The following is a 230,686-nucleotide window of genomic DNA, read 5'->3' as shown; positions in this document are numbered from 1 at the left end:
GCCGACCGAATCGATGGTCTCCTGCGAGGGATCGACGTTGGAGTAGTCGCCCATCATGGCGATGCCCATCGTGTTCTCGTTGAACCCGCCCGAGTGTGCGCCCTGAACCGGCTTGTCCAAGCCGCCCGCACGACCCTCGAAGATCTGGCCGTACTTGTCGACGAGGACGTTGTAACCGATGTCGCACCAGCCGAGCGTCTGCGCGTGGTACGCGTAGATGGCGCGGACGATCTCGGCCGATTCGGACTTGGAGTAGTCGTTGCTGCCTGCGGTGTGGTGCACCGTGGCACCGCCCAGGAAGTCGTCGATCGTCGGTGTGGCGCAACGGATCGACTCGTCGGCACCCCACTGCGCGCGGGTGATGACCTTGGGGCCTGCGTCACCGGCGACGGGAGTGGCAATGTCGCTCAATGCCGAGTCGACCGGCGACGTGCCGGGGGTGATGAGCACGGCGCTGATGTCGTTGACCGCCGCAGCCAACTGCTCTGCAGAACTCGCCTGGTTGGGATCCGCTGCCGGATCTGCCGGTGCAGGCTCGGCCGCGGCCGGATCCATTGCAGCCGGATCGAGTGGGGCCGGATCCTGTTGGCGCAGAGGCTTGCTCGACGATGCCGGGGTGTAGCCCAGTGGCTGTTCCGCAGCAGCGGGAGCCTCGGCTGGAGCGTCGGTGGCGGGCAGTTCGACGACCGGAACCTCGGGAACCGGTGCAGTCGCGAAGCTTTCGGGAGCTGCACTGCTGGTCATCGGTGTCAGCAACACCTGCACGGCATTGGTCAGTCCGACGAAGATCGGTTCGGTGCCCTGCTTTTCCGCAGCGGGAACGGCGTCGCTCGCAGTGGTATCCACCGGCGCAGTTTCCAGCCACGGGCCCCAGGAGCCGTCCTCGAGTTGCCGGCGGATCTGAGCGGAAGCACCGTCGAGCTGCTCGGACGTCAGGGCCACCATGCTGAACGGGGTGTCCTGCTTGATCTCCTTGACGGCGGCACCGAGTGGCGGACCGGTCGGATCTGCAGCTTCCGGGTTCACCGGTGCGGCCGCGTCCACTCGGGGAATCGGGGCCTGTGCGGTCGCGTTGCCCGGTGCCGGCGTGGTGAGACCCGGGATGTCGGGAATCTCGATCGGCGGGATCACGATGGAATCCGGCAGCGGTAGGTACTTCAGATCGGAGAGCCGGAGATCGGGCAGCGGCAGTCCGGTGAGCTCCTGCAGCGGAATCACGATGTCCGGTGCAGCGCTCAGCGCGGTCTCGACGATCTTGGTCGGCACAGTGACGGGGGTTGTCTCGTTGGCCGGTCGAACTCCGGTTGTCGTGCTGTCGGTGAGGCCTGCGACCGCAAAAGGGGTCGCGACGGCCAGCAGTGCGACAGCACCGAGAACGATCGACGGCTTCGTTCGACGGTTCGGCAAGGCGGTACTCCCTGGTTGTTGGTAGGTACGCGTCGTAGGATCTCCATTTGCTGAACAACATGAATCACATCAGCAACATGAGTCCCATCAGACACAAGGCTAAACCTTAGCTTGACAGTTAGCCATCGGCGGGAAGGTCGAGCGTCCCGGCGCGTCGGGCATGTCCTCTACGCTCATCAGCTGTGACTGTGCACTTCATCGGAGCCGGACCGGGCGCTGCCGACCTGCTCACGCTGCGGGCCGTCGAGTTTCTGCGATCGAGCCCGGTCTGCGTCTATGCCGGTACCTACATCGACGACGCGATCCTCGAACATTGCTCCGCAGGCACCCGCCTGGTCGACACCGCGAAGCTCGACCTCGACGCCATCACCGCAGAATTGGTCGCCGCCCACGAGCGCGGGGAGGACGTCGCTCGCCTGTGCTCGGGGGATCCATCCCTTTACTCCGCGCTGGCGGAGATGTCCGCTCGACTCGACGCTGCAGGCGTGCCCTGGGACGTCACCCCGGGCGTTCCGGCCTACGCAGCCGCAGCTGCCGCACTGGGCGTCGAGCTGACGGTCCCCGAGGTGACGCAGTCGGTGGTGCTCACTCGCGCGCAGGCTCGCTCGACGGCGATGCCCGATACCGAGGCGCTGAAGAACTTCGCCGCCACCCGGGCGACGTTGGCACTGCACCTGGCGATCACTCGCACGCGGATCCTGACCGACGAACTGACGGAGTTCTACGGCCCTGAGTGCCCCGCCACCGTCGTCTTCCACGCCAGCAAGCCGGACGAGCTGATTCTGCGCGGCACTCTGGCCGACATCGCCGATCAGGTCGAGGCCGCGGACCTACGACAGGCGGCGGTGATTCTGGTGGGACCCGCCCTGGCTCGACGCGTCGTCACCGAATCCCACCTGTACGACGCCTGCCGGGACCGCTCGTGAGGATCCATCTGATCGGCATCGGCGGTGGCCACCCGGACCAGGTGACCGTCCAGGCCGTCGAGAAGCTGCGGGCCGTGGACGTGTTCATCGTGGCCGACAAGGGTGCGTCGGTCGGCGATCTCGCAGCAGCCAGGCAGGAGATCCTCGAGCGCCACCACGGTGGCAGCTACCGGGTGATCGAGGTGCCCGACCCGCCACGCGACCGATCGCCCCGGCAGTACGAGACAGCGGTCCTCGATTGGCACGACGCCCGCGCCCGCGCCTACGCCGATGTGCTCGACGGCCTCGCCGAAGGCACCGTCGTCGGGTTCCTCGTCTGGGGAGACCCCGCGCTCTACGACAGCACTATCCGCGTAGTCGAGCGGCTGGCCATGGTGCGCGGTGACATCGAGTTCGATGTCACACCAGGTATCTCCAGCGTGTCGATGCTGGCGGCGAGTCATCGCCTCGTTCTCAACCGCATCGGCGGACCGATCGTCATCACCACCGGCCGCAACCTGGCGGGTGACGTCGCCGCCGGCCTCGACAACCTGGTGGTCATGCTCGACGGCAACCTGGCCTGCAGCGCGCTGACCGGCGCAGGATGGGGCATCCACTGGGGTGCCAATCTGGGGACGGCGGACGAGAAGCTGGTGGCGGGCCCGCTCGACGACGTGCTGGGCGAGATCCGCCGCGCCCGCGAGGAGGTCAAATCCCGGCACGGCTGGGTGATGGACACCTACCTGCTCCGACGCTGCATCGATGACGCCGACCCTGCGGCCGGACGCTCCTTCGAATGACACCGGGCCCGGCGATCGGCGCCTGGTGGGGCAGAGCGGTCACGATCGTCGGATACCCTGGTTGCCCGTGACTGCTGTAAGCCCCGAGACCACCTCTTCCGACGCCTCCGTGACCGGCCGATACGACCTCATCGTCGTCGGATCCGGGTTCTTCGGACTGACCGTGGCGGAGCGGGCGGCATCCCAGTTGGGCAAGCGTGTCCTCGTGCTGGATCAGCGGCACCACCTGGGCGGCAACGCGTACTCCGAGGCCGAGCCCGAGACGGGCATCGAGATCCACAAGTACGGCGCGCATCTGTTCCACACCTCGAACAAGCGGGTCTGGGACTACGTCAACAAGTTCACCGACTTCACCAGCTACCAGCACCGCGTCTTCGCTCTGCACAAGGGCCAGTCGTATCAGTTCCCGATGGGCCTGGGCCTGATCTCGCAGTTCTTCGGCAAGTACTTCTCGCCTGCCGAAGCACGGGCCCTCATCGAAGAGCAGTCCAGTGAATTCGACTCGAAGGACGCGCAGAACTTCGAGGAGAAGGCGATCTCGCTGATCGGACGCCCCCTCTACGAGGCGTTCATCAAGGACTACACCGCCAAGCAGTGGCAGACCGATCCGAAGAATCTGCCCGCAGGCAACATCACCCGGTTGCCGGTGCGGTACACGTTCGACAACCGCTACTTCAACGACACCTACGAGGGACTGCCGGTCGACGGCTACACCGCGTGGCTCGAGAAGATGGCCGCCGACGACAAGATCGAGGTCCGGTTGAACACGGACTGGTTCGACGTCAAGGCCGAGCTCGTGGCCGAGAGCCCCGACGCTCCCATCGTCTACACCGGCCCACTGGACCGCTACTTCGACTACTCCGAAGGCGAACTTGGCTGGCGCACAATTGATTTCGAGACCGAGGTGCTCCCGACGGGTGACTTCCAGGGCACCCCGGTGATGAACTACAACGACGGCGACGTGCCGTTCATTCGGATCCACGAGTTCCGGCACTTCCACCCCGAGCGCCAGTACCCGACCGACAAGACGGTCATCATGCGTGAGTTCTCGCGCTTCGCGAAGAGCGGCGACGAGCCGTACTACCCGATCAACACCCCCGATGACCGGCAGAAACTCGAGGCGTACCGCGACCGCGCCAAGGCCGAAGCAGCCTCCAACCGAGTGCTGTTCGGTGGTCGCCTCGGCACCTACCAGTACCTGGACATGCACATGGCCATCGCGAGTGCGCTGAACATGTACGAGAACACCTTGGCTCCGCACTTCGAGACCGGCGCACCCCTGGCAGGCGACAAGTGACCGCCAAGCACCTGCTCGAGGACGGCATCGCCGACGCCGCGCCGGTCCTGGGTAAGTCGTTGCTGCAGCGGGTATTGCTGCCGCGCTCGGGTGAACCGCTCGACGTGCGAACGCTGTACCTCGAAGAAGCGCTCACCAATGCCAAACGCGCACACTCTCTCTCGCGGACCTCGGTCACCATCGGTTCCGAGTCCGAGGTGTCGTTCTGCACCTACTTCAACGCGTTCCCGGCGAGCTACTGGCGGCGCTACAGCGTCCTGAAATCCGTGGTGCTGCGCGTCGAGGTCTCCGGACACTGCCGAATCGACGTCTACCGGTCCAAGGCCGACGCGTCGCGCATCCACGTCGAGGGCCGTGAGGCTGTGGACGGCGATGCGGCGCAGGAGTTTCTGATCGATCTCGGTCCGTTCGAGGACGGCGGCTGGATCTGGTTCGACATCACCTCCGACTCCGAGGTGGTGCTCGAGAGCGCGGGTTGGTACGCGCCGATCGAGGCTCCGGGCGAGGCCACCGTCGCGGTCGGTATCCCCACCTTCAATCGCCCGACCGACGCCGTCAAAGCCCTTGTCGCCCTTGGCTCGGACCCCCTGGTGCTGGATGTGATCCAGGCGGTCATCATGCCCGATCAGGGTACCCGCAAGGCCAAGGACGAGCCCGGATTCGACGAGGCCGCGGCGGCCCTCGGCGGCAGGCTCGCCATCCACGATCAGGCCAACCTCGGCGGGTCCGGCGGCTACAGCCGCATCATGTACGAGGCCCTGAACAACACCTCCTGCCAACACATCCTGTTCATGGACGACGACATCGAGATCGAACCCGACTCGATCCTGCGGGCGCTGGCCATGTCTCGATTCGCCAAGGTCCCCACGCTCGTCGGCGGCCAGATGCTCAACCTGCAGGCGCGCAGCCACCTGCACGTCATGGGCGAAGTGATCGATCGCAGCAACTTCATGTGGACCGGCGCACAGAACGTCGAGTACGACCACGACTTCTCCGAGGATCCGCTGCGTACCAGCAAGCTGCTGCACCGCCGCATCGACGTCGACTACAACGGCTGGTGGATGTGCATGATTCCGCGCGTCGTCGCCGAGGAACTGGGGCAGCCACTGCCGCTGTTCATCAAGTGGGACGACGCCGAATACGGCTTGCGGGCACGCGAAGCCGGCTACCCGACGGTGACCCTGCCGGGCGCGGCCATCTGGCACATGGCGTGGAGCGACAAGGACGACGCCATCGACTGGCAGGCGTACTTCCATCTGCGCAACCGCCTGGTGGTCGCATCGCTGCACATGCCGGGCGACGGCAAGGGCCTGGTGCTCGACACGGTCAAGGCCACGATCAAGCACCTGCTGTGCCTCGAATACTCGACCGTCGCAATCCAGAACCTCGCGATTCGTGACTTCCTGGCCGGCCCCGAGCACATCCTCGAGATCCTGCCCACCGCGCTGCCGACCGTGCACGCACTGCGCAAGGAATTTCCCGACGCGGTCGTCGTCGGCAGTTCCACCGAGTTGCCGCTCGCTTCCGGTGAGGAAGTGGGAGCCGTCGGGCTGCCGACCAATCCGCTCGCCAAGATCAGCCGGTTGGCAAAAGGGTTGCTGCACAACGCAAAGCCTGCGCACACCCAGCATCACGACCGCCCGCAGCTCAACGTCCCGACTCTCGACGCGCGCTGGTTCCTGCTGTCTCAGGTCGACGGCGTCACCGTCACCACCGCAGACGGCCGGGGCGTCGTGTATCGCAAGCGGGATCGTCAGCAGGCCGCGGCGCTGCTCAAGGAAGCCCTGTCGCTGCGCAAGCAGCTGGCAGCCGAATTCCCCGCCCTCAAGGCTCGCTACCGCGATGCCGTGCCGCACCTGACCAGTAAGGAAACGTGGGAACGTGTCTTTCGTTACCAGGCGTAAGGGACAGACCGAGGCCCCGACGGAAGTCAGGATCCTCGAGAAGGTGCAGAGCACCGTCGGCAGTGCCCCCGGCGCGATCACCGTCGCCCGTGGCATGTCGCACTTCGGCGAGCACGCACTCGGCTGGGTCGCGATCGCCGGAATCGGTGCTGCACTGGACCGGCCGCGTCGGCGCCAATGGGCATCGGTTGCCGTCGGGGCAGTCGGCTCCCACGCCGCGTCGATCGTCATCAAGCGCATCGTGCGCCGGCCACGCCCGCACGACCCGGCCGTGCGCATCAACGTCTCCACGCCCAGCAAGCTGAGCTTCCCGTCCTCGCATGCGACATCGACCACAGCCGCCGCGGTTCTCCTCGGCCGGGTGACCGGGCTACCGTTACCGGCGGTCCTCGTCCCACCCATGCTGCTCTCGCGCTTGGTGCTCGGAGTCCATTACCCCACCGATGTGCTGGCAGGATCGGCACTCGGCGCGTTGACGGCTGCGGCCGTCGTGAAGTTCGAAGGAGACAAATGAGCGAGGATGCCGCACCCGTAGGCGCACCGCCGAAGAACCTGGCGGACGGCATCGTCAAGGCGCTTCGTCCGCGTCAGTGGGTCAAGAACGTACTGGTGCTGGCTGCACCGTTGGCGGCCGGCTCGGTCACCGACCCCGACGTTCTGCTGTCCGTTGCACTCGCGTTCGTCGTGTTCTGCTTCGCCGCATCCGGGGTCTACCTGGTCAACGACGCCCTGGATGTCGAAGCGGACCGCGCGCACCCCACCAAGCGATTCCGGCCGATCGCCGCGGGCGTACTGCCGGTCAACATCGCCTACGCGATGGCGGTTGTCTCACTCGGTCTCGCCATCGGCCTCTCGTTCATCGCGAACTGGAAGCTGGCGCTGGTCATCGGCGTCTACATCGCGATTCAGCTGGCGTACTGCTTCGGCCTCAAGCACCAGGCCGTGCTCGACATCTGCATCGTCTCGTCGGGCTTCCTGCTCCGTGCGATCGCCGGTGGGGTTGCTGCCTCGATCCCGCTGTCGCAGTGGTTCCTGCTGATCATGGCGTTCGGCTCGCTGTTCATGGCGGCCGGTAAGCGCTACGCGGAGCTGCAGCTGGCCGAACGTACCGGCGCGAAGATCCGCAAGTCGCTCGAGAACTACACCACCACGTACCTGCGATTCGTCTGGACACTGTCTGCGACCGCCGTCGTCATCTGTTACGGCCTGTGGGCGTTCCAGGAAGATGCGGGCACGGGTGCCAACTGGTTCGCCATCTCGATGATTCCGTTTACTATCGCAATCCTGCGATACGCAGTGGATGTCGATGGCGGCGAGGCAGGCGAACCCGAAGAGATCGCGTTGGGAGACAGGGTTCTGCAGCTACTCGCCATAGCGTGGATCGGAGTGGTTGGTGTCGCTGTCTACCTCGCCTGACCAGCGAGACGCGCGAGAAGAGAACTCCGCTCGGGCATCGATCACCAGGCCGGTCTTCTGGATCGGGACCGTGGTCACCGGGGCGTTGTTCCTCTGGGGTGCGTGGGAGCGCCGCTGGATCGCCGACGACGGCCTGATCGTTCTGCGTACCGTCCGCAACCTGCTGGCAGGCAACGGACCGGTGTTCAACGCGGGCGAACGGGTGGAAACCAACACCAGCACCATCTGGACCTATCTCGTCTACGCGGGCAGTTGGCTGAGCGAGGGCCGGCTCGAGTACGTCGTGCTGACGATCGCACTGGTTCTGTCCACGGCGGCCGTCGTTCTGGCGATGATGGGCACGTTCGCGCTGCGTGGTCGCACCGCGTCGCGAACTCTGTTCCTGCCCGCCGGTGTCCTGGTCTACATCGCGGTTCCGCCCGCCCGCGACTTCGCGACATCCGGGCTCGAGACCTGCCTGGTCATCTTCTGGTTGGCGATGCTGTGGCTGCTGATGGTCCGCTGGGGCCAGCGCCGCTCCGGTGGCGTCGAGCTACTGCTGCTGGCCTTCTTCGCCGGGCTCGGCCCGCTGGTGCGTCCGGAACTGTCCATCGTGGCGGTGCTGGCGCTGGCGATGATCTTCCTGGCCCCGCAGAGCTGGCTGTCCAGGCTGCGAGTGTTCGCCTTCGCCGGAGCCGTACCGGTGCTCTATCAGATCTGGCGCATGGGCTACTACGGCCTGCCGTACCCCAACACCGCGGTGTCGAAGGATGCAGGCGGAGCCAAGTGGTCGCAGGGGTTCGAGTACCTGTCCAACCTCGTGGGCCCGTACCTGCTGTGGCTGCCGCTAGTACTGCTGGTCGTCGGTGCTGCACTGTCGGCCTCGCGAGTGCGGTTGTCCCTACCCCGTACCGTCGGCGGCTGGCTCGCAGCGCTGCGGACGCCGACCGCCGTGGTCGTCTTCGTGTTGATCAGTGGCCTACTGCTGGCTTTGTACGCCATTCGCGTCGGCGGCGATTTCATGCACGGTCGGACATTGTTGCCGGCATTGTTCACGCTTTTGTTGCCGATTTCGGTGCTGCCGGTTGCCCTCCCGAAACGCTGGTCTGCAGATCGCGCCACAGCGGTTTTCGTCGCCGATCTCGTCGTCTGGGGTGGCATCGTTGTCTGGGCCGTCGCGGCTGCCAATACGACGGGTATGCCGCAGGGCTCGATCGTCGGCCGGAGCGGCATCGTCGACGAGCGGGCGTTCTACTCGCTCAACACCGGGCACGCCCATCCGATCCTGGCCTCGGACTACCTCGACTACCCGCGCATGCGGGGAATGGTCGAGGCGATCGAAGACACTCCCGACGGCGGGTTGCTGTTGCCGTCGGCCCAGTTCACGTATTGGGATGTCGTGCCACCACCGCTCCCCATCCCCGAGGGTGGGTTCGGTCACACCGTCTTCTTCCTCAACCTCGGAATGACCAGCATGAACGTCGGTCTCGACGTGCGGGTCATCGACCAGATGGGGCTGGCATACCCGTTGGCGTCACACACCGAGCGCCTCGAGAACGGCCGGATCGGACACGACAAGAACCTGTATCCGGACTGGGTGGTGGCCGATCTCGGACTCGTCGCCGTTCATCCCTACCTGCCCTGGTACATGGACGAGGACTGGGTCACCGAGGCTCAGGTGGCACTGACCTGCCCCGACACCCAGGAGCTGCTCACCTCGTATCGGGCCCCGTTGACGAAGGATTTGTTCGTCCGGAATTTCAAGCGCTCGCTGTTCTACGCCGGATATCGGTTCGATCGAGTGCCGAAGTACGAAATACAACGATGTGATCTTCCGGCGCCGATATTGAAGGCGGACAATTAGGTGTCCGAACACGAAAAGGTCACCGGGTTGCGCCGAATTGGTCTCGACGCCAAGATGAGCTATCTCGATCATGTAACGGGGGTCGTCCTTCGTGCGATAAGTGCGGAGGATGTGTATGCGTCCGACCTGTCTGGTCGGGCGGCAGACATGGAGAACTTGCGAGATCAAGTGTTGATTGCGTAACCGATGTGACGATGAAGCAGCTGAGAGGTCGAGTGCATGCTGGGTAGAAGGAAGAGCCGGTCCGAGGACAAGCGGGGTGGGTCCTGGGGACGCCGCGCCGCCACGTCCATGCTGATGGCGGTGGTCCTCCCACTGGGATTGGCTGTAGCCGGCGGTGGCGCAACTGCCAACGCTGCCTTCGACGGCAATGCCATCGACGTCTGGACGGACTCGAGCATGGGTCCGATCAAGAGTCGCGTCTGGCGCGCCGCGGACGGCAACACCAACCGTGTCGTCTACCTCCTCGACGGGCTGCGGGCCACCACCGACATCTCCGGCTGGGAGCACGAGACCGACGCCGGTGCCGTTCTGGCCGGATACAACATCAACGTCGTCCAGCCGGTCGGCGGACAGTCGAGCTTCTACTCCGACTGGTACGCACCGTCGAACTTCAACGGCCAGCAGACCACGTACAAGTGGGAGACGTTCCTGACGCAGAACCTGCGTGAGAACCTGCGCGCCAACTGGGGCTTCAACCCCAACCGCAACGGTGTCATCGGTATCTCGATGGGTGGCTCTGCTGCTCTGACGCTCGCTGCCTACCATCCGGACCAGTTCAGCTACGCGGGCTCGCTGTCCGGTTACCTGAACATCTCCGCTCCCGGCATGCGTGAAGCGATGCGTCTGGCGTTGCTCGACTCCGGTCGCTACAACATCGACGCGATGTGGGGACCGCCGTGGGATCCGGCGTGGCTGCGGAACGACCCGTTCGTCTTCGCGCCTCGTCTGCGCGACAACGGAACCCGCGTGTGGGTGTTCGCAGGTAGCGGTCTGCCCGGCGGACTCGATCGCCCGCGGAGCTTCATCGACTACTACAACACCGGCAACGGCATGGGCCTTGAGGCCATCGCACTGGCGAACAGTCGGGCGTTCCAGATCCGGATGGCCAGCATCGGTGCCAACAACGTCACGTATGCGTTCCCGGCCGTCGGTACCCACCAGTGGGGCTACTGGGGCGAGCAGATCCGCATCATGGCACCGGACCTGAGCGCCAACATCGGTAACTGACCCGGTCACGGATCATTTCGGTTGTTTCGCCCGTTTTTCTGCCCTTCGTGAAACTTCACGACTTTTCAGGGCTGTTCAGCGGGGACCGAGCAGGATAGTCTCCTGTTCCAGGGAAACGTCGAGGTGAAACTGGGACGCTGATCACAGTTTTGCCTTGGAACCGCTCGATGGAATAACCTCCATCGAGCGGTTCGCCTGTTTTCACAGCAGAACCTCAGATTTTTCGGGACCACATCGTCCTTCGGCCCGGAGGGGCCACCAGGAAAGCCCTGTTCGATTGCCGGGGGCCGCATGTCGCGGAGACCGCGTAGATGAGAGAGAGCACGATTCATGCGATTTGCCGGCCTCAGCAGAACACCGAAGGCGTCTTCACGCTGGCGTCAGCGCCTGCTCGGCGTCGGTGCTGCAGCGCTCGTCCTTCCCCTCGCAGCCGGTGTCGTCGGCGGAGCAGTCGCTGTTGCAGCGCCCGCTCCCGTCGCGCATCAGACCCCTGCCGGTGGCCGTGAAGACCTGATCGTCCCGTCCGAGATGGGCCCCATCAAGGTTCAGGTCCAGTGGGCAGCCCGCGGCGGAAACGCTGCGCTGTACCTGCTCGACGGACTGCGCGCACGCGACGATCGCAACGCCTGGACGTTCGAGACCAACGCGCAGGATCAGTTCGCCAACGACAACGTGACCCTGGTCATGCCCGTCGGCGGTCAGTCGAGCTTCTACAGCGACTGGTACACCTCGTCGAACTTCAACGGCCAGGAAGTCACCTACAAGTGGGAGACGTTCCTGACCGAAGAGCTACCTGCGTTCCTCGAGAACTACGGCGTCTCGCGTAGCAACAACGGTGTTCTCGGACTGTCGATGGGTGGTTCGGCAGCTCTGACGCTCGCCGCGTACCACCGCGATCAGTTCAAGTTCGCCGGTTCGCTCTCGGGCTACCTCAACATCTCGGCGCCCGGCATGCGTGAGGCCATTCGCGTTGCGATGCTCGACGCAGGTCGCTTCAACGTCGACTCCATGTGGGGACCGCCCTGGAACCCGGCGTGGCTGCGCAACGACCCGTTCGTCTTCGCGCCGCGCCTCGAGGGCCTGTCCCTGTACATCTCGGCAGCGAGCGGTCTGCCCGGCGAATTCGATCGTCCGGCCGCGCCTATCGATTTCTACAACACGGCCAACGGCATGGCGCTCGAGGCACTCTCGCTCGCCAACACCCGTGCATTCCAGATCCGGATGAACACTCTTGGCATCCCGGCCACCTACAGCTTCCCGTCCAACGGCATCCACGCATGGCCGTACTGGGGAGCCGAGCTGTGGAAGGCTCGCGGCCAGATCCTGGACGCGCTCAACGCCTGACACCGATCGAGAAGTCGTTCTTCGAGAAATGCCGCCCCGCGTCTGTGCGCCGGGCGGCATTTTTCGGTCTCGACCGTGATCGCCACCGTCGAACCAGTTCACAATTGCACCACCAGTCACAGCGCGTCTGCTGCTCGTCGGCACCGGGCACGTGTAGAAAGACATACGAAGCATGTCTCGATAGGAGACCTTCGAAAGTCACGTCGAAAGAGAGTCACCATCATGCGCACTGAGCTTGTTCGGTTCGGTCGGACTACATCGGCCGGCACACGGGCTCGACGAGCGGCAGCAGCACTGACCGTCGCTTCCGCCTTGATGATCCCCTTCGCGACGACGACCGTTGCCTCCGCCGCCCCCATCGCGCAGACGGCCCCTGTTGCGCTTACCGGCCCCGCCTACACGCAGACGTCCGGTGCCACCGTCACGTCGGTGGACTGGCTCTCCGATCGTCGCGTCGCGCTGTGGATCCAGTCGCCCTCGATGGGAACGCCCATCCAGGTTCAGCTGCTGCTCGCGCGTGACTGGAACATCAACCCGCAGGCCACGTTCCCGCAGGTGTACATGCTCGACGGCCTTCGCGCGACCGATCAGGAGAACGGCTGGACGGCCGAGACCGACGCCGAGTCGTACTTCGCCGACAAGAACGTCAACGTGGTCCTGCCCATCGGCGGCCAGTCCAGCTTCTACTCCGACTGGGTCGATCAGGACAACGGCAAGAACTACCAGTGGGAGACGTTCCTGACCAAGGAGCTCCCGCCGATTCTCGAGCGCGACTGGCGTAGCACCGACACCCGCGGCGTCGTCGGGTTGTCGATGGGCGGCACGTCCGCGATGTTCTTGGCCGCGCGCAACCCCGGCTTCTTCAAGTTCGCCGGATCGCTCTCGGGCATCCTGAGCACCACCTCGCTGGGTATGCCGCAGGCCATCCAGTACGCGATGACGGACGCCGGTGGGTTCAACTCCAGCGCGATGTGGGGGTCGCCGTCGAACTCGCTGTGGGCCCAGCACGATCCGTACGTGCTGGCCGACAAGCTCGAAGGTGTCAGTCTCTACATCTCCAGCGGCAACGGCTCGGCCGGACCGTACGATCAGCCGTCGCCCATTCCCGGCGTGAGCACCAACTACGCCGGCATGGGTCTCGAGATCCTCTCGCGACTGACCTCGCAGACGTTCGCCACCAAGCTCAATCAGCTCGGCATTCCCGCTCAGGTCAACTACCGGCCGTCGGGCACGCACTCGTGGCCGTACTGGCAGTTCGAGCTGCATCAGCTGTGGCCGCAGCTCGCCACCGCACTCGGCGTCGAGGTCGACAAGCCCGCGTGCAGCGTCGCCGGACTGATCGGCAACGCGAGCGGTGCCAATTCGTGGCTCGGCCCGTGCTTGACCGCCGAGTACAACGTGGCCGGTGGTCGTGCTCAGGACTTCACCTTCGGCCGGGTCTTCTTCACCCCCGATACCGGTGCGCAGGTCGTCGCCGGTGCCATCGGTGGCATCTATCAGGGCAACAGGGGCCCAGAGGGCGCTCTCGGGTTCCCGACGACCGGCGAGATCGGTACTCCCGACGGTCGTGGACGGTTCAACGCCTTCCAGAACGGCATGGTCTACTTCACGCCGCAGACCGGCGCGCACGCGGTCAAGGGTGCTGTGCTCGACGAGTGGGCTGCCCAGGGTTACGAGGGCGGACCGCTGGGCTACCCGGTGCTCGACGAGGTCGAAACGCCGAACAAGCCCGGATCGGTACAGGGCTTCGAGATCGGTGCCATCTACACCTCTCCCGATGCCGGTGTGCACTCGGTGCAGGGCATGATTCTGGGCAAGTACGGCGAATTGGGTTGGGAGGGTGGAGCTCTCGGGTTCCCCAAGTCCAACGAGCTCGGCCCGATCAGGGACGGCGGACGCTTCAACCAGTTCGAGACGGGCAACATCTACTGGAGCCCACTGAGCGGAGCCTGGTCCACCCCGTACGGTCCGATCTTCGACGCCTGGGGATCGGTCGGCTACGAGGGCGGCCGGTTGGGCTACCCCACCAGCGATCAGTTCGACATCGACGGTGGCGGCAAGCAGCAGAACTTCCAGTTCGGCATCATCACGCTGAAGGACGGCGTTGCCACGATCGCGCCGTAGAACCTGCGGATAGCAGCTCAGAGTTCTCACAGAGCGTGGCGGTACTCTCGCCTGCGAACCCGACGACCGAAGGATTTCGATCGATGACGCGTAATTCCCTCACCAGGACTCTGTCGCTCGGTGTGTTCGCCGTTGCGGCGAGTTCGATGCTGGTGGCCTGCGGGAGTGACGACTCGACGGCGACCGGAGCGCCGACGAGCACCACCTCGGCCGCCGAGACGACGACCGAGGCGAGTTCGACGACGTCGGCTGCCGAGACCACCACCACCGCTGCGCCGACCACGAGCCCGGGTGAGGCGGCCACCGCGCCGCCGGAGCAGCCTCAGCCCGTCCCGGACGATTTCCCGGGGCCGACGGAAAGTCAGATCGACGACCGCGGTCAGAGTTTCCTGGACGAGTTGAGAAATCAGGGCATCACCCCGGCGGGCAACGGCGACATCGCGGTCTCGACGGCCAATTACATCTGTGCCGCGCAGGCGCAGGGCGTCACGGCGGAGGAGATCTCGACCTTCGTCACGGCGAACGTCGGCGTCGAGGCCAGCGCCTCCGGAACCCAGATGAGCGAGACGCAGGCGCAGCAGGCGGCCCAGACCTACATCGCCGCCGCGCAGGCGACGTACTGCAGGCCGTAGAGATCCACGGTGATGGCCAAGCGTAAGCGCAGGATTCTTCCGGTGATCGCCGTTGCGGCGATCATCGGTCTGATCATCGTCGCCCTCTGGTACCTGCTTGCCGGACGGCTGCCGAAGGAACCGGGAATCCCGGTGCCTCCGGGCCCCGAGGAGCCGACGTCGCAGCCGGCCGATTGCCCCGACGTCCAGGTCATCGCCATCCCCGGTACCTGGGAGTCGTCGGCCACCGACGATCCGTACAACCCGACGGCCAATCCGGTGTCGTTGATGCTCAACGTCACTCGCCCGTTGCAGGAGCAGTTCCCCGGCTCGCGAGCGGACGTCTACACCGTGCCGTACGTGGCTCAGTTCTCGAATCCCATCGCTCTGCCGCCGGACGGCCAGGAGTCCTACAACAACAGCCGTACCGAGGGCAAAGCCGTCGCCGTGCAGAAGATGACCGACGTCAGTGCGCGCTGCCCGTTGACCAATTTCGTCCTCGCCGGTTTCTCGCAGGGTGCGGTGATCTCCGGTGACATCGCAGCGGAGATCGGATCGGGCAACGGTCCCATCTCCGCCGATCGCGTTCTCGGCGTCACCCTCATCGCCGACGGTCGACGCGACGGCGTCTCCGGTACCGATGTTCCGGCCCCGCTCGACGGCGTCGGTGCCGAGGTCGCTCTCGGCGGACTCGACCTGCCCGGCATCACGATGACGGGGCGTCGAGAAGGTGGCTTCGGTGCCCTCGACGACCGGACCAATCAGATCTGTGCTCCCGGCGACCTGATCTGTTCGTCACCGTCGGATGGATTGTCGCTCCGCAACATTCCGCAGAGCATCCAGATTCTGATCGGTGCTGCAGGCAACCCCGTTCATGCGTCGTACAACAGTTTCGTCGTCGATGGATCCGGTACGACAGCTACCCAGTGGACTGCTGCATGGGCTGCCGGACTGATCGAGAATGCCCCGACGCCCGCTCATTCGTGAGTGACCACGCTTTATAACGGAAACGTCACAACGGGACGTGCGGCGATCTATTGCCGGGCACAAACCTGAGTCGTGAAGCCCCCAGCCGGTGTGATCGACTCGGGCCAGCGGCTAGAGTGGCGCCTTGGACCTGCGCAGATCGGCTCCGGCCGGGCTGCTCTCGCCACCCGAAACAAGACCGCTGCACACTTGCGAGGAGAGCAATAGATGAGTTCCGCCGAGGCCGCGACCGCAGGGCCGCGCAAATTCCGATTCGCTGCAGGCGGAGAGGGAAACGCCGAGGAGGGCGGGGCTCGGAAGTTCATCAAGCTGGCGCAACAGGCCGAGGAACTGGGCTACGACAGCTTCATGATCCCCGACCACCTGGGCAACCAGGTCGGTCCCATCGCAGCACTCGGCGCGCTCGCCGTCGCCACCGACAAGATTCGGCTCGGCACTGCGGTCCTGGCCAACGGCTTCCGGCATCCCGCGGTGCTGGCCAAGGATGCGGCCACCATCGATGTGCTCTCGGGTGGACGGCTCGAACTCGGTCTCGGTGCCGGTTGGATGCGTGAGGAGTACGACAAGGCGGGAATCACGTACGACCGCCCTGGCGTGCGCATCGAGAAGCTGGAAGAGACCCTCGAAATTCTCGACGTGCTGTTGCGCGGTCAGGAATGCAACTTTCAGGGCAAGCACTACACGATCGCCGGACTCAAGGGCAGTCCCCGGCCACGCCAGGGGCCGCGTCCTCCCATCTGCATCGGCGGTGGCGGTCCGAAGATGCTCGCCCTGGCGGCAAAGCACGCCGACATCATCTCCGTGGTGCCGAGCACCTCGAAGGAGGGCAAGCTCATGCTCTCGGGCATGACCATCGAGAAGACCCTCGAGCGAGTCGAGCTCATTCGTGCAGCCGCGGGCGATCGGTTCGACGACATCGAACTGAACTGGGCCATCACCACGATCGTCGTCACCGACGACCGTGAGCAGATGGCCGAGATGGCGCTGGCGGCACTCGACAACGGCTACCCGCCGAACGTGGACGTCGACGTCAAGCTCACCGTCGAGGACATCCTGTCGTCTCCGTACCTCGCATTCGGGACATACGAGGAAATTGCCGATCAGATCCGTAACGTTCGCGCGCGGACGACGATGTCCTATGTCGGGGTTTTCCCCACTCAAATGGAAGCATTCGCGCCGGTTGTCGACTTGCTGAAAGGCGAGTGACGTAGGCGCGTGTCGGTACCATGTAGCTGGCCTTTCAAACCAGGTGCCAAACCGACACCGCAAGAGCTACCAGTAAGTAACATAAAACGCTGTTCGGTGTCCGTATGCACGTAGCCGGTCGTGCGGGCCCAGGTCACGCAGGCTGTGTGGCAGCGGATTCGTGTCGGAGGAGATTGAAGTAATGAGCCACACGTTCGATGATTTCATCGATGAGAACGGCCACATCACCATCGACGAAGGGCAGACGCTCGTCCGCCACGTCGAGGTGAACGTGGAAGAGAATTCCGACACGCTCGCGTACCGGTTCGTCGACTACTCCCGGGAACGTGACGGCGAAGCTCACGAGCTGACCTGGGCCGAGTTCGGTACTCGCCTCAAAGCTGTCGCGGCTCGCCTGCAGCAGGTCACCCAGCCCGGTGATCGAGTGGCCATCCTGGCGCCGCAGGGCCTCGAGTACGTCATCGGCTTCTTCGGAGCGATCTACGCGGGCACCATCGCGGTACCGCTGTTCGATCCCGACGAGCCCGGTCACACCGACCGCCTGCATGCCGTCCTCGGTGACTGCAAGCCGAGCGCCATCCTCACCGCGAGCAACTCGGCAGCAGGCGTGCGCGCGTTCTTCCGCGCGCTGCCCGCAGCGGAGCGTCCCCGGATCATCGCCGTCGACGCCGTCCCGGACAGCGTCGGCGAGACGTGGGTAGAGCCCAAGGCCGGGCTCGACGACATCGCGTACCTGCAGTACACGTCCGGTTCGACGCGGACCCCGGCCGGCGTCGAGATCACGCACCGCGCGGTGGGCGTCAACGCGCTGCAGATGGTCGACAGCATGGAGATCAACCACGACTCCCGCGGCGTCACCTGGCTGCCGATGTTCCACGACATGGGCCTGCTCACCGTCATCCTCCCGGCGCTCGGCGGCAAGTACATCACCATCATGAGCCCACGCGCCTTCGTGCAGCGGCCCTGGCGCTGGATCAAGGAACTCGCCGCGGTCTCCGACGGCGCAGGCACCTTCGCCGCAGCACCCAACTTCGCGTTCGAGCACGCCGCCCAGCGTGGTCTGCCGAAGAACGGCGAGAGCCTGGACCTGTCCAACGTCATCGGTCTGATCAACGGCAGTGAGCCCGTCACCACGTCGTCGATGAAGAAGTTCAACGACGCGTTCGGTCCCTACGGTCTGCCGAAGTCCGCGATCAAGCCGTCCTACGGCATGGCGGAGGCGACCCTGTTCGTCTCGACCAGCAAGCACGCCGACGAGGCCAAGGTCGTCTACGTCGACCGCGTCGAGCTCAACGCAGGCAACTTCGTCGTCGTCGCCCCCGACGCCCCCGGCGCGATCCCGCAGGTGTCCACCGGAACCGTCGCCCGCAGCCAGTGGGCCGCCATCGTCGATTCCGAGACCGCCACCGAGGTTGCCGACGAGCACGTCGGCGAGATCTGGTTGCACGGCGAGAACATCGGCAAGGGCTACTGGGGCCGCGACACCGAGACCTCGGAGACCTTCCACAACAAGCTCGTCCACCGCAACCCCGAGGGCTCGCACGCAGACGGCGCTCCCGAGGGCGGCAACTGGATGCGCACCGGCGACTTCGGCGTCTACCACGACGGCGAGCTCTACATCACCGGCCGCGTCAAGGACCTCGTCATCGTCGACGGCCGCAATCACTACCCGCAGGACCTCGAGTTCTCGGCTCAGGAAGCCAGCAAGGCGCTGCGTCCCGGCTTCGTCGCAGCCTTTGCCGTCCCGCTCAACCAGCTCCCGGACATCGTATTCGAGTTCAGTGGCGCAGCCCTGACCAAGGACTCCGACGACAGCTCCGAGCAGCTGGTCATCGTCGCCGAGCGCGCACCCGGCTCCGGCAAGGCAGACCCGGCTCCGATCGCCGACGATGTGCGTACCGCGGTCTCCGCACGGCACGGCGTCACCGTTCGAGACGTGCTGCTCGTCCCGGCCGGTTCCATTCCGCGTACGTCGAGCGGAAAGATCGCTCGACGCGCATGCAAGGCCGCGTACATCGAGGGCACTCTGCGCGGCGGTTACCAGCAGACGGCCTTCCCGGACGCAGAACTGCCCGACTGACGGACGCACCCTCCGTTTTTCCTCCGACACGACTTGGTGAGTAATGGCTGAACTAGAGACAGACAAAATCGAGCGCGTGGACGGCGGAGACCTCACGGTTGCGCAGCTGCGGGACTGGCTGCGCAACTGGGTTGCGGACGCGACCGGGCAACCGGCGTCGGCCATCTCCGACGACCGCCCGATGGAGGAATTCGGTCTGTCCTCTCGCGATGCCGTCGCACTGAGCGGCGAGATCGAGGAGCTGGTGGGGGTCACCCTGACCGCCACCGTCGTCTATCAGCACCCCACCATCGCCTCGCTGGCCAAGATCATCATCGAGGGCGAGCCGGACGAGCCTGTCGGCACCGTCGACGACGCGTTCTACACCAGCGGCGGGCATTCGGGCGACGCGCACGATGTCGCGATCGTCGGCCTGTCCTCCCGTTTCCCTGGCACCGGACAGACTCCGGAAGAGATGTGGTCGCTGCTGATCGAGGGCCGCGACGGCATCACCGATCTGCCCGAGGGCCGCTGGCAGGAATTCACCTCCGATCCCGTCATCGCTGCCGCGGTGGCCGCAACGGTGACCAAGGGCGGTTACCTCGACGACGTCAAGACCTTCGACGCCGAGTTCTTCGCGATGTCGCCCAACGAGGTCGTCAACGTCGATCCGCAGCAGCGGCTCGCGCTCGAACTGACCTGGGAAGCGTTGGAGCACGCGCACATTCCGGCCAGCTCGATCAAGGGCAGCCAGGTAGGCGTCTTCATCGGCAGCTCCTCCAACGACTACCAGCTCATCGCCGTCAGCGACCCGGCCGTGCACCCGTATGCGCTCACCGGCACGTCCACCGCCATCGTCGCCAACCGAGTGTCGTACTTCTACGACTTCCGCGGGCCGTCGATCGCCGTCGACACCGCGTGCTCGTCGTCGCTGGTCGCCGTGCACCAGGCAGTACGCAGTCTGCGTACCGGCGAATCCGATCTCGCCGTTGCCGGTGGCGTCAACATGCTGCTCGCGCCGCCCATCACCGTCGGATTCGGCCAGACGGGTGTGCTCGCGCCCGACGGCCGAATCAAGGCCTTCTCCTCCGACGCCAACGGGATGATCCGCTCCGAGGGCGGCGGACTGGTCGTGCTCAAGCGACTCGAGGACGCCGAACGCGACTGTGATCAGATACTCGCCGTCATCGCCGGATCCGCGATCAACCAGGACGGCCGCTCCAACGGACTGCTCGCGCCGAACCCGGACGCCCAGGCCGACGCGCTGCGATTCGCCTACCGCGACGCCGGTATCAACCCGTCGGGCGTGGACTACATCGAAGCGCACGGCACCGGAACCATTCTGGGCGACCCGATCGAGGCCGACGCTCTCGGTCGTGTGGTCGGTCGTGGCCGTGACGCAGACAAGCCGGCCCTGCTGGGATCGGCGAAGACCAACTTCGGACACCTCGAATCTGCAGCAGGCGCAGCAGGTTTGATCAAGGTCATCCTCGCGATGCAGCAGAACAAGCTCCCCGCCTCGCTGAACTACGTGGGCCCCAACCCGTACATCGACTTCGACAAGGCGCACCTGAAAGTCATCCCGGAGGCGACCGACTGGCCGCGCTACACCGGCAAGGCCGTCGCAGGCGTGTCCGGCTTCGGATTCGGTGGCACCAACGCGCACGTTGTCGTGCGCGAGTACGTCCCGGGTGAGACCGACGGCGCATTCGATCCGGCAGCCGTGGATCCCGAAGCCGTTCTGATCGAGGGCGTTACCGACGTGTCCGGTGCCGAACTGCCGATCGTGGCCGAGCCTGAGCCTGCTGTTTCGGAGGTCGAGGCCGCATCGTCTGACGCTGAAACCAGTTCGGAGACAGTGATTCTCGCTGTATCCGCGGCTCTGCCGTCGCGTCGCAAGCGGGCCGCCGGAGAGCTGGCCGACTGGCTCGAAACCGAAGAGGGCAGCACGACGCCTCTCGTCGACGTCGGCCGCACGTTGGCCCGCCGCAACCACGGGCGTTCGCGCGCAGTGGTTCTCGCATCCACCACGGCCGAGGCCATCGCCGGACTGCGGGCCATCGCCGCAGGCAAGCCGGGACCCGGTGTGTTCTCCGCGGATTCGCCCGCGTCCAACGGCGCAGTGTGGGTGTTCTCGGGCTTCGGTTCGCAGCACCGCAAGATGGCATCGCGGCTCTACCGCACCAACGCGGTGTTCGCCGCAGAGGTCGACAAGGTCGACGAGCTGCTCGTCGACGAGGCCGGCTACTCCATCCGCGAGATCATCCTCGACGACTCGCAGACCTACGAGTTCGAGAACTCCCAGGTGGGCATCTTCGTCATCCAGATCGCCTTGGCGGCAACGCTTCGCGCGCACGGTGCCGAGCCGTCGGCCGTCATCGGACACTCGATGGGCGAGGTCGCGGCCGCATACGTCGCCGGGGGCCTGAACCTCGAAGACGCAGTGCGCATCATCTACGCCCGCTCGCGACTGCTGGCCGAGGGCCAGGAGGGACTCGGAGCTGCATCGCAGGGTGCCATGGCTCTCGTCGAGTACACCCCGGACGAGGTCAAGACCCTCACCGACCAATTCCCCAACGTCGAACCCTGCGTCTACGCAGCACCGACGCACACCACCGTCGGAGGGCCACGCGCCGAGGTCGAGGCTCTCGTCGAGATGGCCGAAGCCGCAGGCAAGATGGCCCGCCTGCTCGACGTCAAGGGAGCCGGACACACCGCAGCCGTCGACGTGCTGCTCGGTGAGCTGGCCGCCGAACTGGCCGGAATCGAACCCGGCAAACTCACTGCCGGGGTCTACTCGTCGGTCGATCGTGAGGCGCACTATCGCGTCGGGCATGCGGCGATCCATGGCGTCGACTACTGGACCAAGGGAATGCGTCACCCGGTCTGGTTCACTCAGGCCGTCAATGTCGCTGTGGGAGACGGTCACACGACGTTCGTCGAGCTCGCTCCCAACCCCGTCGCGTTGATGTCGGTTGCCGCAACGGCATGGGCTGCAGGCGTCGCCGACTCGACTCTGATTCCGACGCTCAAGCGCAAGGAAGACGAGTCCGAGACCTTCCTCGCTGCTCTGGCGCAGCTGTACGTTCACGGTCACGCACTGGAACTGGCAACGCTGTTCGAGTCGGGCCCGTACGCCGACATCCCGCGAACTGCCTACCTGCGCAAGGAGTTCTGGCTCAACTCGCAGGTCAGCTCCAGCGGCAACGCGCGAGTTCCCGGTGCACGCGTGGCATTGCCGGACGGCCGCCACGTGTGGGAGGTCCAGGCCTCGGCCGTTGCCGGTTTCGATGCACTGGTCACCGCTGCTGCATCGCAGGTGTTCTCCGATGTCGCACTGGGTGTTTCGGTCTCCCACGCCGGCGTGCCGAAGGTGGGCACGGTCGTCACCACGCTGACTTCGCATCTCGGTGGCGCGTCGATTCAGGTGCACGCGCACGAGGGCTCTGCGTTCACGCTGCTGCACGAGGCCGTCGTCACCTCGGGCGATGTGCGTCCGGAACCCGTTGTGGCCGTTGAGCAGCAGAGTTCGTCGCCGATGGAAGAGCTGCCGGAGGTCGTCGAGACGTTCGGTGATCGCTGGGATCCCAACGGCAACCAGAAGCTCGAAGACCGATTGGCCATCATCGTCGCGGAGTCCATGGGCTACGCGCCCGAGGACCTGCCGCCCGAGGTTCCGCTGATCGAGCTGGGTCTCGATTCGCTCAGCGCCGTGCGCATCAAGAATCGGGTCGAGTACGAATTCGACATTCCCACAGTGCAATTGCAGGCCGTGCGCGACGCGAACCTGCGTGAGGTGGAGAAGTACCTGCGTTACGCGATCGAGAACCGCGACGAGGTGCAGGCACTGGCCGACAAGCAGGCGGCGGAGAAGGCGGCCGAGCAAGCAGCCGAGAACGGCGCAGTTGCTCGCGAAGAGGCTCTGGACACCGCCATCGCAACACCGGAAGCAACGGTTCCGAGCGCCGAGTATCAGCCTGCTCCGGCCACAGCTGCCGCGGCGCAGACCGACCTGGGCGGCAAGGAAGCATTTGCCGAGGCCGCCGGGTCCGACGTGCCTCCGCGTGACAACGCCGAGCGGATGACGTTCGCGACATGGGCTGTGGTGACGAAGGAATCGGCCAAGGGCATCTTCAACACCCTGCCGATCCTCGACGACGAGACGGCCGAGAAGTTGGCCGCTCGTCTGACCGAGCGGGCAGGCGGCGAGATCACCTTCGACGATGTCCTGGACTCGGAGACCATCGAGCAGCTCGCCGACAAGGTTCGCCCGCACCTCGAGGACGGTGAGATCGACGGGGTCGTACGCAACCTGCGTGCCCGTTCCGAAGGTTCCACCGCCACACCGGTGTTCGCGTTCCACTCGGCCGGTAGCTCCACCGTCGCCTACGAGCCGCTGCTGCGGAAGCTGCCTGCCGGCACGCCGATGTACGGACTCGAGCGCGTCGAAGGACCCATCGCCGTACGAGCCGCCGAATACGTGCCGCTGATCAAGGCGATTCAGCCCGAAGGACCGTACGTGTTCGTCGGCTGGTCGCTCGGCGGCATCCTCGCCTACGAGGTGGCGCGTCAGATGGAGGAAGAGGGCATCGAGGTCGCCTACGTCGGGCTGCTCGACACCGTCATGCCCGGTACGCAGATCCCGGACACCAAGGACGAGGTGCGCAAGCGCTGGGAGCGGTACGCGGCGTTCGCGAAGAAGACGTACAACGTCGATTACCCGATTCCCTACGACAAGCTGGTCGACTCGGACGACGAGGGGCAGATCCGCATCATCACCGATCTGGTGAAGCTCAGCGGAGCGAAGATCCCCGGCGGCATCATCGAGCACCAGCGCACGTCGTGGCTCGACAACCGGGCCATCCAGACGGCCGAGCTCAAGAAGTACGGCGGCCACGTGACGCTGTACCTGGCCGACAAGTACCACGACGACGCGATCGCTCTCGAGCCCGCATACGCCACCCGCGAAGACCACGGTGGCTGGGGACCGGTGGTCGAGGACCTCGAGATCGTGTACGTCGGAGGCGATCACCTCGCCGTCGTCGACGAGCCGTACATTGGAAAAATTGCGGCCCATTTGTCGAAAACGCTCGAGAACATCGAGTCTGCAAGAACCGGAGCGTAGATCTTGAGTGGCACCACTGCGGAGAAGCTGGCCGAACTACGGACGAAGCTAGAACAGGCCAAGGAACCGGCCGGCGAGATCGGCGTAGCGAAGCGGGCGAAGAAGGGCATCCCCAGTGCCCGCGATCGCGTCAAGTCGTTGCTCGATCCCGGTAGCTTCGTCGAGATCGGCGCACTGGTGAAGGCCCCGAACGACCCGGCCGCTCTCTACAGCGACGGCGTCGTCACCGGCCACGGAACCGTCGACGGTCGTCCGATCGCGGTGTTCTCGCACGATCAGACGGTGTTCGGCGGAACCGTCGGCGAGATGTTCGGTCGCAAGGTCGCCGGAATCATGGACTTCGCGATCAAGATGGGTTGCCCGGTCGTCGGCATCAACGACTCCGGTGGAGCTCGTGTGCAGGACGCGGTGACGTCCCTGGCCTGGTACGCCGAGCTGGGTCGACGCCACGAGGCGTTGTCCGGCCTGTGCCCGCAGATCTCCCTGATCCTCGGAAAGTGCGCCGGCGGTGCGGTGTACGCGCCCATCAACACCGACATCGTGGTCGCCACCGAAGAGGCGTACATGTTCGTCACCGGCCCGGACATCATCAAATCCGTCACCGGTGAGGACGTCAGCCTCGACGAACTGGGTAGTGCGCGGGTCCAGGCCATCAACGGCAACGTGCACCACGTGGCTGCCGACGAGAAGGCCGCTTTCGAGTGGATCCGGAACTACCTGAGCTACATGCCGTCGAGCTGCCAGGAAGAGTCGCCGGTGATCAACCCGGGGCTGGAGCCGGAGATCACCGAATCCGATCGCAAGCTCGACTCGTTCATGCCCGACGCCGACAACGCCGGATACGACATGCACGACATCATCCTGCGAATCTTCGACGACGGTGAATTCCACGAACTGTCGGGCCAGACGGCACCGAACGTCATCACCGGCTTCGCCCGCGTCGACGGCCGGCCGGTCGGCATCGTCGGCAATCAGCCGATGCACCTGTCCGGGGCGCTCGACGCCAAGGCCGCGGACAAATGCGCCAGGTTCATCCGCCTCAGCGACGCGTACAACATTCCGATCATCTTCCTCGTCGACACACCCGGCTTCCTGCCCGGCGTCGACCAGGAGACCCTCGGCGTCATCCATCGCGGTGGCCGCTTCATCTTCTCCTTCGTCGAGGCGACGGTGCCGAAACTGACTGTGGTGATTCGTAAGTCGTACGGCGGTGGATATGCGGTGATGGGCTCGAAGCAGCTCGGATCCGACATCAACCTCGCCTGGCCGACCGCTCGCATCGCCGTCATGGGTGCCGAAGGTGCTATCAACATCATGAGTCGCAAACAACTCGCCGAGGCCGGAGAGAACGCACCGGCCCTGCGCAAGCAGCTCATCAACTTCTACAACGAACATGTGGCAACGCCCTGGATCGCCGCCGAACGTGGTTACATCGACGCGGTCATCGAGCCCTCGCAAACGCGCCTCGAAATTCGTAAGGCCCTGCACATCCTGAAAGACAAGGAAGTGCACAAGAGTCCACGTAAGCACTCGTTGCTCCCGATCTAGCCAGACCGAGGTGGGGCGGTCCTTCGTCCGCGGGGGGTCGCTCCGCTCCCGTTCGCGTCAATGGACCACTGCACCGGTCAGACGTATGCGGTGGTTCATTCACTTGGGGCCGGCGTCGGCGTCGATGGACCACTGCATCGGTCAGACGTATGCGGTGGTTCATTCACGCGCCGGCACCGGTAGATTCACGTGGAACCATCACCACATCCGGTCGAGGTCTGGCGAGAGCATGGTGGTAATTCATCCGTAAGTCGTCGAGCACCTGTGTCGGCCGATCGCGGATGTCTTGCGGTGAATGGGATACGACGATCAGTCCGTGGGCCTGCATTCGGTTGCGTCGAGCTTGTGTCCGCTGGTAGTCGGCCGGTGATAGATGATGAGTCACGGAATCGATTTCACGTGCCAGCGCCACGGCGTCGATCCACCCGTCGGTATTGGCGATGAACTCTCCGCTTCGGGCGTAGATGTCGCAGTTGTGTGTCATCGCAGGCAGCCCGCTGGTTCGGTACAGGCGCTGGTCTTCGAGTTCTGCCACCGAGTGCGCGTTGTCCCGCAACTCGAGAAGTACACGGCGGGTGAGCGCGCTGTAGCGGCGCGGACCTTCGGCCAATTCGGTGGCGATTTCGTCAATGGACACGCCGCCCCGTTGGAGCACCTCGGTCAGCAGGGCGACGCACCGTGCCTCGGACTTCGCGGCCCGCGTGGCGTCGACCAGTGAACGCACCAGAGGAGCAACTCGAATGCTGCCCTTAGTGATCGGCTCGGGAAGACGCCACGTCCGCTCTGCTCGGACGAAAGACACCGATGCCCGACGCATTTCCGCGGGCAACAGCAGATGAACCTCCCCGGCGGATCCGTTGGTCCCGTATCCGAACGAATCGAGTCCGACGCAGCCGGTGATCATGCTCGTCGGTCCGCCGTATGCGAGGGCCGCGGCTGAGCGCTCGAGCGTCGAGGGATGACCGTTGCGCAGCAGTACGACACCCGGCAGCAACCGCTGCCACGGACCGCCGGTCGCGCATCTGCTGTCGATCGCTGCGTCACTCACGCCCGCCTCGCGAAGCTGCCGGCGCGTCACGACGCCGGTCGAGCTCAGATCGAACAATGAACCTGCGTTCCACAATCGTCTTTTCATGCCCGAAGAGTGGAATTCGGCACCGACACGTTCGTCGCGTTCAGGCGCTGTCGCGGGTTATCTGTGGATAGCCGACCAGGCTGTGAATGGATTGGTTGAGGCCGGTCGTGAGCCGGACGACGCTGTCGGAGTTGGATGATAGGGCCGGCCAGTGGAGTCGGATGGCGCGATGGCGTCCGCGGTCCCTGCCCCACCGGAAGGTGAATGGACCATTGACGCGCTCAGACGTATGCAAAGGTCCATTGACCCACAACAGGCCGAAACGTGAATGGACCCTTGCACGGTCGAGACGTGTGCAAGGGTCCATTGACGCGGGCGGGCGGGTGAGGGTCAGTCCTCGAATACTCGCAGTTGTCCGTCTTTGTACCAACCCGATCGGGTGACGTCTGCGGTCTCGAGTTCAGCGGGTACGGCGCTGGGGTAGTACTGCTCATAGCGCTCCAGAGAACCCCAGTCCCTGGCCCAGTCGTTGTCGAGGTAGGTGGGGACGGTGACGGGCTTGGCAAGTAGTTCGGACCAGCCCAGGGGGCCGCCGTTCTCGCCGGATTGCCAGGTGTCGGTGGAGCTGACGGCGAGTGGGCGGTCGGGGAGGATGCGGTATCCGGGTACCTCGGCGACGCCGTTTCGGTGGTCGAAGGGGCGTTGGCACGGGAATTGCAGTCCGACGGCCCAGTCGAGCAGCACGGGCTGATCGCTGCCGATGAGGGTGTTCAGATTTTCCATCACGGGCACCCGGGGCGGGGTGAACGCGAGCCATTGGTCGCCGGTGAGGTTGGGGTCGTTGGCGACGATGCGGACGGCGTCGGCGTCGGGTGCGATGTCGGCCAACGGGATTCGGAGATTACGCCACGACGGTGCGGGTCCGATGTCGCGCGGCAGGTAGGTGCCCTGTGCCTGGACGCTTCCGTCGGCCTGGCGCTTGCCGTATTCGAGCAGTAGGGACTGTCCGTAGGTGAGGGCTCCGGTGTCGTCGTAGGACCAGATGCGTCCGGCTGCGGAGAAGACGACCAGGGGAGCGTCGTCGCTGCGGGCGGGTAGTTGGTACCAGCTCGATGTCGCCTCCGCGGGCTCCTGGACGCCCTCCTGGTAGGAGCCGAGGACGGGCGTGGTGGCCGGGTCGAGTCCGAAGGGCAGGGCGGCGGAGGAGCCGTTGACGCCTACTGCGCCGGTGCCTCCTGCGGTTCCGGAGCTCTGACCTTCCTCGAAGGCGGGTCCGACAGACTGTTGGTCGGTATTGCCTTGTCCTGGTTTGACTTCCACGGCGTCGGCGCTGAGGTCGCTGGGAACGCCGTTGGCGGTGAAGTTGCGCAGTGTGCTGCTCGATCCGCCGAGGGGTCCTGCGACGGGGTCGAACTCCTCGGGCAGCGGGCTCAGCACACCTGCGTTGGGGTTCGATTCGACGAGGACGTCGTTGGCGAGTCCGCACGAATTGCCCAGCACCGATTGCACATTCGAGCGTGCCAGCGAGTAGGCGGGGTATTGCGAGACGGCTCCCTTGACGAGCGAGAGCACCTCGAAGAGCACCATGATTCCGGCGATGACGGTCAGTGGTGCGGCAGCGAACTTGCGGATGCGTTTGCCGCGCGCAGATGTCGGTTTGGGTTGTGGGGGAGCGTATCCCTCGCGTAGGTACTGGAACGCGGCGACGGCGAGGACGAGTCCGAAGAGGATGAGGAACAGGGTTCCCGATTCGTTGCCACCCAGCGACACCGTCTTGTCGAACCACGGCACGCCGTAGCTCGAGACGTACCAGTAGCCGTTGATGCCCGAGAACGACAGTGCGAGAACGAACATCAGTCCGGCGGCGAACAGTGATCGGTTGCGACGCGAGCGCAGGGCACTGGCCGAGACGGCGACGGCCGTCAGCGCGGCCAGACCACCGGCGATTCCAGCGTAGGAACCGAAGTGGTGAGTCCACTTGGTGGGGTTGAACATCATGAAGAAGATGGTGCCGAGCACGACGCCGAGCAGGCGCCAGGCCGGCCCGTTCGCGATGCCGGGGATGCGTCGGCGACGCAGCAGCACGAACAGTGTGGTGAACAGGCACAGGATCATCGTCAGGAAGGCGAAGCGACGCGCGACCGAGCCGTCGACGGTTTGGACGAAGAGGTAGTAGTAGCGCAGGAAGTCCTGGTACCAGGCCTCGTTGGGGCCGATGATGGTGCGGACTCGGGTGGACTCGATGACCGTCGCGTACGTCTGGTCGGCGAAGACGACGACGAGGACCAGTACGCCTGCTGCGGCCAACGGTGCCAGCATCGCGAGGGTGCCGACTTGGCGGTGGCGTCGGACGACGATGCGTGCGATGGGCCGAGCTCCGGCGAGAAGCGCTGCCACACACATCAATCCAGTGGGAGCTGCGGCGAGGGTGAAGGCTCCGATCAGACATGCTGCGGCTGCGGGGAGCAGTCGGCCGGTGGCGATGGATCGTTCCACCGAGCACCAGGTGAGCAGTGCTCCGAGGGCGACGATCGGTTCGGGACGCAGACCGTTGTTGTACGGCAGCCAGAACGCGAGGAACACCAGTCCGCCGGTCCACAGGGCGACGTTGGATTTGCGTACGGCGCGGCCGAGGCGGGGCACCACCTCACGGCTGATCACCATCCAGCACAGGACGCCTGCGATGAGGGCGGGTAGGCGCATCCACGGGCTGGCGGTCGAGATCTTGGCGAAGACGGCGAGTACGTCGTAGTACCAGCCGAACGGGGCCTCGGGGACGCCGAACCAGCGGAAGTAGTTGGCCATGTAGCCGGAGTGGTCGGCGGCGCGGGCCATCGTGAGCAGGTAGCCGTCGTCGGAGGTGTTCGCGCCGACGAAGTGCCAACCGACCAGAACGCCGACGACGGTGACGTCGACGCCGGTGAACTTCCACCAGTGGGAGGGGAAGAAGCGGCGGTGCGCGCGACCGTCGGTGCCATCGAGCCGACCGAGTGCGCCGATGGCCAGCAGGGTGCAGGCGATCGCCAGAATCATGATCAGGGACTTGAGCAGCGTCGGCGACGACGAGAAGCGGGAGTCGACGTCGACGGTGACGGACATGTCGGCCGGAGCCGCGCCGCTGAGATCGCTGAAGATGCCGACGACCTGGGGGCGTAGGTCGCCGTCGAGACGGCCCTGGATCGGTTGGCCGTCGTCGTCGGTCAGCCCGGTGAATGCCGCGGAGGTGTACTGGTCGTTCGAGGTGATCTCGATGGCCGCGCAGCGGGTGCTCTCGACGTCGGCGCGAGGTGCCGTCGCGACGACTACGTTGCGGTCGAGAACGTCGACGTTCGATTCGCCGACGCGAACGAACAGACTGTTCAGTGCCGCGCCCTCACCCTGCGGGGGTGCCGTCGCCAGCAGCAACCCGCCCGACGCGGGGAGTTCTGCGACGGCAGAGCACGGGAGGGTCGCAGTGAGGCTCAGGGGTGCCTGGGACACCAGCGGGGCGTCCACGTCTTGCAGGAGGCCGTTCTGCGGCCATTCGATGGTCGCCGTGGTCTGAGTGACGGGTGCGAACGGAGTGATCAGCGCGAACAGCACACCGAGAACGCCGGCCACGATGGCGATCAGCCGGGGAACCCGTACCTGAGCACGAAGTTCGTCCGACGCTCGCAGTGGAGCGGGAACGGGTGGACCAGCTGATGAATCTGTCACGACGTCGGGCACGAGAGTCGATGTTATGCGAGCGTGACGAAGAGGTCACACAGGCACCGTCCCCGGGAATAATTACAGAACCAGGGAATCAGTCGGTTTTCATCGGTCCGTCGCTGGCCAATCCGGACCGAGACTGCTGCTCGACGGCGATCTCGGCGGTCGCCGCGTCAGGATCGAGTGGCATGTATCTCTCGATCGATCCCCAGTCTCGGGAGTAGTCGTCGGCGAGATACGACGGCAGTGTCTCCGCACCGAGCAGCAGCTCGGTCCAGCCGAGCGGGCCGCCGCCGATCGAGTCCTGCCAGGCGTTGGTGGATTCGGCACCGGTGCGGTCGGGCAGGATGCGGTACTTCGGTACCTCGGCGACGCCGTCGCGATGATCGAACGGGCGCTGGCACGGAAACGCGAGTCCGACGGCCCAGTCCAGCAACACCGGGTCGGTCGATCCGACCAGCGAGTTCAGCGTCTGCGTCTTCGGGACGCGCGGCGGGGTGACGGCGAGCCATTGATCGCCGGCCAGGTCGTTGTCCTCGGCGACGATGCGCACGACGTCCGCGTCGGCAGGCAGGTCGTTCATCGGGACCCGCAGGTTGCGCCACGACGGCGACGGACCGATGTCGAGCGGGGTGATGCGTCCCAGTGCCTGAACGTCGTCGCCGTCGCGGCGTCCGTATTCCAGTTCGACGCGTTGGCCCGGGGTGACGATGCCGTCCTTGTCCACCGAGCGGATGCGGCCTGCGGCGGCGATGGCGATCAGGTCGCCTTCCCCCGGCAATGCGTACCAACCGGAGGTCAGCGACGCAGGCTCGGTGGCTCCGAAGCTGCCCAGCACCGGAGTGGTGGCAGGATTCAAGCCGAACGGCAGAGCGACTGTGCTGCCGTTGATTCCGACGTTCTCGTTGGTTCCGCCGGAGGTGCCCGCGGAGTTCGACGAGGTGGCCGCCGCGCTCTGTTCGGAGTCCTCGGGTCGGATGGAGTTGGCGCTGCCCTGGGCGGTGTCCTCGGAGTCTGCGGTCAGATCCTGGGCGACGCCGTCGGGGGTGAATCCGGTACTCCCACCGGCACCCAGTGCGTCGGCCGCTGGATCGATCGGTTGCAGGACCGAGCCGTTGACGTCGGTTTCCACCTGTACGTCGCCGGCGAGTCCGCACGAGTTTCCGGCGAGGGCGGAGAAGTTCGATCGAGCGATGGAGTACGCCGGGTACTGCGCCACAGCGCCTTTGACGAACGAGAGCACCTCGAAGGCGACGACACCGCCGGCGACGATGGTCAGCGCGGACGGCGCGAAGCGTCGACGCGTGCTGGGTTCTTTTCTGCGATAAGGCAATCGGACGTGCTGATAGGCCGCGTAGAGCAGCGTCAGAACCGTCAGGCCGAGCAGGATCGTCGAAAAGCCCTTTCCGGCAATGGACGGCGGTTTGTCGAACCATGGAATTCCGTAGCTCGAGACGTACCACCACCCGTTGGAGCTGGTGAATGCCACCGCCGTCAGGAACAGCACGGCGGCGGTGAACAGTGTTCTGTTGCGCGGAGAACGGACGGTCGCCGCGGTGACGGCCACGGCAGCCAGTGCGGCCAACGATGCCGCGAGACCCGCGTACACACCGAAGTGGTGGGTCCACTTGGTGGGTGTGAACATCATCAAAGCCAGTGCGCCCAGGATGATTCCGAGGATCCGACGCGACGGCCCGGTGGCGGTCCCGGGGATGCGTCCGTTCTTGCGGAGCATCACCGCGATACACACGACGATGCACAGCAGCATCGCGAACATGCCGAATCGTCGGGCGAGCGAGCCGTCGGGCGAGATCGTCATCAATGCATCCCAGCGGACGCGTTCTTCGAACCACGGCACGTTCGGTCCGATGGCCGAGCGCACCCGGGTCGCCTCGAGGACGGTGCTCAGAGTCTGGTCGGCGAAGATCGCGATCAGCACCGCCAGTCCCGACGCGACCAGCGGCGCGAGAACGGCGAGCAGCCCCACCTGGAGAGCACGCTTGACCACGATCATCACCAGCGGGCGGAGGCCGGCGAGCAGGGCGGCGACGGCGATCAACCCGGTGGGTCCGGCGGCGAGGGAGAAAGCGGCGATCAGGGTGCCGATGGCGGCGGGCAGCAGTCGTCCGGTGGCGATGGCGCGTTCGATCGAGCACCACGTGAGCAGTGCGCCGAGGGCGATGATCGGTTCGGGGCGCAGTCCGTTGTCGTAGGGCAGCCAGAAGGCGAGGAACACCAATCCTGCGGTCCACAGTGCGACCCGGTTGGTCAGTACCGCGCGACCGAGGCGGGGGATGACCTCGCGGCTGATCACCAGCCAGCACAGCAGGGCCGCGATCGTGGCGGGCAGGCGCATCCAGATGCTGGCGGTGCTGACCTTGGCGAGGGCGGCGAGCATGTCGTAGTACGGCATGCCGAACGGCGCTTCCGGGACGCCGAACCAGCGGAAGTAGTTGGCCATGTAGCCGGCGTTCTCGGAGACGCGGGCCATGTTGAGCAGGTAGCCGTCGTCGGAGGTGTTCGCGCCGATGAAGTGCCACAGCACCAGCACGCCCACCACGACGGCGTCGACGCCGGTGATCGACTTCCAGCGCGAGGGGAGGAATCGGCGGTGGCGTCGACCGTCCATGCTGTCGAGGCGATGGAGCGCGAACAGGGATGCGATCACAGCGAGTGCGCCGACGATCATGGCCAGCAACTTGAATGTGGTGGGGCTCGAGGAGTAGCGCGAGTCGATGTCTGCGCGCACGTTCAGGCCGTCGACCGGTGCGGTGAGGTCGGTGTAGATGCCGACGACCTGCGGGCGGATGTCGCCGTCCACGGTGCTTGGCTCGCCGTCGAGGTCGACGACGGTGCTGGAGGCGTTCGAGGACACCGTCAGTGCGCAGTTCTCGGACAGCTCGGAAACGGGAGCCTCGGCGAGGACGCGCTCACGCAGCAGAACCTGCAGTCGGCCGTCGTCGACCCGCACGATCAGTGCCTTCTGCTCGGTCTTCGCAGCGGCGATGGGCGCGGTGGAAATCAGTGTGCCGCCGTCGGTGAGAGCAGTGGCCGCGCTGCATGGAACAGTCGCCTCGAAGTCGACGGGCGAGTAGCTCACCAGCGGGGCGTTGACGCTGCCGAACGAGCTCTGCGGCCACGAGAGGGTGGCAACGTCCTGTTGAACCGGCAGCAGGGGAGTCGCGATGGCGAGAATCGCACCGATGATGCCGGTGACGATCGCTATCAGCCGGGAGGTCTTGAGGTTCGGAGCGGTCTCGGGCACGCCGACGATGCTATGGGACGAGCGTCCGCACATCCCACACCCACACGCCGCCGGTGTATCGAGGCTCGACACCGACGAGGTCGGTGACGGTGGTGCGCAGTGCGATGGTGTTCTTGCTCGGCGGCAGCACCACCACGTCGGCCTCCCAGAAAGCCATGTCCTGCGCTGCCTGACTGCGCTGATCCGCGGTGATCTCGGGGACGCTGCCCGAGTCGTAGACCGAGCCGAGCAGCAGTGCGGTGGGCCGGTCGACGGCTCCGTACTTGGCGACCTTGTCTTCCTTGTCGCTCGGCCCGACGAAGTATCCGGCGGCGAGCTTGAAGCCCATGTCGGCGTCCATCTGCCAGCGCAGCGGGCGGGCGTCCTCGGGTCGCGGAAGGGGAACGGTGACGACGGAACCGTCGTCGACGTAGTTCTTCCACTCACCGTCGGCGAAGAACTGCGGGGTCGGAGACTTGTCGACGGTGACCAGCGGCGTCGGGATCAGGGGTACGAGCGCGAGGGCGAGTCCGGCGATCCAGAACGCAGGCAGCGGACGTAGTCCGTTGCGGAACGTTCGATCGGTGGCCAGAACGAGCAGCAGGGCCAGGGCAGGCACCGCGCCCAACGCGAAGCGGGTCTCGAGCACGGATTCGACGAGGGGGTACTCGGCGAGCTTCGTCCACGGCAGCGTGATGCCGGTGTCGTTCTTGCCGATCACCAGCGTTGCGCCGAGCGAGAGCACGCTCATGACGATCGCGGTGGCCGCGGCGGCACGGGCACACGCGACTCGCCACATCCACACCGCTGCAATCAGGCACAGCACCAGCAGCGGCCAGCCGAAGTACGCGTTCTCCTCGGTGGCGTTGATACGGACGTTCTGCCCCGGCGTCGCCTCGCCGCCGAGGGATTGCGTCGGGAACTGGAACAGCGCTTTGGCGTCGTTGCCCATCGGCCCGTGTTCGAGGAACGAGTACGACTGCGGGCCGAAGAACTGCCACCACAGCGGAAACGCCACGAGCGTCAACGCGATACCGGCCGACACTGCGAGTCGGGGAACGGCGTTGCGGACGGCGGGCCACAGCGAACGCGGGCGCGACACGTAGTAGACGACGGCGAAGATGCCGAACGACATCGCGAAAATCAGCAGCGGTTCTTCGCCGAGCAGGATCTGCAGCGCGACGATCAGGCCGAGTCCGACGGTGTTCTTGGTGGTTCCGCCGCCGCGTGCGATGCGGGTGACCAGCATCGCGATGACGGGGAGCAGGAACAGCACCACGAAGTTGGGGTGGCCGTTGGCGTGCGAGATCGCGCCGGGGGCGAAGCCGCACAGTGCACCGCCCATGGCCGCGGCACCCTTGGACGCATTGAGCTGGCGGGAGAACAGCCAGTACCACGCGAACGATGTGCCGGCGAGGCCGATGGTGAGGGCAATTGCCCAGGTCACCGTGGGTCCGAAAAGCAACGTGATGGGGGCCAGCGGAATGGAGATGCCGAACATCGCCGTGTTCGCCATCAGATTGACCCCGAGCGGGTAATTCTGCAGGTCACTGGCCAACGGGTTGCTCAGTGAAGCAACCGAATGAGCGGCGACGGAAAAGAACCACTCCCACATCGTCTGGTCCTGGCCGCTGTTGTAGAGGTAGCCGCCACCCAGATTGCGCCATTGACCCTGCAGGACGTAGACCGCAGCGACAAGGAACCCGACCGCCGCAACGACGTCACCACGTCCGACGCCGGAGTGCCGAGCCGGTGCCGTTGTCGGCTGCCGCTCGAGAACTCTCTGGTCGTGGGTGGTCATCGCGTCGAGGTTACAGAAAGATCACGGTGGGCGAAAACTCGAACGACCTGGGTCACACGGTGAGGATCGCTGGCTCCCAGCGAGGTGGTGGTGGCGGTCGTCGAGTTCCTATCCGACCAATTCGGCGAGTTCGACTGTGCAATGCTCGGCGATCTTCTTCTTGCTGTTCATGAAATCGCGCGGACGGTTGATGCAGTCTGCGGCGATGAGTTGGCCGCTGCGGAGGTAGTAGCAGGTGAAGTCGCGATCGCGCTCCGGGTCGCCGTTGATGACGACCTCGTCGTATCCGGTGTTGAGGCCGGCGATCTGAAGCTTGAGGTCGTACTGGTCGGACCAGAACCACGGAAGCGCGGTGATGGTGGCGGACCCTCCGGTCATGGTCGATGCCGCCACCTTCGCGTGTTCGATTGCAGCGGAGACGCATTCGAGGCGAACGCGTCGGGAGTAGCGTGGAACCTCGAAGAAGGCGCAGTCACCGGCGGCGACGATGTCGGGATCGTTGGTGCGTGCTCGATCGTCGATGACGATTCCGTTCTCGACGGTGATTCCTGCCGATTCGGCGAGCTCGGTGTTGGGCACGATGCCCACGCCGATGACGACCAGATCTGCCGGTAGCGTGTCTCCGCCGGCCAGCACGACCTCGCGCACGTGGCTGTCTCCGCGGAACTCCTCCACGAGGGCCTGCGTTCGAATCTCTACGCCCGCCTCGCGGTGGATTCGGGTGAAGAACTCCGAGACCACCGGCGCGGTGACGCGTTCCAGAACACGCTCCGCGGCCTCGACGACGGTGACATCGAGACCCGATGCCCGGAGGGACGCTGCCGTTTCCAAACCGATGTAACCGCCGCCGACGACGACTACCCGTGTGCCCGGCGTCGCGGCCGAGCGTAGCGATGCGGAGTCGGCGGCGGTGCGCAGGTAGTGGATGCCCGCCAAATCTGCTCCAGGAGTTGCCAATCGGCGAGTTCGCGCACCGGTGCACAGGGCGAGCTTGCTGTACGACTGCGTGACTCCGGTATCGAACGTGACCGTGCGAGCCTCACGATCGATGCTGCTCACCGAACCATCGACCAGCTCGATGTTCTGCTTGTCGTAAAAGTCCGCACCGCGGATTGCCAGAGCCTCCAATGTGGAGGTGCCGGCCAGATAGGCCTTCGACAACGGGGGACGTTGGTAGGGCAATGTCCCCTCGTCACCGATGAGAACGACATCCCCGGACCACTTTTCGCGCCGCAGATGTGCGGCGAGCTGAGCGCCGGCGTGGCTGGCGCCGATGATCACCGCACGATCGGTCGTCACTGCGCCTGCACTTTCGGGGTAAGCGTGACCATCACCTTTGCGATACCCCGCACGAAGTTCGATTGAACGTATTCGGGTTCACCGACCACCTCGATGTTCTCGAAGCGAACCAGGAGTTCTTCCCAGAGGATTCGGAGTTGCATCTCGGCGAGCCTGTTGCCCATGCACCGGTGCACGCCGAACCCGAACGCGATGTGGTTGCGGGCGTTCTTGCGGTCGATGACGAAGTCGTCCGGCCGATCGAACACGCGCTCGTCGCGGTTGCCGGAGGCGTACCACATGACCACCTTGTCGCCCTTGCGGATGAACTGGCCGTTCAGGATGGTGTCTTCCTTCGCGATCCTGCGCATGTAGGCCAGCGGGGTCTGCCAGCGGATGATCTCCGACACCATGCCGGGCACGAGATCAGGATTCGCCTTGAGCTTCTCGAACTGATCGGGAAACTCGTTGAGCGCCAACACTCCACCGCTCATCGAGTTACGTGTGGTGTCGTTACCGCCGACGATGAGCAGGGTGAGATTTCCCAGGAACTCCAGCGGCCGGTCGATGAGGTCCTTCGTGTCGTCGTTGGCTTGCAGCAACGAGATCAGGTCGAAGCCGGGCTCTTCTCCTGCTGCTTTCCGAGCGGCCTTGTCGTGCCAGAGAGCGCTCAGCCCCTTGGCCGCGTCGACCATGGCACCGAACACCTCGTCGTTGTCCGAGGGGCCACCGTTCGTCTGTTCCATTGCCGTCGCCAGGTCCGACCACTCGACGAGCTTGTGTCGCTGCTCGTACGGGAAATCGAGCAACGTCGCCAGCATCCGTGCCGTGAGTTCGACGGACACCGTGCGAACCCAATCGAACGGCTGGTTCACGGGAAGGTCGTCGAGGACTTCCTGAACCCGGGACCGGATCAGGTCCTCCATCTCGCGGAGATTTTTCGGGGCCACCACCCCTTGGACCGCGGCGCGCTGAGAGTCGTGACGCGGGGGGTCCATCGCGATGAACATGGCGATATCCATGAAGCGCGGAGGCTTGCCGATGATGATGAACGGCTCCGCCGAGAACACCTTGTGGTTCTTGTCGACGGCGATGATGTCGGCATGCCGGGTGACCGACCAGAACGGCCCGAACGGGCTGTTCGGCTGGAAGTGCACCGGCGCTTCGTTGCGGACGCGCTCGAAGTACGACTTCCAGAGCCCCTGGCGGTACAGAAACGGGTTACTCAGGTCGATATCGGCGAGATCGACGTCGTCGACGGGCGGTATGGGGGTCTCGGTGAACATGACCTGGCCGTCGGTGCGGGTCACGATCCGGCGCGTCTTGTCGTAGAGGTGCGCGCCGCGGATCTGCAGTTCCATCGGGATGACGGATCTCGCGGTGGTCGCGACGGTGTCGGCGATACTCATAGCTCTCTCCTCCGGTCCGCAGGTCAGATCTGGAATTCGGGAACGCGAACGGTCAAGCCGTCCCAGGATTCGCGCGCGGTCATCTGGCACGACAGCCGAGATGTCGGTTCACGCTCGGGGTTCATGGCGAGCATGTCTTCCTCGACCTCGTCGTTGGTGCCGACGACGTCGCTCCATGCGCTGTCGACAACGACGTGACAGGTTCCGCAGGCTGCTTCGCCGCCGCAGTCCCCGTCGATACCCGGGATGGCGTTGTCGACGGCGATCTGCATCAGGGATGTGCCCTCGGTCAGCGGTGCCTCGTGCTTCTCGCCGTCGTGCGTGACAAAGGTGACGTCGGCCATGGTGTTCTCCTCGCTGAGTAACTGTGTTCCAAGTCTCTCTGCGACGGGGTTCCCGAACCAGGCTCGAACGCGTCGTTTTGTTGTTAATTTGGCTCACGTGGGAGTCGTGGAGTCCGGAGTGCCCCCGCTTGCCTTCGCACAGCTGCTCGGCAGCGGCGCGCTGGGCGAGCGGGCCGACGCGGCGTTCCGACGCATCTTGATACGTGACGGCGTCAGCATGACGGAGCTGGTCACCCGCGACGGCCAGGTGCCGCTGCGGTGGTTTCGGGAGGTGTACCCGGACCTCGACCGCCAACAGGGGTTCCGGCTCGGCGCGACGTTCGCGCGATACGTGCAGCCCACGTCGTTCGGCCGACTCAGTCTTCCGCTGATCAGTGCCGGATCGGTGGCAGAGATGGTCGAGTTGCTCGAGTTCCTCCCTCTGATCTCCACGGCTCTCGCCGTGCACATCCACCACACCGATCGAGGGTTGACCATCGGACTCGCCGGGCGCACGGGGGACGACGGGCTCGACAGCATTGCTGTCGCGTACGGCGGTTCGTGCCTTCTTCGTTTGATCGGCATGCTCGCCGGCTCCGCGCACGCGGTCGAACTTCACCTCGATATCCCGGCCCCGGAGCGGGATACGCTCGACGACGACGAGATCCGGAGCATCGTCTTCGATGCGCCGTCACCGTTCGTCTTCGTGCCTGCGGCCATCCTCGCCGAGGCATGCCGGTTCTCCGATTCGTTGTCGTATCAACTCGGGATCGCGGAACTGAAGAAGGCTGTCGACGGCCGTCGTACGAAGTCGTACACGGACACCGTGCGCGCGCTGTTCGACACCGACCGCGACTGCACGAACTGTGCGCACTGTGCGCGGAAAATGGTCATCTCGACCAGTACCCTCAAACGGAAACTCGGCAACGAGGGAACCACGTTCCGTGCGCTGCGCCAGGCGTTCCTTCAGGAGCGCGCGACCGTGCGTCTGCTCGACAGTTCGGTGACGGTAGGGGAGATCGCCGCCGAACTCGGCTACAGCGACGTCGCCAGTTTCTCGCATGCGTTCACGCGATGGACCGGACGCTCACCGCGGGAATTTCGAACTCACACAAATAACCGAGGTAATGCGGTCGACGACTGACGGCACGTTCAACTCGTGCGCACCACCAGCGCGAAGGGTCCGATGTCGGTCACGGTGAAGCGGGGATCCTCGAACAACGACTGAGGGAAGGTGACGGTGTAGCGCCGCACGTTGGGGTCGTTCGGGTAGACGTCCTCGGCCAGGCGCAGGGTGTAGCCGTCGGCACCGCGGCGGAACAGGAAGGCGTCGGGCGCACGCCACTGGCTGGTATTCAGCGCGTCCACCAACTGATCGGGCGTCTCGAGCTCGGTCCACTGCTCGATGGCCTCGGCCCGCTGATCGAACTGCGCCAGTGGGTTGGCGTAGTGCGAGGTCAGTCCCTGGAAGCCGAAGTACGGGTAGTAGCTGAGGAAAGACGTGTCTGCGGTCAGTACGACGGTCTCGTCCCGCGGACGCTGGGTCTGTTCGGTCAGGGCGGCGTCGACCTCGCGGTAGTACGAGACCGCGCTCGGTGGACGCATGTCGGCGCGGGTGCCGTCACCGTCGGTGTCGGAGTACGCGACGGTGATCTCGGTCTGCAGTACCTGGGGGATGTTCTGCGCGTAGGTCATGGCACCGATGGCCGCTACGACGACAGCCGCGATACGGAACTTCGGGGGCTCATTGATGGCCTGATAGATCGCGTGGCTGCCTTCGAGGAAGCCGAAAACGCCTGCGCTGCCCAGTAATACGATCAGCACGGCTTCGAGACGGAACGAGAGCAGGGTGGTGCCCGCCGCCGTCGCGGCCATGGACAGCAGAGTCCACAGGTAGATCGATACGACGCCGACGCCGAGTGCCTGCGCTCGGCGTGAGGACGAGAACCGCACCGCAACCCACACTGTGCCGATGAGGCACAGCACGCCCATCAGGGAGAACTCGAACATCGGGAAGGGAAGCGTCGCACCGGCTTCGGGCAGGTAATGCAATGCCGTGCCGGAAGTGGACGGTGCGCCGCGCAGGAAATCGACGAGGTACGGCAGCCACACGGTCGCGGCGATGAGGCCCGAAATGGCAGCGATCGCGGCGACCTTGATCGCGATGGGAACCAGTACTTTCCAGGACTTTCGCTCGCGATAGGCGAGGACCGCGGCGAAGAGTGCCATCAGTACGACGGTGAACGCCGCCAAACCGAGATACAGGGTGTAGAACGTCGCGGCCAGGCCGAGGAAGAGTCCGGTGCCGACCACTGCTCCCCACCCGCCCGATGCGCTTCGGTGCAGCGCACCCCACGCGAGGACGAGTGCCGGAGCGAAGAGCATCACGATCACGGCGCTGTATGCCTCGGGGGAGGCGTGGGCGACGACGAGTGCGGTGGTGACGGCGCTGACGGCGACGGCCCAGTCGGCTCGGATGAGGGCCTTCCACAGCACGAACGACACGACAGCGGTGACGGCGAGCAGCCCGATTGCGTAGGGCTTGAACACTTCCCAGCCGTCCATGCCCAGCAGGTTGCCGACGCGTCCGCCCAGCCAGAACCAGCCGGCCGGGTAGAACGGCGGGATATCGGCATAGGTCATGTCGCGCAACGACGCCGAGTCCGTCAGCCGCGTCAGGTATTCGGTACGAAACTCCTGGTCGACGGAGATGCCGAACAGGTAGAGCTTGGTTGCAGCCAGCGGCATCCCGAGGGTGACGGTGACGAATCCGCTCAGCCCGACCCACGCCGCGAGCCGAGCGATCCACGGCCACTTGTGAATCCGGTACAGGTAGATCGACGCGGCGAACAGTGCAGCGGCAACCACCTGGCCGAGCGTCGTGATGGCGCGAGTGACGTTGGACGAGTTGAACGCAGGCCACTGAACCAGTGAGAAAGCGTACAACCCGACCGTCGCCACCACGACTGCGACAAGAACACCGGCAGCGATCTCGCCGACGGCAGAGGCGGTTCTGCGAGCCGGTGCAACCCCGATTGTCATCGAAATCAGATGGGCAGCTTGCGGAAGATCGGCCGCGGTACGTGCCGCAGCACCATCATCACCAGACGCCACGGAGCGGGAGTCCAGATGAGCGGGGTGCCCTTGCGCGACGCGTTCACCGCGAGCTTCGCGATGACCTCCTTGTCGACCGTCATCGGGGCTTCCTTGACGTGCGCGCTGAACTTGGTGCGCACCATGCCCGGGCGAACGACGGTGACCCGAGGTCCGAACTCGCGCAGCGCTTCTCCGAGTCCGAGGTAGAACCCGTCGAGTCCGGCCTTGGTGGAGCCGTAGACGAAGTTGGAGCGACGTACCCGCTCGCCTGCCACCGAGGACATGACGATGATGCGGCCGTAGGCCTGCGCCTTCATCTTCTCGCCCAGCAGCACGCCGACCGAGACGGAGGCGGTGTAGTTGATGTTCGCGGCGAGTACGGCCTTGCGCTGGTCCTGCCAGAGCTGCTCGGCATCGAAGTCGACGGCGAAGGCGACGATGGCGACGTCGACGTCACCCTTGGCCCACGCGGCGTCGATCACCTTGGGATGCGAGGCGGTGTCGAGTGCGTCGAAGTCGATGACGTCGACGGCCTTCGCGCCCTTGGCCGTCAGCTGTGCGACGGCGCTCTCGCGAAGCGGATCGTTCGGCAGCGCGGCGAGGATGACACGTGCCGGTGACTTCGACAGGTACTCCTCGGTGATCGCGAGACCGATCTCGCTGGTGCCACCCAGAACCAGAATCGTCTGAGGGTTACCGACGGCATCTATCGTCACAGCAGTTCCAACCTTCTTGCCATATCGGAGGCGAAAACGCCTGTGGGGTCAACGGATCGGCGAACCTTGATCCATTCGTCGATTCGCGGGTACATCGAGTGGAAGGTCTCGGCGTCGGTGCGCGAGTCCTTCGCGGTGTAGAGACGGCCACCGAATTCGAGAACCCGCTTGTCGAGCTCGCGGACCATCTCGTTGAGACCTGCCTTGATCGGGAAGTCCATCGCGACGTTCCAACCGGCCATCGGAAAGCTCAGCGGCGCTTTGTTTCCCGGCCCGAACAGCTTGAAGACGTTCAGTGCCGAGTACTGGCCCGAACGCTGGATGAACCGGATGATGTCCTTGAACTCTTCGAGCGCCTCGGTCGGAACGAGGAACTGATACTGCAGAAATCCCTTGGGGCCGTAGCCTCTGTTCCACTCACCGACGAGGTCGAGTGGGTGGTAGAACTGCGTGAGGTTCTGCACCTTGCCGGTGTAGTTGCCCCCCATGCGGTAGTAGGCCTCGCCGATCATGCTCATCGACAGCTTGTTCAAGCCGCTGATCGGAAAGACGTCCGGCACTGTCAACAGCTGAGGTGCGTCGAACTTGAGTGGATCCTTCTGCAGCTTCGCGGGAAGTTCGTCGAACTTTGCCAGCGAGCCGCGAGTGATCGTCGCGCGGCCGAGCTTGGGCGGGCCGCTCATGACGTCGAACCACGCGCTCGAGTACGTGTAATTGTCTTCGGTTCCGTCCTGGTGAGCGGCGACGGTCTCGTCGAGGCTCTCGGTACGGATGCCGTCGTTGATGAAATAGGCCGTTTCCGTCGGCGTCATCTCGATCGTCGCGCGCAGGATGATGCCGGTCAGGCCGTTGCCGCCGACCGTCGCCCAGAAGAGTTTGGCGTTCTTGCCCGACGGCGTCAGGTGGCGGATCTGACCGTCCGCGGTGAGCAGTTCCATCGAGCGGACGTGGTTGCCGAAGCTACCCGCGCTGTGATGGTTCTTGCCGTGGATGTCGCAGCCGATGGCACCACCGATCGTGACCTGGCGCGTACCCGGCAGCACCGGTACCCACAGTCCGAACGGCAACGCCGCCCGCATCAGCTGGTCGAGGCTGACGCCACCGTCGAGATCTACGATGCGCGTCGACGTGTCGATGCTGTAGATGCGGTTGAGTGCCGTCATGTCGATGACGAGGCCGCCGGAGTTCTGCGCGTTGTCACCGTACGAGCGGCCGAGGCCGCGAGGGATGACACCGCGTCGCAGGTAGGACGGCTTGGAGTCGTTCTGCTCGGCGACCTGCTTGACCGCGTTCGCGATGAGCTCGGGGTCGGAGGTGGCGAGCACCTCCCCGGTCGAGCGCGCGGTGCGGCCGAATCCGGAGATTGTGCGGGTCTGCGTGGGTAGCGGCGCAGTGTTCCCTGCCTGTGGTTCCAGGGGGAAGAGTGCGTCGTCGGCTGTCGTGGACATCGCTCAAGAGGGTACCCGCACCGCAGCAGCGGCTAGTGTCAGTCCTCGTGTCCACCCCCGACCGCTCCGCAGAAGAAGGCTCGACGGACGACGACTGGTCGCCCCAGGACGAAGAGTTGCAGCATCACGTCCCGCTGCCCGTCGAGCTGCCGCTGACCGAGAACATCGCCGACGCGGCCCTCGATCTCAAGACGCAGGTGCTGCGGTTCCTGGCGACGGGTGTGCTGTCGGCGATCGTCGACCAGGGCGTCAACCTGATCCTGCATTTCGTGTTCGGCGTCGGTGTGACGCTGGCCAAGGCCATCGGCTTCGTACTCGGAACGACGACGGCCTATCTGATCAACCGCCGCTGGACGTTCAATGCGGCTCCGTCACGGGCCAGGTTCTTCGCCGTCGTCGCGCTGTACGGCGTCACCTTCGCCGTCCAGGTCGGCATCTACACCTGGCTCTACCAGGCTCTTCCCGACGGCTTCTGGTACGCCAACGTGGCCTTCGTCATCGCGCAGGGCACGGCGACGGTCATCAACTTCCTCGTTCAGCGATTCGTGATCTTCAAGATTCGCTGAGCCTCGGGGTTGGCCCCCTGGGTTCGCAAACGCGGGTTCGCCCCAGGGTTTCGCAAACGCGCGCGCACTTGCTGAACGCGCGCATTCTCGTCAGCGGTCAGGGGCGATTCTGCGCGCGCCTGACGAATGCGAGCGCGTTTGCCCGATCCGGCGTCGCCGCCTCGTCCCGCCGCTCACGAAAAGTCCGGCAGGTCTCCGCGTTCGAGGGCTTGGGCGAGGGTGGGGGCGGCTTTGTCTTTGTCGGAGAGTTCATAGGTCAACGCCGATCCGTCGCGGGCGGTGGTGGGCCAGTCGATGCCCAGGGCCGGGTCGAGGGGGTTGATGTCGCGGTCCAGGGCCGGGGTGTACTCGAGGCTGCACAGGTACATCACGGTCGAGTTGTCCTCGAGGGAGAGGATGGCGTGGCCGAGGCCTTCGGAGAGAAAGACTGCTTTGCGGTCGATGTCGTCGATCAGAACCGACTCCCACTGCCCGAACGTCGGTGACCCGACCCGCAGATCGACGATCACATCCAGGAAGGCTCCGCGGGCGCAGGTGACGTATTTCGCCTGCCCGGGCGGGTTGCTGGTGAAGTGAATCCCGCGCAGCACCCCGGCGGCGGAGACCGAGCAGTTCGCCTGCAGCAGGTCCAACGACCGCCCGGTCGTCTCCTCGAAGAGGCTGGCTTTGAACCATTCGAAGAACACACCGCGGTCGTCACCGAACTGACGTGGGGTGTACTCGTAGGCACCGGCGATGCTCAGCTCACGAAAGGTCATCGGTTCCCTCGGTCGATCAGATCCAGCAGGTAGCGGCCGTACCCGGACTTGACGAGTGTCTCCGCGCGGACGCGCAGTTCGTCGTCGGTGATGAATCCGCGTCGCCACGCCACCTCTTCGGGGGACCCGATTTTCAATCCTTGGCGTTGCTCGATGGTCCGGACGTAGTTGGAGGCGTCGAGGAGGGAGTCGAAGGTGCCGGTGTCGAGCCAGGCAGTACCGCGCGGCAGGACTTCGACTTGGAGGCGGCCGGCCTCGAGGTAGTGACGGTTGACGTCGGTGATCTCGTACTCCCCGCGCGCGGACGGCTCGAGGTCGCGGGCGATGGCGATGACGTCGTTGTCGTAGAAGTACAGGCCCGGGACGGCGTAGTTCGATTTCGGGACGGCAGGTTTTTCTTCGAGGGAGATGGCTTTCCGGTTCGCATCGAATTCGATGACGCCGTAGGCGGTGGGGTCGGAGACCTCGTACGCGAATACTGCTCCGCCGTCGATGGTGTCGAAGCGGGACAGTTGGGTGCCCAGGCCGGGGCCGTAGAAGATGTTGTCGCCCAACACCAATGCCGCGGAGTCGGTGCCGATGTGCTCGGCCCCCAACACGAACGCTTGGGCGAGGCCGTTCGGCTCGTGTTGGACTTTGTAGGTCAGTTCGATGCCGAATTGGGAGCCGTCGCCGAGCAGGCGGGTGAATTGGTCTGCGTCCTGGGGTGTGGTGATGATGAGGATCTCGCGGATCCCGGCCAGGATCAGTGTCGAGAGCGGGTAGTAGATCATCGGTTTGTCGTAGACCGGGACCAGCTGCTTGCTGACGCCCATCGTGATCGGATGAAGACGCGAGCCCGTGCCGCCCGCCAGAATGATTCCCCGCATGACCGCGAAGTCTTCCAGACCCTCCGATCACCCGCTCGGTTGTGCTGTTCCAACGCGTACGGGATTCGAAGGGCAACTTTCACTCCACTCGAAGGTCTCATCGCCGGGAACCTCCCCGCTGGGGCGTCGAGTGGAGCATCCCGTGTAGCGACACCCTCACCGGAGTGGCCTGTGGACCAAGACATGAACAGCCCGCACGAGCCTCCGCCGGTAAAGTGCCTGTTCATGAGAATTCTCGTCACGGGTGGGGCCGGGTTCATCGGCGCGAACTTCGTACATCAGACCCTCGCGCAGCGCCCCGACTCCCAGGTCACCGTGCTCGACAAGCTCACCTACGCAGGCAACAAGGCCTCCCTCGACCCGGTGGCCGATCGCATCGACTTCGTCCACGGAGACATCGCCGACGCCGACCTCGTCGACCGCCTCGTGCGCGAGACGGATCTGGTCGTGCACTTCGCCGCCGAATCTCACAACGACAACTCGTTGACCGACCCGTGGCCGTTCGTACACACCAACGTCATCGGCACCACCACCCTGCTCAACGCGGTCCGCGAACACGACGTCCGCTACCACCACATCTCCACCGACGAGGTCTACGGCGATCTCGAACTCGACGACCCGGCGCGGTTCACCGAATCGACCCCGTACAACCCGTCGAGCCCGTACTCGTCGACCAAGGCCTCGAGTGATCTGCTGGTGCGTGCCTGGACCCGCTCGTTCGGCGTCCGGTCCACCATCTCGAACTGCTCGAACAACTACGGCCCGTACCAGCACGTTGAGAAGTTCATCCCGCGTCAGATCACCAACATCCTCAGCGGCTCCCGCCCCAAGCTCTACGGGGCAGGTCAGAATGTGCGCGACTGGATCCACGTCGACGATCACAACAGCGCCGTCTGGGCCATCATCGACGGCGGCCGCATCGGCGAGACCTACCTCATCGGAGCCGATGGCGAGGCGAACAATCGCACCGTCCTCGAAGCGATCCTCGAGGAAACCGGCAACGCACCCGACGCCTTCGATTTCGTCACCGACCGCCCCGGCCACGACCTGCGCTATGCCATCGACTCGACCAAGCTGCGTACCGAATTGGGTTGGACGCCAACCTATGTCGACTTCCGCGCCGGCCTGAAAGCCACCATCGACTGGTATCGCGACAACGAACAGTGGTGGCGACCGCAGAAAGACGCCACCGAGGCCGTCTACGCGGCGAAAGAGTCCGTACTGCCCTGACCGACACGGGAGGCGCGCTCACACGGGTTCGACACGGTGATGCATACTGCGAGGCGAACACAAGCAAGCCAGTCGCAATGGGGGAAGCCGGTCGAAATCCGGCGCTGACCCGCAACGGTGGGCCACCGACACAGGTGGCGAGCCCGATTACCCAGCGACCGGTGTGCGACACACCTATTCGTCGTGGTCTACGAATCGGCAGTCCTGCGCGTGGCTGCTTCGTGCTGCGCACCCGACTTTCATTTCGTGGCTCTGAGCTCGAAGTGAGGTCCTCATGTCACGCTCCGCCTACATCGCCGTTCTCTGCGCGGCTGTCCTGCTCGCCGGGTGCTCCCGCGGTGACGCCCCCGCCGATGCAGCGCAGACAGCATCGTTCGATCAGCCCGTCGAGGTGACGAACTGCGACATCGTGCAGCGGTTCGATGCCCCGCCTCAGCGCATCGTTTCGATGAACGACCACGTCACCGAGGTCCTCATCGAGATGGGCGTTGCGGATCGGATCGTCGGGATGGGGTATCGCAATGCCGTTCCGACACCGGAGACGGCCGACGAGTTCGCGTCGATAGACGGCCTCGCCGACGAGTATCCGACCAAGGAGCAGATCCTCGACCTGGCCCCGGATCTCGTCGTCGGCGGCATGCGCAGCGCGTTCGACGACAAGGAAGGTCGCTCGCGGGCGTCGTTCGCCGAGCTCGACATCCCGACGTTCCTGTTCTCCGAATATTGCGGCACAGGTCTCGCCGATATCGGCATGCTGGAGACGGACTACGCGCAACTGGGCGACATCCTGGGTGTGGCCGACGCGGCGCGGGGCATCACCGACGGCGTGATCAGCGGGCTCGCCGAGATCGACGACGCGCTCGCCGGCGTCGCCCCCGTATCCACGTTCTTCTACGACTCGGGCGAGAGCGAGCCCACGACAGTCGGGGGCGTGGGCGTCGGGCAACTCATTGCCGATCACGCCCGAGCCGAGAACATCTTCGTAGAGGGAGACCGGCCGTACGTGGGTACGACGTGGGAACTCGTCGGCGAACGGGCCCCCGAGGCCATCGTGGTCCTCGATTACGGCGACACGTCCGCGCAGGGCAAGATCGACTTCTTGAAGAGCCAGCCGATCATGGCGACGACGCCTGCCGTGCAACAAGACAACTTCGTGGTCGTTCCGCTCGACGACTTCTTCCAGAGTCCGCGGCTCGTCGGAAGCGCCGAGACCATTGCGCGCGCACTGCATCCCGATCGCTTCTGATGAGCGCGCTATTGGACAGACCCGCCGCCGTCGCAGTCCGGAGCACGCGATCGTCGCGCACCGGCTACGCCGTGATCCTGCTCCTGTCGTCGGCAGTGTTGCTGGCATCCATTGCGGCGGCCGTCTCGTTCGGGTCGGTGCGCATTCCGATCGGCGACGTGTGGGCCATCGTCGCTCACCGGCTCGTGCCAGGCGCGTTCGAATCGTGGTGGACCGAGGCGCGTGCGGCGATCGTCGTCGATTCGCGGCTCCCACGGTCGTTGACCGCCGCGGTGGTCGGTGCGTCCCTCGCACTCGCCGGCGGTGTCGCGCAGGCGGTTACGCGAAATCCGTTGGCCGATCCGTACCTGCTTGGCGTGTCCTCGGGTGCAGGTTTCGGTGTCGTAATGGTGATGACGCTCGGCATCGGCGCGGGTGCACTCGGCGCGTTCACCGTGCCTGCGGCCGCGTTCGTCGGTGCGCTGATCCCGCTGTTCCTGGCGCTCGCGATCGGCGGTCGATACCCACACTCGACGGCGATCGTCCTGGTCGGTGTCGCAGTGGGCAGTGTGTTCACCGCTCTCATCACTCTGACGCTGCTCGTGTTCGCGGACGAGCGAAGCCTGAGCGCTGTATTGCATTGGCTCGCCGGGGGTTTCGGTGATGCCCGCTGGTCGACTCTCGTGTTCCCCGTGCTGGCGTTGATCGGTGTGGGACTACTCGTCTCGATCAGCGCGCCCAGGATGGACCTGCTCAAAACAGGTGACGACGGAGCGGCCGCGCTGGGGATGAACGTACGCCGGTTCCGAATGTTGCAACTGCTGGCCATCTCCCTGCTGGCGGGTGCAGCGGTATCGGTCAGTGGCGGAATCGGATTCGTCGGCCTGCTGGTGCCGCACCTCGCCGGATACGTCGTCGGCTCCCGTGCGGTCAGGCTGCTGCCCGTGGCGGCGTTGTTCGGTGCGATAGCCCTCGTCGGCGCCGACACGCTCGCGCGCTCGATCACGCAGAGCACCGAGGTCCCGGTAGGAGTGATCACCGCGCTCGTCGGCGCACCGATCTTTGTGTTCATGCTGTATCGCCGCTACGCACGGGAGATCTGATGCGGCTGTCCGTGCGGGAGTTGTCCACGCGATTCGGGTCGCGAGAGGTACTGCGCAGTGTGAACTTCGACGTTGCTCCCGGTGAGGTGCTCGGTCTCGTCGGCCCGAACGGGTCCGGGAAGACGACAGCACTGCGGTGTTGCTATCGAGCTCTGACTCCCTCTGCCGGAACAGTTCTCGTCGACGGCGTCGATGCGCACACCATGAAGCGATCGGAGCTGTCGCGGACTGTCGGCGTCGGAACTCAGGAGCCGCAGGCATCGGTCGGTCTGACCGTCCGGGAATCCGTAGCGCTCGGCCGCGTGCCGCACCGCGGTTGGTTCGACCGCCCCACCTCGTCCGACGACGACATCGTCACCGCAAGTATGGACCGCGTCGATCTGCTCGCGTTGGAGAATCGCGACGTCGGGTCACTCTCCGGCGGTGAGCGGCAGCGGGTGTCCATCGCGCGCGCCCTGGCGCAGCGGCCGCAGATACTGTTGCTCGACGAGCCGACCAACCATCTCGACCTACGGCAGCAGTTGATCGTGATGAATGCGGTTCGCGACCTGGCCGCGGACGGGTTGGCCATCGTCGTGACCGTGCACGATCTGCGGCTGGCGGTGCAGTATTGCCACAGTCTGGCTGTCCTGGACGGTGGAGCCGTGGTGGCGTCGGGACCGACCACCGATGTTCTCGACGATCGGTTGCTCGCCGACGTGTTCGGCATTCGCGCGACCGTCCGTACAGGACCGCCGCCCGCCATCGACATTCACGGGTTGGCATGAACATCTACGCGCTTGCAGCGCAGCGAGTTCCGAGTGTGCAGCAGTACCTCGACGGGCCGTTCGATCTCTGTGCGACGGTCATGCTCGACGGCGAGTGGTTGCGGGCGCGAGTCGACGACACCGGCCGCCGGTGGCAGTGCACCGACGCGCGAGTCAACGGGACTCTGTGGTGGTATTCGGCCAGCTCGACGATCGCGTTCGTTGCCATCGCCGCAGCGATGGTCACGGGTGAGTCGGCAGATCCACGACTGGATGGTGCGCGTTGCTTCCTGCGGCCGGACGGATACCTGGGCGGAACGGTGTCGGACAGAGTTATCGAGGTCTCGGCATTGCCCGAGGCATTGACCGAGACGTTCACCGGCATCGTCGACGCGTTGGCGGCGGCCTCGGGGGCGCGCAGGCAAGCGCTGTGGGCAATCGCCTCGGATTCGATCGCCAATCGAAGCGTGGATGTGGCTGTGGCGCTGGGTGATCAGGTGCTAGGCAGCGACTTCGCAGCATGGCTGATCGGGGAGATGGCCGCTACGCTTCCGAAGCCGCGCTTCGTCGACGTCGGTGGACGACGCTTCACGCAACGTTGCTCGTGCTGCCTACTCTACGAGACGGGCGGAGCAGACAAGTGCACCAGCTGCCCGCGTCGATCGCCGTCGGACAGGTTGCGGGGTCTCGAGGCCGCCGCGCGACACTAGCTACTGCGCGACATCCGATGGCGCAGCAGCAGATACACCGCGCGACGCATGAACGACGTCATCAGCGCCTTGGCGTTGCCGATGCGAACATCGTTGTCGGACAACAGGCTCGGGTCACTGGCCTGCAACGAGCGGTGGAAGTCCGCGGCCTGACGTGCCTGCTGTGTCGCCAGTTCCACGCTCCACTGCCCCGAGTTGATGCGGAACGACGCCAATGGCTCTGGGATGGCCACGATGTCGCCGCGAAGGGCGACGGCAATGAAGGTGGCCTGGTCGATCAGGTAGGGATGACTGTTGTCCCACAGTCCGATTTCGCGGAGTTCCGCGAGCTTCATCATGACGCCGCCGGGTTCGCCGAAGATGTTGGCACCGGCCCGAACTGCGGTTCGGGCGGCGACTCGGCCCGAGACCGTGCCGTGGAGTCCGCCGAGCCCGCGGGCGGCGATGACGGTCTTGCCGTAGGCGTCGATCAGCGTCCGCTGCGAGGCGACCAGAACGGCGGACGGGTTGTCGTCGAATGCCTGTACCTGGATGGCCAACGCGGTGGGCGCGATGGTGTCGTCGCCGCACACGAGTTTGATCAATTCTCCCGTGGCCTCGGCGGTCACGCGATTCCAGTTGGCTTGCGCGCCGCCGCCGGTCGGGGTGGTCAGGAGGCGGATCCGTGGGTCGTCGTACTTCTGTGCGACGGCGAGTGTTCCGTCGGTCGACGAATGGTCGGCGATGACCAGCTCGAAGTCCGTGAACGTCTGGGCGAGAATCGAATCGATGGTCTCGGCCAGATACTCGGCGTTGTTGTACGCGGGAACGACTACGGAAACACGGGGCGTCATGATGTGGGGGCCTGGCTCTTTCTGCGAAACGAGAAGTCGCGGTAGCCGAAGAAGCTGACGACTGCCATCACTGCTGTGACGACCAATTGTGAAGGAATGGGCGGGAAGTGGAAGACGGACACGGCGATCGTCATCAGCGAGATGTTGGCGACGAACGCGCCGAAGTTCACGACGAAGAACCGCATCAGGTCGCGTAGGAAGTGCCCCCGCACACGGAACACCAGGTACCGGTACATCGCGAACGCGCACAGCACGTTGCAGAGATAGCCGAGCACGATCGCGGCGTGGTAGCCGTACTGCTCACCGATCAACAACTGCCACAGGATGAACCATGCAGTACCCAATGCGGTGTTGACGCCGCCGACGAGCAGGAACGCGATCTTCTGATTCTTGACGATGCGCATCAGCGGCCCCGGCGCGCCGTTCATGCCTGCCGGGGGAGTAGGGGTTTGTGGTTCGGTCATCGACCGGCCCCCAATGCCTGACGCGTCGCGAACAGGGTGGAGGCGATGCCTGCGGGCAACGTTCGGTGCGTTCGGCGATCGATCTGCGGCCAGACCGTCGACCGAAGCCGTAGATCGCGACCTTGGAACACCGCGAGTGGGGACGCCGCCAGCACCACGTTCGGTCGACGGCGGAACACCGTCCGGCACGCTCCGAGGATCGAGCCGATGGTGACGGCCTCACCGGAGGCGAAGATCTTGATCGTCGGCGAGAGTCGTTGCGTGGCAGACATGGCGAGGGTGTCGGCGACCATCTCGGCCGCGTCGGACACGTACAGGTAGTCGCGCAACGTGTCCATCGGCACGTAGATGGAGACGGGGGAGGCCATGAGGTATCCGCGGCACAGGTGCGAGATGAGGCCCTGCGGTTTGGCGAGGTTCTGCCCTGGCCCGTAGAGGTTCGCGAACCGGCCGATGGCCACGTTGATGCCGGTGCGTTCACCGAACTCGGTCGCGATGGCCTCGGACTGCAGCTTGGCGAAGCCGTAGTCGCCCAACGGAACCGGGTTCGTTCCCTCGTGATGCGGGGCCCCGGTCGCGCCCGCGTAGACGCCTCCGGCGGATGAGGCGAGGAACACGGTTCCGGTGCCCGCGCGGTCGGCGGCGACAGCCTCGATGCGCGCCAAGACGGTTCGGATCAGGCCGTTCTCTTCGGCGAACTGCGCTGCGCTGGTTCCGTTCACACCCGCGCCCGCGGCCCAGATCACGTTCCACGTACCGTCGGCGAAAGAGTCGAAGAATTCCGAACAGCGCTGCAGCAGGGCCTGTTCGGCAGAGGCTGTGTCCGCCCACGGGATGGTGCTGGTGTGCACCCGATGTCCGCGACGTCCGGCCTCCCTGGTCACCGCAGCGCCGAGTAGTCCGCCGCTGCCGACGATCCACGTGTGCGTCGCGGTCACGCCGGCGGTGCAGGTTCGGTCGATGGCTCAGTACGACCGAGCGGGCCGTTCCCCGGATCGGTGACGATCAGGTACGGCGGCTTGCCCATGGCGGTCTTGACGTTGACGCCCACGTACTCGGCCACCACCCCGAGGGAGAACAGTGTTGCCCCGAAGCCGAACAACAGAATCACCATCGTCGACGCCCAGCCCTGCACCTCGGATCCTGGATCGAACGCGAAGTACGACACCAGCACGTAGGCCACCAGAATCAGGCCGAGTACCGCGAAGGCGATGCCTATGAAGCTGACCAGCCGCAGGCCCTTGGTGCCGCTCGAGAGCACCATCCGCCAGAAGTGCGAGAGCAAGGTGCGCAGTCGGTAGCCCGATCGACGGTCCACCTCTTCGCGCAGCGCCACCGGGCTGGTCGTGACGTCGCCCGCTATCCACCCGAGCGCGATGTCCAGGTACGCCTCGGAACCGGCGTAGGCGGCGACGGAGCGACCGACCTCACCGAGCACCAGGCGATAGCTCTGATAGTCGACGGTGTTGTCCCCGGCCAGGGCCTTGGCGATCAACCATTTCGCGCCGCGAGAGGCGGTATTGCGCCACAGTCCATGCGGTGCGACATTGGTCGGCTTGGCGTAGACGACGGTGGACTGCTGGTCGAGGGCGGTGTCGAGCATGCCGCCGATGGCCGCCGGGTCGTGCTGGCCGTCCTCGTCCATCGTGACGATCCATTCGCCGCCGCTCGACGCCATGCCGGCGAGGGTGGCGGGGTGCTGACCGAAATTGCGGCTCAGCCATACACCGCGAACGAAGGTATGCGCAGCGGTCAGCCGCCTGATCACCGCAGCGGAATCGTCGGGTCCGTGATCGAAGACGAGCAGAACTTCCTCGACGATCATCGGACGCCCGACGGGGGTATGTGTCACCTGCGTCAACGGAAGAATCTCGTCCATCAACGCGCTGAGGGTCCGCTCACCTTGGTAGACCGGCACCACGATCGAGATGCGGTGCGGATCAGCAGCAGCAGCAGCGTCGGACATCACGAGGTCTGAGCCTAACTGCTCTTGGCGTCACCATCGAACTCCGGCGCGGCAGGGCTTCTGCGTCGTCGCACATCGAGCACCACCAGACCGACCAGCAGCATCACCCCGCCCGCCATCGCGGCCAGTCCGAGTCGTTCGCCCGGCGGCCGGAAGGTGATGTGCAGATCTGCGTTCTCGGTGCCGGGCGGCAGGTCGACGTAGAGGAAGATGTCGGCCAACCCCTTCGTCTGCAGCTCTTCACCGTTCAGCGTCGCGGTGTAGCCGGGCCAGGCCAGACGCGAGAACACGACGCTGCCACCGTTCGGTGCGCTGACGTCGACGTGCTCCGAGTCCGCATCGGACGATCGGGGTTCTGCTGAGGCGTTCACGGTCGCGACGACGCGTCCCGACGTGGCGGGAATCAACCCGTCGACGCGTTCGAGGACGTAGATCTGGCGAGCGGACTCGGGCGTGGGAGCGGTCACCCACTGCCAGCCTGCGGGTGCGGGCCGGGAGTTCGCGAGCGGATACTGGTTCTTCTGCAGCACGATGCGGTCGAGTTGCATCAGGTCGGCATAGGTCCGGCCGGTGTACGGCTCGATTTCGAAGACTCGCTGGAAGGCGTCCGTGCAGGTCGATCCCTCGTGCTCGAAGCACAGCAGGTTGGCGAAGTCGAGATAGCCGACGGGGGTGTAGGCGTTGACGTAGTCCAGGCCCATGATCTTGGCGGAGTTGCCGTACACCTGGGAGTGCCAGGGCAGCCGGGGGTCGTCGGGTTCGTCGGCTTCGGTCTCGGTGAGTGCGCGGCTGCCGAGCTGCAGCGTCGCGCCCTGCCACTGCGGGAACTCGGCCTTGGCCTCGGATTGGGACGCCGGCAGCCACCACTTGGCGAACGGCGGTTCGTAGGTGGCCACCTGGTACATCGCGACCGGCGCGATGGTCACCAACAGCAGTGCCGCGGTGGCGCGAGTGGAGAAACGGTGGGCCAACAGCAGCGCGAGTGCTCCGACGAGCAGGATCACCAGCGCAGCGAGCACGTGGCGGCCGAAGATCTCCGGGCCCGACGAACCGGCGCGCAGCAGCAGCACCAGCGTCAGCAGACCGGCAGCGAGCAGCCGGGGCCGCAGCTTGTCGAGAGTTCCGTACCGGCTGATCAGAGTGACCACGAGAATCAGCGCGACGAGGGCGACGAACGGCAGGATGCGGGCGGGCCAGCGGATCGGCCCGATGTCGCTGGGACCTGCGGTGAAGATCAGGGCGAACGCCAACATGATCAGTGGGGCTGCCAGCTCGCGCAGGGCGGCGGGCACCCGACGCCAGGCGATGAACGCCAGCGCGGGCACCACGAACCAGGCGATGTAGGTGACCGGCGATTCGGTAGTCTCGCCCGCCCAGGATTCGATGCTCGTCACCGCCGTCGGGATGCTCGCGGTGAGCGATTCCGACCACGGTGCCGTCAGGAAGTTGTCGTTGAACGTGCCCTCGTCGCCACTACGCCAGGTGACAGCGGACGTGAGCACGCCGGGCAGGAAGGTGACGGCCCCGCAGGCCGCGGCAGCGATACCGACCGCGCACACCTTCAGCGCCGGACGCCACAGCCGCTGGAACAATCGTTCGCCGATCGCGACGGATCCGATCATCACTCCGGCCATCACTGCGGCGTGGACGTATCCCACGCTGATGGCGAGGTAGAGGAAGACGAACGGCACGATCGGGCCGGACCGGCCGCGGGCGTAGGACACCGAGCTCGCCCACGCGTTCATGATCCACGCGGTGCCCATCAGCGCGGTCACCCACGAGGTGTTCTCGAAGAACAGCGTGAAGCCGACGAACGGTGCGCTCGCGCCCGCTACCGCAGCCCAGTTCGCTCGCGCTCCGTAGGCGAGAGCGACTCGAAAGACGCCCCAGGCCAACAGAATCGAGAAGCCGAGTTTGACGACCGTGGCCAGCAGCACCAGGTTGTCGATCGACGGCGAGATGTAGTTGATCGCCATTTGCACGGGATTCCACAGGCCGCCCTGGCCCTCGACCGGGTAGTTGCCGGCCATCCACTGATCGAGCACCAGCGAGGGGAATTGCCCGTCGCGCATGATGCGTCCGAGCTGGAGCCAGTTGGGTACGGCACCCGATTCGGTGTCGTCGATGTAGAAGAAGCGGGGATCGACCCTGAGCACCAGGAGATAACCGAGGACGACGACTGCAGCGACCGCTGCTCCCCACGCGAGGCGCTCTCTCCTGCTGTCGGGCAGGGCGGCGCGCGCGATCTGTGTATCCGTGGGGGTCAAGGGTCAACTCCGTGAGTTCGGGCAAAGACACTCGACTGTATCTCTCGAGGTGTCCGGGAACCGAAACGTCGACGCGTGTGACCCGCAGTTCGCCGCCGGTCGATGAAACAGTGCACGATCATCCGAGCGAACGATCGAACTCATCCGCTCGGTCGATGCGCATCGACCCCCGAGACCGAAGAGTGTTCATCATGACTCGATATCACTTCATGGACTCGCTGCGCGGATTCGCGCTGTTCGGGATTTTGCTGGTCAATGTCCTGGACATCACCGAAATTTCCGCGACGAGTACAGGCCGGGCCATGCTCGATCACACGGTTCAATCAAGGTTCGTCCCGATCTTCACCCTGTTGTTCGGCGTTTCCATGTATCTGATCGCCGACGGTGCCCGACGCCGCGGTGTGGGTGCATGGCAGCCGCTGGTTCTTCGATTGCTCGGACTCGGACTGATCGGGGTGGTGCACTCGTTTGCGTACTCGGGCGACATTCTCCGCATGTACGCGATCGTCGGACTGCTCGTGCTGCCATTGGTCGTCTGGGCTCCAGCCCCGGTCAACGTAGTCGTCGGCGGTGCCTTGACCGTGGTGAGTTTCGGTTTCCTCGGCGGGGGAGTCGACTCGCTGCCGGGGCTGGTATTGGTCGGTGCGGGTGCTGCGCAGCTGGGAGTACCGGCGCTGATGGAGAAGTCTGTGGTTCCTGGGTTGGTTCTGACCTGCGCGGCGGGTGCGGGTGCGATACCGCTGATGATGTCCTATCTCTCGGCGGGGGCAGGCGATCCGCGATTCTCCCTCCCCGGTGCGCAAGCCGGTCTGGCAATGGCGTTGGCATACATCGGAATTCTGGCTCTCGCGTGGCAATGGGCACCGACCCGTGCTGCGCTGCGAGCGGTGTTCGATCCACTCGGCAAGATGTCCTTGACGAATTACGTTTCCGCGTCGTTCGTCGTTCTGGTGGCCGCCAGGGTGTTCGGACTGTTCGATGCAGATTCGGTGTACCCAGCAATGGGCGTTGCGGTCGTGTTGATCGCCACGCAGTCCGTGTCGAGCCGAATCTGGTTGTCGAACTTCCGCTACGGACCACTCGAATGGATCCTCCGGGCCGTCACCTGGCGAAGTCGGCCCCCTTTCCGTCGCGAGACTGCCCACGTTTCGACGACCAGCGCCGCATAAGGATCGACCGCGGGGCATAGTCGGATCTCCTGTCCGAACCGGACGAAGGAACTCGGCGCGGCGTGCATCGGACGGAACGGGATGGGCCTGTGCAACCATGGTCAGTGGTCTTCTTCTCGCCACGGCCGCACAGCGTCATTACTCGAACTGGATGGGAAACTTCTCGGTATGGACGGCACTGCTCTCGATCGTCTCGGCTCCGCGTCGAATTTGTCGGCTGTTGCCGGCGGTGACGGTGAGCCCGAACTGACAGTCCAGAGACTACTGTTCGACGGTCCGTCGCCCCTGGTCAGTGCCGATATGTACAGCTCTGTCGGCAAGGGCAATGCCGAGCGCACCCGCACGGGCGCTCGGATCGCCAAGCGCAGCGTGCTGCACACCAACAGCTACTTCGGACGGTTCCCGGCCAGCTACTGGCAGCGGTGGACCACCGTCACCGAGGTGGTGTTCCGGGCGACCGTCGCCGGTGCCGGTCGGATCGATCTGGTGGCCACCGATTACAAGGGTCACGAGCGCACGATGGCCAGTACAACGGTCGATTCCGCGAACGCGTCGACTCAGTTGGCGGTTCCCGTCGCCACCACGCAGTTCCTCGACGGCGGTGCGCTGTACGTCCGCTTCACCACCACATCGAGCGAGTTGTCGGTGCAGGACGCGGAATGGACCGTCGCCGCACCGGAGAAGCTGCGTCCCACCTCGGTGGTGATCTGCACGTTCAACCGCGCCGACGACTGCGCCAACACCGTTGCCGCCATGGCCGACGATCCCATCGCACTGCTCGGGGTCGACAACGTCTACGTCGTCGATCAGGGCACCGATCAGGTGCAGACGCGCGAGAAATTCCAGCGCGTCGCAGCCGAGCTAGGCAGCAAGCTCGTCTACATCACTCAGCCCAACCTCGGCGGCGCAGGCGGATTCACTCGCGGGCTCTACGAGGTGCAGGGCAAGGGCGGCGATCCGGCCAACGTGATCTTCATGGACGACGACGTGCTGTGCGAGCCCGAGGCGATCGTGCGGATGAACTCGTTCGCCAACATGACCGTCGAGCCGGCGATCATCGGCGCGCAGATGCTGTACCTGCTGCACCCCGATCGAGTGCATGTCGGTGCCGAGGTGGCGAACCTGCAGAAACTCGAAGCCGGAGTGCACGTCAAGAACGCGATCTCGGACAAGAGTGCGTTCAAGCGCAAGCGGCAGCAAGACGTCCGCGTCGACGCCGGCTACAACGGTTGGTGGTCCTGCCTCATCCCGTCCGAGATCGTCGGGCAGGTCGGCTACCCGCTGCCGCTGTTCTTCCAGTGGGACGACATCGAGTACGGATACCGTTCTCGTGCAAACGGATTCGCCACCGTGACACTTCCGGGCGCGGCGGTGTGGCATGCCGACTTCGCGTGGAAGGACTGGGACGAGTGGCACCGCTACTTCAACCTGCGCAACGGCATGATCACCGCGGCCCTGCACATCGAACTCGACGGGCGCGCGCTCGCCAAGCAGCTCTTCACCGACCTGCTGCGTTACCTGGTGTCGATGCAGTACGGCATGGCCTACACCCTGATCAAGGCCGTCGAGGACTTCCTGGCCGGACCTGAATACTTGCTCGACGGCGGAATGGACGCGGCCGGTTCCATCCGGCGCGAACGCGCTGCATACGGAGAAACCAAGCGCCACAACGCGAACGAGGTTCCCGGGGTGCGTCCGGCCGATATGTTCATCACTCCGGCAGGCCCACCGCCGAAGAAAAGCATGGAATTCGCAGTGCTGGCCAAGCGGATGCTCAATCAGTGGCGCGGCACGGTCAATCCCGGTCCGGTTGCGATCTCGGCCGACGACGCGCACTGGTGGCACGTCTCGCTGTTCTCCCACGCCATCGTCACCGATCGCTCGCAGGAAGGCGTTCGAGTTCGCAAGCGCAACAAGGCACATGCGGTCGAGCTGCTCAAGCGTGGAGTGACCGCGCTCAAGCGCCTGCGTAGCGAGACGCCGACGGTCGCCGCGTCCTACCGCGCCGCCGTTCCGCAGCTGACGAGCCGGGAGAACTGGGCTCGCCTGTACGGCCAGTAGCTATTTCGCGCGGACCTTCGGGGCCGTGCGAATGCGCACGACGACTTGCTCGTTGTCGGCGGTGTAGCCCAGGTAGTCGAACTCGGTGCCGGTGCGTGCGACGAATTCCGTCCACGCCCGGTACTCGTGGTTGCGCCAGCCGGGGAAGTTGAAGTACTCGTCGAACACGATGACGGTGCCGACGGCGAGTCGGTCGGCCACCAGATCCAGCACGGTGACCGTCGACGAGTACAGGTCTGCGTCCAGATGCAGAAACGCCAGCTTCTCGTGGTGACCCTTCAGGAAGCCCGGCAGAGAATCCTCGAACAGGCCGGGAACGATCTGTGCGCCCGGCACCTCGGGGATGGTGTCCTGCTCGAACAGTCCCTTCGGGAAGCCGGTGCGCCAGGTCTCGGGTAGGCCGGAGAACACGTCGAATCCGGCGACGACGGTGATGTCCTTACGTGAGCTCAATTCCTCGGCGATGATCTCGAGCGTCGTCCCGCTGGCCACGCCGAACTCGAGGGCCATGCCGCGAATGGAGACCTCGCCGAGCGCGAATCGCAGGGTCGCGTGGGGCCGCAGGAACGTCGGGGCCTGCGGCATCATCTCTTCGGCGAATTCGGCGCTCTGGGCGGCTGCTTCGACGTCGGACGCGTATGGAATGTCGCGACGCATCCGCATCTCTAGGCCGCGGATGAACGCGTGCAGATCGTCGATCTCACGCCGTTGGCGTTCGAGGACGTCGAGCAATTTCGCCTGCTGATCGTTGGTCTGCTCGGCCAGCTGGGCGGTCTGCTGAGCCAGAACCTCGCCGATCGCTCGTTGAAGCTTCTCCCGTGCCGACGACTTGATGCGATCAGCGAGCTTCCGAGGTTCCGTCATGGGCACACGGTAGCGGTATCACGCGGGTGCGCGCACCCCATGGCGGCAGCGTCAGGGCCTACGAAAGTGTTCCCGACGCCCCAGCCCGCGCAACCGGAACCATTCGGCCAGACCCTTCGGGTTGCGGGTGGTGATCAGGAAGAACCAGGTGAAGCGAATCCACTCCTGCGGCAGCAGCTTTCGCATGCCGGGCTGCGACATCAGGTAGCCGCGATTGCGGTACGTGAAGTAGCGCTTGGTCGCGTCCTCCGGGTACTGCGTGTGCATCCGGCCACCGAGGATCGGCTTGAACTCCTCGGCCCCGTTGGGATGGACGTAGGCGGCGGTGAGGCAGGTGCCGAACTTCAGGCCCGAGCGCTGCAGCCGACGATGCACTTCCACCTCGTCGCCGCGGACGAACAGGCGTAGATCCGGCACGCCCACCGCGTCGATCGTCGACGCCTTGAACAGAGCGCCGTTGAACAGTGAGGCTATGCCTTCGAGGAGATCGTCGTCCGGGTTCGCCGGGTCGATCAATTCGGACCGCAGCCGACGCCATTCGACGCCGCGGCGCAGCGGAAAGGCCAATCGGTCAGGGTCGGCGATGTCGCAGACGACCGGGGAGACCTCGTCGAGTCCGTGGGTGAGGGCGCAGTCGTAGAGGGTCTCGAGTACCTTCGGGCCCTCGGGCCGGCCGTCGTCGTCGGCGAGGAACACCCAATCGGCACCGAGGGAGAGCGCGTACAGAATCCCGAGCGCGAACCCGCCCGCGCCGCCCAGATTGTGCTGCGAGCCGAGATACGTCGTCGGCAGGTCGATCGATTCCACCAGTTCCCGTACGGCGGGCTCGTCGGCGTTGTCGACGACGACCAGGTGATCGAGCGGACGCGTCTGGGCACCGATCACGTCGAGCGACAGAGCCAACAACTCACGCCGCTTGTGCGTGACGATGACCCCGATGATCCGGTCAGGCACCCGCTGCATCTTCCCGCTCGATCTCCTTCAGGATCTGCGCGACGTGATCGCCCGCGTCGTTGCCCTCGTATGCCCGCACCACATCCTCGATGCCGCCCTGCTGCCGCACCTGGCCGTGATCGATCCACATCGCGGTGTCGCACAGCTGAGCCAGGAATTCGTTGGAGTGGCTGGCGAACACCAGGATGCCCGAGCGCTTCACCAGCTCCTGAAGTCGCAGCCGAGCCTTCTTCATGAACTCGGCGTCGACGGCCCCGATGCCCTCGTCGAGCAGCAGGATCTCCGGGTCGATGCTGGTGACCACGCCCATCGCGACGCGCACGCGCATGCCCGTCGAGTAGGTGCGCAGCGGCATGTCGAGGTAGTCGCCGAGTTCGGTGAAGTCGGCGATCTCGTCCATCTTCGCGAGCATCTGCTTGCGGGTCTGTCCCAGGAACAGGCCTCGGATGATGATGTTCTCGTAGCCGGAGATCTCCGGGTCCATACCGACGCCCAGATCGAACACCGGCGCAACGCGGCCGCGGATGGTCGCGCTGCCCCGCGTCGGCTCGTAGATGCCCGAGAGCAGACGCAGCAGCGTCGACTTGCCCGCTCCGTTGTGTCCGACCAGTCCGACGCGATCGCCGTCCTTCAGGTTCATCGTGATGTTCTTGAGAGCTTCCACGACGACGACGTCGGAGGAGTTGCGGTCGATCGCGCCACCGGCCTTGCCGAGGAACGCCTTCTTCAGTGACCGCGTCTTGGCGTCGAAGATGGGGAAGTCGACGCAGGCGTCGTGGGTGCTGATGCTGATGGACAACTCGAATACCCCTAAACCCAGTAGGGCACGCGGGCCCGGTACTTCTTGAGTGCGACGATGGCCAGCGCCCATCCGACGACGGTGAAGCCGAGCACGATGTACCAGTGGTACGCCTGCTGATCCTCGCCGATCAGTGGGGCCCGGATGATGTCGAGGTAGTGGAAGAGCGGGTTGATCTCGACGAGCTTGGCGCGGTTCGCGGCCTCGCCGCCCATCGACTCGAGTCCCGAGGTGGTCCACACGATCGGTGTCATGAAGAACATCAGCGTCACGAAGCTGTTCAGGATCGGGGCGATGTCGCGGTAGCGGGTGGCGATGATGCCGAACAGGATCGACACCCACACGGCGTTCAGCAGAATCAGTACCAGCGCCGGGATCGCGAAGATCACGGTCCAGTGCAGGCCTCCGGGCGGCCAGAAGATCGCAATGATGATGACGTAGATCAACATGTTGTGGCCTAGCAGCAGCAGCTGACGCCACACCAGGCGGTAGACGTGCACACTCAGCGCGCTCGGTAGCTGTTTGATCAGGCCTTCGTTGGCGACGAAGACATCTCCACCTTCGAGAATCGCGGCACTGATGAGGTTCCAGATGATCAAACCGACGGTGACGTGCGGCAAGAACTCGCGCAGATCGATGTTGAGCAACACCGAATACAACAGACCCATGGCGATGGCCTGGACGCCGGTGGCGATGGTGATCCAGAACGGACCGATCACCGACCGGCGATACCGCTGCTTGATGTCCTGCCAGCCGAGATGCAGCCACAGCTCGCGCTGGTTGAAACCCGTCCTGAGGTCGCCGAAAGCCCGCCGATAAGTCTGTGAGTCCGAAACCGGAGCAGGCATCTGATCTCCTGCCTCGCTCTCGGGATCCTTCGCTGGTGCCGACACGACGGTCGACACTACCTGCATTCGACTTTTGAGCTCATTCCGAGCGTGTCACAGGTACTGACCGGTACCGCTGCCGCCGTGGCCGCCCCCCGGTGCGGGCATCACGCCGGGAGGCAACGCGCCCTGCCGCATCTGTTCGAGTTGGGCGCGGGCGGCCATCTGCTGAGCGAACAGGGCCGTCTGGATGCCGTGGAACAGGCCTTCGAGCCAGCCGACGAGCTGAGCCTGCGCGATCCGCAGTTCGGCGTCGGTAGGGACCACGTCGTCGCCGAAGGGCAGTACCAGGCGCTCGAGCTCGTCGCGCAGTTCCGGTGCGAGTCCCTGTTCGAGTTCGTGGATGGACGACTTGTGGATCTCCTTCAGCCGCGTCCGGCTCGCGTCGTCGAGCGGAGCGGCGCGCACCTCCTCGAGAAGCTGCTTGATCATCGTGCCGATGCGCATCACCTTCGCGGGCTGCTCGACCATCTCCGACAGGCCCGAACCATCGTCCGATCCGTCGTTCGCGGAGGATCCGGCGGCGCGGGCCGCAGCGGCCGTCGCTTCCTCACGGCTCAGGGCGAGCGGTTCTCCATTGGGGCCGATCACAACAACATGGTCGTCGGGTGCGCTGTTCGGCTCGGATTGAGTCATATATCCATCTTTACCCGTCGCTCGCCGTTGCGCGATCGTCTGGGGCGATTATCCTGGTTCGGTCGTCGGGAACAGTGGAGGCCGGGAGGATCGAGCGTGCGAGGTGGGCAACCGTTCCCTGGCGAAACAGGACGTGGAACACATGCTTCACCGGTCGGCGCTTAGAGTGTCCGGCATGGGTTACGACGTCGCGCGAGTGAGAGGTTCCATCCCCTCGCTCGGTGACGGGTGGATTCATCTCGACCCTCAGCTGGGCATGCTCATTCCGGACCGCGTGTCCACCGCTGTATCCACCGCGTTCCGGCACAGTGCGTCCAATCATTCGGCCGGCAACACCGCGGCCAAGCGCAGTGCAGCTCTGCTGGAGTCCGCTCGCGTCGCGATCGCCGATCTGGTCGGCGCCTATCCGTCCGGTGTCGTCATCGGTCCGGACCGCGCGACGCTGCTGTCCTGGCTCGCGGATTCGATGAGCTCGCGGCTGGGGCTGGGAACCGGTCTGGTGCTCTCGCGGCTGGACGAGGAAGCGAACGTAGCACCGTGGCTGCGGGTCGCCAGCCGGTCCGGCGCGCACGTGCGATGGGCCGAGGTCGAAATCGATACGTGCGAGTTGCCCACCTGGCAGTTCGACGACCTCATCACCTCCACCACTCGGCTCGTCGCGGTCACGGCGGCGTCGCCGATCGTCGGTAGTGCGCCCGATGTTCGGGTCGCGGCGGATCTGGTGCACGAGGTCGGTGGGCTCATCGTGGTCGACGCGGCCGGCGCTGCCCCCTACGCCCACGTCGACATCAAGGAACTCGGGGCCGACATCGTCGCGATCGACACCGCCGCGTGGGGTGGGCCGTCGGTCGGTGCGCTGATCTTCCGCGATCCGACGCTGCTGGAGCAGTTGCCGTCGATGTCGCTGAACCCGTCGGCCAAGGGACCCGAGCGGCTCGAGGTCAGCGCCCATCAGTACGCGTTGTTGGCGGGCGTGGTCTCGTCCATCGACTACCTGGCCAATCTCGACGACGCAGCGACCGGGACGCGTCGCGAGCGCCTCGAGCTGTCGATCGGATCGTTGCAGCACTACCACGACGGCCTCTTCGATTACCTGATGAAGGCGCTCGATTCCCTGGACCACGTCATGGTGCTGGGCAACGCGCCGACGCGCATTCCCACCCTGAGCTTCACCGTCGAGGGCATGCCCGCGGTGAAGGTGTCCGAGCAACTCGCGCAGGCCAGAATCGGCAGTGTCAGCGGAGTACACGGTGGTAGTAGGTTGCTCGACGCATTGGGCGTCAACGACGAGGGTGGTGCCGTCACCATCGGTCTGGCTCCGTACACCACCCGCTACGAGATCGATCAGCTCGTAGCCGCGCTGTCCGCGCTCGCCCTCTGACGGAGCGGCTCCGCCGCACGTGCGCGAAACCTCGACCCCTGCTACGAGGTTCCACTCACGACCGCTGACCTGCGCGCTATTGAATTCGCAAGATCACTTTCCCGATGGTCTCGGCCTCGTCGAGCATTCGATGTCCTTGCGCTGCTTCGGTTATCGGGATCTCGGCGTGCACGACGGCGGTGACGCGGCCCTCGGAGATCATGGGCCACAGGTGTGCGGTCATGTCTGCGACGATGTTCGCCTTGCTCGACGGCCCGGTTTCGGGTCGGCCGCGTAAACCGGCAGCATGCACCGAGCCACGTTTGGCGAGGAGTTTGCCGAAATTCAGCTCGCCCTTCACGCCGCCCTGCATGCCGATGGTGACGACGGTGCCGTCCATGGCCAACGCATCGATGTTGCGGTCGAGGTACTTCGCTCCCATGTTGTCCAGGATCAGATCGGCACCGTGATCCTGTGTCTGTGAACGTATCTCGGTGACGAAGTCCTGTTTCTTGTAGTCGATCAGGATGTCGGCTCCGAGGTCTGCGCACATGTCCAACTTGTACTTCGATCCGGCGGTGACGGCGACGGTGACGCCCATCTGCTTGGCCAATTGGATTGCGTGAGTACCGATTCCGCTGCCGCCGCCGTGAACGAGCAAAACTTGCCCCGAACGCATGTGCGCGTCCATCACCAGGTTGGACCACACGGTCGAGGCGACTTCCGGAAGTGCCGCTGCCACATGCAGATCGAGGCCCTGCGGAATGGGAAAGAGCTGGGTGGCGGGTACGGCGACCTGCTCGGCGTAGCCACCTCCGGCCAACAGGGCGCAGACCCTGTCGCCGACCTTCCAGCCGCTGACACCCTCACCGAGTTCGGAGATGATGCCCGAGCATTCGAGTCCGAGGATATCGCTGGCACCGGGCGGCGGCGGATACATTCCCTGTCGCTGCATCAGGTCGGCTCGATTGACGGCGGTGGCCGAGACATCGACGATCACCTGTCCGCGATCGGGACGGGGGTCGGGGACCTCGGTCCATTCCATGACGTCGGGATCGCCGAACTCTTTCAGTGTGATGGCACGCATGTCTCCATAGTGCGCCACCACTGCCGCAGGCACTCCTACAGGTCCCAGAGATTGATTCCGAAGTCCTCGGCATGCGTGTCGATCTCGGCAAGTTCTGCGTCGGTGAAGTCCAGGTTCTTCAATGCCGCCACGTTGTTTTCGAGCTGTTCGACGCTCGATGCGCCGATCAGTACCGAGGTCACACGCGGGTCGCGCAGGGCCCAGCTCAGGGCGAGTTGCGCGAGGGATTGGCCGCGGGTCGAGGCGATGTCGTTCAATGCACGGAGATGTCCGATGTGGTCGTCGGAGAGCCAGTCCGGATTCAGTGATTTGCCCTGCGCTGCTCTCGAATTCGACGGAACGCCGTCGAGGTACTTGTCGGTGAGCATGCCCTGGGCAAGAGGTGAGAACGCGATGACGCCCGCGCCCACCGCGTCGAGGGTGTCGAGCAGTTCGGGTTCGATCCACCGATTGACCATCGAATAACTCGGCTGATGGATCAGTAGAGGAACGCCCGCGTCGGCGAGAAGGTCCGCCATCTTCTGCGTGCCCTCGGGCTTGTACGAGCTGATGCCGGCGTACAGCGCTTTACCCTGCTGGACAGCGCTGATCAGTGCGCCTGCAGTCTCTTCGATCGGGGTGTCGTGGTCGGGCCGGTGGCTGTAGAAGATGTCGACGTGGTCGATTCGCATCCGCGTCAACGACTGCTCGAGCGAGGACAGCAGGTATTTGCGAGAGCCACCGAAGCCGTAGGGGCCGGGCCACATGTCCCAGCCGGCCTTGCTGGAAATGATCAGCTCGTCGCGATATCCGGCGAAGTCCTCGGAGAAGATGCGGCCGAAGTTCTTCTCCGCACTGCCGTACGGCGGGCCGTAGTTGTTGGCCAGGTCGAAGTGCGTGATACCGAGATCGAATGCGCGACGCAGGATCGCGCGTTGGTTCATCAGCGGTACGTCGTCACCGAAGTTGTGCCACAGTCCCAGCGAGATCGCCGGTAGCTTCGGCCCGCGAGACCCCACTTGCCGGAAGACCATGGACTCGTATCTGTCGGCTGCGGCAACGAAAGGTGGGTCGATGTTGGGATCTGTCATAACTCGACCCTAGGTCCCGGACTCGAATCGAACATTCAACCATCGCAAGCTACTCGTCGGTAGATTTCTTGCCTAGGATGTCACGGGTGACAGCCGAACTAGCCGTTGGTTCCGGGGGGGACCCGCAGTGGCTCGACACTGCGGAAATGAAAGCATGGCGCGCCTATATGGACGGCGGGCAGCGATTGATGGGGGTATTGAACAAAGATCTGCAGGATCGCCACGATCTGTCGATGGCCGAATACCGAATCCTGGTGATGTTGTCGGAATCGATCGACGGCTCCATCAGAATGAGTGAGCTGGCCGACGGTGTCCTGTCCTCGAGAAGTCGCCTGACGCATCAGATCAGGCGAATGGAACTCCAGGACATGGTGACTCGTAGTACCTGCGTCAACGACGGTAGGGGGGTGCTGGCGGTGATCACCGAGGAAGGCCGTCGGCGATTGGCGGAGGCGGCACCCACTCACCTCCGCGGCGTCCGTCAGCACCTCATCGACATTCTCTCGCCCCACGAACTCGAGGTGCTGGGCGACATCTTCGAGAAGGTCGACGCAGCGATGGACGCGTCCGGCTCCACACCGCGGCGATGAGGGGCGATTGGGCCCCGGTGCGCCCGGCCGTTTAAGATCGCTCACGGAAGCGTGGCAGAGCGGCCCAATGCACTCGCCTTGAAAGCGAGAGACGTGTAAAAGCGTCCGGGGGTTCAAATCCCTCCGCTTCCGCCACATGTTCGTTTCGGATTCCGGTCCACCCGCACGGGTGGACCGGTTTCGTTTGTCCTGGTCGAAGCCGAGCTCCGTCGCGACCTGGCTGGGTATCGAAACTGGCTCAGTGGGTACTACCTGCGGATGAGTGAAGAAGCGCGGCGCAACGACGGCGACAACGATGGACCTCTGGAAGAGGAACTCGAGGAGAGTTTCGACGCTGTCGTCTCCGAAGGTGCCGAGCGATTGCACCGCACAGTCCGCACCGTGCTGATCACCGGATTCTTCGGCGGGCTCGAAGTCGCTCTGGGTGTCATGGCGTACCTCGCGGTGCTGGACGAGACCGACAGTCATCTGCTGGCCGGCCTGGCGTTCGGCATCGGCCTGGTGGCCATCTATCTCGCACACGGTGAGCTGTTCACCGAGGACTTTCTGATGCCGATCGCAGCGGTGGTGGCCCGCGACGGCACGCCCGCGCAGCTGGCGAAGCTGTGGGTCGGGACGCTGCTGGCGAACTTGCTGGGCGGCTGGTTCGTGATGTGGTTGATCGCGCAGGCGTTTCCGCAGTGGCTCGAAGTGTTGTCCGAATCGGCGCATCATTTCGTCGACGCACCACTGAATCTTCAGTCGATCTGCCTGGCTGTTCTCGGCGGCAGCACGATGACATTGCTGACCCGCATGCAGCAGGGAACAACCTCCGACGTCGCGCGGATCATCGCCGCCATGGCGGCAGGATTCCTGCTGGCCGGATTGCAGTTGTTCCACTCGGTTCTCGATTCCTTGCTGATCTTCGGGGCCATCCACGCGGGGGCGGACGTGAACTACCGCGACTGGATCGAATGGTTCGGCTACACGGTGCTTTTCAACATCATCGGGGGCGTCGTGTTGGTCACCGCGCTGCGCTTGGTGCGCACCAAGGAGCTTGTGAAGTCCGAACGTCACCGGAATCCCGAGTAGTCGAGCGGTTACGCCCTGCCATCCGATTCCCAGCGCTCGAGGCCCATTCCCGTCTCGAAGCGTCGCATCAATTTCGAGATCGGGTCCGTGAATTCGATTGCACTGGCCAGCAATTGGAGCGGATCGGTGAAATCGTCGACGGCTCGACCGGTTGCCGTCGGGTAGAGGTCGTCGCCCAGGATGGGTATGCCGAGCGAATTCATGTGCAATCGCAGTTGATGAGTGCGACCGGTCAACGGCGTCAGTCGATAGCGACCGAGTCCGTCACGATGCTCCAGTAGTTCGACGGTGGTGTGCGCGTTGGGTTCTCCGTCGATCTCGCGGGCAGTGAAGTCACCCTTCTCCGTGACGATGCGACTGCGAACGACGGTCGGCAATTCGAGCGACGGGTCGTAGCGCGCGATTGCCTGGTACTCCTTGTGGACCTTTCGATCCTGGAAGAGCGTTTGATATGCGCCGCGCAGGGTCGGGTCGACGACGAACAGGACCAGACCCGCGGTGACGCGGTCGAGGCGGTGAGCGGGCACCAGTTGCGGCAGATCGAGTTCGAGACGCAATCGCACGAGTGCGGTCTGCAGAATGTGGCCGCCGCGGGGGATGGTGGGCAGAAAGTGTGGCTTGTCGATCACCAACAATGCGTCGTCGCGGTGCACGATCGAGATATCGAAGGGCACAACGGTTTCCGACGGTAGATCGCGGTGGAACCAGACTGCCTCGCCGGGAACGTATGGTGCGTCCGGTGCGATGGGCCCGGTCATGTCAACGATGTCACCGGCCGCGAACATGGAGTCGAACCGGTGCGGAGAAATCCGTGACTCGGTTGCTGTCAGGAAGTCACGGACAGTGCGCCACGTGCCGTCCTCGGGCATCCGGATTCGAGCGGGATCGAGACCGTGCCGCTTCGCCAGGGGCGGTTGCTGGCGTCGTCTCACAGAGTGAGCGTATCCGCCCGCCGAGATCGCACTTGTGCAGACAAATCAGTGCCTACTGCCTGCACAAGTGCGAATTCGCTACTCGCAGCCGATGCCGTCGTTGTCGCGATCGAGATGCGGCCCGTAGCCGTACTCGTCTCGATAGACCGGATCGGCACCGGCGTCACGGGCCGCATCGCAGTTCTCGTACTGGAATGCCCTGCCGGAGGGGGCGGGTGTGGATTGCGGCGCAGGAGCAGGCGCCGCCAGTGGGGCCGGAGGCGGAGGGAGGAGGACAGGGCAGAACTGGGCCGAACCACTGCTGCAGAGGAAATCGGTGATCGGATCGGCCGAGGCGACGGCCGGGGCGCTGACCAGGGCAGCGGCAGCGATCGCGCCGCTGACGCCGAGCTTGAACAGCAGGTTCTTCGTCTTCATGGAACTCCAATCGAGGGGGTGTGATGTGGAGCATCCTCGACCAGTTGTTGAACTGTCAATGAAGTCATTCGGGTGATCTACGGCTCGAGACTCTATGGAAGGCCGATGGGTTTGAAACCCATCGATTCGGCGTATCTACGAACGTATGAGCGAAAACGAACAGGTCAACCAGAACCCCGAGAAGGATCCCGACGACTGGGTCACCGGCGACGAGCCGATGACCGGCCCACAGAAGAGCTACCTGAGCACTCTTGCGCAGGAAGCGGGCGAGGAAGTTCCCGAGGGTCTCAACAAGGCGCAGGCGTCGGAAATGATCGACAAGTTGCAGGGCGAAACCGGCCGCGGCTGATTCGATGCCCCAGAGGTCCACTCGATGTGACATTGACCCCCGAAAAGTCCACCGAATGTCACATTGAGTGCCCTCGCAGCAGCTGCGTCGCCGAGGACATCCGACCAGGTAGACCGTTCTGTCTCGAGTACATCTAACAAAGGATCACGCGGACTTTTGTACCTGCATGTGCGCGGCTATTGTGAGCGAACCCACAGCTTTAGCGTGCGCGCATATCGGTGGGTACGTTGAGTGACGGATGTTGTTTGTGTTGCGCCCCGTGAGGGGCGCCGGGGGAGGATGGGCAATCAGATGCACCGTCGAGTGTTGGCAGTAGCGGGAACTGCTCTGGCAGTGTCGCTGCTGGGGTCGGGTCTCGCCGGGGCGCAGCCGCTTCCCGGTACCGGCAGTTCCGAAGGTGGCGGTGTCGCTCCCGGTATTGCAGCTCAGTCCCTACCTGCAGCGGCGGCGCGCATCGATCGTGTGGACATGCTGACCGATCGCCGCGCAGCAGTGTGGGTCGAGTCGCCGGCCATGGGCCGCGCCATCCAGGTCCAGGTTCTTCTTCCGGCCGCGCAGGCGGTGTCTCGCCCCACGCTGTACATGCTCGACGGTGTGAGTGCGGGCAAGGAATCCGATTACCAGGAAAGCACCTGGACGCAGAAGACCGACATCGTCGACTTCTTCGCGGACAAGCAGGTCAACGTCGTGCTCCCGGTCGGCGGATCGAGCAGCTACTACACGGACTGGAACGTGCCGGACCCGGTGCTCGGCGTCAACAAGTGGGAGACCTTCCTGACGTCGGAGCTGCCGCCGCTGATCGATGCGCGCTTCTCCGGCAACGGCACCAACGCGATCTCGGGTGTCTCGATGGGTGCCCAGGCCGCAATGGACCTGATCACACGTCACCCCGGCCTCTACACCGGCGTCGCAGGCCTGAGCGGTTGCTACGACAATTCGCAGGCCAACTTCAAGGATGCGGTGCGCGCCACCGTCGCCACCAACGGCGGCAATGCAACCAATATGTGGGGCGAGAACACCGATCCCAAGTGGGTCGAGCACGATCCGTCACGTAATGCCGAAGCACTCCGCGGCAAGGACGTCTACCTGTCCGTCGGCACCGGCCTGCCCGGTCCATACGAGCTAGGCCCCGGTGGTAGCGGAGTCGAGAGTGCGTTGATGGGCGGACCGCTCGAGGCGGCCGCGCTGTACTGCACGACCGTGTTCGATACTCGACTCCGATCGCTGGACATCCCCGCGACCGTCGTCTACCGCCCCTACGGCATCCATCAGTGGCCGTACTGGCAGGACGACCTGCGCGAATCCTGGCCGACGCTCGAGCGCGCGCTAGGCCTGTAGAGCAAACTTCAGAAATGCGTCGTTCTCGTGCGGGTCGCCGATGGTGACCCGCACTCCGTCGTTTCCGTAGGCGCGCAGCAGTACGCCCTGTTCGGCTGCAGCAGCGGCGAATTCACCCGAGCGTTCGGCCAACGGCAGCCAGACGAAGTTGGACTGCGATGCGCCGACGTCGTAGCCGCCCGCAACGAGAGCGTCGCGCACACGATCCCGTTCCTCGATCAGGGCATCGGTGCGGGCCAGCAGCTCTGCCGAGGCCTCCAACGACGCCACCGCCGCCTGCTGCGCAACGGTGCTGACAGCGAATGCGATCCGCACCTTCGACAGCGCCGTGATCACCTCGGGATCGGCCACCGCGTAGCCCACCCGCAAGCCGGCGAGTCCGTAGGCCTTCGAGAACGTCCGCAGCACGATCACGTTGCGTCGTCCGCGTGCCAACTCCACTCCGTCGGTGTGGTTGCCCGCGGTGGGGCGGGTGTACTCGAAGTAGGCCTCGTCGAGGACCACGAGAATGTTCGACGGCACCGCGTCGAGAAACGCGTCGAGCTTGCCGCGCTGGACGACGGTTCCGGTCGGGTTGTTCGGGTTGCAGACGAAGATCAGCCGCGTGCGGTCGGTGATCGCGGCGAGCATAGCGTCGAGGTCGTGCACGTGGTCGGCGGTCAACGGAACCAATACGGGTGTCGCGCCTGCAACGCTGGTGACGATGGGGTACGCCTCGAACGAGCGCCAGGCGAACAACACTTCGTCGCCGGGGCCGCAGGTGATCTGAACGACCTCCTGGCACAGCGAGACGGAACCACTTCCGACGGCCACGTTCTCGGTGGCAACACCGAGCTTCTTCGCAAGCGACTCGACCAGCGCGGTCGCTCGATTGTCGGGGTAGCGATTGACGCCGCCGACGGCCTCCGCGATCGCGTCGCGCACGCTCGGCAGCGGTCCCTGCGTCGTTTCGTTGCTCGCCAGTTTGATCGCACCCGGAAAGGTGCGGCCGGGAACGTAGGCGGGGATGGCGTCGAGGTCGGGGCGGATGCGCGCGGTCACGGCTGCCATTATGCGCCCAGGTTCGGGGTTGACTTCTGCGCGTCCGTGATATTGCTGTGCACGACCGGGCCGATCGTCCTATCTTCGATAAGTATGTCGGGAATATTGAGCGACGTCGCAGTTCTTCGGTCCGCCTCCGCGCCCACGGTCGGCGCGGACTACGTGGTGGATACGACCGCGCACGAGTCACCCCCGCAGGAGAAAGTGCCGTTGACGGCCGCCGAACCCGATGGTCCACCTCGCGGCGGAATCGTCGTGCTGCACGAGGCGCGTGAGGTGCCCGAGTCTCTGCTCGACCTGCTGCGCGCACTCGCGCTGGAAGGTTGGCTCGCCGTTGCGCCGAACCTGTTCCATCGAGGCCACGGCGACGACAAGGAAGTGTTCGGCGACGACCTCTTCGCGGACTTCGACGCCACCTCCGACTGGCTCGTTCAGCGCGGTGTCTATCCCGATTGTGTCGGGGTGATCGGGTTCGACGACGCAGGCACGGCAGCGTTGATCGTGGCCACCAGTCGTCCTGTCGGGGCGGCGGTCAGTGTCGCCGCAGCCGGCATCGTCGAACCGCTGAACTCCGACGCAATCGCGTTGGTCGAGGCCGCACCCAAGCTGCAGGCCCCCTGGCTCGGTCTCTACGGCGAGGACGACCCCCACACCCCACCCGATCACATCGAAGCCCTTCGCGACGCCGCCACGCGTGCCTCAGTGGCCACGAACGTCGTCAGCTATTCGGGCTTGAAGCACCGAGCCGACCATCCCCGCGAACAACCCGGCAGTTCCGATCACAGCGACCCCGCGGCGGCCGCGCTCGTCGACGCCCAGACCCGAATCTTCGATTGGTTCGACAGCTTCATGCGCTGAAGAGCAACAAGCATCTTTTACGCAAACGCCGCGCGAACCAGAGGCGTCGACCAGCCGTTTTGCCTTCTGGCCTTTGCCGTGTGTAATCTCTTTCCTCGGCGGTCCGAGAGGGCCGGCAGCCTAGGAGGCGTGCCAGAGCGGCCGAATGGGAGTCACTGCTAATGACTTGTCCTTTCACCGGGACCGGAGGTTCAAATCCTCTCGCCTCCGCCACGAACGGTAGATCGTTGCCGTTCTGCTAGACCAGTTGGATAACTGAACATGCGCCCGTAGCTCAACGGATAGAGCACTTGACTACGGATCAAGAGGTTAGGGGTTCGAATCCCTTCGGGCGCACAGAAGAAGAAGCCCCGAGCTGCAGCGATGCGGTTCGGGGCTCTTTCCGATTTCGAGGTGATGTGCGGTGAGCTCAACACTTACTCAACACAGTGCTCGGATTTCGGCGCGAAAGTGATGAGTTCATGGCATCGAACGGGGCCGCCTCGTCGGTAGTTTTTCAGGATCTGAATGAACGTCTACCCGCATCCGCCCGTGTCCGCTCCTGATCGATCACGTTCGGCCGGTGCGCCAGCCGTCGATGCGGAAGGGCAAAGGGCTTGCTCTCGCAGCCACCGACCCGCGCCGCGTGCTCGATGCGCGTTGAATCGAGTCGAAGACCATTCGAATCCGACTGGGGGCACGTGCCCCGGTACGCCCAGAGGAACGCAACGGATATCGAATAGCTTTGGTATGAAATGGGCAGGCACTGCAGCGCAACAAGATTCGACCGCGTGACGGCGTCCGCACGTCCCCTTCGGGACCGCCCCATGTCGAGACTGGATCGCAATCTTGGGAGTGCGTTTACTGTAAAGGTCTTGATCGCAGCGCATTTGGGCTGAACCTTGGAGGTTGACTACGCGGTATCGCGCTACGACAGCTGAGCGCGAACGGGAAGTCGAAGAGCATCGGACTTTACGTTATGTTCAGGAAACCGGCTCGACCCAGTCGAACGGGTCGGTGGCCGGGCCGAGATATCAGTCGTGAGGTTCGAGACCAGTTGATGGACCCCAGGTCGGTGTGTGAAGGAGTTGCAGATGGGTTCGCCGAAGTGGCTATTGATCTCCACCCTGAATCCGGAAACTCCGACAGTGGTTGCGGTGGGGGATGCTGCAAAGCGTTGCGTTCCGCTGAGTTCCTTTCTTCGGCCGGCAGATCGATGCCTGGCTGCAGCCGCTGTGCGGACAGTGTGCCGGACTGGAGTGGCAGTTGCGTCGGACTCGGGCGGCAAGGTCGTAGCGGTGGATCCGATCAGCGACGACGATTCAGGCCTCGTCCACGCAGTTTGGCTACGCATCGGGTACACCGGCTCGGCCGTACCGTTCCGGCCGTCGGCGTGGGCGTTCGTGTGGGATCTGGACAGTGCCGTTGCAAAGCGGAGCGCGATGGTGAGTTCATTCGAGTCGTGGGCGAGTTTGGGAGTCGATCGAAGCCGTTCCGTCGCTGACGGATTGAGTCGGCTCGATCTCGGATCGAACACGGCCTCGGTACTGGCTCGGCTCGTGTCGGGTGCCGCGAAATCAGTTTTACAGGTGCAAGGTGTCGAACGCCGTCCCCGCGGTGAAAATCGCATCATTCAAGTTGTCGCGCAGTTCTACCCGCCTGCTGACTCGTCGGGCATCAAAGGTCTGGTCAGGGGCGTGTCTGTTGACCTGGGTTCGGCACAGGGCGATCGACTTCCCGGACAGTGCCGTCAGCGTAGCCTCGACGAACTAGTCGCGCGGGCGATGTCGAAGCCGAACGAGTACCGCGCTGTCGTAGACCCCGACACATTGGCTTTGCTGTCATGGTACGGCGATGCACCAGAAAGCCTGGCATGGAGACGGTTGAGGAAAGACGGCGAAAGGCCGAAACCTGTTTTGCACCCCGATGATGTGCCCCTGGCCCGTTCCATTGCGCAGACACTGCGGCAGTCAGTCGAGGGGCACCAGGAAGCAGTGACTCTGCGGTTCCTGAACCGCAACTCAGCGTACGTGCCGGTTGCGGTCGCCGCGCGCATGATCGCTCTCGACCTCGATGTACAGGCGATTCTGTGTGTCTTGACCTTGCAGCACGAATCGAACGCAGAGATCGTTGCGAGGTGCGTGTGACATTGCTAGGGTAAATCCACGCTAACCAGCGCTTGAGGCCTCACCCTGTAGTTGTCGGGGAGGACCTCCACGCCCGTCCTGGGTCCTCGCACCAAGACCTGCAGTCGTCATTCCAGTGCGAGACTCGGGCCGTCTGGCGATGCACCGGATATCCGGTGCCGGTTGATATTTCGTATGTGAGGAAGCCATGAAAATCCGTACACGCGCCGCCACAGCCGGAGTCATCGCAGTGTTGGCACTGTCGACCGCGACGGCGACCGCAGGTTCAGCTACGGCACAACCAGCCACTCCCGCGTCGCCAAGTGCGAGCATCGAACTCCCGGCAGAATTGAGGGGTGAAATACAGCGTCAAGGTGCTCTTCTGAACACCACCGAAGTCTCCGAAGGCTCGGAAGAATGGGCGTTTGCGGTGGCGGCCGCAGGAAGAGCCATCATCGCCGGCGCACGCGCCGCTGGGCCCGTTGTCTTCAATGCATTGAAAAGCGCGGTTCGGGCCGGATATTCGTCATTCAACTCGTGGTGCAACAGGAACTTCCTATGTGGTGCCGCTGCGGGTGTAGGGCTCAACGAGGTCTACCAATGGCTGCGAGACAACCTCTGATGAGCACTCCGACGAAACCCCGAACAGCGACGTGGGCACCCGGGTTGGCCGGGATCCTTCTGGCTGTAGTCGGAATCATGGTCTTCGCTGACGGCTCCACTGGCCAGCTCACATTCGTTGTCGCAGGCACCGTCCTGCTCGTCGGTTCCGCCGTGTGGGCTGTGCGCGAGCGCAGCTACCAAGCCGCAGTGATCTGGGCAGTCGGCGCGGCCCTCGGAGTGCTCGGTGTCATTGTCACGACGACATAAGGTTGCCGTTGTCGCGCTGCTGTGTGTAGCCAGCGCGACAACGGTCCCGAACGGTGCATCCGCTGAATCTCAGTCGGTGCATGAAAATTCAATCTGGAATACCAGTAGCACCGTACCCAGTGCATGGGCTGCAACCAGCGCGCCAGGCGGTGCCAACACGGGAACGGCGGGCTCGGCCACGCCCCGAACAATAATCGGTGACGATGACCGGGTTCCGACGCCAATGCCGCACGCCTACCCGGCTCGAACGACGGTATTCATCATGGCCACAGATATGGATGGCCGAAAACGAGGATGCACCGGGTTCATGTACGGGCCGAGATCGGTTGCGACATCAGCACATTGCCTCTTGGGCACGGCTGGCTGGAACACCGACTTCACCGTGACACCCGCTGTGAGCGGGGCCGTCCCCCCGTATGGAGTCTGCGGGTGGCTCAAAGCAACGGTCCATCAGGACTTCAGCACGCATCGCGGACCAGAACACGACGTCGGTGCTTTGCAGCTGGATTGCACGGTCGGTCAAACAACTGGATGGCTCAGCCCGGGTCCGGACGACTTCACCGCAGTGGGCGATCCCGTGTCTACGACCGGGTACCCACTGGACAAAGCACTGTGGGAAATGTGGTCGACACGCGGCAACACCAGCGACGCTACGGAGAACACATTGCGATACGACCTCGACACAGTCGGAGGTCAAAGCGGGTCGGCTGTCACGCGCACCGAGAACCCTTCCGTCGCTGTCGCAATTCACAGTTCCGGTTTCGCAACCGACAACGTCGGCGTGCGTCTGAATAATGAGCACACAGAAGATCTGCTGAACTGGTCGTCATCATTACCCGATCCGTCGGAACCATCGCTGCCGTCGTCCGGGTCATCGACCCAGTGGACCCGGTAAATTGAATCCGTGCGAGAACCCGGGGGAGACACGGCCCGGCTCACCGCATCCGTTGCGGTCAGGCGTGGATGCCAACTTGCGACCGCTGCCGCACGGGGTCGAGGCCGATTCTCGACCGCACGCCGTCACCGCGCGGTTGTCTGTCCCGCTGTTGCTCATCGCGGTGATGTTCATCGGCGCGCTGCCGTTCTACGTTCGTCAGCCGTTCGGTTCGGGGGAGTCGGTATCGAGTCCGATGTGGTTCGGCGGATCTGCCTACCTCGCATCACCGGCAGCGGGTCTGTATTGGCTGATTGCACTGCCGGTGTGTATCGGGGCTGTCGCTCTCTACTGCACGTGGAGTGAACGTCGATCACGTGCCGAATTGCACGTTCGCCTGTGGCTCGTGGCCAGCGTCGGACTGTGTGCGGCAATAGTCGTGCTGATGCGCAGCGGCTTGTTGTTCTTCGCGGGCAACCTGACGATCCGCGGACTTCTTCCGCTGTTGACGATGTCGGCAGCCGTGTTGATCTGGGGCGTTGCTCTGCAGTCGCGCGTAGTGGTCGGGGTGGGAGTCGTGGCCGTCGCCGCGAGTCTGGTGTCCAACCTCTACAACGTAGAAAACCTTGTGCCACAACAGTTCACATTCGACGACCGTTACAGTCTCTGGTTGAACATCCTGCTTCTATCGCTCGTCTTCGTCGTCGGGGCAGCGGTGTCCGCGCTGGTCGAACGATCGAGGAGATGACGTTCAGCCTGTCGATCGGTACCGACGCTACGTGCGCTCGGGTGCGGCGTGCGTCCCCGCGCAACGAGTTCGGCCGCCTCGAACTAAAGTTTCCGTGTGTGAATGCGAAGCAGACAATCCGACCGGCAGTTCCGGCAGACGTGGACCGCGCTGCTCAGTCTCTGGGCCGCGCCTTCTCGGACTATCCGTTCACTCGGCACACCGTCGCAGCCGATGATCATCACGAGCGGGTGGCATCACTGCAGCGCATCTATCTCGACGTCATCGGCTTGCAATGCGGTCGAGTATGGGTCTCCGATGACGTTGCGGCCGTTGCGGTGTGGCTCACCCCGTCCTCGGTTGGCGTAGGCGAAGCATTCGAGTCCGTCGCCGAACGCATCGAGCAACTGCACGGTGACCGCATCGATATCGCACGAAGAGCAGACGAAGCCACCGAATCGTTGAAGCCGTCGGAGCCGGTGTGGCTGTTGGCGACGGTGGGCGTCGATCCATCCGTGCAAGGGCAGGGCTTGGGGCGCGCCGTCCTCGAACCCGGCCTCCTACAGGCCCGGGAGCAAGGCTGTCCGGCTTATTTGGAAACGTCCTCGACAGCGAATCTCGACTTCTATGCAGGGTTGGGGTTCCAGCCGACCGGGTCGGTGCAACTCCCTGACGATGGCCCCGAAGTCTGGGCGATGCTGCGCCGATAGCCGTCGTCGGACGCCCCCGGCTCCACTCGAGGCTCGACTGGTGGACGATCGAGACCTCACCGCTCACGGGTTGGGCGTACCCCTACGGACCTGATGGTTGTGCCATGCCTGCGCCGCCAACAGTGCACCGGCCAACGCCATCGCAGACTCCGCCGGATGGGACGCACCACCGTCCTACACCGATCTCGCCACCACTGGCCCGGAGGTGCTGGTCACCAAAACGTCAGCAAGCCTCGAATCGATCTGCGGAGTAGGTGGATTCGGATTCCACCGTTGGGAATCGTCCAGATTCCGGCAGTCGGGCGCGACGGTGGCACAGCCCTGGCTACGCTTCACCGGTGACGTTGCGAGGCATCGTGTTCTTCGATATTGACGGAACCCTTGTTCCTTCGGTATCCAGCGCTAGCTTCCTCGCGGCCCGCCTTGGGCATCAGCAGGAACTCGATGACGCCGAGCAGCGTTACTCCGCCGGTGAGCTGACGAATGAACAAGTCAGCGTCATCGACGCTGAGGGTTGGCGCGGCGTGAATACCAGCACTATTGATCGCTGGCTCGACGACCTCCCGCTGATCGCTGGCATCGATGAAGTGGTTGCCTGGTGCCGCAGCAACCGGTTCGAGCCGGTTCTGGCCTCTTTGGCATGGCAGCCTGTCAGCAGCTCGATTGCGCGGCGATACGGATTTACCAAGAATGGCGGACCTCGCGTCGGTGTCTCGGGACTGACCTACGACGGCACCGTGGCCGAACATTTCAACGAGTACGACAAACGTGATCGGGCACTGGCTTTGGCAGCCGAGCGAGCGATACCGACACAGCGATGTTGCGCGATCGGTGACAGCCGATCCGACATCCCCCTGTTCGACGCGCTCCCAACCTCGCTAGCGCTCAACGGGGGCGCGTCCGCCCGAGAAGCAGCCACCGCCGAAATCGATACCCAGAATTTGGCCGACACAGTGCCTTGGCTACAACAGTGGGCCCGCGGACTCGACTGAGCACGGCTCGAACGCTGTCGGCCACCTGCCGTGACACGAACAGCCCTTCCACACGAGACGCCGGCCCGTGTCGATCTCGGCGCCGAAATCGACAGGCCCTACATCTGAGCTTCGGGCATGCAGGACGTGACCTGATGACTACGCGCGCCTGTCCAGGGCTTTAGTAGCGAGACCTGCCGGTGCTACATGGGTTGCGTTCCAATCGCAGTCACGAGGGAGAAACTTTACGTGCCAGAACGTAACGTATCTGGCACTATGGCATCCATGCCCGCCAAAGCCCCAGCTCAAGGTCGCCCCCGCCTCGCAGAGGTCGACACCCGCATCGTCGATGCCGCACTGATCGAAATGAAAGACAAGGGGCTGACGAACCTCACACTCGAAGCTGTTGCGGCGCGGGCTGGAGTCGGCCGACCCACCATCTACCGGCGCTACTCCAACAAAGAAGAACTCATTCGAGCTGTCCTGACGGACAAGGTGCCCAAGTTGTCCCTCACCGAGACCAGCGATGTCGTCGACGATCTCGTCTCGATGGCAGTCACTTTCGCTGACCAGCTCAACAAGTCCGGGCTGTTGTCGGTGGCCATCGCCGCTCACGCCGAGGCACGACACAACCCCGTCATGGCCGACGTGCTGAAGACCGACTATCTACTGCCCCGAAGCCAATCGGTCGTCGGCGCTATCGAACGCGCCTTGGCCTCTAAGCAATTCGTCCAGGTTGAACCGGCAACGGTAAGAGATTTGCTGTTCGGACCGTTGATCTACCGACTCCTCGTGGTGGGGGAAGAAGTGTCCCCTTTTGGCCTGCGCACTCTCGCCGAAACAGCCCTTTCCGGCATCCGGACACCGGGGGGCAAGTGATGAGCACCGCATCGACACCGAGGTGGGCAACATGGGGATTGCTGGCTGCATGGGCCGTACATGACATCGAAGAACTGATAACGCTCCCCAAGTGGTCGAACGAAAACCAATCCCGGTCAATACTTTTCGGGCTTTCCTCGCCGGTAAGGCCGCTGTCTCCGATGCAGGCCGCGACAGCGATTGGGCTCACCGGCATCACCATTGCTGTGGCCAGCGCGGCAGGCGCACGCACACACGGCCGAAGCCGCTTGTACCAATGCGCACTGGCCGCGTTCGGGTGGCACAGCGTCAGTCACGCCGCGAGCGTTCTGCTGTATCGCTCCTACACACCGGGGGCGCTCACCGTCATTCCCGTGGTCATCCCGTTCTATCTCCTCGCCCGTGCCGAGCTACGCCGACACGGCATCGCACGCACCGCCGGCGACATCGCCCCAGGTGCGGTTGTTCTGTTCGCTACCACCTTGGCCGCCGCACACATTGCAGCGCAACAACTCTGACTGCCGAACCCTCCAAGACCTACCGAAGAGGACGAGATGACTACTGAACTGACCCAAGACCACGTACCGAGGCTCGGTGCCCGAGCGAGTCCGTCGACTTCGTACGCAGATCAGCTCCCGGATGGTCGAGCACTAACCGCCGACCGCCCCTGCTTGCGTGGAAACGGTTGCTGACAGTCGTTCTGACGAGCTGATCGACATTGTCTGCGCAGAGACCGGTAAGTCCCGCTTCGACGCGAGAGTCGAGGTGACGCTGGCGCTCGAGCACCTCGACTGGGCCGCCCGCAACGCCGGCCGAGTAATGAAAGACCGACGGGTGCACCGTCGACTGCTGGGGTTCAATCAGGCGTCGATCGTGTCGGTGGGTCTGCCGAGGAAGAAGCCATGAGACGCAGCGATGCGGTTCAGGGTTTTTGGGGACGTCGCAGTGGATTGCGGCGATCGAACACAGCCCAGAACAGCTCGAACAACCCGTATGCGACGAGGCTGGCCAGCATCACCCACCAGAAACCGATGTCGTACCCGAGAACAGCGATCAACTGACAGATCACCAGGCATATGAAGAACACTCGCCACCGACGCAGCTCACGCCGAGCGGCCGGAGAGGGTCCCCGTTCCACATAGTCGACCGGGCGCATGGGTTCCACCACCTCACGTTCTCACATGCCGTTCGATGAGTCAGCCGGACGGGCTCAACCCAGAACGACGTCGACGACGAGTGCGCCGGCGAAGACCAGCAGCAGAAGCCCCACTCCGAGTTCGAGGTTTGCCAGTCCCCGCGGGCCGAGATTGCGAAAAGCTTTGACGCCGAACAGGACCAGTATCGGCAGATAGACAACCCCGACGAGGACGTCGGCAGCACCGAGAATTCCGAGTTGCACGGCAACGGGCCACGAGGACGATCGGTCGACGAACTGCGGCAACACGGCGACGAAGAACAGGATCACCTTCGGGTTCGTCAGGTTGGTGACGAAGGTGCTTCGGAAGGCGCGTCGACGGGCATGGATATCGGATACCGGCTCGCTGCCGACGGTGAGTGGGCTTCCGCCTCGACCCCTCGTGCGGCCGCTCTCCATCAGCGCGCGAATGCCGAGGTAGGCGAGATAAGCGGCACCGAGGATCGCGAGAACGGTGAGGCTGCCAGGAAGCGCGACGATCAATGCCGACAGCCCTACTGCACTGACGAGCATGTGCACGGTCAAGCTGCACAATGCACCGGCAGCTGCTGCCATCGCAACGAGCCGGCCACCGACGCTCGAACGCAGGATCATCACGGTGTCGGGCCCGGGTGAGACGTAGCTGGCCAACACCAACGACAAGAAGACGGCCCACGGCACGCTCACGGGTGCTCGATCTCCTGTCGTTCGTCGTCGGGTGGGGGAACACCCTGGAGTGATGAATGGCCGCGCGGCCCCCCGGCAGCCTGGTGCATCACAGCATCGTTTGCAATGCCGCGCTACGGGTACTGCTGCGATGGTCGAAAAACACGGCCGTTCCCGCGCACGTTCGCTTCTTCGAACGTGATTCGCGTTCTCGAGAATTGCTCTCGCCCGAGCGCATCGGACACGAGCAGCAGTCGACTCGACAACAGCAGTGAAGGGCAGGCCTCAGTGATCGGCGACGACGTGTCGGAGACCAAGGCAGTACCTCGTATCCGAGAACTCGCCAGCCACCGAGTTCGGTACGTCGATCATGGCCAGGGGTCGGTGGTGGTGCTGATCCACGGCTTGATGGGAAGCCTCCACGATTGGGATCCACAGATCGCAGGTCTGTCGGACCGGTTCCGCGTCATCGCCGTCGACCTGCCGGGGCACGGCGAGTCCGACAAGCTTCCGGGTGACTACTCACTGAGCGCACACGCGGCGACAGTCCGCGATCTTCTGACGGCTCTCGACATCGAGTCGGTCACCGTCGTCGGACATTCGTACGGGGGTGGGGTGGCCATGCAGATGCTGTATCTCTTCCCTCAGATGGTGGACGGCATCTGTTTGATCGCCAGCGGTGGGCTGGGTCAGGACGTCAATCCCGTTCTGCGGGCGGCGTCGTTGCCGGGTAGCGGCATGGCGATTCCCTTCGCCGCTTCCACCGCTAGCAGAGCTGTCGTGGACGGTGTTCTGGGAGTCATGACGCGGTTGCGGCTGTTCAGGCTTGGGGCCGGTGAACGCCGAGCATGGCGTAACTTCGCGTCGATGTCGGACCCCGCGAGCCGCCGAGCCTTCCTGTCCACCGCGCGATCGGTCATCGATTATCGCGGGCAAACCGTGAACGCCACAAGGCTTCTCGCCTCGTTCACCGATGCGCGTGCACTGCTGGTGTGGGGTGAGCGCGACGCAATCATCCCTCTCGCCCACGCACATGCAGTCCGCGACCACATGCCCGAAGGCACAGCTGTCGAGGTGGTACCAGGAGCCGGACACTTCCCGCATCTGGACGAGCCGGAACACTTCGACTCGGTATTCCGAACTTTCATGACCAGGCCCGCTGACCGCTGAGACGCGTCGTACTCCGCGTCGACACGAACCGCGGGGTACTCGGGCATCGGCTCGGTTGCCGACTCGATCGAATGCCCCTGTGCCCCTCGGTCGGTCGGTGTGTGGTTCCTACTGTCCGACGAGCGGGCGGGGCGCGCTGCTGCGTAGCTGAACGTGCAGTTGGAGGTGTGTCCGAGTCGCTTCGTCGAGCACCGTGTGGGGAGTGCACTCGAGTGCGGCATGCAATCGTCGACGGTAGCCGGCACCGTTGAGACCGAAAGCAATCCAGATCTCTTCGTCGCCTGCACCTCCGTAGGGGATCCAGCGAACGGCGAAGTCGATCAGTTCGTGGGCGTGGAACTCGTTCATGGGTGGGCCTTGCCCCTGCGAGCGGCGAACCGCCTGCACCGTCGATACAGATGTCGATACAGATGATGCCGTCGAGGAAATGCGTGGTGTGCGAAGCTTCGCAACGATGTCAAGGGTCGGGCGACGAAAGCTGTTGCGACACCGTGGCCCTGCGGAGGGCAAAAGCGTCGATCCCGGATCGGCTGGTGGTCTCAGCATCACCAGTCGACACCCGTGGGCCGATGTTGTCAACCGGGAGGGCAACATCCGATGGATCGGCCGTCTCACCGGCTGCCTTCGATCGATCGCTAGACTGAGATCAGTCGTTCATGCGATTCAGGCGTACATCAGACCGATTCGAGGTTCCCCATGGCCCAGGACTCCGCCGACGACGGACTTTCCGTCGCCGAGTCCGATGAACTCGATGATCTCCGGGACAGTCTGACCTCGCTGTCGCAGCTGGCCATGAACAGTCTATCGCTACCTCAGATGCTCACTCACATAGCCGAATTCGCAGTAGCGGCGATACCGGGCGCGGATGGTGCCGGCTTGACTCTCGAGCATGGCGATCGGCGAGACACCATCGTGGCTACCGATGATTTCGTCGTCGAAGTCGATACGATTCAGTACACGCTCGGCGAAGGCCCGTGCATCACGGCGGCCGCGGAGGGTCGCACCGTACGGTCGGGCTCGCTCGGCGGCGACGCCCATTGGCCGCGTTTCGGTCCCCGGGTCGGACGGCTCGGAGTGCACAGCGCTCTGTCCCTGCCCCTGCTGGTCGGCAACGGCACCCTGGGAGCGATCAATGTCTACGCTCACGCCAAGAATGCCTTCGACGACCGCGCAGTGCGTCTCGGAGAGTTGTTCGCAATGCCTGCTGCGGTATCCGTGGAGAACGCGCAAACCCTGGCCAACGCGATACTGCTCTCGCATCAGCTCGAAAAGGCGCTCACCAATCGCAAGGTGATCGACCATGCGATCGGCATCATCGTCAGCCGGAGCGGGTGCACCAGCACCGAGGCGTTCGCGCGCTTGCGCGCCATGAGCCAGCGGGACGGGATCAAACTGACCGCCGTCGCGCAATCGATCTTCGACGACGCACAGCGACGCGCGCAGTCCAGGCGCACCGGCCGGTAAGTACCTGCAGCGGGTTCACGCCGCAGGCGTCACAACGTGACGTGTGGCGGAAACGGCGGGATGACGCGGCACATCAGCGAGCGGGCCGCGGCGACGACGATCCGTCTGTCGTGGGTGTGCAGAAACTCGAATCGGCGCGTGTCCTCGGCTCCGATATCGCCGAGGTCTCGTGCGATCACCGCCGCGAAATAATGCTGGCCCACAACGACGATCGTCCACTGGCGAGTGAGTGGTTCCCCTGGATGCAGGTCGGTTCCGTGCACGCCGGGCGCAGGTTCGGGTGCCATTCCGACGCCCAAGGCCGCGACGAACGTGTTGGCGGCTGCCAGATCGGCGTATCTCCGAGCAACAGTGGAATCGAAGAACTGTGCGCTCTGAAAGGTCGACAGGATCATCAATGGCTCGTGCGTCTGCTCGGCATACTGCTCGATTTGACGAGTCAGAGCCGCCACCAGAGGTTTTCGTCCGATGGCGGGCAGTGCGGCGTCGAACAACTCCGACGGCACCGCGGGTACTCGATCGGTGACCAACGGTATCGAATGGTTCCGCAGCGGCCGCGGCTCTGCGGTCGCTTCGGTGGTGATGCTCGAGTAGGGCAGTGGTCCCGGACGTCCGAACATCCATCCCTGACCCAGTACGGCTCCGTAGGCCCGGGCCCGCTCGAGGTTGTCGTCGGTTTCGATTCCCTCGGCCAGGATCAGGGCTCCGGTCGACGCAGCATGTGCTGTGACGGCCGCGATGATTCGGGCCAGCTTCGGAGTCGGATCGTCCTGTACCAGAACATGATCGAGCTTGATGATGTCGGGCGCGATGAATTCGAGCAGGGCCAGGGAATCGGGGTGACTGCCGATGTCGTCGAGCGCGATACGACAACCGTTGCGTCGTGCCCTGTCGACCAGGCGCAACACACTCGCAGGGTCGGACAGCAGTGACCGTTCGGTGAGTTCGAGCACGATGTCGAGTCGTCCGATGGCATCGCGGATTCTGGTGTATCTACGGTCGGGCAACATGCCCGCGGCGGTGGGTTCCACATTGAGGAACAGGCTTCGACGGTCGGTCAGATTCGCTTGGAGTGCGCCATCGAGAGCAGCGGAACGGCATGCCCAGTCGAACTCGACCACAACGCCTTTCGCGGCCGCGGCCTCGAACACCTCGGCCGGGTCCACGGTCGGATGCTGGGGCCAGCGGGCAAGAGCTTCGTAACCGACGACATCACCGTCGGACAGGTCAACGATCGGTTGATACACCGGGCGCACCGAACGCGGATCGGCGAGAATCGCCTCGATGCTGGGCTGCATCGTGCCTGCAGCCGATGCCTGAGTGCAGGGCGCAGTGTGTAGATGCCGAACCCGCGACTCGGCGGTTGCGTGATTCGCGGTTGCATCAGGATGCATCGGCTGGCTCCTCGAGTCGACGGTGTTCGCCACGCGTGAGTCGAGCGGCGAGAGTGCTGACCGAAACGTTCGTGTCCTGCGAAATCATCGACAGGATGTCGAAGGCCTGTTGGGCGTCGGTCTTGTATTGCTCCATGATCATTCCCTTCGCCTGGCCGATCGAATCGCGAGAGGTGAGCGCGCGGGCGAATTGCTCGTGCTGCGTGCTGTGCACGAGGGCCAATGCGGCGTGTGTGGCCAGCACCGTCACTGCCTCCACCGAGGATGCCGAAAATGCGCCCGCGGTAAGCGAATACACGGTCACTGCGCCGAGCAGAGCAGACCCGGTGTGCAGGGGCACGCTGAGTATCGATCGAATCATCGTACGCCCGAGTATTTCGGCTGTGAAGACAGGAAACCGGGCTTCGTAGCGTATGTCGCAGGTGAGCACGACCTCGTTGCTGCGAACGGACACGAGTGAAGGGCCGTCGTCGACGTCGCTCTGAATCTCGTCGGCCGCTGCGGCGAGGTTGTCGGTCGGCGCATGGAACCGCGTTCTGCCTTTGCCCGACAGCACTGTCGTCGAGGCGCTGTCGACACCGGACACGACACGGAGGGCAGCCGCTGTGATCGCGGTATGTGTGTTCTCGGTGCTCTCGTGTTGCGCATGCAATTCGCGCGCGACGTCGGCGAATTCTGCAGACCGACCGGGCTCGGTGGGCCGGCGTTCGTCGCGGGATCGCGCCGTAGGGCCGGCAGGGCGCACGGTGTTCCCGACGCATACGCACGGGGTCGGCAGCGCGATGTTGCGACGGGGGCACTGAGGTGACGCCAGATCGACCATCGGTTGGTCTCCGCCCTTCGGGCTTCCGATGGTCTTGCACACGCGCCTCGGGCTGTGTGTTCGATACCTTCGGTTCCGAAGTCGTGGAGCGCGGAAATGCTCCGCGCCACGTCATGTCCGGGCGAAGAAGATTTCTGTCGATGATTGACCAGCAGGCAACATCATCGATCCCGGTCGGCTGTGTTCTCAGCCCCCTCATCTGATAACAGGCCCGGTGGTTTGTCAACTCCAACGCGACTTCACTCCGCGAACGCTCGACTGCCCGGAGCTGAAACAACAACGCACACAATGCGTTATCGCCTCGGTTCGTCGCTCCGGATTCCAGCGACGTTGGCCAAGACCGTCCGAGCATCCAATGTTCGCTGCACGAGGCCATCGGTCACCTGCGACAGCGGTACGGAGTGCTCGCGGGCGTATCGCCGCAGCACACCGAACGCCTGATCCATGTCGAGTGCACCCACGTGCGACAGCAAGCCCTTCGCCTGCTCGAGTCTGGCGCGACTGCGCAGGGTGGACGAGAAGCGGGCACCGATCGCGGCCGGGTCCGGCGGCGCAGATCCGTGCACGAGCGCGATGCTGGCCACGTGGGCCAGAGCCTGGGCGAGCTCGAGGTCGTCGTCATCCAGTGCGCCCGAACGTGATCCGAACAAGCCGAGGGTGCCCAGCACGTTCGTCTGCAATCGCATGGGGACTGCGTGCACCGACGCGAAACCTGCCGAGGTGGCGACCTCGACGAATTGGGGCCACGTCGACCGTTGCTCCTCGAGGTCGCCGATGCTGACGGGCTGTCCGGTGCGGAAGCAGTCCAGGCACGGACCTTGCTCACGCTGCAGTTGAAAGACTTCCAACAGTCGAGTCGCCTCCGAGGAGGCTGCCACCACGTGCAGAACTCCGCGTTCGTCGGCCAGGAGCAACCCCGCCGAAGCGATGTCGAGTAGCTCGGCACACTCGGTGGTCAATCCGCTGAGCAGCTCGATCACGTCGAACTCGCCCACCAGCCCGTTCGCCAGTCGGACGAAGGCTTCGGTGACGCCGTGCTCGCGATCGGTGCTCATCAGATACTTCCCGCGTCGTACCCGGAGGTGGGTGTGTCGTCGGAGTCGAGTACGAGCCGACGTTCGATGATGTCCCAGGCCACTTCGCTAGCAGTCTGTCCGCTCGCGTAGGCGTGCGCACGTAGTCGGGCCAGGGCTTCGATGGAGTCGAGATCGAGCTGACCCATCAGAATCCCCGTTGCCTGATACACCTCGACTCGTTCGAGGGAGGCGAGTTGGTCCCAGCCGTCGCCGCCTTCGCCTGCCGCCTCCCAATCGAGATCCGAATTCATCAGATCCAGAAGCGGTAGCGCTGCGAGCTCGGCCGCCCACATGCCCGCGCTCAGGTCGGTGTCCGACAGGGGCCCCGGTTCCGTGCAGAAGAGATCGAGAACCCCGATGTGTACTGCGGCAATTGCGGTGGGCAGCGCGAAGATTGCGTGCACCCCTGCATCTAGTACGGCGGGAGTGAATGCCGGCCAACGTCGCTCGGAGGGATCGGCCAGGTCCGACACCAGCACGGGTGCGCCGGTGGACACCGCGTCCAAGCACGGACCTTCACCGAACGTGAACTGGAATTCGTCGAGTCGCCTGCTGAACTCACCACTGGATCCGAAGGTCCCGCGGCTCACACCGTCGTGGATCACAGAGATCGCTGCGCCGTCGACCGGGAGAAGCTCGACACATGCCACACACAGGCGATCAGCGGCAGACAGTCCGCCTCCGACGCCCGCCATTGCCGACGCCAACTGCTCGCGAAGACGCGATTGCGCCGTCACAACCTGGCTGTTGGGGGACTGCACAACGCTCTCATGAAGACCAACCCTAGTCCTCTGACAGGTCTCGTGCCCTCGTCTCGGGGATCGTGACGGTTGCGACGAAATCGAAGTGCCCATCTCGACGTCGTCTGCCATCATGACGTCGTGAAGATCGTATCGATCAATGCGTGGGGTGGCGCGATGTTCGACGAGCTCGTTGCCTGGCTCGAAACCGTTGACGCGGAGGTCATTTGTCTCCAAGAAGTCACGCGCACCGCTCATCGGTCGGGATGGTCGACGTTCGCCGACGGCGAGCGCACACTGCCGCAGCGGCTGAGTCTGTTCGACGACGTCTCGGCGGTGCTCCCCGGATACACGCCGTATTTCGTCGCCAACGACGCCGGACCTGTCACCGACGGTGAGGGCGTCGAGTTGCGTCAGGACTTCGGGATCGCGACGTGGGTGCGTGACGACGTTCCCGTCGTAGGGCTCGACGCGCGGTTCGTCCATTCACGGTTCGTCGATCACGCGGTCTGGGATGTGGGTGACCGTCCACGAGCTGCTCTGACGGTCACCGTCCGCGATCGCGTCGCCGAAAGGTCCATCTCCGTCATCCAACTGCACGGTCTGCGTGATCGAGCAGGCAAGGGCGACAGTCCTGTTCGGCTGGAGCAGGCCAGGAAGCTGGTGCAGATCATCGAGCATGTTCGTTCGTCGAGCGATGTCATCGTCCTGTGCGGCGATCTCAATCTGCTGCCGTCGAGTGAGACGTTCGCGGTACTCGGTGAGCACGGAATGACCGACCTCGTCGAAGATGCCGATACGCGAACATCGATCTATACGAAAGAAGTTCGGAGTGCCAGCTACATGTTGGTCTCTTCCACAGCCGTGGTGCGAAGCTTCGAGATCGTCGAGGCACCGGAAGTGTCGGACCACCGAGCTCTGATGCTCGACATCTGACAGCCCTCGCGACATCGGTACAGCTGGTGGTACGACGCGAGGAATGGGCGTGCTCACACTTCGGCCAGGTAACAAATCGGCTGCAACGGTGGACAGGTCTGCTTCGGTAAAGAAGGGTTAAAGGTCGGCGACGGCACGCCCCAACGACCGAGCATGATCCGAATCCGACGAACCGTGCCGTCGAGGATGGTGACGGCAACCGTGGACACACTTGCTCGCAAACTGGGCCTCAGAACCGACAATCACATCTTCTTCGTTTCGGCCGGGCTGACGATCGCTCTGCTGATCTTGTTCCTCGTCTTCCAGGACTGGGTGGGGAACGCGTTCGGGGTCGGGAGGGAGTGGATCGTCACCAATCTCGGGTGGTTCTTCATCATCGGCGTCACGGTGTGGTTGGTGTTTCTGATCTGGGTTGCCGTAAGCAAGTACGGTCATCTGCGGCTCGGGGAGGACGACGACAGACCTCAGTACTCGAACCTGTCCTGGTTCGCCATGCTCTTCGCGGGCGGGATCGGCACCGTACTGATGTTCTGGGGTGTAGCAGAACCGATTTCGCACTTCTCCGCGCCGCCCTTCGATGACGTGGAGCCGTACAGTGTCGAAGCATCCCAGGATGCGATGAGTATCTCCCTCTATCACCTGAGCCTGCACACCTGGGCGATCTTCACGTTGCCGGGGTTGGCGTTCGGGTTCTTCATCTATCGGTACAAGTTGCCGATGCGAGTGTCTTCGGTGTTCTATCCGATTCTGAAGGAACGCATTTCGGGTCCGATAGGCAAGACGATCGATGTGTTCGCAGTGCTGGGTACCATCTTCGGACTGGCAGTGTCGTTGGGGCTCGGCACTTCTCAGATCAATGCCGGCTTGAGTGAGCTCGTCGGACTTCCCGATGCCGTGTGGGCGAAGGTGCTGATCATCGGCGTACTCACTGTGGTCGCAACGATCTCGATTGCCGTCGGGTTGGACAAGGGTGTGCGCCGGCTCTCCAACCTCAACATCCTCGTTGCGGTCGGGTTGATGATCTTCGTCCTGATCGCGTCGGACACCGTCTTTCTGCTGCGACAGGTATTCGAGAGCTTCGGCAATTACGCGCAGGACATCGTTCCGTTGTCCTTCTGGAACGACGCCATGGCCGAGTTCACCTCCGACGGCGGGTGGGGATGGCAGGGTGGTTGGACCGTCTTCTACTGGGCGTGGACCGTCACCTGGGCCCCGTTCATGGGCGTCTTCCTCGCACGTATTTCGCGGGGCCGCACGATCCGCCAATTCGTCGTCGGAGTTCTGGTTGCACCTTCGCTGTTCACGCTGGTGTGGTTCGTCGTATTCGGTTGGTCTGCAATGAGAATCGACGGAATCGGTGGTAGCGGCGGCCCGATCTCGGAAGCAGTGTCCGAGAGCGTGCCGTTGGCGATGTTCACGTTCTTCGAGAACTTCCCGGCCGCGACCCTGGTTCAAGGGATCGCAGTGGTCGTCGTGGCGCTGTTCTTCGCGACATCCTCGGACTCGGCATCGCTGGTGATCGACATGCTGTGCTCCGGTGACGGTGAAGCGGGCCCCGTGCGGCAGCGAGTGTTCTGGGGCGTCACCGAAGGCGCTGTGGCCGCAACGTTGATCGTGCTCGGCGGGGAGGCGGGACTGCAAGCCCTGCAGCAGGTCATCACCGTGATCGGCCTGCCGATCTTCATTCTGGTCTCACTGATGATCATTGCCCTTGTGATGGGACTGCGAGCCGAGAAGGTGAAAGTGCAGCCGCTGACTCGAGCGCAGTTCCGTGAACACAACGGCGAAGCGACCGTCACCGAATCCGAGAAGGTACGAACTTCTCCGCTGGCCAGAGACTCCGACGACGACTGATATCGACCACGCCCACCTGCTTTGCTGTGTGAGACTGATCGGTATGAAACGTGTGATTCGCGGTGCTCTCGTCGTTGCTCTCGCCGCGCCGCTGACGGTCGCGTTGACGTTCGCTCGGCCGGGCGTCGCTCATGCCTGCTCGTGTGCCTACATCACAGACGGAACGCAGGCCGAGCAGCAACTCGCGGACTTCGCCTCGGGGGACAACGCGGTGTTCACCGGAACGGCGGTCGCCGAGCGTCGAGCAGGCTTCACCGTCTACTACGACTTCGATGTCCGCGAGATATTCCGTGGCGATGTCGGCGCGAAGACGACGTTGTCCACTGCAAGTGACAGCGCAGCGTGTGGAACCGGTTTCGAGCTGAAGGAGGAGTACCTCGTCTTCGCCGGCACCTACGACACACAGAACGCACCGTGGTCGGTGAATATGTGCTCGGCAACAACCCTGTCCACCAACGAACTCACGCGGGCCGCGACGCTGAAGCAGTTCGGAGAACCCCGAGCCGTGACAGCGGACGAGCGTGCCGCCGCGGACTATCCGCAGGGCATATCGATCGTCCAGTGGATGGGTATCGGTGTCGCCGCCGTGCTGTTCGCTGCCGGAACGGTGTGGATACTCCGAAGGGCACGTCACTGATCGACGAGGCCCGTATCGGTCGCCTGCGCGGCAGAGGTTTTTGCCTCGATGCGGTCGCCCCACTCCGCGATGGGATCGAGTAGTGCGTTCAGCTCGGCACCGTCCGCAGTGAGTCCGTAGTCCACGCGCAGAGGGAAGCCGTTACCGGCAGTGCGCACGACGAGCCCATCGCTCACGAGTTCCCGTAACTGTTCCGCGAGAACCTTTTCCGAGATCGGCCCGATCGACCGTCGCAGCTCGGCGAACCGTCGGTCACCTTCGCCCAGCCGCCACAGAATTGTTGGCTTCCACTTCGACCCGATGAGGTCGAAGACCACGTTGACGCCACATTTCTGTCGATCGTTCATCGTTGCCTCGCTTACCGTCGGGTTCGTACGCACTTCATTGTGCGTACTCGACGAACCCGATGCTTGCGTCGATCATTTCTGACATGACGGAAACAGTCGATCGACCGACCATCACAGTTCTCGGGCTCGGTGCAATGGGCACAGCGATCGCGAGCGCAGCAGCAGCGAAGGGGTTCGAGGTTCGTGCGTGGAATCGGTCCCCGAGATCGCGCGACGAGCTCGGCCTCAGGGGAATCGAGCTCGTCGAGTCGCTCACGGATTCTGTGGATCGGACCGACCTCGTAGTCATCTGCGTACGCGATCACGACGCCAGTCGGGTGTTGATCGAACGGGTGGCTTCGGCACTGGCGGGCCGAGTGGTTGTCAACGTATCGACGGGCACTCCTGCTCAGGCCACCGAATCTGCCGATCACGCTGCCCAACTCGGCGTTCGATACGTCTCCGGTGCGGTGATGGTGCCGACCCCGATGGTGGGAACCGCCGAGTGCTGTGCGCTCTACGCAGGGTCCGAGTCCGATATGTCAGAGCTGGAGCCGATGTTCGACGCGATGGGCGGCGTCAGTGATGTTGTGGGACTGAATCATTCAGTGCCGGCTGTGCTCGACCTCGCGATGCTCGACGTCTATATCGCCGGGATGTACGCGCATCTGCACGCGACCGCATTGGCTGCCGCACATGGCATCGACCCATCGCGGTTTCTGCCCTACTCGCAGGGCATCGTGCAGACTCTCGGTGCATCGCTCGCTGGGTTGACGTCGTCTGCCGAGCGGCGGACGTACGACGGGGGAGACGCTCGGTTGGACATGTGTCTGTCGTTTCTGGAACACATCGTGTCTGCGAGCCGCGAGGTCGGAATCGATCCGGCGTTGGCCGAGGTCGTTCGGGCTGTCTCCGCGCGGGCGATGACGCGATGGCCTGGCGGTACCGATTGGGACGTCGTCGGCGAGGAGTTTCTCACGGCCGGGCATCACGTGCGTCGTTGATGCCCGACCGCCGAGGCTGCCTCTCGGTCACGATGTTGCCGGCTACGGTGATTGACGCACAGCTGTGACTGCGATGCGTGCGACCGTGCCGATGGCCTGATCCACCAGTGGCAGATACAGATCCATGCGCGCCGCACGTGTGAACACCGAAACCGCGACGGGATGTTCGCCGGGAAACGACACCACTGCAACCTCGTTGCGAATGGGCCCGATGGTGCCGGTCTTGCCCGCGACCTCGACATCCGGGTACGGAATTCCGCTGCGGATCCGGTGCGGCCACACCTGCTGCGACAGAACCTCTTTCATGAATGTGCACTGTCCAAGCGATGCGGCCGAGTTCGACCAGATGGCCCGCAGAACGGCATTGCTGTCGCGGGGTGTGGTGCACGAGGTGTAGGCAGGATCGAAACCGGCACTGTCGATCACGGTGTAGTTGCTCGCCAGCAGGCCCAACGCCTCGTCCGCACTCAGTCGACCCGTGTCGCGAACGATCTGAGCACCCAAAGTCTCCGTGCCGCCCACGATCCGGGTGTCCTGCAGCCCGAGAAAGTCGATAACGTCCGCGATCGCGTCGAGTCCTACAGCGCCGAGCAACGCGTCGGCAGCTGCGTTGTCGGACACGGTGATCATCGATCGAGCCACATCGCGCCAACTCATCGTCACCGGATCGGCGCAACTCGCGATGCCCGTCGGCCCAGGACTGCACTGTGCCGGAACGAGACGCACCGAATCGGTCGCAGTCAAGACACCCTCGTCGAATGCCCGTGCTGTTGCAACCAGCAGGACCAGCTTCCATACCGACGCGGCGACGACTGGATCGTCACCCTCCAGATCGACGATCGAACCGACGCTGTCGATGCGCTCGGCCCGCACCCAACCGCGGCAGCCGGCGTCGGCGAACACTGCGCGCAGTTGCTCGTCGATATGATTCATCGGCTGGCCTGCAACAGGATTCGGTCGATCACGTGCGTGAGCGATCCCTCCTCTTCGTCTCGACGCACGATCCGCACTCGCAGTGCGACGTCCTCGGCCGCGAGATCGAGGTGCGCGGTACCGGGTAGCGGGCGATTCCCGGCCGGAACGAGACCGAAACAGTGACCCGACGCGACGCCGATCGCGACATCGCGAAAGGTGTTCGCAATCCGTACTTCTGGATCGAGTGCATGACGTCGAAACACGTCGAGAAGCAGATCGTGGGCGGGTGGATTTGCAGTCCTCGGCGTGGTTGCGAAGGCGAGATCGGACAGCATCGTCAACCGTGGGCGCTGCGCCTGCATCGATCGGTGACCCACAGGAACGCTGACCAGTCGGGGCAATGCGATGACGGGGCCCGCTGCGAGTCGGTCGAGGACCACCGGATGGTCGATCACCGCGATGTCGAGCTCGTGTGCCCGCAGGCGATCGAGCAACGACACCGCACTGCCGGTCTCCAGCCGCGCCTGAAGGCCCACGGATGCCGCGATCCGCGCGGCGATTGCGTCGTCCAGTTGCGGGATCAGGCCGATGCGTACCGTCCCGGATGCAGTGAGTGACATTGCGGTGGTGGTCAATCGGCGTGCGTCGTCGACGATCAGCCGCGCGCGAGGGAGCAGTGCGGCTCCGTGCTCGGTGATGATGGCGCCGTCGGGGGTCCGCTCGACGAGCGTGAGTCCGAGGTGCTTCTCCAGGACCTTGATCGCCCGAGACACAGGTGGCTGCGTCACGCCGAGAGTGGCAGCGGCACGACCGAAATGACGTTCTTCGGCAACGGCGACGAAGTATTCGAGATGGCGAACCAGATCCACCGACCTATTGAAACACGCTCACCTGCTCCGATACCGAACCGGTATGGCCGAACCGTGTCTCGCGACTTGGCTCGAGCGCGGTTGTATGTGATCGGCTGTCGGCATGCGTACCTCGACAACCACCCGACTTATCACCCTGATCACCGCTGCCACGCTGACCGCAGGCGTTGCCTGCTCCTCGACGACCGTTACCGAACCACCACGACCCGACACGAGCACGTCCCAGTCCGCCACCGAACAGGCCTCGGCCGACCAGAACTATCTCGAACTTGAGACAAGGGACACCGCTCGTCTCGGCGTCAGTGCCATCGATCTCGTCTCCGGTTCGACCGAAACGTATCGCGGTGACGAACGTTTCGCATTCTGCTCGACATTCAAGGTGTATGCCGTCGGCGCAGTTCTCGCAGCCGTGGATGCCGGAGAACTGCAGCTGACCGACACCAGAACGATCACCGCGGAAGACAAGGTGCCCGATTCCACAGTCGATTGGGCACCGGGGTCGGTCGTCACGATCGCAGACTTGGCGGCAGCCGCGCTGACCAAGAGTGACAACACATCCGGCAATCTTCTGATCCGCGAGGCAGGCGGAACCGCACGGCTGACCGAGTTCGCGCAGTCACTGGGCGACACCGAATTCCGGCTCGATCGCACCGAACCGGACCTGAACACTGCCATTCCGGGGGATCCGCGCGACACCACGACGCCGAACTCGATGGTTGCCGGTTACCGAACCCTGCTCGACGGCGACGTACTGACTCCGGCCTCGCGCGATCAGCTGCTGGCGTGGATGGCCGACACCCAGACTTCCGACGCCCGGTTCCGCGCTGGAATCCCCGAACAATGGACCTCGGCCGACAAGACCGGCACCGGTAGTTACGGCGTTTCGAACGACGCAGGGCTGTTGCTCGGACCCGACGGACAGAAGGTCCTGGTGGTCGTCCTGAGTACGACGACCTCTGGTGTCGAGGATTCACCCGCTATGAATGCCCTTGTTGCCGACACGACCCGGACGGTTCTCGACGAACTGCAGTGATTCTCAGCTCTCGGCGCGTCGGACGGCGTCGACCAATGGGACGAGATCCGGCTCGGTCGACGCGTCGTCGAGGGCCTCGCGCAGCGCCGTGTCGTTGGTAGGTCGGGCCGCTTCGAGCAGTGCAAGTCCTTCTTCGCTGACGTCGGTGTAGATGCCGCGTCGATCGGTCGGACACAGGTAGCGAGTGAGCAGGCCGCGATCTTCGAGGCGCGTGACCAGGCGGGTCGTGGCGCTCTGGCTCAGCACGATGGCGTCGGCCACCTGCTTCATCTGCAGATGTCCGCCGACTCCGTCGTGCTGCCTGCCCAGGACGTCGAGCAGCCAGTACTCGCGGGCACTGAGGTTGTGGTTGGCCTGGAGCGCGCGTTCGATGCGACCTTCGATACGGCCGTGCAGCACTGACAGCGCCAACCAGTTCTGCGCCAGCGCTGTCAGGGCGGGGTCGTGTGCGCTCATTGCCGTGCCTCTCCGTACCTGTACTCGTGACCACCCACCATACCGCGCCGACAATTAACGGCGCGTGCAAGTACTCGGCTAGGAGAGGGAACTGCGTGCGACGATGCGTCGAGCATGCGCCAGCACCGGGGCATCGACCATCTGGCCACGGAAGGTGAAGACGCCGCGATTGTGCGAGACGGCGTCGAGCACGGCTGTGGCCCAGTCGATTTCCTCGGCAGTAGGCGCGTAGGCCTGGCGAATGACGGGGATGTGGCTCGGGTGAATGGCCACCTTGCCGTCGAAGCCGACGGCCACGGCATCGTCGGCTTCCGCGCGGACACCGTCGAGATCGGGGATGTCGAGAAACACCGAGTCCAATGCGAACACCCCGCGTGCTTTGGCTGCGAGCAAGGTCTGCGACCGAACATGCTGCACCACAGTGCGATACCGGCCGTCGGACAGCCTGCTCGAATTGCCGCCCATGGCGGCCACCAGATCCTCGGCACCCCACATGGCACCGATCGCATTGTCGGCGGCGAGCGCGTCGAACACTGTCATCGCACCCAGTGGGGACTCGATCAGCGCGACGACATTCAGCGGAGTCAGTGCTGTTATCTGATCAGCAGATTCACACTTGGGAAGCATGACAGTCGTGTAGTCGGTGCGCTTCAACGCCTCGAGGTCCGCGGCCTGATCGTCGGTTCCGTGCGCGTTGACGCGGACGATGGTGCGCGCCGGATCCAGCGGGGTCGTGGCCACGGACTCACGAGCACCCGCTTTGTCCGCAGCGCCGACGGCATCCTCGAGATCGAGAATGACCACATCTGCTCGAGCCGCGGCCTTGTCGTACCGTTCGGGGCGATCGGCCGGACAGAACAGCCACGCCGGCCCCGGCGGAACCCAGGTCACGACGCCTCCTCCGGTGGTTGCATCCGGACGAGCGTCTTGCGGACTGCGACTGCGACGACGTCCCCGTGTTGGTTTCGGCCGGTGTGCGTGAACGTCACGATGCCCTCTCCGGGGCGAGATTTCGATTCCCGCTTGTCCGAGATCACGGTCTCGGCGTACAGGGTGTCGCCGTGGAACAGTGGCTTGGGGAACGACACCTCCGAGAAGCCGAGGTTCGCCACGATGGTGCCCTGGGTCAACTGCGTCACCGACAGTCCGACGAGCGTGGACACGGTGAACATCGAATTCACCAGTCGCTGGCCGAAAGGTGTTGTCTCGCTGTAGGCCGCGTCCAGGTGCAGGGCCTGGGTGTTCATCGTCTGGGTGGTGAACAGCGTGTTGTCGGCCTCGGTGATGGTACGGCCGGGTCGGTGCTCGTAGACGGTGCCGAGTTCCATCTCCTCGAACCACAAGCCGCGCTGGCGAATTCGCTTGTCGCTCACAGTCCCAGGCTCCGCGCGATGAGCATCAACTGGACCTCGGTTGTCCCTTCGCCGATCTCGAGGATCTTGCTGTCGCGGTAGTGGCGAGCGACGACGTACTCGTTCATGAAGCCGTAGCCGCCGTGAATCTGCGTCGCATCGCGCGCGTTGTCCATGGCGGCCTCGGAGGCGACGAGCTTGGCGATGGATGCCGCCTTCTTGAACGGCTTGCCCGCCAACATCAATGCCGCTGCGTCGTAGTACGCGGTTCGCGCGGTGTGTGCGCGGGCCTCCATGCGGGCGATCTTGAACGAGATCGCCTGATTGCGCGCGATCGGAGCACCGAAGGCCTCACGCTCCTTGGCGTACTTCACACTCTCGTCCACGCAGCCCTGCGCCGCTCCGACCGACACCGCGGCGATCGCGATCCGGCCCTCGTCGAGGATGTGCAGGAAGTTCGCGTACCCGCGTCCTTCCTGTCCGAGCAGATTCTCCTGTGGCACGCGCACATCGGTGAAACTGAGCGGATGCGTGTCCGAGGCGTTCCAACCGACCTTGTTGTAGGCCGCTTCGGCGACGAAGCCGGGAGTGTCGGTGGGAACCAGGATCGAGGAGATCTGCTTGCGTCCGGTCGCTTCGTCGACGCCAGTGACTGCAGTGACGGTGACGAGCTCGGTGATGTCGGTGCCGGAGTTGGTGATGAACTGCTTGCTGCCGTTGATGATCCAGTCACCACCGTCGCGCTTGGCGGTGGTCTTGGTGCCGCCGGCGTCGCTGCCGGCACCGGGTTCGGTCAGGCCGAACGCGGCCAGGGCCTTGCCTGCGGTGAGCTTGGGCAGCCACTGCTGCTTCTGTGCGTCGTTGCCGAAGCGGTACACCGGCATGGCACCGAGCGAGACGCCGGCTTCGAGGGTCATGGCGACGCTCTGATCGACCTTGCCGAGCTCCTCGAGCGCCAGGCACAGCGCGAAGTAGTCGCCGCCCATGCCGCCGAACTTCTCGGGAAACGGCAGGCCGAACAGGCCCATCTCCGCCATGCCGGCGACTACCTCGTACGGAAAGGAATGCTCGGCATCGTGTTTCGCCGAGACCGGAGCGACGACCGTGCGGGTGAAGTCGGCAACGGATTTGACCAGTTGCTGGTACTCGTCGGGCAGATTCGACGACGACAGGTGATCGGTCATGGCTGGTCCTCTTCGGTGGGTGTGGGAACGATTCGGGCGAGGATCTGATCGACGCGGACCTGATCCCCCACGGCGACAGTCAATTCGACGGTGCCGTCGATCGGGGTGGTCAGGGTGTGTTCCATCTTCATCGCCTCGACGACGACGATGGCCGTGCCTGCGGTGACGTCGCTGCCGGTGGTGGTGCCGATCGCGATGATCGAACCCGGCATCGGCGAGAGGATCTCGGCATCACCGGAGTGCGCATCGTCCTCGCGGACGCTCGCCTCGGCAATCCGATCGATTCGCCAGGTGCCGCGGGAGCTGGAAATCCAGGTAGCCGAGCCGATTCGGGCGACGGCCATCGATTCGCGTAGACCGTCGATCACCAGATTCACCGAATCCTCCGTGGCCGTTGCCCGGAGGATGCGTGGCGATCCGTCGTCGACGACGACCGTCGCCGCAGTCGCGGTGCCGGTGATGGCCACATGCGCCGTCCGACCTCCGGACGCGAGGCGCTGATGGAACGACGCTTTCGCTCCGACTCGCCACCCCGATGGTGCCGCCCAGATGTCCTGTCCCGCGGCCTGCCACGCGTCGAGCCACTGCACTGCCGTAGCGGCGATCAGAGCCTCGTCGGTTGCCTCGGTGGGGGAGAAATGTTCGACGCGACGATCGAGCAGCCCGGTGTCGAGATTGCCGGCGCGAACGTCGTTGTCGGCGAGCAGGAACCGTGCGAACTCGATGTTGGTGACTACCCCGAGCACTGCGGTGTCGGCCAGTGCACGATCGAGGCTGCGCAGTGCGGTCGCGCGATCGGGTCCGTGCGCGATGACCTTCGAGAGCATGGGGTCGTAGTTGCTGCCCACCTCCGTTCCGACGGCTAGACCGGAGTCGACGCGGATCCCCGGCGCAGATGGCTCGCGCAATCCGACGACGGCACCGCCGGTGGGGAGAAATCCGCGGCCGGGATCCTCGGCGTAGACGCGGGCCTCGATCGCATGTCCGGTGAGCGTGATGTCGTCCTGCGCGAGGGTCAGGGGCTCGCCCGATGCCACCCGCACCTGCCATTCGACGAGGTCGAGGCCGGTGACCATCTCGGTGACCGGGTGCTCGACCTGGAGACGAGTGTTCATCTCCATGAAGAAGAACTCGTCGGGGCGCTCGGCCGAGACGATGAATTCGACTGTGCCGGCGCCGGAGTAGTCGACACTGCGAGCGGTGTTGCAGGCGGCCTCGCCGATGCGTGCCCGGGTTACTTCGTCGAGCAAGGGCGACGGTGCTTCTTCGATGACCTTCTGGTGCCTGCGCTGCAGGCTGCACTCGCGCTCGCCGAGGTGGATCACGTTGCCGTGTCCGTCGGCGAGGATCTGGACTTCGATATGCCTGGGCCGCAACACGAATCGCTCGAGGAAGAGGGTGTCGTCGCCGAACGACGACGCCGCTTCCCGGCGTGCGCTGGTCAACGCGGCGGGTAGATCCTCGGCGCGCTCGACCAGACGCATACCCTTGCCGCCGCCACCGGCGGAGGGCTTGACCAGTACCGGGAATCCGACGTCCGGCGCGCCGGCGATGAGGTCGGCGTCGGTGAGGCCGGGGCGAGAGATTCCTGGGACGACGGGCACGCCGAATGCGCTGACGGCGGCTTTCGCAGCGATCTTGTCGCCCATCACTTCGATGGCTTTTGCCGGTGGGCCCAGAAATGCGATCCCGGCTTCGGCACAGGCGGTTGCGAACTCTGAGTTCTCGGAGAGGAATCCGTATCCGGGATGAATGCCCTGTGCTCCTGTGGCTTTCGCGGCGGCGATCACCTTGGCGATGTCGAGGTAGCTCTCGCGTGCGTTGGCGGGACCGAGGCGTACCGCGGTGTCGGCCTCGTGGACGTGGCGGGCGTCGGCATCGGCGTCACTGTAGACGGCAACGGTGCGAATCCCCATGCGGCGCAGCGTTCGTGCCACCCGCACGGCGATCTCGCCGCGGTTGGCGATCAGAACGGTGTCTATCGTGGTCATGTCGGTCACATCCTGAAAACGCCGTAGGAGACCGGCTCGAGCGGCGCATTGGCGCACGCCGCGAGGGCCAGTCCGAGAACCTGCCTGGTATCGGCCGGGTCGATGATGCCGTCGTCCCACAGGCGGGCCGTCGAATAGTAGGGGTTGCCCTGGCTTTCGTACTGCTCACGGATCGGAGCCTTGAACGATTCCTGGTCCTCATCGCTCCACGGCTGACCTGCAGCGTCGAGTTGTTCGCTGCGCACCGTCGCGAGCACCGACGCCGCCTGCTCGCCGCCCATCACCGAGATTCGCGCGTTGGGCCACATGAACAAGAAACGTGGTGAATACGCTCTGCCGCACATCGAGTAGTTGCCCGCGCCGTAGGAGCCGCCGATGACGACGGTGATCTTGGGGACACGGGCACACGCCACGGCGGTGACCATCTTCGCTCCGTGTTTGGCGATGCCGCCTGCCTCGTAGTCGCGGCCGACCATGAAGCCGGAGATGTTCTGCAGGAAGACGAGCGGGATACTGCGCTTGTCGCACAATTCGATGAAATGTGCGCCCTTCATGGCAGATTCGGCGAACAGCACACCGTTGTTGGCGATGATTCCGACGGGATGACCGTGGACGTGGGCGAATCCGGTGACGAGAGTCTTGCCGTATTCGGCCTTGAACTCGTCGAATTCGCCGCCGTCGACCACCCGGGTGATCACCTCACGCACGTCGTACGGGGTGCGGGGGTCGGTGGGGACGACGTCGTAGAGCTCGGTCTGGTCGGCTACCGGATCACGCGTCGTGATGACGTCCCACGGGCGTGGAGTGCGAGGCCCTAGCGTCGACACGATTCGGCGGACCCGGTGTAGTGCGTCTCGATCGTCCTCGGCGAGATGGTCGGTGACGCCGGAGATCTTGGAATGCAGATCACCACCGCCGAGTTCTTCTGCGGTGACGACCTCGCCGGTCGCGGACTTCACCAGTGGCGGGCCGCCGAGGAAGATGGTGCCCTGGTTCTTGACGATGATGGCTTCGTCGCTCATCGCCGGCACGTAGGCACCGCCTGCAGTGCACGAACCCATGACCGCGGCGATCTGCGCAATTCCTTTGGCGCTCATGGTCGCCTGATTGAAGAAGATACGGCCGAAGTGGTCGCGGTCGGGGAACACCTCGTCCTGACGCGGGAGGAATGCGCCGCCCGAGTCGACGAGGTAGATGCACGGCAGGGTGTTCTGCAGGGCGATCTCCTGCGCGCGCAGATGCTTCTTGACCGTCATCGGGTAGTACGTGCCGCCCTTGACGGTGGCGTCGTTGGCGATGATGACGCATTCGCGACCGGAGACGCGGCCGATGCCGGCGATCACTCCCGCGCCGGGGCACTCGTCGTCGTAGAGACCGTTGGCAGCCAGTGGCGCGATCTCCAGGAACGGGCTGCCGGGATCGAGTAGCTCGTCGACGCGGTCGCGGGGGAGGAGTTTGCCTCGCGCGATGTGGCGTTCCCGGGATTTTTCGCTACCGCCGAGCGCCGCCGCGGCGAGCCGCTCGGCCAGCTCACTGGTGAGAAGCTCGTGATCTGCCCGGTTGGCAGCAATATCGATTGCCATGAGGTGCACGCCTTAGGGGTTGGACGCCGGTGTCACAGGAGTTCAGTTAATGGTTGATAACTGACATCATAGTAAACTACGATTAACTGAGAGTCCAGGGTCGAGGGGGAGCCAGTGCAGGAGTTGGAGGCAAAGCCGACGACGGTGCGTGAGCAGCGCAAGGCCGAGCGTCGACAGCAGTTGCTCGATGCCGCAGCATCGCTGTTCGCCGAACGCGGATTCACCTCGGTGCGACTCGAGGATCTGGGCGCGGCAGTCGGTGTCAGCGGACCGGCCGTCTACCGTCACTTCCCGAACAAGGAAGCCGTGCTCGTCGAGCTGATGGTCGGGATCTCGGAGTATCTGCTCGACGGTGGCCGTGCGGTGGTCGATCGTGGTGGGGCTGCCGTGGATACGTTGTCTGCGTTGGTCGAGTTCCACCTCGACTTTGCCTTCGACACACCGGCATTCATCAGAATCCAGGATCGCGACCTACAGAGTCTTCCGGAGGGCGCTCGACGCAAGGTGCGCCGAATGCAGCGTGAGTACGTGGAACTCTGGGTCGGGGTGCTCTGCGCCGTCGGCCCGGAACTGAACGAGGCCGACGCTCGAACTACGGCACACGCGGTCTTCGGCCTCATCAACTCCACGCCCAACAGTGCGGGGCGTACTCCGTCGAAAAATGCTCGTCCCGTGTTGCGCGCAATGGCGCTCAGGGCATTGGGGGTTGCTGCGCCGTAGCTTCGGATCCGCTCAGTTCGGTTGCGGAGCAGCGGAGTTCGATGTGGGCGTCAGCGTCGGAGTAGAGGATTACGGGCAGCTCACCTGTAAGTGAGTTGCACACTCACCTCGAAGTGCGTTCTTGTGCGTTCGTCTCCATGTCGGTTCCAATTGGTCTGCGCATCAGTGCAGACTCCTCGACGAAAGTGGGTTCCGATGACGAAGGTCCTGGAAATAGTTGCGTCACCCCGTGGTGCCGACTCCTTCTCCGCGCAGATAACTGCGACGTACGTGGCCGAGTTGGCTGCCTCCGGTGCCGAGGTCGTCACCTGGAATCTGTTCGAGATGAACCTGCCCGAGTTCGGCACGGTCGCCGCCAACGCGAAGATGGCGGTGTTCAGCGGCGCAGAGCAGACCGCCGAGCAGCAGAAACTGTGGGGTGAGTGCAAGGAGTTGTTCGAGACCTTTGCCGAGTTCGATGTGTATGCGATCGCGTTGCCGCTGTGGAACGCAGGTGTGCCGTACAAGTTCAAGCAATTCGTCGACATCGTGACGCAGCCGGGATGGTCGTTCGGCTTCGACCCCGAGGCCGGCTACAGCGGATTGCTGGCCGACAAGCGAGCCTTCGTGTCTCTGACCAGTGGGGTGTTCCACCCCGGGGTGAGCGCAGCATTCGGCTCCGACTTCGCCCAGCCGTTCGTCGATGACTGGCTCCGGTTCATCGGAATCCAGGACATCACCTACGAACGCTTCTCGCCGACGGTGATGACCGCCGATGCCCAGGCGGATCTTGTGGGGCATATCGAGGGGGCCCGCGGAGCAGCCACCTCGATCACAGGCGTACTCGCATGAACCTGGGGATTTCCGGAACTTACTCCAGTGGCCAGGCGGTCGGCGGGTTCGCCAGTCAATAGTTGGGTAGTAGAACCGATTTCGAGTGATGGCTCTTCTCGGCTGTCGGTGGCCGTAGGTCTCACTGAGTCAGTTTCGGGAAGCGGCTTCTTCGATCTCGGCGCGGATTCGGTTGTCGAGAACCCGATCGATGTTCTCCTCCGTCCACTCCTTGAAACGGTTCACGATAGTGAGCACCTCGCGCCCCATCGGCTCGAGCGAGTACTCGACGCGAGGTGGAATACCCGGCATCGCGTGACGCGACATGAATCCGTCGCGTCGCAGAGTGCGAAGAGTTTGCGCCATCATTTTGTGACTGATTCCGGGGAGCTGTCGACGGATGTCCGAGTAGCGCACTGCAGGCGCTGTATCGAGGATCAACAGGGTGCGGATCACCCACTTGCTGGACAGGACCTCGAACAGTTCGCGGGCGGGGCAATACCCAGGAGCCTCGGATGCGGTTGGCTGACGGGAAGTGGCCGCTGCGGGGCTCGGGTGGTGCTGCATCGAGCTTTCCCTCCGTTCGGTGGCGGGTTCGACGTGCCTCTCGGCCGGCATCTGCCACGTCGATCCTTCGGCCGGTCCGATCAAGCAACGGTAGTCACATTTCCGGCGACATGTCGGCCTACGGCTCCTGCGGAGGGCCACCTACACCGACGCGCGCTCGGCTTCGTCTGCATGTCGTTGGGTGGGCTCGGGTGAACGCGCGCGGCGGGATCCGATCACTCCGGCGGCAACGGCACCGACGAGCAAGGCTCCACCGATGGCGTATCCCAGGAGTGGTCCTCGAGAAGTCAACCAGGCCAACTTGTTCGCCGCGTCGCGTGCCGAGGCCACCTGCTCCAGTCGACCCGTCTCGTCCAGCGCGAGCGACGCCTTGAAGATCGTGATCTCGGGGACTTTCGGGTCTCGCGCGAAGTACTGGTACGGCGTTTCCTGTCCCCACACCAGGCTTCCACTCGTTGGCTCGACGTAGATGTCGCGAACGTTCGAGTACCACCGCTTCATCGTGATCGGCTCGTCCCCGTCGCCCAGCCCCCATTTCGATGCCGGGAGGGTCACCGAGTTGATCGGCGACTGGGTCGTGGCCGAGAGGTCTGCTTCGGTCACGATCGATCGGAAGTGATAGATCGGCAGCCCCTCCATGGTGAGCTCCTCGACGAAGTTCGCCTCGAAGCTCGTCCACGCCGTCGCGTCGTAGACCGTGTACGTGATCGGCTGGGTATCGAACGGGAAGCGATGCTGTAACCCTGTGCGGGGCAGAGGAACAGCAGGCGAGTCGACGGTGGTCTGCAGGGATCCGGCGGGCTCGACGGGCAGGCCGGTGCGCCGGTCGCTCGTCACTCGATCCACCGAGGCGGTCAGCAGGCTCGCATCCCCGTCGCGGTCGGCGCGTCGCACCGTGGCTCCGACCTGGAAGGTGACGCGGTCTGCGTCGGAGGGGTCTTCCACAGTGATGTAGCGCTGCAGAACGAGGGGGACATCCGTCGCGATCGACAAAGGGCCGGGGCCGGTGATCGTCCTCGAGTCGAGGACCTCGCCCCCCGCACCGTCTGCCGTGGTGGCCACCGTGGTTGCGGCGATGTCGAGGGGAGTCACCGCCAGACGGTCGTAGACGAGGGTGGGCAGCAGTAGGGCAACGACGATCGCGAAGGATCCCAGACCTGCGAGCACGCACATCGCGATTCTCACCCGTGACATAAACACCGTCCCAACTCTTTTCGTTTCCGGCCATCTCATCCTGCCGTGACGGGAGCACCGAATGTCCGCTTCCGCGTTGTGACCTGTCAGCATGTTCGACGGAAATCACAGAGACATCAACCGATGTTGAGATTTCCTCGAACGGTGCACACTGGGATCGATCGCGCTGAATAGGGGGACGACGCATGGCGACCGGTATCGATCGAGGCACCGTGGTCGATCGTGGCAGTCGTTGGCGAACCATCGGGACCTTGCGCACCGGGCCCGGTTCTGCAGTCCTTCCGTTCGGCTGGGGACCGGCGATCGTGTTGGTCCTCGTGGCCTTCGTGGACCGTATCGAATTCAGCCTCGTAGCCGCCGTTCTTCCTCAGCTGCAGGCCGAATGGGGTTTCGGGGACGCGGTGGCGGGATCGCTGCCCAGTGCATCCGCGATCGCCGCGGGGGTCCTGGCGATACCTGCTGCATACCTCGCCGACCGTCACGATCGCGGCAGGATCGTGACGTGGGTCGTCGTGCTGTGGTCCTTGGCGACGCTGGGTTCTGCGCTTGCGCCCACCTTCTTGATCTTCTATCTCGTGCGGGTCGGTCTGGCCGCCGCGGAGGCAGTGGACAACCCGGCGAGCGCGAGTCTTCTTGCCGACTTCTATCCGCCTGCAACGCGATCCACCGCGTTCGGTTGGTGGCGAACCTCGGCGTACCTGGGTGGCGCAGGCATCGTACTGGGTGGTGTGCTGGCGGACTGGCTGGGTTGGCGCGGGGCCTTCATGGTCATGACGATCCCGGGACTGCTTGTCGCAGTGCTCGTCTCACGTCTGAAAGAACCCGAACGCGGATACGCAGACAGGTTGGCGGCTCGCGCAGACCTGAGCCTGCAGGCTCGCACACCGTCCGGACCGCTTGCCACCCAGCTCCGGCGACTGTTGCCCATCCGAACGCTGTGGTTCACCGGTGCGGCTCTGACGGTCATGAGCTTGTCGATCGGTGGCCTGACCTTCTGGCTACCGAGTCTGCTGCAACGCCGGTACGGCCTGTCCGAATCGGCCGCCGCGACGTCTGGCGGAGGAATGACGCTGCTCGGAATCGTCTTCGGCACGCTCGTCGCGGCGATGGCAACCCGTCGCGCCGTGGTCGGCACCAGCCTCGCGCAATGGCGAGTACTGCTGGGCGGTAGCGGAATTCTGGTGGGAAGTGTGTTCATGTCGATTGCGCTCGGCATGGACTCCACGGTGGTGTTCGTCGTCCTGCTCACCGTGTTCGCCTTCTTCTCGGCCTTCGCTCTCCCCACGCTCACCGCCTGCGTCGCCGACGTCGTTCCGGCACGCGATCGGGGCCTCGGATTCGGCATGCTGCAGATCGCCGCGACCGCGGGCGGTGCCGTCGGGCCGCTTCTGGTCGGTGTGGTGTCCGACGCGGCGGATTCACTCACCGTCGGTCTGATTCCGCTCCTTCCGCTGCTGGCCATCGGCGGAGTTTTCGCCCTCCTGGCCTACTGGTCCGTGGAACGCGATTCGCAGCGAGTCCTGGCCGCGGCTGCGCGGGAAGAGTAATTCGTTGTCGTCGGCCACAATGTCCCCATGACGATTGAGCTATCGCGCGCCGAGGTCGGCCGACGGCAGAGTCGATTCACTCTCGACGAGATCCCCCGCCTATTGGCGATGGCAGGCTTCGTGGCCGCTCTGCACGTGATCGGGTGGGGGTTGTTCACGCACTACGACTCCATCCCGAGCATTCACGGACTCACCGGGGCCGACGGCACCCTCGTGTACGCCGGAGCGGGCGTGTTGGCATACACCCTCGGGCTCAGGCACGCCTTCGACGCCGATCACATCGCCGCCATCGACGACACCACCCGCTTTCTGCTGCAGAAGGGCAAGCGGCCGTTGGCCGTCGGGCTCTTCTTCTCCCTCGGTCATTCGACGGTCGTGTTCGTCTTCGTCGCTGCCATCGCCTTCGTCGCGTCGCAGGCGACGGCGTTCCAGGACGCGTTCGCCGGAGTCGGCGGAATCATCGGCACGCTGGTGTCCGGAACGTTCCTGTATCTCATCGCGGCGTTGAACATCGCGGTGCTCGCGGGAATCGTCGGAGTCTGGCGTCGCGCGAAACGAGGTGAGTTCACCGAAGCTGGCCTCGACGAGTTGCTGGCCAAGCGTGGGCTGATGAATCGACTGTTCCGGGGACGCTACGACAAGCTGATCAACCACTCGTGGCAGATGTACCCGCTGGGACTGCTGTTCGGGCTGGGATTCGATACCGCCACTCAGGTCGGTCTGCTTGCGATCGCAGGCACGACGGCCATGGCAGGCGGACTGCCACCGATGGCGATCATCGCGCTGCCTGTTCTGTTCGCCGCGGGCATGACCACCATGGACACCATCGACGGCATCTTCATGTCCAAGGCGTACGGCTGGGCATTCGTGACGCCGGTGCGCAAGATCTACTACAACATGACGATGACGGGACTGTCCGTTTTCGTCGCATTGGTGATCGGCACGGTGCAGCTGTTGACCCTGCTCGCCGAGCAGTTCGAGCTGACCGGCGGACTGTGGGACGCGTTGGCGGTCATCGATCTCAATCTGGCCGGCCAGCTCGTCGTCGGCACGTTCTTCGTCGTGTGGATCGGAGCGGTCGTGTATTACAAAGTGGCGCGCATCGACGAACGCGGTGGCTTCGCACACTCGAATGGAATGGAGACCCAGTGACCTCTCGTCGTCGGATCGGTGCCCTCTCGGTTGCCGCGGCTGTCGCGTCGAGCATGGTGACGGCGTTGTTGGCCGTACCTGCTTCCGCTGCACCGGCTATCACTCAGGAGATCGGTGACGTCGTCTCGACTCGCGATCTGGACCGAAACCTCTGGATTCCCGGCGCGGCCTCGGCCGAGGTGCTCACCTACGTCACCACCGACACCTTCGGTGAGAAGGCTCTGAGCACCGGCACCGTCTTCCTGCCGCCGGGCACTGCGCCGGAGGGCGGCTGGCCGGTGATCTCGTGGGCCCACGGCACGTCCGGGCTCGGCGACGCGTGTGCGCCGTCGCTGATCGGTCCGACCTACGCCGAGCGGGATCTGCCGTACCTGGCGAACTGGCTCGCGCAGGGCTACGCCATCGTCGCCAGTGACTATGCCGGCCTCGGAACGCCCGGATTGCCGACCTATCTCGACGGTCGAACCACGGCTCACAACGTGGTCGACATGGTCAAGGCGGGCCGCAACCACAGCGAGGACCTCTCGCGATCCTGGGTGGCCGTCGGTCAATCGCAGGGCGGTGGCGCAGCGATCTACACCGCTCGTTACGCGACCGAGTTCGGCGGCCCCGATCTCGACTACCGAGGGGCGGTCGGTACCGGAACTCCCGCCTACATCGAGAAGTTGATCTCGATCGGTGGACCGGGCGTCCCGCCGGTGGAACTACCGTCGGGCCTGACCGCCTACGTCGCGTACATCGGCGCGTCACTGCGCTACGCGCATCCCGAGCTCGGGCTGGACAACATCCTGACCCCGCTCGGGAAGAAGTACGCAGACCTGGCCGAGACGGTGTGCGTATCGGATTTCGAGGAGCAACTCGACGGTGTGACGATCGGCGACTTCTTCACCGCGCCACTGACGAGCCTGCCGAACTTCACCGCTGTAATCGACGACTACATGGCGATGCCCGAAACCGGTTTCGACAAGCCCTTCTTCATGGGCAACGGACTGCAGGACATCGACGTTCCGTTTCCGACCACCGCCGCTTACGTCGCACGGCTGACGGCCAACGGTCAGCCGGTGACGTTCAGGGCCTACAACACCGACCACAGTGGGGCCTTCGTCCAGTCGCAGGCCGATACGATTCCGTTCGTCGCGAACCTGTTCCGCTAGTTCGCCGGCCGCTTGCTGGGCAGTCCGTAGGCGCGGGCCGTGAACAATTCCAGCACCGTGCGCGGCAGCAATCGCTGGGCGAAGAACACCGCCGGAGCGTTGCTGCCGACCGCGTAGATGGGCAGCGTCTTCTTGTCCTCGACGGCTTTGAGGACGGTGAGGGCCACGGTCTCGGCCGTGATCCCCTCGGCCTCTTTGGCGTCGAGCTGCGAGATCACCGTGGTGAAGTCGCGTAGGTACGGCGAATGCGGGCCGCAGTACTTGGTGCGACGGGCCGACAGGCCGGTGGCGATGGCACCGGGTTCGACTGTGGTGATGTCGATTCCGTAAGGCTTGAGCTCGTAGCGCGCGGCCGTGGCAAAGCCCTTGATGGCAGCCTTGGTGGCGGCGTACGACGAGCGGTAGGCCAGCGGAAAGCTCGCGAGCATCGACCCGATGTTGACGATCTTTCCGCTGCCACGGTCTCGCATGCCCGGCAGCACGGCCTGGGTCAACTCGATCGCACCGAAGACGTTGAGCTGGAAGAGTCGGGTGATCGCCTCGATGGGCAGCTCTTCGATCGGTCCGCACTGGCTTTCACCCGCGTTGTTGATCAGCACATCCACCGGGGTGTCGGCGATGCCGTCGACGAACCCGCGGATCGATGCCGGGTCCGTCAGGTCCAGGTCGCGGTAGTCGACGCCGGGTATCGGGTCGGCCACCGAGGAGCTGTCGCGGCTCGTTCCGATGACGTCGTAGCCGCGAGCGATCAGTACCTCGGCGACGGCCTCGCCGATTCCGGACGTCGCTCCGGTGACTATTGCAGTGTTCATCTACGCCTCTTGGTTGCTGTGCGGGTAGGCCTCGGCTTCGTCGCAACGGGTGCCGGGCACTCCCGCCGACGAAAAGCAGTGGTCGGCACCTTGGTGTGCAGTGACGGCACCGAGGTGCCCGACACCATGACCGTGCGGTCCGGTCGGACGACGGCGGCGACGGCGTGCCCGCTGCGCAGCCATACCCCCAACTCCGACGACGCCGCCACCTCGACGACGACGGCTCCGCGACGTTCGATCTCTCGACGGTGCCCGATGGCCAGTGGCGTCGACGACACGAACAGGAACTGGCCGGGCGCGAGGTCGTCGAGACGCGTTCCGTTGTCCAACGGGCTGTTGGGGCAGAGCTTTCCGGCCAGGGTGCGAACCGGTACGGGCGAACGCAACACGTACTGCGATCGGGCGAGCGACGGTGTGGTGCTGGCGGTTACCTTCGCGCCGATGAACGGCAGAAAGCCCAGAGCGGGTGCGATGTTCGTGCGCATGATGCCGGTGAGCCGGCTGCCGCCGGTCATGGCCCACCCGATCGCGACTGCCAACTCGATCATCTGCTTGGCGTGCGTCTTTCGTTCCGTCTCGTAGCTGTCGAGCGAGGTCTCCTTCAGATGCCCGTCGAGCACGCCCACGATCTTCCAGACCAGATTGCGCGCGTCTCGGAGCCCCGCACCCATCCCCTGTCCGATGAAGGGCGGCGTCAGATGCGCGGAATCGCCGAGCAGGAAGACCCGGCGATCACGCCACCGGTCGACCACCTGTGCACGAAAGGTGTACTCGGCGAGGCGAATCAGCTCCATCTCGGGCTCGTCCACAGACCCCAGCCACGGCGCGATCAGTGGACGGATCGACGCCAGATCGGTGAAGGCGTCCATGGTCTCGTCGTCGTGCAGACGGAACTCCCAGCGATAGCGGGTGGGGCCGATGCGCATGTACGTCGCCGATCGCTCCGAATCGCACACCTGGTGCACGCCGTCCCACTGATCGAGGTCCGCATCGGTGGCGATGTCGACCACCAACCACCGCTGCGCGAAGCCGAGGTCCTGCATCTTCGAACCGATGGAGGCTCGAACGACGCTGTTGGCCCCGTCGCAGCCGAGGACATAATCGGCGGTCACCCAGTGCGGGGTTCCGTCCACGGTCGAGTCGTACCGGACCCGGACCGAATCCTTCAGGTTCTGCACGTCGGTGATCTCGCAGTTGCCGCGCATCTCGACGCACTCGGAACGCGAGATATGGGTGCGCATCAAACGTTCCAGATCGGGCTGATCGAACATGTTGGCCTGCGGATAGCCGTGCGGTCGATCGTCGGGATCCCGCTCGAACTCGGCCAGCGTGTGAATCCGCTTGTCGCACAACCTCAGTCCGCGACCCGGGCGGGAGATGGCCGCGAAGTCCTCGGCCAGGCCCAGATCGCCGAGGATGCGGTACACCTCGTCGTCGAGGTGGACTGCCCGCGGCTGAGGGTAGACGTCCTCCCACCTGTCCAGCACGAGGCAGGGCACGCCGTACTGGCCCAGCAGCAACGCAGCGGTCATGCCCGAGGGACCGGCGCCGACGATCACCACTGGAAAGTGCGTGCCGTCGGACTCGGTACCGGTCATCGGTAGGAGACCCGGGTGCGCTGGACCCCCAGATCGAGGGCTCCGTCGGGAGTCGAGCAGGTCAGTTCGAGGACGTCGCCGTCCTTCAGGAACGCGGGATTCTTGGCCTGCTTCTTGAAGAAGACCTTCCACTTGACCGACGGCGGAACCAGCGATCCGATCATTTCGATCGGCTTGGCGGGGGCCTTCAACGCGGTACCGCCGGGAGTGCCGGTGAGCAACAGATCGCCCGCGTCGAGGCGCTGGAACTTGCTCAGAGCCTTGAGCGACTCGACCGGGCGGTAGATCATATCGGCGACCGTACTGTCCTGTCGCACAGAGCCGTTGACTCGCAGGGTCAGAGCGAGTTCGCCGAACCGGTCGAACTCGCCGGCCTCGAGAAGTACCAGCCGCGGCCCGACCGGAGTGAACGTGGGATACGACTTGCCCTCGTAGAACTGAGTTTTCGGCAACTGGACGTCGCGAGCAGAGACGTCGTTGGTGATCACGAGCCCGGCGACGTACTCGGCCACGTTGGAGGCGTCGACCTTTGTTCCGACGGTGAGCGTCTTGCCGAACACCAGTCCGATCTCGATCTCGTAGTCGAGCAGCTTCACGTGTGGCGGCTTGATCACGTCGTCGGTGGGTCCGCTGATGGAACCGGAGGTCTTGCGGAAGAACGTCAGCGGAACCGTGTCGGGGTTCATTCCCGAGTCCTTGACGTGGGAGACGTAGTTGGTCATGTTCGCCATGACGCGGCAGGGCGCCGTCACCGGCGAGATCAGCGACAGTGTCTCCACGGCAACGACATCGGTTGCATCGCGAGCGGATTCGATGGCCGGCCGATCGGCGAGGAGCTCGGCGGTGCTGACCGCGGAGGTGTCGATGCGTGACGCGCCTGCGGGGGTTTCGACCCACCAGGCGTCGGCGGTGCGGAGTACAGCGATGCTCATGAGGATGCCACTTTCATCAGGCCGCGAAGGCGTTCGGTGTCGAATTCGTTGTCGTTGCGCAGTGAGGAGAGGATCGATTTCAGTTCGTGCAATGACGCTCTGCTGGGGGCGATTCCGAGGAAGTCCTTCGACGCGGGCGGCCCCCACTGGGCCAGACCGGACGCCGTCATCGGGGCCCAACCGGGTTCGAGAGAACTGTCGAACATGTCGCCGTCGCTGAAGTGTTCCACCAGGAAGTCGTCGGGATCACGCCAGTAGTCGAAGATCTGGCTGCCCTGGATGTGCCTGCCGATACCCCACGAATGCCGGTACCCGCGTTGGGTGAGGTACTCGCCGCCCGCGGCGATGGCATCGAGATCCGACACCTGGTAGGCGGAGTGCACGTACCGATTGGACGGACCGAGAGTCATTGCGAGAGTGTGATGATCGGACGGAGTGTTGCCACGATCGCAGCGGATGAAACTCATCACCGGACCGCGATCACGCTGACCGTCGTAGTAGAGGAAGTCGCTGACGATCAGGCCGAGGTGATGCAGGTACCAGTCCAGGTTCTCGAGGTAGCCGGTGCGCTGGAGCACCACGTGTCCCAGACGTTGGACTCGGGCGGGCTGACGCGGTGGCCGCTGCGTCGCGTTGAGCCGGTAGCGCGGATCACCGAAGTTGTAGGTGTGCGCTTCCTGGCCGGGCAGTTCGGGATGGTCGGTGTACCCGGACACCACCTGGACGGGTTGCCCGCCCGGATCGGTGAGAGTGACCGCGATACCGCCGAGTGTGTCGGGTAGGCGCTGTACCCGTTGCCCGGTGGCCTCGGCCAATCTCACGAGATCGCCGTCGTCGGCGGCGGCGAAGGCTGCGCCCACGAAGCGTGTTCGCTTGCCGCGGCGGATGATCACGCATGGCGCGCCGACCTGCGTGCCGCGCAGGTGGATCTCCTCCGGAGTGCGAAGCGAGACGGTGAAACCGAAGGCGACAGCGAATGCCTCGGCCTTGATCAGATCCGGCTTGCGAAACTCCAGCCACGCGATGTCTCGAACCTTGATGATCGGATCCTTCGCGCGACCGGGGTGCTCGCCGGGGAGCGCGCCTTGGTCCACGTGCATGTCCTTGTGGCCGTCGACGTCGTGTCCCATGAAGCCCTCCCTCGTTGGTGACAATATCGTCACCTATGAGTACGCCGTCAGTCAAGGATATTGACAAAATCGTCAGCGGTGAGGAAGAGTCAGGGCGTCGACCAGCGCAGACAGAAGTAGGGAACATGACAGAGACCCCGAATCGGCTCGAGCGGCGCAAAGCACGCACTCGCGGCGCGCTGATCGCGGCGGCGCAAGGATTCATCGCCCGCGGCGAACTGAACGCGCCGATTGCGGAGATCACCCAGGCCGCCGATGTCGGGATGGGATCCTTCTACAACCACTTCGAGAGCAGAGAACAGCTGTTCCAGGCCGCGGTCGACGGCGCGCTCGAGCTGTTGGGTATCTACCTCGACTCGTTGACCGATGTTGCTGCCGATCCTGCCGAGGCGTTCACTCGATCTTTCCGAATCGCCGGCCGCCTGTTTCGGTTGCAGCCGGAGCTGAGCCGCGTACTCATCCACTCCGGCCCCGAATTGATCACTTCACCGCACGGGCTCGGTCCGCGTGCCGCGCGAGACATCGAGGCCGGAGTCGTAGCCGGGTACTTCCGCGTCTCGGACATCCAGCTGTCGCTGGCGTTGGTCGCGGGTGCACTGCTGGGCATGGGGCAGCTACTGCTCGAGCAACCCGAACGGAGCGACGTCGAGGCCGTCGACCAGATGGCCTACGGCGTTCTGCTCGCCCTCGGCGTATCCGACGCCGATGCACGGGACCTGTGCGCGCGATCGCTACCGCCCATGAGCGACGTACCCAGCGTGGACGGGGACAGCGAGTAGCAACCCGCCCACGCCGACGAGACTCAGCGGGCGTGCGATTTCTCCAGATCCCGGATGATCTCGGCGATCGCGCGGTCCTTGACGAGTCTGCGCTCCAGAATCGGGTTGAGAACTCCGCGGAACCAGAAGTACGGCGTCCAGGTGGACGGCGCGATGAGGCGGGCCCGGCGCGTGCGGACCGAGTGCACCAGCAACTGTGCGGCGCGCTGCGAGGGCAGACGGCGGTTCAGCGGCCACGGTAGAAACCCGCCGATTCGCTGGCCCATCGGATCGCTGTCGAGGGTGTTGCGAGCCAGATCGGTATCCACCACACCGAAATACGCGAGACCCGCTGTTGCGCCCACGGCGGCGAGTTCGATTCTCAGTGCGCGGCCGAGCTGTTCGACGGCCGCTTTGCTCACCATGTAGGCAGACCCGCCCATGCCGGGAGTGAAGGCGGCGCACGACGACACCAACAGGATGTGGCCGCCGCTCGCGACGATCTCGTCGGCCGCAGCCCGCACGATGTTGAACACGCCGCCGAAGTTCACGGCCATCACCGAGTCGAAGACTGCGCGGTCGATGGTCCTGATGGTGGCGGGCGGGGGCGTGATGCCTGCGTTGGCGATCACGATGTCGAGACCGCCGAACGTGCGCACCGTCGCGGCAACGCAGTCGGCCATCGCATCTGGATCGGTGACGTCGCCGGTGAGCAGCAGGATTCGTCCGGAACTCGTGGCGTCCGCGGGGAAGTCTCGATCAACCACGGCCACGGAGGCTCCGGTGGACACCAGTTCCGCGACCGTCGCAGCTCCGATTCCACGTGCTCCACCCGTCACCAACGCCACTTTTCCCGGCAGCTCGATGTGGTTCGTCATGTCAGGTCCCTCGTCGTCACGAGCTCGGTATCGGGTCGGAAATCTGCACTGCGCCAGTGGTAATGGCCGAGTTCGATCGTGGCCATACGCTGGGTGAAGTTACGCACCGAACCGGGCCAGTACGTCACGTTTCGGCCCGACGGGCTCAGGTAGTAGCTGCTGCACCCGCCGGAGTTCCACACCGATCCCGCTAGCTTGCGGTCGGTGTGTTCGGCGAACGTCGACTGCGCACGCATGCTCACCTCGAGCGCCGTGATCGCATTGGAGTCCATGGCGCGCAACGCTGCGAGGATGTAGTTCACCTGAGCCTCGATGGTGACCACCTGCGAGGTGTACACCACCGAGTTGGGACCGAGCAGCATGAAGAAGTTCGGGAAGCCGTGCACCGTGGTACCTCGGTACGACGACATCTCGCCGTCGGGCCATTTGTCCGCCAACGATTTTCCGTCGCGGCCGATGATGCGTCGGAAGCCGGTGTGACCGGACACGGTGAATCCTGTCCCGAGGACGATCGCGTCCACCTCGTGCACGGTCCCGTCGGTGGTGACGATGCCCTCGGGCACGATTCGAGCGATGCCGGTGGTCTCGACGGTGACGTTCTCTCGGCACAGTGCGGGATAGAACTTGTTCGAGAAGGTGGGTCGCTTGCAGCCGAATTCGTAACCGGGCGTGAGCTTCTCGCGAAGAACAGGATCCTTCACCTGACGGCGCAGGTGAGCGCGGCCCACCGCCGTGAGCGGTGCCAACAACGAGCGGTGGCTGATGAGTCCGGGGACCAACGCTTCCTGGAACAGATCGAACACTCGGCGCATGGTCCGTTGGGCCCGGGGGTACTTCCGCAGCACGGATCTGCCGGATTCGGAGATCGGCCGGTCGGGGTGCGGAAGGATCCAGGTCGGTGTCCGCTGGAACAGAGTCAGGTGTGCGGCCTCGGGGGCCAGCCGCGGGACGAACTGCACCGCAGATGCTCCGGTGCCGATGACGGCGATGCGTCGACCCTCGGCGGAGTGCTCGTGGTCCCACTTCGCCGAGTGGAACACACTGCCCGAGAACGATTCCAGGCCTTCGATCTTGGGCGTGGCCGGCTCGCTGAACGGTCCTAGGGCTCCGATCAGGATGCGCGCCGACCACGTTCCTGCACTCGTCCGCACCACCCACCGGGCCTGTGCGTCGTTCCAGGTTGCGTCCAGTACCTCGTGACCGAAGCGGATCCGATCCCGGATCCCGAACTTGTCGGTGCAGTCGTTGAGGTACGCCTCGATTTCGGGCTGCAGCGGGTAGAGCCGCGTCCAGTCCGGGTTGGGCGCGAAGGAGAACGAGTACAGGGCGGACGGGATGTCGCACTGCGCGCCGGGATAGGTGTTCACGTGCCACGTTCCACCGACGGCGGTGTCGCGCTCGAAGATCAGAAAGTCGCCGCGTCCTTCCTGCTCGAGTCGGATTGCGGCACCGAGACCGCCGAAACCCGCGCCGATGATCGCGACGTCGATGGAGGGCAGTGCGGTGCCGGCTTGTGTTGCAGTCATGAGAGTTCGAGCTCCTTCTACAGATCGAGGACGACGACTTCGCCGTCGACGGCACCACGCGAGACGCACAGGGTGAGCGAGTTCTCGCGTTCGGAGGCATCGAGAACGCGGTCGCGGTGATCGACACGTCCGCCGACGAGACCGACCACGCACGCTCCGCAGAAGCCCTGGCGGCAGGAATAGGGCTGGTCCGGCCGCGATCGACGGAGGGCGTCGAGAGCGGTCTCCTGAGCACCGACCTCGACGGTTTCGCCGGAACGGTCGAGCTGCAACACGAACGGCCTGCCGTCGACCACCGGTGCGGGCGCGAACAATTCGGTGTGGAATTCACGGACGGCCGTACTCGAGAGGGCCTCGGCGCGAAGCCGGCTCGACAGTGCCGCGGGCCCACAGACGTACATGGCGGAGTTGCCCATCCCGAGATCGACGATGTCCGCCGGAATCGGAAATCCGTCGACATCGTCGGTCTTGACGATCACATGACCGCGCGAGGTCAGTGCCAACTGCTGCAGTAGGGCAACGAACGGCAGACTCGCCCGAGAGCGACCGTGGTAGTACAGCGTCCACCGCGCCCCGTCCGCAGCGGCGCGCTCGATCATCGCCCGGATGGGTGTGATGCCGATTCCTGCGGCCACGAAGAGGTAGTGCTCGGCCTCGGCCATCGGAAAGGCGTTGCGGGGTCCGCGAACTCGGAGGACGTCGCCGCAGGAGAGGGTGTGAATCTCGGTGGATGCCGTGCCGCCGGGGATCCTGCGGACGCTGATGCGGTAGCGATCACCTGCGCCGGGGCGACCGGCGAGCGAGTACTGCCGCACCGAGCCGGCTGGGGTGGTGACGTCGATGTGCGCACCGGGCAACCACTTCGGAAGCGGTGCTCCGTCTGTGCGAGAGAGCAGCAGGGAACGAACGTCCTCGGCCTCGTCGATCGTATCGTCGACGACGGTCTCGAATTCGTATCCGACGCTTCGCCGGGGCCGCGCCGGAGACAGGGCCGTCACGATCGACGAATCGGTGACGAGTTTGGCGTAGACGCGGGACACGGCACCGACGGCCCGCAGTCCGAGGCCGGGCGTGGTCACGGTGACCTCGCCCAGATGGCTGTGGGTGGGAGTGGTCACCACGCGAGTGCCTGTCATTGCTGGGCCGCCAGGGCTGCGGGGGAGACGGCGAGATACTGCACTGCTTTGTCGATGTCGCCCATCTTCGAGGGGTGGAAGCCCGGACGGATGTAGAGAGCGAGCTGTACGAACAGGAACGACAGACCGGGAATGAGGTTCTTACGGGAGGCGCGTGCGAAAGCGAGGGGCCAGGGAGTGCGCATTCGGCGCTTTCCGGTGCGCGGCGTGGCAACCGAGTTCTTGTACAGGTACGCGGCGGTGGTGAACCACAGCACGGCCAAGCCGGCACTGGCCACGACTGCTGTTCGGGCCCTACGGAATCCGCCACCGTCGACGTATTGGAACGCGTCGAATGCGACGTTGCGGTGCTCGAGCTCTTCCGCGCCGTGCCAACGGAGCAGGTCCAGCATCGTGGGGTCGACGCCGATGCGGTCGAATTCGGTGTTGTCGAGCAGCCATTCGCCCACCACGGCAGTGAAGTGCTCTGCCGCTGCGTAGATTCCGAGGCGCTCGTTCAGCCATGCTTTGCCTGCGCGGCCGGTGAGGCCGTGGTCGCCGAACACCACACCCACGGCGAAGCGAATGCGCTGCAGAATCGGTTCGATGTCCACTCCGTGCGCAACGAGGTAGTTGCGGAAGCTCTCGTGGGAGGACGCGTGCGTAGCTTCCTGACCGACGAATCCCACGACTTCCTCGTGCAGTCGGCGGTCGTCGATGAACGGCAGCGCGCGGGCGAACACGTCCGCCATCGCTCGTTCTCCCTCGGGCAGGACCAGGTGCATCACGTTCCAGAAGTGGGTGGCGTACCACTCGTGGGGGATGTACTGGAGCGGAACGCCGGACCAGTCGAATGTCACCGCGCGCGCCACTATCGCGTAGGACTCGTCCGTGTACTGCTCGTTCGAGTCGGCCGCCTTGTTCCGAGACATTTCGAAACTCCGTTTCTTCGAGATGGTGATGCTGCTGACACCGATGCTACATAGCAACACATTGTGTTGCAATGTTGCATGACAGTGGCCGGACGACCGTTAGGATCGAACGATGCATCCAGATGGTGACGACGGGCCGATTCTCGATGCCGCCTTGGAACTGTTCGGTGAGGTCGGTATCCCTCGAACCACCATCGGCGACGTTGCCAAGCGCGCCAGGATCAACCGAGTGACCGTCTACCGCCGGATCGGGTCCAAGGACGACCTGGTGCGGGCCGTCATGGCGCGGGAGTCGTCGCGGCTGTTCGTGGCGGTGGCGGCAGCGGCCTCGAAACAGACGTCACGAGCCGATCGGGCGGCGCACGGATTCGCCACGACCATCGACTCGGTTCGTACCAATCCGGTACTGCTCAAGATGTTCGATTCCGAGAGTTCGTTGGTGCTCGAGCAACTGACCACCAATGCGTCGGCATTGCTCGTGCCCGCGATCAACGCTGCCGCGCATATCGCCAGGGGTGAACTGGAATCCGACACCTTCGCGGTGCCAGATGCGCCGGAAATTGTTGTGCGCGTTGTTCATTCGATCTTGCTGACTCCGTCGGCCGCCGCCCCGCTCGATACCTACGACGATCTGCTGGCGTTCGCGCACCGCAACATCGTGCCGCTTCTCGTCGGCGCTGGCTAGCGGGCTCCGACGTCAGGCTCGCGGCACGTACGAGTCGAGTGCGCGCAGCAGGGCATCCTTCAGTTCGGCCCGATTGCCACCCGGTGTCGGCCTGGCGATTTCGTGCAGGGTGTAGCCGTCGATCAGCGCCAGGAAATGCCGAGCGGGTAGTTGTGGTTCCGCGATGCCGAATGCCCCCAACGCCGCCTCGGCCGCCTCCTCGATCATCCGCATGATTCGGTGTACCGAATCCGCCAGCTCGGGCCGCCTCCGCACGGCGAGGTACGCCTCGAACTGGACGAGGGAGTCGTCGTCCGCGGGGGAGGACAGCAGCGAGACCAGGTCCATGATCGCGTCGGCGAGATCGTCGCGAGTGAGCCCGCCGGTGTGCGCGACGTCGAGTAGAGCAGCGACCTTGGCCGTCACGTTCTCGGCTATTCGGGTGATCGCGGCATCGATGAGTTCGCCGACCGAGCCGAAGAAATAGCTGGTGGTCGACGGCGGGAAGCCGGCAGCGTCGGCCACGGACCGAAACGAGACGCGTTCGAGCCCGCGTGTTCCGATCACGCCGATGGCAGCGTCGACCAGGGCGTCTCGGCGTTCTTGGCCACGCGCGTATCGAGTCTTCCGGCGCTCTTCGGTCATTGCTACAACGTAGCCGGGGTGTTGTCATCCACCCCCATCGCAGTGCTCTTCAGCAGGCATTTTCCATCAATCCTGGCCTAGTGGCCAATATTGGGTTACTGTCGCCGCTACATCGAACAGCCCGGAAAGGAGCACCCATGACCGAGATTTCGGAAGCCTCGCGGGTGGACGTCGTGGTCGTCGGCGCAGGACTCGCGGGTCTGACCGCTGCAAGGGAACTGACGGCCGCAGGGTTGACCGTGCAGGTCCTCGAGGCCAGAGACCGGGTGGGCGGGCGGACGGTCAACCACGCACTCGGGGAGAATTCGGTGGTCGAGACCGGCGGGCAGTTCGTCGGTCCGACGCAGGACCACATCCTCCGCCTGGCCGCGTCGGTGGGCGTCGGGACGTTCCCCGCGTACGACATCGGATCGAGCATCTACGTCAAGAACGGACGCGCCCGACGCTTCGACGGCGGGGTGCCACCGGACCTGGCGGCATTACCCGACGTCGGGATGCTCGTGGCGCGAATCGATCGGGCCGCCGGCCAGATCCCCATGGGCAAACCCTGGACGGCACCGCGTGCACGTGAGTGGGACACCCAGACTCTCGCCACCTGGGCCCGGAGGCACTCGGCCACCGACGGCGGCGTGGAACTGCTCGACATCCTGCTCGGTTCGGTGTTCGGTGGCACGTCCGCCGACGTGTCGGCGCTCTTCGGCCTGGCGTACATAGCCGGGGCGGGTAACGAATGCACTCCCGGCACCGTCGATCGGTTGATGAGTGTCGCTGGGGGAGCGCAACAGTGGCGGTTTATCGGTGGCTCACAGGCGGTCTCCATCGAGATCGCGAAGCAGCTCGGTGACGCCGTCCGGCTCGATACTCCCGTGCGACGCGTGGAGCAGTATCCGGACCGCGTGGTGGTGCGCAGCGATACCGAATCGTGGGTCGCCCGATCGGTCGTCGTCGCGATTCCGCCCGTTCTGGCCACCCGAATCGACTGGAGCCCTGCGCTTCCCGCGCCCCAGGAAGCATTGTTTCAGCGGATGAACTTCGGCGGATTGGCCAAGTGCGAGGCCGTGTATCCCGAACCGTTCTGGCGCGCGAGCGGGCTGTCGGGCCAGGCGCTCTTTCGTGACAGCGACGTACCGGTGTCCTCGATGTTCGACAACTCACCACCCGACGACAGTCAGGGAGTACTGATGGGATTCGTCGGCACCTGGGGCGCTCGCCATCGAGGCGGCCGAAACTGGTCCGACGGCAACGAATCCGAGCGCCGCGGAGAGGTGCTGCGTGCCTTCGCCTCGGCGGTGGGTCCGCGCGCACTCGAACCGACGGAATGGATCGAACTGGACTGGACCGACGAACAGTGGACCCGCGGCGGGCCGACCGCGGTGTTGACCCCTGGGGTGTTGACCGGGCTCGGACGGTGGCGCGATGTTCCGTTCGGACGAGTGCGGTGGGCCGGTGCCGAACACTCCGACTACTGGAACGGATACATGGACGGCGCCGTGCGATCGGGTGAAAAGGCCGCAACAGAAGTACTTTCGATCGAAGGAGAACTCTCGTGGAACAACGCTTCGTAGTCTCGGCCCACCGCACACTCTCGGTGAGCCCGGAGGAAGTGTGGGCACTGACCGGTGACACCAGCCGCTACGCGGAATGGGTGTCCGACGTCCGGGCCGTCACCGCTCATCACGGCACCGCACGCACAGGTGGTGTCTATACCGAGGAAGTGGCGGCGCTCGGACGCTTCACCACTCACGCCACCTGGACCGTCCGGCATCTGGAACCGAACCGACTGCGAATCGATTCGGGTCAGGGATTCGCACCGCTCACCAACGTGGCGAACGTCTTTCGCTTCGCGCCGCTGGGCGGCGGAACCTCCACCGCGATGACCTTCGAATTCTGGTTCGATGTCGCTCCGAGCTGGCTGGGACGTATTGTGCGACCCATCGCGACCGCCGGGATGTCCGCACGATTCGATGTCTCGATGTGCAACCTGGAGGCGCTGATCCTCTCCGAGCGAACCACGACGATCCAATGAGAGAACCGGCGGAAGTTCTCACCCTCGGGGTGCACATACTCGACACTCTGGTGCGGCCGGTGACCGAAATACCCGACGGTCAGGCGGCGGTCCTGGCGGAGCAGATCGCGATGTCGGCCGCAGGCACAGCTGCGGGAACGGCGCTGGTGCTGTCCCGATTGGGTGCCGCGGTACACACCGCGGGAGTGGTCGGTGGTGATTCGGCAGGCACGTTTCTACTGCAGCTTCTCGCCGACGAAGGAGTGGACGTCTCCCTCGTTCATCGCATGGACGGGGTGCAGACCTCGGCGTCGGTGTTGCCGATCAGGCCGGACGGATCCCGGCCGGCTCTGCACGTGATCGGGGCCAACGGCTATCTGGCTCAGCATGTTCCGTGGAACATGTTCCACAACGTCGACTTCCTGCATCTCGGCGGACCCGAATTCTTCGGACCGGACACCGCACGCGACATCGCGCGCCGTGCCCACGAGGACGGCGTCGTCGTCACCGTCGACAGCCTGGCACCGTCCGTTCCGGAAGGACTCGGTGCGTTCGCCGCCGCGCTGCCCCACGTGGACTACCTGCTGCCCAACGACGAGCAGGTCCTCGGCTGGACCGGTTGCGCCACTGTCGAAGACGGGTGTCGTCGACTGCTCGAGCTCGGGGCGTCCTGCGTGGTGGCCACCGCGGGGGCGTCGCCCACTCTCGTCGTCACGGCCGACGGGGCCGTCGAGGTCCCCGCGTATTCGGTGGACGTGGTGGACACCAGCGGATGCGGAGATGCGTTCTCGGCCGGGTTCGTTCGGGGCCTGTCCCTGAGCATGAGCGTCGTCGAGGCAGCCGAACTGGGCAATGCGACCGCCGCGCAAGTGGCGCAGGGCCTCGGTACCGATTTCGGCACCTACGACCTGGAGTTCGTTCGGAAGTTCGCACGTACCTGCAGGACCATCTGATGCCCGCCGACGTGGACGAGCTTCGGCAGTCCGTCGCCGAGACCGCCCGGCAACTGGGCCGACGGGGCCTTGTTCTCGGTACCGCCGGCAATGTCAGCGCACGCGCGGCTGATGTGGTGGCGGTGACGGCGACCGGGCTGGTGTTGGCGGACGCGACGATCGAGGACGTCACGGTTGTCGGCATGGATGGGATTGTGCGCGCGGGTGCATGCCGACCGACCTCGGAACTGGGCCTGCACCTGGGTATCTACGCGTCGTCCGAAGTTCGCGCGGTGGTGCACGCGCATTCTTCTGCGGCCGTTGCGCTTTCGCTCGTCGCGGACGAACTGCCGCCCGTGCACTACGCGCAGCTGGCTCTCGGCGGCAAGGTCCCGGTGGTGCCGTTCGCGCCGTTCGGTACGGCCGAGCTCGCCGACGCGGTGGTGGCGGCGATGCGTTCGAGGTCGGCGGTGATCATGGCCCATCACGGATCGGTGGCCACCGGTCACGATCTCGGGTCCGCGCTGTCGAACATCGAACTGCTCGAATGGCTGTGCGGGGTTTACCTTTCCGCTGCGTCGGTGGCGAACCCACGCTCCCTCGGCGACGCGCAGCTGGCGGCGACCCTCGACGAGGTGGTGCGTCGTGGATACGGAACCGCGGCGCCCGTGCGAAGAGACTGACCGATGACCACCCGGGTGCGCCCGCTCTGGATTGCCGTGTTCTCCGTGGCGTGGCTTGGTTACTGGATGGCCAATCTGGTTCCACTGCAGCTGCTTCTGCCCGAGCGATTGCAAGAGATCGATCCGCAGTCGAAGGTGTTCGACTTCGCCGTGATCAACGCGGTCTCTGCCGTGGTGCTCCTGATCGGTCTACCCGTGTGCGGGTCGCTGTGCGATCGCACTCGCAGCAGGTTGGGGCGACGGCGCGTCTGGTTCGGCGCTGGTGTCCTGTTCTTCGCCGGTGCGTTGGTGGTCACGGGGCTGCAAAGTACCGTTCTCGGAATCGGGACGGCGTGGTCGGGGGCGATGCTCGGATTGAGTGCTGCAACAGCAGGGCTGACGGCCGTGGTGGCCGACCGCGTGCCGGACGAGCAGCGTGGAACGGTGTCGAGTGCGATCTATGCGCCGCAGGCACTGGGCGTGGTGGCGGGCCTGGCCCTGGTGTCCACACTCGCTCTGTCGGTACGGGGCGGGTACCTTGCCGTGGCGATCGCCTTGGTGATCTGCGCGGTGCCGTTTCTGCTGATGTATCGCGAAACCGATTCATCGACAGCGCTGTTGAGCCTGCGCAGCATCGTGGCCTCATTGCTCGATTCGTTGCGTCACCGCGACTTCGCGTGGGCCTTCGGGGGTCGAATCCTGGTCAACGTGGCCAACTCGCTCGGCACCTGCTATTTGCTGTTCTTCCTCACCGACGGCCTTCGAGTCGCCGATCCGACGGGATCGCTGCTCGAGGTCACCGTCGTCTACCTGATCGCCTGTGTGGTGTTCACCTTCACCTTCGGTCCGTTGTCGGACAGGATGCAGCGCCGGAAGATCTTCGTGGCGGTCGCGGCATCGATGCAGGCCGTCGCCGGCTTCGTGCTGGCGGTACATCCCACGATGGACGCGACATTTGCCTCGGCCGCGTTGCTGGGCGGCGGATTCGGCGCGTACATGGCCGTCGATCAGGCGCTGGTGACCGGGGTTCTTCCGTCCGCCGACAGTCGGGCGACCGATCTGGGCGTGATGAACATCGGGGCGATCGTTCCACCTGCCATGGCTCCGCTGCTCGCGAGTGTGTTCCTATCCACCGTCGGTGGATACCCGGCGCTGTTCGCGGCGGTGGGGGTACTGGCCGCACTCGGGGCAGCGGTGACATGGCAGGTGAAATCGGTGCGCTGATCGCTCAGCGGCGGTGACGCAGCCCCAGTACTCGGTCGATCAGCGGCATGACCCACCGTTTGCGTTGGAGCGTCACCAGCTCGAATCCGGGGATGTCGAACAGCTTCGTGACGCGGCTGTGGGTGCGGCAGAACTCGGCGAACCCTTCGTCGCCGTGTACCCGGCCGAAGCCGCTGGCACCGACGCCGCCCATCGGAACCGATCCCATACCGGCGAACGCGATCACGGAGTTGACGGTGACCTGGCCGCACACCAGTTGCGCCGCAATCTCTTTGCCGTGCGTGCGGGAGAACACCGATGCGCCGAGAGCGTACCGATGGTCGTTGCTCAGCTCGATCGCCTCGTCGATGCTCTCGACCTCACGGACGGTGACCGTGGGGCCGAACGTTTCCTCGCGAACGGCCGAGCAGCTCTCGGGGGTATCCACCAACACGGTGGGTCCGACGAATCGTTCGCCGATCGAGGACAGTCCGCCGATCAGCGCTCGGCCACCGGCCGCTTCGGCGTCGGCGAGGTGGCGTCGAACGATGTCGATCTGGCTGGGCATCGTCATCGGTCCATAAGTGGCCGACGCATCGCCACCGGGCGCGATGGCACGGGCGTGCTGCACGAGAGCACCGGTGAATTGGGCTGCGACACTGCGCTCGACGTACACCCGCTCGACTCCGACGCACGTCTGACCGCTGTTGCTGAATGCTCCCCAGGCCACCGCCTCGGCTGCTGCGGTGATGTCTGCGTCCGCAGCGATGATCACCGGATCCTTGCCGCCGCATTCCACGACCACCGGCGTGAGCGTCTCGGCGCACGTGGCCATGATCTTCGAGCCGGTGCTCGTCGAGCCCGTGAACGCGATCTTGTCCACGCCCGAGCGACACAGCGCGGCACCGGTCTCGCCGTATCCGGTCACCAGCGACAGAATGCCCAGTGGCAGAGACGGATTGGCCTCGTGGAAGGCGCGAACGTATCGAGCCGCCACCGCGGGAGTGAACTCGCTGGGCTTGAACACCACGCAGTTGCCTGCTGCCAGGGCCGAGCCGATCGCACTGTTGGGTGCGTAGAGCGGATAGTTCCACGGGCCGATGACGCCCACGACGCCGAGCGCGACCGTCTCCACGTGAGCGGAGTAGTTCGCGAGCAGCAACCCGGGGTTGACTCGGCGCGACCGCATGAGTCGTGGTGCCTGCTTTTCCGCCCACGCGATGTGTTCGAGGGTCAGTACGATCTCGAGCAGTGCATCGTCGGCGGGTTTGCCGTTCTCACGGTGAATCAGATCGATGAATTCGGTTCGGTGACTCCAGATTTCGTGTCGCCATGCCCGCAGGTGTCGGGCGCGAGCACGCGGCGGTAGTGCCGCCCAAGTGCGCTGCGCCCTCCGTGCCAGGCCGACCGTTCGCGCGACGGACTCGGTCGAATCGACGGCGAACGAGGCGACCGGACCATCGTCGATGGGGGAGATCGAATCGAAGGTGGCTCGCGCCTGGACCTGGCTGGTCACAGGGACGCTCCGAGCGCGTCCTTCGCCACGTGTGCGTCCCGCAGTTCGCGCTTGAGGATCTTGCCTGCGCCGCTCATGGGCAGTGCGGTGACGAACTCGATGGTGCGCGGGGTCTTGTATCCGGCGACGTAGCTGCGGGTGTGATCGCGAAGTTCCTCGACCGTCGGCGAGGTGCCCTCGGCCAGCACGACACAGGCGTGGACGCGCTCGCCCCATTCGCCGTCGGGAACACCGATCACGGCGCAGGCCAACACCGAGGGGTGCAGGCTCAGTGCGCTCTCGACCTCGGCGCTGTAGACGTTCTCGCCACCGGTGATGATCATGTCCTTGAGGCGATCGACGACGAACAGGAACCCGTCGGCGTCGAGGTAGCCGACATCGCCGGTGTGCATCCAACCGTCGCGAATGGCCGCGGCGGTCTCGTCCGGCTTGTTCCAGTAGCCCAGCATCACGTGTCCACCACGAACACAGATCTCGCCGACGGATCCGGTGGCCAACGGCTCGTCGTCGGGGCCGAGGATCTGGATCTCCGAGTGTGGGGCCGCGCGACCGGCCGAGCCGATGCGCTCTCCCACATGGTGTTCCGGCCAGAGCAGCGATGCGACCGGTGCGAGCTCGGTCATGCCGTAGGCCTGGGTGAGGCGGGCCTGCGGGAGCCGGGCGAGAGTGCGCTCGAGGACGCCCGCGGAGATCGGGGATCCTCCGTACAGCACGCGGCTCAGCGAGGAGGTGTCGAACTCGCTCAACGTGGGGTGGTCGACGAGAAGCTGAATCATCGTCGGTACCAGCAGCACATCGGTGATCGAATGCTTCGCGATCGCGCCGAGGACGGCGGTCGGCTCGAAGAACGGAACCATCACATGGGTGCCGCCGAGCATGACCTGACCCACCCATGCGGCCAGATCGGCGAGGTGGAACATCGGAGCGGCATGGAGCAGGATCGACGCGTCGTCGAGCAGCTGTCCGGTCGCCACCGTTCCCAGGCCCGAGGTGACGAGGTTCGCGTGCGAGAGCATGACGCCCTTGGGGAAGCCGGTGGTGCCACCGGTGTAGAACAGCCCGGCGAGTGCGTCGCCGCTGCGGCGCGCATCGGGGATGGGATCGTGGGACGAGACCAGGTCCTCGTAGGAGACCATGCCCTCGGGGGTGGCACCGTCTCCGCAGTAGACGATGGTCTGCAGGCCGGCACATGCCGGGCGCAGTGCCGGGACCATGGCACCGAAGGTGTCGTCGACCAGCAGGACCTTGGTGTCGGAGTCGTTGAGTGCGTACGCGACCTCCACGGGCGACCACCGGATGTTCACGGGGTTGAGCACGGCGTCGGCCCACGGCACCGCGAGCAGGTACTCCGAGTATCGGTCGCTGTTGAACGCCAGCATCGCAACTCGATCGCCGGGCTCGACGCCGATGGAGTGCAGGCCCGCAGCCAGTCTTGCCACTCTGTCGATCTGTTCGGCGAAGGTACGAACCCGATCGCCGGACACCGTTGCTGCCCGGTTCGGAGTGGTTGCCGCGGAGCGGTGAAGGCCTTGAGTGAGATACATGGCGAGTCCCTTGTGCGAGAGGGGGCGAGGGTGCCCGAGGTGAATACCGTCACAGTTCCACCTTATTGGCACAGTGTCAATAGGCGATTTGCACGTTTACCACTCGAATGGACCGCTGAAATGGGTTGTCTGGCTAACGGTCTCGGGCGTCGCCCAGAGCCCGCGCCGTGTCGAGGACGGTGACGAGCACATCGGTCAGCAGAATCTCGACCTGTTCGCGCGTCAGTGTGCCGCGCACCAACCACTCGCGGCCTGCCGCCTTGACCATGCCGCCGAACGCACGCACCGCAGAGGTCGCAACTCGTCGGTCACCGCCTCTGCCCTCGAATGCCGTTGCGTCGAGCACGCGTTCGGCAGCGAGATCGTCGGCCTCGTCGAGAATGCGGGCCACCTGCTCGTCGACGCCCGATCCGCTCGCCACCGACACCCACGCCGCGCCGTGCGTCTCGATCACCCCCACCAGCCAGTGCACGCTGCCACGGGCTCGCTCCTCCAGCGAGCCCGTGGGCAGATGTACGTCTTCGATCGGCGGCACGGTGACCAGGAAGCGAACGCTCTCGAGGTACAGATCGCGCTTGCTGCCGATGTAGTGGTGAATGAGCCCTCGTGCGACGCCGGCCGAGGCAGCGACGTCCGACATCGACACCTCCGCGTACGGCTTGTCGCCGAACAAGCGAACAGCGCTCGCCAGGATCTGCGTTCGTCGCTCGTCCGGTTCCAGTCGATTCCACTTGGGTGTACTTGCAGCCGGCATGGTTGTCATGATCGCACCGAACCGACGCCGCGAGGCGTCAGAGGTACCGCTCGGTGCGTGAGCGCAGTGACCTCGGCACGACGAACCGATCGCCGTACCGTGCCCGCAGTCGGTCGGCTCGCTCCACGAATCGCGGAAGGCCGCCGTCGAACTGATTGACGAACTGCAGCACGCCACCGGTCCACGCGGGGTAGCCGATGCCGAGGATGGAGCCGATGTTCGCATCGGCGACCGTCCGCAAGACACCTTCGTCGAGGCACGCGATCGAGTCGAGCGACTGCGCGATCAGCATGCGATCCATCATGTCCTCGAACGGAATTCCGTGATCGGGACGGTGATAGTGCTCCACCAGGCCCGGCCACAATCCGGCCTTGGTTCCGTCCTCGGCGTACTCGTAGAAGCCACGTCCGGCCTTGCGGCCGGGGCGGTCGAACTCGTCGACCAGGCGATCGACCAGGGCATACGAGTTCGAGACGATCCACGGTCGACCGTCGGCGCGGGCGGCCTGAGCCATGCCCTCGCGGATGTGCCGAGACAGGGTCAACGAAATCTCGTCCATGAGAGCCAGCGCACCGGACGGGTAGCCCGCCTGGAGGGCGGCCTGCTCGACGGTGGCCGGGTGCACGCCCTCCGCGACCAGCGAGATCGCCTCGTCCATGAACCGGCCGATGACGCGGGTGGTGAAGAAGCCGTGACTGTCTCCGACGACGATCGGCGTCTTGCCGATCAGGCGAACGAAGTCGAATGCGCGGGCCAGCGCCGATTCGCTGGTGTGTTCTCCCACAACGATTTCCACCAACGGCATCTTGTCGACCGGGGAGAAGAAGTGCGTGCCGATGAAGTCCGCGGTGCGCGAGACTCCCGTCGACAGCTCGGTGATGGGCAGGGTCGAGGTGTTCGAGCACAGTAGTGCGTCGGCGGTCAGATACTTGTCGACGGCCTCGAAAGCACCCTGCTTGACGGCGGGATCCTCGAACACCGCCTCGACGACCAGATCGCAACCCTCGGCATCGGCCGCGTCGGAACTGGGCGTGATGAGCGCGAGCACCGCATCGGCGTCGGCCTGGGTCTTTCGTCCCTTCGCGACAGCCTTGCCGAGAATCGAACGTGCGTAATCCTTTCCACGCTCCGCGGATTCGATCGAGACATCACGCAGCACGACGGGAACCTTTGCCGAGGCGACGACGTAGGCGATGGCGGCGCCCATCATTCCGGCACCGATCACCAGGGCCTTCTCGGGCACCCGGTGCGGTTCGGCGCTCGGCCGAGAGCCACCCTTGTTGATGGATCCGAGATCGAAGAACATCGATTGGATCAGATTGCCCGAGACCGCTCCGCAGGCGAGCGAGGTGCAATGCCGGGTTTCCACGAGCGATGCCGACTCGAAGTCGAGTACCGACCCTTCCACGGCCGCAGCAACCACCGCAATCGGAGCGGGCATCGGTGCACCCTTGACCTGCTTGCGGACCGTTGCCGCGAAGGCAGGCAATTGCGCAGCCAACGCGGGTGAGGCCGCGGTGCCGCCGGGGATCTTGAATCCCTTCCTGTCCCAGGGCTGCAGCGCTTCGGGATTGGCGACGATCCAGGCACGGGCCGCCGCCATCATCTCGTCCTCGGTGTCGACGACCTCGTCGACCAGGCCGATCTCGAGGGCCTGGGCCGGACGATACCGTTGCCCCTGGCCGACCACCTGTGTCAGAGCCTTGACGATGCCGAACATGCGGACCGTCCTGGTGACTCCACCGGCCCCGGGCAGGAGCCCGAGGGTGACCTCGGGAAGCCCGAAGCGAGCCTTGCTGTTGTTCAGAGCAATTCGACGATGACAGGCCAGTGCGATCTCGAAGCCGCCACCGAGTGCGGTGCCGCCGAGCGCAGCCACCACGGGCTTGCCCAGCTTCTCGATCCGGCGAAACTTGTCCTTGGTGAAGTCGAGGGCGTCGGCGATGGCCTCGTGGTCGTGGGGGCCTGCATCGCGTAGCAGTTCGAGGTCGCCACCGGAGAAGAAGGAATCCTTCGCCGAGGTGACGATCACACCGTCGTAGGCATCGACGTTCGCCTCGAGCCAGTCGACCGTCTGCCCGAGTGACTCGCCGAACGCGGCGTTCATCGTGTTGGTGGACTGCGTTGGGTCGTCCATCGTCAGCACGAGTATGCGGTCGGTGCCGATCTCTCCGGTGATGGTGGAAGTGTGCAGTGCAGCTGAGCTGTTCATCGTTTCCTCGGGTCGTTGTTCGAGCGCGGGGTGGTCACAGGCGCTCGATGATGGTGGCGACGCCCATTCCGGCACCGATGCAGAGCGTGATCAGTGCGTAGCGCTCGCCCCGCCGCTCGAGCTCGTCGAGAGCCATTCCGGTGAGCATCGCGCCCGTTGCGCCCAGTGGGTGGCCCATCGCGATCGCGCCACCGTTGACGTTGATGCGATCGTGGTCGATGTCCAGCTTCTTCGCGTAGTTGAGTACCACCGATGCGAATGCCTCGTTGACCTCGAACACCGCGATGTCGTCGAGGGTGAGTCCCGCTGCGGCCAACACCTTGTGGGTGGCCGGAACCGGGCCGGTGAGCATCAACGTCGGGTCCGATCCGGCGACGACACCGGCCACGACGCGTCCGCGTGGGGTCAATCCGCCTGCGCGCCCGGCCTGTTCGGAGCCGATCAGCACCATCGCGGTGCCGTCGACGATGCCGGAGGAGTTGCCGGCGTGGTGGACGTGATCGATGCGCTCGACCTCGGTGTACTTCTGCATTGCGACGGCGTCGAACCCGGCGAGCGAACCCATCTGGGCAAACGATGGCTTCAGGGCAGCGAGATCGGCCGCGGTGGTCTCGGGGCGCATGATTTCGTCGTGATCGAGCATCAGTCGGCCGTTCGCGTCGAAGACCGGGATGACCGACTTCTCGAAGTGGCCCATCGACCAGGCGTGTGCGGCGCGCTGCTGGCTGCGCACTGCGAAGGCGTCGACCTCGTCGCGATCGAATCCTTCGATCGTCGCGATGAGGTCTGCACTGACTCCCTGCGGAACGAAGTAGCTGCTGTAGTTGGTGAGCGGGTCGCACGGCCATGCGCCGCCGTCCGCCCCGAGCGGGACACGGGACATCGATTCGACGCCACCGGCGACGATGAGCTGATCCCATCCGGACCGAACACGTTGCGCCGCAGTGTTGACGGCCTCCAGTCCCGATCCGCAGAAGCGGTTGAGCTGGACGCCGGCGACACTGTCCGGCAGTCCGGCAACCATCGCGACGGTGCGGGCGATATCGCAACCCTGGTCGCCGACCGGGGTGACGACACCGAGCACGACGTCGTCGATCAGGGCCGGATCCAGCTGCGAGTGTCGAGAGAGCAACGTGGACAACGTGTTCGCGGCCAGATCGACCGGTTTGATGGTGTGCAGTGAGCCGGAGCTCTTACCGCGGCCGCGTGGGCTGCGAACTGCGTCGTAGAGGAACGCCTCCATGGTGGTGGCCTTTCTGGGGCAACAATATTGCCGAGTTACAAGGAGCGGGAGATGAGGTCTTTCATGACTTCGTTGGCACCGGCGTAGATGCGTGCGATGCGGCCGTCGACGAACATGCGGGCGATGGGGTATTCCTCCATGTAGCCGTACCCACCGAAGAGCTGTAGGCAACGGTCGACCACCTCGAACTGTCGGTCGGTGGTCCAGTACTTGACCATCGCTGCCGTGGTGACGTCGAGGCTGCCCGAGATGTGCTGTGCCATGGCGTCGTCGACGAAGGTGCGGACGACGCGGCCGATGGTGGCGCATTCGGCGAGCTCGAACTTGGTGTTCTGCAGATCGAACAGTGTCTTGCCGAAAGCGCTGCGCGACTTGGTGTATTCGACGGTCTGTGAGACGGCGGCGTCGATCATCGCGGCGGCTGCGATGCCGCAGATCAGGCGTTCCTGGGGGAGTTGTTGCATCAACTGCGCGAAGCCGCGACCCTCTTCACTCAGAATGTTGCCCGCGGGGATGCGGAGTCCGTCGAAGGTGAGTTCGGCTGTGTCCTGGCCCTTCTGACCGATCTTGTGCAGCACGCGTCCGCGGTGGAAGCCTTCGGTGTCGTCGGAGACCTCGGCGACGAGCAGTGACAGTCCCCGGGCTCCGGCGGACGGATCGGTCTTGGCGGCGATGATGATCAGATCGCAGTGAGCTCCGTTGGAGATGAACGTCTTTCCGCCGGTCACGACGTAGTCGTCGCCGTCACGCACTGCGCGGGTGGTGATGCCCTGCAGGTCCGAGCCGGTGCCAGGTTCGGTCATGGCGATGGCGCCGATCCACTCTCCCGAGCAGAGCTTCGGCAGCCACTGCTGCTTCTTCTCCTCGGACGCGTAGGCCAGGATGTAGTGCGGAACGATGCCGCTGTGCACGCCGAGCTGCATGGCCGAGTCGCCGGAGCGAACCTGTTCTTCGAACAGCACCGCCTCGTGGCGGAAGTCGCCGCCGCCTCCGCCGTACTGCTCGGGCACCGACATGCCGAGCAGTCCGAGGCTGCCTGCGGTGCGGTAGACCTCGCGGCTGGGGCGTCCGGCAGCCGCGAATTCCTGGCGATGCGGCGCGACCTCCTTCTCGAAGAATCCTCGGGCGAGCTGTCGCACGTCGGCGAGCTCGGTAGCGAGGTCGTCGGAGGTACGGTCTGCGAGTGCAGTCATGGTGGGTCCTTGGCTCGAAGCGCATCTGTGATTTATTGGCGCTGTGCCAATAATGATTGCGCGACGGTGCCGTGGATGTCAACAGTGGGTGCTCCTACCTGCCGAACTCGAAGTTATGGATGGATTCGGGTCCGGATTCGTCCATAACTTCGAGTTCGGCGGGGAGTTCTCTAGCCGTCGACCGATCGCAGCAGCGCCACATCCGAGACGAGTCGGATGTGGTCGGCCATTGCCCGTCCTGCCTCGGCCGGATCCTGATTGCGCACGGCCTCGGCGATGCGTCGATGATGCTCGAGCGAGGCCTGGGGGCGATTGGACTGCGACAACGACTCGATGCGGGTCTCGCGGATGAGGCCGGCGATTTCCCCCATGAGCCTGGCGAGCAACGGTGAGTGCGCCGCCTCGGTGATCGCGTGATGGAACAGCTCGTCGCCCGAGTCGCCTCGATCGCCGTCGGTGATCTCGGTGGCCATCACGGACACGGCGTGGTCGATCGCCGCCATTTCGTCGTCACTGCGACGCGTCGCCGCCAGTTCGGCGAGCTTCACCTCGAGTGCCTCACGGGCCTCGATCACCTCGGGCAGCCGGTTAGCGTGCTCGCGTAGCGCGCGAATTGCCATGTCTCCCACGGGTCGTCGCACGAGCACTGCGCCGTCGCCGTGCCGGACCGACAGAATGCCCTGCACTTCGAGGGCGACGAGGGCCTGGCTCAGGGATGCCCGGCTGACCCCGAGGTGGCCGGCCAGTTCGCGCTCCGGCGGAAGTCGATCACCAGGGTTCATCTCGCGGTCGGCGATGTGCTTGCACAGCTGTTCGACGATGACCTCGTACAGCCGTGGTCGGGTCACGGGGCGAATTTGCTCAGCCACTGTGTCACTCGCTCTCTGTTCCTCCGGGCCTCCACCCTAGTCGCCGTCATAGGAGTAACGACGGACACATCGGGGGTTGACAAGTGATCCACTTCACTGGTTGAGTCCCTATTGACTCAGTGGCCAGTCCAATTAGCCACTGGAGATCCTGGGCAACCGCTCGGGTGACACCACAGACGGACCGGAGACCTTCGATGTCGACCGAGTTGATACCCATCCTTGCGCTCGTCGTCATGTTCCTCGCCGCAACCGTGTTCCCCGTGAACATGGGCGCGTTGGGGTTCGTGGCGGCGTTCTTCGTCGGAACACTTGCCGTGGGCATGGGTGCCGACGACATCATTGCCGGCTTCCCGAGCAGTCTGTTCCTCACGCTCGTCGGCATCACCTACCTGTTCGCCATCGCGCAGAACAACGGCACGGTCGACCTCCTGGTCCGCGGAGCCGTTCGACTCGTCGGAGGCCGGGTGGCACTGATCCCCTGGGTGATGTTCGGTATCACCGGCGTCCTGACCTCGATCGGTGCGCTCGGGCCGGCCGCGGTGGCCATCGTTGCCCCGATCGCCCTCGGCTTTGCCGCGCGCTACAAGATCAACGCCCTGCTCATGGGCATGATGGTCATCCACGGCGCGCAGGCAGGCGGATTCTCACCCATCAGCATCTACGGCGTCACGGTCAACAACATCGCCGCCAACGCAGGACTCGTCAACAGTCCCCTCACACTCTTCCTCGGTAGCTTGTTCTTCAACGCCGCAATTGGCGCGCTGCTGTTCATGTTCCTCGGTGGCCGCTCCCTCATCGGACGCAGCGTGCACGACGAGGACGGCACGCGTCCCGACGGTGACACCGGCGGAGTCGGCGGTTCGGGTTCGCGAACGGTCATGCGCGGCTTCGGGGCGTCGACGCCTCGTCCGTCCGGTCAGACGGTCACCGTCGAGAACGCACCGCCCCTGGCCACCGCGGTCAAGGCCATCACTTTCGATCAGATTCTCACGCTCGTCGGCCTGGCCTCGCTGGCTCTGTTCGCCCTCGTGCTCGACCTCGACGTCGGATTCATCGCGATGACGGTGGCCGTGATCCTCGCTCTCGCATCGCCCAAGGCGCAGAAGGGCGCAATCAACCAGATCAGTTGGTCGACGGTGCTGCTCATCGGTGGTGTGCTCACGTTCGTCGGAGTGTTGCAGGAAGCCGGAACCGTCGAGTACGTCGGCGATTCGGTCGCCAACATCGGCATCCCGCTTCTCGTGGCGCTGCTGCTCTGCTACATCGGTGCCATCGTCTCGGCCTTCGCGTCGTCCACCGCGATCCTCGGCGTCACCATTCCGCTGGCCGTTCCGTTTCTGCTCGCCGGTGAAGTGGGAGCCATCGGAGTCATCGTGGCTCTGTCCATCGCTTCGACCATCGTCGACGTCAGCCCGTTCTCCACCAACGGAGCCCTGGTGCTCGCCAACGCTCAGGACATCGACCGAGATGTGTTCTACAAGCAGATCCTCAAATACAGCGCCCTGGTCGTGGTCATCGGTCCGCTGATCGCCTGGGGATTGCTGGTCGTACCCGGCTGGATGTAGCAGTACTGCAGCTGAAAACAGGCGCTCGATGATGGCGGCACGTGTGTTCGACGTGCCGCCATCACGCGTCTGAGCTGGGCAAAGGCGCGTAAATCGCTACTTGACTTCTCTGTGGTTCGCTGGTCCAATGGAATTGGCTAGGCCACTGGTTCAGTAATCCAATCGGACTTCGAGTTCGGCCCCATCTCGCTTCGACGTAAGGATCAATTCGATGCCCCTCAACACGACAGGCAGAACCGGACCGCTCGAAGGCACCGTGGTGGTCGATCTGACCCGCGCCCTGGCCGGCCCGCACGCGGCGATGATGCTCGGCGACCTCGGCGCAGACATCATCAAGGTCGAGACCCCCAAGGGCGGCGACGACACCCGAGTCTGGGGTCCCCCCTTCGTCACTCCGCGCGATGCCGAACGCGAGTCGACGTACTTCCTCTCGGCCAACCGCAACAAGCGGTCCATCGCCCTCGATCTCAAGACCGACGACGGCCGAGAAGCGTTGGAGCACATGATCGAACGAGCAGACGTGCTGCTCGAGAACTTTCGCACCGGAGTGCTCGACCGCCTCGGCTTCTCACCCGAGCGCATCGCCGAGATCAACCCGCGCACGGTCGTACTGTCGATCAGTGGATTCGGCCACGACGGACCCGAGGGCGGCCGCTCCGGCTACGACCAGATCGCCCAGGGTGAGGCCGGGCTGATGTCGTTCACCGGCTCGGGCCCCGAGGATGTCCAGCGCGTCGGCGTTCCCATCGCAGACCTGCTGGCCGGAATGTACGGAGCCTTCGGCGTTCTCGCGGCACTGCGTGAACGCGACCGCACCGGCCGCGGCAAGGTCGTCCGCACCTCGCTGCTCGCCAGCGTCGTCGGAGTGCACGCCTTCCAGGGCACCAAGTGGACCGTCGCAGGCGAGGTGGGCGCGGCTCAGGGTAATCACCACCCGTCGATCTGCCCGTACGGATTGTTTCCGACATCGGATGGCGCAGTGCAGATCTCCGTGGGTAGCGAGGGGCTGTGGCATCGGTTCTGCGAGGGCTTCGGCATCGATCCCGATCTCGAGGGCATGGCCACCAATCCGCAGCGGGTGGACAGTCGCGACGACGTCATCGAACTCGTCTCCAAGATCTTCCGCACCTACGACACCGAACCGCTGCTGTCCCTTCTCGACGAGATCGGTGTTCCCGCAGGCAAAGTGCGCAACGTGCAGGAAGTGTACGAGTGGGAGCAGACCAAGTCCCAGGGCCTGCTGGTGGACGTCGAGCACGCGACGTTGGGCACGGTCACCCTGCCGGGGCCGCCCCTGCGCTTCTTCGAATCCGACGGCACCGAAGTCACCGAAACCAATCACTTGGCGCCGCCGGTACTGGGTGCCGACGACGAGCTCGTCCGCGACTGGCTGAAAGAAGCGATCCGATGACCAGAATGACCGCCCTCGAACTGCTCGATCTGGTGATCGATCCCGGCAGCTTCGACTCCTGGGACACTCCGACCGCGGACTACGTCATCGACGACGAGTACGCGAGCGAACTGGCGGCGGCCCGTGAGAAGACCGGTCTCGACGAGTCCGTTCTCACCGGGTCCGCGACCATTCGGGGCCGCAAGGTCGCAATCCTGCTCGGCGAGTTCGCATTTCTGGCCGGCTCGATCGGGGTTGCGGCGGGTGAACGGCTCGTCACTGCCGTGCACCGGTCGACGGACGAGCGGCTGCCGCTGCTAGCGCTGCCGACCTCCGGCGGAACCCGCATGCAGGAGGGCACCGTCGCGTTTCTGCAGATGGTCAAGATCACCGCCGCGATCACTGCGCACAAGGCGGCGAACCTGCCGTACATCGTCTACCTGCGGCACCCCACCACCGGCGGAGTCTTCGCGTCCTGGGGGTCGCTCGGACACGTCACCGTCGCCGAGCCCGGTGCCCTCGTCGGCTTCCTCGGGCCTCGCGTCTACGAGGCCCTCTACGACGCGAAGTTCCCCACGGGCGTGCAGACGTCGGAGAACCTCCAGGCCCACGGGCTCATCGATGCCATCCGCCCGCCCGAGCAGCTCGGCGAAATCGTCGATCGGGCGCTGCGCATCATGACCGACATCCCGTCGTGCCGGCCACGTACCGTCGAGGCGCTCGAATGGAAGTTCGAGGACGTGCCGGCGTGGACGTCGATTCTGGCCTCCCGTAGGGAGGATCGTCCCGGCGTGCGCGAGTTGCTGTTCAGTACTGCAGCAGATGTGCTGCCGCTCAACGGAACCGGTCAGGGCGAGTCCGATCCCGGTCTGATTCTGGCTCTCGTCAGGTTCGGCGACATGCCGTGCGTACTGCTCGGGCAGGATCGACGTGGGCAGACGACGAAGACCCCGCTCGGTCCGGCAGCGCTTCGCGAGGCTCGACGCGGTATGCGTCTGGCACAGGATCTGAAGCTTCCGCTCGTCACCGTCATCGACACGGCAGGTGCAGCGCTGTCCAAGGAGGCGGAGGAAGGTGGTCTGGCGGGAGAAATCGCCCGGTGCATCGCAGACATGGTCGACCTCGAAACCCCCACGCTGTCATTGCTGTTGGGGCAGGGGACCGGCGGCGGCGCACTCGCGCTGGTACCAGCTGATCGCGTTCTTGCCGCTCAGCACGCGTGGCTCTCGCCGCTGCCGCCCGAGGGTGCGTCGGCCATCGTGCATCGCGACACCGCCCATGCCGCGGAGATGGCCACCAAGCAGGGAGTGCGCTCGCTCGACCTCTTCCGGGCCGGTGTCGTCGACATCATCATTCCCGAGCTGCCCGACGCGGCGGACGAATCGCAGCAGTTCTGCGATCGGGTGGGTGCGGTGCTGCACCGTGAGCTCGCGGACCTGATCGCCCAGGATCCGTCGATGCGGATGATTGCCCGCGAAAAGCGTTTCAACAGAATCGGCTTCGCGGCTACCGCGGTCTGATGCCCGCCGAACTCGAAGTTATGGATGATTTTCGGCCGGAATTCGTCCACAACTTCGAGCTCGGCGATGACCGGGGAGGCTATCGTCGTGCACGTGGCAGGCAATACGCGGGATCCGGGGGTCTCGGTGGCCTCGCGACTGCTGGCGCTCCTGGCCGTGTTCGACGAGCGGACCCCCGCGCTCACGCTGACCGAACTGGCCGACGGTGCCGACCTGCCCGTCGCCACCGCACATCGCCTGGTGCGTGAACTGGTCGACTGGGGAGCGCTCGTTCGCGGTGACGACGGCCGCTACGTGGTGGGGCGTCGGCTGTGGAAGTTGGGCTTGCTGGCACCGGATCAAGCCGATCTGCGAGAGATCGCCTCGCCGTTTCTGCACGACCTCTACGGCGCGACTCTCGCCACGGTGCATTTGGCCATTCGCGACGGCGACGAGGTGCTCTACCTCGACAGGTTGGCCGGGCACGCGTCGGTGCCCGCGGTCAGCCGGGTCGGAGCCCGCCTGCCGCTGTATGCGACCGGAGTCGGCAAGGTGTTGTTGGCCTACGCCCCGCGCGAGGTGCACGATCGCGTGCTCAGGAACTTGGCCCGCATCACCCCGTACACGGTGACTCACCCGGGGAAGTTGGACAGCGAACTACGCCGAGTGCATCGCGAGGGGTATGCGCAGACGGTCGAGGAAATGACGCTTGGGGCGTGCTCGGTGGCCGTGCCGGTCCGGGGCGAGGGTGAGAGTGTGGTGGCTGCGCTGGGAATCGTGGTTCCGAGTATCGGCCGAGATCGCGCCAGACTGGTTGCAGCTCTGCAGGTCGCGGCCCGAGGAATCGAGCGAAGTCTGCGGAGGTGAGTGCAGTGTTTTCACTGAGTGGAAACCGCATCTTGTTCCCGGCCCGAACGCGCGGTGTACTCGATGCATGCGTACACAGGTTGCCATCATCGGTGCAGGGCCCGCGGGTCTGCTGCTGTCCCACCTGCTCGGGGAGCAGGGAATCGATTCCGTTCTGATCGAGTCGCGCACGCAGGAGTACGTGCTCTCGCGAATCCGCGCGGGCATCCTCGAACATTCGACGGTTCAGCTGCTCGACGACCACGGCCTGGGTGAGCGGTTGCATCGAGAAGGGCACGAGCATCGCGGAATCTATCTGCAGTGGCCGGAAGAGCGGCACCACATCGACTTTCGTGACCTGGTGGACCGAAGCGTGTGGGTGTACGGGCAGACCGAGGTGACCAAGGATCTCGTGGCGGCACGCGAGAAGGCCGGCCAGCAGATCTACTACGACGTCTCGGACACCGCGTTGCACGACGTCGAGTCCGACGCCCCGTACGTCACGTTCACCGATTCCTCGGGGGCCCCGATGCGGATCGACGCGAATGTCGTTGCCGGATGCGACGGTTCGTTCGGCCCCAGCCGTGCCGCGATGCCGGATTCGGTACGCAACACCTGGGAGCGGACGTATCCGTACTCCTGGCTCGGGGTGCTGGCCGATGTCGCACCCTCCACCGACGAGCTCATCTATGCCTGGCATCAGGACGGCTTCGCGATGCACTCGATGCGATCGTCGACGGTCAGTCGGCTGTATCTGCAGGTTCCCAACGGCACCGACATCGCCACCTGGTCCGACGAGCGGATCTGGGATGGCTTGGCACGCAGGCTCGGTCACGGTCAGGACGGCTGGGAACTCACGCCAGGGCCGATCACCGAGAAGAGCGTGCTGCCGATGCGCAGCTACGTGCAAACACCGATGCGACACGGCAATCTCTTTCTGGCCGGCGACGCCGCGCACATCGTGCCGCCGACCGGAGCGAAGGGCCTCAACCTCGCAGTGGCCGACGTGGCCCTGTTGGCACCGGCGCTGACATCGTTGCTGGGCAAGAACGACTCTCGCGCCGCCGATGCCTACAGTGACGACGCCCTTCGACGCGTCTGGCGCTGCACCCACTTCTCCTGGTGGATGACCACGATGCTGCACACCGGCGACGACCCGTTCGACACGCAGTTGCAACTCTCGCAACTGAAATGGGTGGCCTCCAGCGAGGCAGGGGCCACGGGACTGGCGGAGAACTACGCGGGACTTCCCATCGGGTTCTGAGCCGGGCTCACTGGCGTGCGAAAGGACCCCCGTCGGCGAAAGCGGTGTCGACGAAGCGTCGTGCGATCAGTTCGTGTGTCGCCTGGTCGGGGTGGAGACGATCCGGCAATGGATGTTCATCGGAATCGTTGTGCCCGTACAGGTTCAGGCCCCCGAGGTTGTGCAGGTGGGTGTCGTCGCCGGCTCGGTCGGCGACGATGCGGGCGAGTTCTTCGCGGACGACCTCGAGCGTGAGCTTTCCGGTCCGCACCTCGGCAGGATCGCCCGTCGCCATGAACTCGATCGTGCCCGACGCCAGTGCTGCGGGGTCGAAAGCTCCTGGGCCCGGTGTGCTCTCGTGAATGGGGCACAGCATTGCCGAGATCACGAGAATCGGCGTGTCGGGGTGACCGTCCCGGATCGTATCGAGAAATCCGTGCACCGCGGAGGTGAAAGCGCGCAGCCGCATCACGTCGGAGTTGACCAGATTGATGCCGATCTCCAAGCTGATCAGATCGGCGGGCGCATCGCGAATGGTCCTGGCGACGAACTGGTCGAGCAGCGCACTTCCACCGAAGCCCAGATTTCGCAGTTGCACGTCGGCGGCTGCTGCGGCCAGCGCCGTCCAGGTGGTGCTCGGCCCAGTGGCGTTGGATCCCTGGCTGATGGAGCTGCCGTAGTTGATCCACTTCGGCCGTTCGTCCTCAACAGGAGTGACGGGACCATCGGTGCGCAGGGCGACCAACTCGATGGCTTCGTTGTGCGGTAACCAGATCTCCACGAGCTTGTCGGCATGGGCCAGCCCCGAGAATCGAATGAGCCCACTGCTCTCGACCTGATTGTTCACCGACCCGGTAGCCATATCGATGATCGTGGTGACGCCACCCGTCGTCGGGGCCCGGTCGGTGAGAACACCATCGACTCGCAGGTCGAACAGCCCGGCCGGTCGTGGTGGCAGACCGAGGAATGTGCGCCTCGTTGCCACGGCATCGATCTCGATGGTGGTGGCAGCGGTGGTGAAGACCAACCGAGCTCCTGACGGCTGAGACTCGGCCATCGTGAGCTGTGGATCGGAGAAGCGTTGGCGAGCATCGAGTGGAAGGCGATGGGTGAGAATGCCGTTGGCGGTTCGTTCCAGTTCGGCCGCGCCGCGGAGGATGGCGTCGGAGATGTCGATCTCGATCATGGAAGTGCCGTTCTTTCGGTGCTGGGACGGGCTCGGTCGACAACCTGATCGTATTGAACCTCATCGGGCCGGAGTGCAGGCAGGCGCGATGGCGCATCCGGTCACCGGGTTCGCAACGCTTCGGCTGTGACGGGCGTCGCACTAGGGTGGCACCATGCGCATCGACGAGTATCGGAAGTACGACGGTCTTGGCCTGGCGGAATTGGTTGCCGACGGTGAGGTGACACCGCGCGAATTGCTCGACTGTGCACTGGGGCAGGTCAAGTCGATCGATCCGCGGCTCAATTCGGTGGTGCGGGTGATGTCGGAGCAGGCCGACGACCAGCTGACGCGACCGCTGCAGGGGCCGTTCGCCGGCGTGCCGTTCCTGATCAAGGATCTCTCGCAGGACTACGCAGGCCTGCCCACATCGAGTGGATCGCGTTCGTTGACGGATCTGCCGATGCCCGAGCATTCCACGGTGGTGCAGCGCTGGCTCGATGCAGGCCTGGTGATCTTCGGCAAGACCAACACTCCGGAATTCGGAGCCAAGGGAATCACCGAACCGGCGGTGCACGGCGCGACCCGAAACCCCTGGGATCGCAGCAGAACTCCCGGTGGATCGTCGGGTGGATCGGCCGCCGCGGTCGCGGCCGGCATCGTCCCGGTGGCGGGAGCCAACGACGGCGGCGGTTCCATCCGGATTCCGGCGTCGTGCTGTGGGCTCGTCGGGCTCAAGCCGGGACGCGGACTGGTGCCGTCGGGCCCCACGTTCGGCGAGCCGATGCACGGGGCAGCGGTGCAGGGCGTCGTGTCGAGATCGGTGCGCGATACCGCCGCGATGCTCGACGTGCTCGCGGGCGGCGAGGCGACGTCCGGCTACCTGCCCGCGCGTTCGGACGGAACGTTCCTGTCTCGAACGGAGATGGACCCGAAGCCGTTGCGCATCGGCATGTATGCCGTGACATCGGTCAATCCGTCGCCTCACCCGCAGGCCGTCGCCGCGATGGAGTCTGCCGCCGAGACACTCACCGATCTCGGCCACACGGTCGAACTTCTCGACGCCCCGCCGTACGACGACGCGAACCTCAACCGCGAGTTCCTACTGGCCTGGTTCACCTACCTGGCATGGGAGATGGACGAGGTGAAACGCAGAACCGGTTGCGGCGACGACAAATTCGAGCGAGATACCCGCATCATGGCGGCGCTGGGCAGATCCGCCAGTGGCGTCGAGTACCTCGAAGCGGTGGAAGGTCGCCATGTGCACGTTCGTGCGCTGGCCACCTTCTTCGAGAAGTACGACCTGCTGCTCACGCCGACTCTCGCGGAGCTGCCTCCGAAGATCGGTGCCTTCGATCTCGCAAAGCCGTTGGAACTGGCATCGGAGTTGTTGTTGCGCAGCAGAACTGCCGGAGTCCTGCGCTACACCGGAATCGTGGATCAGATGATCGACGACAACATCTCGTGGATTCCCTACACCCAGCTGGGAAACGTCACCGGGCGCCCGGCGCTGTCGCTTCCCGTGCACTGGACCCCCGAGGGCCTTCCGATGGGCGCGCACTTCACCGCACCGCTGGGAGGCGAAGCATTGCTCGTCCAACTGGCCGGACAGTTGGAGCGAGCCGTGCCGTGGGCGCACCACTACGCCGACATCGGTTAGCGGGTCGCTCCGAGCAGAGCCTTTCCGAGGATGCCCGACGGCCGTTGCCGCACCTGGCCGTCGACGATATCGACGACCCCACCTGCCCACTCGGGATCGGTATCGGCGGCAGCTTGGGGATCGGCGTGGGCATCGGTGCCCTCCTCGGCGGTGACGGTGATCGAACGCTCCAGGGCCTCTCGGACGCTCATCAGCGACGTACCGGGCTCGGCGAACACTTCCGTCGCCGCGTTCCCGCGGCGCACCACCATGTCGTGGGTGAGGCTGTCGACCAACGAGATCACCGTGCCGGGAGGCATGGCGGTGATGGTGGCGACGGCGCGCCCCACCAGGCCGGTCGGCAACAGCGGAACCGGGATCTGTACGCGACGCAGACCGGCGACGCTGCCGTACGCCTGCAGCAGCTGCGGGTAGCTCATCGTTTCGGTTCCGCCGATGTCGAACGTTCCCGGGCGGGCGGTGTCGCCGAGGGCACGGGCGATGATGGCGACCACATCGACGACGGCGATGGGCTGTACCTGCCTGCGCATCCACGTCGGGATGGGCGTGAGCGGCAGACGCTCGGTCATCCGGCGCACCAACTCGAACGAGGTCGATCCCGAACCGAGGATGATCGCCGCCCGCAGCACGGTGGCGTCGACGGAACTGTCGAGGAACGTCTCCTCGACCTGCAGGCGAGAGCGCAGATGATCGGACAACGGGGTGCCGTCGTCGGGGATGAGGCCGGAGAGGTAGACGATCCGGCGCAGGCCGTTGCGCTCGGCGGCGGCGGCCATGGACTGCGCGGCGTGGCGATCCTTCTCGACGAAGTCGCCCTCGTCCATCGAGTGCACCAGATAGACGACGGCGTCCACGTTCTCGGTCGCGGTGTCGAAGGTCTCGTGATCGTCGAGGTCGAAGTGCACGGCGGTGACGTGAGCGCCCCAGGCGAAGCGCGATTTCTTGCTCGGATCTCGCATGGCAGCGTGCACGTCGTGACCCTGTTCGAGCAGGACCGGGATCAGCCGAGACCCGATGTATCCGGTTGCGCCGGTGACCAGCACTCGCATGACTTTCTCGTTTCTGTAGACAGAGGCCATACCCCGTCGGAGCAGTCTCACTCCCCGGCGTCGGAGGCAGATGACACACTGTGCGGGTGAGCGCGCGTATCAGGAACAACGTCAGGGTCGTCGGGGCTGCCGACGGCCCCGTGGTGATGCTGGCTCACGGCTTCGGTTGCGACCAGACGCTGTGGCGTTCGGTGACCGATCTCCTGGCTCCGAATTTCTCGATCGTGCTGTTCGATCACGTCGGGTCAGGAGCGTCGGACCCCTCGGCGTGGGATGCGGACAAGTACGCGCCGCTGGACGCCTACGTCGACGACATCGTGGACATAGTCCGGGAACTCGACCTCCGCGACGTCACGTTCGTGGGACATTCGGTGGCGTCGATGATGGGTGTTCTCGCGGTCCAGGCGGCTCCCGAGTTGTTCAGCAAGCTCTTTCTTCTGACGCCGTCCCCCCGGTACATCGACGACGGTGACTACCGCGGTGGATTCAGCCGCGAGGACATCGACGAGTTGCTCGAGTCTTTGGACAGCAACTACCTGGGATGGTCCGCATCGATGGCACCGATCGTGGTGAACGCACCGGATCGGCCGGATCTCGAGAACCTGTGGACCGCGAGCTACTGCCGAACCGATCCCGAGTGCGCACGGGTGTTCGCCCGCACCACCTTCCTGTCCGACAATCGCGCCGATCTGGCCGGGGTAGCCCTGCCCACGATGATCGTCGACTGTGCGCGGGATTCGCTGGCGCCGCCTCAGGTCGGCAGATACGTCCACGAACACATCACCGGCAGCACCCTCCGGACGCTCGACGCCAGCGGACACTGCCCGCACGTCACCCAGCCCGAACAGACCGCCGAGGCGATTGCGACCTTCGTGAGATCGTCGTGATTCACGAACTCGACATCGAGGACCTGTACGAGAACGCGCCCTGCGGTTATCTGTCGGTTCTTCCCGACATGCGGATCGTGAGACTGAACTCGACGCTGGCGGGTTGGCTCGGCTTCGAGATCGACGCGTTGATCGGTACGGACTTCACCCAACTTCTCACCGCCGGTGGACGCATTCACTACGAGACGCACTTCGGTCCCATTCTGCGGATGTACGGCCAGCTCGACGGCATTGCCATCGACTTCGTGACGTCCGATCGCCGACGGCTGCCCGTGTTCATGACCGCGAACGTCAAGACCGACGAGACGGGCACGCCGGTACTGATTCGCATCACCGCGCTCGACGCCAGGGACCGTCGCACCTACGAACGCGAGTTGCTCGAGTCCCGAACGCGAGCGCAGCTGCTGGCCAAGACACTGCAGCGGTCGCTGCTGCCGCCTGCCCTGCTGCCGCCGTCGGGAATGACCGCTGCCGCGCACTATCACGCGGCATCGAGCGATGAGGTGGGTGGAGATTTCTACGATCTGTTCCCGCTGTCGGACGACCGCTGGGGATTCTTCCTCGGCGACGTGTGCGGCAAAGGTGCGTCGGCCGCAGCCGTGACGTCGTTGACGCGGTACACCCTGCGCGCGGCCGCGGTGTACGACCACGACCCGGTCGCTGTTCTGCATAATCTGGATTCGGTTCTGCGGCAGGAGTTCCGCGAGAACGACGCGCAGTTCTGCACTGCGGTGTTCGGGGTGCTCAGCCGCTCGGCCGGAGGATTCGAGGTGTCGATGGCCAGCGGCGGTCATCCGCCTCCGCTGGTGATGCGGGCCGACGGCAGCGCGCACTACGTCCACATGACGGGTGGGCAACTCGTCGGAATTCTGCGGCACGCGCGGTTCGTGCCCGCCACCGTCACATTGAGCGCAGGCGACACCCTGATGCTCTATACCGACGGTCTCACCGAGGCCCGGGTGGGCACAGGTCGATACGACGACGAGGGCGCGCTGCTCGAGTTCGCGACCGCCCACGCCCCGGCGGCACCGGCGGCAATCGTCGAGAATCTGCGGGTCCTGCTGAACAGCTTCGGCGACGGGTTGGCCGACGACGCAGCAGTGATGGCGCTGGGAGTGTCGTCAGTCGAGAGTGGCGAGGGCTGACGCCAGATCGGCGTGCAGCGCGAATTCCTGATCGAGACCCATCAGTTTGATCGGGCGGCTGGTGGTCGGCCCATCGGCGACGACCGAGAAGTCAACGGTGTCCCCGTGGTTCTTCTGCGTCGATGCCAGCACGGTCATGGCAGCCGAGGCCAAGAACGAAACCTTGCTCAGATCGACGATCAATGCGGCAGGCGTGGCGGAAATCTGTGCGTCGATCGCGCTCGACAATGCGGGGGCCGTGGTGACGTCGAGTTCACCGGCGACCGCGATGACGGCCGCGCGCCCGTCGTTGCTGGACTGGATGGAAAATCCGGCGGTGTTCGTATCGGCTGGCATCTGCACTCCTGGATCGTTACCCGCCGCGCTCGTCGACGGGGCATGCGGACCATTCAATCAGTAGGTCCTATTGGAACGTGACCTGCGTTCCTCTGAGTGCGGGAGCGCCGACCGTCGTGGTCCAGGACGGCACTGCGTCGGGCTCGATTCCTGTGGCCCCGCCGTAGACGACGGCCAACGTCTGCTGCTCGGTGACCGAGTTCGCGTACGAGGCGGGCACGGGGGAGAGCTGCGGAACCGGAAGTGACGGAATGTCCTGTTCGCCGGGGTTTCTCGACGGCACCTGGTACGAGCCGTCGTTGGGGGAGCTGCCCGGGTACTGCGGGAAGTATTCGCCGGCCGATCGGTCGAGCGAGGAGTAACAGGTCGGTCCGCGGTCCTGCTCGAACAATCGCGGCTCGTCCTGGTTCGGTAGGTACCGACCCTTCGGGTTGACGAACGGCATCGAGACGTTGATGCCGGGATACTCGTCACCGTCGCCCAGCAGGATCTTGCCGCGCCTGGCACCCTCGGCGAACTGACCGACGGTGCACCCGAGAGCCGGGGAGAACTCGGCGAATACCTCGAGCGCTTCGCGGGAGTTCGCGGCCAGTCCGATGATGTCCGCGGAGTTGGCATCGAGGAAGTCGGCGGTGGTGTTGGAGGCGGATGTCAAAGACGCGTAGAGCGTCTCGAGGGCCGGGCGCTTCTCGACGACGGTATTGCCCGTGGTCCGCAGATTGTCCAGTGCGTTGATCAACTCGGGAGCCGCATCGGAGTAGGTCTGCGAGAAGTCGGCGAGCCCGCGCAGGTCCTCCTGGATTGCGGGCAATTCGGTGTTGAGCCCGGCAAAGATGTTCTCGAGTCTGTCGATCGTGAGGCCGAGCTCTTCGCCGCGACCGCTCAGGCCCTGCGCCAGCGCGCCGAGGGTGTTCGACAGGTCCTCCGGCGGCACGGCCTGGAGCAGGGGCAGCAGGCCGTCGAGCACCTGCCCGACCTCGATGGCGTTGCCGCTGCGATCCTGCTTCAACACCGTGCCCTCGGTGATCGGCGACCCGGGCCTGCCGTCCGGCAACACCAACGCGACGTACCGTTCGCCGAACAGTGTCTTCGGCAGCAGTCGCGCGGTGGCGTTCGACGGAATCATCTCGGCCATGTCCGGTTCGATGGCCAGCTCCGAGGTGACGACGCCACCTGCCGTCGTCGCAGATCGCACTTCGCCGACGATCAGGCCGCGTACCTTGACGTCTGCGTTACGGGGAAGTGCGTTGCCGACGCTGTCGGTCTCGAGGGAGACCGTCACCACGTCCTTGAACGTCTTGTTGTACGAGGTGACGCTCCACCCGACGAACACGACGATGAGCACGACGAGAGCGATTCCGAGGAGTCGGTTCTGGACCGGCGAGGGGGAGCCGGTCATGGATAAGTCGCAACGACAACAACAGCCATGTCGCGAACCTTAGTGGTACACAACGTCACACTTACTACCGAAGATTGGTTTGTGAGATGGACCTAGCACTTCGGTAGAAATGTGACGGTGACCACGATTTATCAGTCGGCGATCAGCTGGGGTGCATGGAACCAACCGCCCTGCCCGCCTTCCCGTTGACGGCCGATGACGTATCGACCCGGCGCGATTCCAGTGGCGCCGTGCTCGGGATGAATGAGGTATGCCGTCTGCGAGTTGGTCAGGATGCCCAGGGCGAGACCTCGGACGTCGTGGACGGGACTGGCCCACGAGCAGAGGCCGCCGTCGGCGACCAGGCTGTGCGGGTTTCCGCCTGCTGCGCTGCGCAGGAGTTCGATTCCCGTCAGCGGCACGTTCTCGCGCCGGGTCTGTTGGGTGGGGACGACTATGCCGTCGAGCAGTACGTACGGTACGACGATCAGATCGCCTTGGGCTTGCAGGCCGTCGATGACGGGCACGGAGATCTCCTTGTCGAGATAGTCGAAGACGTCGAGGCCGGTGAGGTCGGTGAGTGCGGACAGTGTGATGTTCGAGTTCATGTGTTTCACCTTGGGTGTGTTGTCGGGGTGTGTGTCGTCAGGTACGGCGGAGGAGTCGGCCGTAGTCGGCTCCGGCCAGGCCGTAGGTCCAGCCCGCGGCGTCGACTGCGGACGAGAACGCGCCGGGGACATGGAGACCGTATCGCCGACGCTCGCCGTCTCGTTCGCGAGAACCGTTGACGGCAAGCAGTATTCGTCCCTCGTCTCCCCAGCCGGCGGGTGTGGCGAACAGTTGCAGGCTGCAGCCGGGATTGCCCGGATCGTCGTCGGTGTCGACCAGTCGTAGACCGGCCTGCTCCAGATAGGAATCCCAGCCGATTCGTTCGATGGCGCTTCGTCGGATCTCGACGTTGCGTTCGACGGTGATGCGTTCGACGGTCGGATCGTGAATCACCCAATCGGGAACCACGGTGCCGTTGAGGACATGGACACCGCTGCCGTCACCGAACTCGATTGCCGGAGAGGTCGAATTGTGCAGTCGCACTTCACCGTGCACCGGATCGGGTAGCGGTTCGGTGTGCAGGGTTGTCGGCCGTTCGGACATCACTGCGATGTCGTCGAACGCCCACCACCACCCTGTCGATTCGACGAGGGCCGATTGAATGTCGAGTAGCTCGTTGTCCTCGCGCCCGAACGTCATGAGGTCGAAAGAGCGATAGATGTCGTAGTAGGCGACGCGATGGGCTTCCTGTTGCCCGTACCAGGTGATGGTGCCGAAAGGGTGTGGCACCAGGGATCTGATGGCTGTGGCAACACCGTCGAAGAGGCTGGTGTGCAACGACTTCCGTACGGTTCGGCGAATGATCGGATCGGGACCGATGCCGGCGCGGGCTGCGTCCGTCGGTGAGCGGCGTGCGACGGCGATACGCGCTTCGAGATCGCGTTGCGCGTTGGGGTCCCGATGGGAGTGTCGACTCGGCCATTCGATATGTCGTCGATCGATTCTACGGTCCATGCGCCGCCGGGAATCGGACAGTAACGAGGGTATCCGGGTACCGACGTGTGCATCCTGCGCCGCTGTTCGAGCGGCGATCAACGCTGCCGCGGCTGGGGGCGAGGGCACCCAGACGAACTTCGGCTCCCGGTATCCAGATCGCCGATATAGTTGTGCCACTGCGGATTCCGCAGTCGTTCTATCGGAGGGGCCGGCTTTCAGACCGTAGCCGAGCCATCGATCGCGCTGCGCGCAGACCGCACGAATGCTTTCGGCGTATTCATCGGGATTGTCACTGAATGTGCCGCGACGGGGAAATGTCGACGGCATCGGCACGGCGCTCACGTGAGGGAGGCGGTGTCCGCCTTTCCGGTTGTCATGAAGAAAAGAGTGACACGAGAATCGGATGAGCGCAAGAGGTCAGCCACGCGAACGCAGGATCAACTGGGCCGCGCTGATGTCGTCGATGACGAGGTCGGTGATCAATCCGCCGCGCAGCGCGGCGGTGAGGGCATCGAGTTTGGACGCTCCGGCGACGATGCATACTCGGCGCGGTACCACCTTGAGTCGATCCAGACTCGGTCCACTCGATCTGTCGTTCAGCGCAATTCGGTTGTGGCTGCCGTCGGAGCGCAGGAACACGGTGGCAATGTCTCCGACGACGCCGTCGCGCTGGAGCTCGGCTCGATCCTCACGCTCGAGGTAGCCGGCGCTGTAGACGTGACTCGGAACGGCGCCGCTCATGACGCCGATGCTGAACACGGCCAAGTTCATCCGATCCTGCAGTTCGAGTACTCGCTTGATGCTGCGTTCACGCCACAGGTGTTGCCGGGTTTCCGGGTAATCGAAGAATGCAGGAACCGGAAAACCCTGTGCCACAGCGCCGTAGGCGTCGGCGAAGGTTCGGACGATGTCGGTGGCGTAGGAGACTCCGGTGGTGCGGGTGTTCGCTGCGCCGTTGAGCTGTACGACGGTCGAATTGTGGGTTCGTTTGGGTGCGAGCTTACGGCTGACGGCGCTGACGGTGGTTCCCCAGGCGACGCCCATCACCATGTCGGACTCGAAGAACGATGTCAGCAATCGGCCTGCGAAGGTGGCAACCCGATCGAGGCGTTGCAATTCGTCCACGGTTTCCGACACGGGGACGACATGTGCACGAATGTCGTACAGATCGGCGAATGCCCGCTCGATTCGTGGTGCCTGACCCAGTGGGGTGGAGATCTTGATTTCCACCAGTCCTGATGCCCGCGCGAACGTGATGAGTCGTGAGACTGTCGAACGAGATACGCCCAGCTCACGGCCGATCGCCGCCATCGTCATGTCCTGGAAGTAGTAGAGGCGCGCTGCCTGGGTGGCATGGCCGGTCCGCAGATCCGATTCGGGCGTAATTCGTTGGTCCGTCACAGTCGCAGTGTACGACCGCTTTGCACATATGTGCATCAGCTGTGCAACGCAGTGCAGGCCGTCTACCGTGGCAAACAGCACGCAATGTGGCGTGCATCACCAACTTTGCGGAGGCTACACAATGGCTCGTAAGGAACCGGAATGGGGACTGCCGGCGCACATGGCTGCCGAGTTCGCCGGAACCATGATTCTCATTCTGTTCGGCGTCGGCGTCGTCGCGCAGGTGGTCTCGGGCGGTGAATCGGGAAGTCTCGGAGACCACGACTCGATCGCCTGGGCATGGGGGCTGGGCGTGATGTTCGGCATCTACGTCGCGGGTCGTATCACCGGCGCGCACCTCAACCCCGCGGTCACGATCGCGTTCGCACTCTTCCGCGGATTCAGCTGGAAGATGGTTGCGCCCTACGTCCTCGCGCAGACCGCAGGTGCCTTCGTGGCCGCGCTGCTGGTGCGCTGGAACTACAACGACATGATCAACGCAGTGGACCCCGGGCACACCACCGCTACCCAGACGATCTTCTCGACGCTTCCCGGAAACGGAACTCTGCCCGTCAGTGTGTCCTCGGCGCTGATCGATCAGATCATCGGCACCGCGATCCTGCTGTTCCTCATTGTGGCAGTGACCGATTCACTCGGCACCGCACCGATGGCCAACATGGCCCCACTGATCGTCGGCCTCATCGTCGTCGCCATCGGCTTCGCATGGGCCACCAACGCCGGATACGCGATCAATCCGGCCCGAGATTTCGGACCTCGCCTGGCGTCGTACATCACCGGATACGGTGGAGCCTGGCGAGATCAATACGGTGGCCTGTACTTCTGGGTCCCGATCGTCGGACCTCTCGTAGGCGGACCGATAGGAGTGTTCCTGTACGACCTGCTCATCGGAAAGAACCTACGCAAACAAGAAGGTTCGACGCCCGAGCCGCCATCACGACTCCCAGCAGACACCCAGACCACAGGAGAGAAGCCATGACCGAGTTCGCAGGAAAGTACGTCGCCGCGATCGATCAGGGAACCACGTCTTCACGCTGCATGATCTTCGATCACGCGGGCACCGTCGTCGCGGTCGATCAGAAGGAACATCAGCAGATCTTCCCGCAGGCCGGCTGGGTCGAGCACGACGCGTCGGAGATCTGGGACAACGTGCGCGCCGTCGCGGCCGGTGCCATGGCCGCAGCGGATCTGACGCGCGAGGACATCGCCGCAGTCGGTATCACCAACCAGCGTGAGACGGCGCTGGTGTGGGAGCGCGAGACGGGCAAGCCGATCTACAACGCCATCGTCTGGCAGGACACCCGTACCGATCGCATCGCCACCGCACTCGGCGGCGGCGACGCCAACAAGTACACCGCCAAGACCGGCCTGCCGTTGGCCACCTACTTCTCCGGCCCCAAGATCAAGTGGATCCTCGACAACGTCGACGGCGCACGGGCGAAAGCCGAAGCGGGAGAACTGTGTTTCGGCAACATGGACACGTGGGTGCTGTGGAACATGACCGGCGGCACCGACGGCGGGTTGCACTACACCGATCCGACCAACGCCTCGCGCACCCTGCTGATGGATCTCGACACCCTGCAGTGGGACGAGGGCATCTGCGCCGACATGGGCATTCCCATGTCGATGCTGCCCGAGATCAGGTCGAGCTCCGAGGTGTACGGCACCGGCCGTGAACGCGGACCGTTCCGCGGAGTGCCGATCTCCGGAATCCTGGGCGACCAGCAGGCAGCCACCTTCGGGCAGGCCTGCCTGTCTCCCGGTGAAGCCAAGAACACCTACGGCACAGGCAATTTCGTGCTCCTCAACACCGGCACGGAAAAGGTCATGAGCAAGAACGGCCTGCTCACCACCGTCTGCTACAAGATCGGCGACCAGCCGACGGTGTACGCGCTCGAGGGTTCCATCGCGGTGACGGGCTCGTTGGTGCAGTGGCTGCGCGACAACCTGGGCATGATCTCCTCGGCCGCGGACATCGAGACCGACGCGCGGTCGGTGGACGACAACGGCGGTGCGTACTTCGTCCCTGCGTTCTCGGGTCTGTTCGCCCCACACTGGCGGTCGGACGCCCGCGGTGCCATCGTGGGACTGACGCGATTCGTCAACAAGGGGCACCTCGCACGCGCCGTCCTGGAAGCCACCGCGTATCAGACGCGTGAGGTCATCGAGGCCATGAACGCGGACTCCGGGGTCGATCTCGAGGTGCTCAAGGTCGACGGCGGCATGGTCGTCAACGAGCTGCTCATGCAGTTCCAGTCCGACATCTTGAACGTCGACGTCGTCCGGCCCGTCGTCGCCGAAACCACCGCTCTCGGAGCGGCATACGCGGCCGGCCTTGCCGTCGGGTACTGGGAGAGCGAGGACGACATCCGTCAGAACTGGGCCGAGGACAAGACATGGACACCGTCCATGGACGAAGACCAGCGGGCGAAGCTCTACGCCGGCTGGAAGAAGGCAGTAACACGTACTCTCGATTGGGTTGATGAAGAATGAGTTCCACCACAACGGCTTTGAGCCCGCAGTCCCGCGCAGACGCGTTGGCACGGATGGAAGCCGAAGAGCTCGACATCCTGGTGATCGGCGGCGGCGTCGTCGGAGCGGGCACCGCACTCGACGCCGTCACGCGCGGCCTGAAGGTCGGTCTGCTCGAAGCGCGTGACTACGCGGCCGGCACCTCCAGCCGCTCGAGCAAGCTGTTCCACGGCGGTCTGCGCTACCTCGAGCAGTTCAACTTCGCGTTGGTGTTCGAGGCACTGAAGGAGCGTTCGCTGGTACTGAACAAGCTGTGCCCGCACCTCGCTCGCCCGGTGCCGTTCATCTATCCGCTCGAGAAGGTGATCGACCGTCCGTACGTCGGACTCGGCATCGGCGTGTACGACGTCATGGGTGCCGGACGCGGCGTGCCGAGTCATCACATGCACCTCGGCAAGAAGAAGACGCTCGAGTCCTTCCCGTCCGGCAAGCGCTCGGCGATCCGCGGTGCGGTGAAGTTCTACGAGGGTCAGGTGGACGACGCCCGGCACACGATGATGCTCGCTCGTACCGCCGCTGCCTACGGCGCGTTGTGCGCCAACAGCACTCGCGTCACGGGCTTCCTGCGGGAGGACGACAAGGTCGTCGGCGTCGTGGCCAGTGACCTCGAAACGGGCCGCTCCTTCGAGGTCCGGGCCAAGCAGGTCATCAACGCGGCCGGTGTCTGGACCGACGAGGTGCAGCAGATGGTCGGTGGCCGTGGACAGTTCCAGGTTCGTGCCTCCAAGGGCGTGCACCTGGTGGTGCCACGCAATCGCATCAACAGTGCCACCGGCATCATCACCCGAACCGAGAAGAGTCTGCTGTTCGTCATTCCGTGGGGGAGTCACTGGATCATCGGCACCACCGACACCGACTGGAAGCTCGACCTGGCCCACCCGGCCGCGAGCCAGAGCGACATAGACTACATTCTGGGCCACGTAAACAAGCTGCTGGCCGATCCGCTGGACCGCACCGACGTCGTGGGTGTGTATGCGGGACTGCGACCGTTGCTGTTCGGCGAATCGGACTCCACCAGCACGCTCTCGCGTGAGCATGCGGTGTCCAGCCCGGTACGAGGGCTGACGGTGATCGCGGGTGGCAAGTACACCACCTATCGCGTGATGGCCAAGGACGCAGTCGATTCCGCGGTCCACGGGCTCGAACGGACGGTACCGAAGTGCGTCACCGAGGACATTCCGCTCGTCGGTGCCGACGGCTACCTCGGGGCGTTCAACTCCCGGGCCCTGACGGCCGAGCGCACCGGTATGCGCGTCTCACGCGTCGAGCATCTGCTCGGTCGGTACGGCACGCTGATGGGTGAGCTGCTGGATCTGATCGACGCCGATCCGGAGCTCGGCAATCCTCTCGAAAGTGCACCGGAGTACCTCAAGGCGGAGGTGGTCTATGCGGCCAGTCACGAAGGCGCGCAACATCTCGACGACATCCTGACCCGTCGTACGCGCATCTCCATCGAGGTCCCCGACCGCGGTGAGGCGGCTGCACAGGAAGTGGCGCATCTCGTCGCACCGATCCTGGGATGGGATGCGCAGCACGTGGCCGAGGAAATCGAGCACTACCGGCTTCGCGTTCTCGCAGAACGCGATTCGCAGGAACAGCCCGACGACGACACCGCCGATGCGGCTCGTCTCGGAGCACCGGACGTGCGTCTCGGCGTGAGCTGACAACGCTGACAGCAGCGGTCCTGGAACGCCAGGACCGCTGCTGGATCAGCCCTGCAGCAATGTGAACGAATGCTCCCGGATCAGGATGGACGGGCCACCGGCCTCGTATGCCTGGTCCGGGTCACTCGAGGTCGACAGAGTCCACATGCCCTTCGGCAAGGTGAAATCCACGGTCCCGGGTGAGGCATTGACCATCCACGCGAACGACGCGTCGCCCTCGCCTGCGCGCATCAACACCAGGATGCTGTGGGCGTTGCCGTCCGACCAGTCCTCGTCGGACAGCTTCTCACCGTCGGCGCGGTAGAAGTCGACGGTGTCCGGACCGGCTCCCTCTTCTTCGGAATCGCTGTCGTGCCGGAACCACGTGGGGCGCAGGGCCGGGTGTTCCTGACGGAGCGCGATGAGGTGGGTAGTGAAGTCGATGAGTTCCTGATCGGCTGTGCTCCAGTCGAACCAGGAGACCTCGTTGTCCTGGCAGTAGGCGTTGTTGTTGCCGTTCTGCGTTCGGCCGAGCTCGTCGCCGCCGAGGATCATCGGAACTCCGGCCGAGAGCAGCAGCGTGGCCAGGTGGTTACGTTGCTGGCGGGCCCGCAGCGCGTTGACGCCCTCGTCGTCGGTCGGGCCCTCGGCCCCGCAGCCCCACGAGCGGTTGTCGGACTCGCCGTCCTGGCTGTCCTCGCCGTTCTCCTCGTTGTGCTTGTCGTCGTAGGAGTTCAAGTCGGCCAACGTGAAACCGTCGTGTGCGGTGATGAAGTTGACGCTCGCCAACGTGGGTCGACGGGTGCTCTCGTAGACGTCGGGGCTGCCGGTGACGCGCTGAGCCAGCGCAGGCAGTGCGCCGCTCTCGCCGCGCCAGAAGTCACGGACGTCGTCGCGGAACTTGCCGTTCCACTCCGACCAGCGGGCCGGGAATCCGCCCACCTGGTAGCCCTGGGTGTCCCACGGTTCGGCGATCAGCTTGACCGGGGCGAGCGTCGGATCCTGATGTACGAGGCTCAGAAAAGCGCTGTGCACGTTCAGGTCCGAGTCCTGACGAGTCAGGGTGCTGGCGAGGTCGAAGCGGAAGCCGTCGACGTGCATCTCGGTCACCCAGTAGCGCAGTGAGTCGAGAATGAGGGCCAGGGCCGCGGGGTGGCCGACGTTGAGGCTGTTGCCGGTGCCGGTGGTGTCGTAGTACGCGCTCCGGTCGTCGTCGACCAGTCGGTAGTGCGAGCCGTTGTCGATTCCCTTGAGCGAGAGCGTCGGTCCGAGATGATTGCCCTCGGCGGTGTGGTTGTAGACGACGTCGAGAATGACCTCGATACCGTTGTCGTGCATGGCTTTGACCAATGCCTTGAACTCGTCCACCTGGCCGCCGGTGTCGCCGCTGCTGCTGTATTCGTTGTGCGGGGCGAAGAAGCCGATGGAGTTGTATCCCCAGTAGTTGCGTCGGCCCTCTTCGAGCAGGTGCGAATCCTGGACGAACTGGTGGATCGGTAGCAACTCCACTGCGGTGACGCCGATGCGCTTGAGATGCGCGATCGCGGCGGGGTGCGCCAGGCCGGCGTAGGTGCCGCGAATATCCTCGGGCACATCGGGATTGGTGGCGGTGAATCCCTTCACGTGCACCTCGTAGACGACCGTCTGGTCCAACGGCGTACGCGGTGACTCGTCTCCCGACCAGTCGAAATTCGACTGCACGGCAACGGAATACGGCATGTGCGGTGCCGAGTCCTCGTCGTTGCGGGTCTCCGGCTCGGCATGCAGATGCGAGAAGACCGACTCGTTCCAATCGACCTGGCCGGTGACGGCGGTGGCGTACGGGTCGAGCAGCAACTTCGCCGAGTTGTGCCGCAGCCCCGACGCGGGATCCCACGGGCCGTCGACGCGCAGCCCGTAGCGGGCACCCGGCGTCACATCGGGAACCAGATCGTGGAAGACGTGGCCGGTGAGCTGCGTCAAAGGAGTTGTACTGCGCTCTGTTCCGTCATCGTTCAATACGACCACGGAGACCGAGTCCGCTGTTTCGGAGTAGACGGCAAGGTTGGCACCGTCGTTCGACAGACGCGAGACGCCCAGGGGATACGGGAGACTGGATGAGGAGGGCATGCTCGCGGCAGTACCCCCGTAAGGGACGAGCGAAACGCCTGCATACCGGTCGTTCGGCTAGTATCGATTGCTAGGTTGCGCCCGCCGGACACCGGCGGCCGCAAGTGACGAAGGACGATGCGATGACTTCCCCACAACCCGATGGCAGTTCGGTCCAGTTGGACGAGCTGTTTCCGGGTGACAACGCCACCGACGCGCGTTTTCGCGAGCTGGATTGGTCGGCGACCGATTTGGGGCCGGTGGAGAGCTGGCCGCAGGAGTTGGTGACGGCCGTACGTACCGTCATGCCGTCGACGATCCCGATGCTGATCTGGTGGGGCCCGCAGCTGGTGCAGATCTTCAACCACACGTATACCGATTTCCTCGGGGACAAGTTTCCTGCCGCTGCCGGCCAGCGCGCGAGTACGTGCTGGACCGAGGTATGGGATGTCGTAAGGCCCATGGTTCTCCAGGTGGTCGACAACGTCGAGTCCGTCCACCGCGCCCGACATCTGTTCATGATGGACCGCTACGGCTTCCTCGAGGAGACGTATTGGACCCTCTCCTACAGCCCGATTCGTGGACCGGGAAACACTGTTCTCGGAGTGTTCGTCGCCCCGATCGACGACACGATGCAGGTTCTCGGCCAGCGGCGGATGAGCGTATTGCTGCGACTCGGTTCACTCGACACCGGCGACGGGACGGGCCCGCCCGGCATCGCCCGGGCCGCTGTGGAGGTTCTGGGAAGCGAGCCCCGTGAATTCCCGCTGGTGGCGGCCTACCTGCGCGCGGACCTGGCCGAGGACGGCCGGTTGACACGGGTAGCAGTCAACGGTGAGGCCGGTTTCGAGGCGTCGACGTGGGAGTGCGCAGACGTTCTGCGGGTGGTGGACGGATCGGTGCCCTGCGAGGTTGCGAAGGTAGTCGGAAACGTCCCACAGGCGGTCGTGACGCCGTTGACGATGGCGGGTCGGATCGAACCGGTCGGGGCGCTGTTGATCGGCGTCAGCGGTCATCGCGTGGTGGACGAGGCGATCGTCTCGTTCTGCGGGGTGGTCGCCGAACGCGTGTCCACCGCACTGACTGCCTCGCATGCCTTCGAGATGGAGAGACGACGCGTCGAGGCGCTGGCCGAGGCCGACGAGGCGAAGACGCGGCTGCTCGAAACTGTGGGTCACGAATTCCGCACGCCGCTGACGCTGCTCGCCGGTCCGTTGGCCTCGGTGCGCGAGAGTGCGTCGTCGACGCTGTCGGAGTCCGATCGAGAGTCCCTCGACGTCGTTCACCGTGCGTCGATGCGACTGCGCCGACTCGTCGACGACCTGTTGGACGTGGTCAGCGCGGATGCCGGGCAACTCGTCGCACGTTTCGAGCCGACCGATCTCGCCGCGGTGACGCGCGACTGCGTGTCCATGTTCGCGGCGGTCGCGTCGGATCAGGGGCTCGAGCTCGTCTCCGACACAGCCGAGGACGTGACTGTGCTCATCGACTCCGAGATGTGGTCGAAGATCGTGTTCAACCTCGTCGCGAATGCCGTGAAGTACACCCCGTCCGGCCGGATCTCGGTACGCCTGACGGGCGACACCGACGCTGTTCGGCTCGTGGTGGCCGATACCGGGCTCGGCATCCCCGGCGAGGATCTGCCGCGCATCTTCGAGCGGTTTCACCGCGTGGAACGCTCCGGCGCGCACAGTATCGAAGGATCCGGGATCGGGCTCGCCCTCGTATCGGACCTTCTCACAGCCCTCGGCGGGCGCATCGAGGTCGACAGCGAGGTGGGCCGGGGCAGTACTTTCACCGTTGTGGTGCCGCGCCTGCCGGTGGAAGCCGCCGCGGCCCTGGACCGGCCCGCCACCGCTGCCGATTCGGTGTCGGCGATCTTCGCCTCGAACGACTCGGCGACGGTGACTGCCGACCGCGCGGACATCCTGCTCGTGGAAGACAACGTCGATCTGCGGAACTACCTCGTGCGCTTGCTGATTGCCGAAGGTTGGTCCGTCACCACGGCAGGAGACATCGACACTGCTCTCGAACGGGCGCGATCGACGAAGCCGGGGCTCGTGCTGTCCGACGTGATGCTTCCCGGCCGCAGCGGACTGGAACTGGTCGACGACATACGGCGTGACGACATGCTGAAGCGAGTACCGGTCATCCTGTTGACCGCGCGGGCAGGAACCGACTTCGTGCTCGACGGCCTCGGCCGCGGGGCGGAGGACTACATCGTCAAACCGTTCCACGATCGGGAACTCGTGGCCCGAGTGCGCGTTCACCTCGAACTGTCCCGGATGCGTGAACAGCTGATCGACGAAAGCGACAACCAGGCGTCGACGCTTCGTGCGGCCCTCGACACCCGCGGAACGATCGGCCGCGCAGTCGGAATCCTGATGTCGGTGTACCGCATCGACGAAGATGCCGCGTTCACCCAGCTGACCGATCTGTCACAGAACTCCAACCGCAAGACCCGCGACCTGGCCAGCATGATCATCGACGACTTCACCGCCGGGCTCAGCCGAGAGCGTCAGTGATTGCGGCGATAGTTCTCGCGTTCCCGTTCCAGTTCGGCCGTCTTCTTCTCGCTCTTCAGATCGGCCGGGAGCCCGTGGATTTCGAGGCGTCGGGCCCGGTTCTGGTCCATGTACGCCGCTGTGTAGAACAGCGCGAGCAGCAGACTGAGCAACACCATCGAGGCGCGTAGCCAAATCGCTCCGGGGAAGAGGACGAAGAATCCGATGAAGATCGGCAGGAACGGAATCATCGACCGCAGGATGTGACGCGGCGTCGCACCCGGCCCGACGAGATCGCGTCGAACCCACTCCTGCATCTCGTCGGGGAGTTTGCGGCCGAGGACGGCGTAACCCAGCCATTGGCCGAAGGACGGACGGGTGCGAGTCGGGCGAGTGTTCACGACAATGCTCCTGCTGCGATGGCCGCGTCGTTGACACGGGTGAGGACGCGTCGTAGCTCGTCGAGCTCGGCCAGTGACGCGCCGAGCTTCGCCACGACGGCGGGTGGAATTTTCTCGGCCTTCTTGCGGAGCGCGGCCCCGGCCGGGGTGAGCGCGACGAGCAGAACGCGCTCGTCCTCGGCGCTTCGATTGCGGGTGAGCAACCCCATCGATTCCAGACGCTTGAGCAGCGGTGAGAGGGTGGGGGAGTCGAGTTGCAGGGCAGATCCGATGGCTTTGACCGACATCGGCGACTCGCCCCACAGTGCCAGCATCACCAGATACTGCGGATGCGTCAGCCCCATCGGCTCGAGCAGTGGCCGATACACCGACAGCACGGCACGGTTGGCGACGGCGAGCGCGAAGCAGACCTGACGATCGAGCGCGAGCGGATCTTCGGTGGTCGTCACGGGGCCCAGGCTACCAGAATTGGTTAGTGCACTAACAATTAGTGGACGATGCGATGCCGAAAGTCGCAACTCGATGCCTGAAAGATGTTGCAAAGAAGGGCGAATGCTCGTGCGGTGAGGTGTTGTCAGAGTCCCGGTCGGTCCGAATCGGCGAATTTTCGTTCGGCATTCCATCCGGTCGGTTGCTGTGTAATGCTCCATGCGCTTCGCCATTTTCTTGTGACAACTCCCGCCTTGTGACAACTCCCGCCCTACGACAACTCTCGAGAGGATCGCCATGCGTCGTCGACGCATCTTCACCCCGTTCGTCGTCGCCGCAGCGCTGTCCGTTTCCTCGGTGGGCGTCGCGACGGCCGATCCCGTCGAGCCGGTCGCTCGGATCGTCGACACGTCGATCGCGTCGGAGACCCTGCGAACGCTGAGCGTGGAATCGCCCGCGATGGGGGCCGTCGTCGAGGTCCAGGTGCTTACCCCCGCTGCGAAATCCGGACCACGGCCGACGCTCTACATGCTCAGCGGCATCGGCGAAGAGGACCCCGACAACAGCATGTGGCTGCGCAAGGGCGGAGCGGCCGAATTCTTCGCCGACAAGAACGTCAACGTCGTCCTACCCCTGGCCGGACCGGGCAGCTTCTACACCGACTGGCAACGGGACGATCCCAAACTCGGCCGATACCAGTGGGAGACGTTCCTGACCGAGGAGCTTCCGCCGCTGATCGACGCCGCCGTCGACGGCAACGGACGCAACGCGATCGCCGGACTGTCGATGGGGGCACAGTCGGCCATGATGCTGGCCGCACGTAACCCCGACCTCTACTCCGGGGTGGCGTCGTACAGCGGTTGTTTCGCCTCCTCGGAGCCCATGGGGCAGGCGAGTATTCGCGCGATCGTCGGAGCATTCGGCGGAAACGCCGACAACATGTGGGGTGGCCCGCTCGATCCTGCCTGGGTGCAACACGATTCGGTGGTCAACGCCGAAAGCCTGCGCGGCACCGACGTGTACGTATCGGTGGGAACAGGAGCGCCGGGGCGGCACGAGAGCTTCGACAGCGTAGAGGCATTGGACGTGGTTGTGTTGGGCGGAATCATCGAGGTGGGCGCGAACTACTGCACCCATAGACTTGCGGATCGACTTGGCCAGCTGAACATTCCCGCGACGTTCGACTTCACCGATACCGGAACTCACTCGTGGCCGTACTGGGTGGAGCAGCTGCCCAAGAGTTGGCCGACATTGGCTGGTTCGCTCGGGATCTGAGCCGGCTCAGCTGCGGTTGCCGTCGCGAAAGTCTTTGGGGGTGCAGCCGAACCGGGTGCGGAATGCGCGGCTGAAATGGGCCGGGTCGGTGAATCCCCACGATGCCGCAAGTGCGCCGATCGTGGTGCGGCCGTTCTGTGGCTCGCACAGTGCCCGCTTCACGCCGTCGAGTCGCTGCATCCAGATCCATTCACTGGCGGTGCACGGTTCACCGGCGAACGCTCGATGAACCGTACTCAGCGACAAGTGCAGCGAGGCCGCAACTTCCGTCACTGTCAGGTCCGGATCCCGCAGCCGCGCCGTCATGGCACGCTTGATCTCGCCCAGCCGTTCGGAGGCTGCGTAGGGTGCAGGCTTCTCGACACCGGTCAGCCCGACCAGGCCAGCGACCAGGATGTACTCGACGCTCTGCGAGACGGCCTCGGTAGAGGCAGCGCTCATGTCGACATCGTCCATGATCGACGAGATCATGCTGACGAGGAGCTTCCCTGCCCCGCGGCGCCCCGAGACCGCCCGCGCGGTCAGGGAACCCGTGTCCTTCACGAGCGTTCGCAGCGTCGCACCGGGAAGCATCAGCACGTACTGGGAGAAAGGGTCGTCGAAACGAAGGGTGTACGGACGCGTCGAGTCGTAGAGCGCGAAATCTCCTGGCTCCAGAACTGCCGTCCGTTCGTCCTGGGCGATCAGCCCGGTTCCCGACGTCTGCACACTGACCAGAAAGTAGTCCTCACTGGTCCGGGAGATACCTGCAGGCGTCCGCAGCACGTTCTGGGCCGTCGCGGTCACCCGCGACAAACCGAGTGTCGCGAGCCCGGTGGATTCGATGTGCCCGGTGATCGTCGACGCGTCCTCCGGAATCGTGCATTCGAGATCGACATACGTGCGGCTCACCGCCGCCGTCCAGAAGTCGACGCTGTCGGCCTGGTCCACCGAATCGGTGCGCAGCGGATCGCCCATGTCAGGTACCTCCCGTCTCGTCACAGAGTAGAACGCTCTGCAGCGGTGCGCAGTAGACCTGTGCGGTCGTGGCAACCGAAGTACTCGAAGTACTGTTCCTCCGCCGCGGCGACGGTGACCTCGTGATAGAGCCGCAGTGACGCCGCGGGACCCATCGTGGACAGATACTTCAGCGCAGCAGCGAAGATGGCCACGTGCGTCGGATGGGACTCGGCCCACGACTCCAATTCGCTCAGACTGCGCCACCAACTCACGCCGAACGACTTGTCGGTATCGACGCCGTTGTCGTCGACCACCGTCATGTATCGGTTGGCGAAGCAGCCGATGTCCAGGCCGTCGTCGCGAAGGAAATCCATTCCGGCACGGAGAACGGGCTCGACATCGTGCAGATACATCTCACGTTCGGATCCGGCCGTGTCCGCCCAATCCTGCCCTGATCGGATGAGGCAGATGTTGTGATGCGGAACGATTGTGACTCTGTCGCCATCGCGAACGAGTTCCGGTTCTCCGCTGGGAGCGAGTGAGTCGCTCTGCGACAACGGGATTCGATCTCGAACCCCGCCCCAGTAGGCATGTTCTTCGATCTCTCCGCTGAGAGAATCGGTGAGTGCGGCAATGCCTTCCATCCGGCCGACCGACGAGAACAGTGTTTCGTAGCGATCGACCGTCGGTCTGATGATCTCGACGAAGCGGCCTCTGGTGCTCGTCCAGTGCTGACCGACGGAGTCGAACCACACGTCGAAATCCGCCGTGTCGTCCCAGTAGCCGATGAACACCGTCGTGTCGACGCCTTCCTCGTCGGTGTAGCGCGCCCGGTCCGTCCGGGGTGGGCCTTCGTCACCCCACGGGGAGGTGTCGGGCATGCCCTGTATTCCGAAGTAGCCCATCACGACTCGCTCGGTCGATACCGGAAAACGGGCGACGTACGACGGGAAGGGCGGCTGGTAGCCCTCGGGTGTTCTGCGCGGACACGACCGTGGACCGACGAGATGATCGGGTATCGCGGATTCGAGGTCAGACACGGGCGGCGTCCTCGTCGTGAGCGAGCTGCTCGGTGATCTCGAGACGTACCTCGGCGGAGACGTCCTCGGTGAAGTCGTACCGCGCGTTCGCGACAGGCTGCGCACCCGACACGACGCGGTCGCCGGGAGTCTTGTTGAGCCACAACCGCGTCACGTCGGGGCGGGAGTAGTGGCCGGCGGGATCGGCAGCAGCCTTGGCAATCGAGATCGAGCTGGTGTCGATGTCGGCGAACACCAGGCCTTCGGCGTCGGGTGCGAGTGGTTCGTGCATCAATTGTCCATCCGGCGCGAAGATCCGAGCATGCCCGCCGCCTGCGGTGAGCATCGCGCGCTTGGCGTCGTCGGTGCACATGATCTCGATCATCTCCGGCGAGACCGTCGCGCACGGGCTGATGACGAAGCAGCCTCCCTCGACGGCGTAGATGCGGCTCGCTGCGGTGTTGACCTCGGGTCCGAGGGCGTATGCCGCGCCGGTGTACAGCGAGAAGCTCGGCCACGCGCCGACGTGAATCTGCTCGTTCTGGGAGTACATCGCGTACTTCGACAACGGTTGCAGGTGCTCCCAGCAGCACAAAGCGCCGACGCGTCCGAGATCGGTGTCGTACACCGACAGATCGGAGCCGTCGCCTTCGCCGTAGACGGTGCGCTCTACGTGCGTCGGCTTGAGCTTGCGACGCATCGCGACGGTCTTGCCTTCCGCGTCGATGATCCACTGCGCGATGTAGAGGCTGGCCTTGTACCGCTCGCTCAGGCCCATCACGACCATGATGCGATTGTCTTTGGCGGCCTGTGCAATTCGGTCGGCTTGTGGTGTCCCGTACTCGAGCGAGTTGTCGAAATAGCGCTGCGTGAACTGAAATCCCCATGCCGGTGCGTCGAGCCAGATGTACCAGGGGTAGCCGGGCAGGTAGGTCTCGGGAAACGCGACGAGCTCGGCTCCGGCGCGAGCTGCGTCCTCGATCAGGCCGATCGCCTTGTCGATCGAGGCGTCGAGATCGAGAAAGATCGGCGCGGCCTGGACTGCTGCGGCGCGGAACTGATGGTGGTTCATGGAAGGGCCTTTCGTTGGGGAGTGCCCCAGTTTTGCCTGCTGAAAGGCCATTCGATGGCCTCGATGTGTCGGAAAAATTGACTCTCCGTCGCACGGCCGGATGCCGAAACACTGCGGTAACCGGGGCCGGGTGTGTGGACACACGATCGTCACGAGTGGAGGTCGGTCGGCGGTGCGCATCTATCGCACAATGTGTGCGCGATCACACAAGACCTTCTCGTCTGTCCGGGCGCAGTCTGGACCGGACACGCCACAGGTGCCGCGATCGGCACCCGAGAAGGAGCTTGTAAATATGACCGCAGTTCAAGAATCGGCCGCACCGTCGTTGCCGACAAACACCGCCACCGAGCTCTACATCGCAGGGCAGTGGCACGGCGCTTCCGACGGAGGCACGTTCACCGACATCAACCCCACGACGGAACAGCCACTGGCCGAGGTTGCTGCAGCCACGGCATCGGACGTCGATGCTGCGGTGCGTGCGGCTCGCGCCCAGCTCGGTGGCGAATGGGGTGCCACGCCCGGAGTGGTCCGCGGACAGCTGCTCAATCGAATTGCCGATCTGATCGAGCGCGACGGCGATCTGTTGGCGCGGCTCGAGGCCCTCGATGTCGGTAAGCCGGTGGGGCAACCGGCGATGCTCGACATCCCCAATGCTGCAGCCACTTTTCGGCACTTCGCCGGCTGGGCCGACAAGATCACCGGAAGTTCAATCCCCACGGCGGGCTACTTCGGGCAGCCGACGCACTCGTACACCGTGCGCGAGCCCGTCGGAGTGATCGGCGCGATCGTTCCGTGGAACACCCCGCTGATGATCGCCGCATGGAAGCTCGCGCCCGCGCTGGCCGCGGGAAACACCCTCGTCGTCAAGCCGCCGGAGGATGCGCCACTGTCCATCCTGCATCTCGCGCGTCTGATGGACGAGGCCGGTCTGCCCGGTGGTGTCGTCAATGTCGTTCCAGGACTGGGAGAAGTGACCGGCGACGCGTTGGTCGGCCATCCGGACGTCGACAAGATCAGCTTCACCGGTAGCCCGAGGGTCGGCAGGCTCATCGCGAAGAAGGCTGCCGACACGTTCAAGCGAACGACTCTCGAGCTCGGCGGGAAGTCCCCGCAGATCATTCTCGAGGACGCGGATCTCGAGGCGGCGATCAACGGAACCGCGATGGGACTGTTCTTCAACCAGGGCCAGGTGTGTGCGGCTGGTACCCGGGTGCTGGTGCACCGTTCGCTGTACTCGCAGGTGGTCGACGGTCTGGCCGCTGCGGCGTCGGCTCAGGTGTTGGGCGATCCGTTCGATCCGTCGACGACGATGGGGGCACTGGTCAACGCGAAGCAGCGCGACAGCGTGCTGGGGTACATCAAGGCCGGACGCGACGGCGGCGCGCGCGTGGCGGCCGGTGGTGGCCGGCCGGACGGGGCCGGGTACTTCGTCGAGCCGACGATCTTCGCCGATGCGGACAACGATATGAAGATCGCCCAGGAGGAGATCTTCGGGCCGGTCGGCACGGTGATTCCGTTCGACACGGCGGACGAGGCCATCGCCATCGCCAACGGCACGGTATACGGATTGGCTGCGAGCATCTGGACCCGCGACGTCTCGCGCGCCCACACTCTCGCGGCTCGGGTGCGCTCCGGAGCGGTGTGGGTGAACGGTTGGGCCGCAATCGATCCCGCGCTCCCGTGGGGCGGCATGAAGACCAGTGGCACGGGCCGTGAGCTCGGGTGGGCCGGCATCGAGGCCAACACCGAGGAGAAGGTTGTCACGATCGTCCTGTAGAGCTTCGCAGGTGAGCGGAACTTCGTAGCAGGGGTCGAGTTTCCGCTCACCTGGGGTAACGCGGTGTTTACGGAAGGACACGCGATTCGTAACGAGCAGGTCGCAAGATTTAGTTCAACGGACGTAGAACAACGTCCGAACGGATCGGAAGGCGATGATGACGATGCCCGAACCCTAGGTCCCAGCAGGGAGCCGCTACCGTAGGGCTGTGCCGAAGCTCGTGGATCACGACGAACGCCGCCGCGCGATCACCGCGGCAACCTGGCGTTTGATCGCTGCCAAGGGGATCGATGCCGCGAACATGCGGGACATCGCGACCGAGGCGGGGTACACGAACGGTGCGCTGAGCCACTACTTCGCAGGCAAGGACGAGATTCTCCGAACCGCATTCGAGCACGTCTTCGAGGCAACGAACCGCCGTATCGACGAAGCTCTAGGCGACGCAACGGGATTCGATGCCCTCCGCATCTTCTGTCGAGAAGTGATGCCGACGACCGAGGAGACTCTGCTCGAGGCGAGAATTGCAGTCTCGCTGTGGCAGCGCGCGATGTACGACGAGCACATGGACGACACGAACCATCGATCCTTGGTGTCGTGGCGGGCGCGGATGGCGGAGTTTCTCGAGCAGGCTCGCGCAGAAGGCGACGCCGGCGACTTCGATGTCGATCTCGCCGTCGAAATGTTGCTCAACATGATGATGGGTATGCAGATTCTCGGCGTGCTCACCCCCGACGACACCACTGCCGACCGTCAGTTCGAGATGCTCGACCGCTTCATAGCTCAGCTGTAGCCATCCTGTGTGCGGGCGACCCGCGCTCTCTCGTATGCCTTCGTTATTCAACGTATGTAGAACCAACACCTGACCTCGAGGAACACTCATGCCAACCCTCACGCCCCACGCAATCGACCATGCCTTGTCGTTGCCCACCGAAGACGAGATCGCGCAGGTTCGAGACATCGTCGACGCCGCCGGATTCGTCACGGCTGCAACCAGGTTCGTCTACGTCGGACTGGACGAACCGGAGAAGGCCGAGCTGTACGTCGCCGAACCGACCACCCGGCGCACCTTCCGGGTGCTGTTGCACGACATCTCGACACCCGATGCCGTCGACCTTCTTGTCTCCCTCGACGAGCGTCAGGTGATCGGCTCCACCCGCCTCGATGCCATCCGTGACGGCCAGATGCCGGTGCTCGACGAGGAATTCGAGCTCGTAGAGAAGGTGCTCTCCACCGATCCGGATTGGCTCGCAGCGCTGGCAGCCCGCGGACTGGACGTAGCCGACGTTCGAGTGGCACCCCTGTCGGCAGGTGTGTTCGACTACCCGGGCGAGCACGGCCGACGCATACTGCGCGGCTTGGCCTTTCGGCAGGACTACCCCGCCGATCACGCGTGGGCCCATCCCATCGACGGGCTGGTCGCGTTCGTCGACGTGATGAATCGGACGGTGGACAAGGTTGTCGACCTGGGTGTGGTTCCCATCCCGGAGGAATCGGGAAACTTCGACGATCTGGCTGTCACCGGCCCGCTGCGCACCACGCAAAAGCCGATCGAGATCACCCAACCCGACGGTCCGAGCTTCACGGTTCGAGGCAATCGCGTCGACTGGGAGAAGTGGTCCTTCCGAGTCGGCTTCGACGTGCGTGAAGGTCTGGTGCTGCACCAGATCGGGTTCGAGGACGACGGTACCGTGCGTCCGATCATCCATCGCGCTTCGATCGCCGAAATGGTTGTCCCCTATGGCGATCCGTCGCCCGTTCGGTCGTGGCAGAACTACTTCGACACCGGTGAGTACCTGGTGGGACGGTACGCGAACTCACTCGAACTCGGCTGCGACTGCGTCGGAGACATCACGTACTTCGACGCCGTGATCGCCGACGAATTCGGCAACCCGAAAACTCTGACCAACGCCGTGTGCATGCACGAGGAGGATTTCGGGGTGCTGTGGAAGCACACCGATCTGTGGTCGGGATCGCAGGAGACCCGTCGTCAGCGCCGACTCGTGATCTCCTTCTTCACCACCATCGGCAACTACGACTACGGATTCTTCTGGTACCTCTACCTCGACGGCACCCTCGAATTCGAGGTCAAGGCAACGGGAATCGTCTTCACCTCCGGGCATCCCGGCGGCGACTACCCGTACGCAACAGAGATCGCCCCGGGACTCGGAGCGCCGTGCCACCAGCACCTGTTCAGTGCGCGACTGGACATGATGGTCGACGGCATCGGTAACTCCGTCGAGGAGATCGAGACCCGCCGAGTACCGATGGGCCCGGACAACCTGCACGGCAACGCCTTTGCTCTGCAACACACCCCACTCGCCACCGAATCCGAGGCGCAACGCATTGCCGACGGCACGGTAGGCCGCGTCTGGCACGTCACCAATCCGACCTCGCTGAGCCGTCTCGGAAAGCCCGTCGGATACACGCTGCACCCCGAGGGGCAGCCGCTGCTTCTCGCCGACGACAACTCGTCGATCGCGCGACGCGCCACGTTCGCCACCAAGCATCTCTGGGTGACGCAGTTCGATCGAAGCGAACGTTATGCCGCAGGTGATTTCGTCAACCAGCACCACGGTGGAGCGGGTCTGCCGGCATTCGTCGCATCGGACCGCAGCCTCGTCGACGAGGACATCGTGCTGTGGCACACGTTCGGGCTCACCCACTTCCCGCGGCCCGAGGACTGGCCGATCATGCCGGTGGACTACACCGGCTTCAAACTGAAGCCCGCAGGATTCTTCGATCGCAACCCCACCCTCGATGTGCCGAGAACGACGTCCGCGCACTGCTCCGCCTCGAGCTGCGAAAGCGGTGAGCAGAATGTCTGAGCGCCAACCGAATTCGACGGCAGGCGCGCTACGCGGTTCCATCGGTGTCGTCGGGATCGTGTTCCTGGTCATCGCCGCTGCAGCGCCGTTGACCGCCATCGGTGGGGCCCTGCCGGTCATGATCGCGACAGGTAACGGGGCGGGCGCTCCGCTCGCCTACATCGTCGCGGCAGTCGTCCTGCTGATCTTCAGCGTCGGGTACGCGGCCATGAGCAGACACATGGTGGACACCGGCGCGTTCTATGCCTACGTGGAGAAGGGGCTCGGGAGAACCATGGGCCTCGGCGCCGCGGGTCTGGCGCTACTGACGTACACCGCCATTCAAGCGGGCATCTACGGCCTCGCCGCATCGACCGTCGACAGCCTGGTCGTGAAGTACGGCGGACCCGACCTGCCCTGGTGGTTGTGGGCACTCGGTCTCGTCACGATCGTGGCGCTGCTCGGCTACCGCAGCATCGATCTCGGTGCCAAGGTGCTCGGAGTACTGCTGGTGCTCGAGATCGGCATCATCGTGATCCTGTCGGTGGCGGTGTTCGCCAAGGGAGGTGCCGCGGGCATCGACGTCGAATCGTTCACTCCCTCGGCCTTCTTCAGCGGATCGCCGGGAATCGCCCTGATGTTCGCCATCGCGTCGTTCATCGGCTTCGAGGCCACCGCGATCTACGGCGAGGAGGCGCGTAACCCCACGCGGACCGTTCCGATCGCGACCTACGCCGCGGTCGTCACCATCGGACTGGTGTACGCGGTGTCGAGTTGGGCCGTGGTGCTCGCCTTCGGCAGTGCATCCGTCGCGCAGGCCGCCGCCGACGATACGGCGGGATTGACCTTCGCCGCTGCCGCCCAGTACCTGGGCCCGGTGTCCGCGGACATCATGGAGATCATGTTGGTCACCAGCCTCTTCGCCGCCCTGTTGGCATTCCACAACGCAATCGGACGGTACGTGTTCGCACTGGCCCGCAAGGGCGTCGCCCCGTCGATGTTGGCGCGCACCCACTCTCAGCACGGCTCCCCGCACATGGGATCGCTGTTCCAGACCGCCTCGGCAGCATTGGTTCTCGTGGTCTTCGCGGCAGCAGGCGCAGACCCGGTGCTGGAACTGTTCACCTGGATGTCCGGACTGGCCACCGTGAGCATCCTGGTTCTGATGATCCTCACCGGCGGCGCGATCATCGCGTTCTTCCGTCGATCGACCGTGGACACGCGCACCTGGCACACCGTTGTGGCCCCGGCACTAGGAACCGTGGGGTTGGTGGCGATTCTCGGCCTCGTGCTGGACAACTTCACGCTGCTCATCGGCGGTTCGGGAGTGCTCGCCGCCCTGCTGTTGATCGTCGTCGCGGCATTCTTCGTCGGCGGGATCCTCGTAGCTCGGATGACCGGATCTCGCGCTCGAGATCTCGAGCCGACGGCCTGACACCGATGGTCATGACGGTGCTGATGGCGGTGGGTGCAGTGGGTGCGGTGCTGCCCCTGATCGGACGCCGCAACCACACGGGGCGAGTCCGGTGGGCTCACCTGTGCATGGGCACCGTCATGGCCGCCATGGTGGTGTTCGGCATGGATGCCACGATGGTGATTCCGGCGAGTCTTGCCCTCATCATCGCGGCTCTGTACGTAACCGGGGGTATTTCGCCTCCGCCGCAGTCGGGTCCGTGCGTCGTCGACCTGACCTGTATGGCGGTCCTGCTGTTGCTGACACCCTCGATCCATGTCCATTCGGTGCCTGAGGCAGTATCGGCTGCGCAGGCGCATCGGCATGGCGTAGGTCTCGATCCGAGTCTCGTCGTACTGGCCCTGCTTGCCACCTGGGTCGGTCTGACGCTGAACATGTTTCACAGGAGCCGCTCGGGCCGTCGTGCTGCGGCCGGTTCCATTCTCATGATTGTCGCAATGGCACCCGTAGCTTTCTGATTCCACAACCCAGGAGACAACAATGACTACAGCAGACATCGTCTACCGCAACGGCGCGGTGTTCGTCGTGGACGCAGACTTCACGATCGCCAGTGCGCTCGCGATCGCCGACGGCGTGATTCTGGCCGCCGGAACCGACGCCGACATGGAGATGTTCGTTGGGCCGCGCACCGTGACAATCGATCTGGCGGGCAAGACTGTTCTGCCGGGCATCAACGATTCACACCTGCATGCGGTGGCCTTCGGTCTCGACACACCACCGCTGTCGCTCGACCTGAGCTTTCCGACCGTTCGATCGATCGCCGACGTGGTCGACGCTGTGGCCGCCGCCGTAGCAGAGGCGGGGCCCGGCGAATGGATCGTCGGAACAGGTTGGGACGAGGGGTATCTCGACGAGTGCGTGGCCGACTCCGCGGTGCGTCCGACGCGATTCGATCTGGACGCTGTCTCGCCAGGCAACCCGGTGTTTCTGCAGGACTTCTCCCGGCACGTCTCATGGGTGAACACGGTCGCGCTCGAACGCGCCGGAATCGACGAGAAGACGACGGTACCGGACGGTGGAGTGATGCCTACGGAGTCATCGGGCCGACTGATCGGCATTCTGCAGGAGGGTGCGCAGAGTCTAGTTCAATCTGTACTACCGAAGCTCACACGCGAACGGCGCACGGAAGCAGTGCGATCCGCGATCTCCATCCTGCAGCGAGAAGGAATCACCAGCTTCACCGACCCGGCGCTCGGGCCCGGCGGCGAAGATCTGGCCGGCGGCGCAATGGGTGAGGAAGGTCTGTCGATATATGCCGACCTCGCCGCGGCAGGAGAGCTCGGAATTCGAGTCTCGGCATTGATGCTGCCCGCCGGAATGAGCGGAACAGCAGCGGAATTCGAACAGAACCTCAGCGCCATCGAACCACCGTCGACCACGGATCCGCGCACGTTTCAGATTCTCGGTGTGAAGGTGTTCGCCGACGGTATTCCGCCCAGCAAGACGGCATGGATGCACGACGAGTACGTCGGCGGCGGGTGCGGATCACTCTGCGTGGGCGGCGACACCGATGAGCGTCGGGTGCACGAGGTGACCGAGATGATTCGGATCGGCCACGAAGCGGGTCATCAGATCGGCGTTCACGTCACCGGCGATCGAGCCATCGATACGGTCGCCGACGCGTTGATCGCTGCCCAGTCGTCTCATCCGCGTGACGACGCGCGGCACTATCTCATTCACGGCGATTTCATCAGTGTGCCGACTCTCGAACGCTTGGCCGAACACAACATCGGCGTCAACATGAACCCCACGATCAAATGGACGATCGCCGACTTGGAGGAGAGCGTCGTCGGGGTCGATAGAGCGGCGTACGAGTGGCCGTACAGAAGTGCTGTCGAATCGGGAGTCGCCTTGATGAGCTCGTCCGATGCGCCGGTTACCACTCCGGACTGGCGTCAAGGCATCTCGACGATGATGCTGCGGGAGAGCCGGGCGTCGGGCAGGGTCAGTGGGCCGGAGCAGACGATCGGTTTGGCCGAAGCCATCCGCACATACACGATCAACCCGGCGTGGCAGGACTTCGCTGAGGAATGGAAGGGCTCACTCGAACCGGGAAAAGTGGCTGACCTGTGCGTTCTGGACGGTGACCTGACCGTGATGGATCCGCACGACATTCCATCGATCGCGGTTGTCTCGACCGTCGTGGGGGGTGTGGAGGTCTACCGCAACCCCGTCTGGCCCGAAAGCTGATTGGGTGCGCATCTGACCCAGAATGTGTGCGCGCAGCGACATGTTTGTGCTCGCGGATTCGGTCACTGTTGTGTCGACGGTCACAACAGAAAGAAGTAGCGCATGTCGACGGATTACATCGTAGTGGGAGCAGGATCAGCGGGAAGCGTCATCGCCCGACGGCTGCTCGATGCCGGGCACACCGTGCATGTCATCGAAGCCGGACCGGTGGATACCGATCCGGCGATCCACTCACCCCAGGGCTGGCCGACGCTGCTGGGCGGATCGCAGGACTGGGGACTGTTCACCACCCCGCAGAAGCATGCCAACGATCGGCGGATCTTCTGGCCACGCGGGCGCGTACTCGGCGGCAGCTCGTCCCTCAACGGAATGATCTACGTCCGAGGACATTCCAGCGATTACGACGCGTGGGCGTCCGCAACCGGAGATGCCGGGTGGGCCTGGGAGAACGTACTGCCGCTGTTCAAACGCTCGGAGTCGCACGAGCTCGGTTCCAACGAGTTCCACGGCGGCGACGGGCCACTGCCGGTGTCCATCATGGGTACCCCGCATCCACTGGCGGCTGCCTTCGTCGATGCGGCAGTCGAGCACGGCCACAAGCTCATCGACGACTTCAACGCCGACGAGATGGTCGGTGCGGGCTACAACCACACCACCACCCGCGACGGTGAGCGGATGAGCGCGTGGAAGAGCTTCGTCGGCCCGGTACTGAACAATCCCGATCTGACCGTCACCACCGGGGCGCTCGTGCACAAGGTGGTGCTCGAGAACAGCCGAGCGGTGGGAATCGAGTTCACGCTCGGTGGTTCCGAGCCGCAGCGAACGTTCGCCGATCACGAGGTCATCCTGTGCGGCGGCGCTCTTGGGTCGCCGAAGGCGCTGATGCTCAGTGGAATCGGGCCGTCGGGTCACCTCGAGGAGTTGGGCATCGAGACCGTCGTCGACCTGCCGGGCGTCGGCGAGAACCTGCACGACCATTTGCTGCTGAGCAACATCTACGAGTCCCTCGAGCCGCTCGCCGCCGGCACCAACAACCTGCTCGAGGCGCAGCTGTATGCCCGCAGCACCGGATGGGCAGGTGCTGCACCGGATCTGCAGCCGCTGTTCATGCACATTCCGTATCCGGCAGACGGATACCCGGTGCCCGAGAACGGCTACACCATCGCACCCGGCATCGTCGCTCCCCGCTCGCGCGGGACCCTGCGGTTGGCGTCCGCGGACCCGAGTGAACTGCCACTGGCGGATCCGAACATCCTGGCCGATCCGTACGACCTCGAAGCGATGGTCGACGCGGTGGAGATCTGCCGCGAGATCGGAGCATCCGACGCGTTCGCGTCGTGGCGCAAGGCCGAGGTGGTTCCGGGACCGAGCGCACGTACCCGCGACGACCTACGGGCCTACGTCCGACAGACCGCCGGTACGTACCACCACCAGGTCGGCACCTGCAAGATGGGAGCCGAGTCGGACGCCGATGCCGTTGTCGGAGCCGATCTTCGGGTCCGCGGCGTCGAGGGGCTGCGGGTCGCGGACGCGTCGATCATGCCCACGGTGCCGTCGGGCAACACCAACGCGCCGTCCATCATGGTCGGTGAGCGGGCCTCGGATCTGATCCTCGGGGAGTGACTCGTAGTCGGGTGAGGGCGACCTATGCCCTCACCCGACGCGATATTCGCGCGGCGAGATGCCGTACGTCTCCTTGAACAGCTTCGAGAAGTTCGACGAATCGATCAAACCGTTACGCGCACAGATGGTTCCGATGCTGTCCGCGGCGAAGCGTGGATTCCGGAGTTCGCGGTGGCATCGGTCGAGTCGTCGTGATCTGATCCAGCCGGCCACCGTGCGGCCGTCGGACTCGAAAAGTTTCTGCAGGTACCGCGTCGAGATGTGCAGTCGCGCAGCGATCGACGCCGTCGACAGCGTGGGATCTGACAGCTGCGACTCGATGAGACTCTTGGCCTCGATCAGCAGTGTCGAACCCGGTGCGTCGTGGGGAGCCGCGTCGTCGAGAGCGGCGCAGAGCAGGTCGAGGACGGCGTTCTCCAGCATCGGCGTCGTCGGCAGAGTCCCGTCGGCGGCGTTGCGGCGCAGATTGAACAGAAACGGCGACACCAACGCGCCGACGCCGTGATCGCCCTCGATGCGACGCGCGGCAACGGTCGTCAACTCACGGGAATCGATGCGCAGCGCGTCGCGCGGGAACATCACCACGAACATCTCGAAGTCCCCGACGAAATGCAGATCGTACGGGGCACTGGTGTCGTACACCGCGAAGTCGCCCGGCTCCAGCACGGCCTCGCGGTCGTTCTGGACCAGCGTGCCGCGGCCGGTCAATTGCAGGCCGACCTTGATCAGGCCGGGATCGGCACGCTTGATGGTGGCGCGTGTGCGGCGCACGTCCACCTCGCGCCCCGCGACCTCGCTCAGTTGCAGCGAACCCAATGTCGACGACACCAGGGTGCCCTGGAACGGAGACGGCCCGGTGGACACAGCGTCGAGCGGCACGAACGCCGTCGAGACGTTCTCGCGCCATTGCTCGAAATCCTGTGCCACCGGGCTCATGTCATACGGCCGGGCGGTTGTCGATCAGCCTGCGGGCCTTACCGATCGAACGCTCCAACGCGGCCTGCGGCAATACGTCGACGTTCACCGTCACACCGATCCGGTTCTTGACCAGCTTCTGCAGCGTCACGCCCAGGACGGCGTACTGATCGGACGGCACATCGGGCCTGGCCTCCACCCGCACCGTCAGGGAATCCATTCGGCCTGCCCGTTCGAGTACGCACTGGAACTGCGGTGCGAGTGCGGGGACACCCAGGATGAGCTCCTCGATCTGCGTCGGGAACAGGTTGACGCCGCGCAGGATGATCATGTCGTCGGTACGGCCGGTGACCTTCTGCATCCGACGCATCGTGCGGGCCGTGCCCGGCAGCAGACGCGTCAGATCCCGGGTGCGATACCGCACGATCGGCATCGCTTCCTTGGTCAGGGAAGTGAACACCAATTCACCCTCCTCGCCGTCGGGCAGGACTTCTCCGGTCACCGGGTCGATGATCTCCGGGTAGAAATGATCCTCCCAGATGTGCAGTCCGTCCTTGGTTTCGACGCGTTCCATTGCCACACCCGGTCCCATCACCTCGGACAGGCCGTAGATGTCGACGGCATCCATCGCGAGAGTGTTCTCGATTTCGGTGCGCATCTCCTCGGTCCACGGCTCGGCACCGAATACCCCGGTCTTCAGAGACGTCGTCGCGGGATCGATCCCCTTCTTCACCATGGCGTCGACGATCGTCAGCATGTAGGACGGGGTGACCAGGATGGCGTCGGGCTCGAAGTCCTGGATCAGTTGGATCTGTCGATCGGTCATGCCACCGGACATCGGAATGACCGTGCAGCCCAGCCGTTCTGCGCCGTAGTGGGCACCGAGTCCACCGGTGAAGAGCCCGTATCCGTAGGCCACGTGCACCTTGTCGGAGGGCTTGACGCCACCCGCGCGGAGGCTGCGGGCGATGAGATCTGCCCAGTTGTCGATGTCCTTGGCGGTGTAGCCGACGACGGTGGGGCGACCGGTGGTGCCCGAGGACGCGTGAATGCGCGAGACCTGGTTCTGCGGCACGGCGAACATGCCGAACGGGTAGTTCGCCCGCAGGTCCTGCTTGGACGTGAAGGGGAACTTCGCCAGATCGCTCAGGTCCTTCAGATCGCTGGGATGCACACCGGCGTCGTCGAACGCCTTGGTGTAGTGAGCCACGTTGTCGTAGGCATGCTGCAGCGACCACCGCAGGCGCTCGAGCTGCAGGGTCGCGATCCGGTCGCGGCTGGCGTGCTCGATGTCGGGGCTGTCGGTCGGGGTGGACAAGACGCTGGTCATGATTGCTCTCTCGTGGTCTCAGGCGTCGAAGTCGACGGTGACGGTGTCGCTGACGGGGAAGGTCTGGCAGGTGAGCACGAAGCCGGCGTCGACTTCGTTGTCCTCGAGTGCGTAGTTGCGACGCATGTCGACCTCGCCGACGGTCACCTTCGCGCGGCACGTGCCGCACACTCCGCCCTTGCACGCGAACGGCAGATCCGAGCGCAGCTGCTCGGCCGAATCGAGTATCGACTCGTCCTGAGGCAGTGCGCCTTTGACCTCGCGGCCGTCGAGGATGATCGTGACCTCACTGCTCGGACCGGTGATACCCGGCTCGCGGTGCTTCTCCTGAGGCGGGGGCATGTCGTCGACGTAGAACAGCTCGGCATGGACGCTGCTCTTGGCCACGCCCAGGTCTGCGAGAACCTGCTGGGCATCGGTGACCATCCCGAACGGGCCGCACAGCCAGAAATGATCGATGTCCGGGGTCGCGACGACGGTGTCGAGTATCTCGCGCAACCGCTCGGCGTCGAGTCTTCCGCTGAACAGTTCGACCTCGCGAGGTTCCCTCGACAGCACATGGATGACGTCGAATCGGCTCCCGTACTGGTCCTTGAGATCGGCGATCTCCTCGGCGAACATCACGGTCCGCGTCCGGCGATTGCCGTACAGCAGAACAACTTCGGCATCCGGGTTGGTGAGGACCGAGGCTGCGATCGACAGCATCGGGGTGATGCCCGAGCCGGCCGCGATGAGGACGTGCCTGCCGGCGACCGCGGGATCGGCGTGGAAGGTGCCGGTCGGACCCTGGACGTCGATGCGGTCGCCGGCCTTGACATCGCGGACGAGCCACGAGGAGAACAAGCCGTCGCTCACCTCGCGCACGCCGACGCGGGGACGCGCACCGGCGGGTGCACAGATCGAGTACGAACGACGATGCTCCACACCGTCGACGGTGCGGCTGAGCATCAGCGACTGGCCCGGCTTGAAATCGAACTCCGCACGTAGATTCTCGGGCACGTCGAAGGTGACGGCCACGGCGTCGTCGCACAGCGGCTCGACGTCGGCGACGGTCAACGTGTGAAAAGGTTTGTTCCGCAGGTTCTTCTGTACTGGTTCGGCGGTGACGGTCATCAGATTTCCTTGACGTGGTCGAAGGGTTCGAGGCAGTCGTCGCACCGGTACTGGGCTTTGCAGAGGGTGGCGCCGAACTCGGACGTGAGCCGAGTGTTGGTGGAACTGCACTGGGGGCAGGTGAGCTGCCGGGGCTTGACCGTGAGAGTCAGCGGAACCGGGCCGGAGGTACGTGCCGGGGCCGGACCCGGTGTGGAGTACCCGGTTTCGCGCAGTTTGCGCAGGCCGTCCTCGGAGATCCAGTCGGTGCTCCAGGCCGGGGTCAAGCTGGTCACGATGTCGACGTCGGTGTAGCCGTGGTCGCGAAGCTTGTGCTCGATGTCGTCGCGCATCGTTGCCATCGCCGGGCAACCCGAATACGTCGGAGTGATGGTGACGAGCACGCTACCGTCCTCGCGGACCTCGACGTCGCGCAGGACACCGAGGTCGTCGAGGGTGAGCAGCGGCATCTCGGGATCCATTACGGTGGCGGCGATCTCGCGCGCCGTTCGTTGAAGTGTGGTCACCAGACTCCCTCCGGATGTGCCCTCGCCACGACCTGCATCTCGGCGATCAGCGGCCCGAACGCTTCGGTGTGGATCCCACGCCGACCGCCGCGGCCGCCGATGGTGCCGACGGACTTGCCCTCGGGTGCGTCCAATTCTGCTGCATGCAGCACCTGCGAAAGAACGGAATCGAATTCTTCGCGGACATCGCGCGGATCGACGGCGACTCCGACCTTCGCGAGTGCGATCTCCTCGTCCGTCGGGACGAACAGTTCGGAGACGTACGGCCAGATACGCGTCACGGCCTCGCGGACGCGCCGCTTCGATTCGTCGGTTCCGCACCCCAGGGTGACGACCCACCGAGCCGCGTAATCGCGGTGGTAGGTCAGCTCTTTCACGCCCTTGTTCGCAACAGCGGCGAGAACGGGATCGCGGGACTCGGTCAGCCGAGCGAACACAGCGAGGCGCCACGTCGAGAACACCAGAAGGCGAACCTGCGACTTCGCGAAATCGCCGTTCTCGAGCTCGGTGACCCGAACGTTGCGGAAGTCGGCCTCGTCGCGGAAGAACGCCAGCGCATCCTCCGACGGTGCGGGCGAGGTGTCCGAGATGAACGGCACGACCGTCGGATCGGCCTTGGCGGCGCGGGCCAGCAGTAACCTGGCCTGGCCGAGGAGATCGAGGCCGACGTTGGCCAGAGCCACTTCCTCTTCGAGTTCCGGCGCGCGAGTGCTCCACTCGGCCAGGCGTTGCGAGCTGATCAGTGCATCGTCGCCGAGCATGAGGCAGTACGCGGCAAGGGCTTTCAGGTCGACGTCGTCGGGGACGGTGGTGTCGACACCGGCGAGTGGGTCGTCGAAACTCGTCCCGAATGCCCACTGCCCGTGCGAGTCCTCGTCGACGAGGCCCTCGTAGGCGTTGTCGTGATCAGTCATGAGTGCTTGTCCTCTTGAAGAATCGGTTTCACATGTGGGGGACGTTGTCGGGGATCTCGTAGAACGTCGGGTGGCGGTACACCTTGTCGCCGCTCGGCGCGAAGAACGGATCCTTCTCCGACGGCGACGACGCGACGACCGAGTTGGACGGAACCACCCAGATGCTGACGCCTTCGTTGCGTCGGGTGTAGACGTCTCGCGCGTGCCGCAGTGCCATGTGGTCGTCGGCGGCGTGCAGCGATCCGACATGCACGTGGTTCAGGCCGCGCTTACCGCGCAGGAACACCTCGTACAGCGGCCAATCTGCCTTGACTGCTTCCCGTTTCGGCTCGACCGGCACGTTCTCGGTGGGAACCGCGCCGTGGCCGCCCTCGGCAGTGAATTCCGTCATGATGCTGCGTTCCTTTCGGCAAATGCGGTGGCGGCCTCACGGACCCAGGCACCGCCGTCGTGCGCTGCGCGACGGTTCGCGATGCGCTCGACGTTGGAGGCACCGTTGCCCTTGATCACCTGCATGAACTCGGACCAGTCGGGCTCGCCGAAATCGTGCGACTTGCGTTCGTCGTTCCACTTCAGATCCGGGTCCGGGAACGTGACGCCCAGTGCCTTCGCCTGCGGGATCGACATGTCGACGAAGCGTTGGCGCAGTTCGTCGTTGGTGTGGCGCTTGATGCCCCACTTCATGGACTGCTCGGTATTGGGGGACTCGTCGTCCGGCGGGCCGAACATCATCAGTGCCGGCCACCACCAGCGGTTCACCGATTCCTGAACCATGGCGCGCTGTTCGTCGGTGCCGCGCATCATCGTCGCGAGCAGTTCGTATCCCTGACGCTGGTGGAAGGACTCTTCCTTGCAGACGCGGATCATCGCGCGTGCGTACGGCCCGAAGCTGCTGCGGCACAGGGGGACCTGGTTGCAGATCGCTGCGCCGTCGACGAGCCAGCCGATGGTGCCCACGTCGGCGTACGTCAGGGTGGGATAGTTGAAGATCGAGGAGTACTTCTGCTTGCCGTCGATGAGCTTGACCGTCAGGTCGGCGCGGTCCGCTCCCAGAGTTTCGGCGGCGGAGTAGAGGTAGAGGCCGTGGCCGGCCTCGTCCTGCACCTTGGCCATCAGGATGGCCTTGCGGCGCAGCGACGGTGCGCGGGTGAGCCAGTTGCCCTCCGGCTGCATTCCGATGATCTCGGAGTGCGCATGCTGAGCGATCTGGCGAATGAGCGACTTGCGATAGCCGTCGGGCATCCAGTCACGAGGCTCGACGCGCTGCTCGTGGGCAATGGTCTCGTCGAACCCGTCCTGCAACGACTCGGCGGACAGGGTGTTTGACGTGGTCATAAGTCCTACTTTCATTACCGAATGATCGGTTGGTAACCAGTATGCATCGAAGTGACCCCCGGCACAAGTGCGGCGAGAGCGGCTTCGCCGCACGTGCGCGAAACTTCGTAGCAGGGGTCGAGTTTCCGCTCACATGCCGACGAAGGAGGCTCTCGTCTTGTTCAGGAAGGCGTCGACGGCGGCCTTGTGGTCGACGGTCTGGCCCAGAGCGGTCTGTGCCTGCGCTTCGCGGTTCAGGGCGTCGGAGAGTCCGGGCCTCCTGATCAGCGACTTCACCTGCCGGTACGCCTGGGTGGGGCCGGCAGCGAGGGAGGTGGCGAGCGTGCGGGCGGTCTCGAGAACGTCGGCGTCGTCGACGACGCGGTGCACCAGACCCCAGTCGAGGGCCTGGGCGGCGGTGACCCTGTCACCGAGCAACATCAGACCCGCGGCCCGGCTCGATCCCAGTGCCTCGACCAGAGCGAAACTCAAACCGGAGTCGGAAGCCAAGCCAATGCCGGTGAACGCCGTCGCGAAGGAGGACTTGGTGCCCGCGACGCGGATGTCCCCGGCGAGTGCGATTCCGAGACCAGCGCCGACGCACGCACCGGGGATGGCGACGACGATCGGCACCTCGAGCGCAGCGAGTCCCCTGATCACCGGGTTGTAGTGCTCGCCGACGGTATCCATCGCCGTAGCAGGGTCGGCCTCGAGCGCGGCGACGTGCTCACCGAGATCCTGACCGACGCAGAAGTTCTTGCCCTCGGCGGTGATGAGCACCGCGCGCACGTCGGGTGCGTCGGCGTTCTCCACCGCTTCCGCCAGCGCGAGCTTCGTCGTCACGTCGAGCGCGTTGTGCGCTTCGGGACGAGCGAGGGTGATGGTCGCCAGGCCGTCGGTGATGTCGAACCGTACCGTCATGCGTTCGTCCAATCGTGAAAGCCGCGACCGGACTTGCGTCCGATATCGCCGCGAGCAACCATGTCTCGCAACAATTGCGGGGGAGTGAACCTGTCGCCGAGCGTCGACGCCAGGTGTTCTGCGATCGCGAGCCGAACGTCCAACCCGACGAGGTCGGTCGACCGCAACGGGCCCATCGGGTGCTTGTAGCCGAGTTCCATGGCTCGATCGATGGATTCGGCGTCGGCGACGCCTTCCTCCAACATCCGGATGGCTTCGAGCCCGAGGCAGACGCCGAGCCGGGACGTAGCGAAACCGGGGGAGTCGTTGACGAGCACCTCGGTCTTGCCGAGCAGCGAGACCCACTGCCGTACTCGCTCCACCACGTCCGCGGAGGTGGCCGGCGCGCGCACGATCTCGACGAGAGTCGACGCCGGAACAGGGTTGAAGAAGTGCATCCCGACGAAGCGGCTCGGATCACTCAGCGCCGCGCCGAGTTCGGCGATGGAGATCGAGCTCGTGTTCGACGCGATGACGGTCTGAGCCCCGGCGATCTTGTCGACGAGGGCGAGGACCTCGACCTTGAGCGACGGGATCTCGGGCACCGCTTCGACGATCAGATCGAGCTCGGCGGGGAGATCTGCCGGCCCCGCGACGGTGGAGACCCGGGCGAGAATGGCCGACGGGTCCTCGCTGAGCTTGCCGCGCTCGTGCGCTCGGGCCAAGCCTGTCTCGACTCGACCGAGGGCTGCAGTCTGGTCGCCTGCTTCGGCGATGACGACGGTGGAACCGAGGGCCGCGAAGACCTGCGCGATCCCCGCACCCATGCGTCCGCCACCGACAACAGCCACTTTCGAGGGAACTGTCATTTTTTCTTCTCCAGGAATGCCGTCATTCGGCGTTGTTTGTCTTCGGTCTCGAACAGCACGGCCTGCGCGATGTCGTCGGCCCATGGATGTGAACCCGGCGCATCGAGAATCTTCTTTGTCAGTGTCAAAGCCAGTGGTGCTTGCTTGGCAATGCGATCCGCGAGAGCATGCGCGGCGGCCAGCGGCTCGTCCACGATGTCCAGCACCAGGCCGGATCGGAGTGCGGCGTCGGCGTCGAGCGTCCGGCCGCCGAGGAGAATCTGCTTCGCGACGGAGACACCCACCAACGTCGGCAACCGGTAACTGGCGCCGGCAGCGGCCATGATGCCCAGTCCCGGTTCGGGATTGCCGAACACAGCCGTCGACGACGCGATGCGGATGTCGCAGGCGTAGGACAGTTCTGCTCCGCCGCCGAGGGCGTAGCCGCGCACTGCGGCGATCGTCGGCAGTGGCAGTGCGGCGATGCGGTCGAACAGGTTTCGGTTGATGCCGCGCAATGCGTCGTCGCGGGTACGGGCGCGCAGCTGGTTGATGTCGGCACCTCCGGCGAAGTGCTCGCCCTCACCGGTCAGAACGACGATCTTCGGATCCTGCTCGACGAGCGCGCACACCTCGTGCAACTCACCGATCATCTCGGCGTCGATCGCATTGCGCTGCTTCTCACGAGCCAGCGTGACGACGACGCGGTCGGCCTGCTCCTCGACGACGAGTGTGTTCACGGTGCCTCGATCAACATCGATACGCCTTGCCCGACGCCGACACACAGGGTCGCGAGACCGCGGGACGCCTTCTCGCGTTCCATCCGGCCCAACAGCGTCAACAGGATTCGCGCGCCCGACGAGCCGAGAGGGTGGCCGAGTGCGATCGCCCCGCCGTCGGCATTGACGATGTCCTCGTTCAGCTTCAACTGGCGGATGACGCCGAGTGACTGTGCCGCGAAAGCTTCGTTGAGCTCGACGGCACCGAGGTCGTCCGCCGTCCATCCTGCGCGAGAGAGCGCCTTCTGCGTGGACGGCACCGGACCGAGCCCCATGATGTGCGGCGCGATACCGGCGCTCGCACTGGTGACGATGCGGCCGCGGACCTCGAGGCCGTACTTGTTCACGGCCTCCTCGGACGCCACCACCAGCGCCGACGCCCCGTCGGTGAACGGCGAGGAGGTGCCCGCAGTGACGATGCCGTCCTTGCGGAACACGGTCTTCAGGGTGCCGAGCTTCTCCAGAGTGGTTCCGCGCCGCGGTGTCTCGTCCTCGGTGACGTCGCCGTTCTTGGTCGAGACGGGCACGATCTCGTCGGCGAAGCGGCCTGCGTCCTGAGCGGCGACGGCGCGCTGCTGGCTGCGGAAGGCAAAGGCGTCGGACTCGGCGCGGGTGATGCCTTCGCTGAGCGCGACCTCCTCGGCGGTCTCGCCCATCGACAGGGTGATCTTGGGATCGGTCCCTGCGTCGTGCGCGGCGAAGGTCGGATTGGTGAAGCGCCAGCCGAGGGCGGTATCGAAGATCTCACCCGGTTTGGCCCACGCCGTACCGGGCTTGGCCATGACCCAGGGCGCACGGGTCATGGACTCGACGCCACCGGCGACGATGACGTCGGCTTCACCGCTGCGAATGGTGCTCGCGGCGTTGGCCACTGCCGTCAGACCGCTCGCGCACAGTCGGTTGACGGTGTATCCCGGCACCGTGTGGGGGAGTCCTGCGAGCAGAACCGCCATTCTGGCCACATCGCGATTGTCCTCGCCTGCCTGGTTCGCGGCACCGAGAATGACCTCGTCGATTCGATCGACGGGCACGCCCGCTCGGCGGACGGCCTCGGCGACGACGATCCCGGCCAGGTCGTCGGGGCGCACGGTCGACAGCGCACCGCCGTAACGTCCGTGCGGCGTGCGCGCGCCGGCCACGAGAAATACTTCGCCCACTGGAAATCTCCTTCGTACGGTTGCGTCTAGATAACCGAACATTCGGTCGTTTGGCAAGACCTGCTGCCCGTGGTGCTGTGGAATCGGCCGTCGGCTGAGAAGATGTGGACATGACAACCGCACGCGCGCCGCGCAAGACCGGACTGCCAGGCCGGCCGGGATACGACCTGGATTCCTTGTTGGCCGTGGCGGTCAAGGTCTTCAACGACCGTGGCTACGACGGCACCAGCATGGAAGTTCTGGCGAAGCGGCTCGGCATCACCAAGTCCTCGATCTACCACCACGTATCGGGCAAGTCGGAGCTTCTCGAACTGGCGCTCTCCAGGGCGCTCAACGCTCTCTTCGCGGTGACGACCGAGGATCGGGCGACCACCGGGCGGTACATCGACCGCCTCGAATACCTGGTTCGTCGCAGCGTGGACATCCTGTGTGCAGAGTTGCCCTACGTCACGCTGCTGCTGCGCGTCCGCGGCAACACCGACGTCGAGCGCCGTGCCCTCGCTCGTCGCCGCGAATTCGATTCCTTCGTCACCGGGCTCGTGGTCGCCGCCGCCGAAGAGGGTGACCTGCGTCCAGGGGTGGATCCGGCATTGGCGTCCAAGCTCGTGTTCGGCACGGTGAACTCGCTCATCGAGTGGTACCGCCCGCGTACCGGTGGTTCGGTCGAAGAGTTGGCCGACGCCGTGGTGGCGCTGACATTCGACGGCCTGCGCCGCACGTAGGAGAGTGAGTCTTGACATCTCGGCATTCGACGGCGATGGTAATTACCGACCGAACGTACGGTGAGATGGAGGCGTTGTGAGCAGACTTCTGGAAAGCTATGCCCAGGGAGCGTGGTATTCCGCGACCGACGAGGGAGCGCCGCTGCTGAGCGCCGTCGACGGCAGTGAAATCGCCCGGGTGTCGTCCAGCGGACTCGATGTCGCAGGCATGATCGACTACGCCCGCACCGTCGGAGGGCCCGCACTCGCGGCCCTGACGTTCCACGAACGCGCTGCGCTGCTCAAGCAATTGGGCCTGACACTGCTGGCCGGTAAGGAAGAGTTCTACGAACTGTCGCGACACACCGGAGCGACCGTGCGAGATTCCGGAGTCGACATCGACGGCGGATTCGGCACCGTACTGAGCTACGCGAGCAAGGCCCGACGCGAACTCCCCAACGAGACGGTCTATCTCGACGGTGCCATCGAGCAGCTCGGCAAGAAGGGCACCTTCCTCGGTCAGCACATCTACACCTCGCGGCGCGGTGTCGCCGTGCAGATCAACGCCTTCAACTTCCCCGTCTGGGGCTTCCTCGAGAAGCTGGCACCCGCGTTCATCGCCGGTGTGCCGTCGATCGTCAAGCCCGCCAGCCAAACTGCATACCTCACCGAGCTGGTGTTCCGCCGAATCATAGAGTCGGGCCTGCTGCCCGAGGGTTCGGTCCAGCTGCTCTGCGGCAGTGCCCGCGGTGTACTCGACCACCTCGGCGGCCAGGACTCGGTGGCGTTCACCGGATCGGCCGATACCGCAGCTACCCTGCGCTCACACCCCAACGTCGTCGGCGAGGGGCTGCACTTCACCGCCGAGGCCGACTCGCTGAACGCATCCATCCTGGGTTCGGATGTGACACAGAGCGATCCGGAGTTCGATCTGTTCGTCAAGGGCGTCTTCGCCGAGATGACCTCCAAGGCCGGGCAGAAGTGCACGGCCATTCGCCGTGTGCTGGTTCCGCAGGACTCGGTCGAGCCCGTCATCGAGGCGCTGAAGGCCAAGCTCGAGAAGGTGGTCGTCGGTGATCCTGCCGACGAGGGTGTCACCATGGGTGCGCTGGCGAGCATCGAACAGCGCGACGAGGTCCTCAAATCCATTCGCGGACTGACCAAGTCCGCCGCGGTGGTCTACGGCGACCCGGAAACCGTGGATCAGCGAGCGGGCGCGTTCATGGCACCGGTGTTGCTGAAGGCCGGCGACAAAGCGGCCACCGAACCGCACGAGATCGAGGCCTTCGGTCCCGTCTCGACCGTCATCGGATACGACAGCACTGCAGACCTGCTCGATCTCGTGGCCCGCGGAAAGGGTTCTCTGGTCGCATCTCTCGTGACCAAGGATTCCGCCATCGCGCGCGAGATCGTCCTGGGCAGTGCGCCGTACCACGGCCGCATTCTGGTCCTGAACTCGGAGGACGCCAAGGAATCGACCGGCCACGGCTCGCCACTGCCGGTTCTGGTGCACGGCGGTCCGGGCCGAGCGGGCGGCGGTGAAGAACTCGGCGGTATTCGCGGCGTACTGCACCACATGCAGCGCACCGCAATTCAGGGAACACCGGATGTGCTGACGGCCATCGGCAACAAGTGGGTCACCGGCGCGAAGCAGACGACCGGTGACGTCCACCCGTTCCGAAAGAACCTCGGCGAGCTGAAACTGGGCGACACCATCGTCGGTGGGCCCCGGCAGGTCACCCGTGCGGACATCGATCACTTCGCCGAGTTCACCGGCGACACCTTCTATGCGCACACCGATCCCGAAGCGGCAGCTGCCAATCCGTTGTTCGGCGGAATCGTCGCGCACGGCTACCTGGTGGTCTCGCTCGCCGCAGGGCTGTTCGTCGACCCGGCACCTGGCCCCGTGCTCGCGAACTTCGGCGTCGACAGCCTCCGCTTCCTGACCCCCGTCAAGGCCGAGGATTCTTTGACGGTGACATTGACCGCCAAGTTGATCACTCCGCGTCAGAGTGCCGATTACGGTGAGGTGCGTTGGGACGCAGTGGTCGTCAACCAGGACGGTGACCCGGTCGCCACGTACGACGTGCTCACTCTCGTCGCGAAGCCGGAGGCCGCATCATGAGCATTCGAGTAGCCGTCTGTTACGGAGTGCCTGAGGACCCGGCCGCATTCGACCGCCACTACGCCGAGGTGCACATGCCCCTCGCTCGCGCTGTCCCCGGTCTGATCGACTTCACCTGGGGCACGCTCGACTCACTCGACGATTCACCACCGCCGTACTACGCGATCGCCGGCCTGCATTTCGCGGACGAGGCATCGCTGAAGACGGGACTGGCCTCGCCCGAGATGAAGGCCGCAGGCAAGGATCTGCGCAACTTCGCGACCGGCGGCGTCACGATGTTCACCCAGAACGAGCGGTCGGTGTTGCAGCCGTGACCGATTCGCCTATCGCCCGCGAGATGTTCGAGGTCGACGCCGCGTCGCGCAAGCTCGGAATCGAATTGATCGAACTGTCACCCGGGCACGCCAGGATGTCCATGGTCGTCACCGAGGACATGGTCAACGGGTACGCCATCACCCACGGCGGCTACGTGTTCCTGTTGGCGGACACCACCTTCGCGATGGCCTGCAACTCCCACGAGGACTCGGCCGTCGCGGCCCGCTGCGACATTCGTTACCTGCGTCCGACGAAGACCGGCGACGTCCTGGTCGCAGACGCCGTCGAGCGTGCGAGGTTCGGCCGCAACGGGCTGTACGACGTGTCGGTGACGTGCCGAGGTGAGCTGATCGCGGAGTTCCGAGGCGACAGTCGCACGATAGCGCGGTAGCGATCCAGCACGTGGAAGTACTGTGAGTCGATGACCACTGCAGACCTCTCGGCGCTGGCAGACGCAACTGCCACGGCAGTGGGCGGCGCAGTGTCGGTGATGGATCCGCAGGGTTACGTCGTTGCATACTCGTCCGTTCCAGGCCAGCCGATCGACGACGTGCGGCGCGACGGGATTCTGGGTAAGCAGGTCCCGGCCCGATACATGGTGCACCACATCGATCCGCTCTTTCGGCGCAGTTCGACGGTCCACGTGGTCGATGTTCCGGGCGCGTTGCCGCGACTGGCGGTGGCCGTCTCGTCGGACGGCGAGTACCTCGGCTCGATCTGGTGCATCGTGTCCACGGCTCCGTCTGGCCCACCCGATCGCGGGGCGGTGACCGCATTGACTCGCGCGGCCGCTGCGGCGGTGCCACTGCTCCTCGCTCGACGTCGTCCGGCCGGACCCGGTAACCCCAGGGCACGTGCGTTGTTGACCGATCCCGCCGTCGTCACCTCGCCCGATAGCTGCTTCGCGGTCGTGGCAGCGAAGGTTGACTCTGCGCAACCCGAGGCCCTGCTCGTGCAGCTCGGGGGTCTGTTGGAGCTCACGTTCGGCGGTGATGCAGATTCCGGGTTCATCGTCGACGATCACGTCGTGTTCTTCGTCGTGGCCAGGGACGACGACCGCGGTGTCGCCGAGGAGGCCGAGGAGGTCCGACGGCGGGCGGAGGTGGCATTCGGTGTGCCGGTGACCTTCGCGATCGGCGGGCCGCATGCGCGACCTTCGGTGGCGCGTAGTCACGCACACTGGGCGCTCGATGCGATCGAGAACGGTTCGCCTACCACAACATTCGAGCAGAGTCGGGTACCGGTCACTCTGAACAGGGCGACCGATGCGCTCTCGGACGTGCCACTGGCGATTCCGGCCGTCGAACGGATGCTCTCCTACGACGCTGCCGAAGGTACCGACTACGGCGCGACGGTGCTGGCCCTACTCGCGCACGAATCCAACGTCGCCGCAGCGTCGGCATCGCTGTATCTGCACGCCAACACCTTTCGCTACCGGCTGCGGCGGACGAAGGAACTCTTCGATCTCGATCTCGATGATCCCGATACCCGATTGCTCGTGTGGATGTCGCTCCGGCTCAGGGCCGGACGGTGAGCACCTTGCCTGGATTGAGCAGATAATGCGGGTCCAGTAGTTCCTTGATGCCACGCTGCAGTTCGGCTGCGACCGGGTCGAGTTCGGTTTCGAGAAGGTCCCGCTTGAGCAGTCCCACTCCGTGCTCGCCGGTGATGGTTCCCCCGAGTGAGAGAGCGAAGGCCGCGATCTCGTCGAATGCTCGGTGGGCCTTGGCCAACGATGCCGGATCGATGGGGTCGACGATGACCGTCGGATGGATGTTGCCGTCGCCGGCGTGGCCGACGACTCCGATGACGATGCCCAGCCGATCTGCGACCCGACCAACCTCGTCGATCATCGTCGCGAGTTGTGAAATGGGTACGGACACATCGTCGACCAACGGTGAACCCAGCCGCTCGAGCGCAGGGTAGGCCATTCGACGGGCCTGAACGAGCTGCTCCGACTCGACTTCGTCCTCGGCGACGGCTACGTCCACCGCGCCGGATTCGGTGCACAGCGCGGCAATGGCTTCGAGTTCCTGCACGGCACCGTCGCCGATGTCGGACTGTGCGATCAGCACTGCGGCGGCGTCGGTACCGAAATCCATCCGCGCGTAGGCGTCGATGGCGGCAATGGTGGTGCGGTCCAACAGCTCGAACAGGCTCGGGGTGATACCTGCCGCACGAATCCGCGACACTGCCTCTCCTGCAGCGACAGTGGACGGGAAGGTAGCGGCCATCGTGAGCGGGGTTGCACTGGGGAAGTCGAGGCCGACGGTGGCCTCGGTGATGATGCCGAGGGTTCCCTCCGATCCGACGAACAAGTCCGCAAGAGACAGGCCTGCAACACCTTTGACGGTGCGTCGACCCACGAACGTCGCGCGGCCGTCGGCGAGTACGACACGCAGGCCACGCACGAACCGTGCTGTGACGCCGTACTTCACGCAGCAGAGCCCACCTGCGTTGGTGGCGATGTTGCCCCCGATGGTCGACGCCTCCCAGCTGGACGGGTCGGGAAGATACGTCAGACCCTGTTCTCGAGCAGCGTCTTTCAGTTCTTTGTTCGTCACGCCGGGTTGCACGACGGCGATGCGGTTGACGATGTCGAGTTCGATGATCTTGTTCATGCGGCGGGTGTTGAGTGCGATGGCTCCGGCACTGGAATTTGCAGCACCCGCCAGGCCGGTCAATGCACCCTGTGGCACCACCGGAATGCGGTGTGCCGACGCGATGCTCATGATCGCCTGGACGTCCGACTCGGTGGTCGGTAGTACCGCGGCGAGCGGAAGGGTGGATTCGCAGAGGGCTGCCGCGTCACGTCGGTAGCTTTCGAGGATGTCCGGGTCGGTCACCACCGCGTCGGAGCCGAGCGCGCGCGTCAATTCGTCGAGGATCGGAGAGTCGAGCACGAGCGTCGACGATGGTGCAGTCATGAGTTCGAGTATGACCGGCGTCACTGGCGGTGTCTGCGTCGTTTCGGACGAATACTTGCGCTTCGGTCGGTAGATTTCGACGAACTTGTGGCTGACCATGCTCGTCATGGCCTGCGCCACCTTGACAAACCATCGTGTCGACGGTCACAGTGATTACCGACCGAATGGACGGTGAGTTATATCCGGTTTTCGGTCGCCGAGATTGTTCGTGTTCCAACCCTATTACCCTGCCTCACGACACTCCGAATCGCCGCTCCTGTATTCGAGCGCCGGAGCCCGAACGAAACGAGACAAGTCGATGTCAACACAGGTCGAGACGCCTACCGGGGTGTCGCGCGAGCATCGCCGCGCCGCGATGGCCAGCATGGTCGGAACCACGGTCGAGTGGTACGACTTCTTCATCTACGCGCAGGCAGCGTCGCTGATCTTCGCCCAATTGTTCTTCGCGCCCATGGGCTCGTCCGGACAGCTCGTCGCCTACGTCACCATCGGCATCAGCTTCATCTTCCGGCCTCTCGGGGCAATCGTCGCGGGCTACTTCGGCGACAAGATCGGCCGCAAGAAGGTCCTCATAGCCACCCTCACCCTGATGGGCGCGGCCACCGTCGGCATGGGACTGCTGCCGACCTACGCCACCATCGGCATCTGGGCTCCGATCATTCTGATCGTGCTGCGCATCCTGCAGGGATTCTCCACCGGCGGCGAGTGGGGCGGTGCGGCGCTGATGGCCGTCGAGCACGCGCCGAAGGGCAAGCGTGGAATCTACGGTGCCGCAACCCAGATGGGTGTCCCGCTCGGCATGCTCATCGCGGTGGGAACTCTGGCGCTGTGCACCGGTCTGCTCAGCGAAGAGCAGTTCGAGGCCTGGGGCTGGCGCATCCCGTTCCTGATCAGCTTCGTGCTCATTCTCGTCGGCTTCTACATCCGACGTCGCGTCGAGGAGACGCCGGTGTTCAAGGAGCTCTCGGAACGCAAGGAGCGCAACCACACTCCGGTCCGTTCGCTGTGGCGCACCAACAAGAAGCAGGTCATGCTCGCTGCGCTGTCGTTCATCGGCACGAACGGCAACGGCTACATCATCGTGGGCGGTTTCATCGTCGCGTACTCGACGCGTGAACACGGGCTGGCTCGCGTGGACGTGTTGGTGGCCAGCTTGTTCGCGGCCATCGTCTGGGGAGTGTTCACCCTCCTCGGCGCGCATCTGTCCGATCGTTACGCCCGAACCACCATCATGAACCTCGGTAACGCGGCAATGGTGTTGTGCGCCATCCCGTTCTTCTTGCTCGTCGACACCGGTGAACTGCACTGGATCTACGTGGCCCTCGGACTGTTCGCCGTCGGACTCGGACTGTCGTACGGCCCTCAGCCGGCTCTGTACGCCGAAATGTTCCCCGCAGCAGTGCGATTCAGTGGTGCGTCCATCGGTTACGCCATCGGCACCGTGCTCGGTGGTGCCTTCGTTCCGACCATCTCCGAGGCGTTGTTCACGGGAACCGGTACCTCGATGTCGATCTCGATCTACCTGATGATCCTGGCGGCGATCTCCTTCGTGGCAACCTCGCGCATCAAAAACCGTCGAGACGAGGATTTGAACGTCTGACATGTTTGCAACGACAGCCCCGAAACCTCTCAGGTTTCGGGGCTGTCGTGTGTCGGAACTTGTTGCGGCTGATGGAATAGACCGTCGATCTGATGTGACTCGGCCTAAAAGCAAGCGTAGTCGGGTTCACTACAGCGTCGGGAACCGCTCTTTCTGGCGCGACAACATGTGCAGATTGCTGTGGTCTGGATCGGGGCGGCTGACGTCAAAGTACAATTACGTTGCTGCGTGGGGCCGCTGTTGGGGTTGCACCCGACAGATCCCGCCGGTCGGGGAGGTTCTCTACGGCAACTGCACTCCAGGTAAACCCGGCACCTGCACTCAGTAGAATGTAGATCCCCTCTGAGTCGTCGATGGTGCGATCGGCGATCGCATCGGCCAGGTTGCCGATGAGGTCGCCGGCCCCGAGATGCCCAGTTTGTTCGCCGTAATCCACCATTGGTGCATGAAACCACCGCTGTAGAAGCGGGCGGTACGTCGATTCGAGAATGTCGCTGTTGAGTCTGGGTGTGAAAACGGCACGAATGCGAGAGTCCTCACCGTCGATTCCGATCTCATGGAGAACGCGCTGCACTACAGTGTCAATGGCCCGGCGCTCTCGATCTGCGTAAGCACCCGGTTCAGCCGTGCGAAGGTGTCGCTTCTTGGCATCGCGCACGTCGACTGTTCCGCGGTACCACCGTGCAGCCGGCGCAAACGGATCCGCGCCGCGGTTCATAACCTCCAGTTCGGGTGCGGCATCACTTGCCACTGCTCGGATGCATAGTCCTCCAGTCGTTTCGACAACACCGGGACCGAGGAGTAGGGCAGTTCCTCCGTCTCCGTAGACACTGCCGTAATCGCTGGCCTGTCGATCAAAACCAGGCGACTTGAACGAGTCGCCCGTGGTGATGAGGCATAGCCCGCCTCTGCCGGACGGGTGTTGTCTTCCCAGTCGGTCCTGCGCGATTTCGATCGCCGCAGCAGCGCCGTTGCACATTTGATTGATGCCGATGGGCATCGCAGACAGCGCCCCGACACAGTGTGCGACGTAGTGCGCCGGTGACCAGAAGTCGTGACCTTGGTAATGACTCCAGGCGTGCAGCACCAAAGAGATGTCGCCGGGGTCGACCCCTGCTGATTCGATGACGGCGACTGCTGCGTCGACGGCCAGTTCTGGTCCGGATGTCGTTGCGACAGAGGCTGTCCGGCCTGGCTCGGTCTCGACTCGTCCGTCGGGTATCGAGCTGGATGCCCCCAGAATGGTCGGATAGTGCTTCGAAGAAACAGGGTTCGTCGACTCATAAGTCATGACCACCGCAATCCCCCGTTTACCTCGAGTACGTGACCGTTGATGTAGTTGCCTCGGTGGGAGGCGAGGAACCTGACGCTGTCACCGATTTCGTATCCAGCTCCCTTTCGGTTCGACAGCAAGCGCGGACTGACCTCGTCCCAGGCGATGTCGTTCGACGTCAAGCGCTGTCCCATCCCGGTATCGATGAATCCCGGGGCCACCGCGTTGACGGTGATCCCGCGCTCCGCGGTCTCTTCTGCGCATACTTTCGTCAACATGTCGAGCGCAGCCTTGGAGACACAGTACGCACTCGCGCCCACCGAGGGTCGGGTGGACAGAGCAGAGGAGACGATAATGATGCGTCCGGTGCCGTTCGGCAGATGCGGTAGGGCCGATTGAATGCAGTTGAATGTTCCGGTCACATTGGTGTCGATTACGGCTCGCCAATCGTCCGGATCTATTGTCTCGATGAGTCCGTCATTGGTGATGCCGGCATTGGCGACGACGATGTCCACCCGTCCGAACTCGGCTGCGACTCCAGCGAACAAGTCGTCGATCGAGTACCGGTCGAGGATGTCGACCGGCGCGTAGCGGGCCCGGGCGGGGCTCAGCTGTGCGATGGAAGTGAAGTGGTGCTCGCGGCGTGCGGCGCACGTGACATGTGCTCCGGCGATGAGTAGCGACTCGGCGATGCTTGCTCCCAAACCGCTGGTTCCCCCGGTGACCACTGCCACCTTGTCGCGCAGGTCCATGTGCCTTCCCGTCTGCTTGGTCTCGGAGATCAAATGATGCCGACCATCGGCGCGTTCTCCTGCACCCGATCCCAGGCTGCGGAATTCCGGCCGCCCGCCCGGAGAACGTTGGCCAGGCGTTCACGCATGATGATGTTGGTCCCATCCGAGTGCAGCCAGATGGAGGCGTCGCGCAGAAGCTTCTCGATTCCGTTCTCGCGCATCACGCCCGCACCGCCCCACAACTCCATCGCCTTGCGTGCGGACTCGAAGACCCGCTCGGAGGCAACGAGCTTGGGCGTGATGGCGAGGATGGGGTCGAATGTCTCGGGTGATCGTGCCTGCCACGCCGCTCGCCAGATGTAGTTGCGGGTGAGGTCGACGTTGACGTACATGTCGGCGAGGTAGGACCCGACAGCTTGATGTTCGACAATTGGCTTGCCGCCCTGCACTCGGTGTCGACACCAGTCGAGTGTGCGGTCGAAACATTCACGGGCAATACCGAGTGCACAAGCAGCCGCGTACGAATTGCTGGCGCGCAGAAGCCGACCCACGCTCTGCAGGGCAAGGCCAGGCTCGCCCAGCGTTGCCCCGTCGGGAACGAACACTCCCTCGTAGAAGATCTCGGAGTTGTTCGCGATTCTCTCCCCGCTCTTGTCGTGCACTTTCCCGATTCGCAGTCCCGGTGAGTCGGCGGGGACGACGAATGCTGTCACCGACTCCGTGATGGGCCCCTCGCGATCGGTTCGCGCGAAACACAGAATGGTGTCGGATCGGTTGGCATTGGAGATGTAATGCTTGAACCCGTTGATGACGTGTCCTCCGTCGACCCTCTGCGCGAAGGTCTGCATCCCCGCGCCCGGAGCTCGGTACGGCAGCAGATTGTCCGATGCAGCGTTGGGTTCGGTGAACGAAGCCGCGAACAAGCCCCTGGGGTTGGCAGCGTTACGAGCCAGGTAGCGCGCGTGCTGGTCCGTTGTGCCCAGTTCGTACAACATCTGTCCGAACTTCCAGTGTTGCGCCAGCACGACGGCGCTGCCTAGGTCTGCCGCGGCAATCTCTTCGAGAATGACTGTGTTGGTGACATAGTCGGTGGACGAGCCGCCGAACTCCGGCGGTAGGGGAGCCTGTCGAAGGCCACGGGCATCGGCTTCTTCGACAATGGCCCACGACCATGCGGCCTCCGGGTCGGGTTTTGCATCAAGTTCCGCCGCAACGGGTCTGATGACCTCGGTCGCAAAATCTCTTGCAACGTCACGCCAATGAATCATTTCGGGGGTGGGTGTGAAATCCATGATCTCCGACTTTCTATCCGATGTGGGTGGAAGTGCGCTGGGGGGATGGCAGGGCGTAGGACAGCAGCGCACCGATGAAGGCGAGCCCAGCTCCCGCCCACCACGCGGCTCGGAGACCGTCGAGAAGGTCGCCTCCGGTGCCGCCCGATTGCAGAACGGTGGAACTGGCGGCGGCGACGCTCAGGATGGCTGCGAGTCCGATGGCCCCGCCGAGACGGTATGTGGTCGAGATCAATCCGGATACGGTGCCCGATTCGGCACTCGATGTGCCTTGTGCGGCGGCGATGAACGAGGTCGCCTGCGCTATGCCCCACCCCAGCGACCACAGAATGGACGGTCCGAGGAACTCCGACGCAAAACTTTCGTCGGATCCGATCCGAGTGCTCCAGAGCAGGCCCACGGCGGAGAGCATCAAACCCGCACTGAGCGAACGCCGTAGGCCCACCTTCGCGATCAGCATCTGAACGCGGGTGGATGCGGCGAACAGGATGATGCTGATGGGGAGAAACGCAAAGCCTGCCGCTACAGGGTCGAATCCGTGCTCACGCTGCAGATATATCGTGTAGGTGAAGTAGGTGACCTGTCCCAGCGCGCCGGTGATCGCAACGATGACGATCCCTATCGAGACCGCGCGGTTGCGGAAGATGCCGAGGTGGACCAACGGGGTTTCGGCCCGGCGCTGCCACAGCGTGAACAGAGCCACGACCACAGCTCCCGATCCGAGCGAGCCGAGCGTGGAGTACGACGTCCATCCACTTTCCCCGGCGATCGCGACCCCGTAGGCGATTGTCGACAGTCCCACGGCCGCGAGCATGGCACCGATCACGTCGGGCCGGCCGATCGTACGGGGACGGCCTGGGGGCAGTAGAGCGGAGCCTGCCAGAACAGCCACGCCCACAGGAACGTTGACCAAGAAGTTCCACCGCCACGATGCGGACGTGAGGAGTCCACCCGCCACCATCCCGACACCTCCTGCGAGTCCAGACATAGCTCCCCACAGTCCGAGCACCCTGTTGCGCTGCGCGCCTTCGAACTCGGCCACCAGGATCGCCATGGCAACCGGAGACATCGCCGCGGCACCGACGCCTTGAACACCGCGAGCTGCGATCAATTCGATGGGGGTAGAGGCCAATCCGCAGGCGAGCGAGGCGACGGTGAACAACAGTGTGCCGGCGATGAACACCCGCCTGCGGCCGATGTAGTCGCCCAAACGTGCGCCGAGTAGGAGCAGTCCGCCGAAGGGTAGGGCGTACGCATTGACGACCCAGGGGAGGGCGGATCCGGAGAGTCCCAGGGAGTCCTGCATGGACGGCAGGGCAACGTTGACGATCGTGGCGTCCATCGAGACCATGAACTGAGATCCGACGAGTATCAACGTCACGAGCGCAGTTGCCTGCTTCGATTTACCGAATCGCCGTGGATGGTGGATTTGGTCGGTCATTGTCGGAGCTCACGGGAATCTCGCAGCGCGGCAATGGTGTCGGCCGCATCGCGTAGTGACGCTGCCTGCAGCAACAGCTTCGCCGGAATATCGACGGTGAGGTCGGATTGTAGCCGTGTCTTCACCTCGAGCGACATGATCGAGTCGAGTCCGATGTCCCGTGCGCGCGAATCGGCCGACAGCTTTGCCTTGGGCTTGCGCAGGGTGCTCGCCACTGTGGTCATCAACAGGTCGAGTACGTCCACGTCCGTGGCGGTGTCCGCACTGTTCTGTTGGGCAGCAGGCGTTCTTGCCGCCGGGGCCGACGAAGAAGCCGGGGGCACAGTCGAGCGGGCAGGCTCGGTGGAACGAGGGCCGGTAGACCGGGGTGCGGCGGGCTGAGGTGCGGCGGGCTGAGGTGCCGAGGGCTGCGCGGGGGCGGTACGTGCAGGGGGCGACGCCGGGAGCCGCGTGTCGGCAGTGCCGCCGGGGTTCACCTCGATACGCCCGGACAACCGAATGTGCAGTCCAGAGGTGGGCTCGACGATGTCGAGGTCGCCGGACAGCACGATCGATGACTCCGCGGAGGGAGCCGGTGCGACGGTCGCCTGCGGTGCGAGTGGATCGGCTACCTCGGTGGCGGCCCCGTGGGGACGCCACTGACTGTCGATAGGTGCGGATGTTCGGACGTTCACGCCGGTGAATTCGGCCATCGTTTCATTCCTTTCGTCGAGTACGACGACGTCGGCTCGGGTGGTTCCGTCGACACCGTTGTCGCGAAGGGTGATGTGACTGGTCATCGTGGTGGCCGATCCGAGGATGCGTATTCGATCGATGTGTTCGGCCACCATCCAGCCCGGTCGCTCGAGCAATGCGAGCAGCGGGGTCAGGCATGCCTCGACCAACGCGGGGTGCAACGGGGATCCGTCGTCCTCGAGAACATTCGGGCGAACGACCTTGGCAGACAAGGCACCACGTGCCCGGTGCACCGCCTGCACGCCGCGGAATCGAGGGCCCCAATCGAGGCCTCCTGCCTGTGCTGCGGAGTAGAAGTCGGATCCGAGGACCGTCGATCCGTTGACGGGTGTCACCGCCACCGTCACAGGCGTTGCGTCCACCGAGTCGTAGATGGTGCACTCGAAGTATCGAACTCCTCGGCCGTCGATCAGTTCGCATCGAACTTTGTTCTCGGACTGCACGTGTGCATCAATGAACAGTGCAGAATCGGCGGTGAACAGCGGCTCGAAGAAGTGCGCGTCTCGAATCGTCACGTGATCCGTGCCCAGAATCGACACCGCCACTCGTCGAGCATGTTCGATCATGGTGGCACCCGAGATCATGGGCGATCCCAGCAGCACGTGTTCGTCCAAGTACGGCGACTGTGCTGCATCCAGGATGATCGGGTGGGTCTGCTTCGGGGTGTCCGCCGACGGTATCGAGTTCGTGTCGAACGCATCGTCGAGCCAGAAGCGTTCTCGTTGCCATGCGTAGCGGGGCATTGGCACGCATCGCCCGTTTTCGTACAGGGCGGCGAAGTCGATGTCGATGCCGGCCGAGTACAGCGCGGCCACATTCTGGAGGATTTCGGCACGTTCCGGTTGGTTGCGGGTGGTGGTGGATACCGTCACGCTGTCGGTGGCCGAGTCGTTGTCACGAATTGCGCTGCTCAATAGCGGATGGGGTGAAATTTCGACAAAGACGGTGGGTCGGTCGGCGGCGATGCTGGAAATAGCCTCCTCGAAGCGAACTTGGTTGCGCAGGTTCGACGCCCAGTAGTCCGCATCCAGTTCAGCGCCGTCGATTCGTGCTGCCGCAACCGTGGAGAAGAAGTCGATCTCGGTGCTGCGTGGCGAGAGATTGGCAAGATCGGCAGCAAGCGGCCGCGTCAGTGGGTCCATCTGCGGACTGTGGCTGGCCACGTCCACGGCAACGCGTCGGACGAAATAGCCGGCGGCGTCGAGGTTTTTCTCGGCATCCTCGATGTGCGTAGTCGGGCCCGAGATCACCGTCGAGGTCGAGCTGTTGACGACCGCAACCACCACGTCGGTGTTGTTGTCCGCGATCCACTGTTCCATGACGGTCGCCGGAGCACCGACCACAAGCATTGCTCCTTCGCCGGCCACCGTGCTCATCGCGGACGATCGAAGACACATGATGCGTGCACCGTCAGCGACGCTCAGAGCTCCCGAAATACATGCTGCCGCAACTTCTCCCATGCTGTGGCCGACGACGATACTTGGATCGACCCCGAAACGCTGCCAGGTTCGCGCTAGCGCCACCTGCATGGCCCAGAGGCTCGGTTGCACGACGTCGATTCGGTCCCACTGCTGCGTATCGTCGGTCAACGCGTCGATCAAGGACCACCCGGCGGCGTCGACGATCGCTTGCTCGCATTCGAGTACGGCAGATCGGAACGCAGGCGAGGTCTTCAGGAGATCTCGTCCCATGCCGAACCATTGAGATCCCTGCCCGGGAAAGACGAAGACAACTCGACGCGGAATGCGACGAAGCTGTTCCGGGGGATCGTGCAGAATCGCGCGCAACGCGTCGCTGATCTCGTCGTGGGTGTCGCCCACGACCGCGGTGCGCGCGGCATGATGTGTGCGGCGCATGGCCGCCGTGTGGCAGATATCTGCCAGCGCGACATCTGCGCCCGAGCCACCCGCACCGAAGTAGGCGAGGTGGAAGCGAATGGTGTCGCGCAGCGATTCTTCGGTGCCGGCGGACAGGGTCAGCACGTGGGCGGTGCCGGACTCGCTGCGTGCGGCATCGGTCCGAGGCGTCGGGTTCGGTGCCGGTGCTGGGGCGAGGACGACGTGGACGTTCGTGCCCGAGACGCCAAACGCGTTGACGCCGACGACCGCGTGGTCGCCGAGTGGTGTGGCTTTTGTCGGAATTCGTATCGACATTGCGTCCCAATCGATCTCGGGATTGGGGCGGACGAAATTGAGGTTGGCGGGGATGACTCGGTGTTTACTCGCCAGCACCGCTTTGATCGTTCCCAGGATTCCGGCGGCTGCTTCGGCGTGTCCAATGTTCGTCTTGACGGATCCGACGTACAGCGGGTTCGACGGCGACCGGTCGCGGCCCAGCACATCGTGGAGGGCACCGAGTTCCACGGGGTCGCCGGCCTGCGTCCCGGTTCCGTGTGCCTCGACGAAGGCGACGGTGCATGGGTCGATCCTGGCATCGGCGTACGCACGTTCGAGCATCAGTCGTTGACCCGAACGAGCCGGTGCCATGAACAGGTCACTGCCGGATCCGTCGTTGCTGCTTCCACTGCCTGCGATCACGGCATGGATCGGGTCGCCGTCTGCGAGAGCGTCGGCAAGAGGCCGCAGAAGCAGGACGCCGATCCCTTCGCTTCGGACGAATCCGTCGGCGTCGGCATCACCGAACTTGCAGCGGTTGTCGGGGGAGAGCATGCCCGCGTCGGAGAACGCCCGGCTCTCCCACGGACCGAGTATCAGGTGCACACCGGCCGCGATCGCGGCGGTACACTCGCCGTCCCTGAGGCTGCGACTGGCCAGGTGAACCGCGCTGAGCGACGAAGCGCATGCCGAATCTATGGACAGTGCAGGGCCATTGAGGTCGAAGACGTACGACACGCGACCTGCCATGGACGAACGCGCACCGCCACCCATGACGCCGTACACGTTGGGATCGGAGCGGTGCCGGCGCTCCCAGTAGTTCGAGGTATCGGTACCGACGAAAACCCCGGTATTGGTTCCTTGCCACTTCTGCCGTGGGTGGCCCGCGTCCTCGAACGCCTCCCATACACATTCGAGAAGAAGACGTTGCTGCGGATCCATCGACTCGGCTTCACGGGGTGAAATGGAGAAGAACTCCGCGTCGAAACCGGCAACGTTGTCGACGAATCCACCGCGACGCATCCGCGGGTCGTCAGTGTCATCGACCCGAAACCTGTTCGCAGGAACGTCGCAGATCGCGTCGACGCTTTCCATCAGAAGGTTCCAGTACTCGTCTACTCCGTGAACTCCTGGTGCCCTGCACGCCATACCTACGATGGCTATGCCCTCCCCGATATTGCTGTCGCTATCTGTCGGTCGTTCGCGCATCGCGCACCGTTCCTGTTCGTCAGTACCGAGTGATGCAGGTCAGTGGGAGATCGTGAGTACAGCTTTTCCGCCGGGCAATTCGCGTCGTTTCATCAGTTCGATGACATGAGTGAGTTCCGACCAACTGACGCAGTACCCGGGTGTCGGATCGAGGCGGCCGTCGGCGGCCAAGCTCACGAGCAATTCGAGGTCCTCGCGTTCGGGGTACTCGACTGCATACGACATGTAGTTGGTGATCGTCGCGCCCTCGTGACCAATGAACGAGAAGACATCGAGCTCGGCCTTGGTGCCGGAACTGTTGCCGATCATTACCAGCGTGCCCTTGGGTGCCAGCACGGACAGTGCGGCTTCGAGTGCTGCGCCGCCGACGGATTCGATGATCAGATCGAAAGGACCTGATGCATCCGACGGGGTAGTTGTGACCTCGGTTGCTCCGAGTTCGATCAGTTCGCTGGCTTCGTTCTCGCCGGCTGTCGTGATCGCTGTAACCGACGCACCTGCGGCACTGGCCAATTGGATCTGAAATCGACCCACGCCGCCGTTGGCACCGGTGATCAGGACCTTGCGTCCCAGGAGTTCGCCACCCAAGCGCACGGTTCGTAGCGCGGTCAGTCCCGCCATCGGTAGAGCGGCAGCGATGTTGGTGCCCAACGTATCTGGGAGGACGGCCATTCGATCGGTTCGCACGGCTGCGAGTTCGGACCATCCTGCTCCGTCGACCATTCCGACAATGGGTGTGCCTGCTTTGGGTCCGCTCCCGTCTGCGGCCGCATCGATTACGATGCCGCTGATGTCCTGGCCGGGTCGCCAGCCGTGGCCCCTCGCGGCCATGAGGGCGAGTTCCCCGCGGTTGACAGAGAACGAATGGATCCGCACGAGAGCCTCATCGGCGGCCGGCTTCGGATCTTCGGCTTCGATGCGTTGGATGGGAGTATCAGAGTCAGGGGTGTTGATCGTCGTGTACATCGGCGTATCCGATCTCGTCGTATGGTCACACCGAGACGGTGTGAATCTGTACGACGACGAGTCAACGCCGCTCTGTCGTCGCGAACCAGAAGCAATTCGCGCACTCAGGGTTCACAAAAAACGATCAGAGAAGATCAGACGCGGGCGCACGCCTCGGCCAGCGCATCCACAATCGGAGTTTTTTCCCGCACAGCCAGCCACATTTGCACGACCATGCCAGGATCGGTCACGGAACGGAAGGAAACGCGTTCGGTCGACAATGCCTGCGCGGAGCCCTCGTACATCGCCGTCCACGACGGTGGTCCCGATCCGAGTTCGAGCACCGTAGTCTGCAGATCTCGAAACGGAATTCCCGTAGGTGGCTCGAACCCGGCGTCGGCACAGGCACGGAGCACCGTGGCGGCGAAGGCGGGGTTCTGCTCGGACGGAATCAGCCGAAGTGGAAGGTCTGCCAGATCGGACAACGCTAGATCGGGCTTGGACGCCAGTGGGTGGCGCGTGGGAATCGCCACGACGATTCGGTCGAACCATGCCGGAATCATCTCCAGATCTTGATCGTTTCGGGGCAGCCGAACCAGTGCGGCATCGAGTGAACCCGAACGGACGGCGTCGAGTTGCTCCCAGACCTGTCCTATTTCCAGAGTGACGAGCAAATCGGCAAAATGTGTTCCGAGGTGGTCCAGCACCAGGTCGACGCGGGTTCCCGAGCCTCCAGCTATCCCCAGCCGGAGGTGTGGTGGCGCGTCCGGCTCATCGGAACGAAATCGCACGGTTGCCGCGGCATGTGACACTGCGTCGAGTACTGCTCGAGCCTCCGGGACGAGCCTGCGTCCCGCAGCGGTAAGCGTTACCTGACGTTTGGACCTATCGAACAACGGTTGGCCAAGTTCGTGTTCGAGTCTTCGGATCTGTTGACTGACCACGGCCTGGACGACGTGCAGTCGTTCTGCCGAACGGGCGAAGTGTAGTTCTTCGGCGACCACCAAGAAGTATTTGAGCTGCTTGATCTCCATCTCGAAACCGCCCCCTGCTCAGACTCCGTATGCATAGAACCTACCGATCAGTATCCAGTGTGTACCGCTCGTCTGCTCGATTGAGGCATCGAACACTGAGGCTCAACTGTGCGCGTGCAACGGCCGTCCCGACAGCGCCATCATTGCCTCGCCTAACGCCTCGTTCTGCGTGGGGTGTGCATGCACGAAGCTACCGACCTCTGATGGCAATGCTTCCCATGCGACTGCGAGTTGCGCCTCACCGATCAACTCGCCCACTCGATCGCCGACAAGGTGGACGCCGATAACCGGACCGTCGTCGCGTGCTCGAATCACCTTGACTCCACCTGCGGTGGCGAGGATTCGACTCTTGCCGTTCCCGCCGAGGTCGTAGACCACCGATGTCACTGTGCCGTACTTCTGCTCAGCGGCCTTCTCGGTGAGTCCCACCGACGCCACCTCGGGATGCGAATACGTCACGCGTGGAACGACGTCTCCGTCGATACGCGCAGGCGAAAGTCCGGCGATGTGCTCGGCGACGAACATACCGTGCTGAAAACCTCGGTGCGCCAACTGATACCCCGCCACGATGTCGCCGACGGCATAGACGCCGTCCGCGGTGGTGAGCAGATTGTCGTCGACAGAGACGAAGCCGCGTTCGGTGGCGATGCCCTGCTCGGTTAGACCCAGACCGTCCGTACGGGGTCCGCGTCCGACAGACACCAGGACGAGATCTGCGGTGAGGCTGTCTCCGGATGACAGTCCCACCGAAACGTCGTCGGGAGATTCGGTGACGGTCTCGACCTTGGTACCGGTACGAATGTCGATGCCGCGCTTGCGTAATGCCTTGGTCAACTGCTTCGAGGCCCACTCGTCTTCACCGGGAACGATGCGATCCAGTGCCTCGACGACCGTGACCTTGGCACCGAACGATGCCCAGATGCTGGCGAACTCGATGCCGATCACACCGCCGCCGAGCACGACGACCGACTCCGGCACCCGGTCCAGCGACAGTGCGCTGTCGCTGGTGAGGACACGCGGCCCCAGTTCGATACCGGGGATGGTGCGTGAGTACGAGCCGGTGGCGAGAACCAGCGAGGCTCCGGTGATGCGTCGACCCTCCACCTCGACGGTGCGAGGACCGACCACCTGGCCGCGACCGGCCACGATCTCGATGTCCGGACGCTTCAGCAGTCCCTGCAGCCCCGCGTACAGACCAGCGACCACGCTGCGCTGATAGTCCAGTGCCGCAGGCATATCAACACCTGTGAGCGACGCGGTGACGCCGACATGCGCCGAGCCGCGGACCGCGTCGGCCACTTCGGCGGTATGCAGCAGTGCCTTGGTGGGGATGCATCCGCGATGCAGGCAGGTGCCACCGAGCTTGTCCTCTTCGATCAATGCCACGGACAGGCCGAGCTGCGCGGCCCGCAGGGCGCAGGAGTACCCACCTGATCCACCGCCGAGAATGAGAACATCGACGTCACTCATCGGACGGAACCCAATGCCACGACGGGGTTCTCGACGAAATCGGCAACAGTGCGCAGGAACCCGCCTGCTACTCCGCCGTCGCACACACGATGATCGAAGGCCAGCGACAGCTGCGCAACCTTGCGCACGGCCAATTGGCCGTCGACCACCCAGGGGCGGTCGATGATGCGCCCAATGCCCAGGATCGCTGCCTCGGGGTGATTGATGATCGCGGCCGATCCGTCGACCCCGAAAACTCCGTAGTTGTTGAGTGTGAACGTTCCGCCGCTCAGGCGGGCTGCGGGGAGGGAGCCGGTTCGCGCCAGCTCGGTCAGCTCGGCCAGCCGCTCGGCGAGCTCCTTCAGATCGGCCTTGTCGGCCTGCGGCACAACGGGAACCATCAATCCGCGATCGGTCTGCGCGGCAATACCCAGTCCGACGTTCTCGTAGCGCAGGATCTCTCCGGCTGCGGTGTCGACCGTGCTGTTGAGCTCGGGGAACTTGGCCAGTGCGATCATCGTGAGCTTGGCGAGGACCGCCAACAGCGTCACCTTCACTCCGTCGATGGATGCGTCGAGGTCGCGTCGGGCCTGCATCAGAGCCGTGGCGTCGACGTCGACCCAGACGGTCGCCTCCGGAATCTCCGCACGACTGCGAGACAGTTTGTCTGCGATGGTCTTACGAATACCGGTGATCGGGATTCGAGTCACGCCCTCGCGCGAAGAAGTGACTGGCGTGGCCAGCGCGCGCTCGACGTCCGCGCGAGTGATGACTCCGTGGCCGCCGGCGGTATCGATAGACGTCAGATCGAGCCCGCCCTGCAGTGCCATGCTCCGAACGATGGGGGAGAGCACCTTCGGTGCATGTGAGCGGAAATTCGTAGCCTGGGTCGAGTTTCCGCTCACCTGCGAAGCTCTTTTTCGACGTCCGGTCGGGCCGTGTCCGGTGCCGTAGCCGATCAGCACATTTCCCGAGCCTGCGCGTTCTTCCTCGCGGTAGCGCTCGTGGGCCGCAGGAACATCGGCGACGGCACCGCCGGTGATGCTGATGAGCGGCGCGCCGACCGCGAGTGACGTGCCCTCGGCCGCATGGAGTTCGCCGACAACACCCTCGAAGGGGCACGGCACCTCGACGGACGCCTTCGCGGTCTCCACTTCGACGACGACCTGATCGATGGTGACGGTGTCGCCGGGCTTGACCTTCCACTCGACGATCTCTGCCTCGGTCAGTCCCTCACCGAGGTCGGGGAGCAGAAATACCTGCATGCTCATACCGAGACCGCCTTGCTGAGATCCGGGGCGTCGTTCCACTGCAGTCGGTCCATGGCATCGAGCACACGGTCGGCGGACGGCAGGTGGAAGTGTTCGAGTTTCGGTGCAGGATAGGGAATATCGAGCCCGGTGACCCTCAGTACGGGAGCATGCAGGTGGTGGAAGCAACGCTCGGATACCCGTGAGGCGATTTCCGCGGCGACACCGGAGAAGCCCTGCGCCTCCTGAATCACGATGCAACGGCCCGTCTTACGTACCGAGGCCGCGACGGTCTCGTCGTCGAACGGATTGAGCGATCGCAGGTCGATCACCTCGACGCTCCGGCCGTCCTCGGCCGCGAACTCCGCAGCCTGCATGGCCACCGACACCGTCGGGCCGTAGGCGAGAAGCGTGACATCGGTACCGGCCCGGCGCACGACCGCCGTGCCGATCGGCTCGGTCTTTCCCAACTCGATGTCGTCCTTGGAGAAATACAGGCGCTTCGGTTCGAGGAAGATCACCGGATCGGGATCTGCGATGGCGTCGCGCATCAGCGAGTAGGCGTCGGCGACGGTGGACGGGGAGACGACCTTCAGCCCCGGCGTGTGGGCGTAGTAGGCCTCGGAGGAGTCACAGTGATGCTCGACGCCGCCGATGCCGCCGGCGAACGGAATCCGAATGACCATCGGCGCGGTGAGCGATCCACGAGTTCTGTTGCGCAGCTTGGCCACATGGGAGACGATCTGCTCGAAGGCCGGGTAGGCGAAGGCGTCGAACTGCATCTCGACGACGGGCTTGTAGCCCGACATCGCCATTCCGATCGCGAATCCCACGATGCCCGACTCGGCAAGTGGGGTGTCGAAGCAGCGGTCGTCGCCGAAGTCCCGGGTCAGTCCGTCGGTGACGCGAAAGACGCCGCCGAGCGTGCCGACGTCCTCGCCGAACACGACGACCTTCTCGTCCTCGGTCAATGCATCGCGCAAGGCTGCATTGAGGGCTCCGGCCATGGTCATCGTGGTCATGACAGTTCTCCTGCTGCGATTTCGGCGGCGATCTGATTGCGCTGGTCGATCAGACCGGGGGTGGGGGAGGAGTAGACGAACCGGAACAGATCCTCGGGGTCGACGTCCTGCTCGACGTTCATGCCGGCGCGCAAAGCTGCAGCGTCGGCGTCGGCGGAAACGGTCATCTGCTCGCGGAGCTCGTCGGTGAGGACGCCCCGACCGTCGAGGTAGGAATCCAAGCGCGAGAGCGGATCTCGGGCCAACCATCCTTCGACCTCGTCGGCCTTGCGGTAACGGGTGGCGTCGTCGGCGTTGGTGTGTGCATCCATGCGGTAGGTGTGTGCCTCGACAACCACCGGTCCTTTGCCTGCGCGGACGTACTTCACGGCCTCGTCCATCACGGCCATCATCGCGACGGGGTCGTTGCCGTCGACCTGCTCGCTACCGATGCCGTAGCCGACGCCCTTGTGCGACAACGAGGGAGCCGCACTCTGACGTGCCAGGGGGACGCTGATGGCGAATCCGTTGTTCTGGACCAGAAAGATGACCGGAGCCCGAAACACCGCAGCGAAGTTGAGGGCCTCGTGGAAGTCGCCCTCGCTGGTGGCACCGTCTCCGCAGAACGCGAGAGCGATGGTGTCTCGTCCCTGCTTGGCCTCGGCGTACGCGAAGCCGGTTGCGTGCAGCAATTGTGTTGCCAGAGGGGTGCATTGGGGAGCGACCTTGTAGGCCGTGGGGTCGTACCCGCAGTGCCAGTAGCCGGCGAGCATGCCCAGCAACTCCACCTGCTCGACGCCTCGTGCGGCGAGGGCCATCGAGTCGCGGTACGTGGGGAACATCCAGTCCTGCTCACCCAGGCAGAGGGCTGCGGCAATCTGGCAGGCCTCCTGTCCGCGGGAGGAGGGATAGACCGCGAGCCGACCCTGCTTGGTCAACGCTGTTGCCTGCTGGTCGAATCGGCGACCGTGCACCATCGAGCGGTACATCTCCAGCAGGCGTTCGTCGGACGGTCGCGCATAGCGTGCGGCGCTGTCGACGCCCGTCCCGTCCGGCGCGAGATATTGCACGGGATGGTCGGCGGGCATGAACTGTTGGTAGGACGTTGCCGGTACCTTCTCGACGGTCGTCATGGCGCACTCTCCTGAAATCGGCTTGTATGGCGATTGTGGTCGATTCGGTGAGTAAGAAGATCGATCGTCGTAGAATTGCAGACATATGGCGGCGGACAGAGGACCAATCGCGAAATATGTCCGATGGGCGCAACGAACTACCAGGTAGGAGCGGACGAATGGACGACGTCTCGAGACGTGTGGAACTGGACGACACGGATCGTCGCATCCTCACCGAGCTGACCGCCGACGGTCGGGTCTCTATGCGGGTGTTGGCCGATCGGCTGAATCTCTCTCGCGCACATACCTATACGCGCGTCGACCGACTGAAGGATTCTGGTGTCATCGAGCGGTTCACCGTGCAGGTCGACCATGCGGCGTCCGGGCTCGGTACCTCGGCGTACATCGCGCTGTCCATCCGTCAGGATTCGTGGCGGACCGTGTCGGAGGGCTTGCGATCAATGGAATTCGTCGACCATTTCAGTTTGCTCGGTGGCGATTTCGACGTTCTGGTGCTGATCAGGACTCCCGACAACGAGAGTCTGCGGCAGGTGGTGCTGGAGGGTCTGCAATCACTCGACGGCGTCCGGGCGACCCGCACGTGGCTGATCTTCGACGAGGACCGAGGCGGTCTGGGTCGGTAGCTCGAGTCAGAAGTTACCGCGGGCGTCCTGCTCGCGCTCGATGGCCTCGAACAGGGCCTTGAAGTTGCCGATGCCGAATCCGAGCGAGCCGTGGCGTTCGATGAGCTCGAAGAACACCGTCGGTCGATCCACCAGCGGCTTGGTGAAGATCTGCAGCAGATAACCGTCCTCGTCTCGGTCGACGAGGATTCCGCGCTGCTGCAGCTCCTCGATCGGTACCCGGACATTGCCGATGCGGGCCCGCAGCTCTGGGTCCTCGTAGTAGGAATCGGGGGTGGCAAGGAATTCGATGCCTGCGGCGCGGAGGGCATCGACCGAGGACAAGATGTCGTTGGTCGCGAGCGCCAGATGCTGGGCCCCGGGGCCGCGGTAGAAGTCCAGGTACTCGTCGATCTGCGAGCGCTTCTTGGCGACGGCCGGCTCGTTCAGCGGGAACTTCACCCGATGATTGCCGTTGGAGACCACCTTGCTCATCAACGCCGAGTAATCGGTGGCGATATCGGCTCCGACGAACTCGGCCATGTTGGTGAAGCCCATGACGCGGTGGTAGAAGTCCACCCACTCATCCATCTTGCCGAGCTCGACGTTGCCCACCACGTGATCGAGGGCCTGAAAGATTCGCTTGGGAGCGCCTTCCCGCCGCTGCAACGTCGATGTGCGCGGCACGTAGCCGGGCAGGTAGGCGCCGGTGTAGCGGGAGCGGTCGACCAATGTGTGCCGGGTGTCGCCGTAGGTGGCGATGGTTGCAATCCGCACCGTGCCGTACTCGTCGGACATATCGGTCGGCTCTTGCAGTACTCGCGCGCCCTGGGCCAGAGCATGCTCGATGCATCGATCCACATCGGGGACGGCCAGTGAGATGTCGATGACGCCGTCGCCGTGGCGGGTGTGATGTGCCACCAGAGCACTGTCGGGGTCGACGGCTCCCGTGATGACGAATCGCACTGCGCCGGAGGTGAGTACGTACGCGTGGTGGTCGCGTTGACCGGTCGTCGGGCCGGAGTAGGCCACCAATTCCATGCCGAAAGCGGACTGGAAGAAGTGGGTGGTCTGTGTCGCGTTGCCGACGACCCACACAATGGCGTCCCAACCGCTGACCGGAAAGGGGTCGCGCTTGTCGTCGTACTCGACCAGACCGACGAGCTGACGCAATTGCTCGGCGTCGAGATCGGCCAGCCGTTCGTCGTCGTTGAGAATGCTGTCGATGCTCATGAAAGTCTCCCCATGGGATCCGAGTTGGGCGAACTGTTGCACGCAGCTCAACATCGCGGCTCAGAGCTGTCAATCGACCTCGGATTTGCTATCCGTGCTGTGCAGATGGGTCAGGAAAAAGCAGCAATTGCTATACGATCCGTATAGAAAATGGAGGTGGCCGATGGAGTCCGAACTGGACGAACTGGATCGAGCATTGCTCTCTGCGCTGCACGACAATTCGAGGATCGGCGTGCTCGAGCTCTCACGAACACTCGGCGTGGCACGCGCGACGGTGACGGCCCGACTGCAGCGCCTCGAGAACAACGAGGTCATCACCGGCTATCGGCCGCAAATCGGTTTGGCTGCAGCGGGTTACGGAGTTCAGGCGTTCGTCACATTGGAAATCGCGCAAGGTGCGCTCGGCGACGTCGTCGCTGTTCTGGAGCAGATCCCCGGCGTACTGGAAGCCTTCGCGACGACCGGTGCCGGAGATGTGCTGTGCCGGGTCGCTGCGGCGTCTCATGACGACCTGCAGCGAACCCTGATCGTACTCAACCAGTCTCGTACGATCGCGCGGTCGACGAGTGTGGTGGTGCTCTCGGAACTGGTCGAGTTCCGGACGATGCCATTGCTGAACACAGCAGAACCCGATCGAAAGCCGAAGGCCCCCGCCTACCGACCGTCGCGGGAGTGAGATGACGTCGAGTTGCCCCTCGCACACCGGCAGTGCCGGTCGACGCAATCCGCCCGAACAGATGGATCCACCTGCTATCTACTGTGGAGGGGTGATCGAGATGTCCCCGCGCCGCAATCTCTTGCCGTGGGTGCGCTGGGTGCCCTTGGCCTTGGTGCCGTTGCTGTTGCTGGCCAGCACTTTTCCAGGCGAGTACCGGGTGCCGCTCTGGTACTGGTCAGCGGCATTGGCCGCGGCGACTGTGTTCCTGGTGGGTGGCCGGCGGCCGCTACCGGTCTCGCTCGCGCTGTCGGCGCTGGCGGTGCCGATGTTCCTCGCTGACGCGTGGGGGCTGTCGGAGCTGGTTCCCTATCTCGGCGCGGCCGGCGTGGCCGAGGTGGCGATGCGCTCGACACGGCCCGCGCCGGTGGTCGCGGCCAGTGTGTGGTGGACGGCAGCGGTTCTGTGGGGGATTGCCGCCGGCGAGTCCTCGACCTTCTGGCGTCCTGCCACTGCGGTCGAGACTCTCGCCGTTGTCGGTCTGCCGTTGTTGTTCGGGCTGTATTTGCGGGCTCAGCGCCGCTTGGCCGCCACGTATCGGGCGCGAGCCGCCGACGCTGACATGCGAAGGCTGGAGGATTCGGCGCGGGCCCGCTTAGCCGAGCGCGCCGCACTGGCCCGAGAGCTGCACGATCTGGTGGCCCATCACATGGCGTCGATCGTGTTGCGGATCGGTGTCGCGCAGCATGTCGTGGCGGAGGCCGACCCGCGCGTTCGAAGTGTGCTCGACGACGTCCACGACACTGCGTCGGGTGCTCTGGACGACATCCGCAGACTTCTCGTAGCGCTTCGGGATCCCTCGCCCGGAGAGGTGGCGTCGGTGGAGGCGAATTCGGTCTCGACCGAGATCGCTGCAGCAATCGAGCGCACCCGGGCCACGGGGATCACCGTGCATGCCGAGGTGGATACCGACCTCGGCGAGCTGGACACGATCGGAAGGCTCACCCTGCTCCGGGTCGTTCAGGAGTCGTTGACCAATGTCATGAAGCACGCGGATCCTGCCCAACCGGTGTCTGTCTCGGTCGTCCGCGAGCACGACGGTGTGATCGCGTCCATAGTCAGCCGTCTCGACGACCCAGCCGGGGCCGTCGACCCTGCCGGGCACGGATTGACCGGAATGGCAGAGCGCGTCGCGCTCGCCGGAGGCAAGCTCGAGGTCGGTGCCGAGGACGGGAGCTGGTCCGTCCGTGCCACGCTCACCACGTCCGATGCGGAACGTGCACGATGATTCGCCTACTCATCGTCGACGACCAGCGCCTGGTCCGGGCCGGGCTGCGGATGCTCTGTGAGTCGACCGAGGACATCGATGTCGTCGGCGAAGGTGCCAACGGCGCGGAGGCGATTCGTCTGGCCGCCGAGATGTCACCGGATGTCATACTGATGGATCTACGGATGCCGGGCCTCGACGGAATCGAGGCCACCAGACACATCCTGGGTTCCGACTCTGCACCGAAGGTGCTGGTGCTCACCACTTTCGACGACGACGATCACCTCTACCCGGCTCTTGCGGCCGGCGCAGCCGGATTTCTCGTCAAGGACACCGAACCGGCCGAACTGTTGGACGCCATCCGTCGCGTCGTCGACGGCGAACTCCCGTTCTCCCCATTCCTGCTGCGAAGGCTGGTGAACCGGGCCGTCGAGGAGGGGCGCGCTGTCGAGCGCACCGAGAACGTCGAGCTGAGCCCGCGGGAGATCGAGGTTCTCGGGCTCGTCAGTGAGGGCTTGGGAAACCAGGAGATCGCGGACTGTCTGCATCTGGGGGTCTCGACGGTCAAGACACACGTGGCGAATTTGATGGCAAAGACCGAGTGCAACAACAGAGTACGACTGGCCGTGTGGGCGTATCGGCGCGGCAGCGCTCAATGACCGCCGTGCTGCATGGGTGTGTCCGCGGGCATCTGCATCGGGGTTGCAGTCTGGTTCGGTCCGAGCACCAGGAATTGGCCCATCATGCCCTGATCCTCGTGCCTCATCAGATGGCAGTGGAACATGTACGAAAACGTCGGGTCCGTGTACTCGGTGAACCGCAGTATCAACCGGATCGTGGTGCCGGGAGGAACGTAGACCGTGTCCTTCCACCCCGCCAGCGCAGGCAGAGGCTTCGCACCGTTCACGTCGAGGACTTGAAACTGGACGTCGTGCACGTGAAAGTTGTGCGGCCAGTTGTCCGCGTTGCGGATCGTCCATACCTCGGTGGTGTCGACCGCCGAGGTGAAGTCGACACGATTCATGTCCATCCGCTCGCCGTTGATCATGAACCACTGCAGGTCGAAGCGACGCTCGGCGACTGCGGTGGCCGGGTCGAGCCGGGGGATGTCGGCGAGCACGGCCGGCAACGCCGGGGATCGTTCGGGGGTGGGGACCGGTCGAAGCTCGAGGACGTCGAAGGAATCGGTCAGTCCGTACTCGGACGCGGTGTCGCGGTCGATTCCTGGTTGATCGTCGAACGGGAACGCGCGCAGCATCATCGGCGAACCACCGCCCGCTGCAACGACGATCTCGACTCGTTCTCCGGGGCTGAGTGTGATGCGGCTCAACGGCAGCGGCTCGGTGAGCAGTCCACCGTCGCTCGCGATCATCGTGAAATCACGGTCGTCGGCGAATCCGAGGTTGTACATCCGTCCTCCTGACCCGTTGAGGATTCGAAGTCGCACCAGTTCGGTGCTCACCTCTAGCTGTGCGGCGGAAATTCCGTTCGTGATGATCGTGTCGCCGAGCAGGCCCGCGTCGGTCGGGTCGGACTCGTCGAGAGCACCGTCTGTTGTGAACCGGCGATCCTGGATGATCAATGGGAAATCGTCCACGCCATAGGTGTTCGGCAGGTCGAGAGAATCGGCATCGTCGTCGTCGATCAGGAAGATGCCGGCCAATCCCCGGTAGGCATGTTTCTCGGTGACACCGTGCGGGTGGGGGTGGTACCACAGCGTTGCCGCCGGCTGGTTCACAGTCCACGTCGGCTCCCAGCGTCCACCCGGTGTGATCGTCTGGTGGGGTCCGCCGTCGTATCGCGCCGGGACGTGTACGCCGTGCCAGTGCACGGTGGTGTCCTCCGGCACGGAGTTGTTGATAGTGAACGCGACCGTTTCGCCGCGCCGGGTCCGGATGGTCGGCCCCAGGATCGAACCGTTGAAACCCCACGTCGCGGTCTGCACACCCGGCACCATCTCGGTGTTGCCGGCCTGAGCGGTGAGCGTGAAGTGGCGGACACCGGCGGCATCGACGGTGGAGTTCGCCAGTGGCGGCACCGGCAGCGGCCGGCGGCCGCCATTCGAAGTCGCGGCCTCGACCCCGGAAGAGGCGGACCCCGGAGTCGACTGCTTCACAGCGCATCCCGCCGACATCGCAATCGGCGCAGACGCCAACCCCACCAACAAGGTTCGTCGGCTCAACATGTTTCGGACCATGACGTTCACTGCACTCCTGGGTTTCTTGCGGCGTTCGACTACTTTGCTGTCGAAGCAAGTCTCCTGGGCGCGAGAATCGTGGGCATCCACCCGCGGGCCACGGCTGGCGAAAAAGAACTCCACCGCTGGGACCTACCGCTACTTCAGAATCTGTGGTACGAACTCGACTCTCGTCAGGCCGGCGCGATAAGGCCACGGACGTCACCGAAGCCGATGCGCGACCCGTTCGCCCCCGGTGCACTTGCGGTGATGACGACCTCGTCGCCGTCCTCGAGGAAGGTTCGGGTCTCCGCACCGAGTTGCACGGGTTCTGCTCCGCCCCAGGTCAATTCGATGAACGCGCCGCGCTGGTTCTTCTCCGGTCCGGAAATGGTGCCCGAGGCGAACAGATCACCGGTTCGGCTCGTTGCGCCGTTGACGGTTTCGTGGGCCAGCATCTGAGCTGGGGACCAGTACATCGCACTGTACGGCGGGTGGGAGACGACGTGACCGTTCCACGAGACCGTCAGGTCGATATCGAGAGCCCACGAACGAGATTCGCGGAGGTACTCGACCGGCTCGGGGTCCTGAACCGGCGTCGAGACCCTCGCGTGTTCGAGCGCGAGCAGGGGTACCACCCACGGTGAGATCGACGTCGCGAAACTCTTGCCGAGGTTCGGTCCCAGCGGTACGTACTCCCAGGCCTGGATGTCGCGAGCCGACCAGTCGTTGACGATGACGGCACCGAACACGTGCTCGGAGAACTCATCCGGTGATATCGGACCGTCGGACGGAACACCGACGACGAAGCCCATCTCCGCTTCGATGTCCAGTCGCCGACTCGGACCGAACGTGGGCGACGCCTCGTCCGGTGCCTTGCGTTGACCGCACGGCCGCGTGACGTCGGTACCGGAGACGACGACCGTGCCGGCCCGACCGTGATACGCAACGGGCAGATGCTTCCAATTCGGTAGCAGCGGTTCGGCATCGGGACGAAAGAGTCGGCCGAGGTTGGCTGCGTGGTGCTCGGAGGCGTAGAAGTCCACGTAGTCGGCCACCTCGAACGGCAGGTGCATCGTGACATCGGAAACGGAGACGATCGCTTCCGCGGGGGTCGTGCCACTGATGAGCATGTCGGTGACGGACTCGCGGACCTCGACCCACCGACTGCGGCCGCGCGCCATGAAGGCATTGAGGCTGGGCGAGGCGAAATCTGAATCATTGAGAGCGACAGACAGATCGATCACATTGTCGCCGTAACGAACTCCGACACGAGCGTCCGTGCCACGAGTGCTGAAGATGCCGTAGGGCAGGTTGTCGATTCCGAACTCGGAATCGGCGGGGATGTCGATGCGCGTCATGGACGGCGCTCCTTCGTCACTGGGGTGGGACAAGACCCAGGCGGACGAGATCGTCGAGAGGTTCGCGGATGCTGGAGGTGCCGAAGGAGGCGAAGGCGCGTTGGCCCTCGATCCCGGCGACGAGCCCGGCGAGGACGTCGGCGTCCCGGATCGCCAGAATCTTCTCGAGCTCGCCGATGCGAGCGCCGCTGTGCGCGGCTTCGGCCGCAAGGATCACGTTGAGGAAACCGTGCTGCTCGAACCTGTTGTCGGGGTCGGTGTTACGGGCCGCATGGTGCAAGCCGCCAGTGGCTTTGAAGTGGATCTCGCGCCGTGCCGCCTCGTAGATGGACGCAGCGAGTTCCCGTTCGTCTGGATACTGGTCGGCCGTGACGCCGCCGGTCCTGAATGTGGCGCGATACCCGAACTCGTCGACTGCGTCGAAGATGTCGTCTCGTCGGGTATCTCGCGGGATCTCGACGTAGATGTCGATGTCCTGAGTGATGGTGCGCAGGGCATCGATGTTCGTGCCGTCGGGGACGGCGACTTCGATGGATACAACCGTCACGCCTGCGGTGCGGTCGGCGGCGCGTAGGCCTGCCGCCACGCTGCCAGGGCCTGCAGGTGCGGTCAACGCCACGTCCATCCGAGCACCCAGTTCCAGCTCGGTTGCCCGATCCATGGGAACGACCAGCGGTCCCATCAGGTCTGCGAAGGCACTGGCCCGGTAGTCGAGGTGTTGGCGCACAGCAACATCGAGCGGCGCATTGCCGGGAGGGAAGACGGCGGAGTCGTCGCAGAGTCGACGAAAGAACGGAGGGATCATCGGTTCGGTCCCCGGCCGGCCCAGGTCCACGCATAGCCGGTGTCCTCACATGCGAGTGCACCTTCGCCGAGTTCGAGGGGGCGGAAGGTATCGACCATGACGGCCAGTTCGTCGAAGAACTCGGCACCGATGCTGCGTTCGTACGCTCCCGGTTGCGGTCCGTGAGCGTGACCGCCCGGATGTACCGAGATCGAACCCTGCCCGATGCCAGAGCCTTTGCGTGCTTCGTAGTCGCCGCCGACGTAGAACATGATCTCGTCGGAGTCGACGTTGGAGTGGTAGTACGGCACCGGAATTGCCAGTGGGTGGTAGTCGACCTTGCGCGGAACGAAATTGCAGATCACGAAGTTGGCCCCTTCGAAGGCCTGGTGCGCAGGCGGTGGTTGATGCACCCGGCCGGTGATCGGCTCGTAGTCGGAGATGTTGAACGTGTACGGATACAGGCAGCCGTCCCACCCCACCACGTCGAACGGGTGCTGCGGGTAGACGTATCGGGTTCCGACGATGCCCGTCGAACCACGGTGTTTGACAAGCACTTCCACGTCGGTTCCGTCGGCGAGGAGGGGCTCGGACGGGCCGTGCAGATCGCGCTCGCAGTAGGGAGAGTTCTCGAGCAACTGGCCGAACTTCGACAGGAAGCGCTTCGGCGGCGCGATGTGACTGTTGGCTTCGATGGCGTACGCGCGCAGGGTGCCGTCGGGAATCCAACGGTGCGTTGTCGCGCGCGGAATGAGCACGTAGTCGCCCTGCTGCGCCTGGAGAGCGCCGAACACCGTTTCGACGGTGGCAGAACCGGATTCGATGTAGACCATCTCGTCGCCGATCGAATTGCGATACAGCGGAGAGTCTTTCGAGGCGACCACATATGAGAGCCGAACATCGGCGTTGCCGAGGACGAGGCGTCGGCCGGTGACGACATCGGTGTCGGCGACGATGGAGTCCGGAAACAGGTCGTGCAACTTCAGGTGCCGGGGCTTGAGCGGGTGATTGGGAGTTGTCGATTGATCGGGGAGTTCCCACACCGTGGCGTCGACGATGGCCGACGGTATGTGGCGGTGGTACAGCAGCGACGAGTCCGAGGAGAAGCCCTCTTCGCCCATCAGCTCCTCGTAGTAGAGGTTGCCGTCTGGAGTTCGGTGCTGAGTGTGCCGCTTCGGCGGAACCGATCCGAGCTGCCGGTAGTAGGCCACGCATCCTCCCGTTCGCTGCTGTTCGACTCGTCGGGGCACGGGCGAGCATCAGGGGCAACTCTAGTCACGAGTCATCCGATCGATATCCGGATCGAAGTCCACACCACGCGGCGCGGTCCCATTCGGGGTGGGCCATGATGGACCCATGAGCTCGAAGAACCTGTTCGGTGGCCCGCGGACCCTGCTGATCGTGGCAGCGGTGGTCATCGTGATCGCACTCGTCGCTGCCGCCGCGACGCTGATCGTCCGAGCCGTGCTCGGACCACCCGAGGGCGAGAACAAGTTCGAGATTCAGGGCTACGCCGTCGTACAGGTCGATCCCCAGGTCAGCGACCTCGCGCTCGCCACACGCTAGCCGACTCTGCGGCGACCTGCGGGTCGTGTGTCTGCTGAAAGTTTCGCCCGCCACGCGCGAATGTGCGCAGCGTCGCGGCGGGTACCTCGTGCTCGGGAACCGGCTCGCTCGTCCACTCGCAGTCACGTACGAAGATCATGTTCGACGCCACCGCGTCGGCGCTGTGGTCTTCACGCAGTGGGCCGGAAATTCGGCCGAGGAAGTATTCCCCACGAGCAGTTCGAGTCCAGACGAAAGATCCGTCCGGGACCTGCTCGAATCGTTCGACGCGTCGTAGCGAGCGTTCGTCGTCGGCCGACATTCCGCAGAGTCCGAGGGTGAGGGCACGCTCGACGCCGTCCGGCATGGGAGCGCGATAGACGGCGTCCGGCATACAGCCGAGCGTAGCGATGCTGGCCAGAATGCCCAATCGGTGCTAACTTGAAGGTTCAACTTAAGCACTTCGAAGGACCCGCCATGACATCCGTGATCAACCCGCCGATCGCGGGCGCAGCGTTCGACGCATTTCTCGCCGATACCGCACCCGCCAGTCGGTCGCAGCAGATGTGGACCCCGAACGACGGTCCGATGCCCGCGCTGTACATCAGCCACGGCGCACCCCCGGTCTTCGACGACGCACTCTGGATGAACGAACTCTTCACCTGGTCGCAGTCGATGCCCAAGCCGAAGGCGATCCTCATTGTCAGCGCGCACTGGGAAGAAGCCCCGCTGAGCCTGTCCGCATCGGCGGCCGCGACTCCGCTGGTCTACGACTTCGGTGGATTCGCTCAGCGTTACTACTCAATGGAGTATCGGACGCCCGACGCCGAGATATTGGCCGCACGCGTGGCCGCAGCCATTCCGGCGTCGGAAAATTTGCATCGACACACCTCGCGCGGACTAGACCACGGAGCCTGGGTGCCGCTGAAGGTCATGTACCCCTACGCCGATGTTCCCGTTCTGCAGTTGAGCCTGCCCACGCATGCCCCCGATCGGCTGATGGCGATCGGCGCTGCACTGAAGGAACTTCGAGCCGAGGGGGTGTTGGTCATCGGTTCCGGATTCATGACGCACGGACTGCCGTTCCTCTCGCGGGAGAACTTTGTCACCAACACCGTGCCGACCTGGTCGGAGGACTTCGATCTCTGGGCCGCCGACGCATTGTCGCGTGGTGACGTCGCGACTCTGGCGGACTACCGCAGCGCTGCGCCGGGAATGCCGTACGCCCACCCCACCGTCGAACATTTCACGCCGCTGTTCGTCACCCTCGGTGCCGCCGAGAACCCGGAAGCTCCGGTGACCACTGCCATCACCGGCTTTCAATTCGGCTTGGCGAAGAGGTCTTTCGCGGTCGCGTGACGTCGCAGGAAGGCGGGCGCGATCGGTTCCAGTTGGGATCAGTTCACTTCTGAATCTTTTTCGATTCGGGGATTGTTGTCCACGCCACTTCGCTCTACAGTTCTGAACACCATCTCGGACATCGGTGTCCAAGATGGATGGATGCGCTGTACGAACCATCGCCGGGCGCGCCTCCTGTGGATCCCGTCCTCCGGCGCGAAGGAGTGCACCCGTGTCTTCTGCCCGATCTTGGACGCTGCGTGCAGCAATCAGCGTGATGACCGCCGCAGCGGCTTTCGCCGCTATGACGACGCCCGCTGCTGCTGCACCTGATTCGCCCGAGGTGGAAATCCAGCCACCGCTGGCACCGTTCACCTGGCCCAAGATTCCTGAGTTCGACACCGACTTCTACCTTCCGCCCGCCGACGTAGTGGCCGCGGCCGCGCCAGGCCAGATCATCGCTGCACGGCCCGTCGAGCTGGCCACGCTCAACGTGATTCCCACCCAGGTCGACGCGTGGCAGTTGTCGTTCCGATCCAACAACGGACGCGACGAGCCGATAGCTGCGGTGACCACGGTCATCAAGCCCCGCGGCGTGTCCGCGGCACCGCGGCCGCTGATCTCCATCCAGCTGGCCGAAGATTCTCTCGCTGCGTACTGCGCGCCCTCGTATGCGATGCGTGCGGGCGCGATTCCCTGGCCGGTGACCGGCGCGGTGACGTCGGGTGCTCAATTCCTCGAGGTGCAGGCAGCGTTGGCCCAAGGATGGGCGGTGTCGGTACCCGATCATCAAGGTCCGAACAACTCGTTCGCCGCAGGGCCGGTCGCCGGTCGGATCACACTCGACGGCATCCGAGCGGCCGAGAACTTCGCGCCGATGCAGTTGGCCGGTCAGGCCACCAAGGTGGGGATGAGCGGCTACTCCGGCGGCGCGATCGCCACCGGACATGCAGCCGAACTGGCCGGAAGTTATGCTCCCGAACTCGACATCGTCGGAGTCACCGAGGGCGGAACCCCGGCCGAACTCGGGGCATTGGTCGACAATGCGAACAACACCCTGGGCTCAGGCATCGTCGCCGCAGGAATCATCGGCGCCAGTCGAGAGGATCCCGAGTTGGCCGGCTTCATCGACGAACACATCGACCCGTTCGGTAGGGCGCTGTTCGCGGCCAAGGACAATCTCTGTGTCGGCTACTCGTCAGCGCTGCTGCCGTTCGTCAACCTCAAGGGTTTCCTGCACACCGAAGGCGACCCGATTCAACATCCTGTGGTGAAGAAGGCCCTGTCTGCGATGCAGCTCGGCAACACCACTCCGAACATGCCGCTCTACGTCTACCATTCCAACCCGGATTGGCTGGTGCCGGTCGGACCGGTCAACGCGATGGTCGACTCGTACTGCAGCCGTCCGGGTGCCGATGTCACCTACACCCGCGACCATTTCAGTGAGCACATCACCCTGGAGTTGATCGCCTTTCCGAGCGCGGTGTTGTGGATGCGCGATCGCTTTGCCGGTATTCCGGTGGAACCGGGTTGCCGAACGAACGATGTCGGTTCGATGGCGCTCGACACGAGTGCACACCCACTCTTCGTCGATGCGGTAGGCGAGATTATCGCCGGACTGTTCGGTAAGCCGATCGGGGGGTGAGGGAACCGATCGGTGCACGGAAGGCGACGGCGTCGCCGGCGGTAGACTCCGCCGGTGACTGTCGCCGACGATCAGGGCCGCATCTACGCCGGACAATCCTCCTCTGCTCGGAAAGCCGATCGTCGTGCACGGTTCTTGCAGGCCGGAATCGAGGTCCTCGGGGTACGCGGCTACGCAGCCACCTCGGTGTCGGATATCTGCGCTGCTGCCGGTCTGGCACGCAGCCAGTTCTACAGTGAGTTCGCCAACCGTGAGGCGCTGCTCGTGGACGTCTACGACCTGATCCAAGACGATGCGCTGGCCGCTGTCGTGGCCGCCCTCGACGATCAGGTCGACCGAGATCGTCGCACCCTGGTCGTTGCCGCCATGACGGCGCTGGTGGGATCGATCGGAAACGATCCACGCCGAGCGCGGATTTCCTATCTGGAGATGTTGGGTGTCAGCGACGCCGTCGAACAGCACCGGGCGCGCCGCCGTGCACAGTGGGTGGAGTTCTTCGAGAACACCCTGCGTTCGGAAGTCGGTCCCGATTTCGTTCCCCCGGGTGGATACCGTTCGGCTGCAACGGCATTCCTCGGGGCGCTCACCGAAATCGTCTCCGACTGGTCCCGTACCGCTCCTCCTCGCCCACCCATCGAACAGATCGTGGAGACGATGGTTGCCGTCCTGGGAGCGTTCGTTCCGGACCTGACCTGATCCGCAGCCTGCCGCGCAATACAGTGGACCGATGACGCATGCCACCGGTCCACTCGCAGGACTCGTCGTCGCGGACTTCTCTCGCGTACTCGCAGGCCCGTACGCGACGATGATGCTCGGCGACATGGGGGCCGAGGTCATCAAGATCGAAAGGCCAGGAACCGGCGACGACACCCGATCGTGGGGACCGCCACACGACTCCGCCGGAACGGCAACGTATTTCAACTCTGTCAACCGGAACAAGACGTCTCGGTTCATCGACCTGCGGTCCGAGAGCGGGGCAGCCGAGGCGCGCGAGATCGTCTCGGGCGCAGATATTGTGATCGAGAACTTCCGAGCCGGTGCGATGGACCGCCTCGGCCTGGGGTATTCGACGCTCTCGCAGGACAATCCCGGTCTGATCTACTGCTCGATCACCGGCTTCGGCACCGGCGGCGGCGCGGCGGCGCTGCCGGGATACGACCTGGTGGTTCAAGCGGTCGGCGGGCTGATGAGCGTCACCGGGCCCGACGCCGAGACGCCCACCAAGGTGGGAGTGGCGATGGTCGACATCGTCACCGGACTGCACGCGCTCAGTGGAATCCTTGCGGCACTGCATCATCGATCGAACACCGGTGCGGGCCAGCAGGTACACACCTCACTGATGGCATCGGTGCTCTCGGCGTTGAGCAACCAGTCGGCGGCCTATCTCGGGGCCGGCGTCGTGCCCGTCCCGATGGGCAACAAGCACCCCTCGCTCGTACCGTACGAGGTGTTCGAGACCGCCGATCGACCACTCGCCCTGGCCGTGGGAAACGATCGGCAATTCGCTGCCCTGGTCGAGGTGCTCGGATTCCCTGCACTGGCCGAGGACGATCGATTCTCCACCAACACAGCTCGCGTCGAACATCGAGATCACCTGGTCGACGCGTTGACCTCGGCGCTGCGGGCACGGACCGCCGACGAATGGTATCGAGAACTGATTGCCCGCAACGTTCCCGCGGGGCCGGTCAATTCCATCGAGGAGGCCTTTGCGTTCGCGGAGTCACTCGGGCTGGAGCCGCGGGTTCAGGTACCGGGATCCGTTGCCGACGGAGTCAGAAACCCACTGGACTTCTCGGCGACGCCGGTTGATTACCGGCTGCCGCCCCCCGCGCTCGGGTAGTCGACCTGCACCTTGTGCTCCACTCCGCGGCGTGAGCTGGGGAATCCCCGGTCTGCAACACCGAAGTGGAGCATCCGTTGCACTCTCACTCCGGCTAATTCAACGCCCACTTCACCTGGACAGACACGCTGACTGTCTGCTGTCCCGGTTCGATGGGCACCGCCATGTCGAACGAACTGGCGGACTCGCCGAAGTTCCTTGGCTGCTCCTGGCCGGTGATGGACTCGGTGATCGACAGAACGTCACCGAGTTCGCCGCCTGCGAGCGTCGCATACTGCTCGGCTCGATCGCGGGCATCGGCGAAGGCTCTGGACCGAGCATTGGTGATCAGCTCGGAATCGTCGTCGATCTTGAACGAGACCCCGGAGATTCGGGTCGCGTTGCCACCGGCCGATGTGGCGTCGCCCAGGACTGCGGACGCCGTCGACAGGTCGCGAACCGTCACCTGCAAGGTGTTGGTGGCCTGATATCCGGAGATGGCCGAGGTGCCGCCCGGCAGTGCGCCGGAGTACTGCGGATCGATCGACACCTGTTGAGTCTGGATGTCCTCACGAGCGACGCCGGCTGCGATGACCGCGTCCGTGACGTCACTGACGGCTGCGTTCGCCTGTTCGATGGCGGCGGTGACGTCCTCGGCCGTGGCCTGAACGCCGATCTGAGTCGTCAACGTGTCGGGCGCGCCCTGGACTTCTCCGACGCCGTTGACGTTCACTCCCGGCGGTCCCTCGGCGGACGTGGTCGCGGGACTGCTGCAGCCCGCAGTCAGGGCTACGGCCAGCACCAGGGCCGATGCGTAGGATCCGACCATCCATCTGTTTCGACTCACCGCCGTAGTGTCCACCATTGCAGGTGAATTGGAAAGGCTCAGTGCTTGCGATACTCGGCGTCGAACGTCACGGTGACCTCGTCCACCACCTTCATGGCTCCGAACATATGCGAATACGGAGTGATCTTGTAATCCGATTGACGCACAACAGTTTCCGAAACGAGATGCCACCGATCTCCGAGATCGTTGACGTCGACATCCACGGTGACCTTCCTCGACACGCCGTGGATCTCCGCCGTGCCTGCCAGCCGAAATCCAGCGTCGACGGCGGTGATCTCCGTCGAACGGAATCGAATCGATGGATATCGGTCGGCGTCGAAGCTCTTGAGCGCGTTGGCTTTCGCGACGATCTTCTCCGGTCCGATCAAGGGTGTCAGTCCACCCTCGCCGTGGACCACGTCGAGCGAACTCACCTCGGCAGTCAGGGAGACCGCGGTGGGTGCGTCTCCGGACCACTCGACTGTCGCAGTCCAGGAGGTCACCGCAATCGTGAGGCGATGCCCCATCCTGGATGCTTTTCCTGCGACATCCGTCCGAACAGCCAGCTGCCCGCCGTCCGATGCGTCGAGTGTCCAGGTCTCGGTACTCATGCCCCGACTGTATCCGTCCCGCAGAACCGACGAAGGGACGCGCCGCAGGTGGCTAGGGTGGAGGCATGTTCTCCAATTCCCCTCGAACATTCGTCGCCGACGCCCTCCGCGGCTTCGTCGCCGCCACCGACGACATCGCATGGCATGCCGACCCCGGATACCTGACACGTCGCTATCGCATCTCCGACGGCCAGGTCGCCTTGCTCTCCGGTGGGGGATCCGGTCACGAACCGCTACATGCCGGCTTCATCGGCCGCGGCATGCTCACCGGCGCCTGCCCCGGCCTGGTGTTCACCTCGCCCAACGCTCTCCAGGTGCACGAGGCATCCAAGGCCGTGGATTCCGGCGGCGGAGTGGTACACATCGTGAAGAACTACACCGGCGACGTGATGAACTTCAAGATCGCCCGAGAGTTGTTGCAGGAGGACGGCATTGTCGCCGACGTCGTCCTCGTCGACGACGACGTGGCCAGCGAGAGCGAGGACGGCCCGGGTCGCCGCGGCACCGCAGCGACCATCGTCGTCGAAAAGGTATGCGGCGCAGCGGCAGAACGCGGCGACAGCCTGCAGGCCGTGGTCGCGCTGGGGCGTCGAACCGCGGAGAACGCACGCAGCATGGCCGTCGCGATGAATCCGCCGACGCTTCCGGGCGCCGATGCTCCCTCGTTCGACCTCCCCTCGGAGGAAATCGAACTCGGCATCGGCATCCACGGAGAACGTGGCACCGACCGAGTGCCAGGGCTTCCCGCGCAGGAGATCGTCGCGAAACTGACCGATCCCATCGTGGACTCGCTCGGGTTGAACTCGGGCGAATCGGTGATTGCGGTGGTCAACGGGCTCGGGGCAACGCATCCGTTGGAGCTGCACCTGTTGTTCGGTGAACTCTCGGAATACCTGCACGGCAAAGGGATCGAGATCTCCCGCTCGCTCGTCGGCAGCTTCGTCACCGCACTCAACATGGGCGGAGCCTCGATCACCCTCGTGCGCGCAGACGACGAACTGCTCGAACTCTGGGACGCACCCACCGACGCTCCCGGCTGGCCCAACGCCCACAGCCGTGGCGTGAAGCCGGTGGCCGAACGCGGCGGCTTCGGGCCCTCGTTCGAGCCCTCCGACACCGGAGAGGTGTCGGCGTTCGTCTCGAAGTGGATCGGGACATGGGCGCAGCGGGTGCTCGACGAAGAACCGGCCCTGACCGAGCTGGACCGCAAGGCAGGCGACGGCGACTTCGGAACCAACATGGTGGCCGCACTCGAACAGCTCGATCTGGACGCCATCAAGGAAAACTACTCGGCAGCAACGGTATTCGAGGCAGTGAGCGAGGCCTACCTCGGACACGCGGGCGGTACCTCCGGCGCGCTGTTCGGTATCTGGTTCCGCCAGTTCTACCGGACAATGCTCGAATCCGAGCCCTCTTCTGCGGCCATCGGAAAGGCGGCGAGGGCCGGGCTGGACAGCATCACCGAACTCGGTGGTGCACGGGTGGGCGACAAGACGATGGTCGACGCCATCGCCCCTGCCGTCGATGCACTCGAGAAAGACGGCGGCACCCTGCAGCAGGCCGCCGACGCCGCGAAAACCGGAGCCGAATCGACGAAGGACATCACCGCCAACCGCGGCCGTGCCAGCTACGTCGGTGAGGCCGCGCGCGGCGTCGTCGACCCCGGTGCGCTGGTCATGGCCTGGTTCTTCGAGGCAGCAGCGAGTTCTACTCCAGCGAACTGAGAAAGACCTCCGCGATCGCTTCGAGGCCGGCCTGATCGTCGGCGTCGAAGCGGTCGGGGACAGGGCTGTCCAGATCGAACACGCCGATCAGGGTCTCGCCCTGGTACAGCGGTACGACGACCTCGGAGCGAGTGTTGGCGTCACACGCGATGTGGCCCGGGAAGGCGTGGACGTCGGCGACGCGTTGCGTCTCCCGGGTGGTCGCCGCCGCGCCGCAGACACCCTTGCTCAGGGCGATGCGGACGCAGGCAGGCTGACCCTGAAATGGCCCGACCACCAGTTCGGTGCCGTCGAACAGGTAGAAGCCGACCCAATTGACCTCGGGCAGAGCGTGATACACCAGCGCAGACAGGTTGGCGGCGTTGGCGATGAGGTTCGATTCCTCGAACACCAGTCCCCGGGCCTGCTCGGTGAGCTGCTGGTACTGCTCTACCTTGGAACCGTTGAGTTCCGTCGCGGTGAAAGACATGTTCCGAGTCTAAGCGCACACCCCAGCACCACCAGATACGCCGACATGCCACCCACTTGAATGCGTTGCGCGACACCGAGGCCGTGGTCGCCGGGCAGATTGTCAGCGATCAGCAGCCACGCGGTGGCCAGCGTCGTGACGATCAGGACAGCCAGGCCCAGCGTGCGAAGCAGCGGGTAGAGCCGGTAGCGGAACGCGGCCACCGTGAACGCGATCATGACGGTGAAGATCGCGAACACCGCGATGGTGCTGGTCAGAGCGTGGAGATGGTGGAGTTGCGGAAACAATCCGCTCGGCTCGATCGGGCAACTCGGATCGTCGGCGGCCACACACTCGAGGGGGAGTTTAGCGTCGGCGATGGTCGCGATACCGAAGATGCCCGACGCCACCCAGCCGGTGACGAAAAGCCGTCGACGCGGGGTTGCCAGGAAGCCGAGAATCGCCGCGAGAATCATCAGCGAACCCGTGACGACGTCTGCGGTGGAGAAGAATTCGCGGTACGGCTGATCGCGAGCGTCGAGTTCGCTGAGGAACGATGTGGTGGGGTCGAGACCGGTGTCGAGGAAGAATTCGGCCACCCACGCGGAGTACAGCAGTCCGGCGAGGATCAAGCAGATCGCCGCTACGACGCGGCGGATATCCACGCCTTCAGTTCTCGAACGCACCGACCAAGGCTAGCCAGTCAGGACATCGGCAGCTGCCACCGCCAGCGCTGTCGCGGACTCGCAATCGTCGGCCAGGACGGACAGTGTGGGAACCGTGCGGGCATAGCGCGCGGCAGAGTCGTCATTCTCGGGCATGCCGAGCACAGGGTTGCCCAACACGATGTCGGCGAAGCACGACGAATCCAGGGCGCGTGTGTCGACGGTGTAGTTGCCCTGCCGGACGGTTTCGCTGTCCGTCGAACGCAGATCGGCATCGACGTAGGTGAGCGTGACGTCGAGCATCACCAGGTTGTCCTCGAACGTCGACGAGGATGCCGTGAAGTGGCAACGGTATGGAGCGGCGGGAGGGTTCCACCGGTCGACCGTCCAGGTTGCGGGCAGGTGTTCGAGGACGGCGCACGGATCTTTCATGGCCAGCGGGAGGTTGTACTTGGAATCGGCCCGCAAGGGTGGGTCGTCCAGCAGGCCGAGTGCGGTTTCGGCGACGGTTGTCGCCGCAGCACACGCGTCCGCGTCGGAGCGGTAGACGTCGATCGTGGCAAAACTACGACCGGATTCGGTGAGGAAGCCGTCCATGGTCCCGGTGCCGGCTCCGTCGAACTCGGCGCGAAGCGGAAAGCTGATGCGGCACGACCCTCGCGAGGAGTCTTCGAGGAACACCTGTTCGCCATCGATCGTGATCTGCTCGAAGCGGGGATCGTCCGGCGTCGGCTGATATCCGTTCAGGTCGATGGAGACGGAGTCGATGGCGCTCGATCGTCCAGGCTTCAGACTGGCCGAGCACGTGCTCAATTCGCCCTCGGGCCGCAGCTGCACCACTGTGCCCAGGGCCGCGAGGTCGACCTCGGTGAGAAAACCGCAGGGGTCGAGGCTGCGTACGAACGCCGCCGAGTCCGCAAGGTACCGGTCTGCCTCGGACATCTCGAACCCGTACCTGTTCTGCGGCGCACTGCTTGCGGGGGAGGCGCTGCCCAGCAGAACCACCGCGCATCCGCTCGTCGATACCGACATCGCCAGCGCCACCCCCGCGAGCAACCAATTTCTACGCACCGTTTCCCCCGAACTCGAATCAACCGATCATGGGGTTGGACGCGCGGGGACCGTCTGAGGTTTCACTCTGACGTGAGTTCGTTCTCGACGCGGTCGGCCGCCACGGCGGGATCCTCGTGTTCCCAGATGCGCACCACGCGCCATCCCTCCGCGAGGAGCTTTTGGTCGGTGTCGCGATCTCGGGCGACGTTCGCGGCCAGTTTGTCGGCCCACCACTGCGCGTTGTTGCGAGGCGCGGTCGCGTGCACCGGGCAGCTGTGCCAGAAGCAACCGTCGACGTAGACCGCGACCTTGCGTTTGGGAAAGACCAGATCTGCTCGACGCCTCATGCCCTTCAGTGGAGCGCGATCGACGAAGTATCGCAGACCTCGACGGTGCAGCGCCTGCCGCAGCGCCACCTCGGGCTTGGTGTCGCGGCGTTTCTGCTTGCTCAGTCGCGCACTGGTCTCGGCGTCGGTGGCGGGCCGGTCTGCGCTCACACCGGAACCCGCTCGGCGTACCCGCCCATACGCTCGAGATGGGCGTCGAGGTCGTCGAGAAAACCGTCGATGAAACGGAGGTTGCCGGTTCGTGCCCGCTTGAGGAACCCGGCGGTAGCTCTCGCGGAGAGCAGCTTTGCGTCGTCAAGGAAATCGATCAGGTCTTCGTAGGGCTCGTGCACCGGCATGGTCGATACCGTCACCTTGAATGTCGTCCGATCGCGTCCCCACGCTGCAGTCGGCCAGGCCTGACCGGGTAGCAGAGCCAGATCGTTCGAGGCGTCGTACGGCTTCGGGTCGTCGAGGGCGCTCGCCGCCCATGATGCCATCCGCACACTGACGGCGTTGCCGACGAGCTTCCACCGATGTCCG

Annotated in this window: 207 protein-coding genes, 3 tRNA genes, 1 pseudogene and 1 riboswitch (2 of these 212 cut by a window edge); of the genes and pseudogenes, 100 read left to right on the top strand and 111 right to left on the bottom strand. The window is 64.5% G+C overall.

Going from position 1 to position 230,686, the window contains the following annotated elements; translation table 11 throughout:
* A protein-coding gene (locus tag AB0366_RS09270) for an N-acetylmuramoyl-L-alanine amidase (RefSeq protein ID WP_366243587.1) crosses the window boundary here: on the bottom strand, positions 1–1,407 show its 5' portion. 810 nt of this gene lie to the left of the window's left edge; the window shows 1,407 of its 2,217 coding nt (coding positions 1–1,407); its start codon is at positions 1,405–1,407; its stop codon lies beyond the left edge, outside the window.
* 182 nt (positions 1,408–1,589) lie between these two features.
* Between AB0366_RS09270 and cobM the strand changes: the two genes are divergently transcribed.
* The 16 genes from cobM to AB0366_RS09190 all read left to right on the top strand — a co-directional run bounded on the left by cobM (position 1,590) and on the right by AB0366_RS09190 (position 25,806).
* Entirely contained in the window at positions 1,590–2,333 is a 744-nt protein-coding gene (gene cobM, locus AB0366_RS09265) for a precorrin-4 C(11)-methyltransferase (protein ID WP_366243586.1), read from the top strand.
* Positions 2,330–3,112: a precorrin-6A synthase (deacetylating) gene (gene cobF, locus AB0366_RS09260; RefSeq protein WP_366243585.1), complete on the top strand. Its 783-nt coding sequence runs from the start codon at positions 2,330–2,332 to the stop codon at positions 3,110–3,112. The genes cobM and cobF overlap by 4 nt, the downstream gene beginning before the upstream one ends.
* Positions 3,113–3,179: 67 nt before the next feature.
* Positions 3,180–4,409, top strand: a complete 1,230-nt coding sequence (gene glf / locus AB0366_RS09255) for a UDP-galactopyranose mutase (RefSeq protein WP_366243584.1) — start codon at positions 3,180–3,182, stop codon at positions 4,407–4,409.
* The gene (locus tag AB0366_RS09250) at positions 4,406–6,313 is read left to right on the top strand and encodes a glycosyltransferase (protein ID WP_366243582.1); all 1,908 of its coding nucleotides are present in this window, start codon (positions 4,406–4,408) and stop codon (positions 6,311–6,313) included. The genes glf and AB0366_RS09250 overlap by 4 nt, the downstream gene beginning before the upstream one ends.
* Positions 6,291–6,827 (top strand): phosphatase PAP2 family protein, encoded by a 537-nt coding sequence (locus AB0366_RS09245; RefSeq protein WP_052049813.1) that lies wholly within the window; start codon positions 6,291–6,293, stop codon positions 6,825–6,827. Before AB0366_RS09250 ends, AB0366_RS09245 begins: the two co-directional genes overlap by 23 nt.
* Positions 6,824–7,729: a decaprenyl-phosphate phosphoribosyltransferase gene (locus AB0366_RS09240; protein WP_121871812.1), complete on the top strand. Its 906-nt coding sequence runs from the start codon at positions 6,824–6,826 to the stop codon at positions 7,727–7,729. The genes AB0366_RS09245 and AB0366_RS09240 overlap by 4 nt, the downstream gene beginning before the upstream one ends.
* On the top strand, positions 7,707–9,572 hold the full coding sequence (gene zomB, locus AB0366_RS09235; RefSeq protein WP_366243581.1) for a flagellar motor control protein ZomB: 1,866 nt from the start codon (positions 7,707–7,709) through the stop codon (positions 9,570–9,572). Before AB0366_RS09240 ends, zomB begins: the two co-directional genes overlap by 23 nt.
* 219 nt (positions 9,573–9,791) lie before the next feature.
* On the top strand, positions 9,792–10,802 hold the full coding sequence (locus AB0366_RS09230) for an alpha/beta hydrolase family protein (protein WP_183130341.1): 1,011 nt from the start codon (positions 9,792–9,794) through the stop codon (positions 10,800–10,802).
* Between the two features lie 330 nt (positions 10,803–11,132).
* Complete coding sequence (locus AB0366_RS09225) at positions 11,133–12,146, top strand: alpha/beta hydrolase family protein (protein ID WP_366243580.1); 1,014 nt, start codon at positions 11,133–11,135, stop codon at positions 12,144–12,146.
* A 222-nt stretch (positions 12,147–12,368) separates the two neighbouring features.
* A complete protein-coding gene (locus AB0366_RS09220; protein ID WP_366243579.1) occupies positions 12,369–14,270 on the top strand; it encodes an alpha/beta hydrolase-fold protein in 1,902 nt (633 codons plus the stop codon).
* Between the two features lie 83 nt (positions 14,271–14,353).
* Entirely contained in the window at positions 14,354–14,902 is a 549-nt protein-coding gene (locus tag AB0366_RS09215; protein WP_366243578.1) for a DUF732 domain-containing protein, read from the top strand.
* Between the two features lie 12 nt (positions 14,903–14,914).
* Entirely contained in the window at positions 14,915–15,868 is a 954-nt protein-coding gene (locus AB0366_RS09210; protein WP_366243577.1) for a cutinase family protein, read from the top strand.
* Positions 15,869–16,075: 207 nt separating this feature from the next.
* Positions 16,076–17,074 carry an LLM class F420-dependent oxidoreductase gene (locus AB0366_RS09205; RefSeq protein ID WP_366243576.1) on the top strand — a complete coding sequence of 333 codons (999 nt, stop codon included), beginning with the start codon at positions 16,076–16,078 and terminating at the stop codon, positions 17,072–17,074.
* A 181-nt stretch (positions 17,075–17,255) separates the two neighbouring features.
* Entirely contained in the window at positions 17,256–19,154 is a 1,899-nt protein-coding gene (gene fadD32 / locus AB0366_RS09200) for a long-chain-fatty-acid--AMP ligase FadD32 (RefSeq protein ID WP_366243575.1), read from the top strand.
* A 43-nt stretch (positions 19,155–19,197) separates the two neighbouring features.
* A complete protein-coding gene (gene pks13, locus AB0366_RS09195) occupies positions 19,198–24,258 on the top strand; it encodes a polyketide synthase Pks13 (RefSeq protein WP_366243574.1) in 5,061 nt (1,686 codons plus the stop codon).
* Positions 24,259–24,261: 3 nt separating this feature from the next.
* Positions 24,262–25,806 carry an acyl-CoA carboxylase subunit beta gene (locus tag AB0366_RS09190; protein WP_366243573.1) on the top strand — a complete coding sequence of 515 codons (1,545 nt, stop codon included), beginning with the start codon at positions 24,262–24,264 and terminating at the stop codon, positions 25,804–25,806.
* Positions 25,807–25,969: 163 nt separating this feature from the next.
* Here AB0366_RS09190 and AB0366_RS09185 read toward each other — a convergent pair whose 3' ends face one another.
* The 7 genes from AB0366_RS09185 to AB0366_RS09155 form a co-directional block, all read right to left on the bottom strand.
* The gene (locus AB0366_RS09185) at positions 25,970–26,941 is read right to left on the bottom strand and encodes a hypothetical protein (RefSeq protein ID WP_366243572.1); all 972 of its coding nucleotides are present in this window, start codon (positions 26,939–26,941) and stop codon (positions 25,970–25,972) included.
* 330 nt (positions 26,942–27,271) lie between these two features.
* Positions 27,272–30,538 (bottom strand): arabinosyltransferase domain-containing protein, encoded by a 3,267-nt coding sequence (locus tag AB0366_RS09180; RefSeq protein WP_366243847.1) that lies wholly within the window; start codon positions 30,536–30,538, stop codon positions 27,272–27,274.
* A 127-nt stretch (positions 30,539–30,665) separates the two neighbouring features.
* Positions 30,666–33,836, bottom strand: coding sequence for an arabinosyltransferase domain-containing protein (locus AB0366_RS09175; RefSeq protein WP_366243571.1), 3,171 nt, complete (start codon positions 33,834–33,836; stop codon positions 30,666–30,668).
* 10 nt (positions 33,837–33,846) lie between these two features.
* Positions 33,847–35,616: a glycosyl transferase gene (locus tag AB0366_RS09170; RefSeq protein ID WP_366243570.1), complete on the bottom strand. Its 1,770-nt coding sequence runs from the start codon at positions 35,614–35,616 to the stop codon at positions 33,847–33,849.
* A 108-nt stretch (positions 35,617–35,724) separates the two neighbouring features.
* Positions 35,725–36,915, bottom strand: coding sequence for an FAD-dependent oxidoreductase (locus AB0366_RS09165; RefSeq protein ID WP_366243569.1), 1,191 nt, complete (start codon positions 36,913–36,915; stop codon positions 35,725–35,727).
* Positions 36,912–38,303, bottom strand: coding sequence for a cytochrome P450 (locus AB0366_RS09160; protein WP_366243568.1), 1,392 nt, complete (start codon positions 38,301–38,303; stop codon positions 36,912–36,914). The genes AB0366_RS09165 and AB0366_RS09160 overlap by 4 nt, the downstream gene beginning before the upstream one ends.
* A 23-nt stretch (positions 38,304–38,326) precedes the next feature.
* A complete protein-coding gene (locus AB0366_RS09155; protein ID WP_121871829.1) occupies positions 38,327–38,647 on the bottom strand; it encodes a 2Fe-2S iron-sulfur cluster-binding protein in 321 nt (106 codons plus the stop codon).
* A 97-nt stretch (positions 38,648–38,744) separates the two neighbouring features.
* Between AB0366_RS09155 and AB0366_RS09150 the strand changes: the two genes are divergently transcribed.
* A complete protein-coding gene (locus tag AB0366_RS09150; RefSeq protein WP_366243567.1) occupies positions 38,745–39,770 on the top strand; it encodes a helix-turn-helix domain-containing protein in 1,026 nt (341 codons plus the stop codon).
* Positions 39,771–39,778: 8 nt separating this feature from the next.
* Here the strand turns inward: AB0366_RS09150 and AB0366_RS09145 are convergent, their stop codons facing one another.
* The 3 genes from AB0366_RS09145 to AB0366_RS09135 are packed head-to-tail and all read right to left on the bottom strand — an operon-like array spanning position 39,779 to position 43,886.
* Positions 39,779–41,668 carry a galactan 5-O-arabinofuranosyltransferase gene (locus AB0366_RS09145; protein ID WP_366243566.1) on the bottom strand — a complete coding sequence of 630 codons (1,890 nt, stop codon included), beginning with the start codon at positions 41,666–41,668 and terminating at the stop codon, positions 39,779–39,781.
* A gap of 5 nt (positions 41,669–41,673) precedes the next feature.
* The gene (locus AB0366_RS09140) at positions 41,674–42,438 is read right to left on the bottom strand and encodes a decaprenylphospho-beta-D-erythro-pentofuranosid-2-ulose 2-reductase (protein ID WP_121871831.1); all 765 of its coding nucleotides are present in this window, start codon (positions 42,436–42,438) and stop codon (positions 41,674–41,676) included.
* Positions 42,435–43,886 carry an FAD-binding oxidoreductase gene (locus AB0366_RS09135; protein ID WP_366243565.1) on the bottom strand — a complete coding sequence of 484 codons (1,452 nt, stop codon included), beginning with the start codon at positions 43,884–43,886 and terminating at the stop codon, positions 42,435–42,437. Before AB0366_RS09135 ends, AB0366_RS09140 begins: the two co-directional genes overlap by 4 nt.
* 116 nt (positions 43,887–44,002) lie before the next feature.
* On the opposite strand from AB0366_RS09135, the gene AB0366_RS09130 reads away from it, so the two are divergent.
* Positions 44,003–44,452, top strand: a complete 450-nt coding sequence (locus AB0366_RS09130; protein ID WP_230596179.1) for a GtrA family protein — start codon at positions 44,003–44,005, stop codon at positions 44,450–44,452.
* Positions 44,453–44,625: 173 nt separating this feature from the next.
* On the opposite strand, the gene rfbC is transcribed toward AB0366_RS09130, so the two are convergent.
* Both rfbC and rfbA read right to left on the bottom strand, forming a co-directional pair.
* Positions 44,626–45,210: a dTDP-4-dehydrorhamnose 3,5-epimerase gene (gene rfbC, locus AB0366_RS09125; RefSeq protein WP_366243564.1), complete on the bottom strand. Its 585-nt coding sequence runs from the start codon at positions 45,208–45,210 to the stop codon at positions 44,626–44,628.
* On the bottom strand, positions 45,207–46,079 hold the full coding sequence (gene rfbA, locus AB0366_RS09120) for a glucose-1-phosphate thymidylyltransferase RfbA (protein WP_366243563.1): 873 nt from the start codon (positions 46,077–46,079) through the stop codon (positions 45,207–45,209). Before rfbA ends, rfbC begins: the two co-directional genes overlap by 4 nt.
* Before the next feature lie 225 nt (positions 46,080–46,304).
* Here rfbA and rfbB point away from each other — a divergent pair, with 225 nt between their 5' ends.
* From rfbB to AB0366_RS09095, 5 genes are all read left to right on the top strand, one after another.
* Positions 46,305–47,309 (top strand): dTDP-glucose 4,6-dehydratase, encoded by a 1,005-nt coding sequence (rfbB, locus tag AB0366_RS09115; protein WP_366243562.1) that lies wholly within the window; start codon positions 46,305–46,307, stop codon positions 47,307–47,309.
* A gap of 23 nt (positions 47,310–47,332) precedes the next feature.
* A riboswitch (cobalamin riboswitch) is annotated at positions 47,333–47,483 on the top strand.
* Between the two features lie 100 nt (positions 47,484–47,583).
* Positions 47,584–48,555, top strand: coding sequence for an ABC transporter substrate-binding protein (locus tag AB0366_RS09110; protein WP_366243561.1), 972 nt, complete (start codon positions 47,584–47,586; stop codon positions 48,553–48,555).
* Complete coding sequence (locus AB0366_RS09105; RefSeq protein WP_366243560.1) at positions 48,555–49,637, top strand: iron ABC transporter permease; 1,083 nt, start codon at positions 48,555–48,557, stop codon at positions 49,635–49,637. The genes AB0366_RS09110 and AB0366_RS09105 overlap by 1 nt, the downstream gene beginning before the upstream one ends.
* Complete coding sequence (locus AB0366_RS09100) at positions 49,637–50,404, top strand: ABC transporter ATP-binding protein (RefSeq protein WP_366243559.1); 768 nt, start codon at positions 49,637–49,639, stop codon at positions 50,402–50,404. The genes AB0366_RS09105 and AB0366_RS09100 overlap by 1 nt, the downstream gene beginning before the upstream one ends.
* Positions 50,401–51,093 (top strand): hypothetical protein, encoded by a 693-nt coding sequence (locus AB0366_RS09095; protein WP_366243558.1) that lies wholly within the window; start codon positions 50,401–50,403, stop codon positions 51,091–51,093. Before AB0366_RS09100 ends, AB0366_RS09095 begins: the two co-directional genes overlap by 4 nt.
* Here AB0366_RS09095 and AB0366_RS09090 read toward each other — a convergent pair.
* The 5 genes from AB0366_RS09090 to AB0366_RS09070 are packed head-to-tail and all read right to left on the bottom strand — an operon-like array spanning position 51,090 to position 56,623.
* A complete protein-coding gene (locus AB0366_RS09090; protein ID WP_366243557.1) occupies positions 51,090–51,926 on the bottom strand; it encodes a glycosyltransferase family A protein in 837 nt (278 codons plus the stop codon). The two genes, AB0366_RS09095 and AB0366_RS09090, sit on opposite strands and share 4 nt — an antisense overlap.
* Positions 51,923–52,390 (bottom strand): GtrA family protein, encoded by a 468-nt coding sequence (locus AB0366_RS09085; RefSeq protein WP_366243556.1) that lies wholly within the window; start codon positions 52,388–52,390, stop codon positions 51,923–51,925. Before AB0366_RS09085 ends, AB0366_RS09090 begins: the two co-directional genes overlap by 4 nt.
* A complete protein-coding gene (locus AB0366_RS09080; RefSeq protein ID WP_366243555.1) occupies positions 52,387–53,328 on the bottom strand; it encodes an NAD(P)-dependent oxidoreductase in 942 nt (313 codons plus the stop codon). The genes AB0366_RS09085 and AB0366_RS09080 overlap by 4 nt, the downstream gene beginning before the upstream one ends.
* Positions 53,325–54,356 carry a glycosyltransferase gene (locus AB0366_RS09075; protein WP_366243845.1) on the bottom strand — a complete coding sequence of 344 codons (1,032 nt, stop codon included), beginning with the start codon at positions 54,354–54,356 and terminating at the stop codon, positions 53,325–53,327. The genes AB0366_RS09080 and AB0366_RS09075 overlap by 4 nt, the downstream gene beginning before the upstream one ends.
* 14 nt (positions 54,357–54,370) lie before the next feature.
* Positions 54,371–56,623 (bottom strand): hypothetical protein, encoded by a 2,253-nt coding sequence (locus AB0366_RS09070; RefSeq protein WP_366243554.1) that lies wholly within the window; start codon positions 56,621–56,623, stop codon positions 54,371–54,373.
* 191 nt (positions 56,624–56,814) lie between these two features.
* On the opposite strand from AB0366_RS09070, the gene AB0366_RS09065 reads away from it, so the two are divergent.
* Together AB0366_RS09065 and AB0366_RS09060 are read left to right on the top strand one after the other, a co-directional pair.
* Positions 56,815–57,792 (top strand): DUF418 domain-containing protein, encoded by a 978-nt coding sequence (locus AB0366_RS09065; protein WP_366243553.1) that lies wholly within the window; start codon positions 56,815–56,817, stop codon positions 57,790–57,792.
* Positions 57,793–57,960: 168 nt separating this feature from the next.
* Positions 57,961–59,853 carry a glycosyltransferase gene (locus tag AB0366_RS09060; protein WP_366243552.1) on the top strand — a complete coding sequence of 631 codons (1,893 nt, stop codon included), beginning with the start codon at positions 57,961–57,963 and terminating at the stop codon, positions 59,851–59,853.
* On the opposite strand, the gene AB0366_RS09055 is transcribed toward AB0366_RS09060, so the two are convergent.
* From AB0366_RS09055 to AB0366_RS09035, 5 genes are all read right to left on the bottom strand, one after another.
* Complete coding sequence (locus tag AB0366_RS09055) at positions 59,854–60,717, bottom strand: TylF/MycF/NovP-related O-methyltransferase (protein WP_366243551.1); 864 nt, start codon at positions 60,715–60,717, stop codon at positions 59,854–59,856.
* A gap of 51 nt (positions 60,718–60,768) precedes the next feature.
* Positions 60,769–61,680 (bottom strand): glycosyltransferase family 2 protein, encoded by a 912-nt coding sequence (locus tag AB0366_RS09050; RefSeq protein WP_366243550.1) that lies wholly within the window; start codon positions 61,678–61,680, stop codon positions 60,769–60,771.
* Positions 61,664–62,470: an ABC transporter ATP-binding protein gene (locus AB0366_RS09045; RefSeq protein ID WP_366243549.1), complete on the bottom strand. Its 807-nt coding sequence runs from the start codon at positions 62,468–62,470 to the stop codon at positions 61,664–61,666. The genes AB0366_RS09050 and AB0366_RS09045 overlap by 17 nt, the downstream gene beginning before the upstream one ends.
* Before the next feature lie 11 nt (positions 62,471–62,481).
* On the bottom strand, positions 62,482–63,318 hold the full coding sequence (locus AB0366_RS09040) for an ABC transporter permease (RefSeq protein ID WP_366243843.1): 837 nt from the start codon (positions 63,316–63,318) through the stop codon (positions 62,482–62,484).
* 93 nt (positions 63,319–63,411) lie between these two features.
* Complete coding sequence (locus AB0366_RS09035; protein ID WP_121871848.1) at positions 63,412–63,993, bottom strand: bacterial proteasome activator family protein; 582 nt, start codon at positions 63,991–63,993, stop codon at positions 63,412–63,414.
* Positions 63,994–64,168: 175 nt separating this feature from the next.
* Here AB0366_RS09035 and AB0366_RS09030 point away from each other — a divergent pair, with 175 nt between their 5' ends.
* A complete protein-coding gene (locus AB0366_RS09030; RefSeq protein WP_366243548.1) occupies positions 64,169–65,374 on the top strand; it encodes a cysteine desulfurase-like protein in 1,206 nt (401 codons plus the stop codon).
* A gap of 76 nt (positions 65,375–65,450) precedes the next feature.
* Here AB0366_RS09030 and AB0366_RS09025 read toward each other — a convergent pair whose 3' ends face one another.
* Complete coding sequence (locus tag AB0366_RS09025; protein WP_366243547.1) at positions 65,451–66,440, bottom strand: NAD(P)H-quinone oxidoreductase; 990 nt, start codon at positions 66,438–66,440, stop codon at positions 65,451–65,453.
* Positions 66,441–66,475: 35 nt separating this feature from the next.
* Positions 66,476–67,510: an L-glyceraldehyde 3-phosphate reductase gene (gene mgrA / locus AB0366_RS09020; RefSeq protein WP_366243546.1), complete on the bottom strand. Its 1,035-nt coding sequence runs from the start codon at positions 67,508–67,510 to the stop codon at positions 66,476–66,478.
* A 146-nt stretch (positions 67,511–67,656) separates the two neighbouring features.
* Between mgrA and AB0366_RS09015 the strand changes: the two genes are divergently transcribed.
* The 3 genes from AB0366_RS09015 to AB0366_RS09005 all read left to right on the top strand — a co-directional run bounded on the left by AB0366_RS09015 (position 67,657) and on the right by AB0366_RS09005 (position 69,171).
* Complete coding sequence (locus AB0366_RS09015) at positions 67,657–68,100, top strand: MarR family transcriptional regulator (protein ID WP_366243545.1); 444 nt, start codon at positions 67,657–67,659, stop codon at positions 68,098–68,100.
* 45 nt (positions 68,101–68,145) lie between these two features.
* Positions 68,146–68,235 (top strand) — tRNA-Ser (locus AB0366_RS09010).
* Between the two features lie 123 nt (positions 68,236–68,358).
* Positions 68,359–69,171, top strand: coding sequence for a formate/nitrite transporter family protein (locus AB0366_RS09005; protein WP_366243544.1), 813 nt, complete (start codon positions 68,359–68,361; stop codon positions 69,169–69,171).
* Between the two features lie 8 nt (positions 69,172–69,179).
* Here AB0366_RS09005 and AB0366_RS09000 read toward each other — a convergent pair whose 3' ends face one another.
* Positions 69,180–70,103, bottom strand: coding sequence for a pseudouridine synthase (locus AB0366_RS09000; RefSeq protein WP_366243543.1), 924 nt, complete (start codon positions 70,101–70,103; stop codon positions 69,180–69,182).
* A gap of 78 nt (positions 70,104–70,181) precedes the next feature.
* Positions 70,182–70,520 carry an excalibur calcium-binding domain-containing protein gene (locus AB0366_RS08995; RefSeq protein WP_366243542.1) on the bottom strand — a complete coding sequence of 113 codons (339 nt, stop codon included), beginning with the start codon at positions 70,518–70,520 and terminating at the stop codon, positions 70,182–70,184.
* 145 nt (positions 70,521–70,665) lie between these two features.
* Between AB0366_RS08995 and AB0366_RS08990 the strand changes: the two genes are divergently transcribed.
* Both AB0366_RS08990 and AB0366_RS08985 read left to right on the top strand, forming a co-directional pair.
* Positions 70,666–70,869, top strand: a complete 204-nt coding sequence (locus AB0366_RS08990) for a DUF3072 domain-containing protein (RefSeq protein ID WP_032395510.1) — start codon at positions 70,666–70,668, stop codon at positions 70,867–70,869.
* A 291-nt stretch (positions 70,870–71,160) separates the two neighbouring features.
* Positions 71,161–72,207 (top strand): alpha/beta hydrolase family protein, encoded by a 1,047-nt coding sequence (locus AB0366_RS08985; protein WP_366243841.1) that lies wholly within the window; start codon positions 71,161–71,163, stop codon positions 72,205–72,207.
* Here the strand turns inward: AB0366_RS08985 and hisC are convergent.
* On the bottom strand, positions 72,196–73,248 hold the full coding sequence (gene hisC / locus AB0366_RS08980; protein WP_366243541.1) for a histidinol-phosphate transaminase: 1,053 nt from the start codon (positions 73,246–73,248) through the stop codon (positions 72,196–72,198). The genes AB0366_RS08985 and hisC overlap by 12 nt on opposite strands.
* A 93-nt stretch (positions 73,249–73,341) precedes the next feature.
* On the opposite strand from hisC, the gene AB0366_RS08975 reads away from it, so the two are divergent.
* The 14 genes and pseudogenes from AB0366_RS08975 to AB0366_RS08910 all read left to right on the top strand — a co-directional run bounded on the left by AB0366_RS08975 (position 73,342) and on the right by AB0366_RS08910 (position 82,127).
* Positions 73,342–74,106, top strand: a complete 765-nt coding sequence (locus AB0366_RS08975) for a dienelactone hydrolase family protein (protein ID WP_366243540.1) — start codon at positions 73,342–73,344, stop codon at positions 74,104–74,106.
* A gap of 123 nt (positions 74,107–74,229) precedes the next feature.
* Positions 74,230–74,319 (top strand) — tRNA-Ser (locus tag AB0366_RS08970).
* A gap of 50 nt (positions 74,320–74,369) precedes the next feature.
* Positions 74,370–74,442: transfer RNA gene (locus AB0366_RS08965), tRNA-Arg, on the top strand.
* 737 nt (positions 74,443–75,179) lie between these two features.
* Positions 75,180–75,452: pseudogene (locus tag AB0366_RS08960) on the top strand (GAF domain-containing protein); the annotation flags it as partial.
* A 78-nt stretch (positions 75,453–75,530) separates the two neighbouring features.
* A complete protein-coding gene (locus tag AB0366_RS08955) occupies positions 75,531–76,232 on the top strand; it encodes a hypothetical protein (protein ID WP_366243839.1) in 702 nt (233 codons plus the stop codon).
* A gap of 187 nt (positions 76,233–76,419) precedes the next feature.
* Complete coding sequence (locus AB0366_RS08950) at positions 76,420–76,833, top strand: hypothetical protein (RefSeq protein ID WP_366243539.1); 414 nt, start codon at positions 76,420–76,422, stop codon at positions 76,831–76,833.
* Complete coding sequence (locus tag AB0366_RS08945; RefSeq protein WP_366243538.1) at positions 76,833–77,081, top strand: hypothetical protein; 249 nt, start codon at positions 76,833–76,835, stop codon at positions 77,079–77,081. The genes AB0366_RS08950 and AB0366_RS08945 overlap by 1 nt, the downstream gene beginning before the upstream one ends.
* Before the next feature lie 223 nt (positions 77,082–77,304).
* A complete protein-coding gene (locus AB0366_RS08940) occupies positions 77,305–77,976 on the top strand; it encodes a trypsin-like peptidase domain-containing protein (protein WP_366243537.1) in 672 nt (223 codons plus the stop codon).
* A 64-nt stretch (positions 77,977–78,040) separates the two neighbouring features.
* A complete protein-coding gene (locus AB0366_RS08935) occupies positions 78,041–78,703 on the top strand; it encodes a hypothetical protein (RefSeq protein WP_366243536.1) in 663 nt (220 codons plus the stop codon).
* 98 nt (positions 78,704–78,801) lie between these two features.
* Positions 78,802–79,392, top strand: a complete 591-nt coding sequence (locus AB0366_RS08930) for a GNAT family N-acetyltransferase (RefSeq protein ID WP_366243535.1) — start codon at positions 78,802–78,804, stop codon at positions 79,390–79,392.
* A 338-nt stretch (positions 79,393–79,730) separates the two neighbouring features.
* Positions 79,731–80,384, top strand: a complete 654-nt coding sequence (locus AB0366_RS08925) for an HAD-IB family phosphatase (protein ID WP_366243534.1) — start codon at positions 79,731–79,733, stop codon at positions 80,382–80,384.
* 264 nt (positions 80,385–80,648) lie between these two features.
* Complete coding sequence (locus AB0366_RS08920) at positions 80,649–81,242, top strand: TetR/AcrR family transcriptional regulator (RefSeq protein ID WP_366243533.1); 594 nt, start codon at positions 80,649–80,651, stop codon at positions 81,240–81,242.
* Positions 81,242–81,739 carry an HXXEE domain-containing protein gene (locus tag AB0366_RS08915; RefSeq protein WP_366243532.1) on the top strand — a complete coding sequence of 166 codons (498 nt, stop codon included), beginning with the start codon at positions 81,242–81,244 and terminating at the stop codon, positions 81,737–81,739. The genes AB0366_RS08920 and AB0366_RS08915 overlap by 1 nt, the downstream gene beginning before the upstream one ends.
* A gap of 157 nt (positions 81,740–81,896) precedes the next feature.
* Positions 81,897–82,127: a hypothetical protein gene (locus AB0366_RS08910; RefSeq protein ID WP_366243531.1), complete on the top strand. Its 231-nt coding sequence runs from the start codon at positions 81,897–81,899 to the stop codon at positions 82,125–82,127.
* A gap of 16 nt (positions 82,128–82,143) precedes the next feature.
* Here the strand turns inward: AB0366_RS08910 and AB0366_RS08905 are convergent, their stop codons facing one another.
* Together AB0366_RS08905 and AB0366_RS08900 are read right to left on the bottom strand one after the other, a co-directional pair.
* Positions 82,144–82,377 (bottom strand): hypothetical protein, encoded by a 234-nt coding sequence (locus tag AB0366_RS08905; RefSeq protein WP_366243530.1) that lies wholly within the window; start codon positions 82,375–82,377, stop codon positions 82,144–82,146.
* A gap of 54 nt (positions 82,378–82,431) precedes the next feature.
* Complete coding sequence (locus AB0366_RS08900) at positions 82,432–83,082, bottom strand: LysE family translocator (RefSeq protein ID WP_366243529.1); 651 nt, start codon at positions 83,080–83,082, stop codon at positions 82,432–82,434.
* 267 nt (positions 83,083–83,349) lie between these two features.
* On the opposite strand from AB0366_RS08900, the gene AB0366_RS08895 reads away from it, so the two are divergent.
* On the top strand, positions 83,350–84,231 hold the full coding sequence (locus AB0366_RS08895) for an alpha/beta fold hydrolase (protein ID WP_366243528.1): 882 nt from the start codon (positions 83,350–83,352) through the stop codon (positions 84,229–84,231).
* 108 nt (positions 84,232–84,339) lie between these two features.
* Here the strand turns inward: AB0366_RS08895 and AB0366_RS08890 are convergent, their stop codons facing one another.
* Complete coding sequence (locus AB0366_RS08890; protein ID WP_366243527.1) at positions 84,340–84,579, bottom strand: hypothetical protein; 240 nt, start codon at positions 84,577–84,579, stop codon at positions 84,340–84,342.
* 348 nt (positions 84,580–84,927) lie between these two features.
* On the opposite strand from AB0366_RS08890, the gene AB0366_RS08885 reads away from it, so the two are divergent.
* Positions 84,928–85,695: a GAF and ANTAR domain-containing protein gene (locus tag AB0366_RS08885; RefSeq protein ID WP_366243526.1), complete on the top strand. Its 768-nt coding sequence runs from the start codon at positions 84,928–84,930 to the stop codon at positions 85,693–85,695.
* 29 nt (positions 85,696–85,724) lie between these two features.
* Here the strand turns inward: AB0366_RS08885 and AB0366_RS08880 are convergent, their stop codons facing one another.
* The 4 genes from AB0366_RS08880 to AB0366_RS08865 form a co-directional block, all read right to left on the bottom strand.
* Complete coding sequence (locus tag AB0366_RS08880) at positions 85,725–87,089, bottom strand: EAL domain-containing protein (RefSeq protein WP_366243525.1); 1,365 nt, start codon at positions 87,087–87,089, stop codon at positions 85,725–85,727.
* Positions 87,079–87,912 (bottom strand): GAF and ANTAR domain-containing protein, encoded by an 834-nt coding sequence (locus tag AB0366_RS08875; RefSeq protein WP_366243524.1) that lies wholly within the window; start codon positions 87,910–87,912, stop codon positions 87,079–87,081. The genes AB0366_RS08880 and AB0366_RS08875 overlap by 11 nt, the downstream gene beginning before the upstream one ends.
* A gap of 293 nt (positions 87,913–88,205) precedes the next feature.
* A complete protein-coding gene (locus AB0366_RS08870) occupies positions 88,206–88,967 on the bottom strand; it encodes a GAF and ANTAR domain-containing protein (RefSeq protein ID WP_366243523.1) in 762 nt (253 codons plus the stop codon).
* Positions 88,967–89,749 (bottom strand): GAF and ANTAR domain-containing protein, encoded by a 783-nt coding sequence (locus AB0366_RS08865; protein WP_366243522.1) that lies wholly within the window; start codon positions 89,747–89,749, stop codon positions 88,967–88,969. Before AB0366_RS08865 ends, AB0366_RS08870 begins: the two co-directional genes overlap by 1 nt.
* A gap of 120 nt (positions 89,750–89,869) precedes the next feature.
* On the opposite strand from AB0366_RS08865, the gene AB0366_RS08860 reads away from it, so the two are divergent.
* From AB0366_RS08860 to AB0366_RS08850, 3 genes are all read left to right on the top strand, one after another.
* Positions 89,870–90,664, top strand: coding sequence for an endonuclease/exonuclease/phosphatase family protein (locus AB0366_RS08860; RefSeq protein WP_366243521.1), 795 nt, complete (start codon positions 89,870–89,872; stop codon positions 90,662–90,664).
* A gap of 153 nt (positions 90,665–90,817) precedes the next feature.
* A complete protein-coding gene (locus AB0366_RS08855; RefSeq protein WP_366243520.1) occupies positions 90,818–92,518 on the top strand; it encodes a BCCT family transporter in 1,701 nt (566 codons plus the stop codon).
* 43 nt (positions 92,519–92,561) lie between these two features.
* Positions 92,562–93,155, top strand: coding sequence for a hypothetical protein (locus AB0366_RS08850; RefSeq protein ID WP_366243519.1), 594 nt, complete (start codon positions 92,562–92,564; stop codon positions 93,153–93,155).
* On the opposite strand, the gene AB0366_RS08845 is transcribed toward AB0366_RS08850, so the two are convergent.
* A complete protein-coding gene (locus AB0366_RS08845) occupies positions 93,149–93,502 on the bottom strand; it encodes a helix-turn-helix domain-containing protein (RefSeq protein ID WP_366243518.1) in 354 nt (117 codons plus the stop codon). The genes AB0366_RS08850 and AB0366_RS08845 overlap by 7 nt on opposite strands.
* 83 nt (positions 93,503–93,585) lie before the next feature.
* On the opposite strand from AB0366_RS08845, the gene AB0366_RS08840 reads away from it, so the two are divergent.
* Positions 93,586–94,485: an NAD(P)-binding domain-containing protein gene (locus tag AB0366_RS08840; protein WP_366243517.1), complete on the top strand. Its 900-nt coding sequence runs from the start codon at positions 93,586–93,588 to the stop codon at positions 94,483–94,485.
* Positions 94,486–94,527: 42 nt separating this feature from the next.
* Here AB0366_RS08840 and AB0366_RS08835 read toward each other — a convergent pair whose 3' ends face one another.
* Together AB0366_RS08835 and AB0366_RS08830 are read right to left on the bottom strand one after the other, a co-directional pair.
* Entirely contained in the window at positions 94,528–95,418 is an 891-nt protein-coding gene (locus AB0366_RS08835) for a serine hydrolase (protein WP_366243516.1), read from the bottom strand.
* Positions 95,415–96,269, bottom strand: a complete 855-nt coding sequence (locus AB0366_RS08830; RefSeq protein WP_366243515.1) for a LysR family transcriptional regulator — start codon at positions 96,267–96,269, stop codon at positions 95,415–95,417. Before AB0366_RS08830 ends, AB0366_RS08835 begins: the two co-directional genes overlap by 4 nt.
* Before the next feature lie 103 nt (positions 96,270–96,372).
* Here AB0366_RS08830 and bla point away from each other — a divergent pair, with 103 nt between their 5' ends.
* A complete protein-coding gene (bla, locus tag AB0366_RS08825) occupies positions 96,373–97,302 on the top strand; it encodes a class A beta-lactamase (RefSeq protein WP_366243514.1) in 930 nt (309 codons plus the stop codon).
* 3 nt (positions 97,303–97,305) lie between these two features.
* Here bla and AB0366_RS08820 read toward each other — a convergent pair whose 3' ends face one another.
* The 6 genes from AB0366_RS08820 to AB0366_RS08795 all read right to left on the bottom strand — a co-directional run bounded on the left by AB0366_RS08820 (position 97,306) and on the right by AB0366_RS08795 (position 103,868).
* Positions 97,306–97,758, bottom strand: coding sequence for a MarR family transcriptional regulator (locus AB0366_RS08820; protein ID WP_366243513.1), 453 nt, complete (start codon positions 97,756–97,758; stop codon positions 97,306–97,308).
* A 78-nt stretch (positions 97,759–97,836) separates the two neighbouring features.
* Positions 97,837–98,649 carry a CoA ester lyase gene (locus AB0366_RS08815; RefSeq protein ID WP_366243512.1) on the bottom strand — a complete coding sequence of 271 codons (813 nt, stop codon included), beginning with the start codon at positions 98,647–98,649 and terminating at the stop codon, positions 97,837–97,839.
* Positions 98,646–99,131, bottom strand: a complete 486-nt coding sequence (locus AB0366_RS08810; protein WP_366243511.1) for a MaoC family dehydratase — start codon at positions 99,129–99,131, stop codon at positions 98,646–98,648. Before AB0366_RS08810 ends, AB0366_RS08815 begins: the two co-directional genes overlap by 4 nt.
* Positions 99,128–100,294, bottom strand: a complete 1,167-nt coding sequence (locus AB0366_RS08805; protein ID WP_366243510.1) for an acyl-CoA dehydrogenase family protein — start codon at positions 100,292–100,294, stop codon at positions 99,128–99,130. The genes AB0366_RS08810 and AB0366_RS08805 overlap by 4 nt, the downstream gene beginning before the upstream one ends.
* Positions 100,291–102,285 (bottom strand): acetyl/propionyl/methylcrotonyl-CoA carboxylase subunit alpha, encoded by a 1,995-nt coding sequence (locus AB0366_RS08800; protein ID WP_366243509.1) that lies wholly within the window; start codon positions 102,283–102,285, stop codon positions 100,291–100,293. Before AB0366_RS08800 ends, AB0366_RS08805 begins: the two co-directional genes overlap by 4 nt.
* Positions 102,286–102,290: 5 nt before the next feature.
* Positions 102,291–103,868 carry a carboxyl transferase domain-containing protein gene (locus AB0366_RS08795; RefSeq protein ID WP_366243508.1) on the bottom strand — a complete coding sequence of 526 codons (1,578 nt, stop codon included), beginning with the start codon at positions 103,866–103,868 and terminating at the stop codon, positions 102,291–102,293.
* Between the two features lie 114 nt (positions 103,869–103,982).
* On the opposite strand from AB0366_RS08795, the gene AB0366_RS08790 reads away from it, so the two are divergent.
* Complete coding sequence (locus tag AB0366_RS08790) at positions 103,983–104,588, top strand: TetR/AcrR family transcriptional regulator (RefSeq protein ID WP_366243507.1); 606 nt, start codon at positions 103,983–103,985, stop codon at positions 104,586–104,588.
* Positions 104,589–104,783: 195 nt separating this feature from the next.
* Entirely contained in the window at positions 104,784–105,419 is a 636-nt protein-coding gene (locus tag AB0366_RS08785) for an NAD(P)H-dependent oxidoreductase (protein WP_121871883.1), read from the top strand.
* A 129-nt stretch (positions 105,420–105,548) separates the two neighbouring features.
* Here the strand turns inward: AB0366_RS08785 and AB0366_RS08780 are convergent, their stop codons facing one another.
* Positions 105,549–105,965, bottom strand: coding sequence for a helix-turn-helix domain-containing protein (locus AB0366_RS08780; RefSeq protein WP_366243506.1), 417 nt, complete (start codon positions 105,963–105,965; stop codon positions 105,549–105,551).
* A gap of 141 nt (positions 105,966–106,106) precedes the next feature.
* On the bottom strand, positions 106,107–107,159 hold the full coding sequence (locus AB0366_RS08775) for a DUF3068 domain-containing protein (protein WP_366243505.1): 1,053 nt from the start codon (positions 107,157–107,159) through the stop codon (positions 106,107–106,109).
* Positions 107,160–107,344: 185 nt separating this feature from the next.
* Between AB0366_RS08775 and AB0366_RS08770 the strand changes: the two genes are divergently transcribed.
* The 3 genes from AB0366_RS08770 to AB0366_RS08760 are packed head-to-tail and all read left to right on the top strand — an operon-like array spanning position 107,345 to position 111,012.
* Positions 107,345–108,706 carry an MFS transporter gene (locus AB0366_RS08770; protein WP_366243504.1) on the top strand — a complete coding sequence of 454 codons (1,362 nt, stop codon included), beginning with the start codon at positions 107,345–107,347 and terminating at the stop codon, positions 108,704–108,706.
* Positions 108,707–108,733: 27 nt separating this feature from the next.
* Positions 108,734–109,858 carry a HoxN/HupN/NixA family nickel/cobalt transporter gene (locus AB0366_RS08765; RefSeq protein ID WP_366243503.1) on the top strand — a complete coding sequence of 375 codons (1,125 nt, stop codon included), beginning with the start codon at positions 108,734–108,736 and terminating at the stop codon, positions 109,856–109,858.
* A gap of 53 nt (positions 109,859–109,911) precedes the next feature.
* The gene (locus tag AB0366_RS08760; protein WP_366243837.1) at positions 109,912–111,012 is read left to right on the top strand and encodes a lipase family protein; all 1,101 of its coding nucleotides are present in this window, start codon (positions 109,912–109,914) and stop codon (positions 111,010–111,012) included.
* On the opposite strand, the gene AB0366_RS08755 is transcribed toward AB0366_RS08760, so the two are convergent.
* The 4 genes from AB0366_RS08755 to AB0366_RS08740 are packed head-to-tail and all read right to left on the bottom strand — an operon-like array spanning position 111,009 to position 115,484.
* Positions 111,009–111,824, bottom strand: a complete 816-nt coding sequence (locus AB0366_RS08755) for an SDR family oxidoreductase (protein ID WP_366243502.1) — start codon at positions 111,822–111,824, stop codon at positions 111,009–111,011. The genes AB0366_RS08760 and AB0366_RS08755 overlap by 4 nt on opposite strands.
* The gene (locus AB0366_RS08750; protein ID WP_366243501.1) at positions 111,821–113,422 is read right to left on the bottom strand and encodes a bifunctional 3-(3-hydroxy-phenyl)propionate/3-hydroxycinnamic acid hydroxylase; all 1,602 of its coding nucleotides are present in this window, start codon (positions 113,420–113,422) and stop codon (positions 111,821–111,823) included. Before AB0366_RS08750 ends, AB0366_RS08755 begins: the two co-directional genes overlap by 4 nt.
* Entirely contained in the window at positions 113,419–114,354 is a 936-nt protein-coding gene (locus AB0366_RS08745) for a fumarylacetoacetate hydrolase family protein (protein WP_366243500.1), read from the bottom strand. The genes AB0366_RS08750 and AB0366_RS08745 overlap by 4 nt, the downstream gene beginning before the upstream one ends.
* Entirely contained in the window at positions 114,351–115,484 is a 1,134-nt protein-coding gene (locus AB0366_RS08740; protein WP_366243499.1) for a VOC family protein, read from the bottom strand. The genes AB0366_RS08745 and AB0366_RS08740 overlap by 4 nt, the downstream gene beginning before the upstream one ends.
* Positions 115,485–115,609: 125 nt before the next feature.
* On the opposite strand from AB0366_RS08740, the gene AB0366_RS08735 reads away from it, so the two are divergent.
* Positions 115,610–116,263, top strand: a complete 654-nt coding sequence (locus AB0366_RS08735; protein WP_366243498.1) for a TetR/AcrR family transcriptional regulator — start codon at positions 115,610–115,612, stop codon at positions 116,261–116,263.
* Positions 116,264–116,286: 23 nt separating this feature from the next.
* On the opposite strand, the gene AB0366_RS08730 is transcribed toward AB0366_RS08735, so the two are convergent.
* The 4 genes from AB0366_RS08730 to AB0366_RS08715 are packed head-to-tail and all read right to left on the bottom strand — an operon-like array spanning position 116,287 to position 120,693.
* On the bottom strand, positions 116,287–117,120 hold the full coding sequence (locus AB0366_RS08730; RefSeq protein ID WP_366243497.1) for an SDR family NAD(P)-dependent oxidoreductase: 834 nt from the start codon (positions 117,118–117,120) through the stop codon (positions 116,287–116,289).
* Positions 117,117–118,646 carry an NAD(P)/FAD-dependent oxidoreductase gene (locus tag AB0366_RS08725; RefSeq protein WP_366243496.1) on the bottom strand — a complete coding sequence of 510 codons (1,530 nt, stop codon included), beginning with the start codon at positions 118,644–118,646 and terminating at the stop codon, positions 117,117–117,119. Before AB0366_RS08725 ends, AB0366_RS08730 begins: the two co-directional genes overlap by 4 nt.
* Before the next feature lie 17 nt (positions 118,647–118,663).
* On the bottom strand, positions 118,664–119,782 hold the full coding sequence (locus tag AB0366_RS08720; RefSeq protein ID WP_366243495.1) for a PDR/VanB family oxidoreductase: 1,119 nt from the start codon (positions 119,780–119,782) through the stop codon (positions 118,664–118,666).
* Positions 119,779–120,693, bottom strand: coding sequence for a metal-dependent hydrolase (locus AB0366_RS08715; RefSeq protein ID WP_366243494.1), 915 nt, complete (start codon positions 120,691–120,693; stop codon positions 119,779–119,781). The genes AB0366_RS08720 and AB0366_RS08715 overlap by 4 nt, the downstream gene beginning before the upstream one ends.
* A 112-nt stretch (positions 120,694–120,805) precedes the next feature.
* On the opposite strand from AB0366_RS08715, the gene AB0366_RS08710 reads away from it, so the two are divergent.
* Positions 120,806–121,378, top strand: a complete 573-nt coding sequence (locus tag AB0366_RS08710; RefSeq protein ID WP_121871905.1) for a TetR/AcrR family transcriptional regulator — start codon at positions 120,806–120,808, stop codon at positions 121,376–121,378.
* A gap of 12 nt (positions 121,379–121,390) precedes the next feature.
* On the opposite strand, the gene AB0366_RS08705 is transcribed toward AB0366_RS08710, so the two are convergent.
* A complete protein-coding gene (locus tag AB0366_RS08705; RefSeq protein WP_366243493.1) occupies positions 121,391–122,002 on the bottom strand; it encodes a TetR family transcriptional regulator in 612 nt (203 codons plus the stop codon).
* A gap of 137 nt (positions 122,003–122,139) precedes the next feature.
* On the opposite strand from AB0366_RS08705, the gene AB0366_RS08700 reads away from it, so the two are divergent.
* Genes AB0366_RS08700 through AB0366_RS08680 form a run of 5 tightly spaced genes read left to right on the top strand, consistent with a single transcriptional unit; the run spans position 122,140 to position 126,825 of the window.
* Positions 122,140–123,567, top strand: coding sequence for an FAD-dependent oxidoreductase (locus tag AB0366_RS08700; RefSeq protein ID WP_366243492.1), 1,428 nt, complete (start codon positions 122,140–122,142; stop codon positions 123,565–123,567).
* On the top strand, positions 123,549–124,028 hold the full coding sequence (locus AB0366_RS08695) for an SRPBCC family protein (protein WP_366243491.1): 480 nt from the start codon (positions 123,549–123,551) through the stop codon (positions 124,026–124,028). Before AB0366_RS08700 ends, AB0366_RS08695 begins: the two co-directional genes overlap by 19 nt.
* Entirely contained in the window at positions 124,025–124,960 is a 936-nt protein-coding gene (locus AB0366_RS08690; protein ID WP_366243490.1) for a PfkB family carbohydrate kinase, read from the top strand. The genes AB0366_RS08695 and AB0366_RS08690 overlap by 4 nt, the downstream gene beginning before the upstream one ends.
* Entirely contained in the window at positions 124,960–125,622 is a 663-nt protein-coding gene (locus tag AB0366_RS08685) for a class II aldolase/adducin family protein (protein WP_366243489.1), read from the top strand. Before AB0366_RS08690 ends, AB0366_RS08685 begins: the two co-directional genes overlap by 1 nt.
* Before the next feature lie 3 nt (positions 125,623–125,625).
* Positions 125,626–126,825, top strand: coding sequence for an MFS transporter (locus tag AB0366_RS08680; protein WP_366243488.1), 1,200 nt, complete (start codon positions 125,626–125,628; stop codon positions 126,823–126,825).
* 4 nt (positions 126,826–126,829) lie between these two features.
* Here the strand turns inward: AB0366_RS08680 and AB0366_RS08675 are convergent, their stop codons facing one another.
* The 7 genes from AB0366_RS08675 to AB0366_RS08645 form a co-directional block, all read right to left on the bottom strand.
* A complete protein-coding gene (locus tag AB0366_RS08675; RefSeq protein WP_366243487.1) occupies positions 126,830–128,320 on the bottom strand; it encodes an aldehyde dehydrogenase family protein in 1,491 nt (496 codons plus the stop codon).
* On the bottom strand, positions 128,317–129,864 hold the full coding sequence (locus AB0366_RS08670) for a long-chain fatty acid--CoA ligase (RefSeq protein WP_366243486.1): 1,548 nt from the start codon (positions 129,862–129,864) through the stop codon (positions 128,317–128,319). Before AB0366_RS08670 ends, AB0366_RS08675 begins: the two co-directional genes overlap by 4 nt.
* Positions 129,865–129,997: 133 nt before the next feature.
* Positions 129,998–130,627: a helix-turn-helix domain-containing protein gene (locus tag AB0366_RS08665; protein ID WP_366243485.1), complete on the bottom strand. Its 630-nt coding sequence runs from the start codon at positions 130,625–130,627 to the stop codon at positions 129,998–130,000.
* Positions 130,628–130,655: 28 nt separating this feature from the next.
* Positions 130,656–132,830, bottom strand: coding sequence for a 3-hydroxyacyl-CoA dehydrogenase NAD-binding domain-containing protein (locus tag AB0366_RS08660; protein ID WP_366243484.1), 2,175 nt, complete (start codon positions 132,828–132,830; stop codon positions 130,656–130,658).
* A gap of 34 nt (positions 132,831–132,864) precedes the next feature.
* Entirely contained in the window at positions 132,865–134,073 is a 1,209-nt protein-coding gene (locus tag AB0366_RS08655) for an acetyl-CoA C-acetyltransferase (protein WP_366243483.1), read from the bottom strand.
* Positions 134,074–134,108: 35 nt separating this feature from the next.
* Entirely contained in the window at positions 134,109–135,266 is a 1,158-nt protein-coding gene (locus tag AB0366_RS08650; RefSeq protein WP_366243482.1) for an acyl-CoA dehydrogenase family protein, read from the bottom strand.
* 170 nt (positions 135,267–135,436) lie between these two features.
* Positions 135,437–136,135: a FadR/GntR family transcriptional regulator gene (locus tag AB0366_RS08645; RefSeq protein ID WP_366243481.1), complete on the bottom strand. Its 699-nt coding sequence runs from the start codon at positions 136,133–136,135 to the stop codon at positions 135,437–135,439.
* 194 nt (positions 136,136–136,329) lie between these two features.
* Between AB0366_RS08645 and AB0366_RS08640 the strand changes: the two genes are divergently transcribed.
* The 5 genes from AB0366_RS08640 to AB0366_RS08620 all read left to right on the top strand — a co-directional run bounded on the left by AB0366_RS08640 (position 136,330) and on the right by AB0366_RS08620 (position 142,699).
* Positions 136,330–137,700, top strand: coding sequence for an SLC13 family permease (locus tag AB0366_RS08640; RefSeq protein WP_094614859.1), 1,371 nt, complete (start codon positions 136,330–136,332; stop codon positions 137,698–137,700).
* Positions 137,701–137,911: 211 nt separating this feature from the next.
* A complete protein-coding gene (locus AB0366_RS08635; RefSeq protein WP_317533833.1) occupies positions 137,912–139,111 on the top strand; it encodes a CoA transferase in 1,200 nt (399 codons plus the stop codon).
* Positions 139,108–140,610 (top strand): carboxyl transferase domain-containing protein, encoded by a 1,503-nt coding sequence (locus tag AB0366_RS08630; protein WP_366243480.1) that lies wholly within the window; start codon positions 139,108–139,110, stop codon positions 140,608–140,610. The genes AB0366_RS08635 and AB0366_RS08630 overlap by 4 nt, the downstream gene beginning before the upstream one ends.
* 93 nt (positions 140,611–140,703) lie before the next feature.
* The gene (locus AB0366_RS08625) at positions 140,704–141,456 is read left to right on the top strand and encodes an IclR family transcriptional regulator (protein ID WP_366243835.1); all 753 of its coding nucleotides are present in this window, start codon (positions 140,704–140,706) and stop codon (positions 141,454–141,456) included.
* Positions 141,457–141,523: 67 nt separating this feature from the next.
* Positions 141,524–142,699, top strand: coding sequence for a 4-hydroxybenzoate 3-monooxygenase (locus AB0366_RS08620; protein WP_366243479.1), 1,176 nt, complete (start codon positions 141,524–141,526; stop codon positions 142,697–142,699).
* A gap of 7 nt (positions 142,700–142,706) precedes the next feature.
* On the opposite strand, the gene AB0366_RS08615 is transcribed toward AB0366_RS08620, so the two are convergent.
* Entirely contained in the window at positions 142,707–143,864 is a 1,158-nt protein-coding gene (locus AB0366_RS08615; protein ID WP_366243478.1) for an SGNH/GDSL hydrolase family protein, read from the bottom strand.
* 154 nt (positions 143,865–144,018) lie between these two features.
* Here AB0366_RS08615 and AB0366_RS08610 point away from each other — a divergent pair, with 154 nt between their 5' ends.
* On the top strand, positions 144,019–145,503 hold the full coding sequence (locus tag AB0366_RS08610; RefSeq protein WP_366243477.1) for an amidase: 1,485 nt from the start codon (positions 144,019–144,021) through the stop codon (positions 145,501–145,503).
* Here AB0366_RS08610 and AB0366_RS08605 read toward each other — a convergent pair.
* Positions 145,500–146,552 carry an NAD(P)H-binding protein gene (locus AB0366_RS08605; protein ID WP_366243476.1) on the bottom strand — a complete coding sequence of 351 codons (1,053 nt, stop codon included), beginning with the start codon at positions 146,550–146,552 and terminating at the stop codon, positions 145,500–145,502. The genes AB0366_RS08610 and AB0366_RS08605 overlap by 4 nt on opposite strands.
* A gap of 86 nt (positions 146,553–146,638) precedes the next feature.
* On the opposite strand from AB0366_RS08605, the gene AB0366_RS08600 reads away from it, so the two are divergent.
* Both AB0366_RS08600 and AB0366_RS08595 read left to right on the top strand, forming a co-directional pair.
* Positions 146,639–147,439, top strand: a complete 801-nt coding sequence (locus AB0366_RS08600; protein ID WP_366243475.1) for an alpha/beta hydrolase — start codon at positions 146,639–146,641, stop codon at positions 147,437–147,439.
* A complete protein-coding gene (locus tag AB0366_RS08595; protein ID WP_366243474.1) occupies positions 147,436–148,584 on the top strand; it encodes a SpoIIE family protein phosphatase in 1,149 nt (382 codons plus the stop codon). The genes AB0366_RS08600 and AB0366_RS08595 overlap by 4 nt, the downstream gene beginning before the upstream one ends.
* Here the strand turns inward: AB0366_RS08595 and AB0366_RS08590 are convergent.
* The 5 genes from AB0366_RS08590 to AB0366_RS08570 form a co-directional block, all read right to left on the bottom strand.
* Positions 148,561–148,920: an STAS domain-containing protein gene (locus tag AB0366_RS08590; protein WP_366243473.1), complete on the bottom strand. Its 360-nt coding sequence runs from the start codon at positions 148,918–148,920 to the stop codon at positions 148,561–148,563. The two genes, AB0366_RS08595 and AB0366_RS08590, sit on opposite strands and share 24 nt — an antisense overlap.
* Before the next feature lie 67 nt (positions 148,921–148,987).
* Complete coding sequence (locus AB0366_RS08585; protein ID WP_366243472.1) at positions 148,988–150,319, bottom strand: MCE family protein; 1,332 nt, start codon at positions 150,317–150,319, stop codon at positions 148,988–148,990.
* A 131-nt stretch (positions 150,320–150,450) separates the two neighbouring features.
* The gene (locus AB0366_RS08580; protein ID WP_366243471.1) at positions 150,451–150,906 is read right to left on the bottom strand and encodes a hypothetical protein; all 456 of its coding nucleotides are present in this window, start codon (positions 150,904–150,906) and stop codon (positions 150,451–150,453) included.
* A gap of 37 nt (positions 150,907–150,943) precedes the next feature.
* Positions 150,944–151,861 (bottom strand): DUF6745 domain-containing protein, encoded by a 918-nt coding sequence (locus tag AB0366_RS08575; protein WP_366243470.1) that lies wholly within the window; start codon positions 151,859–151,861, stop codon positions 150,944–150,946.
* A 399-nt stretch (positions 151,862–152,260) separates the two neighbouring features.
* The gene (locus AB0366_RS08570) at positions 152,261–153,244 is read right to left on the bottom strand and encodes a sugar-binding domain-containing protein (RefSeq protein ID WP_237669189.1); all 984 of its coding nucleotides are present in this window, start codon (positions 153,242–153,244) and stop codon (positions 152,261–152,263) included.
* A 121-nt stretch (positions 153,245–153,365) separates the two neighbouring features.
* On the opposite strand from AB0366_RS08570, the gene AB0366_RS08565 reads away from it, so the two are divergent.
* Genes AB0366_RS08565 through AB0366_RS08555 form a run of 3 tightly spaced genes read left to right on the top strand, consistent with a single transcriptional unit; the run spans position 153,366 to position 157,437 of the window.
* Positions 153,366–154,220, top strand: coding sequence for an MIP/aquaporin family protein (locus AB0366_RS08565; protein ID WP_128645695.1), 855 nt, complete (start codon positions 153,366–153,368; stop codon positions 154,218–154,220).
* Positions 154,217–155,734 carry a glycerol kinase GlpK gene (gene glpK / locus AB0366_RS08560; protein WP_128645694.1) on the top strand — a complete coding sequence of 506 codons (1,518 nt, stop codon included), beginning with the start codon at positions 154,217–154,219 and terminating at the stop codon, positions 155,732–155,734. Before AB0366_RS08565 ends, glpK begins: the two co-directional genes overlap by 4 nt.
* The gene (locus AB0366_RS08555) at positions 155,731–157,437 is read left to right on the top strand and encodes a glycerol-3-phosphate dehydrogenase/oxidase (protein ID WP_366243469.1); all 1,707 of its coding nucleotides are present in this window, start codon (positions 155,731–155,733) and stop codon (positions 157,435–157,437) included. The genes glpK and AB0366_RS08555 overlap by 4 nt, the downstream gene beginning before the upstream one ends.
* A 45-nt stretch (positions 157,438–157,482) precedes the next feature.
* On the opposite strand, the gene glgX is transcribed toward AB0366_RS08555, so the two are convergent.
* Positions 157,483–159,525: a glycogen debranching protein GlgX gene (gene glgX / locus AB0366_RS08550; RefSeq protein ID WP_366243468.1), complete on the bottom strand. Its 2,043-nt coding sequence runs from the start codon at positions 159,523–159,525 to the stop codon at positions 157,483–157,485.
* A 122-nt stretch (positions 159,526–159,647) separates the two neighbouring features.
* On the opposite strand from glgX, the gene AB0366_RS08545 reads away from it, so the two are divergent.
* Positions 159,648–162,029: an ATP-binding protein gene (locus tag AB0366_RS08545; RefSeq protein ID WP_366243467.1), complete on the top strand. Its 2,382-nt coding sequence runs from the start codon at positions 159,648–159,650 to the stop codon at positions 162,027–162,029.
* Here the strand turns inward: AB0366_RS08545 and AB0366_RS08540 are convergent.
* Complete coding sequence (locus AB0366_RS08540) at positions 162,023–162,409, bottom strand: DUF5313 family protein (protein ID WP_366243466.1); 387 nt, start codon at positions 162,407–162,409, stop codon at positions 162,023–162,025. The genes AB0366_RS08545 and AB0366_RS08540 overlap by 7 nt on opposite strands.
* The gene (locus AB0366_RS08535) at positions 162,406–162,858 is read right to left on the bottom strand and encodes a MarR family transcriptional regulator (protein ID WP_317802197.1); all 453 of its coding nucleotides are present in this window, start codon (positions 162,856–162,858) and stop codon (positions 162,406–162,408) included. The genes AB0366_RS08540 and AB0366_RS08535 overlap by 4 nt, the downstream gene beginning before the upstream one ends.
* Before the next feature lie 277 nt (positions 162,859–163,135).
* Here AB0366_RS08535 and AB0366_RS08530 point away from each other — a divergent pair, with 277 nt between their 5' ends.
* Positions 163,136–164,113 carry an alpha/beta hydrolase family protein gene (locus tag AB0366_RS08530; RefSeq protein ID WP_366243465.1) on the top strand — a complete coding sequence of 326 codons (978 nt, stop codon included), beginning with the start codon at positions 163,136–163,138 and terminating at the stop codon, positions 164,111–164,113.
* Positions 164,114–164,119: 6 nt separating this feature from the next.
* On the opposite strand, the gene AB0366_RS08525 is transcribed toward AB0366_RS08530, so the two are convergent.
* From AB0366_RS08525 to AB0366_RS08515, 3 genes are read right to left on the bottom strand one after another with little or no spacing between them, the layout of a single operon-like run.
* Positions 164,120–165,070: a helix-turn-helix domain-containing protein gene (locus tag AB0366_RS08525; RefSeq protein ID WP_347875981.1), complete on the bottom strand. Its 951-nt coding sequence runs from the start codon at positions 165,068–165,070 to the stop codon at positions 164,120–164,122.
* 20 nt (positions 165,071–165,090) lie between these two features.
* Positions 165,091–166,092 (bottom strand): phenylacetaldoxime dehydratase family protein, encoded by a 1,002-nt coding sequence (locus AB0366_RS08520; RefSeq protein ID WP_347875980.1) that lies wholly within the window; start codon positions 166,090–166,092, stop codon positions 165,091–165,093.
* Positions 166,085–167,143, bottom strand: a complete 1,059-nt coding sequence (locus tag AB0366_RS08515; RefSeq protein WP_347875979.1) for a carbon-nitrogen hydrolase family protein — start codon at positions 167,141–167,143, stop codon at positions 166,085–166,087. Before AB0366_RS08515 ends, AB0366_RS08520 begins: the two co-directional genes overlap by 8 nt.
* Before the next feature lie 292 nt (positions 167,144–167,435).
* Between AB0366_RS08515 and styD the strand changes: the two genes are divergently transcribed.
* From styD to AB0366_RS08480, 7 genes are all read left to right on the top strand, one after another.
* Entirely contained in the window at positions 167,436–168,920 is a 1,485-nt protein-coding gene (gene styD, locus AB0366_RS08510; RefSeq protein WP_366243464.1) for a phenylacetaldehyde dehydrogenase StyD, read from the top strand.
* 220 nt (positions 168,921–169,140) lie between these two features.
* Positions 169,141–169,710 (top strand): TetR/AcrR family transcriptional regulator, encoded by a 570-nt coding sequence (locus tag AB0366_RS08505; protein ID WP_317798116.1) that lies wholly within the window; start codon positions 169,141–169,143, stop codon positions 169,708–169,710.
* Positions 169,711–169,798: 88 nt separating this feature from the next.
* On the top strand, positions 169,799–171,745 hold the full coding sequence (locus tag AB0366_RS08500; protein WP_366243463.1) for a primary-amine oxidase: 1,947 nt from the start codon (positions 169,799–169,801) through the stop codon (positions 171,743–171,745).
* Complete coding sequence (locus AB0366_RS08495; RefSeq protein WP_366243462.1) at positions 171,738–173,159, top strand: APC family permease; 1,422 nt, start codon at positions 171,738–171,740, stop codon at positions 173,157–173,159. The genes AB0366_RS08500 and AB0366_RS08495 overlap by 8 nt, the downstream gene beginning before the upstream one ends.
* A gap of 11 nt (positions 173,160–173,170) precedes the next feature.
* Positions 173,171–173,656, top strand: a complete 486-nt coding sequence (locus tag AB0366_RS08490; protein WP_366243461.1) for a hypothetical protein — start codon at positions 173,171–173,173, stop codon at positions 173,654–173,656.
* 22 nt (positions 173,657–173,678) lie between these two features.
* On the top strand, positions 173,679–175,388 hold the full coding sequence (locus tag AB0366_RS08485; RefSeq protein WP_366243460.1) for an amidohydrolase: 1,710 nt from the start codon (positions 173,679–173,681) through the stop codon (positions 175,386–175,388).
* 102 nt (positions 175,389–175,490) lie between these two features.
* A complete protein-coding gene (locus AB0366_RS08480) occupies positions 175,491–177,011 on the top strand; it encodes a GMC family oxidoreductase N-terminal domain-containing protein (protein ID WP_366243459.1) in 1,521 nt (506 codons plus the stop codon).
* A 30-nt stretch (positions 177,012–177,041) separates the two neighbouring features.
* Here AB0366_RS08480 and AB0366_RS08475 read toward each other — a convergent pair whose 3' ends face one another.
* The 11 genes from AB0366_RS08475 to AB0366_RS08425 all read right to left on the bottom strand — a co-directional run bounded on the left by AB0366_RS08475 (position 177,042) and on the right by AB0366_RS08425 (position 186,787).
* Positions 177,042–177,947 (bottom strand): helix-turn-helix domain-containing protein, encoded by a 906-nt coding sequence (locus AB0366_RS08475; RefSeq protein ID WP_366243458.1) that lies wholly within the window; start codon positions 177,945–177,947, stop codon positions 177,042–177,044.
* Between the two features lies 1 nt (position 177,948).
* Positions 177,949–179,256, bottom strand: a complete 1,308-nt coding sequence (gene paaK, locus AB0366_RS08470; RefSeq protein WP_366243457.1) for a phenylacetate--CoA ligase PaaK — start codon at positions 179,254–179,256, stop codon at positions 177,949–177,951.
* Between the two features lie 18 nt (positions 179,257–179,274).
* Positions 179,275–180,369, bottom strand: coding sequence for a 1,2-phenylacetyl-CoA epoxidase subunit PaaE (gene paaE, locus AB0366_RS08465; protein ID WP_366243456.1), 1,095 nt, complete (start codon positions 180,367–180,369; stop codon positions 179,275–179,277).
* Positions 180,369–180,878 (bottom strand): 1,2-phenylacetyl-CoA epoxidase subunit PaaD, encoded by a 510-nt coding sequence (gene paaD, locus AB0366_RS08460; protein WP_366243833.1) that lies wholly within the window; start codon positions 180,876–180,878, stop codon positions 180,369–180,371. The genes paaE and paaD overlap by 1 nt, the downstream gene beginning before the upstream one ends.
* Entirely contained in the window at positions 180,872–181,789 is a 918-nt protein-coding gene (gene paaC / locus AB0366_RS08455) for a 1,2-phenylacetyl-CoA epoxidase subunit PaaC (protein WP_366243455.1), read from the bottom strand. The genes paaD and paaC overlap by 7 nt, the downstream gene beginning before the upstream one ends.
* Before the next feature lie 28 nt (positions 181,790–181,817).
* Positions 181,818–182,180 (bottom strand): 1,2-phenylacetyl-CoA epoxidase subunit PaaB, encoded by a 363-nt coding sequence (gene paaB, locus AB0366_RS08450; RefSeq protein WP_366243454.1) that lies wholly within the window; start codon positions 182,178–182,180, stop codon positions 181,818–181,820.
* Positions 182,177–183,124 (bottom strand): 1,2-phenylacetyl-CoA epoxidase subunit PaaA, encoded by a 948-nt coding sequence (paaA, locus tag AB0366_RS08445; protein ID WP_366243453.1) that lies wholly within the window; start codon positions 183,122–183,124, stop codon positions 182,177–182,179. Before paaA ends, paaB begins: the two co-directional genes overlap by 4 nt.
* A 129-nt stretch (positions 183,125–183,253) precedes the next feature.
* Positions 183,254–184,024 carry an enoyl-CoA hydratase-related protein gene (locus AB0366_RS08440; RefSeq protein ID WP_366243452.1) on the bottom strand — a complete coding sequence of 257 codons (771 nt, stop codon included), beginning with the start codon at positions 184,022–184,024 and terminating at the stop codon, positions 183,254–183,256.
* Positions 184,021–184,872 carry a 3-hydroxyacyl-CoA dehydrogenase family protein gene (locus AB0366_RS08435; RefSeq protein ID WP_366243451.1) on the bottom strand — a complete coding sequence of 284 codons (852 nt, stop codon included), beginning with the start codon at positions 184,870–184,872 and terminating at the stop codon, positions 184,021–184,023. Before AB0366_RS08435 ends, AB0366_RS08440 begins: the two co-directional genes overlap by 4 nt.
* Positions 184,869–185,591, bottom strand: coding sequence for an enoyl-CoA hydratase/isomerase family protein (locus tag AB0366_RS08430; RefSeq protein ID WP_366243450.1), 723 nt, complete (start codon positions 185,589–185,591; stop codon positions 184,869–184,871). The genes AB0366_RS08435 and AB0366_RS08430 overlap by 4 nt, the downstream gene beginning before the upstream one ends.
* Positions 185,588–186,787: a thiolase family protein gene (locus tag AB0366_RS08425; RefSeq protein ID WP_366243449.1), complete on the bottom strand. Its 1,200-nt coding sequence runs from the start codon at positions 186,785–186,787 to the stop codon at positions 185,588–185,590. The genes AB0366_RS08430 and AB0366_RS08425 overlap by 4 nt, the downstream gene beginning before the upstream one ends.
* A 110-nt stretch (positions 186,788–186,897) precedes the next feature.
* On the opposite strand from AB0366_RS08425, the gene AB0366_RS08420 reads away from it, so the two are divergent.
* From AB0366_RS08420 to AB0366_RS08400, 5 genes are all read left to right on the top strand, one after another.
* On the top strand, positions 186,898–187,509 hold the full coding sequence (locus tag AB0366_RS08420; protein WP_128646201.1) for a TetR/AcrR family transcriptional regulator: 612 nt from the start codon (positions 186,898–186,900) through the stop codon (positions 187,507–187,509).
* Between the two features lie 76 nt (positions 187,510–187,585).
* Entirely contained in the window at positions 187,586–189,613 is a 2,028-nt protein-coding gene (gene paaZ, locus AB0366_RS08415) for a phenylacetic acid degradation bifunctional protein PaaZ (protein ID WP_366243448.1), read from the top strand.
* Positions 189,610–189,927, top strand: coding sequence for an EthD family reductase (locus AB0366_RS08410; RefSeq protein WP_366243447.1), 318 nt, complete (start codon positions 189,610–189,612; stop codon positions 189,925–189,927). Before paaZ ends, AB0366_RS08410 begins: the two co-directional genes overlap by 4 nt.
* Before the next feature lie 23 nt (positions 189,928–189,950).
* Positions 189,951–190,319, top strand: a complete 369-nt coding sequence (gene paaI / locus AB0366_RS08405; protein WP_052047418.1) for a hydroxyphenylacetyl-CoA thioesterase PaaI — start codon at positions 189,951–189,953, stop codon at positions 190,317–190,319.
* A gap of 30 nt (positions 190,320–190,349) precedes the next feature.
* Positions 190,350–191,462, top strand: a complete 1,113-nt coding sequence (locus AB0366_RS08400) for a helix-turn-helix domain-containing protein (RefSeq protein ID WP_366243446.1) — start codon at positions 190,350–190,352, stop codon at positions 191,460–191,462.
* Here the strand turns inward: AB0366_RS08400 and AB0366_RS08395 are convergent.
* The gene (locus AB0366_RS08395) at positions 191,446–192,855 is read right to left on the bottom strand and encodes an FAD-linked oxidase C-terminal domain-containing protein (protein ID WP_366243445.1); all 1,410 of its coding nucleotides are present in this window, start codon (positions 192,853–192,855) and stop codon (positions 191,446–191,448) included. The genes AB0366_RS08400 and AB0366_RS08395 overlap by 17 nt on opposite strands.
* 298 nt (positions 192,856–193,153) lie before the next feature.
* On the opposite strand from AB0366_RS08395, the gene AB0366_RS08390 reads away from it, so the two are divergent.
* Positions 193,154–194,455 (top strand): MFS transporter, encoded by a 1,302-nt coding sequence (locus AB0366_RS08390; protein ID WP_366243444.1) that lies wholly within the window; start codon positions 193,154–193,156, stop codon positions 194,453–194,455.
* 205 nt (positions 194,456–194,660) lie between these two features.
* On the opposite strand, the gene AB0366_RS08385 is transcribed toward AB0366_RS08390, so the two are convergent.
* The 11 genes from AB0366_RS08385 to AB0366_RS08335 form a co-directional block, all read right to left on the bottom strand.
* The gene (locus tag AB0366_RS08385) at positions 194,661–195,746 is read right to left on the bottom strand and encodes a ketoacyl-ACP synthase III family protein (protein WP_366243443.1); all 1,086 of its coding nucleotides are present in this window, start codon (positions 195,744–195,746) and stop codon (positions 194,661–194,663) included.
* The gene (locus tag AB0366_RS08380) at positions 195,743–196,480 is read right to left on the bottom strand and encodes an SDR family NAD(P)-dependent oxidoreductase (protein WP_366243442.1); all 738 of its coding nucleotides are present in this window, start codon (positions 196,478–196,480) and stop codon (positions 195,743–195,745) included. The genes AB0366_RS08385 and AB0366_RS08380 overlap by 4 nt, the downstream gene beginning before the upstream one ends.
* Before the next feature lie 29 nt (positions 196,481–196,509).
* Positions 196,510–197,754 carry an acyl-CoA dehydrogenase family protein gene (locus AB0366_RS08375; protein ID WP_366243441.1) on the bottom strand — a complete coding sequence of 415 codons (1,245 nt, stop codon included), beginning with the start codon at positions 197,752–197,754 and terminating at the stop codon, positions 196,510–196,512.
* 13 nt (positions 197,755–197,767) lie between these two features.
* Positions 197,768–199,195 carry an MFS transporter gene (locus AB0366_RS08370; protein WP_366243440.1) on the bottom strand — a complete coding sequence of 476 codons (1,428 nt, stop codon included), beginning with the start codon at positions 199,193–199,195 and terminating at the stop codon, positions 197,768–197,770.
* Positions 199,192–203,253, bottom strand: coding sequence for an acyltransferase domain-containing protein (locus AB0366_RS08365; RefSeq protein ID WP_366243439.1), 4,062 nt, complete (start codon positions 203,251–203,253; stop codon positions 199,192–199,194). Before AB0366_RS08365 ends, AB0366_RS08370 begins: the two co-directional genes overlap by 4 nt.
* A 39-nt stretch (positions 203,254–203,292) precedes the next feature.
* Positions 203,293–204,219 carry a zinc-binding dehydrogenase gene (locus AB0366_RS08360; RefSeq protein ID WP_366243438.1) on the bottom strand — a complete coding sequence of 309 codons (927 nt, stop codon included), beginning with the start codon at positions 204,217–204,219 and terminating at the stop codon, positions 203,293–203,295.
* A gap of 134 nt (positions 204,220–204,353) precedes the next feature.
* Positions 204,354–205,232, bottom strand: coding sequence for a LysR family transcriptional regulator (locus AB0366_RS08355; protein ID WP_366243437.1), 879 nt, complete (start codon positions 205,230–205,232; stop codon positions 204,354–204,356).
* Positions 205,233–205,334: 102 nt separating this feature from the next.
* Positions 205,335–206,702: a dihydrolipoyl dehydrogenase gene (lpdA, locus tag AB0366_RS08350; RefSeq protein WP_366243436.1), complete on the bottom strand. Its 1,368-nt coding sequence runs from the start codon at positions 206,700–206,702 to the stop codon at positions 205,335–205,337.
* Entirely contained in the window at positions 206,699–207,952 is a 1,254-nt protein-coding gene (locus tag AB0366_RS08345; RefSeq protein ID WP_366243435.1) for a dihydrolipoamide acetyltransferase family protein, read from the bottom strand. Before AB0366_RS08345 ends, lpdA begins: the two co-directional genes overlap by 4 nt.
* Positions 207,949–208,953, bottom strand: a complete 1,005-nt coding sequence (locus tag AB0366_RS08340) for an alpha-ketoacid dehydrogenase subunit beta (protein WP_366243434.1) — start codon at positions 208,951–208,953, stop codon at positions 207,949–207,951. Before AB0366_RS08340 ends, AB0366_RS08345 begins: the two co-directional genes overlap by 4 nt.
* Positions 208,950–210,065, bottom strand: coding sequence for a thiamine pyrophosphate-dependent dehydrogenase E1 component subunit alpha (locus tag AB0366_RS08335; protein WP_366243433.1), 1,116 nt, complete (start codon positions 210,063–210,065; stop codon positions 208,950–208,952). The genes AB0366_RS08340 and AB0366_RS08335 overlap by 4 nt, the downstream gene beginning before the upstream one ends.
* 158 nt (positions 210,066–210,223) lie before the next feature.
* On the opposite strand from AB0366_RS08335, the gene AB0366_RS08330 reads away from it, so the two are divergent.
* Entirely contained in the window at positions 210,224–210,688 is a 465-nt protein-coding gene (locus tag AB0366_RS08330; RefSeq protein WP_236745342.1) for an Lrp/AsnC family transcriptional regulator, read from the top strand.
* Between the two features lie 6 nt (positions 210,689–210,694).
* Here the strand turns inward: AB0366_RS08330 and hppD are convergent, their stop codons facing one another.
* Positions 210,695–211,900: a 4-hydroxyphenylpyruvate dioxygenase gene (hppD, locus tag AB0366_RS08325; RefSeq protein WP_366243432.1), complete on the bottom strand. Its 1,206-nt coding sequence runs from the start codon at positions 211,898–211,900 to the stop codon at positions 210,695–210,697.
* Between the two features lie 163 nt (positions 211,901–212,063).
* On the opposite strand from hppD, the gene AB0366_RS08320 reads away from it, so the two are divergent.
* The 3 genes from AB0366_RS08320 to AB0366_RS08310 all read left to right on the top strand — a co-directional run bounded on the left by AB0366_RS08320 (position 212,064) and on the right by AB0366_RS08310 (position 214,481).
* The gene (locus AB0366_RS08320) at positions 212,064–212,576 is read left to right on the top strand and encodes an Lrp/AsnC family transcriptional regulator (RefSeq protein WP_366243431.1); all 513 of its coding nucleotides are present in this window, start codon (positions 212,064–212,066) and stop codon (positions 212,574–212,576) included.
* Positions 212,577–212,676: 100 nt separating this feature from the next.
* A complete protein-coding gene (locus AB0366_RS08315; protein WP_366243831.1) occupies positions 212,677–213,843 on the top strand; it encodes a histidine kinase in 1,167 nt (388 codons plus the stop codon).
* Positions 213,840–214,481, top strand: coding sequence for a response regulator transcription factor (locus AB0366_RS08310; protein ID WP_128644888.1), 642 nt, complete (start codon positions 213,840–213,842; stop codon positions 214,479–214,481). Before AB0366_RS08315 ends, AB0366_RS08310 begins: the two co-directional genes overlap by 4 nt.
* Here the strand turns inward: AB0366_RS08310 and AB0366_RS08305 are convergent.
* From AB0366_RS08305 to AB0366_RS08290, 4 genes are all read right to left on the bottom strand, one after another.
* Complete coding sequence (locus AB0366_RS08305; protein WP_366243430.1) at positions 214,475–216,007, bottom strand: multicopper oxidase domain-containing protein; 1,533 nt, start codon at positions 216,005–216,007, stop codon at positions 214,475–214,477. The genes AB0366_RS08310 and AB0366_RS08305 overlap by 7 nt on opposite strands.
* A gap of 185 nt (positions 216,008–216,192) precedes the next feature.
* Complete coding sequence (gene fahA / locus AB0366_RS08300; RefSeq protein WP_366243429.1) at positions 216,193–217,359, bottom strand: fumarylacetoacetase; 1,167 nt, start codon at positions 217,357–217,359, stop codon at positions 216,193–216,195.
* Between the two features lie 16 nt (positions 217,360–217,375).
* Positions 217,376–218,164 carry a hypothetical protein gene (locus AB0366_RS08295; RefSeq protein ID WP_366243428.1) on the bottom strand — a complete coding sequence of 263 codons (789 nt, stop codon included), beginning with the start codon at positions 218,162–218,164 and terminating at the stop codon, positions 217,376–217,378.
* Positions 218,161–219,354 (bottom strand): homogentisate 1,2-dioxygenase, encoded by a 1,194-nt coding sequence (locus AB0366_RS08290; RefSeq protein WP_366243427.1) that lies wholly within the window; start codon positions 219,352–219,354, stop codon positions 218,161–218,163. Before AB0366_RS08290 ends, AB0366_RS08295 begins: the two co-directional genes overlap by 4 nt.
* Before the next feature lie 145 nt (positions 219,355–219,499).
* On the opposite strand from AB0366_RS08290, the gene AB0366_RS08285 reads away from it, so the two are divergent.
* Complete coding sequence (locus AB0366_RS08285; protein ID WP_128644891.1) at positions 219,500–219,709, top strand: hypothetical protein; 210 nt, start codon at positions 219,500–219,502, stop codon at positions 219,707–219,709.
* On the opposite strand, the gene AB0366_RS08280 is transcribed toward AB0366_RS08285, so the two are convergent.
* The gene (locus AB0366_RS08280; RefSeq protein ID WP_366243426.1) at positions 219,681–220,082 is read right to left on the bottom strand and encodes a GAF domain-containing protein; all 402 of its coding nucleotides are present in this window, start codon (positions 220,080–220,082) and stop codon (positions 219,681–219,683) included. The genes AB0366_RS08285 and AB0366_RS08280 overlap by 29 nt on opposite strands.
* 83 nt (positions 220,083–220,165) lie before the next feature.
* Here AB0366_RS08280 and AB0366_RS08275 point away from each other — a divergent pair, with 83 nt between their 5' ends.
* From AB0366_RS08275 to AB0366_RS08260, 4 genes are all read left to right on the top strand, one after another.
* The gene (locus tag AB0366_RS08275) at positions 220,166–221,047 is read left to right on the top strand and encodes a class III extradiol ring-cleavage dioxygenase (protein ID WP_366243425.1); all 882 of its coding nucleotides are present in this window, start codon (positions 220,166–220,168) and stop codon (positions 221,045–221,047) included.
* 256 nt (positions 221,048–221,303) lie between these two features.
* A complete protein-coding gene (locus tag AB0366_RS08270; protein ID WP_366243829.1) occupies positions 221,304–222,671 on the top strand; it encodes a lipase family protein in 1,368 nt (455 codons plus the stop codon).
* 54 nt (positions 222,672–222,725) lie between these two features.
* Positions 222,726–223,367, top strand: a complete 642-nt coding sequence (locus tag AB0366_RS08265; protein WP_366243424.1) for a TetR/AcrR family transcriptional regulator — start codon at positions 222,726–222,728, stop codon at positions 223,365–223,367.
* Positions 223,368–223,398: 31 nt separating this feature from the next.
* A complete protein-coding gene (locus tag AB0366_RS08260; protein WP_366243423.1) occupies positions 223,399–224,511 on the top strand; it encodes a CoA transferase in 1,113 nt (370 codons plus the stop codon).
* A 94-nt stretch (positions 224,512–224,605) separates the two neighbouring features.
* Here the strand turns inward: AB0366_RS08260 and AB0366_RS08255 are convergent, their stop codons facing one another.
* Both AB0366_RS08255 and AB0366_RS08250 read right to left on the bottom strand, forming a co-directional pair.
* Positions 224,606–225,337, bottom strand: coding sequence for an SIMPL domain-containing protein (locus tag AB0366_RS08255; RefSeq protein ID WP_366243422.1), 732 nt, complete (start codon positions 225,335–225,337; stop codon positions 224,606–224,608).
* A gap of 38 nt (positions 225,338–225,375) precedes the next feature.
* Positions 225,376–225,927, bottom strand: a complete 552-nt coding sequence (locus tag AB0366_RS08250) for a YceI family protein (RefSeq protein WP_366243421.1) — start codon at positions 225,925–225,927, stop codon at positions 225,376–225,378.
* A 65-nt stretch (positions 225,928–225,992) separates the two neighbouring features.
* On the opposite strand from AB0366_RS08250, the gene dhaL reads away from it, so the two are divergent.
* Positions 225,993–227,651, top strand: coding sequence for a dihydroxyacetone kinase subunit DhaL (gene dhaL, locus AB0366_RS08245; RefSeq protein ID WP_366243420.1), 1,659 nt, complete (start codon positions 225,993–225,995; stop codon positions 227,649–227,651).
* Here the strand turns inward: dhaL and AB0366_RS08240 are convergent.
* From AB0366_RS08240 to dcm, 5 genes are all read right to left on the bottom strand, one after another.
* Complete coding sequence (locus tag AB0366_RS08240) at positions 227,635–228,120, bottom strand: GAF domain-containing protein (RefSeq protein ID WP_366243419.1); 486 nt, start codon at positions 228,118–228,120, stop codon at positions 227,635–227,637. The genes dhaL and AB0366_RS08240 overlap by 17 nt on opposite strands.
* Positions 228,081–228,785: a DUF998 domain-containing protein gene (locus tag AB0366_RS08235; protein ID WP_366243418.1), complete on the bottom strand. Its 705-nt coding sequence runs from the start codon at positions 228,783–228,785 to the stop codon at positions 228,081–228,083. Before AB0366_RS08235 ends, AB0366_RS08240 begins: the two co-directional genes overlap by 40 nt.
* A 9-nt stretch (positions 228,786–228,794) precedes the next feature.
* The gene (locus AB0366_RS08230; protein ID WP_366243417.1) at positions 228,795–229,835 is read right to left on the bottom strand and encodes a hypothetical protein; all 1,041 of its coding nucleotides are present in this window, start codon (positions 229,833–229,835) and stop codon (positions 228,795–228,797) included.
* 62 nt (positions 229,836–229,897) lie between these two features.
* Positions 229,898–230,314 (bottom strand): very short patch repair endonuclease, encoded by a 417-nt coding sequence (locus tag AB0366_RS08225; RefSeq protein WP_366243416.1) that lies wholly within the window; start codon positions 230,312–230,314, stop codon positions 229,898–229,900.
* Positions 230,311–230,686, bottom strand: partial view of a DNA (cytosine-5-)-methyltransferase gene (dcm, locus tag AB0366_RS08220; protein ID WP_366243827.1) — the end only. 773 nt of this gene lie beyond the right edge of the window; 376 of the gene's 1,149 nt are visible here — the last part of the coding sequence; the start codon falls outside the window, past its right edge; it ends in the stop codon at positions 230,311–230,313. The genes AB0366_RS08225 and dcm overlap by 4 nt, the downstream gene beginning before the upstream one ends.

The organism is Rhodococcus sp. NPDC076796 (genome assembly GCF_040702765.1).
Classification (GTDB): domain Bacteria; phylum Actinomycetota; class Actinomycetes; order Mycobacteriales; family Mycobacteriaceae; genus Rhodococcoides.
This window is presented reverse-complemented; position numbering and strand designations above follow the sequence as displayed.

What these genes read in the sequence shown, in the direction of transcription:
- AB0366_RS08435 (WP_366243451.1), bottom strand. Translation starts at nt 184,872, where the DNA reads ATGACAGTTCCCTCGAAAGTGGCTGTTGTCGGTGGCGGACGCATGGGT.
- AB0366_RS09050 (WP_366243550.1), bottom strand. Translation starts at nt 61,680, where the DNA reads ATGCAGCGGGTGCCTGACCGGATCATCGGGGTCATCGTCACGCACAAG.
- AB0366_RS08330 (WP_236745342.1), top strand. Translation starts at nt 210,224, where the DNA reads ATGGACGACGTCTCGAGACGTGTGGAACTGGACGACACGGATCGTCGC.
- AB0366_RS09230 (WP_183130341.1), top strand. Translation starts at nt 9,792, where the DNA reads ATGCTGGGTAGAAGGAAGAGCCGGTCCGAGGACAAGCGGGGTGGGTCC.
- AB0366_RS08805 (WP_366243510.1), bottom strand. Translation starts at nt 100,294, where the DNA reads ATGACCGATCACCTGTCGTCGTCGAATCTGCCCGACGAGTACCAGCAA.
- AB0366_RS08580 (WP_366243471.1), bottom strand. Translation starts at nt 150,906, where the DNA reads ATGAACTCGAACATCACACTGTCCGCACTCACCGACCTCACCGGCCTC.
- AB0366_RS08295 (WP_366243428.1), bottom strand. Translation starts at nt 218,164, where the DNA reads ATGATCCCTCCGTTCTTTCGTCGACTCTGCGACGACTCCGCCGTCTTC.
- AB0366_RS08640 (WP_094614859.1), top strand. Translation starts at nt 136,330, where the DNA reads ATGTCGACCGAGTTGATACCCATCCTTGCGCTCGTCGTCATGTTCCTC.
- AB0366_RS08745 (WP_366243500.1), bottom strand. Translation starts at nt 114,354, where the DNA reads ATGAGCATCGCTGTACTCCGCACCGCCGACGCCTGGTGGGTCGAAACC.
- AB0366_RS08940 (WP_366243537.1), top strand. Translation starts at nt 77,305, where the DNA reads ATGCCGCACGCCTACCCGGCTCGAACGACGGTATTCATCATGGCCACA.
- AB0366_RS09005 (WP_366243544.1), top strand. Translation starts at nt 68,359, where the DNA reads ATGAGTGAAGAAGCGCGGCGCAACGACGGCGACAACGATGGACCTCTG.
- AB0366_RS08320 (WP_366243431.1), top strand. Translation starts at nt 212,064, where the DNA reads ATGGAGTCCGAACTGGACGAACTGGATCGAGCATTGCTCTCTGCGCTG.
- AB0366_RS08995 (WP_366243542.1), bottom strand. Translation starts at nt 70,520, where the DNA reads ATGAAGACGAAGAACCTGCTGTTCAAGCTCGGCGTCAGCGGCGCGATC.
- AB0366_RS08355 (WP_366243437.1), bottom strand. Translation starts at nt 205,232, where the DNA reads ATGGAGATCAAGCAGCTCAAATACTTCTTGGTGGTCGCCGAAGAACTA.
- AB0366_RS09105 (WP_366243560.1), top strand. Translation starts at nt 48,555, where the DNA reads ATGAGCGCGCTATTGGACAGACCCGCCGCCGTCGCAGTCCGGAGCACG.
- AB0366_RS08690 (WP_366243490.1), top strand. Translation starts at nt 124,025, where the DNA reads ATGAGAGAACCGGCGGAAGTTCTCACCCTCGGGGTGCACATACTCGAC.
- AB0366_RS08275 (WP_366243425.1), top strand. Translation starts at nt 220,166, where the DNA reads ATGACATCCGTGATCAACCCGCCGATCGCGGGCGCAGCGTTCGACGCA.
- AB0366_RS08845 (WP_366243518.1), bottom strand. Translation starts at nt 93,502, where the DNA reads ATGAACGATCGACAGAAATGTGGCGTCAACGTGGTCTTCGACCTCATC.
- styD (WP_366243464.1), top strand. Translation starts at nt 167,436, where the DNA reads ATGACCGCAGTTCAAGAATCGGCCGCACCGTCGTTGCCGACAAACACC.
- AB0366_RS08785 (WP_121871883.1), top strand. Translation starts at nt 104,784, where the DNA reads ATGACGAAGGTCCTGGAAATAGTTGCGTCACCCCGTGGTGCCGACTCC.
- AB0366_RS08620 (WP_366243479.1), top strand. Translation starts at nt 141,524, where the DNA reads ATGCGTACACAGGTTGCCATCATCGGTGCAGGGCCCGCGGGTCTGCTG.
- AB0366_RS09110 (WP_366243561.1), top strand. Translation starts at nt 47,584, where the DNA reads ATGTCACGCTCCGCCTACATCGCCGTTCTCTGCGCGGCTGTCCTGCTC.
- AB0366_RS08920 (WP_366243533.1), top strand. Translation starts at nt 80,649, where the DNA reads ATGCCCGCCAAAGCCCCAGCTCAAGGTCGCCCCCGCCTCGCAGAGGTC.
- AB0366_RS08360 (WP_366243438.1), bottom strand. Translation starts at nt 204,219, where the DNA reads ATGTACACGACGATCAACACCCCTGACTCTGATACTCCCATCCAACGC.
- mgrA (WP_366243546.1), bottom strand. Translation starts at nt 67,510, where the DNA reads ATGACAGATCCCAACATCGACCCACCTTTCGTTGCCGCAGCCGACAGA.
- AB0366_RS09215 (WP_366243578.1), top strand. Translation starts at nt 14,354, where the DNA reads ATGACGCGTAATTCCCTCACCAGGACTCTGTCGCTCGGTGTGTTCGCC.
- lpdA (WP_366243436.1), bottom strand. Translation starts at nt 206,702, where the DNA reads ATGAGTGACGTCGATGTTCTCATTCTCGGCGGTGGATCAGGTGGGTAC.
- AB0366_RS08880 (WP_366243525.1), bottom strand. Translation starts at nt 87,089, where the DNA reads ATGCATCCTGATGCAACCGCGAATCACGCAACCGCCGAGTCGCGGGTT.
- AB0366_RS08345 (WP_366243435.1), bottom strand. Translation starts at nt 207,952, where the DNA reads ATGAGCATGCAGGTATTTCTGCTCCCCGACCTCGGTGAGGGACTGACC.
- AB0366_RS08315 (WP_366243831.1), top strand. Translation starts at nt 212,677, where the DNA reads ATGTCCCCGCGCCGCAATCTCTTGCCGTGGGTGCGCTGGGTGCCCTTG.
- AB0366_RS09155 (WP_121871829.1), bottom strand. Translation starts at nt 38,647, where the DNA reads ATGGCCGACGTCACCTTTGTCACGCACGACGGCGAGAAGCACGAGGCA.
- AB0366_RS09030 (WP_366243548.1), top strand. Translation starts at nt 64,169, where the DNA reads ATGGGTTACGACGTCGCGCGAGTGAGAGGTTCCATCCCCTCGCTCGGT.
- paaA (WP_366243453.1), bottom strand. Translation starts at nt 183,124, where the DNA reads ATGACCACGTCAAACACCCTGTCCGCCGAGTCGTTGCAGGACGGGTTC.
- AB0366_RS08590 (WP_366243473.1), bottom strand. Translation starts at nt 148,920, where the DNA reads ATGCCAGCCGATACGAACACCGCCGGATTTTCCATCCAGTCCAGCAAC.
- AB0366_RS08760 (WP_366243837.1), top strand. Translation starts at nt 109,912, where the DNA reads ATGGTGACGGCGTTGTTGGCCGTACCTGCTTCCGCTGCACCGGCTATC.
- AB0366_RS09075 (WP_366243845.1), bottom strand. Translation starts at nt 54,356, where the DNA reads ATGTCCGACGCTGCTGCTGCTGCTGATCCGCACCGCATCTCGATCGTG.
- AB0366_RS09095 (WP_366243558.1), top strand. Translation starts at nt 50,401, where the DNA reads ATGAACATCTACGCGCTTGCAGCGCAGCGAGTTCCGAGTGTGCAGCAG.
- paaK (WP_366243457.1), bottom strand. Translation starts at nt 179,256, where the DNA reads ATGACCAGCGTCTTGTCCACCCCGACCGACAGCCCCGACATCGAGCAC.
- AB0366_RS09185 (WP_366243572.1), bottom strand. Translation starts at nt 26,941, where the DNA reads ATGAAAAGACGATTGTGGAACGCAGGTTCATTGTTCGATCTGAGCTCG.
- AB0366_RS08260 (WP_366243423.1), top strand. Translation starts at nt 223,399, where the DNA reads ATGACGCATGCCACCGGTCCACTCGCAGGACTCGTCGTCGCGGACTTC.
- AB0366_RS08775 (WP_366243505.1), bottom strand. Translation starts at nt 107,159, where the DNA reads ATGTCACGGGTGAGAATCGCGATGTGCGTGCTCGCAGGTCTGGGATCC.
- glgX (WP_366243468.1), bottom strand. Translation starts at nt 159,525, where the DNA reads ATGCCCTCCTCATCCAGTCTCCCGTATCCCCTGGGCGTCTCGCGTCTG.
- AB0366_RS09025 (WP_366243547.1), bottom strand. Translation starts at nt 66,440, where the DNA reads ATGCGTGCCATCACACTGAAAGAGTTCGGCGATCCCGACGTCATGGAA.
- hppD (WP_366243432.1), bottom strand. Translation starts at nt 211,900, where the DNA reads ATGAGCATCGACAGCATTCTCAACGACGACGAACGGCTGGCCGATCTC.
- AB0366_RS09210 (WP_366243577.1), top strand. Translation starts at nt 14,915, where the DNA reads ATGGCCAAGCGTAAGCGCAGGATTCTTCCGGTGATCGCCGTTGCGGCG.
- AB0366_RS08375 (WP_366243441.1), bottom strand. Translation starts at nt 197,754, where the DNA reads ATGGATTTCACACCCACCCCCGAAATGATTCATTGGCGTGACGTTGCA.
- AB0366_RS08630 (WP_366243480.1), top strand. Translation starts at nt 139,108, where the DNA reads ATGACCAGAATGACCGCCCTCGAACTGCTCGATCTGGTGATCGATCCC.
- AB0366_RS08715 (WP_366243494.1), bottom strand. Translation starts at nt 120,693, where the DNA reads ATGTCTCGGAACAAGGCGGCCGACTCGAACGAGCAGTACACGGACGAG.
- AB0366_RS08885 (WP_366243526.1), top strand. Translation starts at nt 84,928, where the DNA reads ATGGCCCAGGACTCCGCCGACGACGGACTTTCCGTCGCCGAGTCCGAT.
- AB0366_RS08650 (WP_366243482.1), bottom strand. Translation starts at nt 135,266, where the DNA reads ATGACTGCACTCGCAGACCGTACCTCCGACGACCTCGCTACCGAGCTC.
- AB0366_RS08365 (WP_366243439.1), bottom strand. Translation starts at nt 203,253, where the DNA reads ATGCGCGAACGACCGACAGATAGCGACAGCAATATCGGGGAGGGCATA.
- AB0366_RS09055 (WP_366243551.1), bottom strand. Translation starts at nt 60,717, where the DNA reads ATGACGGAACCTCGGAAGCTCGCTGATCGCATCAAGTCGTCGGCACGG.
- bla (WP_366243514.1), top strand. Translation starts at nt 96,373, where the DNA reads ATGCGTACCTCGACAACCACCCGACTTATCACCCTGATCACCGCTGCC.
- AB0366_RS08720 (WP_366243495.1), bottom strand. Translation starts at nt 119,782, where the DNA reads ATGACAGGCACTCGCGTGGTGACCACTCCCACCCACAGCCATCTGGGC.
- AB0366_RS08370 (WP_366243440.1), bottom strand. Translation starts at nt 199,195, where the DNA reads ATGACCGACCAAATCCACCATCCACGGCGATTCGGTAAATCGAAGCAG.
- AB0366_RS08700 (WP_366243492.1), top strand. Translation starts at nt 122,140, where the DNA reads ATGACCGAGATTTCGGAAGCCTCGCGGGTGGACGTCGTGGTCGTCGGC.
- AB0366_RS09225 (WP_366243580.1), top strand. Translation starts at nt 11,133, where the DNA reads ATGCGATTTGCCGGCCTCAGCAGAACACCGAAGGCGTCTTCACGCTGG.
- AB0366_RS08755 (WP_366243502.1), bottom strand. Translation starts at nt 111,824, where the DNA reads ATGAACACTGCAATAGTCACCGGAGCGACGTCCGGAATCGGCGAGGCC.
- AB0366_RS08485 (WP_366243460.1), top strand. Translation starts at nt 173,679, where the DNA reads ATGACTACAGCAGACATCGTCTACCGCAACGGCGCGGTGTTCGTCGTG.
- AB0366_RS08975 (WP_366243540.1), top strand. Translation starts at nt 73,342, where the DNA reads ATGTCGGGAATATTGAGCGACGTCGCAGTTCTTCGGTCCGCCTCCGCG.
- AB0366_RS08705 (WP_366243493.1), bottom strand. Translation starts at nt 122,002, where the DNA reads ATGACCGAAGAGCGCCGGAAGACTCGATACGCGCGTGGCCAAGAACGC.
- paaI (WP_052047418.1), top strand. Translation starts at nt 189,951, where the DNA reads ATGTTCGAGGTCGACGCCGCGTCGCGCAAGCTCGGAATCGAATTGATC.
- AB0366_RS08870 (WP_366243523.1), bottom strand. Translation starts at nt 88,967, where the DNA reads ATGAGCACCGATCGCGAGCACGGCGTCACCGAAGCCTTCGTCCGACTG.
- AB0366_RS09135 (WP_366243565.1), bottom strand. Translation starts at nt 43,886, where the DNA reads ATGTCCACGACAGCCGACGACGCACTCTTCCCCCTGGAACCACAGGCA.
- AB0366_RS08610 (WP_366243477.1), top strand. Translation starts at nt 144,019, where the DNA reads ATGCGCATCGACGAGTATCGGAAGTACGACGGTCTTGGCCTGGCGGAA.
- AB0366_RS08990 (WP_032395510.1), top strand. Translation starts at nt 70,666, where the DNA reads ATGAGCGAAAACGAACAGGTCAACCAGAACCCCGAGAAGGATCCCGAC.
- AB0366_RS08725 (WP_366243496.1), bottom strand. Translation starts at nt 118,646, where the DNA reads ATGACTGCAACACAAGCCGGCACCGCACTGCCCTCCATCGACGTCGCG.
- AB0366_RS08280 (WP_366243426.1), bottom strand. Translation starts at nt 220,082, where the DNA reads ATGCCGGACGCCGTCTATCGCGCTCCCATGCCGGACGGCGTCGAGCGT.
- AB0366_RS09035 (WP_121871848.1), bottom strand. Translation starts at nt 63,993, where the DNA reads ATGACTCAATCCGAGCCGAACAGCGCACCCGACGACCATGTTGTTGTG.
- AB0366_RS08270 (WP_366243829.1), top strand. Translation starts at nt 221,304, where the DNA reads ATGACCGCCGCAGCGGCTTTCGCCGCTATGACGACGCCCGCTGCTGCT.
- AB0366_RS09170 (WP_366243570.1), bottom strand. Translation starts at nt 35,616, where the DNA reads ATGACCACCCACGACCAGAGAGTTCTCGAGCGGCAGCCGACAACGGCA.
- AB0366_RS08670 (WP_366243486.1), bottom strand. Translation starts at nt 129,864, where the DNA reads ATGTATCTCACTCAAGGCCTTCACCGCTCCGCGGCAACCACTCCGAAC.
- AB0366_RS08780 (WP_366243506.1), bottom strand. Translation starts at nt 105,965, where the DNA reads ATGCAGCACCACCCGAGCCCCGCAGCGGCCACTTCCCGTCAGCCAACC.
- AB0366_RS08420 (WP_128646201.1), top strand. Translation starts at nt 186,898, where the DNA reads ATGACAACCGCACGCGCGCCGCGCAAGACCGGACTGCCAGGCCGGCCG.
- fahA (WP_366243429.1), bottom strand. Translation starts at nt 217,359, where the DNA reads ATGACGCGCATCGACATCCCCGCCGATTCCGAGTTCGGAATCGACAAC.
- AB0366_RS08310 (WP_128644888.1), top strand. Translation starts at nt 213,840, where the DNA reads ATGATTCGCCTACTCATCGTCGACGACCAGCGCCTGGTCCGGGCCGGG.
- AB0366_RS09100 (WP_366243559.1), top strand. Translation starts at nt 49,637, where the DNA reads ATGCGGCTGTCCGTGCGGGAGTTGTCCACGCGATTCGGGTCGCGAGAG.
- AB0366_RS09040 (WP_366243843.1), bottom strand. Translation starts at nt 63,318, where the DNA reads ATGCCTGCTCCGGTTTCGGACTCACAGACTTATCGGCGGGCTTTCGGC.
- AB0366_RS09145 (WP_366243566.1), bottom strand. Translation starts at nt 41,668, where the DNA reads ATGACAATCGGGGTTGCACCGGCTCGCAGAACCGCCTCTGCCGTCGGC.
- AB0366_RS08985 (WP_366243841.1), top strand. Translation starts at nt 71,161, where the DNA reads ATGCACCGTCGAGTGTTGGCAGTAGCGGGAACTGCTCTGGCAGTGTCG.
- AB0366_RS08285 (WP_128644891.1), top strand. Translation starts at nt 219,500, where the DNA reads ATGAGCTCGAAGAACCTGTTCGGTGGCCCGCGGACCCTGCTGATCGTG.
- rfbB (WP_366243562.1), top strand. Translation starts at nt 46,305, where the DNA reads ATGAGAATTCTCGTCACGGGTGGGGCCGGGTTCATCGGCGCGAACTTC.
- AB0366_RS08530 (WP_366243465.1), top strand. Translation starts at nt 163,136, where the DNA reads ATGCGTCGTCGACGCATCTTCACCCCGTTCGTCGTCGCCGCAGCGCTG.
- dhaL (WP_366243420.1), top strand. Translation starts at nt 225,993, where the DNA reads ATGTTCTCCAATTCCCCTCGAACATTCGTCGCCGACGCCCTCCGCGGC.
- AB0366_RS08480 (WP_366243459.1), top strand. Translation starts at nt 175,491, where the DNA reads ATGTCGACGGATTACATCGTAGTGGGAGCAGGATCAGCGGGAAGCGTC.
- AB0366_RS08250 (WP_366243421.1), bottom strand. Translation starts at nt 225,927, where the DNA reads ATGAGTACCGAGACCTGGACACTCGACGCATCGGACGGCGGGCAGCTG.
- pks13 (WP_366243574.1), top strand. Translation starts at nt 19,198, where the DNA reads ATGGCTGAACTAGAGACAGACAAAATCGAGCGCGTGGACGGCGGAGAC.
- AB0366_RS09205 (WP_366243576.1), top strand. Translation starts at nt 16,076, where the DNA reads ATGAGTTCCGCCGAGGCCGCGACCGCAGGGCCGCGCAAATTCCGATTC.
- AB0366_RS09240 (WP_121871812.1), top strand. Translation starts at nt 6,824, where the DNA reads ATGAGCGAGGATGCCGCACCCGTAGGCGCACCGCCGAAGAACCTGGCG.
- AB0366_RS08390 (WP_366243444.1), top strand. Translation starts at nt 193,154, where the DNA reads ATGTCAACACAGGTCGAGACGCCTACCGGGGTGTCGCGCGAGCATCGC.
- paaC (WP_366243455.1), bottom strand. Translation starts at nt 181,789, where the DNA reads ATGACTGATCACGACAACGCCTACGAGGGCCTCGTCGACGAGGACTCG.
- AB0366_RS08835 (WP_366243516.1), bottom strand. Translation starts at nt 95,418, where the DNA reads ATGAATCATATCGACGAGCAACTGCGCGCAGTGTTCGCCGACGCCGGC.
- AB0366_RS08655 (WP_366243483.1), bottom strand. Translation starts at nt 134,073, where the DNA reads ATGGAGGCGTTCCTCTACGACGCAGTTCGCAGCCCACGCGGCCGCGGT.
- AB0366_RS08855 (WP_366243520.1), top strand. Translation starts at nt 90,818, where the DNA reads ATGATCCGAATCCGACGAACCGTGCCGTCGAGGATGGTGACGGCAACC.
- AB0366_RS08735 (WP_366243498.1), top strand. Translation starts at nt 115,610, where the DNA reads ATGACAGAGACCCCGAATCGGCTCGAGCGGCGCAAAGCACGCACTCGC.
- AB0366_RS08840 (WP_366243517.1), top strand. Translation starts at nt 93,586, where the DNA reads ATGACGGAAACAGTCGATCGACCGACCATCACAGTTCTCGGGCTCGGT.
- AB0366_RS09015 (WP_366243545.1), top strand. Translation starts at nt 67,657, where the DNA reads ATGAAAGCATGGCGCGCCTATATGGACGGCGGGCAGCGATTGATGGGG.
- AB0366_RS08305 (WP_366243430.1), bottom strand. Translation starts at nt 216,007, where the DNA reads ATGTTGAGCCGACGAACCTTGTTGGTGGGGTTGGCGTCTGCGCCGATT.
- AB0366_RS08340 (WP_366243434.1), bottom strand. Translation starts at nt 208,953, where the DNA reads ATGACCACGATGACCATGGCCGGAGCCCTCAATGCAGCCTTGCGCGAT.
- AB0366_RS08905 (WP_366243530.1), bottom strand. Translation starts at nt 82,377, where the DNA reads ATGCGCCCGGTCGACTATGTGGAACGGGGACCCTCTCCGGCCGCTCGG.
- AB0366_RS08765 (WP_366243503.1), top strand. Translation starts at nt 108,734, where the DNA reads ATGACGATTGAGCTATCGCGCGCCGAGGTCGGCCGACGGCAGAGTCGA.
- AB0366_RS08440 (WP_366243452.1), bottom strand. Translation starts at nt 184,024, where the DNA reads ATGACGGTACGGTTCGACATCACCGACGGCCTGGCGACCATCACCCTC.
- AB0366_RS08335 (WP_366243433.1), bottom strand. Translation starts at nt 210,065, where the DNA reads ATGACGACCGTCGAGAAGGTACCGGCAACGTCCTACCAACAGTTCATG.
- AB0366_RS08500 (WP_366243463.1), top strand. Translation starts at nt 169,799, where the DNA reads ATGCCAACCCTCACGCCCCACGCAATCGACCATGCCTTGTCGTTGCCC.
- AB0366_RS08685 (WP_366243489.1), top strand. Translation starts at nt 124,960, where the DNA reads ATGCCCGCCGACGTGGACGAGCTTCGGCAGTCCGTCGCCGAGACCGCC.
- AB0366_RS09160 (WP_366243568.1), bottom strand. Translation starts at nt 38,303, where the DNA reads ATGAGTATCGCCGACACCGTCGCGACCACCGCGAGATCCGTCATCCCG.
- paaB (WP_366243454.1), bottom strand. Translation starts at nt 182,180, where the DNA reads ATGACGGAATTCACTGCCGAGGGCGGCCACGGCGCGGTTCCCACCGAG.
- AB0366_RS08890 (WP_366243527.1), bottom strand. Translation starts at nt 84,579, where the DNA reads ATGAACGAGTTCCACGCCCACGAACTGATCGACTTCGCCGTTCGCTGG.
- AB0366_RS08385 (WP_366243443.1), bottom strand. Translation starts at nt 195,746, where the DNA reads ATGACTTATGAGTCGACGAACCCTGTTTCTTCGAAGCACTATCCGACC.
- AB0366_RS08850 (WP_366243519.1), top strand. Translation starts at nt 92,562, where the DNA reads ATGAAACGTGTGATTCGCGGTGCTCTCGTCGTTGCTCTCGCCGCGCCG.
- AB0366_RS08605 (WP_366243476.1), bottom strand. Translation starts at nt 146,552, where the DNA reads ATGCGAGTGCTGGTCACCGGCGCAACCGGATACATCGGGTCTCGGCTG.
- AB0366_RS08800 (WP_366243509.1), bottom strand. Translation starts at nt 102,285, where the DNA reads ATGACCACGATAGACACCGTTCTGATCGCCAACCGCGGCGAGATCGCC.
- AB0366_RS09060 (WP_366243552.1), top strand. Translation starts at nt 57,961, where the DNA reads ATGGACGGCACTGCTCTCGATCGTCTCGGCTCCGCGTCGAATTTGTCG.
- AB0366_RS09090 (WP_366243557.1), bottom strand. Translation starts at nt 51,926, where the DNA reads ATGACGCCCCGTGTTTCCGTAGTCGTTCCCGCGTACAACAACGCCGAG.
- paaE (WP_366243456.1), bottom strand. Translation starts at nt 180,369, where the DNA reads ATGACCGTCACCGCCGAACCAGTACAGAAGAACCTGCGGAACAAACCT.
- AB0366_RS08750 (WP_366243501.1), bottom strand. Translation starts at nt 113,422, where the DNA reads ATGACCGGTACCGAGTCCGACGGCACGCACTTTCCAGTGGTGATCGTC.
- AB0366_RS08565 (WP_128645695.1), top strand. Translation starts at nt 153,366, where the DNA reads ATGGCTCGTAAGGAACCGGAATGGGGACTGCCGGCGCACATGGCTGCC.
- AB0366_RS08490 (WP_366243461.1), top strand. Translation starts at nt 173,171, where the DNA reads ATGACGGTGCTGATGGCGGTGGGTGCAGTGGGTGCGGTGCTGCCCCTG.
- AB0366_RS09065 (WP_366243553.1), top strand. Translation starts at nt 56,815, where the DNA reads ATGACTCGATATCACTTCATGGACTCGCTGCGCGGATTCGCGCTGTTC.
- AB0366_RS08770 (WP_366243504.1), top strand. Translation starts at nt 107,345, where the DNA reads ATGGCGACCGGTATCGATCGAGGCACCGTGGTCGATCGTGGCAGTCGT.
- AB0366_RS08515 (WP_347875979.1), bottom strand. Translation starts at nt 167,143, where the DNA reads ATGAACCACCATCAGTTCCGCGCCGCAGCAGTCCAGGCCGCGCCGATC.
- AB0366_RS08950 (WP_366243539.1), top strand. Translation starts at nt 76,420, where the DNA reads ATGAAAATCCGTACACGCGCCGCCACAGCCGGAGTCATCGCAGTGTTG.
- AB0366_RS08525 (WP_347875981.1), bottom strand. Translation starts at nt 165,070, where the DNA reads ATGGGCGATCCGCTGCGCACCGATTCGGTGGACCAGGCCGACAGCGTC.
- AB0366_RS08740 (WP_366243499.1), bottom strand. Translation starts at nt 115,484, where the DNA reads ATGGGACACGACGTCGACGGCCACAAGGACATGCACGTGGACCAAGGC.
- AB0366_RS08240 (WP_366243419.1), bottom strand. Translation starts at nt 228,120, where the DNA reads ATGTCTTTCACCGCGACGGAACTCAACGGTTCCAAGGTAGAGCAGTAC.
- AB0366_RS08495 (WP_366243462.1), top strand. Translation starts at nt 171,738, where the DNA reads ATGTCTGAGCGCCAACCGAATTCGACGGCAGGCGCGCTACGCGGTTCC.
- AB0366_RS09085 (WP_366243556.1), bottom strand. Translation starts at nt 52,390, where the DNA reads ATGACCGAACCACAAACCCCTACTCCCCCGGCAGGCATGAACGGCGCG.
- AB0366_RS08380 (WP_366243442.1), bottom strand. Translation starts at nt 196,480, where the DNA reads ATGGACCTGCGCGACAAGGTGGCAGTGGTCACCGGGGGAACCAGCGGT.
- AB0366_RS08395 (WP_366243445.1), bottom strand. Translation starts at nt 192,855, where the DNA reads ATGACTGCACCATCGTCGACGCTCGTGCTCGACTCTCCGATCCTCGAC.
- AB0366_RS08555 (WP_366243469.1), top strand. Translation starts at nt 155,731, where the DNA reads ATGAGTTCCACCACAACGGCTTTGAGCCCGCAGTCCCGCGCAGACGCG.
- AB0366_RS08575 (WP_366243470.1), bottom strand. Translation starts at nt 151,861, where the DNA reads ATGGACCGTAGAATCGATCGACGACATATCGAATGGCCGAGTCGACAC.
- AB0366_RS08710 (WP_121871905.1), top strand. Translation starts at nt 120,806, where the DNA reads ATGCATCCAGATGGTGACGACGGGCCGATTCTCGATGCCGCCTTGGAA.
- AB0366_RS08680 (WP_366243488.1), top strand. Translation starts at nt 125,626, where the DNA reads ATGACCACCCGGGTGCGCCCGCTCTGGATTGCCGTGTTCTCCGTGGCG.
- AB0366_RS08795 (WP_366243508.1), bottom strand. Translation starts at nt 103,868, where the DNA reads ATGGCAATCGATATTGCTGCCAACCGGGCAGATCACGAGCTTCTCACC.
- AB0366_RS08875 (WP_366243524.1), bottom strand. Translation starts at nt 87,912, where the DNA reads ATGGTCGATCTGGCGTCACCTCAGTGCCCCCGTCGCAACATCGCGCTG.
- AB0366_RS08820 (WP_366243513.1), bottom strand. Translation starts at nt 97,758, where the DNA reads ATGAGCGCACACGACCCCGCCCTGACAGCGCTGGCGCAGAACTGGTTG.
- AB0366_RS08665 (WP_366243485.1), bottom strand. Translation starts at nt 130,627, where the DNA reads ATGACAACCATGCCGGCTGCAAGTACACCCAAGTGGAATCGACTGGAA.
- glpK (WP_128645694.1), top strand. Translation starts at nt 154,217, where the DNA reads ATGACCGAGTTCGCAGGAAAGTACGTCGCCGCGATCGATCAGGGAACC.
- rfbC (WP_366243564.1), bottom strand. Translation starts at nt 45,210, where the DNA reads ATGACCTTTCGTGAGCTGAGCATCGCCGGTGCCTACGAGTACACCCCA.
- rfbA (WP_366243563.1), bottom strand. Translation starts at nt 46,079, where the DNA reads ATGCGGGGAATCATTCTGGCGGGCGGCACGGGCTCGCGTCTTCATCCG.
- AB0366_RS08635 (WP_317533833.1), top strand. Translation starts at nt 137,912, where the DNA reads ATGCCCCTCAACACGACAGGCAGAACCGGACCGCTCGAAGGCACCGTG.
- AB0366_RS08585 (WP_366243472.1), bottom strand. Translation starts at nt 150,319, where the DNA reads ATGACCGGCTCCCCCTCGCCGGTCCAGAACCGACTCCTCGGAATCGCT.
- AB0366_RS08660 (WP_366243484.1), bottom strand. Translation starts at nt 132,830, where the DNA reads ATGAACAGCTCAGCTGCACTGCACACTTCCACCATCACCGGAGAGATC.
- AB0366_RS08545 (WP_366243467.1), top strand. Translation starts at nt 159,648, where the DNA reads ATGACTTCCCCACAACCCGATGGCAGTTCGGTCCAGTTGGACGAGCTG.
- AB0366_RS08730 (WP_366243497.1), bottom strand. Translation starts at nt 117,120, where the DNA reads ATGACGAACCACATCGAGCTGCCGGGAAAAGTGGCGTTGGTGACGGGT.
- AB0366_RS08615 (WP_366243478.1), bottom strand. Translation starts at nt 143,864, where the DNA reads ATGATCGAGATCGACATCTCCGACGCCATCCTCCGCGGCGCGGCCGAA.
- fadD32 (WP_366243575.1), top strand. Translation starts at nt 17,256, where the DNA reads ATGAGCCACACGTTCGATGATTTCATCGATGAGAACGGCCACATCACC.
- AB0366_RS08400 (WP_366243446.1), top strand. Translation starts at nt 190,350, where the DNA reads ATGACCACTGCAGACCTCTCGGCGCTGGCAGACGCAACTGCCACGGCA.
- AB0366_RS08915 (WP_366243532.1), top strand. Translation starts at nt 81,242, where the DNA reads ATGAGCACCGCATCGACACCGAGGTGGGCAACATGGGGATTGCTGGCT.
- AB0366_RS08475 (WP_366243458.1), bottom strand. Translation starts at nt 177,947, where the DNA reads ATGAGCCCGGTGGCACAGGATTTCGAGCAATGGCGCGAGAACGTCTCG.
- AB0366_RS08945 (WP_366243538.1), top strand. Translation starts at nt 76,833, where the DNA reads ATGAGCACTCCGACGAAACCCCGAACAGCGACGTGGGCACCCGGGTTG.
- AB0366_RS09220 (WP_366243579.1), top strand. Translation starts at nt 12,369, where the DNA reads ATGCGCACTGAGCTTGTTCGGTTCGGTCGGACTACATCGGCCGGCACA.
- AB0366_RS08410 (WP_366243447.1), top strand. Translation starts at nt 189,610, where the DNA reads ATGAGCATTCGAGTAGCCGTCTGTTACGGAGTGCCTGAGGACCCGGCC.